Below are 230,686 nucleotides of genomic sequence, written 5' to 3'. Positions count from 1 at the left end.
GGGGGATATCCATACGATACAAAAAATTTCCTCTATTTATGATTTAAATCTGGATATTTTGATCGGTTGGACAAAGAGGGCTGGCAAAGCGGCAGTAAAAACCTAATAACCACTTAGCTAGACAGGTTAATGAGAGTCAAAATATGGGCTTGCAGGATTTAGGTAATATGCGAACTAATAAAATGATAAAGCATTGTCTGCTGGCTGGAGTCGCAGGCCTAGCTTTAATTCCACCCTACATAATTGCGGCAGAGGGAGGCTCTACCGAACCTAAAACAGAAGCCCCATTTCATATAGATCATGAATACACGTTCGGTGAAGTAGTAAAGCAATCGATGTTTGGCGATGTCTATTCTCAACCAGAAAACTGGCAGGAACTATCTATCAGTAATTTTTTTAGTGAGGGCTGGGATAAGCCATGGGTAAGCCCGCCAACGGGAGGCGGTGGTGCTCCGCGCCAAGGCTGGTTAAATGCCTATGAAGGTGTGTTCTACCGATTAAGTCTTGGCGTATTTGGCTGGAAACATCATAGTAATAATACCGATAGTTATAGCGGTAATTTAGTAACTTTCACACCGATAAATTCGCGTTTCGAAGTCAAAACTGAGATTCCAGTATCATCTAATAGCGAAGCAACTAATTTCGGAGATTTCCGTATTCAGGCGCGTTTCCTACTATCGGAATCACGTAATTTCACTCAGACTTTTAATCTTGATTTTCGTACTCCAACCGGGAGCGCCATCAATGGCGATGATGTTGCATCTATCATACCGCAGTACCAGTTCTGGGCGAACTGGTGGAAAGGCTTAGTTGTTCGTGGTGGTACCGGGTTCACCATTCCTTATGCGGGTGAAATAAGTAAGGCAGGCGCACGCTCGACTTTTGATGCCAACTTCTCAGTTGGTTACTATATGACACCTCACGATATGACCCCCTTTGGTGATATGGTCTGGTACTTGGCAACTAATTTGAACCAGGCGATTGATAACCGAGCTGATGGCGGAGATACTGCTGTCACTCTCTCTCCTGGGTTTCGTACACATTTGGGCATGGACTGGTATATGCTAGGCACAGTTGAAGTCCCCGTTACCAATTCTGAATATGATTATCAAGTCTTGTTTTCATTTATGAAGGTTTATTAGCAAACCGGGACATTTAAATCTAATGCTTGATAGTGCAGGTGTCGAGCAGAGAATTATGATAAGACTTATATAAACTTTCCTGATTACGTACAACTCTCAGCCATAGTAGAATAAAGCTTGAAACATCCGTATGTTAAAAACCTCGTCATTCCCGAAGTCCTTTTATCGGGAATCTATGCTTCTCCTGCTAGATTCCCGCTTAAAGCATGCTGGAATGACAACGTATAGCTGAGGGTCATGGGTAATCAGGAAAACTTTTAGTTTATAACGTATAAACCATGGGCTTATAAATACATTATTGCTAATAATTCGAGCTATCCTTTTTACTTCAACTGATGCCATAGTGTTGCATTTATAGCTTTAATCCGCGAGATTCTTTTGGGTGTTCAAAGTAACAAACCGTTCACTTACAAAAATGCTTAACGCTTTTTCCCTTGGATAATGGACTCTGGGTGCATCTCTAAATAATCAGCTAATGAACGTAGAGACTTTGCCGAGCGCCTTAACTCTATTAAGGTACTATTCAAATTACGCTGCAAATTCGCATCTTTGTTGAACACACTAGCAACATCTTTTGCACTGACTTGAAACTGTTGCAGCGTCAAATTAGTGTTTGCTATCGTTTGCTGTATATCCTCTAATAATGGATCAGTTGCGTTATCCAGCTTGCGCATCGCACTACTACTGTGCTGCAGAGTTTTTTCAGCATTCACAGCAATCGCTACAGAATGTTTATTAAAAGTCGTCAAAATTCCCTGTAATTCGGTTAAAGAAACAGATAAAGCATGCATCGTTTGTTTAGTTTCATCAGAGCCGGCAATTCGCTTGATATTTTTTACGGCGCTTAATAATTCCGAAAATAATTCTTTAAAATCAATGCCCTGGAACTCTCTCAGAGCATCAGTAATATTTTTTTGCACTTCCTGAGCACTGGAGGTAATCGCTGGTAACTCTGAGAATTGTTTATTTAAGCCGGTTAACTTAACCGGTGACTCGGGCCTTAGTAAAGATTCTATATATAATTGCCCAGTGACCAAGCTGGTATATTGTAATTGCATCCGCAAACCATCTTTAATCAACTGCGCCATCGCCATTTTTTCACTGGCAGGATCTTTGAATTGCAACAATTGTTTACATTTCTCATGATCGATTTCGATAAAAACCGGCGTTAAAATACGTTTTGTAGCAGGGTCCAGTTCTACTGTAATATCAGTTACTTTACCTATCGGCACACCTTGCATTTTGACCAAAGCACCAACAGATAGGCCGTTCACTGATTCATTGAAATAGATAACATATCTAGATTTTACAGTGAACCATTGCCCACTGGTAAACACCGTAATGCCCAAAATTGCTATTAGCACAGCTCCCAATACAAAAATGCCAATAATGGTAGGGTTCGCTTGTTTACTCATTCATGCCTCTACTTAAAAACTGTTGTACAACGGGATTCGGACATTTATTCAATAAGTCTTTTGGTGGACCTTGCGCTATTTGTGTTTTACTAATCGAATCCAAAAACACACTATCCGTACCAATTGCAAACAAGCTGGGCAAGTCATGAGTAACAACAACAATTGTCGTGCCTAAACTTGCCTGGATACTTAAAATCAGATCATCTAATAATTTAGCACTCAGTGGATCCAGACCTGCAGAAGGTTCATCAAAAAACAGAATATCAGGATCCAGTGCCAAAGCTCGTGCCAGACCCGCTCTTTTTTTCATACCGCCGCTGATTTCGGCTGGATAATATTCTTCAAAGCCTACCAGGCCAACCAATGCCAGTTTAAAATAAGCCAGACCCTGAATTTCATCATAACTTAAATCAGTATATTCCTTTAACGGTAGCGCTATATTTTCTGCCAGCGTCAGAGAGCTCCACAATGCACCGCTTTGATACATAACACCATTAGCACGCATAATTTTCTTACGCTCTGCATCGGAAATTTTCCATAAATCTGCATCCTGATAAAATATACTTCCTGCCGCCGGTGTTTTCAGTCCCAATAGATGCCTGAGTAAAGTACTCTTACCACAACCATTTCCCCCCATGACGATAAAGATGTCACCCTTATAAATGTTGAAATTAAGATCCTGCTGGATAATAAAATCATCATAAGCCATGGTTAAATTTTTAACTTGAATGTGTACTTCTTTCATATTAAAAACCTATAATCTGATAAACAACAGTCAACACAGCATCTGCCACCACAACACTGACTATTCCAGCCACCACCGCTGATGTTGCTGCGTCACCCACCGAAGAAGAACTACGTCCACACTGCATACCACTTAAGCAACCCGATAATGCCACCAGCACGCCAAACACGCTGCTTTTAATTAGCCCGGTTAAAAAATCATTCAGATCAAGCGCGGATTTGGTCTGTATTAGATACTCAACCACTGAAATATCCAGCAAAGACACACTGACTAATAAGCCCCCCAGAATTCCCATTAAATCAGCATACAGACATAATAGCGGTAGCATAACAATCAACGCTAACATGCGTGGTAAGACCAGAAAATCAACCGGCGAAATGCCTAAAGTTTCCAACGCGTCAATTTCTTCATTGACCCGCATAGAACCTAATTGTGATGCAAAGGCGGCTCCCGTTCGACCGGCCATAATAATAGCCGTCATCATCGCGCCCATTTCCCTGGCCATACCCAAGCCAACCAGGTTAGCAACATAAATTTGCGCACCAAATATCTTTAACTGCATGGCTCCTACAAATGCCAGAATTAAGCCGACTAACAGGCTGATTAATGTGACAATCGCTAAAGCACCAGGACCGCATTCCTGCATAATGAGCCATAAGTCTCTTTGCCGAAAACAGGCTTTACCACGTAATAAGCGCAAACTACTTAAACACACTTCCCCCACAAACGTTAACATCACCTGAGTTTGCTTATACAAGCCCAGAGCGTGCTGTCCTACCTGTGTTAAAAGAGATGATGCATAAATGATTTTTTGTCCGCTCTCACGTACCGGAAAAGCAGAGGCCTGATGTAATAAATCTTGAGCCGCAGAGGGCAACTCAGTCATATTCAGAGTTATATTATGTTCATTACAATAGCGTTCTAACTCAAATAAAAACAGCATTAAACGACTGTCCCAGTGGCCTAACTGGTCACTCTTTAAGTCAATTTGCACATAACCGTGTTCTTCTATTTGCGGTTTAACTGACTTGAAGCTGGGTACTGAATTACCCATAGCCCAGTCGCCCTGAATATGTGCTTCACTTTTCTTGCCTTCAGTCGCTGAAAGTTCAAACCCACATTGATTCAATGTAAAACCTTTTTTTAAAGTATATGTTAAGAATAATTAGTTTAAACAGCCAACTAAACATTAATAACACAACGGTACCATAGAATTAAATAATCAGCATAGTGATCAATCAGAATAAGTTTGCGTAGCAAAAATGCATTGCATCGCTAAACTAACGCTAAAATCTAAATTCATTTTAGCAAATTGATTTATTCTACAAATAAACAACCACCGACTGAAAGTCGGGATACCGGGCCAATAACCCATTGGCAGAAATAACATTTGAGATAAATCTGTTCGCTGAATAAAGCGAAGATTTTAACCTTACATAGGAAAATAAATAACCCCAACAACAGTATCTCACTCCTACTGATTGGAATAGACATAAGAAAAACCTAATATAAATATTTTCCACTTCTGATTAATTGAGATTCAAAGCTTTCACAAAAAGCACATTTTACGAAAAACGCCCAGCTGATTCTATTGTATAATCAACCGCAACTTTAACTCGCCACCTCTAAATACGCTTGTATGGACTATTTATTAGCAAACACCCCGTTAGAATCACTAGAAACTGAATGTCTTATCGTTGCTGTTTTTGCAAATCAAAAACTAAGCCCCGCTGCTCAAACTTTGGACTCATTAACCGGAGGGATCATTACAGACATCCTGCAACGAGGTGATATTAAGGGCAAACTAGCAGAGACATTGTTAATCAATTACCTACCGTATGCGGCTTTTAAACGTGCGTTGCTAGTCAGCTTTGGTGATGAAAATGAATTAACCGCTAAGGATTATCGCAAGGCTCTAAACGCAGCTGCCAAAACTTTGAAAACTACTCAGATTAGTAGTGTTGTCTGTTGTTTAGCAGAAGCTAAAGTGAATGGACAATGTGCGACCTGGAATGCACGCCAAATTGTTGAGGCCTTTGATGCGCCTTTCTACCAGTTCAATGATTGTAAAAGTAAACCAGCCGATAAACTCTGCTTAACTTCTGTGAGCCTGCATAGCCTGACAGAGGCAAAGGCTATACAAACGGGTATTAACCAAGGTATCGCGATTGCACAAGGCGTTGCACTGGCAAAGCGTGTCTCTGATTTACCAGGTAATATTTGCACGCCTACTTATTTAGCTGAACAGGCAGTGGATATTGCCGCACAATATCCGAACCTAAGCGCTGAAATTCTGGAAGAAGAGCAGATGCAAAAACTTGGCATGGGCTCTTTTCTATCGGTAAGCCGTGGTAGTCGTCAGCCAGCCAAATTGATTACTCTGGAATATAAAGGCGGCGCAGATGATGCTCAACCTATCGTATTTGTCGGTAAAGGTTTGACCTTTGATGCAGGTGGTATTTCCTTAAAGTCCAGCGCGGGTATGGATGAAATGAAATACGACATGTGTGGTAGTGCCGCCGTTCTCGGTGCTTTACAAGCTGCAGCGCAATTACAACTACCCTTAAATATCGTCGGCATTATTCCTTCATCTGAAAATATGCCTGATGGCGATGCAAACAAACCGGGTGATATCGTCACCAGCATGGCGGGTTTAACCATTGAAATATTGAATACCGATGCCGAAGGCCGGTTAATTCTGTGTGATGCGCTTACTTACGCCAAAAAATTCAACCCTGATGTGGTGATCGATATGGCCACTTTAACAGGCGCATGTCTGGTCGCTTTAGGTCGCGTACCAAGTGGCTTGTTAGGGAATGACGATACGCTGTGCAATGATTTATTTAACGCCAGTGAAACAGCTCTGGATAGTGTTTGGCGCTTGCCTTTATGGGATGAGTATCAGGATCAGTTGAAATCAAATTTTGCCGATATTGCAAATATAGGTGGGCGTGATGCGGGTACGATTACCGCCGCGTGTTTTCTTTCACGTTTTACCAAAGACTATCAGTGGGCACATCTGGATATTGCTGGTACTGCCTGGAAGAGTGGCGACGCTAAAGGGGCAACAGGCCGACCTGTACCCTTGTTAGTACAATATTTATTAAACCGCGCGAATGCTGCTTAAATATACTCGTTCCCACGCATTGCTTGGGAATACATGTACAGACGCTGTTCGTCACGAAGCGCAAACTATGTATGCAACAGCCTAAAGTTAATTTTTATATACTGTCGTCTCAGACCGAAAAGGGACGGCAGTTATTCGCCTGTAAACTCGCAGAAAAAGCTTTTCGCTTAGGTTTTAAAACTTATATATTAACTAGCTCTATGCAACAGGCGCAGCAAATGGATAAGTTGCTCTGGACTTTTCGCGCGAATAGCTTTGTGCCGCATGAAATATTTCAGGATAGCTTACCCAACACCGCCAATAGCGTTATAATTGGTACGCAACAAGCTCCTGCACCCTGGCAACACACATTGATAAATTTATCGACAGGTGGTCCTGAAGATATTTTGCAATCGGAACAAATTTTTGAGTTATTAGATAATGACGAAACACAAAAACAGGCAGGTCGACAGCGCTACCGGAATTATCAGACTCAAGGTATAACACCAAACACACATAATATGTAACTCATTACCTCTGGTTTCCAGGGTCTGTGCGGAAACCCATGTGCGGATGCTCCGCACCCTGTGACGCAGAGCACTACAAAATACATTCCTACGCAGAACGTAGGAACAAGACTATTGACTATTTACCAAACCACATTCATGGAAAAAACATACAACCCCGCCGCTATCGAACAACATTGGTATTCTACCTGGGAAGAAAAAGACTACTTCGCTCCCCACCAGGAAGGTGAATCATTCTGCATTATGATTCCACCACCTAATGTCACCGGTAGTTTGCATATGGGGCATGCTTTCCAGGATACGATTATGGATGCGCTGACCCGCTATCATCGCATGAAAGGCTATAACACTTTATGGCAGCCAGGCACTGACCACGCGGGAATAGCGACACAAATGGTCGTTGAGCGTTTAATCAATCAGGAGGGGAAAACCCGCCATGATTACGGGCGTGAAAAATTTATTGAGCGTATCTGGGACTGGAAAGAAGAATCCGGCGGTACGATTACCCAACAGTTGCGCCGTATGGGTGCGTCACTGGACTGGTCACGCGAACGTTTCACCATGGATGATGGCTTGTCTGAAGCCGTAAAAGAAGTCTTTGTCAGCCTCTATGAAGAAGGTTTAATTTATCGCGGTAAACGTCTGGTTAACTGGGATCCGGTGCTACATACGGCGGTATCGGATTTAGAAGTGTTATCCGAAGAAGAAAACGGCTCCATGTGGCATATGCGCTACCCACTATCCAATGGCACAGGGCATTTAATCGTCGCTACTACACGCCCGGAAACCATGCTCGGCGATGCTGCAGTGGCTATTCACCCAAGTGATGAGCGTTACAAGCATCTATTAGGTGAATTCATTAAGTTACCACTCTCAGGACGCTTAATTCCTATTATTGCCGATGAATATGTCGACCCTGAATTTGGTACCGGTTGCGTTAAGATCACCCCGGCACATGATTTTAATGATTACGAAGTCTGGACACGCCACAAAGAAATCTCCTCGATTCAAGACCAGATTCATGGCGGCTTAATAAATATTTTTACGTTTGATGCGTCTATACGCGCAAATGAAGAAGAGGAACATGACTTAATTCCGGCAGCTTATATAGGCTTAGACCGTGTGGCTGCACGCAAACAGATCGTAAAGGATCTTGACGCATTAGACTTGTTAGAGAAAGTTGAAGATCATAAACTAATGGTACCCCGTGGTGACCGTTCGGGCAGCATTATTGAACCTCTATTAACTGACCAGTGGTATGTCAAAGTTGCGCCATTAGCAGAACCCGCTTTAGAAGCGGTAAAAAGCGGCGAGATCCAATTTGTACCAGATAACTGGAAAAACACCTATTATGACTGGATGAACAATATTCAGGACTGGTGTATATCACGGCAAATTTGGTGGGGACATCGTATTCCTGCCTGGTATGATGAGCTAGGCAATGTTTATGTGGGGCGTACAGAGCAGGACGTTCGCGAAAAGCATAAGCTAGCTGACGACTATGTACTAAGACAAGATGAAGACGTATTAGATACCTGGTTCTCCTCAGCATTATGGCCCTTCTCTACTTTAGGATGGCCAGAAAAAACACCCGAACTGGAACAACATTATCCTGGTAGTGTTTTAGTCACCGGCTTTGATATTATTTTCTTCTGGGTTGCCCGGATGATTATGATGGGTAAAAAATTCATGGGCGATGTACCCTTTAAAAAGGTCTATATTCACGGACTGGTACGCGACGCCGAAGGACAGAAAATGTCTAAATCCAAAGGTAACGTGCTAGACCCGATTGATATAATTGATGGTATTAGCCTTGAAGACCTCGTGAAAAAACGTGTATCAGGCATGATGCAACCGCATCTGGCTGAAAAAATTGAAAAAGCAACGCGCAAAGCCTACCCGGAGGGTATTCCTTCTTATGGAACGGATGCACTACGCTTTACCTTTGCCTCTCTAGCCTCTACGGGCCGTGATATACGTATGGATAGTGGCCGTATCGATGGTTATCGTAATTTCTGTAATAAGTTATGGAATGCTGCCCGTTTTGTGTTGATGAATACCGAGGAGCAGGATTGTGGCCTAAACGGTGGAGAACTGGAATATAGTCAGGCGGATAAATGGATTGTATCGCGCTTAAATCAGGTGACTGCCACTACCAGCGATGCCATAGAAAATTATCGCTTTGACCATGCTGCACAGGAAATCTATGAATTTATCTGGAACGAGTATTGTGACTGGTATTTAGAACTGTCCAAAATATCTCTACAGTCTGATAATAGTGCTCTACAACGTGGCACACGTAAAACATTATTAACGGTGTTAGAAACAGTTTTACGCCTGGCGCACCCGATTATGCCCTTTATCACCGAGGAAATTTGGCAACGTGTAGCACCACTGGCAGGCGTGCAGGCTGAAACCATTATGCTACAGCCCTACCCTGAATCTGACTCAGCCCAGATTGATAATGACGCAATCGCTGCTATTGAATGGACCCAGCAATTTATATTAGGTGTGCGGCGCATCCGTGGAGAAATGAATATTGCTCCGGGCAAGCCCTTACCTGTGTTACTTGAAAATGTAACATCGGCTGACCAACAATATTTGCCTCATGCACAGGTTTATTTACAAAAACTGGGGCGTATTGAATCTATTCACTGTTTGACAGAAGGTGAAACAGCACCTGAATCAGCCATCGCTTTGGTTAATGAATTACGCATTCTGATTCCTATGGCGGGGTTAATCGATAAAGCAGCAGAAATCGCCCGATTGGAAAAAGAAATCGCTAAGTTGGAAAAGGATTTACCGCGCATTGAAGGCAAATTAAATAATCCCAAATTCGTTGATAAAGCACCGGCTGCGGTGATAAACAAGGAAAAAGAGAAGTTAGCTAATATACACAGCTCTTTAGCTAACTTTAATGAACAATTACTTAAAATTCAGGCGCTTTAATTTTATCCAAACGGAAGGCTAAGGACAAAAGAAAGAATCTTTAGCATCGTTCATTTCCCTGTTGACACTTTTATCCACGAAAATTGACAGCATCCTGCATATTCCTTTGAAAACAGCGAAAAGCAGGGTCACCTATTAAAAATATTTTCGTGCTTTTCGTGTCTTTCGTGGACAGTTTTTAAGCTCAGACATCTTGATTCAGACGAAACTAATTTGAGACCATTTCCTAATTTTTTGCGGATGAAGTCAGCTCATAAATTAAGCGCAGATCGGTTCCTGGATAATTGAGTTCCGTTTGATTGAGTTGTTCAAATAACTTTTCTATTGCTTTATTACTTGCAGGTCGGGAAGTACTATGCACACGTATCCGAAGTTGTTTTTTTACTTCATCGGGTAATATATCTGCTTCTGTCACAAACAGCGTTTGTAATAGTTGCCTTGCCATCGGAAAGTCGATTGTCGGTGAGGTTAGCAGAGCGGCCATTGCTGTTTCTGCCCGATAAGCGATCATGTTGACAGTATCTATCAGCCGCTTTTTCCCTGGCAGAAGCTGTTCGAACTTATCTTCGTCTCTCAACTCTTGCCAGGTAATGTGTTTGGGCGTTTGGCTTAGTTTTTCCTTGATGGTTTTTAGTTCATTTTCATAATGCTCTATTTCTTCGAGTAATTCTGCTCGTTTTCTTTCCCATTTCTTGTATTTCACATCTTCCGTTTCATCTTTTTTAATCACCGGATGAAGTTCCATCGCTGCAAATCGAGATAGACGGTAATTGAGTTTGGATTGTATCGAATTCGCTGTCCTTCCTGTTGGCGCCTATCAGGGTTGACCACCTTTTGGGTATCGGATAGTGGCTCTATTCCATACTCCTGTAGAATGTCTATCCCATAGTGGTGCTTCATATATCTAAAAAAGTTCTCTTGGCACCACCGGCTAAACATTCGCCCAGAAACAGCCGTCAATTCTAGTTCATAGGCTGTGGTAATAATACTGGTTTGGTGACCAGAATCAGTCAACTTGCGCACTTCTCTCATCCACATCGCCTGTTTTTTGGTTCCAACCAGACTGCCTCGTTCGGCGAGTTTCATGATGACTTTTTCACCACTCGGTAGGGTGATCTCCTGGCCGGAAAAATTGTCCAGTGGCCAATTTTCGGTGGGAAATTTATGATAGGTCATGCAAGCGACACGATGCTTGTCCCACATCTTTCTAAAGAATGCGGGGCTATAGCCTTCTCTATCAAACACCAGGATAAAACGACAGGCTTGTTTGTTTTGCTGTAATGCTTGTGCACTCGGTTGATTCGGAATGTCTTTGAGTAATCGGGGGACGATATCTTCTTCCAGCGTTTTTAGTAAGCCCGGATCCACCGTTTTTTCAACGACAAAGAAGGGACGCCCCGTACCATCATTAACCCAGTAGTCGGTGATACCCCGTAAGCAGAGTTTTTCGCGTGAAACATGCCGTTTGGGAAGTTTAGTCAAGTGTCCATGATAGACACGGACATGACCATCTATGTAGAGTGTTCCTGCTGCCTCTGGTTCATTTTCCATCCATTGTCGACTGAGGTCGGCCGCCCAGCTTTCAACTGATTCTGGATCAGACAGTCCTTTTACTTTGGTTCTTAAACAGCGCACTTCGGGAACCCGATCCAGGCCAAGTAGTTTGCCGAATTCACCCGGTGCATGCTCGCGAAGTTGTTCGGCATTTTTGATGCGACATAGTCCCATAAAGGCGAGTAGCAATAGGATATGAAAGGTTTGATAATAACCTGTCAGTTTGCCAAGGTGGTGCTCAATGTCATTTAATAAGCCATTGCTAAGTAACGCGGGCAATGCACATAACACACCGCCTTTAGGAACATCTAAACAGGATTCGAATTCGATTGAGGCTCCCTTTTCCTGCTCACCCAAAGCCGCCTGGATTCGCTCTTCTACTCGAGTGCAGGCCGTACCGAGTGACTCGGCTGCACTGGCATCAATAATATCACGGGCTGATTTGGTACTGCCATCATTGGGGTCTATTGATACGGCAGACTTTTTTTTAAACGTCCATCACTGATCGCCTTGCGAAAGGTATCTGCCCGGATGCCTAATTCTTTAGCGGCTTCGTTAGGCGTCATACCTTGATCCAGATATTCCTGAGCTTGCTGCAAAACCTCAAGCGTAAAGAGTGGTCCTCCCTTGCGAGTCGGGCGAGGTTCAAAAAACGAATCAGCCCCTTTTTCTCGTAGTTGCCTTAATGAGCGCATAACACTACTTTTAGAGACACCAAAGGTTGTAATAATATCGATTGAACGACAGGAGCCGGTATTGATGAGTTGAGAGGTGTGAAGTCTAAATAATCTCTTATTGTCAGCCTGGTGAGAATAGATCGGGATACCGCCGAGGAAATAAAACCACTCATCATTTCGGTTATCAACACTGACCTGACCATTTATAATAGTCGTACCCTGAGGAATTATTGGGAGCATGAGTTGCTGCATTAATTGAATACCTCGTATGATATGAGGGCTTAGTTTAACCTAAATGAGTACCGTTTTCATTTCTTTAGCTGAAAATATCAATCATTTGACAATAATTCCCTAACCCTTTAATTATATTGCCTAGTTTAAGTTTTAATGGATTTCTTTCAGGATAGCGAATCAAGATGTCTGATACTGATACACCTCGGCCTCGTGGCCAGCAAAAAGGTAGCAAGGGACACGGGCGCACTCCCCGTCCTGATTTGCCGATTATTGAAGAAGAGCATGACATTGCTGCTGAAAACACGTTGTGCCTAGTTTGTACAAAACCCTACAAGCTTCTGTCACAGACAGAGGATTCAAATATTGTTGAAATAAAGGTTAACAGCTATATTCGTCGTGTCAAACGAAAGATGACTGTTCAGGGCTGTCAATGCGAGGGAGTCACCGGATTGATTACGGCTCCTCCTGCACCACGTCTTATCCCCAAAAGTGGTATTGGCATCTCGGTATGGAGAGAAGTTCTGCTTAACAAGTTTCTGTTCTCACGAGCACTCAATAATTTGTGTACAGATTACACACATCGAGGTCTATGCATTGCCCCTGGCACACTCACGGGTGGATTACAGAAGATAGCTCCGCTATTCGAACCGCTCGTCAATGAACTGGTTAAAAAACAACTCACCGAAGATCTATTCCATAATGATGAAACCGGCTGGAAAGTGTTTGAAATCATAGAGGGCAAAACGGGCTACCGCTGGTGGTTGTGGGTCACTCAGTCCCGTTCGGTAGTCTATTACATACTGGCACCTAGCCGTAGTGGTGATATACCCATCAAGTATTTTTCCGGACTGGATAAACACCTGGAACAGGTCATTGTGGTCTGTGATCGTTATAAAGGTTACATTCGGCTGGCACGGGAAATTCCACAGATCATACTGGCTTTCTGCTGGGCACATGTCCGCCGTGACTTTCTGGATGCCGCCAGAAGCTATCCGAAACTTGAAGCATGGATGCTTGATTGGGTCGAACTCATTGCCGAACTCTATCATCTTAACAAGCAACGCCTGAAAGAGTGGGACGAAACAAAAAGCCTGGAAACCCAGAATCAAGACTTCAAGCAACACCATCAAGCCCTTGCACAGGCAAGCCAAAAGATGAAAGAGCGCTACGCGCATTTACTGGAAGCGGAGAAAGAGAACAAAAACCTAGAGCGCATTCAATGCAAGATCCTAAACAGCCTGAATAACCACTGGAAAGGATTGATGGTATTCGTACTCAATCCCCAGGTACCCATGGACAACAATACTGCTGAGCGGCGTATGCGTAATCCCGGTATGGGGCGTAAAAACTATTATGGTTCAGGGAGTCAATGGAGTGCCAGACTGGCAGCCATGATGTTTTCACTGTTTCAGACAATCCTGTTATGGGGATTGAACCCACATCACTGGCTTCACGACTATCTAGATGCCTGTGCGAATAATGGTGGGCAGCCTCCCTCAGACATCCGCCCGTTTATTCCCTGGATGATGAGCGAGTCGCGCAAACAGCAGTTGAGCAAACCCTTGCCTGAACTGACTGCGACTCCACTCGAGTCAGAACAACCCCAATCACCATGACACGGTATTGTGGACGAAACTTTAGCGAGCAGGAACTGGAACAGATGCGGAAATTGATTGCCGAGGATGCTGGGTGCACGCGTGCCGAACTTTCGCGCCTGACCTGCAGGATGCTTGATTGGTACAAGCCTGATGGGGGGCTCAAGGATATGTCATGCCGTGTTGCCATGCTGCGCATGGCAGAAGATGGACTTATCGCTCTGCCGCCACCACGGCGCAAACCACCCCCGCGACAGAAACTCAACTTTACTGAACAGACGGACCCGCAACCAGCGATCCTCCTGCCTGTTCATGAACTTGCGGCCATCCAGCTTTGTCCAGTCATCACCCGTGATCATTCACGACTATGGAATGAGTACATACATCGCTACCACTACCTGGGGCACAAGCCGCTACCCGGCGCACAGCTTCGCTACTTCGTCATCCTCGACGAGCAAATTATTGCAGCGCTCGGTTTTAGTGCGGCCGCCTGGCAAACGGCACCACGTGATCAGTTTATTGGCTGGAGCCACGAACAGCGGCAAAAAAACCTGCCGTTAGTCGTGAACAATGCCCGTTTTCTGATTATGCCCTGGGTGAAATCCAAAAATCTTGCTTCCACTATTTTATCCATGATAGCTCGTCGCCTTCCTACACAATGGGAAGAGCGTTATGGCATCCGTCCGGTGTTACTGGAAACTTTTGTTGATACCGAGCGATTTGCAGGGACTTGTTACAAAGCCGCCAACTGGATCTACGTAGGTAAAACCAAAGGGCGCGGCAAGTTGGGACCTGCTGGTAAACAAAGCGTACCCATCAAAGACTTATGGCTTTATCCGCTGTGTCGTCAGTTTAGAAGCCACCTAACTCGCTGATTCTAGCCCATGTTCAGTCGTTTTTCGCTCAAAAACCACTAACAGGTCTATTTTAATAGGATAAAAAAATAAAAACCTAATCATTACAAACATTTGCATTTCCAAGCAAAGCGTAGTGCCATAACATAACAAAAATAATTGCATTCACTTGATTTTTATGGAAAAATTCAAGTATGTATATCCGATGCACAACGACCCGAACCAAGGCAACTGGCGAGACCTACAAAACGTTTCGGCTAGTTGAGTCCGAGCGAATTGATGGCAAGGTCAAGCAACGTACCCTGCTTAATCTGGGTCGTTTCTTCGATGTACCCAAGTCCCAGTGGAAGTCATTATCAAGTCGTATTGATCAATTACTGACAGCACAGACTGACTGGCTCACTATTGACCTAGAGGAATCACTCGAAACACGGGCACAATATTACGCCACTCAAATCATCACATCCCGAAGTACAACCCTTGACGATAGCGTTCACTTTGAGACCGTTGATATCGGCAGTTTAGAGCTTGTACGACCGCGCCGTGTGGGAGTCGAGCAAATAGCGTTGCACGCTGTAAGGCAGTTAACCCTGGATGATAAATTGAAATCTCTGGGGTTTAACCAGTACCAGCTTGCCGCCTCCCTCGGTACTATCATTGCTCGCATGGCCTGTCCTGCAAGTGAATTAGCCACACACGGCTGGCTGCAGACAACCAGCGGCCTCGGTGAGTTAATCGACTATGACTTCGAAGACATGGGGCTGGATCGTCTGTATCAGGTATCCGACCAATTATGGAAACACCGGGAAGCCATTGAAACCCATTTATATCAGCAAGAACGGGATCTGTTCAGCTTCAGTGAAACTATCACGCTTTATGATCTGACAAATACCTTCTTTGAAGGCGAAGCCAAAACAAACCCAGCCGCCCAAAGAGGCCGCTCCAAGGAAAAGCGCAGTGGCTTTCCACGTAAAAGCCAGATCTTCCCAGGTAATGCAAGTGAACCACAAACCCTGCAAACCATACTTGAAGGACTGGAAGGGCGAACAGGATCCACTGTGATACTTGATGCAGGCATTGCCAGTGAAGAAAACATCCAGTATCTCATTGAGCATGGCTTTCACTATATTGTTGTCTCACGCAAACGCAAGCGGGATTTCGATGAAGAAAAGGCAACTCTGATCAAAGATATTCCGGGGCAACGCGTAAAAGTTCAAAAAGTGACTGTAGAAGAGACCGGAGAAATTGAACTGTACTGTCACTCGCAACTCAGGGAAAAGAAAGAACAAGCCATGCAGGATAGTTTTTCAGAAAAATATGAAACCGCACTCAACAGCCTGCATGCTGGATTGAGCAAAAAAGGAACCACAAAAAATTATACAAAAGTGTTAGAACGGCTGGGACGCATAAAGGAAAAATACGCGCGTGCAGCACAGCACTATGAAGTAACGGTCGTACCTGATGATGAAGGAGACAAGGCCAACTCAATCAGCTGGAAGCGTGTGGAAAAAGCCAACTCGCAGGCAACCCACCCCGGTGTCTATTGCTTACGCACCAACCTGACCGACTGGAATGAAGAAACGCTCTGGCGCACCTACACCATGCTAACCGATCTAGAAAGTGTTTTTCGCAGTCTGAAAAGTGAACTCGGGCTACGCCCTATCTACCATCGAAAAGAAGAACGGGTTAATGGGCATATCTTTATCACTCTCATTGCCTATCATCTCGTCCAGACGCTTCGTTATCAACTCAAAGCTGAACATATTAATGATAGCTGGCAGACGATTCGGCGGACAATGGAAAACCAGCAACGCATTACCGTTATTTTACGGCGGGAAGATGGAAAAACCATTCATCTAAGGAAAGCGACGAATGCAGAGCCGCGACAATCCGTTATTTATAAAGCACTGGAAATTTCAGCGCAGCCAGGAGGTGTTAAAAAAACATTGATTTAGCTTTAATTCAAAATAAAAAAATCTGTAGTGCCAACACCAAGGCCAGATTGTGCGTATCTAATTGTTTTTAAATGAGTTGTTGTCACTGAAATCGAAAGATGGGCTAAATCAACACCAATTATTGTATTCTTCATATTATGGACTCCATAATTTTTTGTTTGAGAGCAACTACATACTTTACCTATTTGGGTGGGGAGTCCAATTATCTATTGTTACAACACAGAAGACGGATAAAAAGCCAAAGTCACTTGTTCAAGTTATTTCGTGAACGTTCCTTAGCAAGGTAGAATGTAAAAGTATATAGTCCCGCCTTAACCAAGGCTCTAGCAACTGGAGAATGTTATGCATGTTTCATTTGAAGAAGCTCAGATAATTACCGCTGCAGCGATATTAAAAGCCCAAGAAATCGATACACAAATGTGTATTGCTGTATTGGACTCTGGAGCCAGCCTAAAAGCGTTTGTCCGTATGAATAATGCCTGGGTCGGTAGCATAGATATTGCCATCAAAAAGGCAAAAACAGCCTGCTTATTTGCTATGCCTACCGGCCAAATTGGCCAGCTTTCCCAACCCGCTGGCCCTTTATATGGTATCGAGCACTCCAACGAAGGCTTAATTACCTTCCCAGGAGGACTGCCCATAGTCAATAGTGACGGCATTCTTATCGGTGCAATTGGTGTCAGCGGTAGCTCAGTAGAAAATGACCATATTGTCGCTTTGGCTGGTGTTGATAGCGTTGGACTCGCCGATGTTCCTGAGCATCCATGGCGTACATAAGAAAATTAATTCAACAGGAAACAACATGAATTTACTCTATAAAAGCACCCTCGTAAGCAGCCTACTCGTTGCATTTTTGTATACTACAATTTCTTTTGCAGCAGAAAGTACAGCGGACAATACTAGCGCTCAACGCATAGTAGTTGAAAATATAGGTCTTAAAACTCCTGAATCAATTGAATATTATCCTGCTGAGGATATCTATCTAGTTAGCAATCTTAATGGCGACGGACTCACCGCAGATGGGAATGGTTTTATTTCGAAATTAAAACCAGATGGCAGTGTTATAGACCTTAAATGGATTGATGGAACTCAACAAGGTGTACTCTTAAATTCGCCAAAAGGAATAGCGATAAAAGGCAGCAACCTATATGTCGCCGATATAAACCAGGTGCATATCTTTGCACTGCCCAGTGGCAAACAAAAGAAATCAATTAAGATCAAAAATAGCACATTTCTCAATGGCATTACGCCAAGGTCAGGGGATTTTGTTTATGTCACAGACAGTGGTTTAAAAGCTGGGGGGAACGCCTACGCTCCTTCGGGTACTGATGCCATTTATAAAGTCCGGTCTAACGGTAAATACGAACTGATTGCTAAAGATAAAGATATGGGTCACCCCAATGGTATTATTGCAGACGGCAAAAAATTAACCGTGGTTACTTTCGTTTCCGGCGAGTTATTTCAAATTGATGCACAAGGTAAACGACATCAGTTACCCAAACCACCCAAGGGTGACCTGGATGGACTGCTTAAGCTGAATGATGGCAGACTGGTGATGACTAGCTGGAGTGGCTCTGCTCTGTATGTCTTAGGCAAAGATAATAATTATAGCATTTTGGCAGATTCGCTTGATGCTCCTGCAGACCTGGGATTTGATAGCAAACGTCAGCGTATATTGATCCCTTTATTTAAGAAAAATAAACTTGTTTTTCTACCAATTTAAACTCTACATTTCTACTTACTCTTTAATCTAACGAGAAAAACCTTGCCTAAAGTTGCTGTACTTCTAGCTGCCTACAATGGTTCAGCATTTATTAAAACTCAGTTACAGAGCATTTTACGCCAACAGGGGGTAACACTAAGCCTTTACATCAGTGTGGATTTATCGTCTGACGATAGTTATCAACTTTGTTGCACTTTTGCTGAACAACATTCGAAGGTATCAGTTTTAGAATATGGGCAAAAATTTGGTGGCGCTGCAGCCAACTTTTATCGTTTAATTAAAGAAGTTGATTTTTCCACTTTTGATTATATAGCCTTATCCGATCAGGATGATATCTGGCTGGATGATAAGCTGTTATGCGCTTGCACTAAACTGAAACAAGGTAATTTTGCGGCTTATTCAGGCAATGTTTTGGCTTTCTGGCCTGATGGGCGTGAATTATTAATCAATAAAGCCTGGCCACAACGAAAGTTTGACTATTTATTTGAAGCTGCAGGTCCTGGTTGTACCTATGTATTGCGCACTGAGCCAATGCTGTTATTTAAAAGTTTACTGATATCAAATTGGCAACAGGCTCAACAAGTCATTCTACATGACTGGTTTCTCTATGCATTTTTTCGATCCAAAGGCCTTTCCTGGTTTATAGACCCTGAGTACAAATTACTCTATCGCCAGCATTCTGCCAATCAAGTAGGTATACATAAAGGCTGGCAGGCAAGTGTAAAAAGGCTGTCCCTATTATATAACGGCTGGTGTAAACACCAGGTTGTCAACGTTGCAGATTTGATAGCCGAAGAACAACTCAACGTGCATTCACGGTGGGCTATCCTAAGCAACATTAAACATTTAAGGCGGCGTTTACGGGATAGGTGCATACTGTTTTTTATCGCTTTAACCGGATTGTATTAAAGATGAATAAAGTATTAGTGACCGGAGCGACCGGGTTTGTCGGCACAGCCTTGGTAACATCTTTAACACAACACTTTAATGTGGTAGCTGGGGTACGTCACACGGCTGTATCCGCATCTAGCGTGCAACTTGAATTAGGTGATTTAAGTTCTGCAACGCCTCAGCTAGCCACTTTTCAGGGTGTTGATGTCATTATTCATTTAGCTGCACGTGTACATATTATGCATGACACGGCATCTGACCCGCTGTCTGAATTTCGTAAAACAAATACAACTGCCACCCTAAACTTCGCGCGACAAGCGGCAGAAGCGGGTGTAAAAAGGTTTATTTTTATCAGTACGATTAAAGTCAATGGTGAAATGACAGTCAAAGACCTGCCGTTTCAGGTGGAACTCACAGCGCCTCCCTCTGACCCTTATGCATTATCAAAATATGAAGCCGAACAGGGCCTAATGGCGCTGGCACAAACCACGGACATGGAAGTAGTCGTTATTCGCCCACCGCTAGTTTATGGACCCGGTGTCAAAGGTAATTTTGCTACGCTGATAAACTGGTTAAGCAAAGGAATCCCTCTACCTCTTGGGGCTATTCATAATAAACGTTCGCTGGTGGCTTTAGACAATTTACTTAGCTTTATCACGCTTTGCGTGACTCACCCTAAAGCTGCAAATGAGATATTTCTGATTTCAGATGGTGACGATGTTTCAACAACTCAACTATTACAAAAAGTTGCTAGAGCATGGCATAAAAAAGCTCTGTTGTTACCCATCCCGGTAGTCTGGCTGCATTTTTTCGCAGCACTACTTGGCAAAGGGGAAGCTGCAAATCGGCTGTTTACTTCACTGCAAGTAGATAATTCAAAAGCAACCAGGCTATTAGGCTGGCAAGCGGTCACAACTATGGATAAGCAATTAGAAGAAATGGCTAAGTTTTATAAAGCCTGATTGTAACTACTCAGCGTATCTGATAGTTACGAAATTAGATTGTATATTTCCAGCCAGGCACCAAAAAAGCAGGTATTTGATAAAAAACACCCTCAGAGCACCTGACCTCTATTTTTAGATAAATTGCCCTATTTAATAAATAAATATATTTAAAATCAATCAATAACAAACTTTTTGCTCTAAAAGACCAGATAATACTTTTCACATACATGAGATTTTGTAATGATACCCCTTTTACATTATCCTTGGACTACCGCTGTCCACATCTGCCGGGAAAAAACTCATGGTTCAGCGACAACTTCCTATGTTTCCAGAAGGTTCTACAGAAGTAACTCATGATTTGGCCGTTGAAAAGCGAGACGGCCGCGTGACCTATTTCTATGGTACTCTGCCCGTTTTTACTCACGATGCGAATGATGATGCTTCGTTCAAAATGATTACCGCACAATTCTATACCAACGGTTATGTCAAACAAATGGATATCGTTCGTGCTTTTGGTGTAACGCCCATTAGTGTTAAACGTGCCGTTAAGCTCTATCAAGAAAAGGGTGTGCAAGGCTTTTATGCTGAGAAAAAAACACGAGGAGCGGCTGTTTTGACTGATGATGTGTTGCTAAACGCCCAACAATTATTAAACGAAGGACAAGAACCTTGCGATGTGGCCGATCAATTAGGTATTAAGCGGGATACCTTCAATAAATCAATTCGTGCGGGTCGTTTGCACAAAATAAAAAAAAAGAAACATTAAGCACTAAGAGTGAGCGCAGTGGGCAAGATAATGCGGCACCCATGGGGATGGGGGCTCAGAATATCGATGCTCGTCTGGCTGCCAGTATTGGGCAATTAGAGGAACCGGCTGCCCCTGATTTTCAAGCCCTGCAAGATGTTCCCAAAGGCGGTGTTTTGTTTGCACTGCCCGCTTTATTAGTCACTGGGCTATTAAAATACAGTGAAAACTTTTTTAAACTCAGCAAAGGCTATTATGGATTAGACAGTCTGCTAATCATACTGGCCTTTATCGCACTTGTCCGGGTAAAGTCCATTGAGTCCTTGCGCTATAGTGCGCCAGGAGAATGGGGTAAACTGATTGGACTGGACCGTATTCCAGAAGTCCGCACCCTGCGGAGTAAAATCAAACAACTCACACAAGATGAAGGTCCTCTGCAATGGAGTGAAGCACTGTGCAAAGAATGGATGCAGAGTGCTCCTGAACAAGCCAGTATCCTTTATATTGATGGTCATGTCCGGGTTTATAATGGACATCAAACCAAACTTCCACGTCATCACGTAGCCCGACAAAAACTCTGTTTGCGGGCAACCACGGATTACTGGGTTAATGCAATGGATGGTCAACCCTTTATGGTCATTAACAAAGCAGTCGATCCGGGCATGATCAAGGTCATTGAAAATGACATCCTTCCGCAACTCGAAAAAAGGCTTCCCACTTTTGTTAATGCCCAAGAGCTGGAGTCCGATCCGCTATTGCATCGATTTACACTGGTGTGTGACAGAGAGTCTTACAGCCCGCCTTTTTTTAAACGCATGAAAGCACAGCGTGTTGCCTGTTTAACCTATCATAAATACCCGGGAGAAAACTGGCCGGAAGAAGAATTTTTACCCTATCAGGTCACTTTATCTTCTGGAGAGCAAGCACAACTCAAGCTCGCAGAACGAGGCCACTGCTTAAGTAATGGTCTCTGGGTACGGGAAATACGCAAACTCTCTCAAAAGGGACACCAGACCAGCATTATTGGAACCGACTATCGCTCAGAAATGATCCCGCTAGCTGTTGCCATGTTTGCCCGATGGTCTCAGGAGAATTTCTTCAAGTATTGCCGTGAACACTTTGGATTAGATAAGCTTGTTGACTATTGTATTGAACCAGTTTCCGATACCGTCAAGGTGGTTAATCCAGAATATCGTCGACTGGATAGCCAAATAAGATCCAGCCAGGGAAAACTAAATCGTCTGCTTGCCAGGTTTGCGACATTAACGCTGGATACGCCTATTGAGCCAGACAAAGTCGAGCCCTTCTTGCAAAAAAAGACCGCCTGCCAGGAAGACATTGAAGCCTTTCAGGTGAAAATCAAGACACTCAAAGAAAAGCGAAAACAAGCGCCACATTACCTTAAAGTGAAAGATTTACCCGAAGAGGAGCAATTTCAGCAACTCAGCACCAAAAGTAAACATTTCATCGATACCATCAAAATGATTGCTTATCGTGCTGAAACGGCAATGGCCAATTTGTTACGCGAAACGCTCTCACGCCCTGATGAAGTACGCAGTCTGTTACGGGCAATTTATAGTAGCGAGGCAGACCTGATTCCAGATCATGATCAAGGTACATTAACGGTACGACTACACCATTTGGCCAATCGGAGTTATGACGTGGCGATACATAAATTATGTGATGAACTTAATAGCACAGAAACCAGATTTCCGCGAACTAATTTAAGGATGATCTTTAAACTGGGTTCAAAGTAAATTCCCCGAGATCAGGTGCTCTGACCCTGATGGAACAAGCGTTTTGTGGATGGGCACGGATGAAGCCCTTTGCCCATCCTCAGACATCTTGATTCAGACGAAACTAATTTGAGACCATTTCCTAATTTTTTGCGGATGAAGTCAGCTCATAAATTAAGCGCAGATCGGTTCCTGGATAATTGAGTTCCGTTTGATTGAGTTGTTCAAATAACTTTTCTATTGCTTTATTACTTGCAGGTCGGGAAGTACTATGCACACGTATCCGAAGTTGTTTTTTTACTTCATCGGGTAATATATCTGCTTCTGTCACAAACAGCGTTTGTAATAGTTGCCTTGCCATCGGAAAGTCGATTGTCGGTGAGGTTAGCAGAGCGGCCATTGCTGTTTCTGCCCGATAAGCGATCATGTTGACAGTATCTATCAGCCGCTTTTTCCCTGGCAGAAGCTGTTCGAACTTATCTTCGTCTCTCAACTCTTGCCAGGTAATGTGTTTGGGCGTTTGGCTTAGTTTTTCCTTGATGGTTTTTAGTTCATTTTCATAATGCTCTATTTCTTCGAGTAATTCTGCTCGTTTTCTTTCCCATTTCTTGTATTTCACATCTTCCGTTTCATCTTTTTTAATCACCGGATGAAGTTCCATCGCTGCAAATCGAGATAGACGGTAATTGAGTTTGGATTGTATCGAATTACGCTGTCCTTCCTGTTGGCGCCTATCAGGGTTGACCACCTTTTGGGTATCGGATAGTGGCTCTATTCCATACTCCTGTAGCATATCTAGCCCATAGTGGTGCTTCATATATCTAAAAAAGTTCTCTTGGCACCACCGGCTAAACATTCGCCCAGAAACAGCCGTCAACTCTAGTTCATAGGCTGTGGTAATAATACTGGTTTGGTGACCAGAATCAGTCAACTTGCGCACTTCTCTCATCCACATCGCCTGTTTTTTGGTTCCAACCAGACTGCCTCGTTCGGCGAGTTTCATGATGACTTTTTCACCACTCGGTAGTGTGATCTCCTGACTGGAAAAATTGTCCAGTGGCCAATTTTCGGTGGGAAATTTATGATAGGTCATGCAAGCGACACGATGCTTGTCCCACATCTTTCTAAAGAATGCGGGGCTATAGCCTTCTCTATCAAACACCAGGATAAAACGACAGGCTTGTTTGTTTTGCTGTAATGCTTGTGCACTCGGTTGATTCGGAATGTCTTTGAGTAATCGGGGGACGATATCTTCTTCCAGCGTTTTTAGTAAGCCCGGATCCACCGTTTTTTCAACGACAAAGAAGGGACGCCCCGTACCATCATTAACCCAGTAGTCGGTGATACCCCGTAAGCAGAGTTTTTCGCGTGAAACATGCCGTTTGGGAAGTTTAGTCAAGTGTCCATGATAGACACGGACATGACCATCTATGTAGAGTGTTCCTGCTGCCTCTGGTTCATTTTCCATCCATTGTCGACTGAGGTCGGCCGCCCAGCTTTCAACTGATTCTGGATCAGACAGTCCTTTTACTTTGGTTCTTAAACAGCGCACTTCGGGAACCCGATCCAGGCCAAGTAGTTTGCCGAATTCACCCGGTGCATGCTCGCGAAGTTGTTCGGCATTTTTGATGCGACATAGTCCCATAAAGGCGAGTAGCAATAGGATATGAAAGGTTTGATAATAACCTGTCAGTTTGCCAAGGTGGTGCTCAATGTCATTTAATAAGCCATTGCTAAGTAACGCGGGCAATGCACATAACACACCGCCTTTAGGAACATCTAAACAGGATTCGAATTCGATTGAGGCTCCCTTTTCCTGCTCACCCAAAGCCGCCTGGATTCGCTCTTCTACTCGAGTGCAGGCCGTACCGAGTGACTCGGCTGCACTGGCATCAATAATATCACGGGCTGATTTGGTACTGCCATCATTGGGGTCTATTGATACGGCAGACTTTTTTTTAAACGTCCATCACTGATCGCCTTGCGAAAGGTATCTGCCCGGATGCCTAATTCTTTAGCGGCTTCGTTAGGCGTCATACCTTGATCCAGATATTCCTGAGCTTGCTGCAAAACCTCAAGCGTAAAGAGTGGTCCTCCCTTGCGAGTCGGGCGAGGTTCAAAAAACGAATCAGCCCCTTTTTCTCGTAGTTGCCTTAATGAGCGCATAACACTACTTTTAGAGACACCAAAGGTTGTAATAATATCGATTGAACGACAGGAGCCGGTATTGATGAGTTGAGAGGTGTGAAGTCTAAATAATCTCTTATTGTCAGCCTGGTGAGAATAGATCGGGATACCGCCGAGGAAATAAAACCACTCATCATTTCGGTTATCAACACTGACCTGACCATTTATAATAGTCGTACCCTGAGGAATTATTGGGAGCATGAGTTGCTGCATTAATTGAATACCTCGTATGATATGAGGGCTTAGTTTAACCTAAATGAGTACCGTTTTCATTTCTTTAGCTGAAAATATCAATCATTTGACAATAATTCCCTAACCCTTTAATTATATTGCCTAGTTTAAGTTTTAATGGATTTCTTTCAGGATAGCGAATCAAGATGTCTGATCCTTGTGTTTATTTTGCCGTAACTACTCAGATTGCCTGAATAGTTACGCCTGATTTTAATATACTGTAAACACCGCACGGGAATTTAACGACTAAAGTCAGTTGCTCGCTGTTATTACATGGATTCAAGTACTTAAATAACGGCTATTTTATTTAAATCAAAGCCTGCGACTTCCTTATGCCCCGCATAACCCCGAGTGTTAGATAAAACTCGCGTTCCTTCAATGCGATAATCGCCAATACTATGCGTGTGCCCATGAAACCATGCGGAAATATCATAACCATGAAACAGAGCCTTGAGATCATTACAATACGCAAGTTTCTTGATATCATTGGGCGACTCATTCCAGCTCCATTGTGTCGGTGTATGGTGTGTAACCACAATAGTCTTGCCATTAAAAGGCCTCGCCAGGGCTTTTTCCAGCCAAGCCCTTGAGCGTTTATGTAATTCAGTAAATTGCTCGGGGTTAAATTGACCCTCTGCAAAACGAATTCTTTTGAAGTCATTCAAGTTTTTATTCAATGCTGCTGCCGTTTCCTCACCTTCAATAAACAAATCAGTCCATAAAGTGCAGCCCAGAAAGCGCACACCATTATGTTTAAAAGTACTATTTTCCAGGAAATGAATATTAGTATTCGTGCATTTTTCTTTTAACATTCGCAAAGTATCACGATGTTCATGATTATAAAACTCATGATTTCCGGCAACATAAATTACTGGTTTTTTAAGCGCAATCAACCACTCTATCGCTTGGTCATAAACACCTATATCTCCAGCAGCTATAATAATTTCAGCATTATTATCAGCTAAACCCAAAGAACCAAATTCTAGATGTATGTCAGAGAAATAATTTATGTGCATAAAAGAAACCTGCTTAAAGCAGTTATATTACCTAAATCCTGCAAGCCCATATTTTGACTCTCATTAACCTGTCTAGCTAAGTGGTTATTAGGTTTTTACTGCCGCTTTGCCAGCCCTCTTTGTCCAACCGATCAAAATATCCAGATTTAAATCATAAATAGAGGAAATTTTTTGTATCGTATGGATATCCCCCGAGCCCAAGGCAATAAACACCCTGCCAACGTGCCATGACCTTTTAATCAAAGTGACTTAACTTCGGTTAATGTTAAGCGAGTAACCCCACCTTAACCCAATCATCCCATTCCTGTTGATAGAGCGGACCTGCAGGTGTTCTGACTCTCAGCTGATTATTGCCTGTGAGTAATTTTCCAGCCACCCGAATCAGATAAGTACGAAGTGTATCCGGCTCCCATTGGCACAACGTTTTGTTGCCACTCAATTGAGCCATCCAGCGCACGGTATTGTAGGCAAGAACGGCGCAATGAAATAATGCGGCATTAGCCAGAAATTGATTCGTTCTGATTTTACCTAAACCCATTTGTGATTTTGCTTCTTCAATCCATGTTTCGCACGTCGCTCGTTCACCATACTTCTTATGTGTTTGCCAAGGCGATAGAGGTTCAGTTGTTACATAACAAAAATAGTCATATTCTGCCGTATCCCAAAGCTCGGACTGAGGTCCTGTCACTTGTTTAGGTTGCTTTATCCTGACCGCGACAAACTGACGAGAGCGAGACCAGCCACCACAACGATATTGAAACTCGCTCTGCTCCCAACCGGGTCGGCCTTGTATGGCTGTCCAGGCCTGTTTGGCCAGCAATGCGTTCAAATTCTTAAGTTTAACCTTTATTAGATACCCATGCCCTCTGGTATCGAGAAATTCAAGCAAATCACCGACAAAATAACCACTGTCACCGCGAAAAATAATGCGCATCCGATTGGGCAAGTGTGCAAGTAACTGTTTGGTAAATTCTACAACACCATTGCTTGTAAAGGCATTGCCTGTCCGGAACCAGGCTTGTAAAATTTCTTTTGTTTCCGCTAGAAAAGCGAGTTGTGGATGGTATGAACGGGCACCTTTCTTTTTGGGGTTGAAGCCTTTGGCACTTCCTTCTTGTCGACCACAAACGGTGTCCACAGTTGAATCGACATCGACCCACTGGACGGATTGTATGCCAGTTTTCGATTTTCCGGAACGAAGCAATCGCCGCCAGTGTTGACCACGCAAAGTATGCGTGAGCGTTTCAAACTGGCTTATCTGCCTATCACTTACTTCTTTAAAGATCCGTAAAATTGTGGTTTCAACAGGAATCTTTATCCAGCCAGCTACTTTGCGCAGTACGCTATCTGCCCATACGGTCGTCACCTTTGCCATTGATGTTGCTCCCCCCATCATGCCAACCAACGTCAATAGAACCACATCAGATAAGTGATGGTCTGCATTTTCACCCCGCCGATGTGGAACGCTTTGTTTTACGGTTTTTTCAAAACCTATCCTGTCTAAATATTTCACGACGGGAATCAGTCCCGCCTGGCTTGTCAATCCATGTGCTGTAGATGTCATTTTTACCGTTCGGGTACGGTTTCTTACGTGAGATGAGGATTTTGATACTTTAGAGGGCTTCATTAAAACAATGAGATAGTGAAATCAGGAAAATGATATTATATCATTGTTTAATAAGGAGTTTTGTGGATTATTATGTATAATGCTTGCAGGATTTAGGTATTATTATTTTAATAGGATTATGTGACAGCTAACACTGCGGATTCATTATTTGCAAACATAAAATAATCGTGCCTTATGCGGGCAGTTTACAGAAAGATTCGAGTTATTTTATGGCAATTTTCAAGAAAGCCTAAGTGATCCAGACAGCTGTCTGTTTTTTTTAACAGGGTTCATATATACTCTAGTGTAATTGTAATTTAGAAAAAAAACCAGACCATGTCAATTAGCCCCAGAAAAAATACTCATCAAGTTCTAGTCGGAAACGTTAAAGTTGGCGGTGCTGCGCCAATAGTTATTCAATCAATGACCAATACTGATACTGCAAATATCGCAGCAACTGTTAAACAAGTTATGGAACTTGCTAATGCAGGCTCAGAACTGGTACGCATTACTGTAAACAATGAAGAAGCTGCAGCGGCTGTACCCGAAATACGCAGACAACTGGATGCTAATGGCTTTTCTGTTCCTCTGGTAGGTGATTTTCATTTTAACGGGCACAAGTTATTAGATAAATATCCTGAATGTGCAAAAGCTTTAGGTAAATTCAGAATCAACCCCGGAAATGTAGGTAAAGGTGCAAAACGCGACAGCCAATTTCAGCAAATGATCGAATGCGCTGTAAAATATGACAAGCCCGTACGTATTGGTGTAAATGGCGGTAGTCTGGATCAAGCTGTATTAACTCGTCTTCTGGATGAAAATAGGCAAAAAGCCGAACCTGAAGAACTTGCTGCGGTAACCCGAGAGGCTATTATCATTTCCGCACTGGAAAGTGCCGCCGCAGCCGAATCTTACGGCTTATCTAAAAACAAAATCATCCTGTCTTGTAAAATCAGTAACGTTCAAGAGCTTATCAGCATCTATCAGGATATTTCCGGCCGTTGCGAATATGCATTACATCTGGGACTAACCGAAGCTGGTATAGGTTCCAAGGGTATTGTCGCTTCATCAGCGGCATTATCAGTATTAATGCAAAAAGGCATTGGGGATACTATTCGTATTTCTTTAACGCCTGAGCCTGGTGCTGCACGCACCAATGAAGTCATAGTCGGACAGGAAATATTACAAACCATGGGCTTTCGTTCGTTTACCCCAATGGTTATTGCCTGCCCTGGCTGTGGCCGTACAACCAGTGATTATTTCCAGAAACTAGCCATGGATATTCAAGGCTACCTACGCGAGCAAATGCCAACCTGGCGTGATCAATATAAAGGTGTAGAAGAAATGGAAGTTGCAGTTATGGGCTGCGTGGTTAATGGTCCGGGCGAAAGCAAAAATGCCAATATAGGTATCAGCCTTCCCGGTACTGGAGAAAATCCTGTCGCACCTGTGTATGAAGATGGTGAGAAAACAGTGACTCTAAAAGGCGATAGAATTGCCGAAGAATTCCAGGAACTTGTAGAAAAATATATTGAACGCACCTATAGTGCGTAACTCCAAAAGGTATAACAAATCATGCGCTATTTAATAACATTGCTCGGAGTTGGATAATAGCGCAGTCATGAATTTCTTTACTATTTGGGATCTGGGATAAATATCCCGTTACTCCATTAAATATCGACAAACGGTTCTAATCTAATGAGTACAACTGAAAAAACTGTAAGTTCTTCACTCCACCAGCTGGAACAACAACTCGCGGACAAAAATCCAGCATTACTCCAGGCATTCAGGCTATATCATGAACTGGATCAGGTTGCTTATGATCTTGGGCTGATCGGCATGGATGACTCATTAGCAAATAAAACCTCATGGTCGCCTATCATCACAGTTATTGGTGACTCTGGGGCGGGACGCAATGAATTTATCAATCGCTATCTCGATACGGCCATACCTGCTATTGATTCCTTTGCAAATCACGCCCAATTTACCGTACTAATACACCGCTCAGATGAAACACCTATGTCCTTACCAGGCACGGCAGTTGATGGCGACCCACGCTTTCCTTTTTATCATATCAGCGACCGTCTAAATCAAATAGAACAAGACGAAAGTCGTCATATTAATACTTACCTGGAATTAACAACCAATAACAGTAGTAAATTAAAAGACAAAACGATTATCTTTGCTCCGGGGTTTGCTCCGAATATAAAATCTAAAGGCATTACCCTGCTACGTGACCATGCGGTAGAGCTTTCTGACCTGGTGTTTGTTTTTCTTGATGCCAGTAAACCAAATCTTGAAGACTTGCGCTCTACACTTGCGCCTTTTCTGGAAATGACAACCAACAGCCATAATCCTGGAAAATTTATTTATGTCATAAATCAGGCTCAAGATTCTGACAGTCCTGTAGATCTTGCAAGTTGGAAGCAACAATTAAGTAATCTGGGCCTACAGTCAGGTCAATTTTTTGTTTTAAAGCAAAGCACTGAGTCAAATAATCAACTTGCTATAGAACAAAAACTTGCAAATATTGATGTGGAAAGTGCCTATCGGATTTTGAATACACTAGAGCAGCATATTAATGAGTTTGATACCGTGATTATACAAGAGGTCAAAAAAGCGATCGTACTCTGGAAAGACCGTTCCCACTTTACTGTCATAGTAGTGCTTAGTTGTATTGCCATGACCTTAGTCGCAGGTGAAATTCAATTTGGGCTGGTAGCCTTACTTCTGGATCCTTTTGTTGCATCCATCTTTTTATTTTTATTAATTGTTACAATGATTCCCTTACATTTTTATAGCAGTAAAATACATGCTAAATTTATCAGCAAAAAATTAGTTGAACGCCAGGTTGAATTAGGTCTCATTGAAAATCTGGCTGCGTTATTTGAAAAAAGTCTAACATTTTGGCGCATTCTTCTCCCCTATGAACAACCTGTAGGCTGGTCTAAAGATGTTCAGGAAACATTAGACATGATTAAAACGCGCGCGAAAGGTTTGGTACAGTCACTGAATAATACCTTTAATACCAGCATATTTAACAGCAATAAAGAAGATACTTTTTTAAACTTATAATTTTCCCTGATTACCTATGACTCTCAGCCTTTCTCCGTCATTCCTGCTACCATTTTAAAACGGGACAAAGCAATGTAGGCTGGGTTAGCTTATCTAGCGAAGCGCAGATAACGTAACCCAGCATTTTACGTATACGGGGCTTTGCTGGGTTACGTTTTTTTCTTCGTTAAAAAAAATCTAACCCAGCCTACGGTGTCCCGTCTTAAGTGCGTAGCCGTCATTCCTGCATGCTTTTAGCAGGGATCTCATAGGTTAAGCATAGATTCCCGATAAAGCTTGTGCCCACGCTTGACTGGGTAGACTTCGGGAATGGCGAGTTTTTTAACATACTGTTTTTAATGTTTTATTCTCTTATGGCTGAGAGTTGTACGTAATCAGGTAATTTTAACTCCTAGAATTTCAACCCTTAGCTTTTGAGTGACATAAGGAAGCGAAAATAACTATCTAGATATAACGTTAGTGCTTCATTTTTTAGAACATATTTATGAGTTGTGTACAATAAATCTCATACTTACATTTATTTTGGCTAGAGTATTATTCATTTAATATTTTTCAACAGGAGATTATGTTATGGCGACCTTATTACCCCCCCCCTATTACAGCTAGCCAAAAGGCCATTCAATACTTCTTTGCTATATTAAGTATTTTAATCATAGGGAAATTAATTACTATCATTCCAGTCATGGATCGATTGCAACTGGCAGGAACCTACAAAGCTGCACAAATCGTGTGGCTTGGGGCCAAGCTGTCAGCCTTAGTATTATTTTATTATTTTGCACGTGCAACTATTACAGCGATTCCTAATAATGGTAGCTTACTTCCTTTTATTCGCAATATAACAGGACCTCTGACAATTCTAGTCATCGTTATTATTGGTCAGGAACTACTATGGCAATTACTTGAGCCATTTGTACAGACGGCGGGTAAAAAAATTTATTATAGTCTAGCAATTATCGTTATTATTGCCATCAGTATCTGGTTAGTATTTCGAGCTTATCAATCAGCATTATACTTATCTGGTACGGGGCAAAAAATTGTTAAATACATCTCGAAAATTAGATATTCACAATATAAAGCATGCACTGACTGTGGGCATCAAATTAAGAACGATGCTAAATTTTGTAGTCAGTGTGGTTTAAAAATACTTGATCATGTAAATTGCTCAGAGTGTGGACAACTTGTATCAGTCAGTGAAAATTTTTGCCAACATTGCGGAGCCAAGGCAACTCTAACGGGTTCTTAAATAACACATTACATTTTATTATAATATTTCACCCTAAGCGTGGTAATTACCCCGCTAATTAATAAAACAATAAATCTATCAACATGGTTATATTGAATATCTGCCTAAGCCTGTATTCTTTTTTGTAAACCGGCTGCATATTGCTCTAAATCAATCAATAACTGTTTATCTACCTCATCATCATGCTTTAATTGCTTTAGTTTTTCATTATAAGTATTAAAATCAAGAAAATGATGACTATCTTTATCAGTTAGTCGAGCAAAACAAAATTGCTGCCAACGCTTATGCTCTGCATTATTTAATGTATCTGGATAATTCCTGGCTCGATATCTAAACAACATTTCATTTAACCTGGAGTTAGCATCCTTAATAGCAAAACTAGCTAAGTCTTCAGGCTTTGTAGCGCGAATTTGATTCATAATTTGCTTATCCTGCGCAGAAAAAAAACCGCCACTATAGATCATTAAGTCAGGGTCGGCTCCTGCTTCTGAAGAAAATGTGTGCTCACTAAATACTTTATTCAGTGTTGTCTGTATTTCATCCGAGCTTTGAATTAAATCTCTATGCTGCAGGCATTTTTCAATATCAATATCTAGACGCTCCGCATCACTAGCGCGTAACACTTTTGCAGGTGCAATTATCGGGCATTTATTAATATGCACCGTTTTTAATGGAATACGTTCCATTCCTTCCGGTAGTTCAGCTTTAGCAGTAAAAATCCGTTGCTGAATTTCTGTTGCAGATAAGCTTAGCATTACTTCCGGGTTAACTGATAAATCATAGACAATCACGCCATTACTATTTACTGGGTGCTGACAGACAGGTACAACCAGGGATAGATATTGTTTTTGTGCACCATACATCCCCGATACATGCACAACTGGAGTATAGCTACCCAACTGCAATAATTGCTTAAGCTGGTGTTTACCCCGGTTGTGTAAAAAGAAATCATACAATTTAGGTTGCGCCTGCTTAATTAATTTTGCTAGCGCAATGGTAGCATGCACATCAGACAAAGCATCATGTGCAGCGGCATGTTCAATGCCATTTTCTGCCGTTAGTTTTTCCAAACGAAAGCTGATCTTACCTTCTGCATCAACAGGCCAATTAATTCCTTCAGGGCGAAGTGCATGGACAGTGCGGATTAAATCAATTAAATCCCAGCGAGAGTTGCCATTTTGCCATTCCCTGGCATAAGGATCATAAAAATTACGATATAACAAATTGCGTGTAACTTCATCATCAAAGCGCAGGTTGTTATAGCCAAGCGTGCAAGTATTTTCTTGCGCCATTTCACTATGAATCTGTGCTATAAAATCTGCTTCACAAACACCTTTTTCTAGTGCTAATTGCGGGGTAATTCCTGTGACGCAGCATGCCTCAGGTTGAGGTAGAGTATCATCAGTAGGTTGACAATAAATGACTAGAGGGTCACCTATAATATTAAAATCAAAATCAGTTCTAATACCGGCAAATTGTACCGCTCTATCCCTTTGTGGATCTACTCCGAAGGTTTCATAATCATGCCAATAAAAACTATTTTCTATCATAACTGTGTCACACTACCGTAAGAAATTATAAAAAGTATCTACAATCCTAGAAAAATCAGTTGCTCACGTTTTCTAGCACAAGCTCTTGATTCCACCGCACTTCCAAAAAAATGTCCGCTTAACCTATGGGTGAAGCTAAAATTTTTTGAAAACACTGTGAAATCCATATCTTGCACTATAAATTCCCGCTCAACTAATTTTTCTAGGATAATGTAACAGATAGTTGCAGATATTCAGAATAGATTAGCTTGCTGAAGGCGGTACACTCCAGACACGATAATAAGTGATATACACTTCGCGCGGTCATGGATGCGGTTGTATAGTGAGCTGGTTTTTGTCGATAGCAAAGCCTGCCCCGTACTTGATACGGGGACGCTGAAACTGGGGCATAACTGGCTATGTAACGGTTTCAGCAACGTAGCTAAGGAAGGCGCATGGAATAAGTTGAGCATCTGGCGCAGGATTTTTATTCGTATTCAAGACGTAGAAACAGGCACATAGCCAGCTACGTAACAGTTTCTACAACGCAGAAGACGGATAAAAAGACAAGCCAGTTGCTTAAGTTATTTCGTGCGCGTCCCTAAGTAACTACGTAAACACATTGCTGATTACGTACAACTCTCAGCTACAGTAGAATAAACCTAGAAAATCAGCATGTTAAAAACCTCGTCATTCCCGAAGTCTTTTATCGGGAATCTGTACTAAACCCATGAGATTCCTGCTAAAAGCTTGCAGGAATGACGGAGAATGACTGAGAGTCATGGGTAATCAGGAACACATTTAACAGTTCTGTAGATGGGTAGAACGTAGCACCTGCCTTTTTAGGTGCGAAGTGACTCGCAAGAGCGCGTAGCGAAACCCATCAATCCCACGTAAAACGATGGGTTTCTCTCCGAGCTCTTACGAGTCACGAAAAGACGTTCTACCCATCCTACGCAAAACCTTAACACAAAAATGTTAAAATAATTATGCCTCAGTTACTTATCGGCAAAAACTGACCCGCTAGAAATCCGCATTGTGACCGCGCGAAGTATCCCTTACTGCAACGCTGAGACGTAGCAACCAGAGTTCATTTAATATAACTTAAAAAACGACTTAGAGGGAATCAATCCCTTGATTGGCCAATAGATCAGCCTTTTCATTTCCGAAATTACCGGAATGTCCTTTTACCCAAGTCCATTCGATTTCATGTTTTTGCATTACGCTATCTAAACGTCGCCACAAATCTTCATTTTTAACCGGCTTTTTTGCAGCCGTTTTCCAGCCTCTTTTTTTCCAATTATGCATCCATTCAGTGATACCTTGTAATACATATTTAGAATCACTATATAACTTTATTTCACAAGATTGATTTAAAACTTCTAAAGCCTGAATAGCGGCCATTAACTCCATACGATTATTAGTCGTTTCCAGTTCACCGCCATACAACTCCTTTTCGGCTTCACCTCTTTTTAACCATACTCCCCAACCTCCTGGCCCAGGGTTTCCACGGCAAGCGCCATCGGTATATATTTCAACTTTCTGTGTCATATTGTGATCGTATTACTGGAACATCAATTAATTTAGCCATGGCAAATTTTGATTGGTACTCTCGTATGGGTGTCAAAGGGATAAGATGATAAGATCTTTTAATCGCATTAATGCCATAGGCAGCAACTCTCAATTGCTGGCTTCTGCCTTCCGCATGCCCTGCATTTATACGCGCAGCATCAAAATTAAACCCTGCGGCAAACTCTGCTTCAAAATTTAATAAGCGTAACCAATCTTCAATTCGTGTACGACTAACCAAACCAGGAAACCAGGGAGCTTTTTTCGCTTTTCGTCTCATGTATTGCAGGTTTATGTAAATATTCCAGGGATTAAAACTAATTATAGTTAACTTACCCTCTGGTTTTAAAATACGTTCAATTTCACGTAATACCTGATGTTTATTACGGTCAAACTCTAATAAGTGGGGCAAAATCACCATATCAACCGATTCAGATTTAAACGGCAGAGCAACGGTGGCTCCTCTTAGTAATTTGCTTTGATACCACGAGTCCTGTTCGTCATCCATAACATAGAACTGCTCATATAAACTACAATCAATGAACTCATTCTCCCAACCCAAAGCACCAATTTGTACTATAAGCTGTTTACAACTAACAGTAATGGAGCGCTTTAAAAAAGCGGCTTCCTGCTGTTGTAAAACCTGGCCTTTTGAAGTACTAAACCATTCATGTAATACCTTGCGGTGCATTATCTTTACTCATATCAAAAAATATAATTTAAAGATACCAGATTGTTACAGCAAATAAAGCATTATTTTTAGCTATGTCTGCATTAGCTGTTGGTAAGACTTAAAGGCCAATGATTGCGGGCATTTATCTTTTACTATGACTCACATAAAAACAATAACTTAGGTGATCACCAACACTTAATGAGTACATAGCCTTATTTTTTGTTTGTTACCATATCACACCTACTGTAATGATGGACATTACAAAGCTCAAGGTAGCTAAATCTTCGGCTACATGAATTATCCAGTGTTTTTGGTCATTCATGATCATGTCAATTCTATTAGTTATCTGGTCTTGCATATGGACTTTATGTTGCATTTTAGTTCTCCTAATTATTTAGTATAACTCCGCATTTGGCCTACTAAAACACCCTGAATTTCAACTTGATCAGGCCGGTATTTCATAGCTGACAAATTTGAATTTGCTGGAATTAGTAATACTTCATGCGGATATTGTTCTATAAATTTTAAGGTTGCCTCAGCTTTATCAATCAGTGCTACGACAATTTCACCATTACGTGCGCTACTTCTTTGTTCAATAATGACCCAGTCACCATCAAAAATCCCCTCTTCTATCATTGAATCCCCTTTTACCTGGAGGATATAACAGGTGTTATCCGTTTTAATTTGATCTGGAATATTTATGTAACTTTGCTGTTCTATAGCTTCTATCGGCTGCCCTGCTGCAATAAATCCGACAAAGGGTGTTCCTGTCAATTCATTATCTTGCGGGACTTGCAATTTAGCTTTTGCAGTTAATCTTATTCCTTTTTGTTTGCGATCCGGTGCTTCAACCAACCCTGCTTCAATTAAAGCTTTAATATGCTTATGTAATGATCCTCGTGAATTCAGGCCTAGTGCAGCACAGGCTTCATCCAATGTAGGCGGGTACGCAAACTGCTTATCATTACTCAACAAGTATGCAAAAACATCCTGCTGTTTCCTGGTCAATTCATTCACTGGAGTTCTCCATTTGTTTTGTAATAAGCATAGCTGGAGAACAGATAAAGAACAAGTTTATTTGCAATTTTTTTTATCTTCCTCTTATTATCCTTAACGTGCTTAGGAACGTGCACGAAATAAGTTGATCATCTAGCGCAGCCTTTTTATTCGTATTCAAAGCCTGCCCCGTGATTGATACGGGGGCGTAGAAACAGACGCATAGCCCGCTACGAAACTGTTTCTACAACGCTGAAGACGGATAAAAAGACAAGTTAGTTGCTTAAGTTATTTCTTGCACGTTGCTTAGTAAACAACCCAAATATAAATTAGTCATGCTAAAATTATTTTCGCACTTTGGGCTTTCTATTAAGCCTCTTAATCCTGATATATATTTCATTAATGCCGATAGATCTTATTACAGTTGCAATTATATTGTTCTGTGCGCTAATTCTCCTTGCCAGCAATCGTTTTCCACCTGACAGTATTTTATTAGGAGTATTAGGCTTATTACTTATTAGCGGAATATTAACACCAACAGAAGCTTTATCGGGTTTTGCAAGTCCTGGTATGGCTACAATAGCGGTACTTTATGTGACTGTTGCAGGTTTACGCGAAACGGGCTCCATCGCATGGCTAGGCCGCCTGCTATTAGGCAGGCCTGCAAATATGACTCTTGCCCTGATACGTTTATTATTGCCAGCCGCCACTATCAGTATGTTTATCAATAACAGTCCAGTCGTTGCGATGTTTACTAGCGCTGTACAAGACTGGTGTAAGCGTAGCGGTTTTAGTGCCTCAAACTTCTTATTACCTCTTAGCTATGCCTCAATTATGGGCGGTACTTGCTCATTGATAGGCACTAGTACCAATCTTGTCGTTGATGGATTGATGCGTCAATCCGGACACTCCGGTTTTGGCTTATTTGAAATAGCATCTGTTGGTTTACCCATTACCATAGTCGGTTGTGTATATCTCATTATTGTTAGCCCATTACTCATTAAAAACCGGGTAGCTGCTATTGAAAAATTTGGCGATGTACGCGAATACTTAGTTGAAATGTTAGTCAACTCTAACTGTGAACTTTCTGGTCTAACCATACAAGATGCTGGCCTACGACATTTACCTGGACTTTTTTTAATTGAAATTGTTCGCGACGGCGATATCATCCCCGTGGTATCTCCACAAACGGTTATACAATCAGATGATCGTCTGGTATTTGCAGGTGCAGTCGATTCAGTAGTTGAGTTACGCCGGATTCGAGGGCTCGTTGTAGCCTCAGACCAGATATTTAAGCTTGAAGGTCTTGATCACGAACGACGTTTATTTGAAGCGGTTATTTCAGCAGAAAGCCCTGTTGCCGGTTTAAATATACGTGAGGCGCGTTTCAGACACCGATATAATGCGGTAATCCTATCTATTGCCCGCAATGGTTATCGATTAAAAGGTAAAATTGGCGATATTGAACTACAGGCTGGTGATACATTATTACTTGAAGCACAAAAAGGCTTTCTATTTAAATTCCGCAATAGTCGTGATTTTTTGCTGGTGAGCAAACTAGAAAACTCCAGCAATGTACGCCATAATCGAGCTCCCTGGGCAATTAGTATTATGGTATTGATGATTTTACTAATTGTTAGCGGTACGATGAATATCTTGCCGGCTGCTGTCTTGGCTGCTGGTGCTATGTTAGCAAGCGCTTGCTTAAATATGGAAGATGCACGTAATAGTATCGATTATAAAGTTTTACTGGTCATTGCCAGCGCTTATGGTTTGGGTACTGCTGTACTAAAAGTCGGGCTCGCAGATATGATCGCAGGTCAGGCATTATTAGTTGCAAATGGAGACCCTCTTATGCTGTTAGCCTTGATTTATATTTCAACTGCATTATTAACAGAAACGATCACTAATAATGCAGCAGCGATAGTCATGTTTCCTATCGCCATGAGTGGTGCGCAAAGTCTGGATGTTAGTACAGCTCCCTTTGCTATTGCCGTTATGATTGCCGCTTCTGCCAGCTTTATCACCCCGATTGGATATCAGACTAATCTTATGGTATTTGGTCCCGGGGGTTACCGTTTTAGTGATTATGTAAAACTAGGCCTCCCCCTCAGCATACTCGTTGCAGGTATTGCACTATGGATTATTCCTCAAGTATGGGTATTTTAAACAAAACGGCATTACAAATTATCTACACGCTTCTTTAGGTAACGCGCAATAAATAACCCACCCATATTGCGTAGGATTTTTGTTTGTCTTCAAAGCCTGCCCCGTACTTTATACGGGGGCGTAGAAATAGAAGACGGGCAAAAAGACCAGCAAGGTGGGTCAAGCCCCTCTCAAAGGTTGTTGTTTTTAAAAAAAAGTAGGCTATACCATTATCTATATAATGGGTAGGGAGAGTTAACATGGGAGAAATACATTCCTTTTTGACTGACTCAAAACAGCCAAAAGGAGGCATTCAAAAATTGACAGGAGTTAGCGGATTTAATCTCACCACACCTAACTTTTTTCATGCAGTTGATAGACTGAATCTTGTGGGATATTTAAATAATACCTTGACTTTATGGGTTGGGATTTCTATTCTTCATTGCTAGCCCCTCGTAGCTTTCTTTAGATTACACTCAGGTTCTGAAGGTGTTATTGTTATAAAAGCTAAAAATTCGCAATTCGGGATCTGACCTCGTGGTTTCCGTTAGTTGTTAGAGATATCCTGTAACGCGAGAAGAGAGGAATCCATCCACCCTTCTTTCTTTAGAGTAAAAAAACACTAACACTTAAGGTGGGTCTATCCCAACAAAGGCACCAAATACGACATGTGAAAACGTATAACTAATTGAAAAATACAAGTTTATTTTCTGTTTCTTAATTCCCAATATTGGCACCTATTTTGATCTTTAGGTTTGGCGGGAAATAATGTCAAAAAACTTTTTATTATCAATCGATTACTGAAAATACTATGTCGCATTTGATACCTTTGTGGGAATTAACCCATAAACCGCCTGCTAATTTCGCATAATCTGAGAGGTCGTGCTATGTTGCAAGGCTTGAACCCGTCGATGATGAAATTAAACCCCGGCTTAGCCTTTATTTACCAGTGATGGCTCCGGCGATATCAAAGGGCATCCAGATCCTCCACACACATTGCTACTATTTTCTTTATCTTAACCATTAGCAGTGGGTTTCTGGAGATATTTATTAGCGCTTCCCTAGTTATAATTCCCCTAGCTTCAGCAATGTCTTCATTTCTGGGATGCCGTCTCATTGCAAAAACCGCCTCTACATGGGCGGTATATATTGCAATAAGGTTATCGTCGAGTTCAACGTCCGTACTTCTTGTTACGCCTATAATCAAACCCTCGCATGCGTACCCAATGGCTTTAGCGGCATTCTTTTGCTTGGGAGTGCTTTGAGCTGAACTGACCGACATAAAACTGGTTAAAACAATAATCGACAATACTAAAAACAACTTGTTTAATGATTTTGCCATTATAGTCTTCCTATTTTGTTTCTTATGGAATGGAACGGCTTCTGTCGAAACCTCTTTTACTTAGGGAGGTAGAAATAAATAATCGTCCAATTTTTGAAGCTGATAAAAACAGCTTCAATGATATTTTGTCACTTCTCATTTTATCAACTGCGCCCCAAGCCCTAATTAAGTGCTAAAAGTTATTAGCCATGGGTAGTGAGAAGTGAGGATATTGGATGCTTATATTTTTCCTGATCCCTTATTTTAGCTTAGTACAATATTCAGAATTTGTTAGTTCACACAATTACTCAAGAACTGAGGAACGTCAATATAGAAACTTTAATGCACATAAATGACGTTGAAAAAACAAAAGAAAAAAACCAAAAATTTCCCACTATAACCTCAAAAAGCGCGCCAAATCGAGGATGTACCTAGGCTGTCGAAATATAGCATTTAAATTATAAATATCTATAATATTCAATTCCTTGAAAAATAAAATCCGATTAAAAAGCGATATAAAAACCAAAAGGGTCAGACTCGATTGAAAGCAAGTTTTATTACCGTCTGCTTAGTGTCGACTGCTGTCTTTTAATGTAAGTAAAAGTTCAATCTTGATAAATTTTTAAAAAGCCAGATAAATACTTATCTGGCTTTTTGGTTTTTATTAGAACCACAAATTAACAACACGCTTTCATAGGGACTTGAAGGTGGGTGGGTTATTTATTGCGAGTTGCCTTAGCTAATTCCACTTAGATTTTGCTTATCCATCTATTTTAAGTAATCCATAGTACAAATAGTGCCAATTCTCACTTTTCCATAGCCGCCCTAACGCAGCGAAGAATTCCATAATTATAGGCTTCATCAAAAGCTTCATACACTGACTTTAAGACAGTGTTTTGCTCAACTGGTAAATTCAAAATCTCATCTTGAATCGTACTGATCTCCTGTGCGCTTAACTCTACCACATCGGCTAATTCGACAGCGCCCTGTGCTATGCCTTCAGCTAAGTGGCCATAAACTGTGGTGTCTTTTAACTTACGCTGCACAGCTATTTTTTCTACAGAAAAACCGACTTTAAATAATGCCACCGTTTCATCAACTGTTTCAGAGAGTTCAGAATTCTGTTCTTGCGTTTGATGTATATCTCTAATAATACTTAAAAATTCATCCGCATATAATTCCAGTTTTTTCTCCCCTACCCCTGAAATTTTAGCAAACTGCAGATGACTTAAGGGTAAGCTCTCTACCATTTCGGTTAAGCTGGCATCACTAAAGATTATATACGGTGGAACATCTTGCTCATCTGCTAGCTCACGACGCTTGGCACGCAGAGCATCCCATAAAACATTATCTCTATGCCGGGCAAAATCTCCCCGGGTTACTTTGGCTTTTTTGCTCTTCGCCTTGGCTAAGTCTTTACGCAGCCTAATTTGGGTTTCACCACGCAATATGGGCCGGCAACTAGTATTGAGTTTAAGCGCACCATAACCTTCAAAATCTACATCTACCAGACCTTTAACAACTAACTGTCGAAACACCGAACGCCACTGGCTTTCATTCAGTTCTTTGCCGATACCAAAAGTACTTTGTTTATCATGAGCAAAATTCTTGATCCGCTCATTCTCCTTACCTAATAAAACATCTAGCAGATAATTCACGCCAAAACGTTGCTCGGTGCGGTAAATACATGATAAGGCCTGCTGAGCAGCAACCGTTCCATCCCAGGTTTCGACGGGTTCCAGACAGGTATCACAATTACCACAGGGCTGAGTTTCCAGTTCACCAAAATAGTTTAATAGCACCACGCGCCGGCACGAGACCTGTTCACATAAGCCCAGCATAGCATCCAGTTTATGCAACTCAACCCGTTTATGCACTTCATCGGCATCAGAACCCTGCAACATTTGCCTTAGGGTAATAACATCCTGCAAGCCGTAGGTCATCCATGCATTCGCCGGCTCACCATCACGCCCTGCCCGCCCGGTTTCTTGATAATAGCCTTCTATACTTTTAGGTAAATCCAGGTGCGCAACAAAACGTACATTCGGCTTGTCTATGCCCATGCCAAAAGCAACCGTAGCAACAATCACCACGCCTTCGGACATTAAAAATTGATGTTGATGCTTATGACGCAATTCATGCGATAGACCTGCATGATAAGGATAAGCATCAATCCCTTTACTTTGCAACCATGCAGCAGTCGACTCCACTTTCTTACGCGACAGGCAATACACAATCCCGGCATCACCCTTATGCTCAGCATTGATAAAACTTAATAATTGTTGTCGTGCATTGTCTTTTTGTACGATACGGTAACGAATATTAGGACGATCAAAACCACTAATATATAACCCTGCCTGACTCAAACTCAGACGACTGATGATTTCTTCACGGGTACGTTGATCTGCTGTAGCCGTTAAAGCAATACGTGGGATATCTGGAAAGCGCTCTGCCAATAAAGAGAGTTGTAAATAATCACTACGAAAATCATGCCCCCACTGGGATACACAATGCGCTTCATCGATGGCAAATAAAGCAATATTTAAGCGGCTGAATAATTGCAGGGTGCGTTCAGAGGTTAATCTTTCCGGAGCCACGTAAAGCAAATCGAGTTCACCACGTAATAATTGTTGCTCTATCGATTGAACCTGCTCATAGGCCAGGGTGGAATTTAAAAAAGCAGCTTTGACACCTAATAAATGTAAGGCGTTGACCTGATCGGCCATTAAAGCAATCAGGGGTGAAATAACAATGCCGACCCCTTCGCGCACTATCGCAGGAATTTGATAGCATAAAGATTTACCACCCCCGGTTGGCATTAAAACCACAGCACTGTTTCCTGCAATTAATTGCTCAACAATCTCAGCCTGATCGCCACGGAAATCTGGATAACCAAATACCGTCTGTAAAACTTCTCTCGCCTGGTCTATACCTGCAGATTGCGTCACACTTTTTATCCTTTGCCTTGAAACAGTTATATAATGGCTACATTATAAATTAAGCGTTAGCACCTTTATCAAAATTTTTTGCATATAAAGCATGAATAGCACGAATCGTTTACACCTATTAAAACAAAACAATCAGCAGTCGCTACTAAAAAATGGACTGAAAGGCATAGAAAAAGAAAGCCTGCGGCTATCAAAAGAAGGCTTTATTGCACAAACCAGGCACCCCTACCAACTGGGTGCCAGCCTGACACACCCGCATATCACCACTGATTATTCAGAAGCTTTATTAGAATTTATTACGCCCCCTTACGCGGACATAAATGAAACCATTAGCTTTATGCACAATATTCACCAGTTTGTCTACGACAAGCTGGACAATGAATTTTTATTAGCGACTAGTATGCCCTGTGGTATTAATGGCGATGAAAGTATTCCAATCGCTAGATACGGTGATTCCAATATCGGCAAAATGAAATATATTTACCGTAAAGGGCTATGGCACCGTTACGGACGAACCATGCAGGCCATTGCAGGTATTCATTTTAATTATTCTGTACCACAAAACTTATGGCCTGTATTACATAAACTGGAAGGCTCGACCCAGACACTGGAAGCATTTCAATCGTCTGCTTATTTTGATTTAATCAGAAACTTTCAACGCCAGGGCTGGTTGATTCTGTATTTATTCGGTGCCTCGCCCGCTATCTGTAAAAGTTTTTTTAAAAGTCGCCCTGAATTAATGAGTCAGTTTGAAGAATTTGATAATGGCACCCTGTATCACCCTTATGCCACATCACTGCGAATGAGTGATATAGGTTATAAAAGTAATAACCAGGCCAACTTAGATATCGATTACAACTCCTTAGACGGCTATGTAAACAGCTTATCCCATGCCATTGACACTCCTTACCCCGAGTATGCAAACATAGGCATTAAAGTTAATGGCGAGTATCAGCAATTAAATACTAATATCCTGCAAATCGAAAACGAGTATTACAGTACCGTGCGCCCTAAGCAGATCATTAAGCCTTGCGAAAAACCAACCTTAGCGCTTAAGCGAAGGGGTGTGCAGTATGTAGAAATTCGCTCACTGGATCTGGATCTATTTAACCCAATAGGTATCGATGCAAACCGAGGGCGTTTTATCGAAGCCTTGTTGCTAAGCTGTTTAATGCAGGACAGTCCGGAAATTTCCAGCGATGATTTTAGTACCCATAATACTAATCAGCTCAAAGTGGCACATGAAGGACGTAAACCAGACCTTACTCTGATTAAAGATCGGCAATCTATTCGCTTACAAGACTGGGCATATGAAATACTTGATGGTATGCAAGAAATTTGCGATATATTGGATGAAAATGAAGCAGGCAACCTTTATAACCAGGCACTAACAGCCCAACGCGAATTAATCGATAACCCTGAATTAACACCTTCTGCACGAATTTTAGCTCGCTTACGTACAGAACAACTACCTTTTGCCCGTTTTGCAGATCAACTATCACAACAACATGCGCAAAATTTTTACGCTCAGAAGCTTAACGCAACAGATACTTTAAAATTCACCCAACTGGCTACTGACTCACATGCTAAACAGAGAGAAATCGAAGCCAATGACAGCTTAAGCATGGATGACTTTTTAGAGAAATATTTTAATCAAAGCTAAGTTTTACATTACAAAATTGCCCTTATTTAATAAGGGCAAAAAACACTAGATTATGAATAACATAGAATCAATTCAATCCGAATTACAAGGTAAAAATTCACGCAAAGTCCTAAGACACGCGCTGGAAAATTACGACCAAGTCGCTATATCCTTCAGTGGCGCCGAAGATGTCGTACTAATAGACATGGCTTTAAAAATTCGTCAGGATATCCAGGTATTTTCATTAGATACTGGACGGCTACATCCAGAAACATATCAATTTATAGAGCGAGTAAGAAAGCATTACAAAATTGACATAGAGTTACTGGTGCCAGACTATAAAAACCTAGAAGCCTTTGTTAAACAAAAAGGCCTATTTAGTTTTTATGAAGATGGCCATGAGGAATGTTGCGCGTTACGCAAAGTTGCTCCTTTAAATCGCAAACTGGCAACAGTTGACGCGTGGATTACCGGACAACGTAAAGACCAGAGCGTGGATACCCGGCAGGATATTCCCGAAATACAAATCGACCCGGCATTTTCTACAGACAGTCATCCATTGATTAAATTTAATCCTCTGGTCAACCAGAGTTCAGCACAAATATGGGATTATATAGAAGCCTATCAGGTTCCTTTTAATACATTACATAAACAGGGCTATATCAGTATAGGCTGCGAACCATGTACACGTCCTGTGCTACCCAACCAGCATGAACGCGCTGGACGCTGGTGGTGGGAAGATGCAACCAAAAAAGAATGTGGTTTGCATATCGCTAAATAACAGGGTTGATTATCGTAGCCTGTATGAAGCTTGCGGAATACAGGGAAAGTAGCTTATCAAATTCGGTAGTAACTTTTATATACCATTAAGAACATATTGTAATAAAGAAAAGATAAAAAGGTATAAATAAGTATACCTGATTACGTACAACTCTCAGCCATAGTAGAATAAAGCTTGAAACATCAGTATGTTAAAAACCTCGTCATTCCCGAAGTCTGTTATCGGGAATCTATGCTTATCCGACTAGATTCCTGCTTAAGCTTGTGCCCACGCTTGACTGGGTAGCATGCAGGAATGACGAAGTATAGCTGAGGGTTATGGGTAATCAGGTAAGTATATGTGGTGAATTAGTTTAACATTTCTGTAGGATGGGTAGAACGTAGCATCGGTTTTTTAGGTGCGCAGTGACTCGCAAGAGCGCGTAGCGAAACCCATCAATCCCTCATCAACAAGTGACCACAGTTACCTCTTCAAGTCCTTCATGGTAGAAACAAATATGCTTACTTCCTGCTTCTCCGCACTCACTTAACAATATAAATTCCACATGAAAATCCAATGGTTCCCGGGACATATGCACAAGGCAGGCAAAGAAATAAAGGAAAGCCTGCCCGATATAGACTTATTGATCGAAATACTCGACGCTCGTCTACCTTTTAGCAGTGCCAACCCCTTATTGTCTGAACTTCGCGGTGATAAACCTTGTATTAAAATCCTTAACAAAGCCGACTTAGCCGATCCAGTACGAACCCAGCAATGGCAAAACTATCTGGAACAGGAAGACGGCATTAAAACTCTGGCTCTAACTGCCATACAGACAGATAAGGTCGACACAGTTATTGAGCTATGCCGAAAGTTAATCCCGCATAAAGCGACAGGCAGCAAAGTCATACATGTACTGATTATGGGTATACCAAATGTAGGTAAATCTACCCTGATCAATGCACTGGCAGGGCGCACAATTGCCAAAACAGGGAATGAACCTGCAGTGACTAAACGCCAGCAACGTATCGATTTACGCAATGGCATTATCCTCTGCGACACGCCCGGAATGTTATGGCCCAACTTAGAAAATCACAATACCGGTTATCGCCTGGCAACGACAGGTGCTATTAAGGATACCGCTTTAAAACACGATGATGTCGCATCATTTGCCGGCGAATTTTTGCTACACCACTATCCCGAGTCGTTAAAGCAACGCTATCAATTCCAAATACTTCCTGAAACTGACTATGAATTATTACAGCTAATCGGTAAGAAACGCGGATGCTTGCGACCGGGCGGCCATATCGATATGGATAAAGTTGCGAAAATTCTGCTTACTGAAATCCGCGATGGAACCTTAGGCAAAATTACCCTGGAAACACCAGAAATGATGCAAAAGGAATTAGCAGAACTAGCCATAATTCAAACTCAAAAAGCAGCAAAAAAGCAGAAGCGCAAGAAAAACTGGAAGAGTAATAAGTAGTTTAGGAAAAGGTATCCACACACTTAGGAATGCGCACGAAATAACTTAAGCAACTGACTTGTCTTTTTATCCGTTTTCTGCGTTGTAGAAACTGTTACGTAGCTGGCTATGCGCCTGTTTCTACGTCTTGAATACGAATAAAAATCCTGCGCCAGATGCTCAACTTATTCCGTGCGCGTTCCTTAAAGATACCGATTTGATGCTTGAAATATAACTGGATACAAGGATATTGCACCGTTGCACAAAACTGATACGGGAGAATATTTTGACTGACAAAGCGAATTCAGAGGGTAAAATCGTAGCAAAAAAAATGCAGTGCCTTACGAACCTACCCACGCATACAGGACGTGGTTATTATTTTTAATCTATATTGAGCGTTAAGATTAAGGTGCGCTGTTCCAGATCTATATCTGAGCTTGAGCGCAACATATTTATGGATGTAATTAGTGCCTGAACGAAAAGTCAGTTTTTTAAAAAAACATCACACCCAATCTACCATAATATTTTCCGATTTGGCTTAGTTGAGATAACAATCCACCCATTATTACGAATTTGCTCAGCACAATGCTATTGTGCCACTTTTCAGACATAAGTACTTACGCAAAATTAATTTAACGAAAAAAGGTGTCATAATAAACAATTATTTTGCTGACTCTAAATGTTTGTGCTCTATATAAAACACCTACTCCCAGAAGAAATTACTGCTTTAAATGTGATGCATAAAAACCATCCACTTCATTTAAGTAGAAGTCGAGCTCATGCTATTTTATTAAGTTTCAAAGAGCATTCTGTTCCCATGATTTGTTCTATTTATAACGTATGCCGCCAAACTGTTTCCACTTGGTTTTCTAACTGGGAAAAGAATGGAATCGATGGATTGGTTGACTGTCAGGGAAGAGGACGGCGAGGTATTTTAACTGAAAAACAACAAATAAGCTTAGTCCAGAGAGTTGAAAAATCTCCTAGATCATTAAAATCAGTACTAGCAAAATTTGAAGAAGATCTAGGCATTTCAGTTAGCATTGATACTATAAAACGTATTTGTAAACAAGCTGATCTTGTTTGGAAACGAGTTAGAAAATCCTTAAGGATAAAGCGTAATCAAGATAAATTTGATTTGGCAACCGATGAAATAAAAGAATTAATACAACAACATAAAGAGAATGAACTTGATTTGTGCTACTTTGATGAGTCGGGGTTTACACTAGAACCCTGTGTTCCTTATGCTTGGCAACAGTCAGGTGAGACGATTGAAATACCAAGCTCAAACAGCAAGCGTCTTAATGTATTAGGTTTTGTTAACAGAGATTGCAGGTTTGATTCTTTTGTTTTTGAAGGGAGTGTAAACACTTCGGTTGTTGTGGCTTGTATTGATGAATTTGCTAAACAGATTAAAAAACCAACAACTCTTATTATTGATAATGCATCGACTCATACGAGTAATGAATTTAATGAAAACCTTGAAAGGTGGAAAGAAAAAAACCTATCCATTTACCGTATACCGCCATACTCACCCGAGTTAAATATTATCGAGATTATATGGCGTAAAATAAAATACGAATGGCTTCCTTTTTCAGCTTATGAATCCTATGCCTCTCTTCAGGAAGAATTATTTAAGGTGCTGTCTAATATTGGAAAGAATTACAAAGTAGAGTTTGCATAAAAGGTTAAATTAATTTTGCATGGGTACTTAACCCTAGCTGCAGTGATTGATCAATTTCAGTCTGACTTTTTAAGCGAGTATCAATCTCGTTTACGCTCCAATCAGATCAGTGCATTACATGCCATGAAGAGCTGTCGGACACAGCTGAGTCCTGTGATGCAGGTTAACTGTGCAGACTGTGACTATCAAACCTTTGTGCCTCATTCCTGTGGCCAGCGTAACTGCCCGCATTGTCAACATCATGAGAGTCAACAATGGATTGAACGACAGGTACAAAAACAAGTCCCTGCCGATTATTTTATGAATACCTTTACCTTGCCTGCTCAGTTAAGATCGCTGGCAAAGCAGCACCCACGTTTACTTTACAGTATGATGTTTGACTGTGCCTGGGCGACTTTACAGAGTTTTAGTAAAAATGATAAGCAGTTGCAAGGCGATGCCGGGGCTATTGCAGTTTTACACACGCATTCACGCGAATTAAATTATCATCCGCATATTCATGTCATTATGCCTGCGGCAATCGTGGATAAAATCAAGAAGCTCTGGCGCACTAAGGAAGGCAAATACCTGTTTCATCATAAAGCACTAGCAAAAGTATTTCGTGCAAAGATGCTAGCGCGTATGAACGAAGAAAAGTTGCCATTTCCCACAGCTATTCCGGAAAAATGGGTGGTCGATTGTAAGTTTGTCGGTGCAGGCGATAAAGCATTGATATATCTGGGTCGATACCTGTATCGTGGTGTGATTCGTGAACAGGATATCTTATCCTGCCAAAATGGCAAAGTAACCTACCGTTATCAAGACAGCAAAACCAAACGCTATCAAACCAAAACGGTATCGGGGGCTAAATTTCTGTGGCTGGTGCTGCAACATGTTTTGCCTAAAGGCTTTCGTCGTGCGCGCAATTATGGCTTTTTACATCCGAATAGCAAGGGTGTTATTAAGTTGATTCACTCCCTGCTAAAGTTTGACCCGACGAAGATATTGCGTGCACTCAAAGTACGGCCGGCATTCAGTTGCAAATGTTGTGGCGGGGCGATGGTTGTTGAAATACCCAGGGTGGAAATAATGTTTCAGCCTTTGCCAACTTAACAATTGGAATCACTAGCGCTTATGTAAATTTAAACACTTCGACCCAGGCTATCAGCGGATTAAATGCTGAGGGAGTTGCTTGGGCTAAAATCGGAGATTAAGGCAGAATTTTGCTCCGATACTTGGACTTTGAGAGTTGACTGCAATGGACAACGCTCAAAGTTCAGTTAAACAGGTAAAAACAGAGGTTCGATTCATCAGTCGGGCTGATCAACAAAAAGCTATTTTCATAGAGCGCATTAAATGAATTCCTACTATCGTGCCGGGCTTGTCCAACAAACGGTTCAGATTGTGGCTCGCTTCGCGATCACAATCTAACCTTATTCGTTATGTGATTGTTGCATCATCGCCTGAGCTTGCAAGTTCTTTATGTGTTTTTCTCTCTGCTTTTTTTCTTGCTTTGTCTTTTACCATTTGCTCAATAGATCTTACGTTTTCTGGTGCTCTTTTTTTGAAATGCTTGAAATATAATTCTTCGATAAACTCAGGTAGTGGAAGTTTCCATTGTTGTTGTTTTGTGTTGCCAAGGCTACCAAATTTCTTTGGATTTAAACCAAGTTCCCTAGCCATCTGTATTTGGGTATGAGACAAATGATATTTCTTTCTTGCTTCAACCCATGGCTGTAACTTATTTGGAATGAAATCTTTTTTTGCCATTTGTATTGATTCTTTTTATGTTATCTGCATATTATGGATTTTGTGATAATTTATGGTCTTATTACCACAAAATGAAATCCGGTTTCTTTTTGTACCGTAAAATCTTCTTCTTTTAAGTTAAACCCTGTTTTATTAGCAAGTGGATAAAAACGGTTATAAGATTGCTCATCAAACGCATACGGCGCCCCTTTCTTCATTCCTTGAATAATTTCACCGAATCTAGTCTTTTTAATTGTTACTCCCTTTGATGATTCAGTTAAAGCAGACTTTATGTAATTGCGCATTGCTTCTTCTGATCCAGATATTACACATGCGTCGCCATCACAAATAACCCCCATCGGTGAGCTAAATGCGAAGTGACCAATTACTTTGCTATCTATGTCATGAGGCATAATATTTCCTATGTCTTAGCTGTTTGTTTTTTTTCACACCGGATAGGTCAGGGCTTCGCAGCCCTTCCCCTCCTAAGAACCGTACTTGCGAGTTTCCCAGCATACGGCTCAAGCCCTTTAAAAGCCGAGTATATTCGACCCGATCGCTCATTTCTTATTAGTGGTCATATTACCCTCTAATCAAGGTTCTTTCCAGTGTTGTACTGGCTAAAAATAAACGATCATAGTTTCGTGTACGACATTGTTTCTCTGCACGGTCTTTAAAGTATTCCCGATAAGCAGGGTCATAAGGGTTAGCTTCGCCACGAACTTTAACGTGGTAACGGATAGGCACGTCGGCCATCCGAAATAACCCTAACCATTGTCGCTTCCCTTGTTTATTGATCACAAACGTACCGAAATTACTTCGTCCTTCTATGCGAGAACGATAACGGTGTGTTATCCATGCATTGGTTTTACTACGGTGGCAATGTCGCAACCAGCGACGTACACCATAATATATTTCATTATCCAACGTATTGAATAAACGTTTGGCCACGACCTGACGGTTTGAGAAAGCCCAGCCTCGAAGTTTGCTGTTCAATTTTCTAAGCATCGCTTCAAAGGGTAGCTTTTGCGATTCTTTAAAGAAAATTTTCAGCATTTCCCGAAACTGAGTGACTTTCTTTTGAGAAGGGCAGATTATCAATTTATCTTTGAACTTTCTAAGGGTAAACCCTAGAAAATCAACCCCTTCTTCAATCGGGCGTAGATGTGTCTTTTCCTCTGATAATGTCAGCCCTCGGGGCTGAAGAAAGTCTTTTACCGCAGGTAATATTTCGTCGCGTAGAATGCCTTCCGTTGCCCCCGTAATAACAAAATCATCCGCATAGCGGATCACGTTGAGTTTGCGGTGTTTCTTATTGCGTCCTTTTATGACGACAGTTTCCAGCCCATCCAAGGCCATATTGGCTAAGATAGGGGAAATAATACCGCCTTGCGGTGTGCCTTCATGACTATCATAGTACTTTGACTTCTCCATATACCCTGACTTGAGCCATTGTTTCAGTACCTTTTTCGGTAGCAGAATGTGCTCAAGCAGCCAGTCGTGGCTGATACGATCAAAACAGGCTTTAATATCAGCATCTAGTACCCAGGGCGCTGCCCTGCGTGTTGCCAGCGCTATAAAGCATTGCTTGACTGCATCATGTACACTACGTTTTTCCCGAAACCCATAAGAATGCTTGTCACCTAATGTTTCGGCAACAGGTTTTAGGGTCAATGCGTATAATGCTTGCATCGCCCGATCATGCATAATGGGGATGCCGAGAGGACGCAGTTTGCCATTGCTTTTAGGAATCCAGCAACGACGTAAGGGATGGGCTTTATAGCCCCGTATTTTTAGTTGTGACACGGCACACCAATAGTGCTGGTGTGTTTTCCAGATAACACCATCAATTCCTGATGTTCTTTTACCTTTGTTAGAAATGATTCGCTTTACGGCCAGCATTCTGGCATAAAACGAACGACTCAGAAGATATTGCAAAGCTTTCACCTTGTGCCATCGTCCTCGCCGTACGGCCTCTGCGATACGCATTTGCAGCCGATTAACCAAACACTCAACAATGGACCAGTTGACCTGATTCCAGTTCTGTTGATTGGCAGAAGGTGCACCAGCCATACAGGCCGTCATTTGCGTTTCCTTCTCAAAATCGGTTCTCCAAACTCTTTCGCAGAAAAGCACCAAATGGACGTGGGCACACTTTCGTGTCGGACAAATCTTGAATCCGTATCGACTACATTACATAATCGCCTTCGCTTTTTCCATTCTCTCATCGACGTACCGCCTTCGGCATCCCTTGCGGGCAGCTTTCTCCATCGCTGGAGGACGATACGACATTGCCACGTTCCACATAAATATCTTAACGAACGACTTAGGTGCTGCCTGTATCCCAGTAGTGCTTTATCTGCGTGAAACCGACGTTATAACAGTTCCACTGACTACCCACCTGTTGGTTACAGCCTATCAGTGCTTTTTGGCTGCTCTTTTGTTAACGGGACTTCAAGACGACAGTTCACATTACATTCACCCTATCATTCCATCCTAGCTCCCGACCGCCTTAGCACTGGCAGAATACGAGTCCCCTCACGGTTCCTCTTATACGAGTTTCATTGTCCCAGACGCTTCACACCACATCCGTGTCGCATGGCCTGGTAGGATACTGGAGGCAGAACTCCAGGTTGCGCCTCACTTAAAAAAAGTGATTTACAACATATATTTATGCAACTTCGTGTCGCAAATAACGCCCAAATCACTTGACGTAAAAAGGGGCGGAAATTTTGCGATAGCAAAAATTTGTGACGCTTTTTACGGTCAAGTGGATTTGATTGTTGGACGAAGCCGCTATCGCGGAGAAAAACAGCGCATCCCTTAAATTTAAAGTGTAACCTCATTGCCTGTTATATGCATAACAGGTAACTTGTAAGCTCATCCAACTAACAATAATGAGGTTACACTGTTATGACACCATCGATAGAGCTTAAATTCAACCATTATTATATCCAGCACTGTAAGCATTTAAAGCTTAAGGGACTGCAACCCAAAACCATTGACGCTTATTCACGCGCTATTCGCCGTATCGGGGAACACTTTCAGGGGCATCTGGATAACTTAACGCAAGATCAACTGGTGGATTATTTTCATGCTCTTTTAAGCCGCCTTTCCTGGAGTGCCGTGAAACTAGATCTCTATGGTCTCAAGTTTTTCTATACACATGTGCTACAAAAGCCGTGGGTTGATGTGCTAATGATTAAACCACCACGATGTACGCGTATACCCGATATTGTCACTGTGGTTGAAGCACAACAACTGTTTATGTCGACCCGTAATCTAAGCTATCGAGTTTTTTATTTTACGATTTACAGTCTAGGTTTACGTTTGGGCGAGGGCTTAAGCCTGAAAGTAGGTGATATTGATGCGACACGCATGCGGGTACATATTCGCAATGCCAAAGGCAATAAGGATCGGCTTGTGCCTTTGCCTGTGAATACCTTGAAGGTGTTGCGTAAGTTTTGGGCTGTGCATAAAAATCCAGTGCTGGTATTTCCCAACCGTGCCCGGGGTCTAAAAGGTGCACATCTTGCTGAATCCCCCCTTGATCGCGGTGGCATCCAGAAGACAATCCGTCTTGTGACGCAAGAAATGGGACTAAAAAAAAGATTTCCTGCCACTCGCTGCGCCACAGTTACGCCACTCACCTGTTAGAAGCCGGGGTTGATTTAGTTGAGTTGCAGAAGATTCTGGGCCATACCAGTTTAGTAACCACGGCTCGCTATACGCATTTGACCGATATTACCGATGAGAATGCAGAGCTGCACATTAATCAGTTAGTCAATGACTTTTCTATTCACTGGGGGCAGATTTCATGATAACCCTAGCTGCAGTGATTGATCAATTTCAGTCTGACTTTTTAAGCGAGTATCAATCTCGTTTACGCTCCAATCAGATCAGTGCATTACATGCCATGAAGAGCTGTCGGACACAGCTGAGTCCTGTGATGCAGGTTAACTGTGCAGACTGTGACTATCAAACCTTTGTGCCTCATTCCTGTGGCCAGCGTAACTGCCCGCATTGTCAACATCATGAGAGTCAACAATGGATTGAACGACAGGTACAAAAACAAGTCCCTGCTGATTATTTTATGAATACCTTTACCTTACCTGCGCAGTTAAGGTCGTTAGCCAGGCAGCATCCGCGGTTACTTTACAGTATGATGTTTGACTGTGCCTGGGCGACTTTACAGAGTTTTAGTAAAAATGATAAGCAGTTGCAAGGCGATGCCGGGGCGATTGCTGTCTTACATACACACTCACGCGAATTAAATTATCATCCGCATATTCATGTCATTATGCCTGCGGCAATCGTGGATAAAATCAAGAAGCTCTGGCGCACTAAGGAAGGCAAATACCTGTTTCATCATAAAGCACTAGCAAAAGTATTTCGTGCAAAGATGCTAGCGCGTATGAACGAAGAAAAGTTGCCATTTCCCACAGCTATTCCGGAAAAATGGGTGGTCGATTGTAAGTTTGTCGGTGCAGGCGATAAAGCATTGATATATCTGGGTCGATACCTGTATCGTGGTGTGATTCGTGAACAGGATATCTTATCCTGCCAAAATGGCAAAGTAACCTACCGTTATCAAGACAGCAAAACCAAACGCTATCAAACCAAAACGGTATCGGGGGCTAAATTTCTGTGGCTGGTGCTGCAACATGTTTTGCCTAAAGGCTTTCGTCGTGCGCGCAATTATGGCTTTTTACATCCGAATAGCAAGGGTGTTATTAAGTTGATTCACTCCCTGCTAAAGTTTGACCCGACGAAGATATTGCGTGCACTCAAAGTACGGCCGGCATTCAGTTGCAAATGTTGTGGCGGGGCGATGGTTGTTGGGCGTCGGCAAATACCCAGGGTGGAAATAATGTTTCAGCCTTTGCCAACTTAACAATTGGAATCACTAGCGCTTATGTAAATTTAAACACTTCGACCCAGGCTATCAGCGGATTAAATGCTGAGGGAGTTGCTTGGGCTAAAATCGGAGATTAAGGCAGAATTTTGCTCCGATACTTGGACTTTGAGAGTTGACTGCAATGGACAACGCTCAAAGTTCAGTTAAACAGGTAAAAACAGAGGTTCGATTCATCAGTCGGGCTGATCAACAAAAAGCTATTTTCATAGAGCGCATTAAATGAATTCCTACTATCGTGCCGGGCTTGTCCAACAAACGGTTCAGATTGTGGCTCGCTTCGCGATCACAATCTAACCTTATTCGTTGGACGAAGCCGCTATCGCGGAGAAAAACAGCGCATCCCTTAAATTTAAAGTGTAACCTCATTGCCTGTTATATGCATAACAGGTAACTTGTAAGCTCATCCAACTAACAATAATGAGGTTACACTGTTATGACACCATCGATAGAGCTTAAATTCAACCATTATTATATCCAGCACTGTAAGCATTTAAAGCTTAAGGGACTGCAACCCAAAACCATTGACGCTTATTCACGCGCTATTCGCCGTATCGGGGAACACTTTCAGGGGCATCTGGATAACTTAACGCAAGATCAACTGGTGGATTATTTTCATGCTCTTTTAAGCCGCCTTTCCTGGAGTGCCGTGAAACTAGATCTCTATGGTCTCAAGTTTTTCTATACACATGTGCTACAAAAGCCGTGGGTTGATGTGCTAATGATTAAACCACCACGATGTACGCGTATACCCGATATTGTCACTGTGGTTGAAGCACAACAACTGTTTATGTCGACCCGTAATCTAAGCTATCGAGTTTTTTATTTTACGATTTACAGTCTAGGTTTACGTTTGGGCGAGGGCTTAAGCCTGAAAGTAGGTGATATTGATGCGACACGCATGCGGGTACATATTCGCAATGCCAAAGGCAATAAGGATCGGCTTGTGCCTTTGCCTGTGAATACCTTGAAGGTGTTGCGTAAGTTTTGGGCTGTGCATAAAAATCCAGTGCTGGTATTTCCCAACCGTGCCCGGGGTCTAAAAGGTGCACATCTTGCTGAATCCCCCCTTGATCGCGGTGGCATCCAGAAGACAATCCGTCTTGTGACGCAAGAAATGGGACTAAAAAAAAGATTTCCTGCCACTCGCTGCGCCACAGTTACGCCACTCACCTGTTAGAAGCCGGGGTTGATTTAGTTGAGTTGCAGAAGATTCTGGGCCATACCAGTTTAGTAACCACGGCTCGCTATACGCATTTGACCGATATTACCGATGAGAATGCAGAGCTGCACATTAATCAGTTAGTCAATGACTTTTCTATTCACTGGGGGCAGATTTCATGATAACCCTAGCTGCAGTGATTGATCAATTTCAGTCTGACTTTTTAAGCGAGTATCAATCTCGTTTACGCTCCAATCAGATCAGTGCATTACATGCCATGAAGAGCTGTCGGACACAGCTGAGTCCTGTGATGCAGGTTAACTGTGCAGACTGTGACTATCAAACCTTTGTGCCTCATTCCTGTGGCCAGCGTAACTGCCCGCATTGTCAACATCATGAGAGTCAACAATGGATTGAACGACAGGTACAAAAACAAGTCCCTGCTGATTATTTTATGAATACCTTTACCTTACCTGCGCAGTTAAGGTCGTTAGCCAGGCAGCATCCGCGGTTACTTTACAGTATGATGTTTGACTGTGCCTGGGCGACTTTACAGAGTTTTAGTAAAAATGATAAGCAGTTGCAAGGCGATGCCGGGGCGATTGCTGTCTTACATACACACTCACGCGAATTAAATTATCATCCGCATATTCATGTCATTATGCCTGCGGCAATCGTGGATAAAATCAAGAAGCTCTGGCGCACTAAGGAAGGCAAATACCTGTTTCATCATAAAGCACTAGCAAAAGTATTTCGTGCAAAGATGCTAGCGCGTATGAACGAAGAAAAGTTGCCATTTCCCACAGCTATTCCGGAAAAATGGGTGGTCGATTGTAAGTTTGTCGGTGCAGGCGATAAAGCATTGATATATCTGGGTCGATACCTGTATCGTGGTGTGATTCGTGAACAGGATATCTTATCCTGCCAAAATGGCAAAGTAACCTACCGTTATCAAGACAGCAAAACCAAACGCTATCAAACCAAAACGGTATCGGGGGCTAAATTTCTGTGGCTGGTGCTGCAACATGTTTTGCCTAAAGGCTTTCGTCGTGCGCGCAATTATGGCTTTTTACATCCGAATAGCAAGGGTGTTATTAAGTTGATTCACTCCCTGCTAAAGTTTGACCCGACGAAGATATTGCGTGCACTCAAAGTACGGCCGGCATTCAGTTGCAAATGTTGTGGCGGGGCGATGGTTGTTGGGCGTCGGCAAATACCCAGGGTGGAAATAATGTTTCAGCCTTTGCCAACTTAACAATTGGAATCACTAGCGCTTATGTAAATTTAAACACTTCGACCCAGGCTATCAGCGGATTAAATGCTGAGGGAGTTGCTTGGGCTAAAATCGGAGATTAAGGCAGAATTTTGCTCCGATACTTGGACTTTGAGAGTTGACTGCAATGGACAACGCTCAAAGTTCAGTTAAACAGGTAAAAACAGAGGTTCGATTCATCAGTCGGGCTGATCAACAAAAAGCTATTTTCATAGAGCGCATTAAATGAATTCCTACTATCGTGCCGGGCTTGTCCAACAAACGGTTCAGATTGTGGCTCGCTTCGCGATCACAATCTAACCTTATTCGTTAGCTGATTTAACCTTCAACACTAGGCTCTTCTAGTGGTATATTTTTCTTATTACAATATTCTGATATTTCTGACTCACTTTTAAATACTTCATCACAAGAATCTATCAACTCCTTTTCGGTCGTTGCTACATATCTTTCTTGAGCGGTAAGTACCTTTTCCGTAAGTTCAATAAAGCTTTCAAAGCTATTATTAATTTTACATAACTTATCAATTGTTTTGTAATCTAGCTCTTTGTATGATGACTGAAATAATATTTTACTTTCGTATGGGTTAGACTTTAACTCAATAACCCCTATTCCGAATGACTGATTTAAACGACCAATTTCTTCCATCAAACTACTATTTATTTCAAATGCAACTAAATACCCGTAATTTGCCCAACTTGAATTAGATACAGCTTGAAAATAAGATTTTTTCAGTTCATAGTCGGTATTAATTTCTTTTTTTAGTTCGTAGGAAGTGAATTTAAACACATCTTTTTTATTTAATGCCTTCATAAAAGCATTATTAACCTTTGAAGACAGTTTCAAAAAATTTATTCCAACTATATCGTAAATATTCAGACCCCTACCGACAAACTTGACAACTAATTTAAAAAAGGCTTGTAACTTTATGATACCAAGAAGTATTATGTAGGCCATGCAATTAAGTAATCAGGATCTAAGCCAACTTGACGAAGAAGAGCTTCTAAATTTATCAGAAGAAGAGTTACGTCGTCTTTCAATAAGATTGCTTACAGATTTAAAGGAAGCTCGTGAACGGTTAAGCCAGAATTCCCATAATAGTTCTCGGCCTCCAAGCAGTGAAGCACCATGGGAAAGGGACACTCAAAAAGATTCCAGTAATGATTCCGAAGAGGAACAAGAAGCGACTTCAGATAAAAAAGAGTCATCTCCTACTGAAAAGCCCAATAAAACATCCAGACAGTCCCCGAAAAATGAAACAGAAGAACAACGAAAACCAGGGAAGCAACTTGGAGCCAAGGGTTTTGGGCGACAACAAAAAATAGTGATCACAGACTATCAGGAACATTTTCCTGAAATATGTGAATGCTGCCATCAACCATTAAATGACCATTTCAAAAAAGCATACACGGCTTTTGAAACCATTGATATCGTATGGTCTGATGAGAAAAATCCAGGCCTGAGGCTAACGAATACCAAGCATAGCTATTATGAAGTCACCTGTCACTGTGGACATATTACAATAAAAGAACCGCATCGTTCCAATTCCGATGGCACCTTGCAGGATATAAACTGTAGCCAATGGAGATTGGTAGGTCCGGGGCTTGCAGCATTAATTATATGCCTTACTTATCGCATGCGGCTTTCACGAGAACGTGTCCAAGAGTTTTTATGTGATTGGCTAGGGTTACAGATTAGTGTTGGCACGATTAACAATACATTACATGAAAGCGGCGCAGCAGCAATGCCTATAGAAGCTGAATTAGTAAAGGAAGTCGTAGAAAGTAATCTACTTCATGTTGATGAAACTTCCTGGATGGAACTCACCACTTTTTTATGGCTATGGGTTTTTAGTACAGATACCGTCACAGCCTACTGGATTTCAACTCGGTCATCAGAACTGATTGAAAACATCCTGGGTCAAGCATATTGCGGCTGGCTAATGAGTGATGGTTACCAGGTTTATCGAAAATACCTTAATCGAGCTCGTTGCTGGGCTCACCTGATTCGTAAGGCAAAAGGCTTAAAAGAGGGCTTAAATAAAGACTCTCAGCTATTTGGAGAACAAACACTCAAATTAATGAACATGCTTATGACAGCAATTCGTGAAGCACGGCACCACCCTCCAAACTCGCCACTGACGGAAATTTACCAAACGCAATTGATAGCCTATCGGCAACTGTGTGAACAAATGAAAGCATCAACACACACAAAGACCCATGCGCTAGCAACAGAAATGCTCAATGATTGGGAGGCTATCTTTCGGGTACTCGAATTCCCTCATTTACCCTTAACCAATAACGAAGCAGAACGTGCCTTACGGCACTGGGTTATATTAAGGCGAATCAGCTATGGAACACGAACTGAAGAAGGTTCATGTGTGTTTGCTATTTTGATTAGTGTCATCGAAACCTGTAGAAAAAGGCAGCAATCCCCATGGATATATTTAGCGGCCGTTATTCACAATCAGCGGGTAGGTGTTGCGGTTCCTAAGCTACCAATTGTTAAGGGGTCTGAATAATTACACTATATCTGGATGTATCCATTTTTGATGGTTATCGATATTATTTTTTGACTGTTCATGATAAATTGTCTTTGCAAAAATATCTTGGCTATGTAAATAACTACTTAATAATTTATGTAAATCTCTTTCTTGATATGCTTTTATCCCTGAAGATTTCTGCTCTAAATTTACAGGAGTCTTTTTCTCTTCACTGACTATTATATTTTCTAAATTTAACTCATCTTTATATTTAGTTAAATAATAAACATAAGTACCATTTTTCGATTTAATTCTTTTTACCCTAACATCATTCTTTCTAATGAAATCACCAAGCTGAGCTGATATGGTTGCTTTAGGTGTTTTTCCTTGCTCAAATTTATAATAGTTATTCTCAATAATATGATTATAAACTTGCGCATGATTTACTAGTGATTTCAGATCATCTAAGCTTTGCAATATTGCTTCTTTAATTACCATACTATTTTTTATATCTCATTAAGCTAACATTGTTAATACATGGAAAAAATTCCACCTACCGCCTATATACAATGTAAAAAATTCCATGTATCAAAATATTAAACCATTTAAACTGGAATTTTTTACTTGTTTTTTCCACTTTTAAAATATTAGCACCTATTTCATGGAAAGCAAGATAAACCCGATAAAAAAACATGGAAAATATTGCACTTCAATAAGTTATTGGAATTGGCAAAATTTCTAGATTAAAATACGACTAAGTAGTTGTTTATATTTCTTTATTTTACGTATATTATTTTCTTTACTGTTGTAATCATAGATATTATTAATAATAAATTCCAGTTATTACTGATATTTCCCTTATAAAATGGAAAATATATTTTAAATTCTGGAGTCAGCCAACTTATAAAGCTCAGGCAAGCACTCCCGTCAAAACAAACACCCTTCAATATAATCCTCTGCCACACTGCTTTCCCCCACCTCATTATCAAACCAGAACGAAGCAGGATATTCAAATCCTGTATTATGCATATAATTGTACAAGGCCTTTTTTAAGCCCAACCCCAGCATTTCATGATCGGTCTGTACTGAATCTATGTAATTGATATCATTTTCAGCAAATAAAACATTTTCATTTGCGATTAATTCTATGCCATACGCTTCGGGATTAAGCCCAACCGGACTGTGAATGGTCGCCGCAAATCGGTGCCAATAGGCAGACTGAATGCATCCCTGTTGCATTAATTGTCTGACATATTCTAGTGCATCGACTGTTTCTTGTTCGGTCTGGCTGGGGAAGCCGTACATTAAGTAGGCGTGTACCAAAACACCTGCATCGGCAAAGGCTTTGGTGATTCTTGCTACCTGGGCGACGCTAACCCCTTTTTGCATTAAGTCTAACAGTCTATCTGAGGCGACTTCCAGCCCACCGCTGATGGCAATACAGCCTGAGTCTGCCAGTAATTGACATTTTTCTGGTGTAAAAGTTTTTTCAAAGCGGATATTCCCCCACCAGGTAATCACGATATCCTGCTCTATCAATTTTATTGCCAAAGCAAATAAGGCTTTAGGTGGAGCAGCTTCATCGACAAAATGAAAGCCTGTTTGTCCGGTCTGAGCAATCAATGTTTTGATACGCTGGAGGGTAATATCCGCCCCGGCATCATCGTAATGACCGATATAATCCAGGCTGATATCACAAAAGCTGCATTTGGCCCAGTAACAACCATGGGCGATGGTGATTTTATTCCAGCGGCCATCACTCCAGATACGATGCATAGGATTCAGCATTTCACATAAGGACAGGTATTTATCAACTGGCAGGCCTGTATAATCAGGCGTTCCTACCTCTTTTTGTGCGATGTCATGTAGCTCTGTACTGGTCTTAAAGACAACCTGCCCTGCTTCTAGCAGATAGGTTCTATACAACTGATCGCTTTGCCCCTGAATGTTTTCTAACAGGGTTAATAAGGGGCGCTCACCATCGTCCAGGCAAACATAATCTATAAATTCAAAGAGTCGCGGCTCTTTTAAGGCGCGTAACTCGGTATTAACAAAACCGCCGCCCAAGATGATTTTAATGTCCGGGTTATGTTGCTTACAGTATTTTGCGGCTTGTAATGCTCCCAGCATATTACCCGGAAACGGTACGCTAATGGCTAATACCTGTGGGCTTTCTTCGGCTAAATATTGCTGCATAAGTTGCGCAATAATTGTCTCGCTATAATTGGGTTCAGTGGGATGTAGTGCTGTGCATAAATCATCAAAACTGGGGTTTGACGCGGCGAGCCGCTCTGCATAACGTGAGACTTCAAAGTAGGGATCAACGCCTTCTTTAATCACTGCGGCGATATCGTTGATAAATAAAGTGGCTAAATATTTTGCCTTGTCTTGTACACCCAATAGGCCAAAAGCCTGGGCTAATACTTCGCTGTTGATTTCTTCCATTTGCTCTAGCGTTTCAAATTGCGGGCCTTCTGGTAAGAAACGGCGGGAGCTAATGCGTATCGCTAAACTAGGGTCTTTGCCTTGTAAAAAACCAATGACAGCATCGATGCATTGGTAATACTGCGTATAATTTGCCAGAAAATGATAAATACTATCGGGCAGATCTTCATCATCAATCTCGGCATAATTGTCTTCAAGCTGATTAAATAATGCTTCCAGCCCAGATCGTGAAAAGAGTTTAAGTATCAGGTCTATCGCTAAATCACGCTGTACCGCAGCATAACCGTGCAGCTTTAAAAACCCGGTTAAATACGCTGTTGCGGGATACGGCGTATTAAGCTGAGTCATGGGCGGCGTTATTAGTAGTACTTTCATTTAACTAGAAAATCAGTTGGGCGCGGAATTATAGCGCAAGATATTGGGGTCACAGTGCATTCAAAAAATCTTAGATTCACCCTTAGGTTAATCGGGAATTTTTTGGAAGTGCTGTGGAATAAAGAGCTTTTGCTAGAAACCGTGAGCAACTGATTTTTCTAGTTTTAAATAGCATAAACCGTCAAATTCCAGCTATTACCCAAGATCACCACGATCTTTTCTAATTGCACACTATCATCGGCTTCAGCTGAATGCACCAGCGCCATATAGCGCTCAAATGTCACACTGTTCTTACCCTGCCAGCTTTCTAATTTAGCCGTAATGCTATGCTCTTCTTCTGCCAATACGCTTTGCAAGAGTACGCAACTGATCTGATTATATTCATCTATTACTGCTCTCCGGGATAATGCTTCCCAGGTGGTTTCTTTGGGTAAGAGTAATATTTGCTGATATAACCAACCTAAATTTAATGCATCGGCTTGAAAAAAAAGGCCTTTCGTCACTTCGGTTAGTGAGTATTCGCTTTTCTTATGTACCTTGATAGCATTTAAACAAGCAAATAAGGCATCGCTCTGGGCAATTTTTAACGCCAGCGGCGCACTCACATCTGCTTTAATTAATTCATCTACCTGTTGATCCATCATTTTTTGTGCGTCTTCTGGGACTAGCCCTGACAATGCTTCGGTAAGTTCTTCGATGCTTGCAACATAGTGCTCTGCCCCTTCAGCTTGCGGCTCGTTGCGCACAAACCAGTACATTGCACGCTCCACCCATTTCCTGATGCGCAATTTGATGTCTTCTTGCACCTCTGCACTAATAGCGCCATCGAGTTCATTCTGCATTTTCCATATTGCATCTATTTCAAACACTCGGCAAACCAGATTATAGGTATTAACGAGTTCCGCAACGGTACAATTTAACTCTTGCATAAACCGGTGCGGAAAAACAATGCCCAACCTGTTAACCAGGCTATTAATTAACTGGTTGGCAACAATTTGCTTACCCAGTCGATGTTGTTGAATTTGTTCCGCGTATATCGTTTGCAGTTGGGTCGGAAAATAATCTGACAAGATATGTTGATAAAGATTTAGGTTAATACATTTTGACTCGACTAATAAATCTGTTTTTAATAACTGCTTCGTGTACGCCAGTAATACCGATATTTCAGGGCGTGTCATCCCCTTACCAGAAATTTTACGCGTTTGTAAAACTTTTTCATTCGGTAGTTTTTCTAAAACGCAGTCCATATTAGCTCTAGTCTCAAGCGTATTAACCAATTGTTTTAAACCTGGCATCTCAAGCAACGACTCTGACTGAATCATACTTATGGCATGGTTTTGTTGATAGTTATTACTTAATACTAAGTCGGCAACCTGCTCAGTCATACTCTCCAGTAGTTTATCTCGTTGCTTTGCCGTCAAGTCCCCTTGTAAAACCAGGCTATTAAGCAGGATTTTTATATTTACCTCATGATCTGAACAATCAACGCCCGCAGAATTATCGATAGAATCTGTATTGATACTGCCATTATTAAGTGCATATTCAATACGGCCTAGCTGCGTAAAGCCCAGATTACCGCCTTCGCCAACGATTTTACAGCGTAATTGCCCGGCATTAATGCGTAATGCATCATTCGCACGGTCGCCAACATCGCTATTAAGTTCTGCTGCTGCTTTCACATAAGTACCAATACCGCCATTCCAGAGTAAATCTACAGGTGCAGCTAAGACAGTCTTAATCAGTTCATTAGGTGTTAGTTGCGCCTGGGTAATGCCCAGTGCTTCTTTAACCTCATTACTTAAGATCACGATTTTATCCAACCGGGAATAAACGCCACCCCCTTTAGAAATTAAGCTGGGGTCATAATCAGTCCATTTAGGACTATGCATCTCAAATAAACGCTTGCGCTCATTAAAGCTGGCTTCAGTGTTTGGATTGGGATCTAGAAAAATCGAATTATGGTTAAAGGCCGCAATCAATTTGATTTTATCTGACAATAACATGCCGTTTCCAAAAACATCACCGGCCATGCCACCAATACCGATCACGGTAAAGGCATTTTTCTGTATATCTATATCTAGGTTTTCAAAATGATGTTGTACGGATACCCAGGCACCCCGCGCGGTAATACCCATTTGTTTATGGTCATAGCCTACCGACCCACCCGATGCAAAGGCATCTCCTAACCAGTAGTTATAGTCGAGAGAAAGAGCATTGGCATAATCTGAAAAACTTGCCGTGCCTTTATCTGCTGCAACGACTAGATAGGGATCGTCTGCATCATAACAATTAACTTGCTTGGGTTTAATGACATCATTCGCCGCATAATTATCGGTAATATCCAGTAGGCCGCGTATCAATAGCCGATAACAGGCAACCCCTTCCTCTGCTTTGGTTTCTTTAGTACACGCGGTTTTAACGACAAAGCCCCCTTTTGCACCAGTAGGTACGATCACCGAGTTTTTAGTCATCTGCGCCTTCATGAGCCCTAAGACTTCGGTTCTAAAGTCCTCACGTCTGTCAGACCAGCGCAGGCCGCCTCTTGCGACCGGTCCGCCGCGTAAATGTATGCCTTCCATACGCGGAGAATAAACAAATATTTCGTAATAAGGCACGGGCGATGGAATTTCATCTACCCTGGCAGAATTAAATTTAATGGATAAATAGGGAACACCCTGCTCATCGACACTTTGTTTAAAAAAATTAGTACGCTCAGCCGCTAAAATCAAATTCAAATAGCGCCTGAGTATACGGTCTTCATCCAGTGATATGACCTGATCAACCTGCTCCTCTATTGCTGCTACAGTCTGGCTATTGTCCACGGCTAAAGTATTGTCCGTATTAAAGCGCTGATAAAATAGCTCAACCAGCAAGGTAGCAACACTTGCATTGCGTATTAATGTTTCCTGCACATAGCTTTGGCTAAAAGCAATCCCTATTTGGCGCAAGTAAAAATACAACGCCCTTAATATATTGATATCTTGCCATGACAGTCCTGCATTAATCACTAATGCATTAAAGCCATCATTTTCAACTCGTCCCATCCAGCATTGCTCAAAGGCTTCCTGAAACTGAGGCTTAAGTTCTTCAATATTAAGCTGATCAACATGATCATAGGCAAGACCAAAATCATGAATCCAGAAGGGATTTTCCTGACTATGCTTATTAATTTCATAAGGGTGTTCACTACAAACTTTTACCCCCATATTTTCCAGCATAGGCAGGCTACGCGATAGTGAGGCCACTTTGCCGAAGCAGTATAATTTAAAATACAGTTGTTTTTGTCCCGAAGCGGTTAACGGGCTATAGAGAAAGCCTAGGGCAGATAGGTTTTCACCTTCGAGTTGCTCCAGGCGCTTTAAATCCAGTAGTGCTGTACGTGCTGTTACCGCTTCCCTATACGCTGCAGAAAAACCCTGCTCGTAGGCGTGCAAATAGCTATTGGCTTCGGCTTCCCCGTATTGAAAATGCAGTTCAGTCTCTAGCTCATCATGCCAATTAGATAAGGCATTAATAATGCGCTGCTCAATTTCTTTAACCTCAAAATCTATACAACACTTAACTGTACTATGAATAATAAAATGAATTCTTGCCAGAATTGATTCTGAAAGTTTTACGCTAAAATCTAAATCACTGCCCTTAAAAATATCCAGCAGGATTTTCTGAATCTTTATCCTCGACCCTGTGTTGTAGCGCTCTCGCGGGACAAAGACTAAAAGCGACACAAAATGGCTATAGACTTCATGACGCACAAACACTCGTACCCGTTGGCGTTCTTGTAATTGTAAAACCCCAGTCACACAGTCTGATAAATCTTCAAGTTGAGCTTGAAATAATTCATCTCGCGGTAATGAATTAATAACAAACAATAATGCTCTTTCAGTATGACTGCTGTTTACAAACTCGGACTGCTGCAGCAAGGTTTGCATTTTACTACGCACTAGCGGAATAGTATCCAGTTCACAGGTATAGGCAGAGGAAGCATATAAGCCTAAAAATCGAATTTCTCCGCTAACGAGCCCGGCAGCATCATATTGTTTAATTCCGATATAATCCATAAACACAGGTCGATGCACCGTCGCTTTACTGGTCGCTTTGGTAATCAATAGCGGGTTATCATTATTCAACAACTGATAGGCATCATCACTAATCGGCAGAAAATTCGCCTCTGGAATTTGCGCTATATTATCGCGCAGTATGCCCAGGCCCGTTTGCTCAATCACACTAAAGCCATTGGTTTCATCCTGCTGGATAATGCGATACTCTCGATAACCCAGAAACACAAAATGACCATCTTTCAACCATTGTAAAAATTCTATAGGCTCCTGTAATTCGGGCTGGTTTTTCTCAGATAAGGCAGTGATTGCTGATTCCATTTTATCCAGGCTTTTTGCCCAATCATCGGTTACCGCACGCACATCACGTAGAACCTCCTGCAGACTCACTTTAAGTTGTGCAATCAGCTCACTATCACTTTGCCGATTAATCTCTATATGTAAAACACTTTCCTGAGTTGTCTCCTTCATCTCTGTTTTACTAATCTCTAGCAATTTTCCGCTGCTATCCCTGCGTACCCAGTAAACGGGATGAAAAACCAGCTGATTTACCAGACCATAGCGATTAATTTCCATCGTAAGGGATTGCAGGATAAACGCCCGATCGGGGGAAACGACTTCTATAACCGTATGCGAACTTTGCCAGCCATGCTCTTCTACACTGGGGTTATAAATATGAATTTTTTCCTTACCCTTAGGCAAATCCAGAAAAAGATTCCAATGCGATAATACTGCACCATACAAATCTTCTACAGAAGTATTTGCGATTTCCTCAAAGGCGCTGAAACTAAAATAGTGCCGGGCAAACAAGATTAATTGCTCAACACTTGCATCTTTAATTTCATTGCGTATGTATTGCTCTAAAGTTTCCAGCATACTTTCAATATTTTTATATTCCATGTGCCACTCCTGAAATTTATCCGGCTATCGGATAATATGTACTCTATATTAATATGATAGTTCTTAGTGACTAAAAATACTACCTAAATCCTGCAAGCATTATACATAATAATCCACAAAACTCCTTATTAAACAATGATATAATATCATTTTCCTGATTTCACTATCTCATTGTTTTAATGAAGCCCTCTAAAGTATCAAAATCCTCATCTCACGTAAGAAACCGTACCCGAACGGTAAAAATGACATCTACAGCACATGGATTGACAAGCCAGGCGGGACTGATTCCCGTCGTGAAATATTTAGACAGGATAGGTTTTGAAAAAACCGTAAAACAAAGCGTTCCACATCGGCGGGGTGAAAATGCAGACCATCACTTATCTGATGTGGTTCTATTGACGTTGGTTGGCATGATGGGGGGAGCAACATCAATGGCAAAGGTGACGACCGTATGGGCAGATAGCGTACTGCGCAAAGTAGCTGGCTGGATAAAGATTCCTGTTGAAACCACAATTTTACGGATCTTTAAAGAAGTAAGTGATAGGCAGATAAGCCAGTTTGAAACGCTCACGCATACTTTGCGTGGTCAACACTGGCGGCGATTGCTTCGTTCCGGAAAATCGAAAACTGGCATACAATCCGTCCAGTGGGTCGATGTCGATTCAACTGTGGACACCGTTTGTGGTCGACAAGAAGGAAGTGCCAAAGGCTTCAACCCCAAAAAGAAAGGTGCCCGTTCATACCATCCACAACTCGCTTTTCTAGCGGAAACAAAAGAAATTTTACAAGCCTGGTTCCGGACAGGCAATGCCTTTACAAGCAATGGTGTTGTAGAATTTACCAAACAGTTACTTGCACACTTGCCCAATCGGATGCGCATTATTTTTCGCGGTGACAGTGGTTATTTTGTCGGTGATTTGCTTGAATTTCTCGATACCAGAGGGCATGGGTATCTAATAAAGGTTAAACTTAAGAATTTGAACGCATTGCTGGCCAAACAGGCCTGGACAGCCATACAAGGCCGACCCGGTTGGGAGCAGAGCGAGTTTCAATATCGTTGTGGTGGCTGGTCTCGCTCTCGTCAGTTTGTCGCGGTCAGGATAAAGCAACCTAAACAAGTGACAGGACCTCAGTCCGAGCTTTGGGATACGGCAGAATATGACTATTTTTGTTATGTAACAACTGAACCTCTATCGCCTTGGCAAACACATAAGAAGTATGGTGAACGAGCGACGTGCGAAACATGGATTGAAGAAGCAAAATCACAAATGGGTTTAGGTAAAATCAGAACGAATCAATTTCTGGCTAATGCCGCATTATTTCATTGCGCCGTTCTTGCCTACAATACCGTGCGCTGGATGGCTCAATTGAGTGGCAACAAAACGTTGTGCCAATGGGAGCCGGATACACTTCGTACTTATCTGATTCGGGTGGCTGGAAAATTACTCACAGGCAATAATCAGCTGAGAGTCAGAACACCTGCAGGTCCGCTCTATCCACAGGAATGGGATGATTGGGTTAAGGTGGGGTTACTCGCTTAACATTAACCGAAGTTAAGTCACTTTGATTAAAAGGTCATGGCACGTTGGCAGGGTGTTTATTGCCTTGGGCTCGGGGGATATCCATACGATACAAAAAATTTCCTCTATTTATGATTTAAATCTGGATATTTTGATCGGTTGGACAAAGAGGGCTGGCAAAGCGGCAGTAAAAACCTAATAACCACTTAGCTAGACAGGTTAATGAGAGTCAAAATATGGGCTTGCAGGATTTAGGTACTAAGTAATATGTACGAAATATACAACCAACCGCTGAAAGACGGGTAGGTTTGAAGGCAAACGAGGATTTAACTAAATCCGGAAGTGACAGGATGTGCTGAGGAACGAAGCGCATCATTCGCGATAGATGCGCTCCGTTCCTCAGCAGCATCCTACCTATTTTAGTCTCACCTTATTATCTTTAATGAATTGCTATGCTTTTGATTTTATTAGATTGGGGTAAGGTCAGAGCTCCTGATCTCGACATAAAGAAATCAAAAGCTTACCGTTTTCACAAGATAATTAGAGGATACTAAAGTGCAAGGTTGGCGCTGAGTATACGAAGCCCAACATGATATTGCACAGTAATTGTTGGGCTTCGCAAGCTCAGCGCCAACCTACCTATCAAGCATTGGCATCAAGTTATTATCCTAGAGTTCAGGTGGTCTGAAGGTGTTCTCAGGGTGAATAGCCCTGTTATTTAGGCGCACCCTATTCTGTTTTAAAATTATCAGAATGTAGCCTGTATGAAGCTTGCGTAATACAGCAATACCTGAGCACCCACTTTCCCGTATTGCGCATTCTCCATACGGGCTACGTAACGGTTTCAGCAACGTAGCTATCGGCAAAAATAAGCTCACTATATTAGTATTTCCCCCATCCGTGATCGCGCGAAGTATAATAGAGTTCATTATTTTTTATTCGCAGATTTTTCAGGACACTCTATGCCCACCACTCGCCGCGATTTTATTACCCGCATGCTCACGCTGGCCGGTTATACTTTAACATTCGCATTTTCCAAAACAGCTTTGGCAAACTGGATAGCAGAAGATTATCGTCGGCAGACTATTGATAGCTCGCTTAAGCAGCTATTTCCTGAACAGGTATTATTAGCAACGAATAAGATTCATTTAAAATTGCCACGTATCGCTGAAAATGGATCGGTTGTGCCTATTACCATTACCAGCACAATTGAGAATGCCGATACTATTTATATACTTTCGGAAAAAAACCCGGTGCCCTTAGTCGCAAAATTTAGCTTGAACCCTGCGTTAGAAACCTATATAGGTGCACGCTTTAAAATGCAGGAAACCTGTGATGTAATCGTTGTGCTAAGAGCAGATAACCAATATTACCAGGCCCGGCAAAAAGTAAAAGTCACTTTAGGCGGATGTGGAGGTTAATATGTCTACCATAAAAATTCGCTGTAAACGCCTGGCTGACTATACCTTAGTGCGCACCCTGATTGCTCACCCAATGGAAACCGGAAAAAGAAAAGATGAAGAAACCGGAGAACTGGTTCCCGCGCATTTTATTCAAACCTTGAGCTTTACGCATAATGAGCAACTGATGAGTGAATGCCAAATGGGTGTCGGCGTTGCAAAAAACCCCTTCTTTTCATTTCGCATAAAATCCACTCAACCGGGCGATACCATCACTATCAGCTGGATAGATAATCTCGGCTATAGTGACACTGCCGAGCATATTATCCGATGATATTTTTTGCCCAATTAAGGACGACTGTTGTTCTATTTTTATTCATTTCCAGCGCTCCAATCTGGGCGAATCCAACAGAAGACCGACAACAAATTCGTGCCGTCTATCAACAACTCTTTCCGCAACTAAGTCTTGAGGATTATGCCGAGGGCGTTTATGCCATAGACCCTGATGCAAAAGATTCCTGGCTGGCTATTGAGGAATTCCCTCCCTACGAACTGGCTCTGGAACAAGGGGAAACTTTATATAAAGCCCCGTTTGAAAATGGCTCCCGCTATGCAGATTGCTTTGCTAATAAGGGTGTGGCTATTGCGCAAGACTATCCCTATTGGGACGAACAGAAACAGCAAATCACTACGCTGGCCAGTGCAATCAATAATTGCCGGCAACGCAATCAGCTCCCTGCCCTAGCCTATGGTAAAGGTGAGATTAGCTACTTATTAGCATATCTGGCATATACCTCACGTGGGCAACGTATTAACACCCAGATCCCAGATAACTCCCCTGCTGCGCTTAACGCTTACGAGCAAGGCAAAGCCTATTTTTACCAACGCCGGGGGCAGCTTAATTTTTCCTGTGCAAGCTGTCATTTAGATAATGCAGGAAAATTTATCCGCTCGGAAATTCTCAGTCCAGCACTAGGTCACACCACACACTGGCCCGCCTATCGCTTAAATACAGGAGAAATGGGAACTTTACACCGCCGTTTTATGGTATGTAATAAACTTATTCGTGCCGATGTCGATCCGGCTCAAAGCACTGCTTTAAAGCAGTTAGAGTATTTTTTAAGTTTTCTCGATAATGGCTTACCACTTAACGGACCCTCTACACGCAAATGATCAATAGTCCCCCGAATTGCGCAGATATTAATGAACCTGGTTTATTGCATTTAGACCTGGCAAAACAGGCGATACAGGATGCGATGCCTGTTCTACAAGAGAGTCAGCAAATACCGATCGAACAAGCAAAAGGGCGCTGTCTGGCTACAAGCATTATCAGCCCAGTTCAAGTTCCCGGTCATACTAATTCAGCAGTCGATGGTTATGCCCTGCATGGTAGCGATTTACCTACAGAAAATACCACGACCAGCCTAACTATTCAGGCGACCGTACTGGCGGGGGAATTCTATACCGAAACGTGTCAGTCCGGACATTGCATACGTATTATGACCGGCGCAGCAATACCCGCAGATCTGGATACGGTTATTATGCAGGAGCATTGTGAGGTTACGCGAAATGTAATTTCAATAGATGCCCGACATAAAAAGGGACAAAACGTGCGCCAGGCTGGAGAAGATATTCATCTGGATGCCATTGTCTTGCAAGTGGGTAAATTATTATGCCCTGCCGACATTGGTTTACTTGCCTCTTTAGGCATTACCGAGATTAAGGTCAAACGTAAATTACGCATTGCCATTGCTTCAACTGGCAATGAAATTTACAGCATTGCCTCTGCAATTCCAGAAGGTGGATTGTACGATAGTAATCGCTACTGCCTACAAGCTGCCTTAGATCGCCCCGATATAGAAATCATCAATCTGGGCATTATTCAGGATAACGAAAGCGAACTACTAAAGCGCTTTAACGAAGCCGCAGACTACGCAGATATTATTATTTCTACTGGCGGAGTCTCTGTCGGAGAAGCTGATTTTACTAAACAGGTTCTGCAAACCAGTGGTGATATCAATTTCTGGAAAGTAGCGATGAAACCCGGTCGTCCTATTGCCTTCGGAAAAATAAAACACAGTATTTTTTTTGGTTTACCAGGTAACCCCGTTGCAGTTCTCGTAACGCTCTATCAGTTGGTTCTACCTGCACTGGAAAAAATGCTCGGCATCACAGATAAACCTATAGCGCCATTAATTAAAGCACGCAGCCTGGAAGCTATGCGTAAAAAACCAGGGCGCACTGAAATTCAACGCGGCATCGTTAGCCAGACTGAAACAGGAGAACTTCAGGTTAAAACTACTGGTAAACAAGGCTCAGGTATCTTAAGTTCGATCAGTATGGCGAATGCTTTTATTATTCTCACACATGATAGAGACAGGATTGAAAAAGGCGACTGGGTGGATGTGCAGTTGTTTTCAGGCTTGTTTTAGGATCGCTTACATGTCTTAGCTCATACGAAATTAAGAAATATGTAAAAGTAATACGGTCACGAAATACCTAAATGCATAGCAAGCTTAATTACAAATCAAGAAAATGATCTCAGCTATTTTACCCGTAAGCATATAGTGACTGTTGTTGGCTTGATGCCCCATAAACAAAATACCTATAAGTCCCTTGAAAACAAAGGGTGCTTTGATTGCGAATTCCTCAATATTCCTTTATTCTCTCACCTAGTATTTAGATGGATAAAGCCATGAGTAACGACATACTAACCTTGAAAGAAGTAGCTGTATATCTCAAGTTAGCTGAGAAGACTGCTTATCGCTAGGCAGCAGAAGGAAAGCTGCCAGGCTTTAAAGTGCGCGGTAGCTGGCGGTTTAAAGAGCCTGATATTGAAAAGTGGATAGAAGAAAAAACATTCAAAAATGAGGGATAGCAAGTGACGTTTAAATTAACTTTGGCGCGATTAGAAAGCCTATTACTAACCGCTTGTGATGACCTTCGTGGCAGCATGGATGCCAGTGAATACAAAGAATATATATTCGGTATGCTGTTCCTCAAGCGTGCAAGCGATCTGTTTGATCAGCGTCAAGCTGAAATGAAGATAGGTCTTGCAGCCCAAGGCATGTCTTCCGAGGATATTGATGATGCTTTGCATGACCCTGATAACTATTCTGGCAAGTATTTTTTTGTTCCCGAGCGCGCGCGTTGGAATCAAGCTTGGGATGAAGAAGTCACTGAAGGTGGTGAAACAAAAATTGTTCATCATCCAGCACTAAAACATGTAAAGGAAAACGTAGGTACTAATCTGAATAAAGCACTTGAAGCGATAGAAGACGCTAATCTTGATGCATTACAAGATGTTCTGAAAGGCATTAACTTCAACAAAAAGATTGGCCAGCGCACACTAGACGATGACACGCTGGCTGATTTTGTTTTGAACTTTGAAAAAATCCCCCTCAAAGATGAAGACTTTGAATTCCCCGATTTACTGGGTGCCGCCTACGAATGGCTAATAAAATACTTCGCAGATTCTGCCGGTAAAAAAGCCGGTGAGTTTTATACACCGTCTGAGGTTGTTCGTATTTGTGTAGAGATTTGTGATCCGCAAGAAGGTATGAGCGTTTATGATCCGACGGTAGGTTCCGGCGGAATGCTTATTCAAATGCACAATTACCTGAGAGAAAATGGGGGTAGTGCAGATGAAATATCGCTTTTTGGTCAAGAAAAGATCGGTACCACATGGTCAATCTGCAAAATGAATATGTTACTGCATGGTATTTCCCACGCAGATATTCGCCAAGAAGACACAATACGCGATCCACAGCACCTAGATGAAACCAACGAACTTAAACGCTTTAATCGAGTGGTTGCTAATCCGCCTTTTAGTCAAAACTACATAAAGAAAGACCTTAAATTTTCAGGCCGTTTCCCCGTGATGATGCCGGAGAAAGGCAAAAAAGCGGACTTGATGTTCATACAGCATATGCTGGCCGTACTCAAACACGATGGTCGCCTCGCCTCTGTAATGCCACACGGTGTATTGTTCCGTGGTGGTGAAGAAAAAGAAGCGCGCAAGCATTTTATTGAACATGGCTATCTGGAAGCCATTATTGGCTTACCCAGTAATCTGTTTTATGGCACCGGTATTCCGGCCTGTATTTTGGTAATGAATAAACAAGGCGCTGCCGAGCGTGACCATGTGCTATTTATAAATGCTGACCGTGAATATCGTGAAGGCAAAGCACAAAACCATTTGCGCCCTGAAGATATAGATAAAATAATTCATGCCTATCGTTCAGGTGAAGATATTCCAGCTTATGCCCGTAGGGTGCCTAAGGCTGAAATAGCCGCTGAGGAATACAATTGTAATATTCGCCGTTATGTGGATAATGCCCCACCACCAGAGCCGCATGATGTGCGCGCACATTTACACGGCGGCGTACCGATTGTTGAGGTTGATAGCCTTGAACATTTTTGGTCTAACTATCCGCAATTACGTGAAGACTGTTTTGTCGCAAGAGATGAAACCTATCTGGATATTGCGCCCGTTATCAATGAAAAACGAGACATTGCCGATTTTGTTAGCACCCACCAAGGCGTAACCACTCGCCATGCTGAGCTAATGGATCAACTTGAAAGCTGGTGGCAAAAAAATCTGCCCCTTGTTGAAGCCTTAGCGCCCGATCCAGAAAACCAACATGCGCATTCCGGCAATGTTTATCAAATGCGCAGTAGCTTGCTGAACAGTATTGCACAAGAGTTGATTGAGCAGCAGTTACTCACCTCTTCACAGGTGCGAGGTGCGTTTGCCAATTACGTTGATACGCTCAAAGCTGATTTTAAGTCCATTGCAGCCAGTGGCTGGGGTGCCGAATTAATCCCCGATCAAGAGATATTGCAAAGCCAGTTTCCAGAAGTGCTAGCAGAAATGGAACAAGCACAAGCGCGTTTAGCCGAACTGCAAGCCTTGTTTGCCGCTGCCAGTGAAGAAGATTTTGAAGACACAGAAGACAGCGGTGTAATGGCCAGTGAAGAAGTAAAAAGTAAAAAGGATGAACTCAAAACTGCCAATACCGAATGGAAAGCACAGCTTAAAACGCTAAAAGCGCTTGCCGGTAATTTATTCATAGAAATCGACAGTGCAGAGTTATTACCTAAAGGTGAGAAAAAAGGGACTTATTGTACTGAAGGATTCACACAAACAGCCCCAGAATTTGAAAATGGCCAACGTATTATTGCCTTAGCCACGCAGGTCAATCATGAATCCGAATATACAGCTCAAATTGTAGAAGCAATAACGCAAGGACAATTGGCTTTTGAACGAGCACAAACGATTACTAAAAGTTTAGAGCGTCATAAAGTGCTAGAGGATGAAGTGAAAGCACTCAAAGCCACTATTAAAGGCATAGAAGGCAAGCGCAATGAACTGGTCGAAAGTGCGCGAGCCAAAATCAATAACAATGAAGCACGAACCGTGATTATTGAACGCTTACGACAAGTGCTGATGAATACCTACCAAGCTTATTTACGCGCTGATCAACGTGCCTGTGTTAAGGCCATTGAAAATTTATGGAGCAAATACGCAGTAACGGCAAAGACTATTGAAAATGCCCGTGATGAAGCCTCTGTGAAATTACAGGCGTTTATGGTGGAGTTGGGGTATGAGTGAGTGGACTTCAACCTCTCTGGAACAATTAGCGGATATCACGAGCGGAGGGACTCCATCACGGAATGTCGATGAATATTGGAATGGTGGAATTTACTGGGTAACACCAACGGACATTACAGCTTGTAATACTAATTTCCTATTTAGTACAAAAGAAAGTATTACGAAAGCAGGATTAGCATCATCATCTGCAAAGCAGTTAGCAAAAGGCACATTGTTGTTTACATCGAGAGCTACTATTGGTGAAATCAAAATTGCAGCCGCTCCTGTTTCAACTAATCAAGGGTTTAAGAATTTATCACCAAAGCCGAATATAGATGGGATATTCTTGTTTTATCAAATTCAAAGATTAAAGAATCAATTTCTTAAGTATGCTGCAGGGAGTACATTTTTAGAAATTAACCGTAAGGATATAGGTAGAGTCAAAATCCCTCATCCTTCCAAAAATACAATACAAAATAAAATCGGTGAAATCCTACAAAACCTTGATCACACCATCGAAAAAACCGAAGCACTGATTAAAAAATACCAGCAAATCAAAGCAGGTTTAATGCACGACCTGTTTACCCGAGGCATCACCGCCGATGGCAAACTCCGCCCACCCAGAGAACAAGCACCCGAGCTGTATCAAGAAACACCGATTGGCTGGATTCCACGAGACTGGACACCTTCAACACTTCGACCATGTTTAATTGATAATCCAACTAATGGAGTATACAAACCAGCAGAATTAATTGGTGAGGGTGCATTAATGGTGGGTCAAACGGCATTCACGAAAGAGAGATCAGTTGATTTTTCATTATGTAGGAGAGGACAAGTCACTGATGATGAGCTTAGGCAATATGGAATTGCTAAAAATAATATTCTAGTAACCAGGGTTTTTGCAACAGTTGATGGCGTAGGTTTACCAACTCTTGTTCCTGACGTTCCTGAACCATCAGTTTATGAATCAAATATGATGCGCCTACGAGTTGCCCCCGATGTTCTAGTGCCACGTTTATTATTTGAATGGCTTAGGAGTCCTAAAGCAAGGAATTATATTCTTACAAACGCAAACGCATCTAACCAAGTTAGCGTCAATCAAGTTGTACTAAATAAACTTCCAGTCTCATTAATGAATGAAGATGAACAGCGGAAAATTGTAATTGTAATTGAGAAGAATGATAAAAAAATTGCAGATGAGAAAGATAATCTTTCAAAACTAAAACAGATGAAAAGCGGTCTAATGCACGACCTCCTAACTGGTAAAGTCCAGGTCAACGTCGATCAATCCGAGACGATCCATGCCACATAACTACACGAGTCTAAACCCTAAAAAAGCACTGATATGGCGTATTGTTCACCGAGATAATTTGCTATATTCTCGTTCCCACGCTCCCGCGTGGGAATGCATACGGAGCTTAACTAATGGGTAGAAGTCGATACAAAATAACCGATCCTGAACAGCCACACTTTATCACCCTAACGGTATTACATTGGATTCCTGTTTTTACACGCCCTGAAACCGTCAGTATTTTATTGGATGCATTAAAATTCTTATCTAAAGATGGCTTGAAGGTGTATGCCTATGTTGTGTTAGAAAACCATTGCCATTTTGTTGTACAAAGCAAGGCATTGGATCGTGACATTGCCCGCTATAAATCCTATACGGCAAAGCAAATGATTCAATATCTTTCTAAAAACAATGTAAAACAAATTTTAGAGCAGTTGGCTTTTTATAAAAAAGCCCACAAAATTGACCGTGCTTATCAGTTTTGGCAAGAAGGCGTACACCCTGAACTGATTCAAAGCGATGAGATGATGAAACAGAAAATAGATTATATTCATCATAATCCGGTAAAGCGGGGTTATGTGGATAAAGCCGAGCATTGGCGCTATTCCAGTGCCCGTGATTATTCGGGGCAGCAGGGTTTACTGGAGGTTTGTAGGCAATGGTAAGTACGGTATGCATTCCCACGCGGGAGCGTGGGAACGAGATAATAGAGCAGCAAGTGGCCGAGCGCGGGCTTGGGCTTGCTGTTTATACACGTACAGAGTGGTACTTCTGATGATTAAATACACACAAGGTAATTTATTGAATGCTGATACTGAGGCATTAGTGAATACCGTGAATACCGTGGGCGTTATGGGTAAAGGTATTGCGCTGATGTTTAAAGAGCGTTTTGTTAAAAATATGAATGAATACGCCAAGGCCTGCAAAGCCAAACAGGTGCAGACGGGTAAGATGTTCATCACTGAAACTGGCGAGTTGATGGGGCCGAAATGGATCATTAATTTCCCGACTAAACAACATTGGCGTAGCCCTTCTAAATTGGAGTGGATAACGGAAGGCTTGAATGACTTAAAGGCTTTTATTATCAATAATAATGTTAAATCCATTGCTATTCCTCCTCTTGGCGCTGGGAATGGGGGGCTGGATTGGCTTGTTGTCCGGGAGAAAATTGATAAGGCCTTATCGGATTTGAGCGACGTTGAAGTGTTGGTTTATGAGCCGACCCATCAATATCAGAATATTGCTATAAAGAGAGGTGTTGAGCAACTCACTGCATCAAGAGCATTGATTGCCGAGCTTGTACGTCGTTACTGGGTGTTGGGCATGGAGTGCAGTTTATTGGAGATTCAAAAACTGGCTTGGTTCCTAGAGCGGGTCATTGAAAAACAGCCTGTTACCAATCCATTAAAACTGAAATTTCAGTCAAATAACTACGGCCCTTATGCTGACAGATTGAGACATGTATTAGATGCACTGGATGGTAGTTACCTTAAAAGTGATAAGCGAATCGCTGATTCTGATCCACTTGATGTTATTTGGTTTGATGATAACAAACGTGACTGTGCCAATGCTTATTTGCATTCAGAGGCCAAAGATTATCTGCCTGCACTTGAATTAACCTCTCAAATTATTGATGGGTTTGAATCACCTTATGGTCTGGAGTTGTTAGCAACAGTTGATTGGTTGATCGAAAAAGAAAACTGCGAACCAAAGGTTGATGCAATAGAACAAGGTCTGAAAAATTGGCCTGCCGGTGAGCGATGGGGCGCAAGGAAAGCAAAGTTGTTTGATCCCCGTGCGATAAGTATCGCCTTAGATCGTTTACAGAGTGTTCACCTGTAATATGTCTGAATTCCTCGTTCCCACGCTCCCGCGTGGGAATGCATACGGAGCTTAACTAATGGGTAGAAGTCGATACAAAATAACCGATCCTGAACAGCCACACTTTATCACCCTAACGGTATTACATTGGATTCCTGTTTTTACACGCCCTGAAACCGTCAGTATTTTATTGGAAGCATTAAAGTTCTTATCTAAAGATGGCTTGAAGGTGTATGCCTATGTTGTGTTAGAAAACCATTGCCATTTTGTTGTACAAAGCAAGGCATTGGATCATGACATTGCCCGCTATAAATCCTATACGGCAAAGCAAATGATTCAATATCTTTCTAAAAACAATGTCAAACAAATTTTAGAGCAGTTGGCTTTTTATAAAAAAGCCCACAAAATTGACCGTGCTTATCAGTTTTGGCAAGAAGGCGTACATCCTGAACTGATTCAAAGCGATGAGATGATGAGGCAGAAAATAGATTATATTCATCATAATCCAGTAAAGCGGGGTTATGTGGATAAGGCCGAGCATTGGCGTTATTCCAGTGCCCGAGATTATTCGGGGCAGCAGGGTTTACTGGAGGTTTGTAGGCAATGGTAAATACGGTATGCATTCCCACGCGGGAGCGTGGGAACGAGATAAAGCGGGGTTATGTGGATAAAGCCGAGCATTGGCGCTATTCCAGTGCCCGAGATTATTCGGGGAAGCTGGGCTTACTGGAGGTTTGCAGGCAATGGTAAATACGGTATGCATTCCCACGCGGGAGCGTGGGAACGAGATGGCCTCCATAGATAAAGCTGAGGTTGCTCATGTCTGAATACACCGAAGTCGAACAACCCTTTCTACAGCAATTAAAATCGCTGGGTTGGATCAGTGTTGATCAAGGCCAGGACATTCCACAAGACCCAAGCAAAAGCTTACGTAAAAACTTCCGCCAATGGTTGTTGCCGGATGTTTTTGAAAAGGCCATTTCAGCGATTAACACTACCAACACAGGTGAAGAGTGGCTAACCAAAAAACAACTTCATGACTTGTATGATCAAATTTTGCGCCAGCCTAATCGTACTTTATTTGAGGCCAACGAAGCCATTCAAAAGTTGCTGTTTAAATCTCAGGTGGATGTTAATGAAATCACCGGAGAACAAGACCCAATAGTCAAGCTGATTGATTTTGACAGGCCTGAAAAGAATACTTTTCACGTTATCAATCAATTCCGAATTGATACACCTGGCTGTGTAAAGCAATTTATCATTCCTGACATTGTATTGTTTGTGAATGGGTTGCCGTTGATTATAGTGGAGTGCAAAAAAGGTGGCGCAACCTGCGCGAACCCAATGCCAGAAGCGTTTGAACAGCTACAGCGTTATATGAACCAGCGTAAGGCGACAAAACAACAGGGGTTAAAAGAAGGCGAGCCTAAACTGTTTCATACTGCGATGATGCTTATCCGAAGCTGTGGTTTAGAGGCTGACTACGGGACAATTACATCGGGTGTTGAGCATTTTTTTCCATGGAAAACCCAATGGCCAAATGATGATGCGAGTGTAGAAGATCTGAATCAACAGCATCAGCTGATTAGCGGACTGCTGAATAAAACCAACTTGCTTAATATTCTGCGGTCCTCAACCCTATTTATGGATACAGATGGCGGACCACGAATAAAAGTGGTGTGTCGTTATCAGCAATTCCGTGCCGCGAATAAAATTATTGATCGATTACGCAATGGCCAGAATGCGCTAGAGAAAAGCGGAGTGGTTTGGCATACCCAAGGCTCTGGAAAAAGCTTAACTATGGTGTTTGTTGCCCGAATGCTGAGAACGTCTAAAGACTTAAATGACTATAAAATTCTATTAATTAATGATCGTGTGGATTTAGAAGATCAGCTTGCTGAAACGGCCACGCTTATTGGTGGCCGTGTCAATACCATAGAGAGTAACAAAGCCTTGCGTGGAGATTTAGCCACCGACAGTTCAGACATTAATATGGTCATGATGCATAAGTTTCAATTGCATGATGAAAACTTACCGTTAAAGGTGGCAGAAGCGCTGGGTACTTATCAAGCTATGCCAAGCAATAAAACATTTGGTGTGGTTAATGCTTCATCACGCATTATTCTTATGATTGATGAGGCTCACCGTACCCAAGGTTCAGATTTGGGTGATAATATTTTTGAAGCTTTTCCCAACGCAGCGCGTATTGCTTTTACCGGTACACCGTTAATTACTAAGCGCCATGGTGAGAAGAAAACGTATAAGCGTTTTGGTGGATATATTGATACCTATCGCTTGATGGATGCGGTTAATGACGGGGCGACTTTGCAGATTTTATACGAAGGGCGTACAGCAGATTCTGCACTTAATGATAAACATGGTTTTGAAACAGAGTTTGAAAATTTATTTAAAGACCGCAGCGATGAAGAGCTGTTAGCTATTAAAAAGAAATACGGAGCTACTGGCGATATTCTGGAAGCTGAGGAACGAATAAAAGCTATTGCTAAAGATATGGTCAACCATTATATAGAGCAAATCTTACCTAATGGTTTTAAGGCACAGGTAGTCTGTCATTCGAAGCTTGCGGCAGTTCGTTATCAATCAGCAATAGCCGAAGAACTTGAAGCGCGTGTAAAAGCTTTAAAGTTAGAATCTGAACCCAATGAAGAGCTGATTAAAAAGATAGCTTTTCTCAAAGCTGCTGTTGTTGTATCGGGTGACGGCACTAATGAGGCCGCTTATATAACCGAAGCTCGAAAGCAGGCAAAAGCATGGAATGCTGTCGATAATTTTTGTCGGTCTTTTGATATGCAAGACCCAGATAAACCTTATACGGGGATCGCTTTTTTAATTGTCTGCGACATGCTACTTACAGGCTTCGACGCACCGATAGAGCAAGTGATGTATATCGATAAGAAAATTAGAGAACATACCTTGCTGCAAGCCATTGCCCGTACCAACCGAGTAAAGAAAGGTAAAAGCAGAGGTTATATTGTTGACTATATTGGTTTGACAGAAAATCTTACAGATGCTTTGACTTTATATGCTGCCGCTGATGAACAGCAGGAATTGGCACAAGGTTTAAAAAGTATTACCTCAGAAATGCCAGTACTAGAAGAACGCTACCAACGCTTATTGCAGTTGTTTAGTGATAATAAGGTGGTGCAAGTAGAAGACTTTGTGCAAGGGAAGTTGTCCAGTATTGAAGCTGATGCTGACGTTGTGCATGAGGCTGTTAACTTATTGAAAGATGAAAAAATACGTGCTGACTTTGATGTGTATTTGAAGAAGTTTTTAATGAGTATGGATATTGTTTTACCACACCAATCAGCTCAACCTTACCGTATACCCGCAAAGCGTTTTGGCTATATACTAAGCGTTGCAAAAGAACGATACAAAGATTCCAGTCTAAGCTTTGGTGATGCGGGTGAAAAAGTCAAAAGATTAATTAACGAACATTTAATCAGCTTAGGCATCAATCCCAAAGTTGCGCCTGTTGAGCTGTTAGCTGATGATTTTATTGAAAACCTCAATAAACATGCGCAGGGTAATGCGGAATCTAAAGCCAGCGAGATGGAGCATGCCATTCGTAAACATTGCACAGTGCATAATGATGAAGATCCTGCATTTTATAAAAGTTTATCGGAGAAGGTTGAAAACCTAATCGATCAACATCAAGAAGACTGGGTAAAATTAGCTGAAGAATTAGAAAAATTACGCACTGAGGCCATGCAAGGTCGTAAAACAGGTGAACAAGGCATGAGCAAAGAAGCCACAACCTTCTACGAACATATTGCTAATGAAGCGTTTGAAAACGGTGAAGTACCGGCAAATGCTAAAACTAAAATGAAGGGTTTGATGGAAGCTATCGTTGAAACACTGCAAGATAGTATTGGTAGCATCGACTTCTGGAATAATGCTGATAAACAAAAGAAAACCCGCAGTGATATTAAAACAGCTTTGACCTTAACCGGTATTATTGAACTTAAGAAAAATCGTGAACGGGTAGCCATTGAAATTATGAAACTTGCAAAGAACCGCCATGATGAACTTATCAGAAGTGCTTCTGAGGGGGATCAGTTATGAATGCAAGACGAGTAAGGGATATTGACTACCAATTACTGCCGGGGAGTGAGCGGAAAACTACCGATATAATCATTGAGCGCAATGGTTCTATAGTTGTACGCCCACCTAATGACTACAGTCCTGAACAAGTTGATGCTGTCGTTGAAAGTAAGCGACTATGGATTTATAGAAACCTGGCTGAATGGAAAGACTTAAATTCAACAGCCGTTGTTCGTGAATGGGTTAATGGTGAAACCTTTTTATACTTAGGGCGATCTTACCGGTTGTCTTTAGTCAGTGAGCAAGATTGTGATCTAAAATTAAAAGAGGGACGATTTTGTTTACATCGTGGACTTATTGAAAAAGGGGGTTCAACTTCTGCTAAATTAGCTTTTGAACACTATTACACCAATAAAGGAATAGATCGTATTAGGCAAAGAGTAAAATATTTTGCTGCAAAAGTGGGAGTAGTACCTGCGTCAGTTAAAATAAAAGACATGAGCTATCGTTGGGCAAGTTGCAGTAAAACCGATGTGTTGACTTTTCATTGGAAGTGCATGATGGCGCCCCCCAAAATCATCGACTATATCGTTGTGCATGAGCTGTGCCATAGTCATCATCGTAATCATACGGATGCTTTTTGGAATGAGGTGGATAAGGTGATGCCTGACTACTGTGAGCGTAAAAACTGGTTGAAAAATAACGGTGCTAATATGGATCTTTAGTACATGTGATTTTGTTATATATTTTTAAAATATTAACCGTTTCAACTTGATGCGTTGATAGCTGAATAAATACTTACTCGTAGTGTAGATCTTAATAAGAAAGGATTATTAAATGCCCCTTTATCAAATAACAGAGGATGTACTTTCCCCGCTCGTATCTACTAGCTTTCAGAAAGAAAATCTTTGGGAGAAACGTGACCTACAACGTCTACTAAGAGCTAATGTTGAAGTTATTGCTACTGATGCCGAAGAGTTTGGTGAATGGTCTGAAAGTGGTAGACGAATTGATCTTTTAGCAGTTGATAAAGATGCCAATCTTGTTGTTATTGAGCTTAAACGCACTGATGATGGTGGGCATATGGAGTTGCAGGCCATTCGTTATGCCGCAATGGTTGCCAATATGACTTGGGAGCAAGCAAAAACTGCATTTAAGAAATACTTGGATGACAATGCGATAGACTCTGATGCAGAAACTAAGCTATGTGAATTCTTGGGCTGGGATGCCCCAAGGGACGATGACTTTGCCCAAAATGTAAGAATTATCTTAGCATCAGCCAATTTTTCTAAAGAAATTACAACCTCTGTTCTTTGGCTTAATGACCGTGATTTAGATATTAGCTGTGTTCGCCTATCTCTTCATAAAATTGACGATAAGCTGGTTTTAAGTGCGAATCAAATTATTCCCCTCCCAGAGGCTGAAAGTTATCAAATTGAAGTTCGGCAAAAACGAAGAGAAGATCGTATTTCAAGAAATACCAACAAAGATCGCTCATTATTTACCATTTCTTATTTAGATGAAGTTTATGAGAAAGATTTTAAAAAATCAGATATTGATTTTTTCACAGTAGAACTTTTGAATGAGAATAAATTAATTGACAATGATGTATTTAAATTTCTGCGCAATGACAAATCTTGCAGTTTTAAATTATTAAAATTGCGAGAAGAAATGACTGAGACTGAAACGCGTTATTCAAAATACCGATATAACAGAGAGCCTGAGTTAGTCTTTAATAACGATGGGTACTACGTTGCCAGAAACTGGGGTGTTAGCAATACACCTAAATTCATCGAAAAGATGGAAAGTAAATTTCCTGATATTTCTTATTCGTCAGATTCTAATGGTTGATGTTGTTCTGTCAGATTACCATTATTCAAACCTTTAGATTAAATATTACCTAAATCCTGCAAGCCCATATTTTGACTCTCATTAACCTGTCTAGCTAAGTGGTTATTAGGTTTTTACTGCCGCTTTGCCAGCCCTCTTTGTCCAACCGATCAAAATATCCAGATTTAAATCATAAATAGAGGAAATTTTTTGTATCGTATGGATATCCCCCGAGCCCAAGGCAATAAACACCCTGCCAACGTGCCATGACCTTTTAATCAAAGTGACTTAACTTCGGTTAATGTTAAGCGAGTAACCCCACCTTAACCCAATCATCCCATTCCTGTGGATAGAGCGGACCTGCAGGTGTTCTGACTCTCAGCTGATTATTGCCTGTGAGTAATTTTCCAGCCACCCGAATCAGATAAGTACGAAGTGTATCCGGCTCCCATTGGCACAACGTTTTGTTGCCACTCAATTGAGCCATCCAGCGCACGGTATTGTAGGCAAGAACGGCGCAATGAAATAATGCGGCATTAGCCAGAAATTGATTCGTTCTGATTTTACCTAAACCCATTTGTGATTTTGCTTCTTCAATCCATGTTTCGCACGTCGCTCGTTCACCATACTTCTTATGTGTTTGCCAAGGCGATAGAGGTTCAGTTGTTACATAACAAAAATAGTCATATTCTGCCGTATCCCAAAGCTCGGACTGAGGTCCTGTCACTTGTTTAGGTTGCTTTATCCTGACCGCGACAAACTGACGAGAGCGAGACCAGCCACCACAACGATATTGAAACTCGCTCTGCTCCCAACCGGGTCGGCCTTGTATGGCTGTCCAGGCCTGTTTGGCCAGCAATGCGTTCAAATTCTTAAGTTTAACCTTTATTAGATACCCATGCCCTCTGGTATCGAGAAATTCAAGCAAATCACCGACAAAATAACCACTGTCACCGCGAAAAATAATGCGCATCCGATTGGGCAAGTGTGCAAGTAACTGTTTGGTAAATTCTACAACACCATTGCTTGTAAAGGCATTGCCTGTCCGGAACCAGGCTTGTAAAATTTCTTTTGTTTCCGCTAGAAAAGCGAGTTGTGGATGGTATGAACGGGCACCTTTCTTTTTGGGGTTGAAGCCTTTGGCACTTCCTTCTTGTCGACCACAAACGGTGTCCACAGTTGAATCGACATCGACCCACTGGACGGATTGTATGCCAGTTTTCGATTTTCCGGAACGAAGCAATCGCCGCCAGTGTTGACCACGCAAAGTATGCGTGAGCGTTTCAAACTGGCTTATCTGCCTATCACTTACTTCTTTAAAGATCCGTAAAATTGTGGTTTCAACAGGAATCTTTATCCAGCCAGCTACTTTGCGCAGTACGCTATCTGCCCATACGGTCGTCACCTTTGCCATTGATGTTGCTCCCCCCATCATGCCAACCAACGTCAATAGAACCACATCAGATAAGTGATGGTCTGCATTTTCACCCCGCCGATGTGGAACGCTTTGTTTTACGGTTTTTTCAAAACCTATCCTGTCTAAATATTTCACGACGGGAATCAGTCCCGCCTGGCTTGTCAATCCATGTGCTGTAGATGTCATTTTTACCGTTCGGGTACGGTTTCTTACGTGAGATGAGGATTTTGATACTTTAGAGGGCTTCATTAAAACAATGAGATAGTGAAATCAGGAAAATGATATTATATCATTGTTTAATAAGGAGTTTTGTGGATTATTATGTATAATGCTTGCAGGATTTAGGTATTATAAAGTTCTTCCGGCATTCGTATAAACATTGAAGAAAGTGGATGGTTTGAATAAGTCAGCAGTTATTTCTGAATGCGGTTTGTACCGATAATTCTAATAAACTACACTCCACTAGAAATGTTAATAATGCCATAATATCTGCCAGAAAAAACCTTCACGACAAGAGATAAAAATGATTCACAAACACTTTGATTATTACAAGTCTTATATAAAGCAGGATATTGCCGCGGGTTTAGTGGTTTTCCTTGTTGCACTCCCCTTATGCCTTGGGATTGCCCTGGCATCTGGAGCTCCTCTGTTTTCTGGGGTTATTGCAGGGCTCATTGGCGGGCTTCTCGTCTCTTGGCTTAGCGGATCACAACTCAGTGTTTCTGGTCCGGCTGCTGGCTTAACGGTTATTGTATTTTCTGCTATTGAACAACTCGGTAGTTATAACGGCTTTTTGGTCTGTGTCGCCTTAGCCGGGGTTATTCAATTAATCTTTGGCTATCTTCGCGCGGGAGTGATTGGTGCCTTTTTTCCTTCAGCTGTGATTAAAGGGATGTTAGCTGCAATTGGTTTGATTCTGATTATCAAACAATTACCTCATGCTGTTGGTTATGATAAAAATTTCGAAGCTGATGAAGGCTATATGGATGAAACGGCGGCTGAAAGTTTTAATAATGTATTTGATGCCTTCGCATCTATCTCGACCGGTGCATCTGCAATTACCCTGGGGGCATTAATAATCCTGATTCTCTGGGACACCGCTTTTATTAAACGTTTAAGCGTACTTAAACACATACCTGGTCAGTTAGTGACAGTTGCCTGGGGGATCGGTTTTAATGCCGCAGCCTTACAATGGTTCCCAGACTATGCGGTTTCGAGCAAGCATCTGGTTTCTCTGCCTATAACCGATAGCCTACCCGATTTTATTAATTTATTTACCTTTCCTGATTTCAGCTTTCTCGCTCGGCCTGATGTTTATATTATTGCCATGACTCTGGCAATAATCGGAAGTCTGGAAAGCTTATTAAGCCTGGAAGCCGTAGACAAACTGGATCCATTAAGACGTATTGCCCCAACAAACCGAGAGTTAAAAGCACAAGGGGTAGGTAATCTGCTTAGCGGCTTAATTGGAGGTTTACCCCTTACTGCGGTTATTGTGCGCAGTTCAGCTAATATTAATGCCGGGGGTCGTACGCGTATATCCAGTTTTGTTCACGGTATTTTCTTATTGCTTAGTATCCTGTTTATTGCTCAGACCTTAAACTTGATTCCACTTGCGTGTCTGGCCGCTATTTTATTACAAACGGGATATAAATTAGCCAAACCACAGCTATTTTTCTCTATGTATGCGCAAGGCTGGAATCAATTCTTACCTTTTTTATTAACCGTTACAGCCATTTTATTTACTGACTTATTACTGGGTGTAGTTATTGGTATAGGGATTGGTATGATTTTTGTAATGAGGTCAAATTATCACGAATCCATTACTCTAGAGACTGGGGATAAATATGCTACATTGTCACTCAATAAAGACGTATCATTTTTGAATAAGGCATTATTAAGAAAACTGTTAAATAAAGTTCAGCAAAACTCGATACTGGTTATTGATGCTTCTCATGCCAGTTTTATTGATCATGATATTCAGGAAACTCTGGTGGATTTCCTGAAAACGGCTAAGAGTGAGAATATTGAGGTTAAAATGTGTGGGTTTAGTGAAGATCAATTGCCAGACCCTGACAAGGCCGTTATCGGTGCACATTAGAGCCTATAATTAGGCTCCTGGAAACACACATCATCCAACTTTGCTGATCTTTTTGTCCGTCATTAGCACTGTAGCAATCGTTTCGTAGCCAGCTATGCGCCTACTGCTACCGCACTAATGACAAACAAAAATCCTGCCGCTAGAATCCGCTTCCGTGACCGCGCGAAGTATATAAACAAAAATAATAATCAAACAATACTATGCTGACAACTGACGATAATTCTAATAACCATCAAATTCATGGCCTACCGAAAGATGCAGAAAACCCAGGGAAAATTGCCAAAAAATTACTCCAGCAGTATGAAGCTGATGTGGGTGTGTTTTTTACTGAAATAGCACTATTACCATTAGAAACATTGTGCAAAATACTCTTTGAATTACCCAGTCATATCTTTGAAGAAACTTTTTCACGTATACCCCATAAAAAGATGGCAACTGCGCTCTCGCACCTAACCAGTGATGACCTGACCGATTTTTTGCAACGCGTCAGACAGTATGATCAGAATTACGCCAAGAGTACCTATCATTTGCTAGCGCCTGACGAACAAGCGGAGGTTCACCAACTTTCACAATTTCCAGAAGACCAGGCCGGGGCCTATATGCAAATGGAAATGGTCACAGCAGAGTTAAAAGATACCCTGGCAAAAGTGAAGCAAAAAGTCCGCAACTTTAGAATAGAGGAACCGGATAGCCCGATTTTTAAATTATTTGTCGTCGATGCTGACCAACACCTGGTGGCAGTACTGCATTTTACTGATCTATTACTCTTTACTGACCGGGACACCATGCAGGAAATCATTGATCGGGCGGCAGTACACCACCATAAACCGCTGAGCATTCATGACACCACGCCGATAGAAAAAGTTATCCAGTTATTTGAAGAATATGAGCTGAGTGTCATTGCCGTGATCAATCAGGAAGAGCAACTGCAAGGTCGCATAGTGTTCGAAGATATCTACGATTTAATTCGTACCCAGGAACATAGCCAGGCACTGAAAATGGCCGGGGCAGATAAAGATGCTGAAGAGGAGAGCTTAGACTCCGCACGTAAGGCAAGATTACACTGGTTGTTGATTAATCTGGTGGCCTTAACTTGTGCCGCAATGGTAGTGAATGTGTTTGCTGAAACGATTGAGCACATCGTGGCACTCGCCGTCCTTATGCCGATAGTTGCCGCATTAGGTGGCAATGTGGGAAACCAGGCAGTCACGGTAACGGTTAGAAAAATCGCCCTGGGTCAGGTTGACTGGCAAAGCGCTTACCCGGTGGTTCTAAGGGAAATGAAAATGAGTAGTATCAATGGGCTCATTATGGGAGGCGCAGTATCCATCCTGACTTTGATATGGTTTCACCAGCCACTATTAGGTGTCGTGATTGCCATAGCTGTTATCGTCAATTTAGCCATCGCCGGTTTAATCGGCTCACTATACCCTTATTAATTAAAAAATTTGGTGGAGACCCTGCCATTGCATCGCCGTTATTACTAACCACCGCTACCGATGCAATCGGCTTTTTTGTATTTTTAGGTCTGGCTGAAATTATCTTAATTTAGACGACTCTGTTACTGCCCTACAGGAAAATTAAATATCCACGTTCTAAGAACGTGATTTTATTACACTCTAGGGGGCCGTCCGAGAATAGAAGCCGTAGCGAGGGAAAGCTATTTTGACTCAAGTTTTTCGATTATTACAGGAGAATAGCGGGCTCTTTAACGAAAATAATCGGGGGATTTGACCAAAATCATCTTTTCCGCAGTAGGCTTTCTATTCTCAGACAGCCTCCTAATACAGCACCTTGTTGGAAAGAAGGATGTTTTTAGCATCGGTGGTGTTCAAAAATCATGTGGAGTGCAATAGCTTTAACAGTATTTTCAATCATATTATGATAAGGTCTGATTAAACTTGCTTATTTATAGTTACTCTCAGAATGGGGTTAACCATTTATGAGCAAATTCATTAATTTAATTAAGATTGCTCTATGTGAAATAGAGCCAATCGAGGATGCTGAGATGAAAAACATATTATATTTGGCTATTCTGCCATTGTTATTAACCGTAACAACGGCTTATTCTGAAACTTGCCCCTCAATACCGAACTACAATACCGCTACTAAAATTTTAAATCTTCAATGTCTCTCTGTTAATGGTTCTCCCACCCATTTTCGTGTAGATATGCAAGGAACAGAATCAGAAGCAGGGTTGTCGTTTACCCCTACTTTAATTGAACGTAATCCATATCCATATGTTGACATATCAAACCCTGAAAATCCTATGGAATGGGTTGGTAGAGCACATAATGATGGTGTACGCTTTGTTTTGATAGGTCTAGACGGTGTTAGAGAGCCAATAGTTGACAATGGATTGCGTGAAATTGATATTTTGCACAGTAATATACTTGAACTGACCAATGACTACTTCAATGTTGAATTAACAACTACATTGGATGGCATCGAGCTTTCTCCTGAAGAAGCAATAGCAAAACTACACGGTGGCGGGGCTATTACTGATAGAGGTAAGCAAATTTTAACCGAATTCTTCAATATTTTGCCTGACGATGAGATGTCTTTACCTGTATTGATATCCCGGATACGCGATTTTGAGGAATCTATATCAAATAGCTACACCTTTCCTCCAGTAGTATCAGGCCCCACATTTCCTGATCCTACTACACGTATATTGGTAAAGCCTACAGTAGGACAATTAACAACTAACGATTTACGAGTTTTTTATTCAATTGCTTCAATAGCTAGACATAGCGCTAAATTATGGGCGCCAAAAGAGCAAGGTGGTGATGGAACACAGTTGCGGATTAAATGGTGGAAAATATTAATAGCAGATGCTGTTGGTGGAGTTATTGGGGGAGTCCCTGGTGCTGTTGGTGTTTCTACTGCAGTTGCTCTTGGATCAGACTGATTTTCTGTAACTGCTCACTTAGGCGCCTGGAAACAAATAATCGCCCAATATTTGTTTCCAGGCGCCTTACCCCTTCAATTTAAGCCGCTTTATCAATTTTAAACTAATAGCAACGCCAGGGTCAGGCCTAGGCTGTCGAAATATAGCATTTAAATTTTAAATATATATTATTCAATGTCTTGAAAAATGTAATCCGATTAAAAAGACGACATATAGTCCCAATTCAGCTCTCTAATTTCTCCCGCGTATTAAATAATCAATCACTTACAAATATTTAGAAGGGTTAACTTTGCCAGAATAAAATTATAATTTCCTTTATTGTTATCATGTTATGGATTATAGTTAATCTAATTTGAAGTATTTTTTAAGGGGTGAAAACCCCAAAAAATAGAGAATGGGAAGACCCCAATCCATGATTCAACTATCAAAAATATTACACAGCCGTGATAACTGGAAACGCACAACCATCGAATGCCGCTATGAAATTCGGGAATTTAAAAAAACTAAACAGCGTCACCTGAAAAAAATAGCAGAGCTTAAGCAAGAGAATCGTGAGTTAAGACAACAGGCACTTGAGGTAAAAAAAACACGATTTTAATTTCAGACATCTTGATTCGCTATCCTGAAAGAAATCCATTAAAACTTAAACTAGGCAATATAATTAAAGGGTTAGGGAATTATTGTCAAATGATTGATATTTTCAGCTAAAGAAATGAAAACGGTACTCATTTAGGTTAAACTAAGCCCTCATATCATACGAGGTATTCAATTAATGCAGCAACTCATGCTCCCAATAATTCCTCAGGGTACGACTATTATAAATGGTCAGGTCAGTGTTGATAACCGAAATGATGAGTGGTTTTATTTCCTCGGCGGTATCCCGATCTATTCTCACCAGGCTGACAATAAGAGATTATTTAGACTTCACACCTCTCAACTCATCAATACCGGCTCCTGTCGTTCAATCGATATTATTACAACCTTTGGTGTCTCTAAAAGTAGTGTTATGCGCTCATTAAGGCAACTACGAGAAAAAGGGGCTGATTCGTTTTTTGAACCTCGCCCGACTCGCAAGGGAGGACCACTCTTTACGCTTGAGGTTTTGCAGCAAGCTCAGGAATATCTGGATCAAGGTATGACGCCTAACGAAGCCGCTAAAGAATTAGGCATCCGGGCAGATACCTTTCGCAAGGCGATCAGTGATGGACGTTTAAAAAAAAGTCTGCCGTATCAATAGACCCCAATGATGGCAGTACCAAATCAGCCCGTGATATTATTGATGCCAGTGCAGCCGAGTCACTCGGTACGGCCTGCACTCGAGTAGAAGAGCGAATCCAGGCGGCTTTGGGTGAGCAGGAAAAGGGAGCCTCAATCGAATTCGAATCCTGTTTAGATGTTCCTAAAGGCGGTGTGTTATGTGCATTGCCCGCGTTACTTAGCAATGGCTTATTAAATGACATTGAGCACCACCTTGGCAAACTGACAGGTTATTATCAAACCTTTCATATCCTATTGCTACTCGCCTTTATGGGACTATGTCGCATCAAAAATGCCGAACAACTTCGCGAGCATGCACCGGGTGAATTCGGCAAACTACTTGGCCTGGATCGGGTTCCCGAAGTGCGCTGTTTAAGAACCAAAGTAAAAGGACTGTCTGATCCAGAATCAGTTGAAAGCTGGGCGGCCGACCTCAGTCGACAATGGATGGAAAATGAACCAGAGGCAGCAGGAACACTCTACATAGATGGTCATGTCCGTGTCTATCATGGACACTTGACTAAACTTCCCAAACGGCATGTTTCACGCGAAAAACTCTGCTTACGGGGTATCACCGACTACTGGGTTAATGATGGTACGGGGCGTCCCTTCTTTGTCGTTGAAAAAACGGTGGATCCGGGCTTACTAAAAACGCTGGAAGAAGATATCGTCCCCCGATTACTCAAAGACATTCCGAATCAACCGAGTGCACAAGCATTACAGCAAAACAAACAAGCCTGTCGTTTTATCCTGGTGTTTGATAGAGAAGGCTATAGCCCCGCATTCTTTAGAAAGATGTGGGACAAGCATCGTGTCGCTTGCATGACCTATCATAAATTTCCCACCGAAAATTGGCCACTGGACAATTTTTCCAGTCAGGAGATCACCCTACCGAGTGGTGAAAAAGTCATCATGAAACTCGCCGAACGAGGCAGTCTGGTTGGAACCAAAAAACAGGCGATGTGGATGAGAGAAGTGCGCAAGTTGACTGATTCTGGTCACCAAACCAGTATTATTACCACAGCCTATGAACTAGAATTGACGGCTGTTTCTGGGCGAATGTTTAGCCGGTGGTGCCAAGAGAACTTTTTTAGATATATGAAGCACCACTATGGGCTAGATATGCTACAGGAGTATGGAATAGAGCCACTATCCGATACCCAAAAGGTGGTCAACCCTGATAGGCGCCAACAGGAAGGACAGCGTAATTCGATACAATCCAAACTCAATTACCGTCTATCTCGATTTGCAGCGATGGAACTTCATCCGGTGATTAAAAAAGATGAAACGGAAGATGTGAAATACAAGAAATGGGAAAGAAAACGAGCAGAATTACTCGAAGAAATAGAGCATTATGAAAATGAACTAAAAACCATCAAGGAAAAACTAAGCCAAACGCCCAAACACATTACCTGGCAAGAGTTGAGAGACGAAGATAAGTTCGAACAGCTTCTGCCAGGGAAAAAGCGGCTGATAGATACTGTCAACATGATCGCTTATCGGGCAGAAACAGCAATGGCCGCTCTGCTAACCTCACCGACAATCGATTTTCCGATGGCAAGGCAACTATTACAAACGCTGTTTGTGACAGAAGCAGATATATTACCCGATGAAGTAAAAAAACAACTTCGGATACGTGTGCATAGTACTTCCCGACCTGCAAGTAATAAAGCAATAGAAAAGTTATTTGAACAACTCAATCAAACGGAACTCAATTATCCAGGAACCGATCTGCGCTTAATTTATGAGCTGACTTCATCCGCAAAAAATTAGGAAATGGTCTCAAATTAGTTTCGTCTGAATCAAGATGTCTGAATTTAAAGAGAGACGCAAAGAAGGCTAAATCTACCGCTCTTGCCGAGGTAGGAAATAGTTCGCAACTCATTGATATAAAGGATGCAGATCAAACTCGTGTTCTTTGTATTTTACTGACACTGAATGCCGTTGTTTCTTATCGTAGTGTTCCACGTATTCTCGAGTTGTTTAAGTCAAAAACAAACACTGCAGTTGGCTGGATTCCTCATTTCACCTCCGTGATCAACTGGAGTTTGCGCTTAGGATTAGGGATTCTAACTCAAGTACAGACAGTCACTAAGCCCTGGGTTGCCATTATTGACCACTCTATTGATATAGGGACTAAAAAAGCCTTGGTCGTTCTGCGGGTTGAAGTGGATGCCTTATCAAAACGGGGATCTGCCATTCGACTGGAAGACTGTGAGTGCATTGGTCTCACGGTATCCGACAAAGTCACTGGCGACACTATCTGCCCCGAATTCCCCCTATGTCAACATACCTGTCGCCTGTAAAATTTTATTTTAGGAGACAGAAATGGCATTATATAATCAGGAATTCAAAGTACAATCTGTAGAAAAAGCATTATCCAGACGATCTGATCAAACGCTTAACACTATTGCCGATGATTTACGTATTGGTTATTCAACACTTCAAAGATGGATCCACTTAGCCAAGAAGAATAAATTAGAGAAACCCGAAACAAGTATGTCAAAAGAAAAAAGCCCTCAGGATTGGGCTAAAGCACAACGTCTTGAGGCCGTAATGGACTGCCACAGCCTGAACGGCGAGCAGCTTAGCTCATATTGCCGAGAAAATGGAATTTACCCGCATCATGTGAAGGAGTGGAAATCAGATTTTTTATCAGAAAAGCAAGCATCTAATTCTGTTTCCAGGCAAGAACAAAAGAAACTTAAACAAGAAAACAAACGCTTACAGAAAGAGCTCAATCGCAAGGATAGAGCGCTCTCTGAAACAGCCGCCTTACTGGTATTATCAAAAAAGTGCCAAGCGATCTGGGGGGAAAAGGAGGTCGCTTGATCTCCTACCCAGATCGCAAGCAATACTGTGCATTCATTGACGAGGCGGTACAAAATGGCGCAAGACAGCATCTGGCTTGTGAGCTTGTTGGCATTGCATCTCGTACTTATCAACGGTGGAACCAGGGGAAGAAATTATCAGAAGACCAAAGAATTTACAATGATTCTCCTGCGCACAACAAGTTATCAGATGTTATTAGGCAAGACATACTAAGGGTTATTAATTTGCCTGAATATAGCACATTAACCCCTTACCAAATAGTGCCTACTTTATTAGACATCGGTGAATATATTGCATCAGAATCAACATTTTACCGAGTAATGAAAGAGTATAATCAACTTAAACACAGAGATAAAGGGACAGCAGCTCAGCGTAAGAAACCCCGGTCACTAAAAGCGACTGCAGCCAATGAAATCTATTCCTGGGATATTACCTATTTATTAAGCCCGGTAAAGGGGCAATACTACTATTTGTATATGGTGATGGATATTTACAGCCGGAAAACAGTCGGCTGGCAGGTTCATGATTGTGAATCAAGTGCTCATGCCGCTGATTTGATAGAAGATATTGCCTGCCGAGAAAAAATAGATAAAAACCAGTTGGTGATTCATTCTGACAATGGAAGCCCGATGAAAGGTGCAACATTGAGAGCAAAAATGATTGATTTAGACATCAGTCCTTCGTATAGCCGGCCGCGCGTTAGCAACGACAACCCTTATTCGGAGTCCTTATTTAAAACCGTCAAATATCATTATACCTTCCCAGAAGATCCGTTTACATGTTTAAAAGAAGCAAGAGATTGGGTGGAAGGATTTGTGGATTGGTATAACGATGAACACCAACACAGCGCGATTAAATTTGTAACACCTAATCAACGTCATAATGGCTTAGATAGGGCAATACTGGAGAACAGAAAGAAAGTTATTGAACAAGCGAAGGTGCGTCATCCTGAGCGCTGGAATGGGCGTAATACAAGGAATTTAAGTCCCATAAAGACTGTTTTTCTGAACCCTGACAAGGATGATATTAACTCGGAAGAAAACGAATTAAAGTTGAAAAATGTAGCTTAAGCGAACAATAAAGCAAAAGGCGACATGGGCCGCCTATTACCGTTGACGGTCATCGGCTCCTCAGCCTGTACCGTAATGGAATTATATCATTACCGTTGTAAAAATACCTTGGGGGTTTGGGGGCAAAGCCCCCATGTACTTGCACAGCAAGTTTTATATCACAATAATGCGACAGGTTGGTTGACATTTAGCGGAATAGAGATTAACGAACTCTGAATGCTGGTGAGTTTCACCGATAATTGTAATGGAATGGGCTTTATAGAATCGAGAATGGGAGTGATACTCCCTGCTACAGAGAGAACAGGGAACAATAATAAAATAAAAACCAAAGGAAAGGGTCATAGGATTCCATTGATTTTATATGCTATAGTATTAAAAGGTACTACCTAGTAATAATAAGGGTTTTTATATGGCTACATCCGTTAAACTTGATGATGATTTAAAACATCGTATTCAGCACCTTGCCGATTTGCGTCACCGTTCAGCACATTGGATTATGAAGGAAGCCATCCGGGATTACGTTATTCGTGAAGAGTCGCGAGAAAGCTTTAAACAAGACGCGCTGGCTTCATGGAAGGTTTATCAGGAAACAGGAGAACACCTGACTGGTGAAGAAGTACGAGGCTGGTTAAAGGACTGGGGGACAGAAAACAACAAAGAAATACCTCCATGCCACGAGTAATTATAACCAAAGGTGCAGCACTGGGATTAGAGAATTGTAGACAGTTTTTAACTGAGAAAAATCATCAGACAATGAAAAGAGCTGCACTTGCAATTGAACAACAATTCTTACTTTTGGAATCAGAACCTGAAATAGGCAGGCCCTTTGATGAACTTCCAGAACTTCGCGAATTAATCATACCTTTCGGTGACTCTGGCTACGTGGCACTTTATCGTTACGAGATACCATCTGATATCGTTTATATACTTGCCTTCCGCCATCAGAAAGAAGCAGGTTATCAATAGCCATATTCCCCCTCATTCCTGCCTTCTTCCTCGTGTGAAAACTTTGCAGTGCAATGTCGAGACGCTTATTATTTTTTAGGTAATCTTTTATTAATTCCTGGAATAGATCAATAGATTCAGAACGCCGATGAGTTTCACCGATAAAGTTCAAGGGGTCGGAGTTACCCCTTGAGACCTACAGGAGAACCATGAATTAACCAGCCTGCTTCACATCCAAAGCTTGGCAAGCAACTGGCTTATTTTCTCCGCCACAAACTACGCAGAAGCAGAACTTGGCTGGTTGAATGCCAAGTTATAAAAATCTTGATATACTTCGCGCGGTCACGGATGCGGTTGTATAGTGAGCTGATTTTTGTCGATAGCAAGGCGCTGAAACTGGCGGTCGGGGTAGAAATGTGGCGCGCACACAAGCTTAGGCTAATAGTTTATCCATGGTATCCTCTGTTTCCGGATTAGTAGCAAATAGCTATTAGCCATACATCACGTTTCCACAAGCCCCCCCCTACGATCCCGGACGGTCGGTTTTCCCGAGTCCGAGTCCGAGTCCGATTCTGACCTTGATTATACCTTCGGTCGCCTTTCTAAAGAACATGAAACTTAAGTGTTGACCCACATACGCCCCTCTATTTCTTAGTTTGCTTCCAAGGTTACCTCTACTATGTTCCTCGGCCTTACATTGTCCGAGTACTCAAAAGGCTATCAAGTGCCCAGAGCCCCTTTGCATGCTCAAGGTGTTACCTTTCACATCAAGGCATCAAGTACCTCGTCGACAGGAGTTACCCTACCTTCATCGCTCATACGAACTCATGCGACAATCCTAAATCCTCCTTATGCCTACGGAATTATCCTTGAACATAAGGTCTTTGCAGGTTGCTGTCAAACCCTGCTGGAACTAGGACCTTCCCGACGTTATCTCTACAAATCTTTCTCTGCGTGCAAGGACCCCTACCCCGACTGCTCTTATGGTGCATTTACCCGTTTCTTCCCATAAGACAACGGCCTTCCCGGTGCTATGAGCCGGTCGGCGCTTGGCAAAACCCACACTGCAACTTCTGTGTGGCGTAGTTTTCGAGGCTGCAGTCATTCTCTAATGTTCCAGCCCGTAGATTTGCTCGCCCCCCAAATTGCTCCTACCGCAGAATGCTTTAACTCCAGGCAGTCAGGGCTTTTACTTCCCCGCATATTTCAGTCTGTTACCTCGCTGAACAGGGGATATACTAACCGTCCGTTATCGGGCAACTGACGGTGAAGGGACTTTCACCCTTCAAGATTTGCAGCCTTGTCGGCCGCTCCCATAGCTGGCTACGTAACGGTTTCAGCAACGTAGTTATCGGCAAAACTCAGCCGTTAGAAATCTGCAGTCGTGACCGCGCGAAGTATAATTGTCTCATTTTACTTTCTTTCTGCTATTTCAAGTTGGCCAACCCCATGATTTACTCATAGAAGTTCACCTCAGCAAGAAAAACTGTTCTACTAAGAGTGTCAGGGGTAGTCTCACCCTGATAAAAATCCATTCGAATAGCGGTAGCATTCTTTATATTTACTGAAATAAAAGCAGTATACGTACCTACGTTGGGGTCTTGGCTGTCACGCTCAAAGTCGGTATACACTGCGACAGGATCAGTTGGGTAGGTAACCCCTCCATCGTTACTAACGAAAATTTCGACCCGATCAGGTCCTAAATTACCGCCCTTATCATTACCGCTCTTATCATAGTAAGTGACACTGATGAGGCCGATATCAGTCTCACTACCAAAATCGAACGCTACGCTCGTCTGGGGGATTCCCGTAACCGAAAATTTAAAAGCAACCCATTCATCACTCTCACGATCTCCATCAATAGCGGGTATCACGCCGTCTGTAAGTTGCTCTCCTGTTAGATCTGCCCAACCTGGAACAAAAGTGCTCCAAGGTTGCTCCCCAATATAATGGTACGTTGGCTGCCGGCCATTATTCACAGTAGGTCCTGGCACATGTTGCGTTAGCCAGATATCGAGATCATCCGCGCAGCGTGTGTAGGCGCCAGCAACATTGGTTGCAGATCGCCCCTTGGTACACGAGATCCTATCCGCGGCAATGACTGGCCAACGAAACTGTTGCGCGTTTGGGCTTTGGTACATTAGTGGCGACCAGCCAGGGTATGAAACGAAGTGCCAAGCATTTCTATTGATATTCGTCGTGAAGTCATAGAATCCATTGCGTGTTCCCAACGTCGGGATATTAGGGTTCTGTTCAAACCAAGATTCTACTCCTTGGCGCTTCAAATCCCAGTAATTTCTGAAGCTCGTTGGCTCGCAAACGGGCTGTATTGAAAGTGGGGTCTGGGGTATATCGAGATCAGCAAAGCAGGTTACGTCTTGATTAAATGTTTTAAAATCAGGAGCTGCCATCTTATTCGCGAAGAAGTCGTGATGAAATATGAGCTTGTCTTGCGGATTCTTTAAACCAACAACTTCGAGAAAGGTTGCGGGTGTCTGGCCGATCGAGAACCTTAGGATATCCGCGAACTCCACTGAGGATACGGGACGCCACTCATCCTGATATTCGTAGGTGACATCAAAGAAAAACTCTCCCCCGGGAGACGGATTACCAACAGTAATGCCACAGGGAGCATTAGAGCTAAGGGGGCTCGAACAGGACTCACCCGTACCCTGCTGATACGCCTCAGCAGTGAAGTCTTCGAGGGAGCGCACGAAAATAAGTGGGATAGGCGAATCATGTCGATAGTGGATATAAACATCCTCGTCTGAGTATCCTACCCCTCCCATGGTAAATTGCCGCACGAGATTCTGGTGCACCGTCGCCACACTAGATACCGTCTTTTGGCAAGCAAGCGCCACCATCGAATTCGGAGGTGTCAAGCAGAGATCATCGGCGATAAAGGGGTCTGTCACCGGGTCGCCACCCTGTTCACCCGTAGCCTTCCAGGCATTGAATTGGTAGGCCTCGACGAGTAGAATCAACCCACGAGCCTGATAATTATAGAATGCATTCATGAGCGATGAAACACTGGCATAGTAGTTCTGGTCGTCTTCGCCCCCTACCGGCAAGGGCAGAACATTTGGGTCGAGACAAGTCGCAATCACCCCGTCGATGGAGGAAAGCGAAGTCATTGAATTATTGATCTTAAATAACGCATTCATGATCCCGGTCGTCGTGGACGAGTTGTCGAGAACAGCGTTTGCCCAGTCTTCAACACAGAACGCGGAACCCGGGATGAGACAGTTTGTCAGCGGTGGAATCACTTTTGCCTCACTCGCCGTCGTTAGGAAGTCTTGGTAATCATCCGCCAGTCCATCGATCAAACTGCGAGCATTATTAGAAGCGTCAATAGAATCATTACAAGTCTGGGCACGGGTCGCTGCGGTGAAATTCGCAATTTGTTGGTTCATTTCTACCAGCGTTTGGTTAATCCCTTGCAGCTCGCCAGATATCTGGCCAAGTACTTGGTTGGTATTACCCACACCTGTGGTGAAGCCAAGCGCACTGAGAGCCCAACCCGCAGTTAAGCCGCCAGCCTTGGCACCTGCCATTTTCGCCGCTGTCAGCATCAGCTGGGTTGCAAGGTCACCCGCGGGCCCCACTGCTGCACCGACAGCCGATGGCAAGGTCGGCCGGTAGGCCCACCCAAGCTGCTGCACCAGCCGATTTGCCACTCTTGTATTGACGCAGCGGCTTTTTGTCTCCCTCTCCCCTAGAAGCGTTTCCATATCGATAAGCACATTGGGCAACGGGCAGACATGTCGGATGTCGTCGTCAGCCTTTGCTGTAGGGATCTTGTGATATTCTTTTATCACAAAAGAAAAATCACCTATATTTTTAAGCACTACATCAAACATCTCTCCATTGTATTCAACATCAATAAAAAGCTCCCCAGTATCGATTATGTAGACACCAGTTCCACGCTCTTTTGCTAAATCAACACTAAGTATAGAAAAATTAAAACCTCCATTATCCAGGAGAACAACTTGATAAGATTGACCTTGATATTCAAGGCTATTTATTGATAATTTTTTTTCATGAATATCGTAAAAACCATTAGCTGCAAATGCAACATTTACACTACTTGCAGCAATTACAATAGTTAATAATGCTGTTGCTATGATATTTTTCATTTACATATCCTCTATATTTGAAATGGTGTAACAGTAGATAAGACTATAGCGGTATCAAAAGTATAGTTTCTTTACAGTAAGATACCTACACTTGCCATTTACTAGTACTACTTATCCCTATACTCACTATATGCCCAAAACTTGCCCTAACCTTACTTTATAAAGGTAATCGTGTCAAGATCAAGCGCAATAATGTCCTGATCATCCATGCTGCCGTCGGAAAAAGCGCCAGCCCAGGTGATGGCTGAGAATATCTGGTGATTCCCAATGGGTTCGGTGCCAATAAAGGTATAAGCTAGTAAATTTATCAAATATACTTTTACCCCCAATGGAATCACGTCTGTCGATAATTTTAGAGGGTGGAAAGTTGCAGGATCATCCAGAAAACCTTCGGCCAGCGTCAGCGGATTCAAGGCTGTTACAAAGAACATGGTATTACCATCTGGCAGAATCCCGCCCAAATAAAAATCGTATAGCGGAACGTTATTCTTTATAGAAACGTTCACGGATAAAGTATCACTGCTTTGAAAATCGGCTGCATTCAAAGTTTGAGAAATTGTGGCAGTTGGAGCAATCGGCACCTGAACATTGAACCAAGCGTCAAAATCACTGCCGCATAGCGTGAAAGCTCCGCCAGGGTTCTTTGGGGAACGACTGCTAGTACATTTCAAATTCTCAACGGCGATGACCGGCCACCGATACTGCTCTCCATTAGCAGGGGGCCACCAGCCAGGAGCCAGTTCAAATTCATTACGACAAGGGTCACCCGAAAAGGGAACAACCCTTAGATCATAGAATTGGTTTCGGTTTTCCGGCAGCGATGGGTGAGTTCCTAAAATGTCAAATGTGAAAGGGGTTGATCCGCATTCCGCTACCATCGTTCCGGTTTTTGTGACCAATCGATTCACGGCAGCATCATTGCTGCAAAACGGCTGGGATGAAAAGCTCTTTAATATTCCCGTATCCATGAAACAAAACATTACATTGGGATTGACGGGTTCAAGTATTGAGCCGACTTGACCAATGTTAGCTTCGGCCGTGCTTGGGGTTAAGACGATTTTATCCGCCATGTTCTGAAAGCCAATGGAATTGAGATAATCTGCTGGCGTCTGCGAAGAATTCTGAGCATCGAGGGCTGTTGCAAGTTGCGCAGCGTTTGCTGGGGTCCATTCAGTATAACCCGAGAACATTACCTGTTTGCTGAAGCCCAAATCGGCTATACCTGCAGTTACTCCACAAGGATCCGCCGAGGTCAAAGGGGATGAGCAATCGTTCCCGGCCACCTCAGTAAATGCCTCAAGAGAGCGTACGAACAATGTTGCAGAAGCATTAGACACACCGACATCGGCGTCGTATTGGAGCAGGGTGTTGGTGTTGGTATAGGGCGCGCCACCCAGCTCGAACTGTTCCTGCAGATTACTGTAGACCGAATTGGTGTCGACAATCGCATTGTTGCAGTTGGTAATTACAGAACCTTTTGTTGCTAAAGTACAAATGTCCGTCGTAGCATCAGGGACGCTACCCGGTTGTCCGGCTGGTTGGCCGGCATTTAGCCAGGCTTTAAAATGATAGGCTTCGACTAGCAGAAGCAGTCCCCGAGTCTGGTAACTGTAATAAAAATTGATCAGGTTGGCGACCTGATCGTAATACTTTGTGTCGTCGAATTCACCGGCAGTCGGTGGTGGAAGTACGCTGGAATCAAGACAGGCAGCGATGACGCCTTGAGCGGAACCTACGGTAATTAACGCCTGATTGATCTGGTTGACTGCATTCAGTATCCCACTGGTTTCGGTGGCGTCATCTAATACCGCGTTTGCCCAATTTTCCAGGCAATCGCTAGGGTCCTTTTGTTCGGTGGTACATGCTGTAGGTGGCAGTGCAGGTGGATTGCCATCCGGTCCATTGCCCGACGAGGTTTCCACGAAACTCATATAATCACTGGCAAGGGAGTCAATCAAGGCACGGGCATCGTTCGTATTACTGCTGACCGCATCGCAGTTTAGCTGATCGATGGCATCTTGAATATTGACGAGTTCCGCATCGATATCTTTTAATGTATTTTCGATCTCAACGAGATCACTGTTAACTTCGCTTAGTTGCTTCACAATTTCGCTGCTATCATTCCCACTGGTTAAACCCAAAGCACCTAAAACCCAACCAGCAGCAGCACCACCAACCTCATTTGCCGCACTTTTCCCCACCGCCTCAAATAAGGTGGATGTAGTTGAGCTGTGTACGACTGGTGAAAAAAGCAAGGATAAAAGGATAAAAGCGAATAGGCTGCGATGTAACCATCGATAGCAATTAATATCCTCAGTCTGCGAATCACCGCTGACTAATATTGGAGAACAAGCAGATGATGCCTCTAAGATACTGAATTTCATGACGGACTCCACAATATATACTTACTGATTCATTTCAATAATACAAAAGTCAATAAAAACCACGCGATTAACTCAGTATCAATTGCAAAGGGGGTGCAGAATTTTGAGGGCACCTATGTCCGATGCCAACGTTGTATAGTTATTTGACGGAACTTTTTATATAAGTATACCTTAAACTTGATATAGTAGTTTGACCCTACGTCCCAACTTTATGAATTTAGTATATACTGCTCTAAACTATCATTTAGCTTCATTAATTAAAGGTGGTATCAATGCCAATTAAATCAGCTCACCTTGTTCCAGTAGCACTATTTGACTACCAATTATTTGAACCTGCAGATAGGCTTCCCGCTTTCCGTGATTTGACTTCAGACATGTATGATATTGACGCGATAGGCAATAGAGATGAGTTTAAAGTTAGAGCTGACGGATATAGGGTTGATAACTTAATTTTTAATACCGTCAGTTTTTCACCTTCAACATTTCATCGCAATACCTCACATTTACAAGGTGATAAACAAAATTTTTTAGTATTAGAATTCATGCTCGAAGGACGACAATTAGTCACGATGAATAGTGGTCAAATTCATATGACTAAAGGTACTATTTATCTGAGAGATTGGGAGCAAGAATTTAAATCGGATACTGATTATATGCGGTTACACTCTGTCATTATTCCTCGTGATCGACTCAAAGTTAGCCAGTATTTGAATGAACAACATCCCATTTTATCTTTGTCTACTAATGAAGCCTCAGGTGAATTGATTTCAAAAATTTGGTTGCACTTATTGTCGCAATTTTCTTCAACATCCGTTTCTGATGCTAAAATACTTACTAGTGATTTTCTTAGCATGTTAGATGATTTACTTGGGTATAACTCTACCAATAAGCCAAACACATCATTTGATTCTATGTGCCACTATATTCTGTCTAGATTACACAATGAGATCTCGGCGTCTGAAATATGTAATCACTTTCATATTTCTCGTAGCTCTGTTTATAGGGCGTTTGAATCAGAGGGCGGTATAAAGCGATACATAACAAAGGAGCGGTTAAGGAACTGCTATTTAGAATTACGCATTGCTGATCCTTCACGAACAAAAGTCAGTGATATATTTCAAAGTTGGGGGTTTTATGAGGCTAGTACTTTTACCCGAGCTTTCAAGCGAATATATAAAACGACACCGTCTGCAATATTACAAACTCAGGGTAACTATGATAATGCATCAAAATCAAAAAGTGAAATAGCAAACAAAAAGTTATACAGTAAATATCACAATTGGTTTAAAGAAATAACTGGAAATAACGCTAGCTAATTTAGTCCCTTGAGTAAAAATCATGGGGTCAGCTAGCAATACCGCTACCAGTGGCACATTAAGTGTTTGAATTATATGAATTAAGGTTAAATAACTATCGCTTTCTTAAAGCATGGTCACTTTAAAAAACAATGATTTGAGTAGCCTTATATTAATTTAATACAGCTATTTTTAATAATGGATTGGGGTAAGCTATTGTTTATTACGTTGTTATCATTTTCAATATCAACCGGAAAATTCATAACCAATTGATTTTGCATCAGTTAAAATGACTGGTAGCGACATTAGGGTCAGCCAGCTTGATCTGGAATCATGGGATCAGCAATTCAATCATTAGGGAATCATGGGGGCGAATTGATCTACTCAATCATTAGCAGATTAGCTACTACAGCCATTTAAATTAGGAGAATTATCATTGATACTTCTGTTGTTCTTATTCACGGCACCAACGCAGGACCTTGGACCATGTCGAAATTTTCCAGGTATTTTGAACAAAGGGGATTTCGTTGCTATAGTCCGGCTTACCGCCATCACGACAAACAGCCTTCGGAGCAAACTTCGGCGCTACTTGCTGAAACGAGTATTGCAGATTATGTCGATGACATTGTAGAATTCGTAGAAACTTTAGACACAGCGCCGATCCTGGTCGGGCATTCCCTGGGGGGCGTAATCGCACAAAAGGTGGCTACCATGGGACTTGCCCGCGCAATAGTGCTGCTGAATAGCAGTGTTAATTGGGGTATTCTTCCGACCACCGACCAGGAACGCGCTCTTGGCAAGATGTTTATGAGGGCTGGCTCATTTTGGCAAGGCACTTTGCTGCCCGATTTTGATACCATGGCTAAATTTGGCCTTAATAAACTGGATGCAAACGAGCAGCGCCGGGTCTTCGATCGTTTGCTACCGGAATCAGGACGAGTCATGTTTGAACTATTCTTCTGGATTTTCGATGAGAACCAGACCACAAAGATTGATTACGACAGTGTTACTTGCCCTGTTTTAATGGTATCTGGCGCTGACGACTTGGCCATCCCTCCCTCTACTGCTCGCCTGATTGCCGATCAATATGGTGCGCGGGCAACCTTCCATGAAGCCGAAGGTTTCGGTCATTATCTGACGCTAGAGCCGGAATGGAAGAAGATCGCGGAACTCTGCTCAAACTGGATGAATGAGCAGAAGACTACGGTTTGAACATATAGAAAAAGCTTATGAAAAACTCTTTTTGATAACTTCACACTTAAACTGAATGGCAGCTTTGGGTCGCTATGTATAGCTTTACATAGCCAATCCTATGTATAGTTCATAACTATGTATAGTGAGCAGGTGGACGCTGTCTGAGAAGCACATTTTTATTGGGTTTCAAGCAAATTGGACTTTCATAAGCTTGACATAGTTTTACCTGTGATTAGAAGTGGTAGTCCATCCATTTCAGGAAATTATCACGAATCACGACTACTACAAGCTAAGGAAATTAGCAAGGAAACTAAGCAAGGAAATTAGGTAAGCGCTCAATAGTCAGCGTACTTCACGGCAACTCAGATTAATGCCAAACTATCCCCATTGTTAAATACCACGGGGAATTTTAAATGGCAGCGTTAGAAAAAATACAGGAAAAGACTTTCTGGCCTATTCACATAGAGCACTGGCAGGCATCAGGCCAATCACAGGCAGCTTATTGTCGGCAACATGATTTATGCCCGCAAAAGTTCGGCTACTGGAAACGTAAATCGACTGTAAAGCCTACTACTTCCCCTACAGGATTTACGCGCATTCGGGTTGACGAGGGTATCTCACCGGATCTAGCTATTGGATTATCCTTACGATTTAATGATGGCACACGTCTGGAAGGTATTACGCAGGATACTATGCCGTGTATTCAACCACTGCTTGAGCTGTTGCGATGACGGTTGTTATGCGTCCCTCTCTGTCTTTGACAGAAGTGTATCTGTATCGGCAGCCCATTGATTTTCGTAAGTCACATCGGGGCTTATCGGCGATTGTTGAATGTGAGTTAGGGCATAATCCTTTTGAGGGGGCTCTCTATGCCTTTACGAATAAACAGCGGAATAAGATTAAATGTCTGTTCTGGGAAGATAATGGTTTTGTCCTTTATTACAAGTCATTGGTAGAAGACAAATTTAAGTGGCCTAAAGGTGATGAAGAGACATTAACCTTAACAGGACAGCCGTTAAACTGGTTGCTGGATGGCTTTGATATTAGCGCGATGAAGGGTCATAAAAAACTTCAATATGAGTCTGTTTTTTAGCTGTTTTTGTGTTCATTATTGCCACTATAAAGGCTATAATAAAGCCATGATTTTAGCCGATATTTCAAATATAAAACAACAAGATAAAGCCGGTTCTTTGCTGTCGGAGAGTGTTGCTTTGTTGCTTGGAAAAGAAGAGGCTATTGATGAACTGACGCGTGTGATTGAAGTTAAGTCTGGGGTGATTTCCGAACAGAAAAAACGCATCCTTATTCTGGAAGAGGTACTACGCTTATCTAAAATAAAACGCTTTGGGTCATCGAGTGAACAATCTCATCAATCCTCTTTGTTTGATGAAGCAGAGAATGAAGCAGATAGCAGCGAGGAATTAGACCAGGAAGCTGATGAAGCACCTGAGGGCGATAAGCAGACAAGTTCTACTGGCACGTAAGCGCTCAATAGTCAGCGTACTTCACGGCAACTCAGATTAATGCCAAACTATCCCCATTGTTAAATACCACGGGGAATTTTAAATGGCAGCGTTAGAAAAAATACAGGCAAAGACTTTCTGGCCTATTCACATAGAGCACTGGCAGGCATCAGGCCAATCACAGGTAGCTTATTGTCGACAGCATGATTTATGTCCGCAAAAGTTAGGCTACTGGAAACGTAAATCGACTGTAAAGCCGACTACTTCCCCTACAGGGTTTACACGTATTCGGGTTGACGGGGATCGTTCATCTGCGCCAGTCCCAGGATTATCTTTGCAATTTAATGATGGTATTCGGTTGGAAGGTATTACGCAGGATACTATGCCGTGTATTCAACCACTGCTTGAGCTGTTGCGATGACGGTTGTTATGCGTCCCTCTCTGTCTTTGACAGAAGTGTATCTGTATCGGCAGCCCATTGATTTTCGTAAGTCACATCGGGGCTTATCGGCGATTGTTGAATGTGAGTTAGGGCATAATCCTTTTGAGGGGGCTCTCTATGCCTTTACGAATAAACGGCGGAATAAGATTAAATGCCTGTTTTGGGAAGATAATGGTTTTGTCCTTTATTACAAGTCATTGGTAGAAGAAACATTTAAGTGGCCTAAGGGTGAGGAAGAGACATTAACCTTAACAGGCCAGCCGTTAAACTGGCTGCTGGATGGCTTTGATATTAGCGCGATGAAAGGTCATAAAAAACTTCAATATGAGTCTGTTTTTTAGCTGTTTTTGTGTTCATTATTGCCACTATAAAGGCTATAATAAAGCCATGATTTTAGCCGATATTTCAAATATAAAACAACAAGATAAAGCCGGTTCTTTGCTGTCGGAGAGTGTTGCTTTGTTGCTTGAAAAAAAACAGGCTATTGATGAACTGACGCGTGTGATTGAAGTTAAGTCTGGGGTGATTTCCGAACAGAAAAAACGCATCCTTATTCTGGAAGAGGTACTACGCTTATCTAAAATAAAACGCTTTGGATCATCCAGTGAACAATCTCATCAATCCTCTTTGTTTGATGAAGCAGAGAATGAAGCGGATAGCGATGAGGAGCTAGACCTGGAGGCTGATGAAGCACCTGAGGACGAAAAACAAACAAGTTCTACTGGCACCAAGAAAAAGCCGGGACGCAAACCCTTCTCAGATAAGTTACCTCGCGAGCAAATTTTTATTTATTTAACCGATGAAGAAAAAGAAGGTGCTATTGATACTTTCTTTACTAAAGTGAAAGAAGAGCTGGATATTATTCCTGCTAAAGTACGTGTTCTTGAATACATGCAGGAAAAAGCGGTCTTTATCAAACAGATTGAAGGCGAAAAACAACGCCAGGTTAAAGCCGCACAAATGCCCAGACACCCTATTGCCAGAGCAATGGGAAGCATCAGTTTAATGTGCTTTGTTATTATCGCCAAGTATGCTGACGGCTTACCTTTATATCGGCAAGAAGGCATCTTGTCTCGTTATGGGGGTGACATCTCCAGAGCGACATTAGCAAACTGGATGATCGCACTGGCTAAACAACTTCAGCCCCTGATTAACCTGATGCGAGAGCATCAACACACAGGGGCAGTCATACTCGCTGATGAAACGCGGGTTCAGGTATTACCTAAATCCTGCAAGCCCATATTTTGACTCTCATTAACCTGTCTAGCTAAGTGGTTATTAGGTTTTTACTGCCGCTTTGCCAGCCCTCTTTGTCCAACCGATCAAAATATCCAGATTTAAATCATAAATAGAGGAAATTTTTTGTATCGTATGGATATCCCCCGAGCCCAAGGCAATAAACACCCTGCCAACGTGCCATGACCTTTTAATCAAAGTGACTTAACTTCGGTTAATGTTAAGCGAGTAACCCCACCTTAACCCAATCATCCCATTCCTGTGGATAGAGCGGATCTGCAGGTGTTCTGACTCTCAGCTGATTATTGCCTGTGAGTAATTTTCCAGCCACCCGAATCAGATAAGTACGAAGTGTATCCGGCTCCCATTGGCACAACGTTTTGTTGCCACTCAATTGAGCCATCCAGCGCACGGTATTGTAGGCAAGAACGGCGCAATGAAATAATGCGGCATTAGCCAGAAATTGATTCGTTCTGATTTTACCTAAACCCATTTGTGATTTTGCTTCTTCAATCCATGTTTCGCACGTCGCTCGTTCACCATACTTCTTATGTGTTTGCCAAGGCGATAGAGGTTCAGTTGTTACATAACAAAAATAGTCATATTCTGCCGTATCCCAAAGCTCGGACTGAGGTCCTGTCACTTGTTTAGGTTGCTTTATCCTGACCGCGACAAACTGACGAGAGCGAGACCAGCCACCACAACGATATTGAAACTCGCTCTGCTCCCAACCGGGTCGGCCTTGTATGGCTGTCCAGGCCTGTTTGGCCAGCAATGCGTTCAAATTCTTAAGTTTAACCTTTATTAGATACCCATGCCCTCTGGTATCGAGAAATTCAAGCAAATCACCGACAAAATAACCACTGTCACCGCGAAAAATAATGCGCATCCGATTGGGCAAGTGTGCAAGTAACTGTTTGGTAAATTCTACAACACCATTGCTTGTAAAGGCATTGCCTGTCCGGAACCAGGCTTGTAAAATTTCTTTTGTTTCCGCTAGAAAAGCGAGTTGTGGATGGTATGAACGGGCACCTTTCTTTTTGGGGTTGAAGCCTTTGGCACTTCCTTCTTGTCGACCACAAACGGTGTCCACAGTTGAATCGACATCGACCCACTGGACGGATTGTATGCCAGTTTTCGATTTTCCGGAACGAAGCAATCGCCGCCAGTGTTGACCACGCAAAGTATGCGTGAGCGTTTCAAACTGGCTTATCTGCCTATCACTTACTTCTTTAAAGATCCGTAAAATTGTGGTTTCAACAGGAATCTTTATCCAGCCAGCTACTTTGCGCAGTACGCTATCTGCCCATACGGTCGTCACCTTTGCCATTGATGTTGCTCCCCCCATCATGCCAACCAACGTCAATAGAACCACATCAGATAAGTGATGGTCTGCATTTTCACCCCGCCGATGTGGAACGCTTTGTTTTACGGTTTTTTCAAAACCTATCCTGTCTAAATATTTCACGACGGGAATCAGTCCCGCCTGGCTTGTCAATCCATGTGCTGTAGATGTCATTTTTACCGTTCGGGTACGGTTTCTTACGTGAGATGAGGATTTTGATACTTTAGAGGGCTTCATTAAAACAATGAGATAGTGAAATCAGGAAAATGATATTATATCATTGTTTAATAAGGAGTTTTGTGGATTATTATGTATAATGCTTGCAGGATTTAGGTATTAAAAGAACCGGGGCGGCCAGCGACCTCAGATAAATATATGTGGGTGACGCTTGGCGGGCCACCGGGTGAAAAAAGCATCCTGTTTGAATACGATCCCTCTCGTAGTGGAGACGTCCCCATGCGCCTGCTTGACGGCTTTAGTGGCTATCTGCAAACCGATGGCTATGCGGGGTACAATGCCGTGTGCCAAAAAAACAGCATCACCCAGCTGGGGTGCTGGGATCATGCGCGTCGTTATTTTAAAGATGCCCAGAATGCACAGCCTAAACGCAAAAAGGGACAAAATAACAAACCCTCAAAAGCAGGTAAAGCGCTGAGCCTGATCAATAAACTGTATGTCATTGAGCGAGAAATTAAAGACCTGTCAGTGGATGAAAAATATCAGCAGCGCCAGGAGAAGAGCATTCCTGTATTGAACCAGCTCAAAGCCTATCTGGAAGAAAACCAGCATAAAGTACCTAAAGATAGCCTGACAGGAAAGGCAATGACTTACCTGAGTAACCAGTGGGAAAAACTCAATGTGTATTGCACCCATGGTGAACTCAATATTAGCAACATCCTGGCAGAAAATGCGATTCGCCCGTTTGTGATAGGGCGCAAAGCCTGGTTATTTTCTGATACCCCTGCGGGTGCTCGTGCCAGTGCAATACATTACAGCCTGATAGAAACAGCTAAAGCAAATGGGCTGGAGCCTTATGCATATCTTAAGCAGGTTCTCACTGCTTTACCTTATGCTGATACGGTTGATAAAGTGGAGGCTTTGTTGCCCTGGAATATTAAAAAATCAGATACGCCTGAATAGGGCAAGTACGTGCTTCGTTGAGCGCTTACACTGGCACGAAGAAAAAGCCGGGACGCAAACCCTTTTCGGATAAGTTACCCCGCGAGCAAATTTTTATTCATTTAACGGATGAAGAAAAAGAAGGCGCTATTGATACTTTCTTCACGAAAGTGAAAGAAGAGCTGGATATTATTCCTGCTAAAGTACGTGTTCTTGAATACATGCAGGAAAAAGCGGTCTTTGTCGAACAGATTGAAGGCGAAAAGCAACGCCAGGTTAAAGCCGCACAAATGCCCAGACACCCTATTGCCAGAGCAATGGGAAGCATCAGTTTAATGTGCTTTGTTATTATCGCCAAGTATGCTGACGGCTTACCTTTATATCGGCAAGAAGGCATCTTGTCTCGTTATGGGGGTGACATCTCCAGAGCGACATTAGCAAACTGGATGATCGCACTGGCTAAACAACTTCAGCCCCTGATTAACCTGATGCGAGAGCATCAACACACAGGGGCAGTCATACTCGCTGATGAAACGCGGGTTCAGGTATTAAAAGAACCGGGGCGGCCAGCGACCTCAGATAAATATATGTGGGTGACGCTTGGCGGGCCACCGGGTGAAAAAAGCATCCTGTTTGAATACGATCCCTCTCGTAGTGGAGACGTCCCCATGCGCCTGCTTGACGGCTTTAGTGGCTATCTGCAAACCGATGGCTATGCGGGGTACAATGCCGTGTGCCAAAAAAACAGCATCACCCAGCTGGGGTGCTGGGATCATGCGCGTCGTTATTTTAAAGATGCCCAGAATGCACAGCCTAAACGCAAAAAGGGACAAAATAACAAACCCTCAAAAGCAGGTAAAGCGCTGAGCCTGATCAATAAACTGTATGTCATTGAGCGAGAAATTAAAGACCTGTCAGTGGATGAAAAATATCAGCAGCGCCAGGAGAAGAGCATTCCTGTATTGAACCAGCTCAAAGCCTATCTGGAAGAAAACCAGCATAAAGTACCTAAAGATAGCCTGACAGGAAAGGCAATGACTTACCTGAGTAACCAGTGGGAAAAACTCAATGTGTATTGCACCCATGGTGAACTCAATATTAGCAACATCCTGGCAGAAAATGCGATTCGCCCGTTTGTGATAGGGCGCAAAGCCTGGTTATTTTCTGATACCCCTGCGGGTGCTCGTGCCAGTGCAATACATTACAGCCTGATAGAAACAGCTAAAGCAAATGGGCTGGAGCCTTATGCATATCTTAAGCAGGTTCTCACTGCTTTACCTTATGCTGATACGGTTGATAAAGTGGAGGCTTTGTTGCCCTGGAATATTAAAAAATCAGATACGCCTGAATAGGGCAAGTACGTGCTTCGTTGAGCGCTTACGAAATTAGGGTCTTTGGTTTATGACTACGCCTCAGTCAGTGATATTGTTAAGAATCATAAATCAAGGCTCTGTCACCGTTAAGTGTGGAAAAATACAATCCAATTTCTTAATGCCCAAAACACAAGGCTTGAAGCAGAATTCTACTGCCTATATAAGTCATTAAAATAATAGCGGTTTTCTAAATTCCACACTTAACGGTGACAGAGCCTAAATCAAAGACCGTGACCCCCGAGGTTTGCTTTGTTCTTTTTGATTCACACGTTGGACAAGGGAAAGCATCTGGTTTGCTTTCCACGTGAACAGCTATTTTTCTTTAGATAAACTAAACACTAAGAATCAAAACGCATAGCCTATTCAATTCATCACATCTTTGTCTTGCCAAAGAGAGGTTTTTGACTAATTGTTGAGCGTACGAATTATATTTTCTTGCAGGTTTTTTATTTAACTTTCTTTTATCACCAACTTTCTTTCGGCTGGGATAGCCAATATCAATTAACCTTTGCTCTGTATCAATGATTAATTCATAGTCTTTAATTTCACCCAAACTATTATCTAAAGCAGTAAAGTGGTCATGACTTGCTAGTAACCAAGTCTCAGTGTTTTCAGTTGGTAATATGTAATAACAGTGTTCAGGCTCATTTTCTAAGGAAAACCTATTATTTAAGGCTTCTTCACAGCATTGTCTTTGCATTCTACCTGCGTCAATACAAACTTTATTTAATTGGCCTGCTATATCTGTATCCATTTGTACAAATAAAGCAGAGGCTCCATTAAAATCAATTAGCATCTGAATTTTATTTTTATTAGCTTGGCACCAATTTGTAACCTCACCGAAACCATGCTGTTTATAAGTGCCACTAGTTGAATCTTTTTGAGGTGCAATCACTATAAAAGTAATTTCATTATTACTAAGGTGTTTAGCTATGGCTTGAAAAATAATAACATCTGTTTCTCCTTCAGCAACTAGAAGTATATTTTTTGTCACTTAAAACCCTTCTGGCAAGCCACCAATCAACCCTGATAACCAAATTTCAGATAGCTTCATTCCTCCATGTTCTTTTACCCAATCATCGCGAGTAAATCCTTCTGGAGGAGGAATGCGATTAACTTCAGTGTGCCCCTTGTCATTACGACTTACAACAAATAAACGATGGAGAGGATTAAATAAATCAATCGCATCCAAGGTTGTGGGGTTGTGAGTAGTCATTAAAATTTGTTTTTCTGGGTGTTCTTCTAACATAGTTGAAATATTACCCATTAACTCTCTGACTAGACCTGGGTTTAAAGCATTATCAACATTATCTAATGCAAATATATCTGGCGATTTTTGATGAAGTAATAGCACCAAAATAAATAAAATATACAAGGCTCCCTCGCTAACATCATAAGCATAAAGATTGTTAAATTTTGTACCCATATACTTATCTGTATATCTTACAACTCGTTTCCCTGTATGCAAGTGATTGGATTGTAATTCGGGAGAAATTTCCTCGGTGGTAGCAATTTTTTCAAACCAATCTAATAATTCGAAAAATCGACGCAAATCATGCTTTACAGATTTATGGGCATCTTGAATAACTTCATTTAATGCAACAGCTAAGCCACCTCCATATAACCCTAGAGGTTCTTTACGACTTTCATCAGGTGAAACTCCTCGTAGAATTGGAGTCGATAGAGAGTAAATGGCATATTTCTTAATTGTATTTAATTGCTTTAACTCTTCTTCAGTAAAGCTACCCAATGCTTCTAGTGTTGACATAACACTTTGAAGTTTTGGTAACTTTTCAAATGGCATATTATCCAAAGAACTAATGGAAACACCACGGTTACTACGTCCACCTAGCTTATGATTACCTTTACTTATTTTTTCAGCAGAGAAAATAAATTCTGTTTCGTCATTAGGGCTAATATTTGCGTGATAATTAAAGTCATCAAACTCAGCATCTAAGGAAAAGGTGTTTTTGCGAGATAAGTTACGAAAAGAGGATTTAAAAACTTCTGGAGCAGACAGCCTGATCCCCCTATCTGCTAATTTGTTATAACTTACTTGTCCATCTAGAGCGCAAGACAATACACCGATAGCTTCTAAAAAGTTGCTTTTACCTGCTCCATTAGTACCAATAAACACATTTAGCTGACTAAGCTCAACTGTTTGATATACAATAGATTTAAATGATTTAATAGTAACTTGTTTAATGGGCATGGTATCGAATAGGCAATTTCAGATGAATCCTTTATCTTTAATATGGCGTGTATTATACGTAATATAGTAGATCTATTCGTATTAATGTAAAGTCCTAATATTTTTTTCGCTTTTTCAATCGCGTGGTAGTCGTCCGCATTTCCTTTTCAGCTCTCAGTTTGGTAAACATCAGAGTTTCGTTTTTGTTCTTTTCAAAGCCCTTGGCAGTCTGTCGAGCTTATTTTCTTGGTACCCAGCTTGGCAAACAACAACGCCAGGGTCAGGTCTTTGGGTCAGGTCTTTGGTTTATGACTACGCCTCAGACAGTGATATTGTTAAGAATCATAAATCGAAGACCCTATCGTTTTATACTATCATTTTCCTCCTCAAATGGCTTGACACCGTGTCGAGAAATCGTTTATTTTGCCTCTACCGAAACTCGTGTTTCGACTCCAATAAAATAACCGGTTCTACAGCGATCGCGGACTAGCTGTCCTCTCATCCGCTCTCCGTGGCTGGTGCGAATGTAATTGTTTTTACATAATATCTACTAATTTTAAGTAAATTTACACTATAATACTTATTTATAAACATTTTTTTATGTTTGTAGGTGTTTTTAAACAGTCGGTATTTATATGAATCAAAACAAAATAGGTCTTGCATGGATTAAAGAGCAATTTATTCTTGACGATATTAAAATTGATACCGAATGTTTTGCCGCAAAAATTTCCTCAATCAACAAAGAAGATATGCAATGCCATCTCTATCCAGAATCTTACCGCCCTAAGGACACGGTTGTTGAGCAATTAAAATTTGCACTAAAATATGAGTCATTGAATCTTCGATGCTTATCAGCTTTATTCAAGAAACCTGATATTGATAAAGAGATTGAGAAAGCTTTAGTTTCAAGTCCAGGTAGCAAATACAATAGACTGATTGGCTTTTATTATGAGTTTTTGACAAACAAATCACTTCAGACACAAAAATTGCTGACAGGTAATTATATCGATGCGGTTAATAAAGACAGTTATTATGTTGCACCCAGTATAAAAGAACAAAAATTTCGTGTTAATAACAACTTAACGGGAAATGGCATGCTAACCATGCTAATTCATAGAAATGAAAAGCTATTAAAGGATGATGAACTTAAGCTTTTACTGATTGAATCAGTTTCAGGATATCCTGTTGAGTTCCTTGATAGAGCCACTCGCTACTTAATTTCCAAAGAAACAAAGTCTTCTAATGAAATTGAAGCAGAAAGCATTAGTCCAAACAAACTGATTAAGTTCATCTTTGCACTGGAAACAATCAATAATGAAGAGCTAACAAAAGAAAAGCTGATTGATACCCTGAATATTATCAAAGAAAAGCACTATCATGAATTCGATTACAGAGTTGAACAAAATTATCTAGGCGATTCTGGGTTTAATTATATTGGCTCTATTGATTATGTCCCCCCTAAGCCATTTGATGCACATGAATTAATGGACGAATGGTTTTTGGTTAGGAATAAAGTCTTACAATCAGATATGCCGTCCATAGTTAAAGCAGCTGCTTTATCCTCAAGCTTTGTTTTTATTCATCCTTTCATGGATGGAAATGGTCGCATTAGCCGATATATTATGCAAGATACCTTATATAGAATGGGCGTTATTGATAAACAATGCTCTCTTCCCTTATCAAGCGGACTATTGTTAGAATTAAAAAAGTATTATGATGTATTAAATGAAAAATCTCAGAAAATAATGGAATATGTTGATTTTCATCTTGATGACAATGGAGGATTAACGGTAAACGGCGACACCGCAGATTTATACAGGCACTTAAGCTTTGATTCAGACGCGCTTTTTTTATCGAACATTGCTAAAAAGGTCACTCAAGAGTTAGTCCCTAAAGAAATGGAAAAGCTTAAATTATTTGATAGTATTTTTCAAAATTTAAAAGAAAATATTGACCTTCCTAATAAAGATATTAGTTTAATAACAACACTTTTAATGAATAACAAGGGAAAGATTAGCATAAAAAAAAGAAAAGGTGTATTAGGTCATATTCATGCTGTAAGTCTTAATTATGCTGAGCAGGTTTATGAAGAGACTTTTTACAGCTTAATTTAAAAAACCGTCCTGATTACCCATAAACTCCCAGCTATATTCGTCATTCCCAGAACATTGGGGTCTTTGATTTATGATTTTTAACAAGAATGTCATACCTTGAAATTCAAGAATATTCACTTTTAAGCCCTATTATCATAAATCAAAGACCTTTGTTTCGCTGTGTAAGTGAGTGAAGTTGAATGTCATCACTAAAATAGTGTAGTGCGGGTTTCACGCAGTCATTAATTTCTTTTTCGGTCATTGTTGTTTCTATCACGATTCGACTTTTATTGCCCTTAATGCGTGAATCCTCAGATAAGCTAGTTTCAATGGTGCCAATGAAATCAGCAATAAGATTATCTAAATCTTCACTAGAAATTTTCGAAGCGGATGCTTTTTTTACTTTTAATTCGTACATGTATTGTGTCCTTTATATTACTGACCTTAGCGCCAAATCTAAACGGTTTAATGTGTAGTATAAATGGCTTGAGTTCATTGCAGGTAGCTTATTTAAGTAATGCTTCAAATGCATCAGTCTGATGCTGAGTTTACTGTACAGTAGAGAGACGCAGAATTTGAAATATCAACCAAAAGGGTCAGTATCTAATGCTGCTTACTTAAGCCTTTATTAATTCAATATCAATGAGTTGAGAAGGTTGGGTTAGATTTTTTTTACGAAGAAAAAAACGTAACCCAACAATACACTGATTTACATGAAAATGCTGGGTTACGTCATCTGCGCTTCGCTTGATAAGCTAACCCAGCCTACAATCATAAGGTTTGCTGATTACGTACAACTCTCAGCTACAGTAGAATAAACCTAGAAAATCAGCATGTTAAAAACCTCGTCATTCCCGAAGTCTTTTATCGGGAATCTGTACTAAACCCATGAGATTCCTGCTAAAAGCTTGCAGGAATGACGGAGAATAGCTGAGAGTCATGGGTAATCAGGTAAGGTTTTGTTTACAAAAGCAGTATTAGAGCAGTATCGATTGAAATTTAAAATAACTCAATGCCTGCTATGGGGCGATTGCTGTCTTTTAATGTAAGTAAAGTTCAATCTTGATAAATTTTTAAAAAACTAGATAAATACCTATCTGGCTTTTTTTGGTTTTTATTATAACCCCAAAATTAACAACACGCTTTCAGAGGGGCTTGCCTTAATTCATACCCTTTTTCTTAATACTCTATAAATTATCAGGCAGTGCCTACGAACCTACCTACCTACCTACCTACCTACCTACCTACCTACCTACCTACCTACCTACCTACCTACCTACCGCCCACACGCAACAACTTAATTAGGTTCAGGCATTACCCAAAGACAGGCTCATCGAGTCTTCACTCAATATTAACAGCCCATCACATATCCGATAAATAAATCCCACCCTTTAAATTGGTTGTAAGGTTACTGAAAGCTTGTGTCCCTATAATAAAACTGAGTACAAAATACATGACTACATTTTATTCAGACATTTGACCCTGAATAACTCATTTAACGATTAACATGAGTAGGTAATGATGAAACTACAAATCGATACTTCTAATATACGCGGGGATGTTTTCGGTGGCTTAACTGCCGGTGCCTTATCCTTGCCATTAGCGCTGGCTTTCGGAGTGCAATCCGGGATAGGAGCGTTAGCAGGATTATATGCTGCAATAGCAGTAGGTATGGCGGCGGCCTGGTTTGGTGGAACGCCGGTCATGATCAGTGGACCTACCGCTCCGATGACGATTGTGGCTGCTGCAATTATTGCGCTCTCAATTCAAACGAATGGTAGCCTAAGTGCCGCAATGGGAACCATTATTGCCATCTTTGTGTTGGCAGGCATCATTCAGATTGGCTTGGGGCTATTTAAAGTGGGAGCATACTTTCGCTACATTCCTTACCCAGTCGTTACTGGCTTTATGAGCGGTATTGGTCTACTGCTAATCATCTTGCAAATTTTTCCCATTTTGGGTTACCCATCACCGAAAAATGTTCTGGATATTTTTATTGAAGCTCCAGGCATGCTGAATCAGATTAATTACACAGCAATGGGGCTTGCTATAGCCACTATTGCAATCATCTATTTATTGCCCAAAACCTCCCACAGCATACCCGGATCATTTGTGGCACTTATAATATTAACTCCTGTAGCGACAATACTGGGGCTGGATGTAAGCGTTATAGGTAATATTCCAGGTGGTTTTTCTGAACCACAAATGGGCAATATGACTTTAAACAAGTCGCTAGATCTATCGACCATCGTTTTATCGGCTTTAACCTTAGCTATTGTCGGTGCAATTGAATCCTTATTAACCTCTGCTGTTGCCGATAACAAAACAAAAAACAGGCACGATAGTAACGATGAACTGATAGGACAAGGCATAGGAAACATGCTTTCTGCACTTATTGGCGGTATTCCAGGAGCTGGCGCAAACATGCGAACTATCACCAATATTAAAGCCGGCGAACGTAGCTAACGGCAAAAAATCAGCCGTTAGAAATCCGCAGTCGTGACCGCGCGAAGTATATTTCATTCACTTAAAATAAATCTATATACAAGGGGTGGTAAAGAAATACAATATCTCAATCTATAATCCTAGAAAAATCAGTTGCTCACGTTTTCTAGCACAAGCTCTTGATTCCACAACACTTCCAAAAAATGCCCTATTAACCTACGGGTGAATCTAAGGTTTTTTGAAAGCACTGTGAAAACAATATCTTGCACTATAAATTCGCGCTCAACTGATTTCTCTAGGATAATGAACCTTTGTATTCGAAGTACGAATATGCAAACAAAAAAACCAGATATTAAAGAAAAAGTGCAAAATGTTTATAACCAAGCTCACTACACTATTGTTTTTTTTCCCGGTATCGGTAAGGAGTGCCGAAATGAGTTCTGAACCACTGAATCTGACCACACATTTATCCGGATATCTCGTTTTATTTGTGTTTTTGTTTGCTTATACTCTGGTAATATTTGAAGAAAAACTGCACTTACAAAAATCTAAGCCGGTTTTAGTAGCCGCCGGGATTATCTGGGCTATTATAGCCTGGGTCTACAAAACACATGGCCTTAGTGAAATGGCTAGTCAGGCACTGGAACACAATTTTCTTGAATACACTGAGCTATTCTTTTTCCTATTAGTCGCGATGACCTATATCAGTGCAATGATAGAGCGCGGGGTGTTTAATGCGCTGCATTATAAACTGGTCTCGAAGCATTTTAGTTACCGCCAGATTTTCTGGATTACAGGTGCACTTGCGTTTTTCATTTCGCCAGTGGCTGATAATCTGACAACTGCCTTGATTATGTGTACCGTAATTTTGACAATAGGTGCAAACAAACCAGAATTTATCACTATTGCCTGTGTCAATATTGTGGTTGCCGCAAATGCTGGGGGTGCATTCAGTCCCTTTGGTGATATCACTACCTTAATGGTCTGGCAAAAAGATATTTTAGATTTCGGAACTTTTTTTAAACTGTTTATTCCATCTGTTGTTAACTTTGTGGTGCCAGCCACTATCATGTATTATTACGTGCCTGTCGGGCAACCAACATTACCAAATGAAGTAAATGCAGAGATCAAGCCTGGCGGGTTAATGATTGTTCTATTATTTTTAGCGACCATTGTCACTTCCATACTATTTCATCAAGTTCTACACCTACCGCCAGCTATTGGTATGTTAATGGGACTAGGCTATCTAAAAATGCTGGGGCATTATCTGCGCACTAAGTTTAGACAAGAAAAACTTTCATTTGATGTCGTTCCAGGATCTGAAGGATCAGGCAGTGCGTTCGATGTATTCAGTCACATTGCTAAATCCGAGTGGGATACACTATTTTTCTTTTATGGTATTATTATGTCAGTGGGTGGGCTAGGCTTTATGGGCTATTTATCGCTGGCTTCTGACTTCATGTATGGCGAGATGAGCATGACGACTGCTAATATATTAGTCGGCATCATATCCGCTGTCATTGACAATATTCCGGTGATGTTCGCGGTGCTATCGATGAACCCTGAGATGTCAGACACACAATGGCTTTTAGTGACTCTGACTGCTGGAACAGGCGGCAGTTTATTATCGATAGTCAGCTGCAGGCGTGGCATTGATGGGGCAGGCAAAAGGTTTTTATACGTTTTCCAGCCATTTAAAATGGATGCCTGCTATAGCATTAGGCTATGCTGCCGGCATTTATACCCACCTACTTATTAATTGATATTTAAAAAAAAGGATTCCTTTGAATAACAATATACTGTTACGCCGATTGCAGGGCTTTATGGAAAAAACTCTGTTTGCTAAGCGCTATGACAAAAATAATGAATCAGACAAGCAAATGCTACAAAGAGTAGGTAAAAGGTTTGCTGTTTTATTTTTTGTTATATTGATGTTTGACACATTAGTGGACTGGTTTCTGGGACTTATAGATTTTGTTATTCATCTGTTACATTTATTTATCCAGGCAATTGAATATTCACTATTAATTTCTCTGGAGCACTGGTTTCACTTTGATCAACAACAAAGCGAAACGATCGTAGTCAATGCCGCAATTATTATCGCTCTGTACCTGGTTTATCGGTTAATTCTTGCTACCCCTGACTTGACTATTCGTTTTAAACAATATCTTCGGTCCGTCTGGTTAAGGCATGTAAAGCGAGAAAAATCCTGTTGGCAAGCGATGTCATTAAGCCACAAAATAAAATGGCTTAGTGCTTATAGCTTTGGCACGAGCTGCCTGATGCTTTTAATTTAAAGCCTCTAGAATATCAGGCTAATCACAGTACCCTGCCCCTCTAAACGGTTACTGATTTGAATGCTTGCCTGGTGCAATTCCACTATTTCTTTAACAATAGCCAAACCCAGACCACATCCATCGCCGGGGCTACCCTGCATACGATAAAAACGCTCAAAAACTCGACCCTGCTCCTCTAGGGGAATACCATAACCATCATCTTCAACACTTAAACAAAGCGGTTTATCAGTGCTCAAGCTGACAACAACATTGCCACCTATACGCCCATAGGAAATAGCGTTGTCGATTAAATTAGCCAATAACTCTCGCAGTAACACCGCATCTCCCTTGACCCATACCGGTTGATTCGAACCTTCAAAACTTAGATCAATTTGTTTTAACAATGACCGCGGCACCCACTCCATACAAACATCACGTACTAAACTGCCAAAATCAATCTGCTTCATCTTTTCGCGCCCTTCAATCGGCTCGGAACGTGCCAAGGCAAGTAACTGGGTAATCATATGCGCAACCCGGTCCGTACTATTTTGTATTTGTTGCAGAGATGCTTGCATAGCTTCGAGATTATTTTCACGCTGTGCTACTTCCGCCTGCAATTTCAAGCCCGCTAAAGGTGTGCGTAATTGATGTGCTGCATTGGCAATAAATCGTTGCTGTGATGCTATCGCCGTTGCCAGACGTGAAAATAGTTGGTTAATGGTATGCGTTAAAATTCTTACCTCACTAAAAGCATAGGTATCGGCCATTGGACTTAAATCAAGCGGTGAGCGGTAAGCAATTTGTTTAGCTAGCTTATGAAACGGGGACACGATTAATTTAATGTTTTTAAGTAAATACAGAGAAATAAATATGGTAAAGAGTAACTGCGGGATCAAGTCGGCCAGTAAAATATCAAGCATCATATCGTGGCGTTTATTCAGGGTTTCTGCAACATAAATAGTCACTTTTTCGGGCATAGCTTGATTTTTTACGCGTACCGCTACCACTCGAATCGGCTCATCATCAATCAGCGCATTAAAAAACACGGGCACTAGCCCATCAATGTTTTCTAACTCTAGCCCAGGTAGTGCATGATCACCCGCTAATTCACCCTGCTTTTCAGCGACAATTTTAAAATAGGTTTTATCCAGGTCATCCCAGCTAAAAACCTCAAGTGCATTGGCCGATAAATCAACAGAAATTCGCTGATCCCTGATTTTTATTTCCTGCTCCAGAGAGTGGGCTGAATTCAGTAACCAGCGGTCATAGGTTTTATCGACATAATGTAAGGTGACCCAATAGGACAAAGCTGTTTCAATCAGCAAAAAGCAAAACACCGGCACCAGCAAGCGGATAATAATAGTATTTTTTAGGCTTTTACTGACCATCTGAACTTACCTCCAGTAAATAGCCCGAACCACGTATGGTACGGATAACAGATTGATAGGGTTCCAGGCTTTTACTCACCATCTGAACTTACCTCCAGTAAATAACCCAAACCACGTATAGTACGGATAACGGATTGATAGGGTTCCAGGCTTTTGCGCAAACGATGGATATAGACTTCAATCGCATTATCCGCCAGTGCTTCATGGGTCGATGCCAGGCGTTGAGCAATCCGGTCTTTGCTCACCACTTTACCCGCTTGCAGGATTAGAATTTCAAGTAAGGTTGCCTCACGTGTCGATAAGGTAAATAGTCGTCCATCGGCCAGGATCTGATGGGTCTGCGTGTCTAATATAAGTCGTCCGACCTCAATACGATGAGTGAAGCCACCATAACAACGGCGTATCAGCGCATGAATCCTTGCTTCCAGCTCACCCAGATCAAAGGGTTTAGTTAAATAATCATCCGCTCCTAAGCTGATTCCTTCAATCCGGTCAGTAACCCCATCACGTGCTGTTAGTATGAGAATGGGTAATGCTATTTTCTGCTTACGAATACTGCGCAGTACGTCGAGTCCATCCATATCCGGCAAACCTAAATCCAGCACGATCAGGTCAAATCCTTGTGCATGTATTAATTGCAGAGCATAGCTCCCCGACGCAGTTGCACTAACGGTATAACCACTCTGTTGCAAAATATGCATTAAGCCATCACTGAGTACTGCATCATCTTCTATTAATAAAATTTTCATTCTATACAGGGTTGAAAGGTTATTGAAAGGTTATTGAAAGGTTGCCTACCTATAATTACATTGAAACCGGAATGCTACTTCCTCTTTAAACTACCAGATAAACATTATGCAATCATTTGAAAAATTATTAGAGCAAAATAAACAATGGTCTACTCACAAAAAAGTTCAAGATCCGCAGTTTTTTGAAAATTTATCAAAAGAACAAAAACCCGAATTTTTATGGATCGGCTGTTCGGACAGTCGCGTTCCTGGTGAAATTATTGTTAATGCAGAACCCGGTGAAATTTTTATTCATCGAAATATTGCCAATCAGGTTATCCCTACTGACTTTAACTGTCTCAGCGTCCTGCAGTATGCGGTCAACGTGTTGCAAGTGAAACATATTATTGTTTGCGGTCATTATAACTGTGGAGGCATTATTGCTGCTTTAAATAAGCAGCGCTCGGATCTGGTGATTACCAATAAATGGCTAATGCATATTAAAAATACTTACCGTCTACATCAAGATGAGATAGACTCTTTAAGCGACGAAAAGCAGCGGGTTAATAAGCTGGTCGAATTAAACATTATCGAACAAGTGAATGCTTTATCGCATACCTCTATTATTCAAGAGTCCTGGGCTGAATATAAATTACCTACTATACATGGTTGGGTATATGGCCTGGAAGATGGCCTGATTAATCCTTTGATCAAACTAACTTCAGCGCATAAGATTAACCCTATTTTTCGATACGAAAAGATAAATGATTTATGATACTAATAGCAGTAGTGAAAGGTATTTTTTGTCGATCACTTTCCAGGCAACAAGAATTAAGAATTAAATAATGAAAACAACTAAGCCATACAATACAAATTTCGGTGTTTTGTCGAATCTTAAACATGATATTCCTGCAGGGATAGCAGTATTTCTTGTTGCCGTACCGCTATGCCTAGGAATAGCTCTGGCTTCAGGAGCGCCACTGTTTTCGGGCTTAATAGCCGGTATTATAGGCGGCCTTATGGTTCCCTTAATTAGCCATTCTGCTCTAGGGGTCAGCGGCCCTGCCGCTGGTCTAGCAGTCATCGTACTGACTGCTATACAAGAATTAGGCTTCGAGACGTTTCTATTAGCCCTTGTGGTTGCAGGTATCTTTCAGACGGCCCTGGGAGTTGCCAAGGCAGGCATTATCGGCTATTTTTTTCCATCCTCAGTGATTAGCGGCATGTTAGCAGGCATCGGCATTATCATCTTTATCAAGCAAATCCCGCATGCCCTGGGTTATGACCGAGACTACGAGGGAGACCTGTCTTTTTTTCAGGTCGATGGCTACAATACATTCACCGAGTTGGCACATATACTAAATTTTATTACGCCTGGCTCGGTAATTATTGCGCTAGTATCACTGCTGATTCTGATTTTGTGGGATTTACCGGTGATGCATAAACACCGGATTTTCAAGGTGTTACCCGGATCATTAATTGCAGTACTTTCTGGCATACTGATCAGTCAGTTGCTGCGCATATATTATCCCGAGATGACGCTGGCAACACAACACTTTGTGAGCATCCCCGTTGCTCAAAACAGTGCTGATCTATTGAATCAATTTACCTTTCCCGATTTTTCCCAGCTTAACAATCCACAGGTTTATTTGACCGCGTTAACCCTGGCAATTGTTGCCAGCCTGGAAACCTTACTCTGCGTCGAAGCTGCCGATAAACTAGACGTCAACAAAAGAGTGACACCAAACAAACGCGAACTCATTGCTCAGGGATTGGCTAATAGCGCATCAGGGCTTATTGGTGGCCTACCTATCACCCAAGTGATTGTGCGCAGTTCTGCTAATATTCAGGCCGGTGCCAAAACAAAAGCTGCTGCATTTGTTCACGGCCTATTGCTACTTATCACAGTTATACTGATCCCTGCATTACTCAACCTGATTCCACTGGCCTGCCTGGCAGCCATTCTGTTTGTGGTCGGTTACAAGTTAGCGAAGCCGGCACTATTTATTAAAATGTATAAGACAGGCATGTACCATTTTATTCCTTTTGTTGCGACCATTCTTGGCCTGGTGCTCACTAACTTATTGCTCGGCATTGGTATTGGACTGGTCATAGCGCTACTGTGTGTACTGCTGGAAAATTATAAGGTCTCGGGGTATTATCATGAGGAACATGAAGATAAAACTATTATCATCCGACTTTCGGAACAAGTTTCTTTTTTGAACAAAGCGAATATTTTACGAACTCTGGATAATATACCTGGCCACTCCAAAGTCATTATTGATGCCACAAATTCAAGATATATAGATTACGATGTTTACGAGATCATCACCAATTTTAAAGCGGAAGCTAAAAGCAAGGATATTCAGTTACAGGTTATTAATCTCAATGGTTATGGGAGTCTAGAACCCGCAACAAAAATGTCAGGCAAAGCTAAATAACGCTCAAAATAGTAAAGTTAAAACAGTAATTTTAATACAACCTATCGGCACACATGCCGGTCATACAGGAAAAACATGAATACAGAAAACGCGACTTTGCCATCTAAGAATAATCAATCTTATACTGAGGCTGACACTGTCATAAGCGCTATTCAAAACAGCATCGCTGCTGATACCGAAATTCGAGATAAGCAACTCAGAGCACGCATTAAATTACTCGGCAATATTCTTGGTAAAGTGATTAAATCACAAGTTGGCAAGCCCGCTTATGATGCTGTTGAAAAGCTGCGTACGGGTTACTTGCAACTGCAGCAAGAAGAAAACCCAGCATTACATGCTGAACTAAGCGAGTTTATCGAATCTCAGTCGGCACAAGAACTTGCACCCATTATTCGCGCGTTCAACTTATATTTTAGTCTAGTCAATCTGGCAGAAGAAGAGCATCAGTATCACGAAAGACAAAGCCAGCTTAAGTCAGAAGGGCCATTCTGGACAGGTTCTGTGCTCAACACCCTGGGTGAATTCAAGGCACAAGGCCTGGATGCTGAACAGGTGCAGACGCTATTAAATAAATTGCACTATATTCCTGTCTTCACGGCCCACCCAACGGAATCAAAACGACGTGCAGTGATGGATAATTTAAGAAGAATTTTCCTCAATATCGGTGCCCTGAATGAAGCAGACACTTATGATAATCAATATGTAAAAGATTCAATTTATCAAAAACTAGAGCTGCAAATTCAAGTACTTTGGCAGACCGATGAAGTGCGTCGTCACAAGCCAACGGTGGAAGATGAAATTCGTAACGGCATTTACTACTTTCGTCAGTCGTTATTTGATGCTGTCCCGGAGGTTTATCGGTACATGGAACGTGCCATTGCTAAACACTATCCTGACGATGATATTACAACACCCAACTTCCTGACCTTTGGTTCATGGATAGGTGGAGATAGAGACGGCAATCCCTTTGTAACGCATAACACCACAGTTCAAGCCCTATTATTGCAGTCTCGCGCAGTTCTCTATGAATATCAGCAACGGGTTCTTGACTTGGGCTCCAAACTCACGCACTCGCGCTTTATCAGTCCTGTTTCACAAGCCGTCATTGAACGCTCTGCGAGTGCAGACGATGATTTAATTGCCGCTGTTTTCAAACTACGCCCCGAGCGATACCAAGATGAGCCATACCGCCGCCTGTTAGCTCTGATGCACGGTAAACTACAAAAAAATATCGAATATCTTGAAACACGAATCAATGACGAGCCTATAGATAAAAGCCCCCTTGCCTACCTCGGTGAGTCTGACTTCCTAGCCGACCTTGAATTAATCCATAAGTCCTTATGCAGTCATGGCGATGAAAAAGTAGCCAATGCAGGTTTACAAGATTTGATTCGCCTCGTTAAGACCTTTGGCTTCTATTTGATGCGTTTAGATATTCGTCAAGAATCGACAGTACACACCGAAGCAGTCGCTGACTTATTTTCGCATCTAGGTGTAGATTACAAAAGCCTGAGCGAAACAGAAAAACTGAAGATTCTTGCCCAGCATGTTGCCTCTGCAACCATTATCGATATTCAACACCTCGCTCTTGATGATATGACCAAAGAAGTTTTGGCCGTGTTTAATGTGTTTCGTGAAATGCGTAAAGAGATCAGTGAAAAAGCCTTTAATAACTACGTTATTTCAATGACCCATGAAGCTAGCCACATTATGGAAGTGCTTTTTTTAGCGCATCAGGTAGGCTTGGCTGGATATAACGCGGGAAAACCCTATTGCGATATTCAAATTGCACCACTCTTTGAAACCATCGTCGATTTAGAACACATTGTGCCGGTCACCCAGGCTTTGTTTGAAAACGACACCTACAAAGCGATGCTTGAAGCATCGGGCAACCAGCAAGAAATCATGCTCGGCTATTCTGATTCAGCTAAAGATGGCGGTAATCTATCTTCTGCATGGGGGCTCTACCAGGCACAGCAGAGAATCATGGCGCTAGCCGATGAGCATCATATCGATTGCCGTCTATTTCACGGGCGTGGTGGAACCGTAGGCCGTGGTGGCGGACCTACTCACTTTGCCATCCTGTCACAACCTACAGGGACTGTGCGTGGTTCTATTAAATTCACTGAACAGGGTGAAGTACTGTCTTACAAGTATAGTAATGCTGAAACGGCAATGTATGAACTTTCACTGGGAGTAACGGGCCTAATGAAAGCCAGTACCGGGATTGTGCGAAGTCAAACGAAGGATAATCCAGAGCACCTTGAGGTCATGCAAAAACTGGCGCAAGATGGCGAAGCCTGTTTTAGAAAACTGACCGATGATACCGACGGATTCTTTAACTTCTTTTACGAAGCAACACCGGTGACTGAGATTGGATTATTAAACATCGGCTCTCGCCCGTCACACCGTAAAAAGGGAAATTTATCAAAATCATCCATCCGCGCCATTCCATGGGTTTTTGGCTGGGCTCAGGCGCGGCTAACCTTCCCTGCCTGGCAAGGAACGGGGTATGCTTTAGATAACTGGACTCAACAACACGGTGATGCACAACTCAAAGAAATGTATCAGAACTGGCCCTTCTTTAGAGCATTGGTCAGCAATATCCAGATGGCGCTATTCAAAACTGATCTCGATATCGGTGCGCAGTACAGCCTACTTGGACAGAACCAGGACGTTGCACAAACGGTTTATACCCTGATTGCTGACGAATACCAACGTTCTGAACAGCGCATTCTTGAAATTAGTGGTAACCCAACCTTGATGGCAGACACACCCAGTATTGCACTGTCACTAAGCCGCCGAAATCCCTATCTAGTGCCATTGAATAATATACAAATTGCTCTCTTAAGGCGCTACAAGTCAGAGCAGATCTCCGAAGAGGAAAAAACGCTCTGGTTACCTGAACTTCTAAACAGTATCAATGCCATTGCGGCTGGTTTGCGTAACACGGGATAAGTTTATTTATAGTCATTGCCATTCCTTCGAGACTGGCCCTATATTTTTACCTGATTACGTATGACTCTCAGCCATAGTAAAATAAAACATGAATAATCAGCATGTTAACAAACTCGTCATTCCCGAAGTTTTTTATCGGGAATCTATGCTTAACCCACTAGATTCCTGCTAGAAGCATGCAGGAATGACGAAGTATAGTTGAGACCTATGGGTAATCAGGTACTTTTAAGTATAAATTGAGTAACTACTCAGCGTATTTATTTAGTGGGCCGCAGGCTTTAGCCTGCATAGATAACGAGAAAAATGAAGGCTAAAGCCTGCGCTCCAAATGTGATGAATAGATATTTTATTTGTCTATTTATACAGGCTGAGTAGTTACTAAAATGATTGCTTTTACATGTTTCTTTTATTAAGAGGGCGTTTGTGATGATACGTTTTTATTCGATATTGAGTAAGGTAAGTTTCGTTCTTGTATGCCTTATAAGTTTAAGTTCGCCGGTAATCCTGGCAGAGCAAATGTTAACGGCATCGGAGAGGGAAGAGGCGCAAAGTTTAGGGCTGGAGATCTGGAATGGTCGCCCCACAGTGTTCAAAATCTGCCCTGATTCTACATCTAACCAACTTCAGGCATACGCGCTTTGCGCATCAGCACAGTGCTTTACCATCGATAATGTAGCTTATTGCAAGTGTGTTCAGAAGGGTGGAAAAAGCATTTCTTTGCCTTTTTTCTACACCAACAACAAGCCCCCAGATCCTGGGCCAATTGCTGGAGATGTCTGTGCTCTGATGGAAGTATCTGACGCAGGGGATTTCCTGGTGAGCACCTTCTCTGCACCACCACAGTTGCAGCAGGCATATAATGGATCTGACGCTTTAGCGATCTATACTTGTCCAGGCTCAGGTAATTTGTCGGCACAGTGTAATGGCGGTCTTTGTTCCAAAAGCTCGGCAGGTACAAATTGGCCCTTTCTGGGCTCAATAGATGAAGATGAGGTCGTCTGCTCCTGTCCCATCGCTGCTTCGCCCCAAATTGGTTTTCAATTTATTGGTCCGGCTGAATGTGATCGTGACTTTTTCGAGCAGTATTGCGGAGTTCAAGGGAGTGGTACCGGCGGGGCTAATGTCTCTACGGGTACACGGTTAGCTGTTGGTGCGGTTACTGGAAGCGGAACGATACTGACAAAGATATTAGACGGCCAGGTTCCGCCTACAAGGCGTTGTTTTTTTCCCGTTGATCCTTCTAAATAAGTGAAAAAGAATGTAATTTACACCCAACCCTAAAACAAACCTGAAAACAACGGTACATCAACCCAGTCGCCTTTTTATTTTCATGTTCGATAATAATAAAATCATTCGCCTTACGATATACAACAATAACAGTTAAATGAATTTTTTGATAAAATACCCCTTCCTTATTTTTTTCAAGAAGGGCTGATAGCCTGAGTGGTAGGAGTATAAGTATGCGTTTATTCTGGTTGGCCTTTTGTATCGGGTTGTTTATATACTATTTCGCGGATCACGCGGTTAAATTAGACTCTTTTACCGTAGAAGCAATAATGAATAATTTTTATCATTTTTTTTCAGCGCTTGTATCTCTGGTTGGGTTATTTTATTTTAAGACAGAATCTAAATTTCGATGGTTTGCTGGTCTTTTTATTGGCGTACTCCTTTGGGATGAAATTTATGACCTGTTAAGAGGAGTAACAGACACAACTCTCTTGAGCATATTTTTTAATTCTTATTTATTTATTTGGGGTGGGCTCTGTGGATTAGCCTTGTCTAAAAAATATTTTTCAGCAGGTGACTAGACAGCTCGCTACGATCTAGCTAAACAAAGGGCATACAGCAATGAGCTCTATATGAGATCACCTAAACAAGCTTTGAATAGAGATTAAATTGTTAACGGTTAACACTGAAATAACAGAGGGTTATTCAAGTCTTTATGTGACGCATTAAAATATATCCTGTAGCGACAGACGAAGTGAAATGACTTTTACTGAAATTTCAAAAATGAGTGTGCTTGGGCACCGTCAAACAAGCGAGCCCTTTTCGGATTCACTCAATCGCGAACCTACAGGAAGAATTCCAATCAAAGCATGAATAATGAATATCAAAACTATTCTATTCAGATCTTATCAGAGACTGAAGCTGGCCTTGAAAGAGTTAGCTTTTTACTGAAGTATTCACATATACTTACACTAAATGAATTTATGTATGAATAATCACCTTGTCAAACTAATAACCCCGTTAGTCTGGGCATTAGGGAGATGGAAAGAAATAATCATCCAAACGAAGTAAGCTTGTGTCTCAATAATTTATAATAATGAATTCTGAATTTATTCTCACACTAGGCAGATAAGCTTGTTGATATTAACAGATAGCATTATAGGTTGGATTATAAATACAGCCCATCGTTTAAAAGGCTCGGTACGTCGTATATTCATGGCTGAAACGGTGGAGCTACTAGGCTCAGGTGGTGCAAGTATTGCTGAAGAAAAACTAGGATGGAATAGAGGCACTATCCGAAAAGGACAATATGAACTTGAAACTCAGCCCATAGAAGATAATTTTTCAGCGAGAGGGCGTAATAAAAGTGAAGAGCATTTTCCTCATCTACTTGATGACATAAAAAAAATTGCTGAACCGGAGTGTCAAACGGATCCCTCTTTTAATTCCTGTCGATTATATACCCGGCTAACGGCTAAAGAAGTTAGAAAACGTTTACTGGAGATTGATTATTACGATGAAAAAACATTACCTTGCTCAAAAACTATCAATACAAAATTAAATGACCTGAGTTACCATCCAAAAAAGGTACAAAAAACAAAGCCTCATAAGAAAATCAAGGAAACGGATGCAATTTTTGAACAAGTTCATTCAGTCAATGGAATGGCAGATATCAACCCAAAAGAGATTCGTATATCAATTGATGCCAAAGCAAGAATGAATATAGGAAATTTTTCACGGGGAGGACGAAATCGGGTTTTAACAAAAGCAGAGGATCATGATTTAGATGTTAAGGAAAAGTTAACTCCTTTTGGTTTTTATCTGCCTGAACATGATGATTTTTTCCTTTTCTTTACAGCAGGCTATGCCAGCAGTGATTTCATCGTTGACCGATTGGAAGAAATTTGGCCAGAAATTCAAGAAAAATATGGAGTAGATATTCTGACAATTAACGCTGACAATGGTATGGAGAACAGTAGCTCCAGAACTCAGTTTATAAAAAGGCTTGTGGAGTTTGCTGAAAAAAGCAACATAAAGATAAAACTGGCCTACTACCCTCCTTATCATAGTAAATATAACCCAATTGAACGAGTATGGGGAGCCTATGAAAATCATATTAGTGGCGACATAATGGATACAGTTGAAACAACTTTAAAATTTGCCAAAAGTATGACCTACAATGGCAAAGCACCTATTGTTAAATTAACAGAAAAAATATATGAAACAGGAGTAAAGGTAGGTAAAAAAGCAATGAAGACGTATTATCAGTTTGTTGACCGAATGCCATCGTTGGAGAAATGGTTTTTGACCATTTCTCCTGGTTGTTCTGGATGATTATTTCTTTCCATCTCCCTTAGCAATGCAGCCTTTTTCAAATATCATGGCTGAGACTGTGGATAACTTTGGCGTTTGGGGAGCAATTCAAGGCCAGGGTAGTTTTACACATGCGGATGCGGAATCGAGCAAATGGCAATGGTGGATGGAAGGCCAGGCGCGCTGGTTTGATAATACCAATAACCTTGGGCAGAGCATTATTCGCCCCGGTGTGGGTTACAAGTTATCTGATCAAGTCAGCGTTTGGCTAGGATATGCCTGGGTAAGAACTCAACCGGAAGACAAAGACCACACAGATGAACATCGGATTTGGCAACAATTAAGCTGGAATAAGCCATACTCTTGGGGGAATATTGCGACACGCACTCGTTTGGAACAACGTTTTCTGAATACCGGCGATGATACTGGCTGGCGATTTAGGCAATTTTTAAAATATACCCATCCCTTATTCACTGAACGCGTTTATCTTTCATTATGGGACGAAGTCTTCGTTAATTTTAATGACACCGACTGGGGAGCTAACAGTGGCTTCGGGCAAAATAGAGTATTTGCAGGCTTCGGAGTGTTCATTGATTCAAAAAAACACTATCGTTTTGAACTCGGCTACCTCAATCAGTTCGTCTCTCTCCAAAGCCAGGATGATCTCATGAATCACTTGATTTCTGGAAGCTTATTTATCCGTTATTAAAATAAAGTTTGAAAAGAGCTTAGAGCAGATTAAAAGATAATTAGTATTGTGGTAGAGAGACCTGGCCCCGAAGGTTTGTCAGTTTATCATTCAGGTATACAATCAACAATACTGCAAACCTCTATTGATTGGATACCTCAGGTTATCTAAATAATGATACCCAGTCACTTTACTCCATAAAAGTAACCTGGCCAGTATTCATATCATACATACCGCCCACAATTTTAATCTCTTTATTGTCTTCCATAGCCTTTAGAATCGGGCTATATTTGCGGATATTATCCATAGTTCCCCAGACATTTTGTTCTGCAACCTCATGCACATACGCTTCATTCTCGCTGGTTTTATTACCTGCAAAACCAGTGCCATCAACTTGCTTTATAGCTGGCTGGATATTCTTAAGCATGGCGGTAATATTACCTAATTCGACATTATCTATCGCGCCTTGAATTGCACCACAATATTCATGGCCTAAAACCAGGATGAGTTTTGCTCCAGAAACCTTGCAAGCGAACTCCATGCTGCCGAGAATATCTGTATTTTCAAAATTTCCTGCCACACGCGCTACAAATAAATCGCCAATCCCACGGTCGAACACATCTTCAACTGGCAGTCTTGAATCAATGCAGGACAGTACTATAGCTTTAGGATATTGGCCCGTTGCTCCATCTCGTACCTGCTTGGAATGATCTCTGATAGTCAGGGTTCCATCCATGAAACGCTGATTTCCTTGCTTTAAGGAGTTGAGGATATCATCCGGAGTTAGGCTATCACGCTGTTCTTGTGTTAGCACAGCCTCCACAAGAGGAGTGGAACCATTGCTAGAAGCGGTTGCTTGAAAATGCGCACAACCAGAAAAAGTTAAAAGCAATATGCAGGTAGTTAAAATCTTGATAAAGTTTTCTTTGATCATCTATATTGTTTCCTATTGTTATTATTAGTAAGAAAATCATACGCCAGTATACTAGTGTCCAGTTAAAAAACTTTGCCCTAAATTTGTTTCGTAACCATTGATTTGTTAATTTATAGAATTCATTTATTTAAATTTGAAAACTAGGCTTCAGCGACAATTCATAACTTATGGAAAAATAGGATTCCTCCATGAAACATTAAAATTTAATCAGATAATCAACACTGTGGCATAGAAAGACGCCCCCAGGTTTAGTTCTGATTTGTTAACCTATTGTAAAAAAACATAACTATTGTACAATTGTCAGTTATGAACCTTGTAACAGATACAAATCTATTTTTAGCAGTGGCTCTTAATCAACCAGAGAAAACAAGAATTATTCAGCATACCTCGAATAAGAACGCAGTAGCTCCAGAAATATTACCCTATGAAATTGGTAATGCACTTTCTGCAATGATTAAACGAAAACAACTCACTCATGGTGAAGCATTTTCTACATTTCAAGTAGCAAGTAAAATTCCTGTGCGATTAGTTTCAATCGATATTGTTAAAGCACTAGAGCTAGCACTAGAATTCAATATCTATGCATATGATGCTTACTTTTTGCAGTGCGCAAAATCACTATCATATCCATTATTCACGTTAGATAAACGAATGAAACAAGTTGCCATTAATCTTAGTATTGAAGTTTTGGAGTAATTGAAATGCAAGTATTTACCTATTCTGAGGCACGTCAAAACCTTTCTAAATTATTAGTTCTTGCCCAAACTGAAAAGGTCGAAATTCGTAGGAAAGATGGTTCTATATTTTCTCTTGTAGCAAAGAAAGAACCGTCAAAGTCACCTTTTGATGTGCCAGGGATAAACACAAAAGCAACTACGCAAAATATTTTAAGCACTATTGAACAATCAAGAAAAGGCTAATCGGGAAAGGGAGCTACTCACGTCAATCCCTCGCACAATATCGCATATACGAGTCTGTATTCAGCACCTAGCCAGTTATACTTCGTCATTCCTGCATGCTTTAAGCAGGAATCTAGTCGGATAAGCATAGATTCCCGATAAACCTAAAAACCGCAGTTGAACGCTAAAAAACACTCTAAGCATTTGAATGTAAATTATAATGACCGTAACAACTTATCACCTGCCGGGTGAACAGACTCCGCTTCACGGTTTTGTGAATAAATCTGAGCGCGAAATACTGCGTATCGGGTCAGAGGAGGCCGCAGCCTCCGTCTGCCCACAGCACCGTGCGTACGGGTCCGTACACGGCTCCTCACGCAAGACTTATCCATTGAGAAACCTCAAACCAATGCTTCACCCTTCGGTCAGATCGTATTTCCTGCCCTTTCTCTTTTATAAACCAACTATTCGGATAGGCTTTCGTCACTGCTCGCGCATTTGATAACACCCACCGTTTGTTGTTTGAGAATACGGCATTCCCTGCTTGTTTTCGCGGTACTCCTCGTTTGATCAGTTTTCGATACAGGTGCTTTTTCCTCTTTTGTTGATCCACTATCCTTGATCGTAATCGTCGCCTTATATGCGCTTCAATTTTCTTTAGTTGCGCGGGGTAATAGGTCAAACTGTAGTAGTTTGACCAACCCACGTACCATTGATTGATCTCGTCTAGTGTTGTTTCCAGAGTCTGATGAGTGCCTCTTGGGGTCAGTTCTTTGACTTTATCCATGGCGGATTGCAGGGCTTTATGCGCAATCGCAATCGTCCCGTCTACCACGGTAAATCCCAAAAACTTGACCTTCTCGGATTTGGCCACTTGGCTTTTATCCCGATTCACTTTCAGTTTTAGCTTCTTTTCGATAAATTGGCTGACTTTTTCCATGACTCTATCTGCCGCTTTTTGCGATTTGACAAAGATGTTACAGTCGTCTGCGAATCGACAAAACTCAAGTCCGCGTTTTTCCAATTCCTGATCCAGTTCATCCAGAACTATGTTGCTCAGTAAAGGGCTTAGTGGACTTCCTTGTACCGCCCCTTCTTCGCTTGAGGTAACGACACCCTTTATCATGACACCGCTTCGCAACATGATCCCTACGAGACGAAGTATCCGTTTATCCGATACTTTCTCTCCCATTCGGGCTATTAACCGGTCGTGGTGGATTCGATCGAAAAACTTCGATAAATCAATATCTACCACATAGGGCTTACCACTTTTTATTATATGTTGAGCCATTTGCACGGCTTGGTGCTGACTTCGTCCTGAGATAAAGCCGTAACTATGCTGTGAAAAATTCCGCTCAAAAATAGGGTCTAGTAGTATTTTCATGGTTGCTTGTACCACTCGATCTCGTACCGTCGGTATGCCAAGTAGTCGTACTCCCTGGCCTTGCGGCTTAGGTATTTCTACTCGACGTACGGGCGAGGGTTTGTAAGTCCAGTCTGTCAGTTCCTGTTGCAGCTGGCTTAGCTCTTCGTCTAAACTGGCTTCAAAGTCCACTATGCTTATCCCGTCTATTCCAGGCTTGCCTTTGTTCTTCTTTACCTGTTCAAATCCTATAGTCAAGTACAATGTTGAGCATAGGTTTTCGAAAAGTCTTGGTTCCTCTTCAAATAGGTCTCTTTGGTTCATTTTACTCTTTCGTTTGCAGTGGTCTTTCATGCATCTCGCACAATCCATTCGTTCACAGTATACGTTGTGAATAGTGAGTTGCTCCTTTCAGGCAGATGTCATACCACCAGTCTATAATCAACGGCCGTGACCGCTTACGTGTTCCGCCCTTCACCTCTAACACCCTGTTGCTGATTCGATGTTTTGCCCTCATCCATGTCACCATGAATTCATCGGCACCGAACTTTACGATTACTATGGCTTCATCTGAAAACCCTCGGTCCATAACGACTACATTGCTGCAGCGCTTAGGGCTTAAAGAGTCGCAGTTACTCCGACCCAAATCCGACGGCTCCTCACTGGGTAAGATAGTCACCCGTTTCTCAATCTACCTACCTTCAATACGACAACCCGTTACGGTGAGAATGTCGGGCTTTGGTGGTTGCAGACACCTTACCCCCTGATTGCCGCCTTACAAAGGTTCACTTTCGCTTAGGTGATTGATTTGGCTAGAGCTTCCTTCAGATTCCGCATTGGCTCTCTATAACCGTGGTTCCCTGTTGGGTAGCTATGGAGAGTTTCTTTGGACACCCTTGCTTTCGCCTACTTCTTCCCTTCTCACAGGGCAAAGGCTGGACTTTCACCAACTAGCTGACTATCATGCCAGTCACACTACAGCTATTGCCAAGGGCTACGGCCATTGCCTGCTAGCTGTGCCTTGTCTTTCGCACTCAGATTTTCCACAAAATCCCTGCTCAACTGAGGTTTCTAGGATAAAAGGACTTCGGGAATGACGAAGTTTTTAACATACTGATGTTTCAAATTTTATTCTGCTGCCGCTGATAGCTGTACGTAATCAGGTAACTTTTTACACTCCTTAATACCCCATGTAATGACAGCCTCAACTCAAAAGACAGACCGTCAATTCAACCACTTTAGCTCTACCAAATATATTATTGGCAGCCTGGTTTTAGGTATATTATTTGGTTTATTGATTGGTGAACCGGCTGGAAAGTTGCAACTTCTAGGTACTATATATATCGGGCTGCTACAAATGACAGTACTGCCTTATATTATGTTCGCCCTGATTGCTAATATAGGTCGGCTCAACTACTTTGAAGCAAAACTACTGACGCGTCAGGGTTTTTTAGTCCTATTAAGCTTATGGCTAATCGGTATATTTAGTGTCTGGGCAATGGGAATGGCCCTACCTAGAACCGATAATGGTGCTTTTTTCAGCTCGCTTTTAATCGACAGCCCTGCAAAAATTAATTTTCTCCAACTATTTATCCCCGCTAATATTTTCCAGTCCCTGACTGATAATGCGGTGCCTGCCGTTGTGTTATTCAGCATGATGTTTGGCACGGCCTGCATAGGCTACAAAGAACAAAAACCCTTGCTGGAATATTGCGATCATGTGACTAAAATTTTGCTGCGCGTAAACAGTTTTGTAGTGATGCTAACTCCGATCGGTATTTTTGGCATCGCAGCAAGCTCAGCCGGGACATTAACCTTAGATCAATTTGGCCGGGTTCAGGCCTATGTGTTGATGTTAATCGCCAGCGTATTACTAGTAACAGTGGCTGTTATGCCCTTATTCATTAGTAGTTGCACTCCTTTTAGTTATCGACAAATTTTTCGTGAATCAAGAAATGCATTAATCACTGTGTTTGTCGTGGGCAGTGTTTTTGTCGTTATTCCTTTATTGATTACCGGAGTGAATCGCCTGTTTCACCAGCATGTCACCACAAAATCTCAACATGCACGCATCCCTGATCTAGTACTACCCCTGGCCTATCCATTTCCTGATATGGGTAAACTGCTCAGCCTTGTTTTTGTTGCTTTTGCCGCCTGGTTTTATGACAAACCTCTGGAATTCCTTGACTACCCAGAGATGCTGCTCGTCGGTTTATTTTTAAATTTCGGCAAACTGATTACCAGCATTCCTTTTTTACTAGATCTGTACCATATTCCCGACGATATATTTAATCTGTTTATCACCGTCGGCGTTATCTGTGGGCGTGCCGCCGATGTTGCAGGGGCAATGCATCTTATGACTTTCACCATATTAACCACTGCGTTAATGACCGGCTCATTTAAAATAAAATGGCCTACATTAATACGCAACGGACTCATCAGTTTCTTGTTGTACCTTTGTGTCGGATTGGCTATCCGCACTTTTCTGCATCAGCAACATAGCGCAGTACCCGCCCAACCGCAGATATTACAAATGCAGTTGTTAAATCAACGCATACCTCATACTGTTTCCAGCCTTTCCTTTTCCAACGCCTATACTCTCAAGCCTGGTCAACACATAATAAATAGAATCAGGCAGAATAAGGTTATCAGAATTGGCATCCACGAAGAAAATTTACCCTTTTCTTTTTACAATACCTCAGGGCAATTAGTTGGTTTTGACATAGATCTAATGATGTCTCTTGCAGAAGATTTACAGGTAGCCATTGAGTTTATACCTTATGAAAGTGGATATCTGCTACAACAACTAGAAGAAGATCATTTTGATATCGCTGTTTCGGGTATTACTCCGAATCCAGGATTGCTCGCTTCGACCCGAATTTTGTACAGCACCAGCTACCTGGATACGCACCTGGCTTTAGTTGTTCCCGATTATAAGCAAAAACAATTCAGCGATTTTCAGCAGATTAACCAGTTAAAAAACGTACGGGCTGCGGTGCGCAAAGATAGTAATTTTGCAGATCGAATTAACAGTTTGTTACCTGGTGTTAAGGTAACAGAAATGGATTCTGTCGCTGATTTTTTCAATAATCCAGAGTTCCATGATGAAATTTTATTTACCACCGCGGAAGGTGGATCTGCCTGGACCTTAATAAACCCTGAATACGATGTAGTCACACCTTTTTCAGAGCATCAAGGTGCTCCTCTGGTCATTGCCATTGGCGGAGAGGATTTAATGCTGGAACATTTCATTAGCACCTGGATTAAATTAAAACAATCAGATGGCACCATTGATACACTATTCAAGTATTGGATTCAGGGTAAAATCCCTACCCATAAAGAACCGCGCTGGAGCATTCTAAATTATCTGTCCGCACAAGATAATTAGGTTGTATTTAGGAATCAACAATAATTATACCCGAAACTCTGTCTAGCCCGTATTGAGCATGCAGAATACGGGAAAGTGGCTGCACTGCTATTCCTGTATTACGCATGCTTCATACAGACTACATTCTGATAATTTTAAAACTATTCAGTCTCTGATGGCGCTTCATTGGTCACACCATGCGGAACATGTGCGGTGGATATATGTTGGGCTGCATCTTCACAATGGCCTTTTTGATCATCGAAAAATATATCGGCACCAAAGGCTTTTAGAAATTCTTGTTTAGGCATCCCTCCGAGAAACAATGCCTCATCAATGCGTATTCCCCACTTACGTAGAGTACGCACGACTCTTTCATGCGCGGGTGCTGAGCGTGCGGTCACCAATGCCGTGCGGATGGGTGAATCATTTTCTCCAAATTGCGACTGAATACTCTGCAAGGCCTCCAGAAAACCTTTGAATGGCCCACCAGATAAGGGGATTTTTGCTGCATTTTTTTCATTCTCGGTAAAAGCAGCTAAGCCATGTTGTTGATAGATACGCTCTGATTGATCAGAAAACAATACCGCATCTCCATCAAATGCAATGCGTAATTGCTCGCTGGCAGATTTACGCTGTGCTCCGGATAATATCGTTGCAGCTGCATACCCTGCTTCTAGTGCATTGGCAACATCTTTGGCATTAGCGGATAAAAATAAATGCGCACCAAATGCTGGAATATAACCATAGGGTGTCATGCCACTGGTAAAAGCAGCGCGGGTAATATTCAGCTTGTAATGATCAATAGAATTAAAAATTCGCAACCCGGTATCTGCGCTATTTTGTGAAAGCAATATCACTTCTACTAGTGCTTTACTACTCGCTACCAGGGTATTAATTGCCAGTAATTTTCTGACTAATTCATATCCAAACCCCGGTTCTAAACTATCTTCCTCATGCTCTATCTGATAAGCGCAATAAGCTTCTTTACCCTCTGTTTCAAAGATGTGGTGCGACTCGTCCAGATTAAACAACGCTCTAGATGAAACTGCTATCACTAATTTTCCTTTATATTCCATTACACTCCTCCCGGCTGTATACCTACAATATCTATATTTGATGAATGCACATGTATATCGCGCTGTGGAAATGGAATCTCTATTCCGTGCTTGCGTAGTGCCTCAAGTAAGCGCATATGAATATCATGAGTTACTATCATTCGATGCGCTAATTCATTCACATAAACTCTAATTGAAAAATCCAGCGAACTATCGCCAAAACCAAGAAAGTAAACACAGGGTTTAGGGTCTTTAAGCACTAAAGGTGTTGCACACACTGTTTCTGTGATCACCTTATGTGCCAAGGCAATATCTGCTGCATAAGAAATTCCGAGGGGAATGACTATGCGCGTTAACGGATCAGTTAATGTCCAGTTCACTAATTGATTAGTAATAAAAGATTTATTCGGAACTATCAACTCCTTTTGATCCCAGTCCATAATTGTCGTGGCGCGCATTTGTATGCGCGTTACTCGCCCGGTAATATTGTCCACGGTGACGGTATCTCCCACCCGAATCGGACGTTCAAATAACAGAATAATACCCGAAACCATGTTCGCAAATATTTCCTGCAAGCCAAACCCCAGTCCTACGGTTAAAGCAGCGACCAGCCATTGAACTTTCCCCCAGCTGCCACCTAATTCATTCGCGACTAAAATAAAGCCCAAGGTAATCAATGCATATTTTGCTAACTGGTTAAATGCATAGCGGCTACCCGATTCTATATCCAATTTCCTGAAAACAAACATTTCCATCACTCCAGGAAAGTTTATTACGGCAATGACAATCAAAAAGATATATAGGCTGGCAATAAATAAGTTAGTTAAGGTCACGGCCTGTAGTACTTCCTGGCTATTGACTACGACCATATGCTGCCATAGAACAATATTATCGATAAATGCAAAAGCAGGCAGCATGTTTTTCCAGATTAACCAAAGGCCCACTAATAGCAAAGTACTGATCAGTACATTGACCATTTTTTCGGTTTGCTCATTAATTTTTGGAATATCGAGTAACTCTTCGTCAACGACATCTATTGTTCCAATGTTTTCTGAATCTGGTGCTTGAACATGCAGCTCTTCTGATTTACTCAAGGTGCGTGCATTTTTTAAGGCTAACTCCCGCTTTGTTAGACCTAGCCAGCGGATAATGATGCTGTACAAAATAATAATTCCAAATATCACTCGCAGGGAAATAATCGCTTTCTGCTGTATTTCCAGTGCGCTGATATAGTAGCCCGTGACCGCAAAACCAAAGATGATCAAGGGAATACTAATGAAACCGATTAACCAGAAATAGCGTATATTCGCCCACCATAAATTATTAATTTTAGTAAAATAATCGTTTAATATTCCTGTTCCGGGCCTTAATAAACGCAGTGCAATAATAAAGAACACCATAGTAAAGACTATTAATCCTAAGCGCCCGAGGCTATCACTATGCTCAGCTGCATTAGTAGCTGAAGTCATATAAATTATAAAGATGCAGGGAATTAAGACATATTGTATCCATAACAGCTGTTGCCTTACCTGACATACCGTCTTTTTTTGCCACCTGAAATGTAGTTCTGCAATCCCTTGATCTTCAAGAAAGCGGTTAAAGAAGCGTAAAATTATCAGGGCTATCGCCGCATGATGCAGGCCTACGCCTATTGCGCGACTGAAATCCTCATGAAAAGGCAGCAAACTTAATAGCCAACTTAAATAAAATAAAATTAATGGCACCGGTAATACTGACAATAAATTAAATACTATTGTTTGAAATGTGTATGAAATTTTATCTGTATAAGGCTTACCTATATTCTCTCTGATATTACAAACGACTTTGTTTAGGTGAAAGCTTAAATATAATAATAAGCACCAGGAAATAACGGCCATAGCGGTGATCCATAAATGACTCTGAATAGTTTTTAATAACTGCTGCGAAAATTGTGCCCAGCGAGTTGGAGAGCTGAACCAGCGCAAAGAGAGATAAATCTCTTTTGGGAAATTAAAGTTAATAGGTAGCGAGCTGGGTACCCACAATAAACGTTCATCCAGATATTCTGCATATTGTTCAATCAGAGTAAGCAATTGTTCATTAGCAAATTTATAATCGCCTAGCACCCGCAAATCCTTTAGGTAGGTATTACTTAGTTCGCTTAATACATCTTTCTGGTTATTAAGTAATTCTTGTAACTCCTGACGAATTGTAATTATTCAGACCCCTTAACAATTGGTAGCTTAGGAACCGCAACACCTACCCGCTGATTGTGAATAACGGCCGCTAAATATATCCATGGGGATTGCTGCCTTTTTCTACAGGTTTCGATGACACTAATCAAAATAGCAAACACACATGAACCTTCTTCAGTTCGTGTTCCATAGCTGATTCGCCTTAATATAACCCAGTGCCGTAAGGCACGTTCTGCTTCGTTATTGGTTAAGGGTAAATGAGGGAATTCGAGTACCCGAAAGATAGCCTCCCAATCATTGAGCATTTCTGTTGCTAGCGCATGGGTCTTTGTGTGTGTTGATGCTTTCATTTGTTCACACAGTTGCCGATAGGCTATCAATTGCGTTTGGTAAATTTCCGTCAGTGGCGAGTTTGGAGGGTGGTGCCGTGCTTCACGAATTGCTGTCATAAGCATGTTCATTAATTTGAGTGTTTGTTCTCCAAATAGCTGAGAGTCTTTATTTAAGCCCTCTTTTAAGCCTTTTGCCTTACGAATCAGGTGAGCCCAGCAACGAGCTCGATTAAGGTATTTTCGATAAACCTGGTAACCATCACTCATTAGCCAGCCGCAATATGCTTGACCCAGGATGTTTTCAATCAGTTCTGATGACCGAGTTGAAATCCAGTAGGCTGTGACGGTATCTGTACTAAAAACCCATAGCCATAAAAAAGTGGTGAGTTCCATCCAGGAAGTTTCATCAACATGAAGTAGATTACTTTCTACGACTTCCTTTACTAATTCAGCTTCTATAGGCATTGCTGCTGCGCCGCTTTCATGTAATGTATTGTTAATCGTGCCAACACTAATCTGTAACCCTAGCCAATCACATAAAAACTCTTGGACACGTTCTCGTGAAAGCCGCATGCGATAAGTAAGGCATATAATTAATGCTGCAAGCCCCGGACCTACCAATCTCCATTGGCTACAGTTTATATCCTGCAAGGTGCCATCGGAATTGGAACGATGCGGTTCTTTTATTGTAATATGTCCACAGTGACAGGTGACTTCATAATAGCTATGCTTGGTATTCGTTAGCCTCAGGCCTGGATTTTTCTCATCAGACCATACGATATCAATGGTTTCAAAAGCCGTGTATGCTTTTTTGAAATGGTCATTTAATGGTTGATGGCAGCATTCACATATTTCAGGAAAATGTTCCTGATAGTCTGTGATCACTATTTTTTGTTGTCGCCCAAAACCCTTGGCTCCAAGTTGCTTCCCTGGTTTTCGTTGTTCTTCTGTTTCATTTTTCGGGGACTGTCTGGATGTTTTATTGGGCTTTTCAGTAGGAGATGACTCTTTTTTATCTGAAGTCGCTTCTTGTTCCTCTTCGGAATCATTACTGGAATCTTTTTGAGTGTCCCTTTCCCATGGTGCTTCACTGCTTGGAGGCCGAGAACTATTATGGGAATTCTGGCTTAACCGTTCACGAGCTTCCTTTAAATCTGTAAGCAATCTTATTGAAAGACGACGTAACTCTTCTTCTGATAAATTTAGAAGCTCTTCTTCGTCAAGTTGGCTTAGATCCTGATTACTTAATTGCATGGCCTACATAATACTTCTTGGTATCATAAAGTTACAAGCCTTTTTTAAATTAGTTGTCAAGTTTGTCGGTAGGGGTCTGAATATTTACGACGAATTTGCTGGATGTCCTCAGCTGACAGCTGTGTTTCTTCAGCACTCATTTGCACTTGTTCTACTTGTCTGCCTAACTCATCCTGAATATTATTCAGTTGCTTTTGGCGCAGTTCAATCTTGTACAGTGCCAGACTGATTAAGCCGGTTTCATCTGCAATGTCGACTTGTCTCTGATACTGTTGTTTATTAGTTTCAAGATTATTTCTTTGCTCTCGTAATACCCGCCCTAAAAGAGGATTTAAACCTGCGAGTTGTATTTTTTTATCAGCATTTTTAAAATCTTCTTCTACTGCTTTCTTATAAGCCTCTATTTTATCGGTTGCATGATCGTACTGATTAATAGCTCGAACAATAGATTGTAAGTCACGGCTCCATTGAATATTATCCTGAATAATATTTTGGATAGTGGCATGCTTTTTAACACTTTCTCTTTCAGCTTTTAATAACTCATCTTCCAGACTTTGAGCTTTTTCTAACTGTAATTTCTCAAATAAAGCTTCTTGCTGCTCAAGAATGCTCTGCATATATTTTTTTTGCCCCCCTATTTCTTCGAGGCTACGCTTGTTTAACTGAACTTTTAAGGGGTTACTCGCAGATTCTAATTCCAGTTTTTTAAACTCTGCAGTAAGCGCATTAATTAAGGTATGTAAATAAATTTGCTGAGCCTGATATTCATACTTATTTTCTGTCGGCAGGCGCGCAATATTACTATCTGATTTAGCCTGTTTTAAACGCTGTTTTGCGGCGAGCGTTTCTTCACGCATCTGCTGAGGGCGAAGAGTCAATTTATTAAGCTCAGATTCCAGTTTGCTAATCTTATTGTTCAGCGCTCTTAACTCTCCTTTGGTATTTAGGATTAATATGTTTAATTCTTCTATTGAATAATCTTGCTGCGGATTAAATAAAGCTTTATTTTCCTTATTTATTATATTTTGAATTTCAGTTTTTAATTTATCGGGTGCGGTTTCTAAAAACCCCTGATAAGAACTAGAAAGATAGCTAAACCATTGTTGGTCAGCGATATTTTCATCCGCTAATTGATACCAGTTCATTTCTCTTGCCTTGCTATCAAGGTCTACACCTGGTTTAGTTGCAAGCTGTTCCATTTTACTTTGCAATCCATCGCGCGAAATTTCAAAAGATACGGCTTCTCCTGCAATAATTTCAGCACTAACATTGATACTATGGCTAAACAAACTGACTGCTAATGCAATGGCGATTATAAAATGTTGGATATACAAGGTAATCCTCCTGTTAGTGTTGCACCAGTATAAAAAATTCCCGATCTGCTAAAACACACGTCTGAATAAGACACTACGCAAGTGTTACCACCTGAAGTATAATAATCCTAGAAACCGCAGTTGAGCAGGGATTTTGTGGGAAATCTGAGTGCGAAAGACAAGGCACCGCTAGCAAGCAATGGCCGTAGCCCTTGGCAATAGCTGTAACGCAGTATTTCGCGCTCAGATTTATTCACAAAACCGTGGAGCGGAGTCTGTTCACCCTGCAGGTGATAAGTTATTACGGTCATTATGTTTTACATTCAAATGCTTAGAGTGTTTTTTAGCGTTCAACTGCGGTTTTTAGGATAATAGGTCAATAAATGAATAATATACCTTAATGATAGCCCATAATAGTTGTAATTCTCAGTATCGAGTTTTAAACCATGTCTAAGCAGCAAAACTACGATGTGCTTATTATTGGTAGTGGCGGCGCAGGCTTGAGTCTGGCACTTAAACTAGCCGATCACTATCAGATCGCCGTTTTATCAAAATTTGCCATGACCGAGGGGAGTACATTCTATGCCCAAGGCGGTATCTCTGCTGTGCTGGACTCCCAGGAAACATCAATAGAATCACATATTCAAGATACTATCCTATCGGGCGCAGGCTTATGCGATCCCGAAATAGTCAGAATGACGGTTGAATACGGGAAAAAAAGTATCGATTTTCTGCATCAACAAGGTATGGAATTTACCGAACGGCAGAATAAAAAGGGTGAAGCTGAATTACACCTTAATCAGGAAGGAGGACACTCTGAACGCCGCATCGTACATCATGCTGATGCAACCGGAAAAGCCTTATCACTTTCCCTGATAGAAAAAGCCCAACAACATCCTAATATCACCTTATTAGAGCACCACAATGCAATTGACTTAATTACTGCGAACAAACTTGGCATTAAACAACAACGGGTATTAGGTGCCTATGTTTTAGACACTCAAACTAAACAGATTAAAACCATTACTGCGAACATCGTTGCTATAGCAACCGGTGGTGCGAATAAAGTTTATCTATACACTACCAACCCGCAAATATCCACCGGCGATGGTATTGCCCTGGCCTGGCGCGCTGGCTGCCGCATTGCCAATATGGAATTTATGCAGTTCCACCCCACTTGCTTATATCATCCAGACGGACATTCATTTTTAATCAGCGAAGCAGTACGTGGTGAAGGCGGCAAACTGATACTGCCTGATGGCTATGCCTTTATGCATCGCTATGACCCGCGTGCCGAATTAGCGCCCCGCGATGTCGTAGCACGGGCCATTGATCATGAAATTAAAAAACGTGGTATAGATTGTGTGTATCTGGATATTAGCCATAAACCAGCTGACTTTATTAAGCAGCATTTCCCCTCAATTTATCGTCAATGTCTAGAGTTGAATATAGACATCACTAAAGTGCCTATTCCCGTGGTTCCAGCCGCTCATTACACTTGCGGGGGCGTAATGACTGATGAATTTGCACGCACGGATATTCCCGGACTCTATGCTCTAGGAGAAGTAGCGCACACTGGTTTGCATGGCGCCAACCGTATGGCAAGCAACTCTTTGCTGGAATGTCTTGTGTTTGCCGAGCGCGCTAAAGAAGATATACTCCAGCAAGACCTTGCTCAAACACTGCCTGAGGTCCCTGAGTGGGATGAATCCAAAGTGATTGAATCAGAAGAAGATGTAATGATTGCTCAAAACTGGGATGAGCTACGCCGGTTTATGTGGAATTATGTGGGCATAGTCCGCACGACACAGCGTTTGGAAAGGGCTGCACGTCGTCTGGAAATTTTAAAAACTGAAATAGCCGAGTACTATCATCACTATCGTATTAATAGCGACTTACTGGAATTACGTAACCTGGTAATCGTGGCTGACTTGATTATCCAGAGTGCTTTAACACGTAAGGAAAGTCGTGGTTTACACTACACTCTTGATTATCCGGAACTGGACAAATCACAAGATGCAAAAAATACTATTCTTATCCGCAAAAAAAAGCCTAAGTAACATAGCAAGCCCCTTTGAACCAAGAAAAATCAGTTGCTCACGTTTTCTAGCACAAGCTCTTGATTCCACCACACTTCCAAAAAATGTCCGCTTAACCTTTCGGTGAAGCGGACATTTTTGAAAGTATTATATTAATTCAATATCTTGCACTATAAATTTGCGCTCAACTGATTTTTCTAGGTTGAAAGTGTGTTGATATCTGAAGTAATTGTTCAGATTTAATATGATACCTAAATCCTGCAAGCCCATATTTTGACTCTCATTAACCTGTCTAGCTAAGTGGTTATTAGGTTTTTACTGCCGCTTTGCCAGCCCTCTTTGTCCAACCGATCAAAATATCCAGATTTAAATCATAAATAGAGGAAATTTTTTGTATCGTATGGATATCCCCCGAGCCCAAGGCAATAAACACCCTGCCAACGTGCCATGACCTTTTAATCAAAGTGACTTAACTTCGGTTAATGTTAAGCGAGTAACCCCACCTTAACCCAATCATCCCATTCCTGTGGATAGAGCGGATCTGCAGGTGTTCTGACTCTCAGCTGATTATTGCCTGTGAGTAATTTTCCAGCCACCCGAATCAGATAAGTACGAAGTGTATCCGGCTCCCATTGGCACAACGTTTTGTTGCCACTCAATTGAGCCATCCAGCGCACGGTATTGTAGGCAAGAACGGCGCAATGAAATAATGCGGCATTAGCCAGAAATTGATTCGTTCTGATTTTACCTAAACCCATTTGTGATTTTGCTTCTTCAATCCATGTTTCGCACGTCGCTCGTTCACCATACTTCTTATGTGTTTGCCAAGGCGATAGAGGTTCAGTTGTTACATAACAAAAATAGTCATATTCTGCCGTATCCCAAAGCTCGGACTGAGGTCCTGTCACTTGTTTAGGTTGCTTTATCCTGACCGCGACAAACTGACGAGAGCGAGACCAGCCACCACAACGATATTGAAACTCGCTCTGCTCCCAACCGGGTCGGCCTTGTATGGCTGTCCAGGCCTGTTTGGCCAGCAATGCGTTCAAATTCTTAAGTTTAACCTTTATTAGATACCCATGCCCTCTGGTATCGAGAAATTCAAGCAAATCACCGACAAAATAACCACTGTCACCGCGAAAAATAATGCGCATCCGATTGGGCAAGTGTGCAAGTAACTGTTTGGTAAATTCTACAACACCATTGCTTGTAAAGGCATTGCCTGTCCGGAACCAGGCTTGTAAAATTTCTTTTGTTTCCGCTAGAAAAGCGAGTTGTGGATGGTATGAACGGGCACCTTTCTTTTTGGGGTTGAAGCCTTTGGCACTTCCTTCTTGTCGACCACAAACGGTGTCCACAGTTGAATCGACATCGACCCACTGGACGGATTGTATGCCAGTTTTCGATTTTCCGGAACGAAGCAATCGCCGCCAGTGTTGACCACGCAAAGTATGCGTGAGCGTTTCAAACTGGCTTATCTGCCTATCACTTACTTCTTTAAAGATCCGTAAAATTGTGGTTTCAACAGGAATCTTTATCCAGCCAGCTACTTTGCGCAGTACGCTATCTGCCCATACGGTCGTCACCTTTGCCATTGATGTTGCTCCCCCCATCATGCCAACCAACGTCAATAGAACCACATCAGATAAGTGATGGTCTGCATTTTCACCCCGCCGATGTGGAACGCTTTGTTTTACGGTTTTTTCAAAACCTATCCTGTCTAAATATTTCACGACGGGAATCAGTCCCGCCTGGCTTGTCAATCCATGTGCTGTAGATGTCATTTTTACCGTTCGGGTACGGTTTCTTACGTGAGATGAGGATTTTGATACTTTAGAGGGCTTCATTAAAACAATGAGATAGTGAAATCAGGAAAATGATATTATATCATTGTTTAATAAGGAGTTTTGTGGGTTATTATGTATAATGCTTGCAGGATTTAGGTGATACCTAAATCCTGCAAGCCCATATTTTGACTCTCATTAACCTGTCTAGCTAAGTGGTTATTAGGTTTTTACTGCCGCTTTGCCAGCCCTCTTTGTCCAACCGATCAAAATATCCAGATTTAAATCATAAATAGAGGAAATTTTTTGTATCGTATGGATATCCCCCGAGCCCAAGGCAATAAACACCCTGCCAACGTGCCATGACCTTTTAATCAAAGTGACTTAACTTCGGTTAATGTTAAGCGAGTAACCCCACCTTAACCCAATCATCCCATTCCTGTGGATAGAGCGGATCTGCAGGTGTTCTGACTCTCAGCTGATTATTGCCTGTGAGTAATTTTCCAGCCACCCGAATCAGATAAGTACGAAGTGTATCCGGCTCCCATTGGCACAACGTTTTGTTGCCACTCAATTGAGCCATCCAGCGCACGGTATTGTAGGCAAGAACGGCGCAATGAAATAATGCGGCATTAGCCAGAAATTGATTCGTTCTGATTTTACCTAAACCCATTTGTGATTTTGCTTCTTCAATCCATGTTTCGCACGTCGCTCGTTCACCATACTTCTTATGTGTTTGCCAAGGCGATAGAGGTTCAGTTGTTACATAACAAAAATAGTCATATTCTGCCGTATCCCAAAGCTCGGACTGAGGTCCTGTCACTTGTTTAGGTTGCTTTATCCTGACCGCGACAAACTGACGAGAGCGAGACCAGCCACCACAACGATATTGAAACTCGCTCTGCTCCCAACCGGGTCGGCCTTGTATGGCTGTCCAGGCCTGTTTGGCCAGCAATGCGTTCAAATTCTTAAGTTTAACCTTTATTAGATACCCATGCCCTCTGGTATCGAGAAATTCAAGCAAATCACCGACAAAATAACCACTGTCACCGCGAAAAATAATGCGCATCCGATTGGGCAAGTGTGCAAGTAACTGTTTGGTAAATTCTACAACACCATTGCTTGTAAAGGCATTGCCTGTCCGGAACCAGGCTTGTAAAATTTCTTTTGTTTCCGCTAGAAAAGCGAGTTGTGGATGGTATGAACGGGCACCTTTCTTTTTGGGGTTGAAGCCTTTGGCACTTCCTTCTTGTCGACCACAAACGGTGTCCACAGTTGAATCGACATCGACCCACTGGACGGATTGTATGCCAGTTTTCGATTTTCCGGAACGAAGCAATCGCCGCCAGTGTTGACCACGCAAAGTATGCGTGAGCGTTTCAAACTGGCTTATCTGCCTATCACTTACTTCTTTAAAGATCCGTAAAATTGTGGTTTCAACAGGAATCTTTATCCAGCCAGCTACTTTGCGCAGTACGCTATCTGCCCATACGGTCGTCACCTTTGCCATTGATGTTGCTCCCCCCATCATGCCAACCAACGTCAATAGAACCACATCAGATAAGTGATGGTCTGCATTTTCACCCCGCCGATGTGGAACGCTTTGTTTTACGGTTTTTTCAAAACCTATCCTGTCTAAATATTTCACGACGGGAATCAGTCCCGCCTGGCTTGTCAATCCATGTGCTGTAGATGTCATTTTTACCGTTCGGGTACGGTTTCTTACGTGAGATGAGGATTTTGATACTTTAGAGGGCTTCATTAAAACAATGAGATAGTGAAATCAGGAAAATGATATTATATCATTGTTTAATAAGGAGTTTTGTGGATTATTATGTATAATGCTTGCAGGATTTAGGTGATACATTTTGTTGTTATGCATCATTAAATCCTTTCTTTGTACAAGCACTGCAATTAGACCCTTTTACCCTGGAGCAAGAGGATTTAAATCATGCTGAGCCATGAAATATCATCCTATTTAAAACTCCGAAACTTAAGTTGTAATCTTTGATCCTTTGCTTTTTTTGTGCCTTTTGGAAGGTTATTCAAGTAAAACGTTAGTTTTTTGACCCATTTGGGTCATGTAATTAATTTACTACTAGAGTAACCTAATATTGGGAGGCTACCTTTAGTTTATATTCTTTTCTGATTACCCATAACCCTCAGCTATACTTCGTCATTCCTGCATGCTTTAAGCAGGAATCTAGTCGGATAAGCATAGATTCCCGATAAAAGACTTCGGGAATGACGAAGCTTTTAACATGCTGATGTTTCATGCTTTATTCTACTATGGCTGAAAGTTGTACGTAATCAGGTATTCTTTTGTTCTGAAAGTAAGAATCAAAACAATTCAATAAAATTTTTTAGCTTGTGCCATCACTTATTCTATCGAGTAATATTAAATAGAGACAAAAAAACCAACATTTACGCCGTTCGTAATTAGCAATGCGAGATAACCTGAAATAATAGATATCTAGGTATTATGATGACTGAAAATAGCACTTCGGAACCTAAACAAAATACTGTTTTGAAATCCTGGGGATTGGTAATAGTAGTATTAACGCTCGTTCCTCTGGCTTATGGTTTTTTCTATTTTCAGGATCGATCCTCCTACTTGACAAATCATTACTTTCGTTCGCTGAGTGGTATTGAAAAGCAAATAAATCAAGGGCTGAAAGGCATGGATTTTCTTCTGGATTTTGCTGTAGTGGAAGATAACTTAAATCTAGATCAGGCATTTAAAGACGAGTTTTGCGGAGAAGATAAAGATAAACCTAATTACTGTCAGGAATATAAAACATACCTTAAAAAATATTCTTCTTCATTTCATAATATAAAATTTGACCAGAAAAATAAGTCCTGTATCGCTTCTTCAGCCAAGGATACTGAAAGAGTAAAAAATAAGGAAAAAGATATCACATGTTTTTCAATCACGGGTAGTTTTGATAACAAAAAAATTACCGTTTTTGATGAGAAAATAATTCTAGAAAAGGAAATCGAGAAAAGACTAACTTCAAAGAAGAGGAAAAAAGAAACAGATGCTACTTTTATAGAATATGGGGAGGAAAAAAAGAAAAAGGAAATAAAAACAAATATAAAAACAGATACAGATAAAAAGAAAACGGAAACAACTCAAGAATTGGAAAATTTCATAGATGAGCATGATTTGTTGTCTTCAGCGAAAACAGCCTATACGTCAGAACAAGAAAAATCCGCCCAAATACTAAAAGATAGCTTTTCAATTAAGCAAAGAAAAATATTACAAGACAAGGTAACAAAAAAGTTAGTCAATCAGGAAATACAAGACCTAATTTCAAAAAAAGCAGAGGATTTGAAACCCCCTGTAAGGCTTCAAAGAAAAAACGAGACACAACCAGCGCAGCCGATCACCGCGCCTAGCAGACAATTTAGTACAAAAGAAATAAAGCAGTTGGTGGACGATGAAAGAAAGGTGCTAACTGTTACGGTTCCCATTAAGGACCTAATTGACCCACTGCCTGCTTTACAGTATTTCAACAGAATATTACTGCTTAATCGGGCGGGAAATATAGTTTACCGGTCAGGTTCAGATGATTTATCAAGAACAGCTAATATTTCGGCTTTTGATGATTTTATTCGCTTTGAAAACCTGAGTGAGTACCTGAGTAGCGGTCTCGAAAAGAAACTAGAAATGCAAGGTAAAGAGATTAGTTTTAAAGAAGTGGCGCAAATTACATCGCATTCCAGGGTCAGAAAGGCTACCATTGCAGGCATCTCATACTCGTTATATATCCAACCTTTTCATGCGGTACGCAAACAGAATTTTGACCAGCCTGACACCAATAATAATGCCTCAGAAAAGACTTCCGCCCAAAAATTAAACCCTGATCAATTAGCCTTTATTGTAGGCATTATTCCCACCGAGAAGAATAATAAAGCAATCATGTCTTTACCTCTGGGACGCATCAATATTCTTTTTTTTGCGATACTTTTCATATTATTATTAACTCCTCACTTAAAACTATTTTTTAGTGGACCTCGGTTTATGCCTAACCGTGCTTTTGTGGTCTGGCTGGCAGTTTCGTTTCCTTTAATGACTATGGTGCTAATACTCGGTGCTTTATCTGCCTACGATTACTTTCAATTGAAACAAAGCCTGGATAACACAGCAAAACAAATAGGCAGCAAAATATCGGCTAATTTTAAACAGGAATTCGGACAATTAAATAAAGTATTACGTCCAGAATTTTTCCTACAGCATGGGATTGAGCATGACTTAAAAGCGGATCAGTCGAGCTCAGATAATCTGAATATGCTACCAAAAAATCCGAATCTTCCGATGTATAAATTTAAACAATTGACAGACTTATCGGAAGTCATGTTGGCACAGCCTGCTCTAGAATTTCCTAAAAAGTACCCTATATTTGAATCCGCTTTCTATTTAAATTCGGAAGGCGAACTTACTGGCAAACAACTTTCTTATCGTTCATTTCCAACGATAAGTATAAAGGTTAATCGACGGAAATATTTCAAGCAATCATATTACCACCCAGAAAGACTTTCTATATGGCCGCCAGATAATTTAGAATATTTTAGCGAACGGATTGAAACCTATGATCACGGGATCAAGTTAACAGCTCTGTCCTTTCCGGTATCCACTAAATTTAATGCCTGTGATGATGGATGTGAAGAATCAAAAAACAAGCCACCCAAAGTATTAGCTATCATTAAATTAATGCATAGTTTCTTCCAACCCGTCATGCCAGCAGGTTTTGGCTTTGCTGTTATTAAAGATTCAAGTGGTGAAGTACTCTATCATTCCAACGATCAGCGTAGTCTGTTAGAAAATTTTTATATAGAAACAGATGAAAATCGACGGATTATTGCGGCAGCACAAATGCGCCATGAGCATTTAATCAATGGTAACTATAATGGCCGTACCCATAATTTCTGGATTACACCTCTAGAGAACACCCCTTGGTCTTTAGTGGTCTTTTACGATACCGAATTGATGGAATTAGCAAATATCAAGACCAGCATTTTTTCCGTGGGCTTTTCTTTTATGATGATCATTTGTCTCTTGCTATTGGTAGGTTTTTGCTACTGCACAAAAAAAACTATACTGCTGAAACTAGTAGTCAATCTCCCCAACAGAATAAGCTGGAGAAGTATCAAGAAAAAATATCGTTTATCGTTCAGTAAATTTAGTAAGCTTTACACCTTAATCAATTCATATTGGTTGATATTGATCTTTGGCTTGATAGCTACTATCTGGTTTAGTCATTTCCATGATATGCAGGTTAAAAAAATTGCCAAATATAACCTATTCCATATAGGGTCAAGCCTGCTGGAAAGGCAGGTGGCATTAACAACTGAAATAAACCGGGTGACAAAATTAAACAATAATATACTTGAGAAAACTCGCTACCTAAATATGAATTTATTTCATTTTTCCCATTATACGCAGGCTATTCAAGATGATGGTGCTGGCGCTACTCGCAGCCCTTGGTTTGCTTATTACAGTAAACAACCTAATATTGATTGTAATTACTCTGAAAATGAAGCAATAGAGAGCTTTGAATTTTTAGATGAGGATATGCCCATTATAAGCCGCATGGATAATCGGCATCAATTGCTATCACATAGCAAAGCATCAGATTATAGTTGGTGCTTTGATGAAGCTTCTAACTTAAGTCTTACTGCTGTTTTCAATGACTACACGAATTCTGAATTCCAACTGACCAGCACGGGTGATTATACAAAAATTCAGAATGTAAAAACTCCTCTTTGGTGGAAATTATTTCTACTGATTATTCCCATACTTCTATATAGCCTTGTTAAACTAACCTCTATCCGCTTGCTAGGTCTGAATTATCTTGAGCATGAAGATTTACATAATTTTATTTCAATGTATGCTCCAGGACATGCTGTTCTGAAAGCAAATAAAACTAAAACTTGGGATACAGCTAAGATAAATTTCTTGACGATTGCCCGTGAGGATTCAGAGCATTTTATGGAATTAAGATCGATTTTATTTTATCTGAGTCATAATCATATGATTAATTACACAAATACTATCCCCGTTATGCAACTTCTTGAAAGCGGTATTTTAGAACAGAAACAAGGCATGATTTTCTACCGATACCAAGAACTAAAAAAATGGGCCAGACACCAGCCTTGGGATAAAACCGCTAAGGACTATCAAGTTAAGGACAGCTCAAATCTTTGGTCCATGCTGGCTATGCCATTTTATAGCATCATTATTTTGGCTTTTATATTTCTGGTTATATCGGGTGGGCAGGTTGGAGAACTTATGCTTGCGTTGATTCCTATTATCCTAACCGGAGGAATCCCTTTTATCAGTAGTTTTATAGGAAAAAGGTTTGGTTTAGATTAAAGAAAAATTATATAGCTACAATTTATAGCGTACTAAATAAGTTATTCTTGGAATCATGACTAAGGTACTTGCTATTAATAGTTCATATCGGGATGAAGGATTCACAGATCAAACTGTCGATGCCTTAACGCGAGTTTTAGAATCACGAGGCGCAGAGGTTGAAACTATTCTGCTGCGTGAATACCCTATAGAGTTCTGCCTGAATTGCCGCGAATGTACGCAACAAGCAAGTGAGTTACCAGGAACCTACGCACAGCATGACGGTATGCAAGCCTTGATTGACAAAATTGAGAACAAGCCGATGCTTATATTCTCGCCTCGCCCACCAATTTTGGATCCGTAACAGCTATTTTCAAACACTTTATGGAACGTTTGATTGTTTATGCGTATTGGCCGTGGGTCAACAAATACTCCCTGTTTAGAAAAGCAAACGAGCAAAAGAAAAAAGCTGTGCAGATTTCATCATGCGCAGCTCCAGGTTTTATTGGCCGCTTATTGTATGGAACCCATAAGCAATTAAAAATGACTGCGGATATAATAGGTGCAGTTTCTATAGGAAACTTATTTTCAGGTTCTATTTCCGGAGAAATTCAAACCGATCTTGTAGAAAACATGCAAAATAAAATCAACAACCTAGCTACAAAACTGTTATCTAGTACCTAATAAAGTCAGAATACGAAAATATTTCTCATGATCCTAGAAAAATCAGTTGAGCGCGAATTTATAGTTCAAGATATTGAATTCATATAACGTAAGCGCTCAACGAAGCACGTACTTGCCCTATTCAGGCGTATCTGATTTTTTAATATTCCAGGGCAACAAAGCCTCCACTTTATCAACCGTATCAGCATAAGGTAAAGCAGTGAGAACCTGCTTAAGATATGCATAAGGCTCCAGCCCATTTGCTTTAGCTGTTTCTATCAGGCTGTAATGTATTGCACTGGCACGAGCACCCGCAGGGGTATCAGAAAATAACCAGGCTTTGCGCCCTATCACAAACGGGCGAATCGCATTTTCTGCCAGGATGTTGCTAATATTGAGTTCACCATGGGTGCAATACACATTGAGTTTTTCCCACTGGTTACTCAGGTAAGTCATTGCCTTTCCTGTCAGGCTATCTTTAGGTACTTTATGCTGGTTTTCTTCCAGATAGGCTTTGAGCTGGTTCAATACAGGAATGCTCTTCTCCTGGCGCTGCTGATATTTTTCATCCACTGACAGGTCTTTAATTTCTCGCTCAATGACATACAGTTTATTGATCAGGCTCAGCGCTTTACCTGCTTTTGAGGGTTTGTTATTTTGTCCCTTTTTGCGTTTAGGCTGTGCATTCTGGGCATCTTTAAAATAACGACGCGCATGATCCCAGCACCCCAGCTGGGTGATGCTGTTTTTTTGGCACACGGCATTGTACCCCGCATAGCCATCGGTTTGCAGATAGCCACTAAAGCCGTCAAGCAGGCGCATGGGGACGTCTCCACTACGAGAGGGATCGTATTCAAACAGGATGCTTTTTTCACCCGGTGGCCCGCCAAGCGTCACCCACATATATTTATCTGAGGTCGCTGGCCGCCCCGGTTCTTTTAATACCTGAACCCGCGTTTCATCAGCGAGTATGACTGCCCCTGTGTGTTGATGCTCTCGCATCAGATTAATCAGGGGCTGAAGTTGTTTAGCCAGTGCGATCATCCAGTTTGCTAATGTCGCTCTGGAGATGTCACCCCCATAACGAGACAAGATGCCTTCTTGCCGATATAAAGGTAAGCCGTCAGCATACTTGGCGATAATAACAAAGCACATTAAACTGATGCTTCCCATTGCTCTGGCAATAGGGTGTCTGGGCATTTGTGCGGCTTTAACCTGGCGTTGCTTTTCGCCTTCAATCTGTTCGACAAAGACCGCTTTTTCCTGCATGTATTCAAGAACACGTACTTTAGCAGGAATAATATCCAGCTCTTCTTTCACTTTCGTGAAGAAAGTATCAATAGCGCCTTCTTTTTCTTCATCCGTTAAATGAATAAAAATTTGCTCGCGGGGTAACTTATCCGAAAAGGGTTTGCGTCCCGGCTTTTTCTTCGTGCCAGTAGAACTTGTCTGCTTATCGCCCTCAGGTGCTTCATCAGCTTCCTGGTCTAATTCCTCGCTGCTATCTGCTTCATTCTCTGCTTCATCAAACAAAGAGGATTGATGAGATTGTTCACTCGATGACCCAAAGCGTTTTATTTTAGATAAGCGTAGTACCTCTTCCAGAATAAGGATGCGTTTTTTCTGTTCGGAAATCACCCCAGACTTAACTTCAATCACACGCGTCAGTTCATCAATAGCCTCTTCTTTTTCAAGCAACAAAGCAACACTCTCCGACAGCAAATAACCGGCTTTATCTTGTTGTTTTATATTTGAAATATCGGCTAAAATCATGGCTTTATTATAGCATTTATAGTGGCAATAATGAACACAAAAACAGCTAAAAAACAGACTCATATTGAAGTTTTTTATGACCCTTCATCGCGCTAATATCAAAGCCATCCAGCAACCAGTTTAACGGCTGTCCTGTTAAGGTTAATGTCTCTTCATCACCTTTAGGCCACTTAAATTTGTCTTCTACCAATGACTTGTAATAAAGGACAAAACCATTATCTTCCCAGAACAGACATTTAATCTTATTCCGCTGTTTATTCGTAAAGGCATAGAGAGCCCCCTCAAAAGGATTATGCCCTAACTCACATTCAACAATCGCCGATAGCCCTCGGTGTGACTTACGAAAATCAATGGGACGCCGATACAGATACACCTCCGTTAAAGACAGGGATGGACGCATAACAACCGTCACCGCAACAGCTCAAGCAGTGGTTGAATACACGACATAGTGTCCTGCGTAATACCTTCCAGACGTGTGCCATCATTAAATCGTAAGGATAATCCAATAGCTAGATCCGGTGAGATACCCTCGTCAACCCGAATGCGCGTAAATCCTGTAGGGGAAGTAGTAGGCTTTACAGTCGATTTACGTTTCCAGTAGCCGAACTTTTGCGGGCATAAATCATGTTGCCGACAATAAGCTGCCTGTGATTGGCCTGATGCCTGCCAGTGCTCTATGTGAATAGGCCAGAAAGTCTTTTCCTGTATTTTTTCTAACGCTGCCATTTAAAATTCCCCGTGGTATTTAACAATGGGGATAGTTTGGCATTAATCTGAGTTGCCGTGAAGTACGCTGACTATTGAGCGCTTACCATATAACACTTTTAAAAAATTTTAGCTTCACCCATAGGTTAAATGGACATTTTTTGGAAGTGCCGTGGAATCAATAGCTTGTGCTAGAAACCGTGAGCAACTGATTTTTGTAGGATGATAATCGCAGGCAATAATAAGATAGAGTCATAATGCTCAGCACTCGATTTACCAAACATTCTTTAGTTACTGAAGTACATAAAACCATTCTCCCGTTTCTATCTGATCAAAGCATCAGTATCGACGCAACGATGGGCAATGGTCATGACACCTTATTTTTGGCTCAACATAGTCATAAAGTTTATGCTTTCGATATCCAGGAAAATGCGCTGCAAGCAACACGTAAACGCCTGGAAAATAATCACTGCTTAGATAAGGTCAATTTAATACATGCTGGCCATGAAACGTTGCTTGAACATATACCTGCTACCCTAAAAGCAGATGCTATTGTATTTAACCTGGGATACCTGCCGCATGCTGACACAGCAATTATCACCTTGAAAAAAACCACTATCACCGCACTAAATGCGGCAATTAGCCTGTTGAGTGACAAGGGTATAATCAGCATTATCACCTACCCTGGCCACCCCGGTGGGCAGCAGGAGTTACAGGCTATTATTGAATGGTATCAAGGTTTGCATTACCACGGCTATGCCATTAGCATTATTCACAGCATGCATGAAAAACTCGGCTCACCTATCGTGTTTACACTTCAAAACCTGTCAAATTACCCAAGCATATGAACCGATTACTTAAATTGTCATTTTCTACACAAGTCTTGCTGGCCTTATGTCTAGGTATACTGTTAGGGTTGTTTTTTGGTGAAAAAATAGCCTGGATTAATACCATAGGTATCGCTTTTATTAAGCTCTTACAAGTATCTATTATTCCCTATATTGTTTTATCTCTGGTGACCGGCCTGGGTTCACTTAGCTATAAGCAGTCACGAGAAATTGCGCGGAAATTTGGGCTGATGCTTATTATTTTTTGGGGGTTATGTTTAGTGACTATATTCGCCATGTCATTTGCTTTTCCGGTCTGGCAAAGCAGTGATTTTTTTAGTACTAACCAGATTGCCACGTTACCCGAAGTTAATTATTACGAATTATATATCCCATCCAATCCCTTTAAATCATTAGCCAATAACACCATTCCAGCGATTGTTGTCTTTAGCCTATTACTCGGAATTGCTTTGGTTAATATAAAGGATAAACAACAATTTCTTCAACCTGCCATCATATTACTCGAAGCCTTTAGCAAGATTACCAAGACTATAGTTAAATTTTTACCTATTGGTATTTTCGCTATTGCAGCTGCCTCAGCGGGCACTCTACAAGCAGATGACTTTGAAAAACTAGAAATATATTTTGTTGTTTATATCTCCACCGCTTTAATCTTATCATTCTGGGTAATCCCCTTTTTTATCAGCGTAATAACACCGTTTAAGTATTCAGATATCGTACAAGGTTGCCGTAGTATTTTAGTGACTGCCTTTGCTTCTGGTAACCTGTTTATTCTTATCCCGGTGATGAGCGAAGCCTGTAATCAAATTTTTGCAAAATATAATATCAATACAGAAGAAAGTGACAAGTACAATGAAATTATTATTCCCATTGCTTATAACTTTCCGGCAATGGGTAAATTATTAGCGCTCAGCTTTATTTTGTTTTCTGCCTGGTTTAGTAATACCGAGTTATCCTTTCTACAACAAGGCATGCTCGCTTTTAATGGTTTGTTTAGTCTGTTTGCCAATGTGCATATCAGTATCCCCTTTTTACTCAATCAATTACATCTCTCCAGCGATCTATACCAACTCTATCTATCCGGTGATGTTTTGACCAAACGATTTTCTACACTGGGTTCTGCCATCTTTCTACTAGCTTTTACTTTATCGTCTACCGCTTATTTAGTGGGACTAGTTCAGTTTAAAATTAAAAAAATTGCGTTATTTTTAGGCAGCTGTGTTCTGGTTATTGCACTAGCAGTTCTGGGCGTTCAGAGCTTTTTTAATGCATTTCTGGTCAGCGAGAAAGACCTCAGCGAAAAACTTAAAAAAATGCAGGTCGACTGGCAAGTTCCACAAAATATTTCCTATACTTTGCCAAGTACTGCTCAAATTAATGAAAACTCCTCGACACCTCAAGCCATAGTTAAGCGTGGTACTTTGCGTATAGGTTATAATCCTGCAAAAGTGCCCTTTTCATTTTATAATTATGCTCACGAATTAGTCGGCTTTGATGTAGAAATGATGAATCATCTATCCACTTCACTCGGTGTAAAATTAGAATTTATCCCATTTTCTAAAAATAAAAACCTATATCAATCTCTCAAATACTGTCAAATTGATATCGTTATCTCAGGTGTACAAATTAGCGATGAGTACCTGAGCGAAGTTCTCTATACCCAACCTACAATGAACTTGACTACAGCATTGATTGTTAAGGATTTTAGAAAAAAAGAATTTTCAGACTACTCTAAAATAGATCCTTCTACCCACTTAAAAGTTGCAACTATGGATTTATATCCTCGGTTAAGACATATTCAACATAATTTCCCTAATATTGAAATCACCAAAATCAGTAATCCAGGTATATTTTTTAACGCCAAAGATGGGCAAAGCTTTGATGGCTATATCAGTAGTATAGAAGAAGGCATGACACTGGTTATGTTGCACCCAGAATACGCCGTGACTTATGACCCATTAAGACTACACCGTTTTCCTATCGGCTATGCAGTGAATAATGGTAATCTGAAATTACAGGCAATGCTAAATAGCTGGATAGATATTCAAAAATCAACAGGCCGTATTGCACAACTATACGACTACTGGATTCAGGGAGGCGGTGCGGAAACTAAGGAACCGCGCTGGTCTATCCTGGAAAATGTGATCAAAAATTCTCAATAATTAACCCTATGGCCCTACTACTTTTTTCTTTACGACATGTTCCTGATGATGAAGCGGATGATATTCGTGATTTATTAGCTGAAAACACTATCGACTTTTATGAAACTAATGCCGGTAACTGGGGAATTTCCATGCCCGCTATCTGGTTGCGTGATGCACAACAACATGAGCAGGCACGTCTATTGATTGATGACTATCAGGAACAACGACGTATTTTTATGCAGACTGAATATGATAGGCTTAAACAGAGTGGTGAAGCCCCTACCTTCTTTAAGAACTTGTGGCATTATCCTGCGCAAACCATTCTGTTTATTGCAGCAATAGTTCTGGTGTTATATCTATCACCTAAATCCTGCAAGCATTATACATAATAACCCACAAAACTCCTTATTAAACAATGATATAATATCATTTTCCTGATTTCACTATCTCATTGTTTTAATGAAGCCCTCTAAAGTATCAAAATCCTCATCTCACGTAAGAAACCGTACCCGAACGGTAAAAATGACATCTACAGCACATGGATTGACAAGCCAGGCGGGACTGATTCCCGTCGTGAAATATTTAGACAGGATAGGTTTTGAAAAAACCGTAAAACAAAGCGTTCCACATCGGCGGGGTGAAAATGCAGACCATCACTTATCTGATGTGGTTCTATTGACGTTGGTTGGCATGATGGGGGGAGCAACATCAATGGCAAAGGTGACGACCGTATGGGCAGATAGCGTACTGCGCAAAGTAGCTGGCTGGATAAAGATTCCTGTTGAAACCACAATTTTACGGATCTTTAAAGAAGTAAGTGATAGGCAGATAAGCCAGTTTGAAACGCTCACGCATACTTTGCGTGGTCAACACTGGCGGCGATTGCTTCGTTCCGGAAAATCGAAAACTGGCATACAATCCGTCCAGTGGGTCGATGTCGATTCAACTGTGGACACCGTTTGTGGTCGACAAGAAGGAAGTGCCAAAGGCTTCAACCCCAAAAAGAAAGGTGCCCGTTCATACCATCCACAACGAATAAGGTTAGATTGTGATCGCGAAGCGAGCCACAATCTGAACCGTTTGTTGGACAAGCCCGGCACGATAGTAGGAATTCATTTAATGCGCTCTATGAAAATAGCTTTTTGTTGATCAGCCCGACTGATGAATCGAACCTCTGTTTTTACCTGTTTAACTGAACTTTGAGCGTTGTCCATTGCAGTCAACTCTCAAAGTCCAAGTATCGGAGCAAAATTCTGCCTTAATCTCCGATTTTAGCCCAAGCAACTCCCTCAGCATTTAATCCGCTGATAGCCTGGGTCGAAGTGTTTAAATTTACATAAGCGCTAGTGATTCCAATTGTTAAGTTGGCAAAGGCTGAAACATTATTTCCACCCTGGGTATTTGCCGACGCCCAACAACCATCGCCCCGCCACAACATTTGCAACTGAATGCCGGCCGTACTTTGAGTGCACGCAATATCTTCGTCGGGTCAAACTTTAGCAGGGAGTGAATCAACTTAATAACACCCTTGCTATTCGGATGTAAAAAGCCATAATTGCGCGCACGACGAAAGCCTTTAGGCAAAACATGTTGCAGCACCAGCCACAGAAATTTAGCCCCCGATACCGTTTTGGTTTGATAGCGTTTGGTTTTGCTGTCTTGATAACGGTAGGTTCAGAGCACCTGATCTCGGGGAATTTACTTTGAACCCAGTTTAAAGATCATCCTTAAATTAGTTCGCGGAAATCTGGTTTCTGTGCTATTAAGTTCATCACATAATTTATGTATCGCCACGTCATAACTCCGATTGGCCAAATGGTGTAGTCGTACCGTTAATGTACCTTGATCATGATCTGGAATCAGGTCTGCCTCGCTACTATAAATTGCCCGTAACAGACTGCGTACTTCATCAGGGCGTGAGAGCGTTTCGCGTAACAAATTGGCCATTGCCGTTTCAGCACGATAAGCAATCATTTTGATGGTATCGATGAAATGTTTACTTTTGGTGCTGAGTTGCTGAAATTGCTCCTCTTCGGGTAAATCTTTCACTTTAAGGTAATGTGGCGCTTGTTTTCGCTTTTCTTTGAGTGTCTTGATTTTCACCTGAAAGGCTTCAATGTCTTCCTGGCAGGCGGTCTTTTTTTGCAAGAAGGGCTCGACTTTGTCTGGCTCAATAGGCGTATCCAGCGTTAATGTCGCAAACCTGGCAAGCAGACGATTTAGTTTTCCCTGGCTGGATCTTATTTGGCTATCCAGTCGACGATATTCTGGATTAACCACCTTGACGGTATCGGAAACTGGTTCAATACAATAGTCAACAAGCTTATCTAATCCAAAGTGTTCACGGCAATACTTGAAGAAATTCTCCTGAGACCATCGGGCAAACATGGCAACAGCTAGCGGGATCATTTCTGAGCGATAGTCGGTTCCAATAATGCTGGTCTGGTGTCCCTTTTGAGAGAGTTTGCGTATTTCCCGTACCCAGAGACCATTACTTAAGCAGTGGCCTCGTTCTGCGAGCTTGAGTTGTGCTTGCTCTCCAGAAGATAAAGTGACCTGATAGGGTAAAAATTCTTCTTCCGGCCAGTTTTCTCCCGGGTATTTATGATAGGTTAAACAGGCAACACGCTGTGCTTTCATGCGTTTAAAAAAAGGCGGGCTGTAAGACTCTCTGTCACACACCAGTGTAAATCGATGCAATAGCGGATCGGACTCCAGCTCTTGGGCATTAACAAAAGTGGGAAGCCTTTTTTCGAGTTGCGGAAGGATGTCATTTTCAATGACCTTGATCATGCCCGGATCGACTGCTTTGTTAATGACCATAAAGGGTTGACCATCCATTGCATTAACCCAGTAATCCGTGGTTGCCCGCAAACAGAGTTTTTGTCGGGCTACGTGATGACGTGGAAGTTTGGTTTGATGTCCATTATAAACCCGGACATGACCATCAATATAAAGGATACTGGCTTGTTCAGGAGCACTCTGCATCCATTCTTTGCACAGTGCTTCACTCCATTGCAGAGGACCTTCATCTTGTGTGAGTTGTTTGATTTTACTCCGCAGGGTGCGGACTTCTGGAATACGGTCCAGTCCAATCAGTTTACCCCATTCTCCTGGCGCACTATAGCGCAAGGACTCAATGGACTTTACCCGGACAAGTGCGATAAAGGCCAGTATGATTAGCAGACTGTCTAATCCATAATAGCCTTTGCTGAGTTTAAAAAAGTTTTCACTGTATTTTAATAGCCCAGTGACTAATAAAGCGGGCAGTGCAAACAAAACACCGCCTTTGGGAACATCTTGCAGGGCTTGAAAATCAGGGGCAGCCGGTTCCTCTAATTGCCCAATACTGGCAGCCAGACGAGCATCGATATTCTGAGCCCCCATCCCCATGGGTGCCGCATTATCTTGCCCACTGCGCTCACTCTTAGTGCTTAATGTTTCTTTTTTTTTATTTTGTGCAAACGACCCGCACGAATTGATTTATTGAAGGTATCCCGCTTAATACCTAATTGATCGGCCACATCGCAAGGTTCTTGTCCTTCGTTTAATAATTGTTGGGCGTTTAGCAACACATCATCAGTCAAAACAGCCGCTCCTCGTGTTTTTTTCTCAGCATAAAAGCCTTGCACACCCTTTTCTTGATAGAGCTTAACGGCACGTTTAACACTAATGGGCGTTACACCAAAAGCACGAACGATATCCATTTGTTTGACATAACCGTTGGTATAGAATTGTGCGGTAATCATTTTGAACGAAGCATCATCATTCGCATCGTGAGTAAAAACGGGCAGAGTACCATAGAAATAGGTCACGCGGCCGTCTCGCTTTTCAACGGCCAAATCATGAGTTACTTCTGTAGAACCTTCTGGAAACATAGGAAGTTGTCGCTGAACCATGAGTTTTTTCCCGGCAGATGTGGACAGCGGTAGTCCAAGGATAATGTAAAAGGGGTATCATTACAAAATCTCATGTATGTGAAAAGTATTATCTGGTCTTTTAGAGCAAAAAGTTTGTTATTGATTGATTTTAAATATATTTATTTATTAAATAGGGCAATTTATCTAAAAATAGAGGTCAGGTGCTCTGAGGTTACTTTGCCATTTTGGCAGGATAAGATATCCTGTTCACGAATCACACCACGATACAGGTATCGACCCAGATATATCAATGCTTTATCGCCTGCACCGACAAACTTACAATCGACCACCCATTTTTCCGGAATAGCTGTGGGAAATGGCAACTTTTCTTCGTTCATACGCGCTAGCATCTTTGCACGAAATACTTTTGCTAGTGCTTTATGATGAAACAGGTATTTGCCTTCCTTAGTGCGCCAGAGCTTCTTGATTTTATCCACGATTGCCGCAGGCATAATGACATGAATATGCGGATGATAATTTAATTCGCGTGAGTGTGTATGTAAGACAGCAATCGCCCCGGCATCGCCTTGCAACTGCTTATCATTTTTACTAAAACTCTGTAAAGTCGCCCAGGCACAGTCAAACATCATACTGTAAAGTAACCGCGGATGCTGCCTGGCTAACGACCTTAACTGCGCAGGTAAGGTAAAGGTATTCATAAAATAATCAGCAGGGACTTGTTTTTGTACCTGTCGTTCAATCCATTGTTGACTCTCATGATGTTGACAATGCGGGCAGTTACGCTGGCCACAGGAATGAGGCACAAAGGTTTGATAGTCACAGTCTGCACAGTTAACCTGCATCACAGGACTCAGCTGTGTCCGACAGCTCTTCATGGCATGTAATGCACTGATCTGATTGGAGCGTAAACGAGATTGATACTCGCTTAAAAAGTCAGACTGAAATTGATCAATCACTGCAGCTAGGGTTATCATGAAATCTGCCCCCAGTGAATAGAAAAGTCATTGACTAACTGATTAATGTGCAGCTCTGCATTCTCATCGGTAATATCGGTCAAATGCGTATAGCGAGCCGTGGTTACTAAACTGGTATGGCCCAGAATCTTCTGCAACTCAACTAAATCAACCCCGGCTTCTAACAGGTGAGTGGCGTAACTGTGGCGCAGCGAGTGGCAGGAAATCTTTTTTTTAGTCCCATTTCTTGCGTCACAAGACGGATTGTCTTCTGGATGCCACCGCGATCAAGGGGGGATTCAGCAAGATGTGCACCTTTTAGACCCCGGGCACGGTTGGGAAATACCAGCACTGGATTTTTATGCACAGCCCAAAACTTACGCAACACCTTCAAGGTATTCACAGGCAAAGGCACAAGCCGATCCTTATTGCCTTTGGCATTGCGAATATGTACCCGCATGCGTGTCGCATCAATATCACCTACTTTCAGGCTTAAGCCCTCGCCCAAACGTAAACCTAGACTGTAAATCGTAAAATAAAAAACTCGATAGCTTAGATTACGGGTCGACATAAACAGTTGTTGTGCTTCAACCACAGTGACAATATCGGGTATACGCGTACATCGTGGTGGTTTAATCATTAGCACATCAACCCACGGCTTTTGTAGCACATGTGTATAGAAAAACTTGAGACCATAGAGATCTAGTTTCACGGCACTCCAGGAAAGGCGGCTTAAAAGAGCATGAAAATAATCCACCAGTTGATCTTGCGTTAAGTTATCCAGATGCCCCTGAAAGTGTTCCCCGATACGGCGAATAGCGCGTGAATAAGCGTCAATGGTTTTGGGTTGCAGTCCCTTAAGCTTTAAATGCTTACAGTGCTGGATATAATAATGGTTGAATTTAAGCTCTATCGATGGTGTCATAACAGTGTAACCTCATTATTGTTAGTTGGATGAGCTTACAAGTTACCTGTTATGCATATAACAGGCAATGAGGTTACACTTTAAATTTAAGGGATGCGCTGTTTTTCTCCGCGATAGCGGCTTCGTCCAACTCGCTTTTCTAGCGGAAACAAAAGAAATTTTACAAGCCTGGTTCCGGACAGGCAATGCCTTTACAAGCAATGGTGTTGTAGAATTTACCAAACAGTTACTTGCACACTTGCCCAATCGGATGCGCATTATTTTTCGCGGTGACAGTGGTTATTTTGTCGGTGATTTGCTTGAATTTCTCGATACCAGAGGGCATGGGTATCTAATAAAGGTTAAACTTAAGAATTTGAACGCATTGCTGGCCAAACAGGCCTGGACAGCCATACAAGGCCGACCCGGTTGGGAGCAGAGCGAGTTTCAATATCGTTGTGGTGGCTGGTCTCGCTCTCGTCAGTTTGTCGCGGTCAGGATAAAGCAACCTAAACAAGTGACAGGACCTCAGTCCGAGCTTTGGGATACGGCAGAATATGACTATTTTTGTTATGTAACAACTGAACCTCTATCGCCTTGGCAAACACATAAGAAGTATGGTGAACGAGCGACGTGCGAAACATGGATTGAAGAAGCAAAATCACAAATGGGTTTAGGTAAAATCAGAACGAATCAATTTCTGGCTAATGCCGCATTATTTCATTGCGCCGTTCTTGCCTACAATACCGTGCGCTGGATGGCTCAATTGAGTGGCAACAAAACGTTGTGCCAATGGGAGCCGGATACACTTCGTACTTATCTGATTCGGGTGGCTGGAAAATTACTCACAGGCAATAATCAGCTGAGAGTCAGAACACCTGCAGGTCCGCTCTATCCACAGGAATGGGATGATTGGGTTAAGGTGGGGTTACTCGCTTAACATTAACCGAAGTTAAGTCACTTTGATTAAAAGGTCATGGCACGTTGGCAGGGTGTTTATTGCCTTGGGCTCGGGGGATATCCATACGATACAAAAAATTTCCTCTATTTATGATTTAAATCTGGATATTTTGATCGGTTGGACAAAGAGGGCTGGCAAAGCGGCAGTAAAAACCTAATAACCACTTAGCTAGACAGGTTAATGAGAGTCAAAATATGGGCTTGCAGGATTTAGGTATCAATTAAACTGGTGTTTGAGTTTGGCTTGTAGCTTAGAATCCAGTGATACACCCTTCATGCAAAAATATGTAGAGTGGGCAGTTTTTTGCCCACCATCAAGGGGACCAAGCACCACAGTGGGCAGAAAAGATTGCCCACCCTACTCACCATAATCCATATCTTCGTCTTGAATTAAATTGTAGCCACCCCAATTAGCCGGATATTTGCCCTGTTTGACATAGCGATGAAATGTCGAATATGGCCATTCGCGCACTGCTTTTACCAGACCGTGTTTAACCGGATTGTAATGAATATAATTCACATGTTGCTGGTAATCATTATCATCACGAATTTGATGCTCCCAAAAGCGCCTTTGCCAAAGGGTTCCTTCCCGATGTTTTTGTTTCGAGGCATTAACCCATTCCGGTTTATGTAAGCTATCCTTTGCAGACTTTGTAAAGCGTCTTTTGATACCATTCCAGCGTACCGAAAAATCGTAATCATTTTCCGGCAACGTCCAGATACAATGAAGATGATCAGGCAACAATACCCAGGCATTAATTGTAAATGGATAGCGTTTTCGTGTATTGTTTAGCGCATTGCGTAACCAGACGCGAGCATCATCATCGATTAAAATATTCCGTTGTCGAAATGTCACCACAGTGAAGAAATAACAAGCCCCCGGTGTATCCGCACGGCGATAATTCGACATATCAATACCCTCCCATATTCAACGTAGGGTGTGCAAACAGCTTTACCGTTTGCCCACCATTTGCCGATAAAAAAAGGTGGGCAAAAAAACCTGCCCACCCTACCTGGTTACAATCGATTCTCTTTTTCTTTGTGATGCCATAGTCGCAAGATAGTAATTTCTTTTAAGCGTATTAAGTAGCGTGCTGTATAACTGCCTATAATTAAATCTCGGACCAAATCAGGTTTTGGTGCCTTTTCAACTTTAACACCCATATAGGGAAAAGACTTTAATTCATTAATGCCTTTCCTTAATGATTTAGCAATACGCTTTGCTGCCTGAGGGTTCTTCATTTCAATGAATTCTCTCAAGCGAATTAAGTCATTGATTGATTCTGGAGAATATGAAAGCTTCATGTTTTAGGGGGATCAAGCTCATTTTTAGTACCCCAACTATCTAGCCAGTTATTAACAGATTGTTCGTCGACAGATTTACCAGATTTTACAGAATCAATAGCTTCAATAGTTTCCGCCCATCTCTGCTCATCAATTGCACTACGTTCTAGAAACTCTTTGATTGCTTGATTAATAAGATAGTTCTTACTCCTATCTAGCTTCTTAGACAGGTTTTCGAGGGGGTTTTCAATTTCAGTTTGTAGCCTTACACTTGTTACAGCCATTACAATACCTTATTTTAAATACTATGTATTACATTGTAGGCCGATGATACTATTTTTTCAATATGGATGGAGTTAATTGAATTTATAATGTTCAACTCACTCGCTGCGTTACTTTTGAAATACAACAAAAATCGAATCTCCTGAAAATACGCTATAACGCGTAGGGTGGGCAGGCTAGAAGTCTGGGCACCAGAAAATTGGCTTAAACACTAAACAAACGTCTAAAATTTTCATTCGATTGTTGAGTAATGACATCTAGGCTGGTTTCACGTAAATCCGCAATATATTGCGCAACATGTTGTACATAGATGGGATAATTGGACTTCCCCCGAAAAGGAACAGGTGCAAGGTACGGCGAATCGGTTTCAATCAAATACCGATCGGCAGGTACTTTTTTCGCTACTTCCTGAATGGCTTTGGCATTTTTAAAAGTGACAATTCCGGAAAATGAAATATAAAAATTCAAATCCATTGCTTGCAGCGCAAATTCCCAATCTTCGGTAAAGCAATGAATCACCCCACCCACTTCATCCGCGCCCTGCTCTTTTAAGATGCGTAAAGTATCTGCCGCTGCTTCACGGGTATGGATAATCAATGGCTTTTTAGTCGCTTTAGACGCGGCTATATGGTTTATAAAGCGCTCATGCTGCCAGCTTAAATCGCCTTCACTACGAAAATAATCCAGCCCCGTTTCACCAATTGCAACGACACGCTGATTGTCTGCCAGTGCAATTAACTCTTCTGTCGTGGGGTCTTGACCTACGTCGACATTGGGATGTACACCTACTGATAAAGAAATATTCTGATAAGGTTCAACCAGTTCACACATGGCTGGATAAGCTTCCAGATCGATGCTAATACATAGCATATGTTCTATGTTATTTTTTTCGGCATCTTGCATAAAGCCAGAAAAGTCACCCTGGTAGGGTGTTAAGTCGATTTTGTCGAGATGGCAGTGAGAGTCTATTAGCATGCTTTTTAAGTCATAAAATGTTTAATTAATACACTTAATTATACTTCACTCAGTGTCGCCAGCACCAAGTATAATAACGCTATGTTTATATAAATTTTGTTATCATGAAAAATGCACTCATCCCGATATTAGGCTTTGCTGCGCCCAGTGGCACGGGAAAAACAACGCTATTAACTCAACTGATTCCCCAGTTAAAAAAACAAGGGATACGTGTTGGTTTGGTCAAACATAGCCACCACAATTTTCAAATTGATAAACCCGGTAAAGATAGTTTTCGCCTACGTGAAGCCGGTGCCACTCCTGTGATGCTGGTTTCTAGCCATAGACGTGCCATTATTACCGAGTTCGACACGCCAGAAGAACCCAGTTTAGATGAACAGCTTAAATATTTTGATCAATCCAGTCTGGATTTGATCCTGGTTGAGGGTTTTAAAAAAGAACACTTTCCTAAGATTGAATTACATCGTCCTAGTCTTGAATACCCTCTATTCTATCCAAATGACAGCTCTATTATCGCCATTGCTTCTGATCAAACAATAAAACCGGAAAGAGAGATATCCTCTCTGGACTTAAATAATATTACGCAAATAGCTGAATTCATTTTACATACTTTGTTAAAAACATCATGAAGGATTTATGTCATTCCGATGCCTTAATTAGCCTTGACCAGGCTTTAGCAAACATATCCAGTGCAATATCACCTCTAAGGGGTGATGAAATGACAAAACTGCCCATAGCGCTGGGGCGTGTCTTGAGTACCCGCTGTATAGCGCCTGTTGACCTGCCTGCTTTTCCAAATTCGTCTATGGATGGCTATGCCTTTAATAGTGCCGATATTCAGCAAGCTGGTTTTTCCTTAACACTGGCTGGTATTTCCTGGGCAGGCCGCCCTTATGAGGCTAAACTAGAACGCGGACAATGTGTACGCATTTTTACCGGCGCGGTTGTGCCTAGCGGTGCTGATAGTGTGATGATGCAGGAGTTAGTTGAAGCGCATGACTCAACTATACATTTCCCTGCTGATACTAAGGGTCTGCAAAATGTTCGCGCTATCGCTGAAGATGTTAAGCAGGGTGAGTGCTTATTAAGCGCACCCAAACAGTTAACGGCGATTGATTTAGGCTTACTCGCTGCAGCGGGAATTTACGAAGTTCAAGTAAAACGCAAAATACGCATTGCATTTTTTTCCACAGGTGATGAATTACGCCCTGTAGGAAGTAAATTATCAGCAGGTCAGATTTATGACAGTAACCGCTATTCCTTAGCGGCTTTACTCAATAACCCCTGTCATGAAGTCAATGACCTAGGTGTGATTGCAGATGATAAAACGGCGATACGCCAGAGCTTATTACAGGCCTCGCAGAGCCATGATGTGATTATCACTAGCGGTGGTGCATCTGTGGGAGATGCCGATTATATTAAAGAAATTTTAGATGAAATCGGTCAGGTAGATTTCTGGAAACTAGCCATTAAACCCGGAAAGCCACTCGCTTTTGGACGTATTCAAGATTGCTATTTCTTTGGCCTGCCTGGTAACCCTATCTCTGTCATCGCCACCTACCAACAGATCGTTACCCCGGCGTTGCGCCATTTAACCGCTTTATCGAGTCAGGCTATTCGCTTTAAGGCTGTTTGTAAAAGCGCCTTATATAAAACACCGGGAAGGCAGGAGTTCCAGCGCGGAATTTTACACCAGACTGACTCTGGAGAATACCAAGTCATCTCTGCTGGAAAACAAGGTTCTAATATATTAAGTGCCAGTAGTCGCGCGAATTGTTATATTATCCTGGCACGCGAACAGGCGAATGTAGACTCTGGTGAACAAGTATTGGTAGAGCCCTTCAATTTATTTTTATAAACAATGAGTACCTAATCATGTTAGAAATCCAGCAATCAGCACCCAACTTTGTACTTTATGATGCGCAGGAAAACCTTCATCAATTATCGGACTATCGGGATCAATGGCTGGTTATTTATTTTTACCCAAAAGACAATACCCCTGGCTGTACTAAAGAAGCCTGTGCATTGCGTGATGATAGTGCAGCATTTGCTGACATAAAGACTAAAGTTGTCGGTATCAGTACCGATAACAGCAAAAGTCATCTTAATTTCAGTCAAAAGCAGTCCATACCTTTTACCCTGCTTGCTGACCCTGAAGGCAAGATCAGTGCTGCCTATGGCGCTTTATTTAAACTAGGACCGATTAAATTCTGTAAACGACATAGCTTTATTATTGATCCAGCAGGAAAAATTGCAAAAATTTATCGCACCGTTTCACCCGGTTTACATAGTCAGGAGTTGTTAAGAGATTTACAGGTTTTGCAAAAGATTGACTAGGGTAGTTTCAAACTGCTATACAGTTGACTACGTAACTTTTTCTACAGTGCTAATGATGGACAAAAAGACCAGTAAAGTTGGCTGATGTGTGTTTCCAGATGCCTTAGTATGACACTACAAAATATTCGAGAAAAAAAGCCGATATAATCAAATTAAGTCAGTATTACGATGCCGAAAATATCCGTGTATTTGGTTCATGTGCTCTCGGAAAAGATACCGATAACAGTGATGTCGACTTTCTTGTTTCATTCTTACCTAATGCCAGCCTGTTCGATCAAGTAGGACTTTGAATAATTAAGTCTATTATTACAACCTAAGGTTGATACAAAGAAAGTCTAATTTGAATTTGCACTTGCACTTGCACTTGCACTTGCACTTGCACTTGCACTATAGTTTATTGTCAAGTTACGCAATTAAAGTGAATGTATCTGCACGAAATGGCTTGGACCAGGAAGCGAGGTCTTTAGCCTCGCGGGATTCCGGCGAGGCTAAAGACCTCGCTTCCGTGTTAGTACTGTAACAATAAACCTTTCTTGATCTATAGTCTATTTTTTAACAATGGTTCCCCACGCGGATAACCACGCATCACCTTCATAATAATCGGCTTTCTTTTTTAAGTTACCGGTTAACACCTGTTTTAAGGTGTTTTCAATAATTCCAAAAAAATGACAATAAGCGCGTTGACCATCGATCGCTTTAATCTCACCCTCTTTGATACCATTTTGTAAGACTTTAACGATTTTTACAAAAGGGGGAGTTGCCATAATGGGTTTTTCATCGGGCAAAAACTCACTGACATTTAGCACTAATAGGAATTGCATGACTTCAGGCGCTTCATCAGTTAAACGAAACCATAAATCTACGATTTCTCGAAGCTGCTCTGATGACTTGCGGTTGCGACGGCGTATATCATCAATCGACACACTTAAGCGATCGATAATCCAGTGGTGCAAATCCTGGGCAATCTCCTGTTTATTTTTGAAATGCTTATAAATTCCAGCGCTTGTTTTAACTCCGGAAAGTTCAGCAATATCGGTTAATGATGTATTAAAATAACCTTTTTCTGCAAATAATTTTAAAGCTGCAGTTAAAATATCATTACGCAGTTGTTCTTTATCTTTTTGTATTTCCTGATCCATGTTGTTTTTTTAGATGTCTTCCAGTCTATTATTGATCAATCTGTCATGGAGCTATACGCGACTTTTAAATAACTCATCATTGACCACAGAGTTAAAATTGCCGCAATATACAACATGCCCAAACCGAATAATTGCATCGATACGCCCACAAAATCCTCACTGTACAATAAGCAGCCTATGGCTATCATTTGTGCTGTAGTTTTCCATTTTCCTATTTGTGAAACTTTGACGGTCGCGTGCTGGCCAATTTGTGCCATCCACTCGCGTAATGATGAAATTGTAATTTCCCTACCAATAATAATCGCTGCAGGTATGGTCACCCAGATGTTGGACTCTACCTGCACTAATAAAACTAAAACAAAAGCAACCATAATCTTGTCTGCGACAGGATCTAAAAAAGCACCAAACTGGGTTTCTATCTGCAGCTTTCTTGCTAAATAACCATCTAACCAATCTGTAATACCTGCAATTATAAAAATGGCGGTTGTGGCAATATTTGAATATTCCCAGGGGATATAGAAAAAAACAGCCAATATGGGAATTAACGCAATACGTGATAGCGTTAATAAAGTCGGTATATTTAAATTAATCATCTTGATGATGGAATGTATCGTATATTCGTTGTGCTAATTGTCGGCTAATTCCATTTATACCACTAAGAGCATCAACTCCCGCACGGGAAATGCCCTGCATACCGCCAAACTGCTTTAATAAAACTTGTCTTCTTTTCGGGCCTAACCCTGCTATGGTTTCCAGAGTTGATTGCTTTTTTGCTTTACCTCTACGCGCTCTATGCCCAGTAATTGCAAATCTGTGCGCTTCATCTCTGATATGCTGGATTAACAACAAACCGCTAGCGCCAGGCGTCACATCAATCGGCTGTTGCTGGCCGGGTAAAATCATTTTTTCCATACCCGCTTTTCGATCAGGACCCTTTGAAACACCGACTATCATAACACTATTTACCTGTAATTCCGCTAATGCCTTTTCAGCTTCATTGACCTGACCTTTACCACCATCAATAAATAATATATCGGGTGCTTCATGTTCACCCTTAACCAGGCGTTTAAAGCGTCTAGATACCGCTTGATAAATAGCAGCATAATCATCACCCGGGGTAATTCCTTCGATATTAAAACGCCGATAAGCCGATTTAACCGGACCTTCACGATCAAATACGACACAGGATGCAACGGTAAAGTCCCCCTGAGTATGACTGATATCAAAACATTCCAGACGTTTCGGCACTTCCTGACAACCGAGTTCTTCTTGTAAACTTAAAAACCGGGCATAAACACCCTGTTTATCGGATAACTTGGTCTGTAATGCATTTTCAGCATTAGCACTGGCCATCTGCAGCCACTTGGAGCGATCACTGCGTACATTTGGCGAGATGATGACGCTATGCCCGGCATGATCACTCAATACTTCGACTAATAAGCTCACTTCTTCGGGTTTATGACTGACAATCAGTTCATAGGGAACATTTTTATCCAGGTAATATTGTGCAATAAATGCTTGTAAGATATTTTCCGGGGTGTAGTCATCGCTGATTTTAGGGAAAAATGTTTTGTTGCCCAGGTTTTGTCCATTGCGAATAAAGAAGATTTGCACGCAGGCTATACCTGCCCGAGTGGCACAGGCGACTATGTCGACATCTCCACGTTCGCCATGCACATAGTTCTTTTCTAAAATGGTACGTAATTGACTGATCCTATCCCTGACCTGTGCGGCTTGTTCAAACTCTAGATCAATCGCCAGCTTATCCATATTATGCACCAGCTTATCAATCAATAGACTTCCCTTGCCGGTTAAGAATAGTTGGGTATTGTTAACATCTTGCGCATATTCTTCCTGGCTAATTAAGCCTACACACGGAGCAGTGCAGCGCTCAATCTGATGTTGCAAACAGGGTCTGGAACGGTTTTTATAGTAGGAATCATCACATTGACGAATAGGGAATATTTTTTGTAATTGTTTTAGGGTTTCCCTGACGGCACCCGCACTAGGATAAGGGCCGTAATATTGGCCTTTTTTCTTTTTGGCTCCGCGGTGTAAACTAATTTGTGGGAACTGTTGTTCTGTAGAGAGATAAATAAAGGGGTAGGATTTATCGTCGCGTAAACAGATATTAAAGCGCGGCTTGTGCCGCTTAATCAGCTGGCTTTCAAGTAATAAGGCTTCGCCTTCTGTATGCGTTACAGTAACCTCTATACGTTTTATTTTGGCAACCATCACCTGTTGCTTTGGTGAGGCAGCGCCTTTTCTAAAATAGCTGGAAACTCTGTTTTTTAAATTTTTTGCTTTGCCTATATAAACAATGGTGTCTTTATCATTGAGCATTTTATAAATGCCAGGCAAACGGGTTAGGTTTTTTAGGAAGTCATCTATATCAAATGTCTGTTGATCAGTTTCAGATTTTTCAACTATTGCCATTAATATAACTCATTAATAATGCCATATTTTACCATGAAGAGCATGAAGGACTTGAAGGGTCACGCAGTCTATACTTCATTATCTTCATGCCCTTCATGGTAGAAAAAACCATATATACTTGATATTAACTAGTGAGCAGTCTTAGTAAAGATCTTCCACCAGCGGTAAACGTGTTATTAAATCATCCCATTCGATAACCACATCTTCCAGCACAGTAATAGCTGTCTGCCCGGTTAGTTCAACTATTTCAGGTTTAGCAAATTGCTTCCCTTGCAATAAGTAAATGGTTAGTACGCGATCGGTAGGGTGAACCAGCCAATATTCACGTACACCATGGCGCTCATAAAGATCGCGTTTCTTTATTTGATCATGACTGGCTGTTGCCGGGGATAATACTTCTAAAATCCAGTCTGGCGCACCTCGTACGCCTCGGCGATCTAATTTATTAGCATCGCAAACCACTAAAACATCGGGTTGTACAACTGTGTTTATTTGTTCATCTGCTTCATTTTTAGTGGGTAAACGTACATCGAGCGGAGCCATAAAAGCTCTGCACTTTTTCCCTACTAATGTATTCGCTATTTGCCTATATATCTCACCCGCAACTTCCTGGTGCTCTATATTTGGCGCTGGCGCCATAAAATAAGCGTCACCTTCAATTAGCTCATAATTATTATCTGTCCATTGTAAATAATCCGCATAGTTATGATACGCAGTGTCTTTAAGTGCTAATCCCATGAGCTTTCCTTTACATTATCCTAGAAAAATCAGTTGCTCACGATTTCTAAGATTATTGATATAAGAACAAATTGTAATCGCTTATAAAATAAACAGCCATAAAAAAAGGGTCTTGCGACCCTTTTTTAGCATAGATAAACAAAAAAGTGCTTAGCTTTCTTCTTTCTCTACTTCTTTCATGCTGAGTCTTACACGGCCTTGACGGTCAATTTCTAATACTTTGACTTTAACGATATCACCTTCAGACAGTTTGTCGCTGACTTTATCTACATGCTCATTAGTGATTTGAGAAATATGTACCAGCCCATCTTTACCCGGAAGAATCGTTACAAATGCACCGAAATCCATTAAGCGAGCAACTTTCCCTTCGTAAATTTTACCTACTTCAACTTCTGCAGTAATTTCTTCAATGATTTTCTTGGCTGCTTCACCTGCCGCTTTATCGACTGAAGATACGTTAATGGTACCATCATCGGTTAAATCAATATTCGCGCCAGTTTGCTCAGTAATACCACGAATAGTAGCACCACCTTTACCAATTACTTCGCGAATTTTGCTAGGATCAATTTTAAAGGTAATAATTCTTGGTGCATAATCAGACATCTCTTCACGAGTGGTTGACAATACCTTATTCATTTCACCTAATATATGCAAACGCCCGACTTTTGCCTGAGCCAAAGCTGCGCTCATGATTTCAGCAGTGATACCATCAATTTTGATATCCATTTGTAAAGCAGTAATTCCTTGCTCAGAACCCGCTACTTTGAAATCCATATCACCTAAGTGATCTTCATCGCCAACAATATCAGACAGAACAGCAAAAGCGTCGCCTTCTTTAATCAAGCCCATCGCAATACCTGCAACGGGTGCTTTAAGAGGCACTCCAGCATCCATTAGCGCTAAGCTGGTTCCACACACAGAAGCCATAGAACTTGAACCGTTTGATTCGGTAATTTCAGAAACCACACGAATGGTATACGGAAATTCAGTCATATCTGGCATAACGGCAAGAACACCACGTTTTGCCAAGCGGCCATGACCAATCTCACGACGTTTAGGCGAGCCAACAAAACCGGTTTCACCCACACTGTACGGAGGAAAATTATAATGCAGCATAAAGGGTTCTTTATATTCCCCAGCGAGTGCATCAATAATCTGTGCATCACGTTCAGTTCCTAGTGTAGCAGCTACGAGTGCTTGTGTTTCTCCACGTGTAAATAGCGCAGAACCGTGAGCACGCGGCAATACACCTGTGCGTACTGCAATGGGTCTAACAACATCTAGCTCACGACCATCAATACGTTTTTTATCTCTTAAAATAGCCGTACGAACGACTCTTTTTTCGATTTCTTCAATAATGTCACGAATGGCCGCTTCTTGGTATTGCTCGTCTGCCGTTAATTGATCCACAACTGCCGCTCTGATATCACTTAAGGTATCCTGACGAACAAGTTTTTCAGCAATTTGATAAGCCGCTGCAATTGAAGCCTCTACTTGTGTAGTAACAAGTGCTTCTAATTCAGTATCGGCAACAGGAGCAACCCATTCATAAGGCGCAGCATCGACTTCAGCAGCAAATTCATTAATTGCACTAATCGCAACTTGCATTTGCTCATGGCCGAACAACACAGAACCTAGCATCACTTCTTCAGATAAATTATCTGCTTCAGACTCCACCATTAATACCGCGTGTTCAGTTCCAGCGACAACTAAATCAAGTAATGAATCAACTAAAGATTCTTTACTTGGGTTTAAGACGTATTCGCCATCTATATAGCCCACACGAGCAGCACCAATAGGACCATTAAAAGGTAATCCTGATACAGCTAAGGCTGCTGATGCTCCTAATAATGCAGGAATTTCAGGATCCACATCAGGGTTTAAAGAAACAACAGTGATAATAATCTGGACTTCGTTGGTATAGCCATTCGGAAATAAAGGACGAATGGGTCTATCAATAAGACGACAGGTTAACGTTTCCGTTTCAGAAGGACGCCCCTCACGCTTAAAAAATCCACCGGGAATTTTTCCAGCTGCATAAGCTTTCTCTTGATAATTCACGGTTAGCGGGAAAAAATCGCCACCATTCGCTTCTTTTTTACCAACTACTGAAACGAGTAATGATGTACCTTCGACATCAATCATAACTGCGCCGCTAGTCTGGCGTGCAATTTCACCTGTTTCAATACTGACAAGTTGTTCGCCGAATTGAAATTCTTTTCTGATAGGATTCAGATTCACTATTGTTATTCCTTGGTAATATAAATTTGGATTTGTAGCGCGTAACCCAGGCTCCAGGCAATAAAAAAGCGGTACAGTGTACCGCTTCTCTTATTCTGGCTTTACTTACGTAAGCCTAGTCGTGCAATTAATGACTTATAACGCTCGCCATCTTTTCTTTTCAGATAATCCAACAACTTACGGCGTTGGTTGACCATTCTTAGTAGTCCGCGACGCGAGTGGTTATCTTTTTTATGTTCCGCAAAATGAGGCGATAAATGATTAATATGAGCGGTTAATAAAGCAACTTGTACTTCAGATGAACCGGTATCAGTATCAGTTAAGCGATATTCTTCAACAACTGCTTTTTTTTGTTCTGCTGTAAATGGCATTTTAATCCCTATGATTATAGTGTAATTCGAGCTATTGCTCGGGTTATATGTTTCCACGATAGGGTGTAGAAACACGAAAAAAATTAATTTAAATTGAATAATTTTCTAGGCTGTATTTTAGCATTCATTAACATTTCTCCCAAGCCTAAAAATCGTTGTTCATGATATAAGCGTCGCAGTCCTTCTGCAGAGTTGTCATTAGGCACTGATATTTGCTGGCCTTGCAACACCAGATTAGCATCCGCTTGCGTTATATTAATCGCCGGAATCGCCTGCAAGGGCTGATCAACCGAGATCAACAATGCTTGCAGATCAGCATCTGACTGGATTTCTTGTAGCTGTTCAATAGTCAATGCATTGTCTAGTTTGAACATTCCGGCCGCAGTACGACGTAATTCTTTAACGGTCCCACCACAGCCCAGAGCATGACCGATATCTTCAGCCAGGGTTCTAATATAGGTGCCTTTTGAACACTGCACATCCAGTGTTAACAAGCCATCCGCATAACTAAGACATTGAATCGCATAAATACTAATGGCTCTTGGCTTGCGTTCTACCGTAATACCCTCACGTGCTAATTCGTAGAGCTTTTTGCCATTCAACTTCAATGCAGAATACATCGGTGGAATCTGTTCGATTTCTCCGACAAACGAGGCCAGACAAGAGGCAAGTTGCTGCTCGGTTATTTCTGGAACCTGCTTTACTTCCAATACCGTACCATCGACATCACCCGTATCGGTCATCACGCCTAACTGAATAACCGTTTGATAGCGCTTATCATCGGCCAGCATAAAGGCGGATACTTTGGTTGCTTCACCCAGACAAATGGGCAGTAAACCTGTTGCCAACGGATCTAGGCTACCGGTATGCCCTGCCTTATTGGCATTATAAAGGCGCTTCACTTCTTGCAGCGCCTTATTCGAACTAATGCCCTGACGTTTGTCTAGCAAGACAATACCATGAATATCAAGGCCTTTTTTACGTCTTGGCATAGCTTAATCATCATCCTCAGCAATATCGGTTGAAGACTTGGGTTCAACTAATAATTCTGAGACGCGCATGCCTTTTTCAAATGAGTCATCATAATAAAATTTTATATAAGGCACACTTCTAAGACGCATACGTTTACCCATTTCTGAACGTATATGAGGTGCAGCTTCATTAAGCCATTTAATATTATCTTTTTGGCCCTGTTGATCCGCACCCAACGCAGTGATATATATTTTTGCAGCAGTCAGATCTTTACTCAATTCTACTTCATTGACCGTAATAAAACCGATGCGCGGATCTTTAATACCCTGCTGCAAAATGACCGCTAATTCTTTTTGCATTTGTGAGGCGACTCGCGCACTACGCTTAAACTCTCTGGCCATTATAATTCACGCTGTACTTCAAAGCGCTCAAATACTTCTATCTGATCACCGACTTTAACATCGTTGTAATTTTTCACCCCGATACCACATTCCATGCCCATTTTAACTTCGTTGGCATCCTCTTTAAAACGACGCAATGATTCTAATTGACCTTCGTAAATCACCACGTTCTCACGTAATACACGAATCGGTAAATTACGTTTAACAAAGCCATCAATAACCATACAACCAGCAATCGAACCAAATTTGGGTGAGCGAAAGACATCGCGTACTTCTGCCAAACCCACGATTTTCTCTCTGATTTCCGGCGACAACATACCACTCAGAGATTTCTTCACTTCATCAATAGCATCATAAATAACACTGTAATAATGCAAATCAATTCCTTTTTCCAGAATCAGCTTTCTCGCAGTCGCATCGGCACGCACGTTAAAACCCATTAATACCGCACCGGAAGCTAATGCGAGGTTAGCATCCCCTTCATTGATACCACCCACTCCGCCATACACGACCTTAACTGAGACTTCATCAGTTGAAAGTTTATTCAGTGACTCACGTAATGCTTCCAGACTACCCTGAACATCCGTCTTAATAATGATGTTTAAGTTAGACGTTTCACCAGCCGCCATTTTAGAAAAAACTTCTTCCAGTTTTGATGCCTGCTGAGCAGCATTATGTCTTAATTTGCTTTTGTCTTCTCTATGCTCAGCCAAATCTCTTGCGGCGCGTTCATTGGTTACAACAACAAAATCATCACCCGCATTTGGCGTACCAGATAGTCCAAGTATTTCTACCGGAGTAGAAGGCCCTGCAACCTTAACAACCCCCCCACCTTCATCGAACATGGCTCGAACACGTCCATATTCATGTCCACATAAAACGACCTGGCCTTGCTCCAACGTCCCTTTCTGAACCATAACGGTTGCTACAGCACCGCGCCCCTTATCAAGTCTTGACTCAATCACCAGACCAGATGCCGTACCAACATTAGGCGATTTTAATTCAAGAATTTCAGATTGCAGTATAAGCGATTCAATTAATTCATTAACCCCTTCTCCGGTTTTAGCAGATACTTTAATAAATTGTACATCGCCGCCCCATTCTTCCGGCACAACCTCAATCGCAGAAAGTTCCTGCATGACTTTATCAGGGTTGGCTTCAGGCTTATCCATTTTGTTCATTGCAACAATCATCGGCACACCCGCTGCACGTGCATGTTCCACAGCTTCCTTGGTTTGCGGCATCACGCCATCATCAGCAGCAACAACCACAATAACGACATCAGTAACATCGGCACCACGTGCACGCATGGCAGTAAAGGCAGCATGTCCTGGTGTATCAAGGAAAGTAACTGAGCCATGGTCTGTTTTTACCTGATAAGCACCAATATGTTGGGTAATTCCACCCGCCTCACCTGAAGCAACGCGAGTTTTACGGATATAATCTAATAATGAAGTTTTACCGTGATCAACATGCCCCATAATCGTGACAATTGGCGCTCTTGCAAATTCTTCACGATCATCAGCCTCAGTATGTTCCGCGAGCATATCTGTTTCATGATCTTCTTCACTAACCATGACCGGGTTATGGCCCATTTCTTCGACTAAAATAACCGCTGTTTCCTGATCGATACTTTGATTAATTGTTGACATAATGCCAAGTTTCATCAAGTGCTTAATCACCTCAGCCGCTTTAATACTCATTTTCAGCGCTAATTCAGAAACTATAATATTTTCCGGAATACTAATATCTTTCGCTGCAATTTCAGTAGGCATTTCGAAAGTATGTTTGGCATTAGGATCAACAACAAACTGTTTTTCATTTTTGTTACGCCCACCTTTTTTACGCCCTTTTTTGCCATAAGATGGTTTAGCACCACCGGCTGGCTTGTCAGCGCGTCTATGTACTGTTGCTCCTTTGCCAGCTGGTTTAGCCCCACCTGCAGGTTTTTTCGCCACTGGTTTTCTCGCAGCCCCACCTGCCGTTTTCTTTTCAGCCGCCATTTTTTTAGCGGCCGCCTGCTTCCTTACTTTTTCAGCATTACGCTCAACTGAAGCTTCCAGACGTTGTGCTTTTTCTTTCTGCTGACGCTCGGCCTCAGTTTCTTTTTCTTTCTTTGCCCGCTCGGCTCGCGCATCTTCTTCAAGCTTCCTAACAGCAGCTTGCTTCGCTTCTAATTCAGCTTTTTCTCTCGCGGCTTTATCTCTATGTAACTGTTCTTCAACTTCCTGTTTTTGAGCACGCTCTTCTAGATCTTTTCTAACGCGCTCTAATTCTTCACGCTCTGCATCTGACATAGCATCTTCACGTTTAACATAGGTCTTTTGCTTATTCACCTGAATATTAATCGTTTTAGTATCTTTTCCAGAAACTGTTCCTTGTTTCAGTGAGGTTATGGTGCGGCGTTTCAAGGTGACTTTCTTCGCAGAACTAACTTCCGTTTGTTCATCTTTGCCATGACGCTTACGTAAATGCCCTAATAGGGCCATTTTTTCATCTTCGCTAATCCTGTCTTCAGCAGTATGCGCAGAAATGCCCGCCTCCTTCATTTGCTCTAATAAGCGCTCTAGCGGTATACCAACTATTCCAGCTAACTCTTGTACTGTTTTATCACTCATCTTTAACCCTCGCTGTTTTCGTTAGCAAACCAAGGTTCGCGCGCTTTCATAATTAATTTACCTGCGGTTGCTTCGTCCACATCTGCAAATTCAAGCAAATCATCTACCGCTTGTTCAGCTAAATCATCCATCGTAATAATGCCTTTGCTTGCTAATTCGGCTGCCAACTCATCTGACATGCCTTCCATAGCCAATAAATCGGCTGCGGGTTCTGCTGTTTCAATTTTTTCTTCAGAAGCAATCGCATTAATAAGCAGAAAATCTTTCGCACGTGACCTTAGCGTTTCCACTAACTCCGCATCAAAGCCATCAATTTCCAGCATTTCGCTACTCGGCACATAAGCAATTTCTTCAACTGAGTTAAAGCCAACCTCAACCAGTACTGTTGCTATATCTTTATCGACATTCAACTGCTCGGTAAATTCATCAACTAACTTATGTAGCACTTCTTCAGAATCTTTGTTAACTTCTTCGGCATCGCGAACATTCAGTTCCCAGCCGGTTAACTCGGTTGCCAGGCGCACATTTTGTCCGCCACGCCCTATTGCCTGCGATAAGCTGTCCGATGAGACCGCTACATCCATAGTATGTTTATCTTCATCAACGACGATAGACTCAATCTCAGCAGGAGACATGGCATTAATAACAAACTGTGCATCATTTTCATTCCATAAAATGACATCAATACGCTCTCCATTTAATTCATTGGATATCGTTTGAACTCTTGAGCCGCGCATACCCACACATGCGCCAACTGGATCAATACGAGGATCATTACTGCGCACTGCAACTTTTGCTCTGGAGCCCGGGTCGCGTGCCGCACCTAATACATTGATAAGTTCTTCACCTACTTCAGGCACTTCCAGACGAAATAAAGCGAGTAATAATTCCGGAGCAGTACGACTGACAAATAACTGCGGGCCACGAACTTCAGTACGCACCTCTTTCAAATAGCCGCGTATCCGGTCACCCACTCTAACAGACTCTCTAGGAATCATATGTTCACGTGGAATATACGCATCGGCATTACCGCCCAGATCCATATACACACTGCCCTTTTCAATACGCTTGATTACGCCAGTAACCAATTCTCCAACCTTGTCTATATAGGCATCAGCGACTTTTTTACGCTCCGCTTCACGCACTTTATGAATGATTACTTGCTTGGCTGTCTGCGCAGAAATACGTCCAAATTCGGCTGGCTCGATTTCATCTTCGACGAAATCACCTACTTCTATTTCAGGCTCATCAATTTGCGCTACTTGCAATGCAATTTGTGTCGTCGGGAACTCTATACCCCCGGGAAATTCTTCACTTTCCTCAATCACTTCCCAACGCCGGTAAGTCGTATTTGTACCGGTAATACGATCTATAGAAACACGTGCTTTAATAGGAAATTCAAAACGCGATATGGTTGCACTTTCCAGTGCGGACTCGATTGCCTGAAAAATAATTTCTTTTTCTATATCTTTTTCGTTAGAAAAAACATCTACAACCAATAAAACATCTTTATCTGCCATCTAGACCTCCTTATATTGAATAGTCTGGCTCAAGCCGTGCTTTTGACATCGCTTGAAATGGAACTTTATAAACCTGACCATCCTGCTGCAAATAAACATCATTATCTACAACCTTTTCGATCAACCCTGTTATTTTTCGTCTACCGCCGACAGGCTTAAATAAATTCACCTCGGCCGTGTGACCTATAAATTGTTCAAACTGCTTTAACTTAAATAGTGGCCTCTCCATGCCAGGCGATGAAACTTCTAAATTATACTCCCCAGCTATAGGGTCTTCTACATCCAGAACGCCGCTCACTTGATGGCTGACTCTAGTGCAGTCCTCCATGCCAACTCCTTGCTCGGCATCAATAAAAATACGCAAAAACCCATGTTTAGGATGAGAGTTATATTCAACCCCCACGCATTCATAACCCAGCCCTTCGACCACGGGTTCAATTAATTCAAGTAAATGTTCAGGAGCCTGTTTCATTACGTCTCACTTTCTTGCACACATAAAAAAAGAGGCTAAAGCCCCTTCCACACAATCTTAATCACTGCTTTCTACCGCCTAGAAACAGAAAAACCCCAATAATGGGGCTTGTACACCAAGGAAAGTACTCTAAAATACAATCCTGAAGTTATTGGTATTTGCCAAATAACTTAAAACACACATCGAACTACTAAGACTGAGTATTATATATTTGAATCTAAATTATTGCAATACTTAGTTTGTGCTCGATCAGGAAATATAGTCGACTTTTACTCACATCTTTTATTGTCTATCATCCTTGCACATTGCAAGAAAAGAGGCTTCCAATCTTCTTTAATAAAATTGCACCCAATATAAAGCCAATTACACTTCAACGACACATATTTACTATACTTCGTACGGATGCGGAGAATATAGTGAGCTTATTTTTGTCAATAGCAAAGCCTGCCCCGTACTTGATGCGGGGACGCTGAAACAGGCGCATAGCTGGCTACATAACGATTTCAGCAACGTAGCTATCGGCAAAAACTCAGCCGCCAGAAATCCGCACCCGTAACCACGCGAAGTATATTATAAAAAAACAACAAAACCGATCAACCCGGTAAAATACTCTTATGAGTATGAATAGACATTAAAATACCAAACCCAGCAAACAAGGTCACCATGGATGTGCCCCCATAACTTATCAAAGGCAAAGGAATTCCAACGACTGGTAAAATGCCGATAACCATACCAATATTGACAAAGGCATAGACAAAAAAAGTACATACCAAGCTACCCGCAAGTAATCTGCCATAAGTGTCTTGGGCCTGCACCGCAATATAAAAGCCCCGTGCAATAATAAAGATATAGACTGCCAGCAAGCCAAGGCAACCTAACAGACCAAATTCTTCGGCAAAGACAGCAAAAATAAAATCGGTCGAGCTTTCGGGTAAAAAGTCTAATTGCGACTGAGTATTTCCCTGCCAGCCTTTGCCATACACGCCGCCCGAGCCAATCGCTATCTTCGACTGGATAATATGGTAGCCCTTGCCCATAGGGTCCATTTCAGGATCCAGGAAGGTAAGCACCCGATCCTTTTGATATCCGCGCATAAAAAACTGCCAATATACCGGAGCAAGTGCCGCCAGGCTAAAAGCACTGACTAATAAAAAACGCCAGGACAGACCGGCAAAATAAAGCACTGAAACGCCTGAACTTGCCACTAACAAAGAAGTGCCTAAATCAGGCTGGCGTATAATTAATACCGTAGGGATTAAAATAAAAACAGTGGCTATAAAAATATGCCGCCATTTGGGGGGGATTTCATGCCCCGATAGATACCAGGCAATCATCATGGGTGTCGTTATTTTAATCATTTCTGAAGGCTGGAAGCGAAATACACCCAAGTCTAACCAACGCTGCGCACCTTTCCCAACATCGCCAAACAGCAAAACAGCGACTAACAATATTACGCCAAGACTGTAAAGCAAAATGGAAAAACGCTGGAACTGGCGCGGATCTACATGCGCTAAAACAATCATTAACACACCCGCAATCCCCATCCGCGCCGACTGACGAATAAGTAGCGCCAACTCCTTATTGCCCGCGCTATACAGCATCATAAAGCTTAATATGAGTAGTAGCAGCAATCCGATAAGTAGCGGTATATCAATATGTAACTTGCGTAACAAACGACCAATTAAAGAATGCTCCTTAAATTGCTCTGCTCTATGTTCTACCTTCATTAGTCATTTTCTCGATTGATTCGCCAAATACACATCATCCTAGAAACCGTAGTTGAACACGGATTTTGTGGACAATCTGAGTGCGAGAGACAAGATACCGCTCGCAGGCAATGGCGGTAGCCCCTGGACTGATCTGTAACACAGCATTTCATGCTCAGATTTATTCACAAAATCCGTGTTCAACTGCGGTTTTCAGGATCATTGTAGGGCGATGCTTTAGCGCGCTGATATTGCACGATTTTCTGGACTAGAACTTATTTTCTAATCTTATTCAACAGGCTCACTTTTATTTGCCAGATATTGCTTAATCACAGCGGCAGCAATCGGTGCTGCGACCGAACTTCCATGACTACCGTGCTCGGCTATCACTGCAACTGCAATTTTAGGATTATTGGCAGGGGCAAAAGCAATAAACAAAGCATGATCACGCATATTAAAGGCAATTTCATCTTCATTATATTCCTCGTCTTGCTTCACGGTATACACTTGCGCTGTACCGGTTTTACCTGCTATCTGGTAGTCTATGCCTTTTGCTATTCGCTTCGCTGTTCCTCGTGGAGAATGAACAACATGAACCATAGCAGCGATGATGTTCTGTACATTAGATGGCTTAAGTTCGATACTCTTTTGCGCAGAACGCTTGACGGTCACTTCCCTGTCTCCATCAATAATACGTTCGGCTAAATAAGGCGTCACAATCTGCCCTTGACTAGCCAGAGTCGCCGTTGCCCTTGCTAATTGCATAGGCGTAACCTGAGTAAACCCCTGCCCGATCCCGGTAATCAAAGTTTCCCCTGGAAACCAGGCCTGCTGTCGGTTAATACGCTTCCACTCTCTTGATGGCAATAAGCCGGCCTTCTCGCCTTTTAAATCGATCTCTGTTTTCTGACCAAAACCAAATTTATGTAAAAAACTGGATAACTTGTCGATCCCTAAAGCCAGTGACATATCATAAAAATACACATCACATGACTGCGTAATAGCAATATCCAAATTAACTTTACCGTGCCCCCACTTCTTCCAGTCCCTATATTTATGAGATTTATTGGGTAATTGATAATAACCGGGGCAAAATAAAGTCTGATGCATATGCGTCACTTTATGCTCCAGACCCGCCAATCCGATAAAAGGCTTTAAGGTTGAACCAGGGGGGTATTGACCACGTAAAACACGGTCAAACAAAGGTTTGTTGTTAGATGAATTGAGTGCTTTATAATCAGCGTAGCTAATGCCTGAAACGAATAAATTTGGATCAAAACTGGCTTTACTCACTTGCACTAAAACACCGCCCGTTTCAACATCTATCGCAACAACAGCACCATTATATTCAGCCAAAGCATCGTAAGCGACTTTTTGCAAATCAACATCTAATGTCAGATAGACATCAGCCCCGGGAATGGGTTTTATTTTACCCAGTTCATTAATGGGCTTGCCCTGAGCATTGGTTTCAATTTCAGAATAACCTGCATGTCCGCGCAAAACATCTTCATAGGCACGTTCCACACCAACCTTACCAATAGTATGTATAGAGCGATATTCTGCTTCGGGCAATATCTTTAGTTCTTGCTCATTAATCCGCCCGACGTAGCCGACCACGTGCGCGGTTAAATCAGCATAAGGATAATGGCGGTTCAAACGAGCATGTATATCAACACCTGGAAAGGTATGTCTTAACACTGCAAATTTGGCAACATCAGTATTACTCAATTGCATCAACAAGGGAATGCTATCGAAGCGCTTATAGCGCTTCCTGTGTTTTTTAAAGGCCGCTATTTTCTCCTCAGAAATAGCCAGCGCTACTTGTAGTCGGTGCAGTGTATCGTCTACATCAGCGACTTGTTCAGGAATAATCTCCAGGCTATAAGAAGGCAGATTTTCAGCAAGAATCCGCCCCTGCTTATCATAAATAATTCCACGCGTAGGGGGCACAGAAGTGACTTTTATCCGGTTATTAGTCGCCATCCCGTGATACCGACTATGCCCTGCCACTTGCAAGTAAATCAACCGAGAAATCAATCCTGCTATTAAAAATAGCATCACTATAAATAGAATAACCGTTCTACTCAGAAAAATTCGGTTCTCTAAAAAACTATCTTTAATTGCCTGGTGTCGACGCATTAGTAAGAATAAAAGCGTAGGTTACGCATCAGCATGATAATAAGCGGCCAGATTAATCCACCTGTTAGAACTGGCAACCAGAATTGCGGCGGCATGGCCAGACCATTTATGCGCTCCAGCCAAAAAATAATAATCTGGGCAACTAATAAAATCAGACAAACAAATAAGCTTTGTTGAATGATAGGATTATGCCTGATGCGTTTATGTTGCTTAATACTCAGGTAAATACTTGCAGCATAAGCAAGCGCGTATTGCCCAAGTAATTGCCCGGTCAGCACATCAACCAGTAAACCAACAAACCAGGCTTTGCCGACACCTGCCGCTTCAGGAGTGGCCAGAGACCAGTATATCAATACCAGCAAGACCCAGTCCGGCATTAGGTTTAGCGTGGGCGTAGCCCAGGGAATAATAGTTAAAGCCATGGCAACAATGATAGTCAACCAATAACCCAATAATGTCGCGTGCCTACTCTGTACCATTTTCTTCAACAACCATTTGCTTGCTTAGAGGAATCACTTGATCATTACTCCACACGATTAGCAACTCTCTGCTAGTATTTAAAGCCGCACTCGGCTCCGCTTGAATAATAGCAAAGGGTTTGTCTGGCTGTTCAACGAAAGAACTCACTACTGCCACCGGGTAACCTTGCGGAAACACCCCGCCCAACCCTGAAGTAATTAATAAATCTCCAGGCACAATATCCGCATTATTAGGCAGAAAAGGTAAGTTCAATTGATTTAACTGGCCACTACCAATGGCAATAGTATGTAAACCGTTGCGATTTACCTGAACCGGGATCGCATGGTTCGGATCGGTGATTAAAATAATTTCTGAACTCAAAGGCAGGGCTTTAGCAACCTGACCAACAATACCATTTTCATCTAAAACCGCCTGCCCCTTAGAGATTCCAAAGCGATTGCCTTTATTAACCACCACGACATGTTCGTATGGTGCAAGGTTAACGGATATTAACTCTGCCACCAGCACTTGCTCACCCAGTTTAAATGAACTATCCAACAGTGATCGCAAACGTATATTTTCTCTTTCTAAGTCAGCAAACTTTAATAATTTTGCATTATTAATAAGATGCTGCCTTTTTAGGTCTTTATTCTCACTGAACAACTCTTTATAGCCTTTTAATGAACCGATGGTGTCAACAAAAAGGCTATTAGGCAGGCCAACGACATATTGAATCGGATACAAAAACACCGAGAAAAAATCACGCAAAGGCTTTAAAGTATCACTTTTGTGATCCACAGTAAGCAGGGCAATAGACAATAGAACCACGATAAGTAAACGCGTATTAATCGACGGGCCAGTAGCAAATAAAAGTTTTATAGTCGTTTATCCTGTTTATATAGTAAGAGCAATCTCATTTTAGCATCAAATCTTTAGCTGATGACCCATTGCTCTCCTTTTACAGGAATCTCGGGGTTAAGGAACGAGAAATCAATAATACCCGAAACTAGACCTATGAATTTTGGATTTCATAAAATCCTCACTCCTAAGGCAACTCGCAATAAATAACCCATCCACCTTGCTGGTCTTTTTGTCCGTCTTCTGCGTTGTAGAAATAGTTACGTAGCTAGCTATGCGCCTATTTCTACGCCTTGAAGACAAACAAAAATCCTACGCAATATGGGTGGGTTATTTATTGCGCGTTACCTAAGCAATGAACTCATCAAACATTGCGCAAATGTAAGGTGCGTTCTAAGCACAACCAGCGAATAGTGCGTGGAACACACCCTACAAAAAGCTATTCTAAAGAAAATGCAGACAGGCCCTTTTCATCCAGTATTTCCAGAACCATACCACCACCTCTTGCAACACAGGTCAAAGGATCATCTGCGATATAAACTGGCAAACCCGTTTCTTCTGATATCAAACGATCAATATCTTTTAACAACGCTCCCCCGCCTGTTAATACGATACCGCGCGTAGCAACATCAGCACCTAATTCAGGGGGAGTTTGTTCTAGCGCAACCTTAACCGCACCGACGATACCTGACAAAGGTTCTTGCAAGGCTTCTAAAATTTCGTTGCTATTAAGCGTAAAACCACGCGGCACACCCTCAGCAAGGTTGCGCCCTTTTACCTCAATTTCCATAATTTCACTACCCGGATAAGCAGTTCCAATTTCATGCTTGATTCTTTCCGCAGTCGCTTCACCAATTAAAGTACCGTAATTTCTGCGTACATAATTGATAATAGCTTCATCAAAACGGTCTCCGCCTATTCTTACCGAAGCAGAATACACAATACCATTTAGCGATATAATTGCCACTTCCGAGGTACCACCGCCTATATCCAGCACCATCGAGCCATGTGCTTCATCCACCGGTAATCCCGCACCAATCGCTGCTGACATCGGCTCTTCTATTAAATAAACCTCACGTGCACCCACCATTGCAGCAGACTCTCTAATCGCACGTCGCTCCACTTGAGTTGAGCCACAAGGCACACAAATCAGAATACGTGGACTAGGACGAAAAAACTTGTTCTCATGCACTTTTTTGATAAACTCGCGCAACATACGCTCGGTTACCGCAAAATCGGCAATCACACCATCCTTTAAAGGACGAATAGCAGTAATGTTACCCGGCGTACGACCTATCATTAATTTTGCATCAGCGCCGACTGCTGCAATCATTTTGGAACCGCGAACCCGATCTTCTTTAATGGCAACGACAGAGGGCTCATTTAGGACAATACCTTGTCCTGGTATATAAATAAGTGTATTAGCAGTGCCTAAATCAATCGATAGGTCATTAGAAAACATGCCACGTATTTTATTAAACATTAATTCCTGTTCCTGAACACATAGAAAATCTTGTTACTTTAACAATCAATGAGGTATTTGGGCAAGATATAAAGTATCATATTGCGTTATTCGCTAGTATTCAGTCCACATTACGGGCTAGTCACCAGGCGAGAAAACGAGTTGAGAACCTATAGTTTAGTGGAGTAAAAATGTCGTTAACAGCTGATGATGTTAATAAAATCGCCTATTTAGCACGCCTGGGAATTGATACCCAGGACACCGAGTCCTATGCCAGCGATTTATCGGGTATATTAGATTTAGTTGCCCAGATGAGTACTATCGATACCGATAACGTTGCACCTATGGCACACCCTCTTGATCAGGCACAACGCTTGCGCACAGATCAAGTTACTGAAAGCAATCATCGCGATACCTTTCAGAATATTGCCCCGCAAGTTGAAGCGGGTCTGTATCTGGTGCCTAAAGTCATCGAATAAGGAAATTACATGCACACTAAAACCATTGTACAGCTCGCTAAAGGGCTACAGACCGGTGACTATTCCAGCGTAGAATTGACCCAGTCTTTTCTTGATCGCATCAAGCAACACCAGAACCTTAATAGCTTTATTAGTATTACAGAAACAGAGGCACTAGCTGCTGCAAAGCTGGCAGACTCAGCTCTCGCCAAAGGGGATGCGCCCTTGCTAACAGGCATCCCTATTGCCCATAAAGATATTTTTTGTACTCAAGGCATTAAAACCAGTTGTGGTTCTAAAATGCTGGATAATTTTATTGCACCGTATAACGCAACGGTCGTGGATAAACTCAATGCCGCTGGCACAGTATCACTGGGTAAATTAAATATGGACGAATTCGCCATGGGCTCGTCTAATGAAACCAGTTTTTACGGTAGCGTACACAATCCCTGGGCAGAAAATACCGTACCTGGAGGTTCATCGGGCGGCTCTGCTGCTGCAGTTGCTGCACGTTTAATCCCTGGAGCAACAGGAACCGACACCGGTGGCTCTATACGTCAGCCGGCGGCTCTGTGTGGTATCACCGGTTTAAAGCCCACTTATGGCCGCGTATCCCGTTACGGCATGGTTGCCTACGCATCCAGCCTGGACCAGGGCGGCCCTATGACGCAGACAGCAGAGGATGCAGCACTTATGCTACAAGCTATGGCCGGATTTGATCCTAAGGACTCAACTAGCTTAGATCGCGAAGTGCCTAATTATAGTGCTGGGTTAAACAGTAGCCTAGCAGGCTTAAAAATTGGATTGCCCAAAGAATTTTTTGATGCTGCACTCAACAGCGAAATGGCATCAGCCATAGAAGCTGCAATTAATGAATATAAAAAACTGGGCGCGGAAGTTGTCGACGTTTCCATGCCTAATTTAAAATTAGCAATCCCGGCATATTACGTTATTGCCCCAGCTGAATGCTCAGCCAACCTGTCCCGTATGGATGGAGTGCGCTTTGGCCATCGCTGTGCTAATCCAGCTGATTTGAACGATTTATATATTCGCTCCAGAGGCGAAGGCTTTGGTACAGAAGTTAAACGCCGAATCTTGATGGGCACCTATGCATTATCCGAAGGCTACTATGATGCCTATTATATTAAGGCGCAGAAAATTCGCCGCCTAATCAGCGATGATTTTAATAAAGCGCTGGAACACGTTGACGTCATTATGGGACCAGTCACCCCTACCCCGGCATTTGGTATTGGTGAAAAAACCAGTGACCCTATCGAAATGTATTTAGCGGATATCTATACCATCGCTATTAACCTGGCTGGATTGCCTGCGATGTCTATCCCAGCAGGTTTTATCAATAATAAACCCGTCGGACTGCAGATCATTGGCAATTACTTTGCCGAAGCAAAGCTGCTTAATGTGGCACACCAATATCAGCAAGTCACCGACTGGCACCAACAAACTCCAAAAGGCTTTGAGTAAGGAATCACATATGCAATGGGAAACCGTTATCGGGCTGGAAATTCACGCCCAACTGGCAACAAAAACAAAAATATTTTCAGGTGCATCTACCGCGTATGGCGCTGAACCCAATACGCAAGCCTGCGCTGTAGACATAGGCCTACCGGGCGTATTACCTGTGTTAAATCAGGAAGTGGTACGTATGGCCGTTAAATTTGGCCTGGCAATCGAAGCCGAAATCGCTAATTATTCTGTCTTCGCCAGAAAAAATTACTTCTACCCCGATCTACCCAAAGGCTATCAAATCAGCCAGATGGATGACCCGATCGTAGGTATCGGTCATATGAATATAGAAGTGGATGGTCACACTAAACGCGTGGGTGTTACTCGCGCGCATTTAGAAGAAGATGCAGGAAAATCATTACACGAGAATTTTCAAGGCCTAACAGGCATCGACCTAAACCGTGCCGGTACACCTTTACTAGAAATCGTGTCAGAACCGGATATGCGCTCTGCCAAAGAAGCCGTCGCTTATATGCGTAAAGTTCACCAACTGGTGCAATACCTAGATATTTGTGATGGCAATATGCAGGAAGGTTCATTTCGTTGTGATGCCAATGTTTCAGTGCGCCCCATAGGCCAGGAAGAATATGGCACACGTACTGAATTAAAAAATATCAATTCATTCAAATTTGTAGAAAAAGCGATCAACATCGAAGTCGAACGACAGATCGACATTATTGAAGCGGGTGGCAGAATTACACAGGAAACACGGTTGTATGATGCAGATAAAAATGAAACCCGTTCCATGCGTAGCAAGGAAGAAGCCAATGACTATCGCTACTTCCCAGACCCTGACTTACTGCCCGTGTTTATCAGCGAAGCACTGCTTGCTGAGGTAAAAGCCGAGCTACCCGAATTACCGGAACTTAAAAGAGCACGCTTTATAGCGGACTATCAATTGGACCTTGAGACGGCTGGCATATTATCCAGTTCAAAAGAACTGGCAAATTATTTTGAATCCTTAGTTAAAGAATCAGGCTGTGATGCAAAAATTTGTAGCAACTGGGTAACCGGAGACTTAATAGCGGCGCTTAATAAACAATGCCTGAATATCAATCAGTCCCCCGTAAGCTATCAGCGCCTGGCAGGCTTATTAAAACGCATTGCAGACAATACAATCTCAGGCAAAATCGCCAAACAGGTATTTGAAGCCATGTTGAGCAGTGAAGACAGTGCCGATAATATTATTGAAGCACAGGGGTTAAAACAAATTACTGACAGCGGAGCCATTGAAGCGATTATCGATAAAATCATCGCCGACAATCCTGCTCAGGTTGAGCAATACCTTAGCGGAAAGGATAAAGTGTTCGGTTTCTTTGTTGGACAAACCATGAAAGCTTCGCAAGGCAAAGCAAACCCAGGCGAGGTTAACAAAATTCTTAAAGACAAACTAAAGCGTTAATCAATAACAGTTTTTTCTATCTCAACAATAGGTTATCAAAATGAGTTTTAAAACAAGTTTAGCAAAAGTAGCAATAAAACTAACCCCGAATAGATTAATTATGTGGGTCGCCAATATAATTCTTAAAGACATTGCAGCATTAACTGCTTTTAGCTTTGACATTGATACACGCAAATCTTATGTACAAATACAATTAGTTGGCGAATCAGAAACGATTGATGTCTGGTTAGAAGATTTTGCTATCACTAAGGACAATGGCAATTACCATATGCTTATTCAACACGCTAAATCAAATCGGGTATGGCTGGATAACCTACTGTCTCGCGTAGCAAACAAAGCATGGAGGATCCCAGCCCCACCACAACTAGCAAACCATATTGATTTTCTCGCAGAGCTTTTTAAACCCGAAAGTCAACAACTGGATCATAGCTAAGGAACGCGCACGGAATAAGTTGAGCATCTGGCGCAGGATTTTTATTCGTATTCAAAGCCTGCCCCGTGCTTGATACGGGGACGTAAAAACAGGCGCACAGCCAGCTACGCAACAGTTTCTACAACGCATAAGACAGATAAAAAGATCAACCAGTTGCTTAAGTTATTTCGTGCACATTCCTTAAGGATCACCCACGAAATAAATTCTAAAACAAGTAATGGAATCGGGATCTTTAATCATGCGGTTTCCATGCGGGACTAAAGATCCCAATTCCAGGTAGACTAATTTTTTCCGTGCATATTCCTGCGAGCTAACTCCCTGCAAAAGCCTCAGAGAATATTTCTCGCAATCTCAAACAGGCTTATCTTAATGATAACCCTCTACTAAATAACCGACAACTTGCAAAAACCAGCCTCAAGCTACCCCATACTTTATTCCTTTCGTCGCTGTCCCTATGCAATGCGTGTGCGAATGGCTCTGAAATATAGTGGCATCAGTGTCTATTTGCGCGAGGTCGAATTAAAAAACAAACCCCGGGAATTATTCCAATGCTCGTCTAAAGGAACCGTGCCTGTACTGACGCTTACAGATGGAACGATCATAGATGAAAGTCGAGATATTATGTTATGGGCAATTAACCTAAACGACCCAGATCACTGGTGCACAAAAAGTGGATCGACTGAAATAAATTACTTGTTGAATGAAAATGACTACAGCTTTAAGAACTGGCTAGACAAATATAAATATGCAGATCGCTATCCCGAACAAACTGCTGAATATTATCGCAGTCAAGGGGAACAGTTTTTAGGATTACTAGAAAAAAAGTTAAGCGAGCACCTTTTTTTAATGGGAGACAACATTACTCTGGCAGATATAGGCATTTTCCCCTTTATCCGTCAATTTGCCTTTGTCGATAGGAGCTGGTTTTCCCAGTCACCCTACCCTAAACTACAAATCTGGTTAGAATATTTCCTGCAATCTGAGTTATTTACCAGTGTTATGGAAAAATATCCGCCCTGGACTGAGTCTACAAAATCAATAATACTTGGTAATAATTGCTCTACTAAACTGATCAAAACCACCCGACCAGCTCAGTAACTATCAACCATATATAGCGTCAATCATGGTTAATAACGACATCTATAAATTTATCAAAACATTTGTTGATTACACACCAGCAGTCACTCTAATAATATTTACATATCATTGATGCGCAGCCTGCACATTGTTACGGAATGCGGGAAATAGGTGCCACGAATATCCATATTACGCAAGCGCCTTAATCCTAGAAAAATCAGTTGCTCACGGTTTCTAGCACTGCCTATTACCCATAAATTACAGCTGGACAATCAAGAATAATTATTGCATGCTATAAGGCATGAATAAACAAAACCAAATCAAACGAACACTCTCCTTATCAAGCAATATAGAATACATCAAACAATTACTGGAAGGCAAGGGAGTTGCACATAGAAGCGATTTAGCCAAACAAGTCTGTACACACTTTGAATTTCACGATGCACGCGGGAAAATGCAAACCAGTGGCTGCCTGAAAGCACTCCGTGCTCTAGAATCATCGGGGCATTTTGAGCTACCCAGGGTGCAACACAAAACGGGCACAAAATCACCCCGCCGTTTAACGGACTCCGTACCACATCCTGTTGATGTACCCGATGAAGTCAGGCACATTGCAGCGCTTGAATTGGTACTAGTACAAGAGGCAGATCAGATGCGAACCTGGAATGAACTGATGCTTACAGAACACTACCTGAAAGCAGCAATATTGGTGGGCAGGCAAATGCGCTACCTGATTCGTTCCGAGCATGGCTGGTTAGGAGGGATTGGGTATGCCGCGCCGGCTTTGCAATTATCCGCCCGCGATCAATGGATAGGCTGGAATCAAGAAGAGCATCAAGCACAGCTCCATATGATCGTCGGGATGAGTCGTTTTTTGATCCGTCCCAGTGTCAACTGCAAAAACCTGGCATCGAAAGTACTAGGCATGAGCATGGCAACGATAGCAAAAGATTTTAACCGGCAGTATGGATACTCACCCTTGCTCATTGAAAGCTTTGTTGATACCGAGCACTATTCGGGCACCTGCTATAAGGCTTCAAACTGGTTGGCCATCGGAAAAACCAAAGGGCGGGGACGCCAGGACCGGCATAATGACTCGACATTAAGTCAAAAAACGATTTATATGTACCCACTCGATACCTCTTTCAGGAAACAGCTGGGATTATCAGCCAATGCAGGTCTGGGCGCACTGACTATCAGTGAAGGACTGGATGCTGAGCAATGGGCCGAACATGAATTTGGCGGTGCGCCACTGGGCGATAAACGATTAAGTAAAAGGCTCGTCAACGTCGCTGATGCTAAAGCCCAGAATCCTGGCAGTGCCTTCTCAGGGACAGTTGAAGGTGACTGGCCCGCCACCAAGGCCTACTATCGCATGATTGACCAGCCAGAAGGCTCAGCCGTTAATCTGGAAAATATCTTGCAACCTCACCGCGAACGGACAGCGCGACGGATGATGGGGCAAAAAACGGTGCTATGCCTGCAAGATGGCAGTGAACTCAACTACACAAACCTGGATAAATGCAGTGGCTTAGGAGAGTTGAAAGCCAACCAGACCGGTGCAAAAACCAAAGGACTGACTTTACACTCAAGCTTCGCCATTGCGCCCAATGGCTTGCCATTGGGCGTCCTAAAAGCACAGTGTATTGCTCCGCACCCCCGATTGCCCGATGACAAACGTAAACCATCAAAAATACCGATTGAAGAAAAAAGACCTTTGTCTGGATAGAGCACCACCGTGACCTGGTTGAATTAGCGGCAACCATGCCGCAAACACAACTGATTAATGTCTGTGACCGGGAAGCTGATTTTTTTGAATTGTTTGATGAACAAAGAAAAAATCCCTGTGTTGAACTGCTTATTCGTGCTCAGCACGACCGTAATATTAATGAATCCCCCTTCAAGCTGTTCGCAGCCATTCGTGAAACCAGAGTACAAAGTCGAGTTAGCGTCAATGTTCCCCAGCAAAGTGCCCGGCCTAAAAAAAGCAAGCAAAAAGCCAAAGCAGCAAGACCAGGAAGGCGGGCAGAACTGGCATTGCGTCACTTAGCCATACAACTCCCTGCTCCCAGCTATTATCATGACAAAGAGCCGGTTGAAATACAGCTTATCCATGCGCTAGAAGAAAACCCGCCTCAAGGCACAAAGGCCGTCGAGTGGTTTTTACTGACAACGATTAAAATTGAATCCGCAAAGGACATTGAAAAGTGTTTGCGTTGGTATACGTTGCGCTGGCGAATTGAAGACTGGCATCGTGTGCTAAAATCAGGCTGTAAAATTGACGATCTTGCTCATGAAACGGCTGAGCGGTTGCGTCGGGCGATTGGTATCAATCTGGTTATCGCCTGGCGGATCATGCTCATGACGCTTCTGGGTAGAGAAACGCCTGAGCTTCCTGCTGAAATATTATTTTCTGATGTTGACTTGCGTACCCTGCACGCCTACGCAAAAAAAAAGATTAAACCCCCCTTTGTTACTAGGTGAAGCTGTACAATTGGTAGCAAGAATTGGAGGACATCTGGGGCGGAAAAAAGATCCCCCGCCCGGTCATCAAATCATGTGGCGAGGGTACGCAGCTTTGCAGCTTTTGTGTGCCGGGTTCTTGCTACTGGAAGGCGGGTGATATTGTGTGTCATGATTTATGGGTAATAGGCAGTTCTAGCACACGCTCTTGATTCCACAGCACTTCCAAAAAATGCCCGATTAACCTACGGGTTAATCTAAGGTTTTTTGAAAGTATGATATTAATTCAATATCTTGCACTATAATTCCGCGCCCAACTGTTTTTTCTAGGACAATAAGCTACAAAGAAATTTAATATTTGTTATACGCAATCAGAAACATCTTAGTTTTAGCTGATTACGTACAACTCTCAGCTACAGTAGAATAAACCTAGAAAATCAGCATGTTAAAAACCTCGTCATTCCCGAAGTTTTTTATCGGGAATCTGTACTAAACCCATGAGATTCCTGCTAAAGCTTGTGCCCACGCTTGACTGGGTAGCTTGCAGGAATGACGGAGAATGGCTGAGAGTCATGGGTATTCAGGTAGTTTTATGTATACATTAGGCATGCCATAGGGCGAGTTGCAAGTCTAAATGATCTTGGTGTAAATATTCTAGGTATCTGTGTCGCGGCAGGGCTAATTAAATTATTTAGCCATAACTGGAAGCACGAACCTATCGCTTAACATTTTAACTAGGTTTAGTTTTCAGGAATATTGCCCCCTTTTTTAGTTTTCTATTTTCTCTTGGCTTCAAATCCAATTAACCATAGAATAATAGAATTATTCGTATCAAAAACCTGACAATATCATTCTGCGCAAAAATCATGTAACAAAGAAATGGATTTTCCGAAGTAATGTTTGCTGACTTTGCGCAAATGGATAACAATTTTAACAAACAGGCTCACAGATACTAATCCAAATACATACGCAGCGTACTGCAGCTAACAAAAATCTAATACGCTAAAATAACAACTTTACCCTACTATTAAATAATGAAAGGAATAATACTCGCAGGCGGCTCAGGCACACGTCTTTACCCTATTACCAAAGGAATATCAAAACAGGCCCTTCCCGTTTATGATAAGCCCATGATTTACTATCCATTATCTGTATTGATGATGGCTGGGATAACAGAAATACTTGTGATTACTACTCCTGATGATCAGGCAAGTTTTAAACGCTTACTCGAAGATGGCTCTGATATAGGTTTGCAGGTTGAATACATAGTACAACCCTCCCCTGATGGATTAGCTCAGGCCTTTATTCTAGGGAAAAAATTTATCGGTGATGACGATGTATGCCTGGTACTAGGTGACAATATCTTTTATGGGCACGATCTTAAAAGAACTTTAGAAGCCGGCGTAATCACAGCTAAACAAGATAACAAAGCCACTGTATTTGGTTATCGTGTTGCCGATCCTGAACGCTATGGTGTCGCTGAATTTGACCAGCAAGGCAATGCCATCAGCCTGGAAGAAAAACCCACACACCCAAAAAGCAATTACGCAGTAACAGGCATGTATTTTTACCCAAATGATGTGGTAAAAAAAGCAGCGACAATAACACCCTCTGCACGAGGTGAATTAGAAATCACTACGGTTAATCAACTCTACCTGGATGAACATCGATTAAAAGTACAATTACTGGGTAGAGGCTATGCCTGGTTAGATACCGGAACACATGAAAGCCTGCTAGAAGCCTCACAATTTATAGAAACTATCGAAAAAAGGCAAGGCTTAAAAGTTGCCTGTATAGAAGAAATTGCCTTCGAGCAGGGCTATATCAGCAAAGAACAATTAATTGAACTCGCTAAACCACTAGCAAAAAACCAATACGGTCAATATCTGCTGCAAAGAGCGGAAGAAGGTAAAACCAAATGAAATTTATCCCACAAACAATACCCGGACTTATCCTGATTGAACCAAAAATTCATGGTGATGAGCGAGGCTATTTTATAGAGACATTTCGCCAGGATTTATTTGAGCAATCCATCGGGTATAAAGTCAACTTTGTTCAAGATAATGAATCCAGGTCTTCTAAAGGGGTACTCAGAGGCCTGCATTTTCAATTACCTCCCCATGCACAAAGCAAGCTAGTTAGAGTCATAGAGGGTTCTGTACTTGATGTTGCCGTGGATATACGCGAAAACAGCCCGACTTTCGGACAGCACGTAGCCGTCGAATTAACGGGAGAAAACAATCACCAGTTTTTTGTCCCCAGAGGCTTTGCCCATGGATTTGTGGTACTCAGCGAGCATGCGACTTTTGCTTATAAAGTAGATAATTACTACTCGCCCGAGTGTGACCGTGGATTAGCATTTGATGATGAGCATCTAGGCATAGACTGGCAAATACCAAGGGATCAACTACAACTTTCCAGTAAAGACACAAAACAACCCAAGTTATCTGCATTAGAAACCAGTTTTGATTATCACACCAACTATTATGCCTGATCATAGATTCAGTGGGTTGATGTCACTAGGCCTATAGAGTAGATAAACTTAGGGAGATGGAAAGAAATAATCATCCAAACGAAGTAAGCTTGTGTCTCAATAATTTATAATAATGAATTCTGAATTTATTCTCACACTAGGCAGATAAGCTTGTTGATATTAACAGATAGCATTATAGGTTGGATTATAAATACAGCCCATCGTTTAAAAGGCTCGGTACGTCGTATATTCATGGCTGAAACGGTGGAGCTACTAGGCTCAGGTGGTGCAAGTATTGCTGAAGAAAAACTAGGATGGAATAGAGGCACTATCCGAAAAGGACAATATGAACTTGAAACTCAGCCCATAGAAGATAATTTTTCAGCGAGAGGGCGTAATAAAAGTGAAGAGCATTTTCCTCATCTACTTGATGACATAAAAAAAATTGCTGAACCGGAGTGTCAAACGGATCCCTCTTTTAATTCCTGTCGATTATATACCCGGCTAACGGCTAAAGAAGTTAGAAAACGTTTACTGGAGATTGATTATTACGATGAAAAAACATTACCTTGCTCAAAAACTATCAATACAAAATTAAATGACCTGAGTTACCATCCAAAAAAGGTACAAAAAACAAAGCCTCATAAGAAAATCAAGGAAACGGATGCAATTTTTGAACAAGTTCATTCAGTCAATGGAATGGCAGATATCAACCCAAAAGAGATTCGTATATCAATTGATGCCAAAGCAAGAATGAATATAGGAAATTTTTCACGGGGAGGACGAAATCGGGTTTTAACAAAAGCAGAGGATCATGATTTAGATGTTAAGGAAAAGTTAACTCCTTTTGGTTTTTATCTGCCTGAACATGATGATTTTTTCCTTTTCTTTACAGCAGGCTATGCCAGCAGTGATTTCATCGTTGACCGATTGGAAGAAATTTGGCCAGAAATTCAAGAAAAATATGGAGTAGATATTCTGACACACACGCTGACAATGGTATGGAGAACAGTAGCTCCAGAACTCAGTTTATAAAAAGGCTTGTGGAGTTTGCTGAAAAAAGCAACATAAAGATAAAACTGGCCTACTACCCTCCTTATCATAGTAAATATAACCCAATTGAACGAGTATGGGGAGCCTATGAAAATCATATTAGTGGCGACATAATGGATACAGTTGAAACAACTTTAAAATTTGCCAAAAGTATGACCTACAATGGCAAAGCACCTATTGTTAAATTAACAGAAAAAATATATGAAACAGGAGTAAAGGTAGGTAAAAAAGCAATGAAGACGTATTATCAGTTTGTTGACCGAATGCCATCGTTGGAGAAATGGTTTTTGACCATTTCTCCTGGTTGTTCTGGATGATTATTTCTTTCCATCTCCCTTACTGATTACGTAAATCTCAGCTATTGACATATAAAGCCAAAAATATCAGAAAGTAACAAAACTCATCATTCCCGAAGTTTGTTATCGGGAATCTGTGCTTAATCAGCAAGGTTCCAGCTAAAACACGCAGGAATTTTGCTAGTGCAACTCAGGCCGTAGGGATATGGAAAAAAATAATCATCCAGAATAAATAGAAAAAACATTGTCCCTGCTTCTCATGTTCTATGACTCATTTAAAGTGAAAGGCATAGGATATTGAGGTACGAAGCGCACCTTTCGGTGATTGATGCGCTTCCTATCGTCAGCACATCCTGTTAATCCTCTTATAGAGGGAACCTATGAGTTAACACATTGGATAATTAATTATTTCCATTTCCCTTATCTATTTGTGATTAACCGGCCTGCTTAATTGCCCACGCCACATCTGCTGCTTGCCTGTTTTCTTTAACATCATGTACACGGAACATTTGCACGCCTTGCTGCACGCCCAGGGCCGTGGTTGCCGCTGTTGCACAAACTAGCTCTGCGGGTTCGGTCACTGCACACAGGCTGCCCATAAAGCGTTTACGGCTGGTGCCTAATAATACCGGATAACCTGTGGCGACAAATCGATCTAGGTTAGCTAATAAATCCAGGTTATCTTGTCTACGTTTACCAAAACCTATACCTGGATCGATTGCAATCTGCTGCTTTGCTACTCCTGCAGCGAGTGCTGCATCGATACGCTCTTGTAATGCAATTAATACTTCATTCACCACATCTTTATAAAAAGGTGCATCCTGCATATTCTCGGGCTGGCCTTTTATATGCATAAGAATAATCGGTACTTTACGATCTGCCGCCAAAGTGAGAATGGCAGAATCCTGTACGCCTGCTGAAATATCATTGATTATCGTCGCGCCGGCATCCAGCGCAGCTCTGGCTACAGCACTTAAAGTTGTATCTATACTAATAGGCAATGTAGCAGAAAGCTGTTTGCGTATTGCTAGAATTACTGGAACCACCCGTGCTATTTGTTCTTCAACTGAGACTGACTCTGCACCGGGTCGAGTTGACTCCCCGCCGATATCAATAATATCCACACCTTCGCTATTCATTCGCTCTGCCTGCGCCAATGCACTGTCTATTTCACTAAATTTTCCACCATCTGAGAAACTATCGGGGGTGACATTTAAAATTCCCATAATTAATGGGTGCGTTAACAGATCAAACATAAAGGGGGGTGCTCCTAACTAGCCTTTTTACCAAGAAATCCGCCAAGAAAATATGCCAACGTATATAATATGACGGATTAATTATTCTTCTACCTTGCCTAATAAACATAATACATTATATGACTTCACCCCGTATTGCTTGGGCTGTTACCGGCTCTGGACATTATATTGAAGAATGCATAGACTATATGCTCACTTTAGACAATGTTGATTTATATCTGAGCCAGGCGGGTGAAGAAGTATTAAAAATGTACGGGATTCATATTAATGATCTACGTGACAGAGTGCGTATCTATCGTGATAAAGCAGCGTCTGCCCCGCCGGTAGGTTTATTTTATAAAGGCTATTATCATACACTGATTGTGGCGCCAACAACTTCGAATACTGTTGCAAAATGCGTACTGGGCATTGCCGATACGCTAGTGACTAATTTATATTCCCAGGCTGGTAAATGCCGTGTGCCTAATATAGTTTACCCTTGCGATATCGCCCCCGAAATGAAAACCACAGCCCCGGGTGGAGAAGTGATGGTTTATCCACGCAAAATAGATCTGGATGCCACCGAAGCTTTACGCAGCTTTGAATATACCACCGTAGTAGAAAGTGTTGATGAACTCAGGTTAGCTATGCAACACCGCCTTGCCTCTTTATCATGAGTGAACATATCCTGTTTTTAACAGGCAAGCTGGCGGAAAAACAATTGCAGCAGATTCTACAAAAGATGCAACCTGAATTTACCTATACGGTGCATCAGATTGGCGTTAAAGTGGCAGCATTGATGACCGCAGATATGATAGCGCGCCGTTTAAAAGATACGTTTAATGCTGACCGAATTATTCTGCCAGGCCGTTGTCGTGGTGATATACAGGCACTGAGTAAAACCCTCGCGGTCCCCGTTGAGCGTGGCCCAGATGAATTAAAGGATTTACCGTTGTATTTTGGTAAACAGGCATTACATATAGATTTAAGTCATTATGATGTGAAGATTTTTGCTGAAATTGTTGATGCTCCTAATCTACCTGTCGAAGCAGTCGTACAACGCGCTTATTATTATCAGGACAATGGCGCTAATATTATTGATATAGGCTGTTTGCCGGAGACTCCTTTTGCGCATATGGAAGATATTATCCAGGCATTAAAACAGGAGGGCTTTAAGGTCAGTATCGACTCTCTGGAAACGGATGATCTTTTACGTGGAGCTAAAGCCGGTGCGGACTATATGCTCAGCCTGCATGAAAGCACCTTATGGGTAGCTGATGAAGTGGATGCCATTCCTATTATTATCCCGGAAAAGCATGCTGACATCAGTTGTCTCGATAATGTCATAGATCAGTTACAGGCGAAAAATAAACCCTTTATCGTAGATCCTATTCTTGACCCGATCCATTTTGGTTTTACTGAATCGGTGGTGCGCTATCATACCGTTCGGCAAAAATACCCCGATATCGAAATGATGCTTGGGGTGGGCAATATCACCGAACTCACGCATGCGGATACAGCTGGGATGAATGCGCTCTTACTAGGTATGTGTTCAGAGCTGAATATCAACCATATACTCGCTACTGAAGTCAGCCAACATGCACATCGCGCCATTAAAGAGGCCGATATGGCTCGGCGTATTATGTATGCAGCCAAAGAAAACAATACTTTGCCCAAGCATATAAATGCCGATTTGATGGCCTTACATGAAACGTCACCTTTTCCCTATCAGCTTGAAGAAATCAAAGAGTTTGCTATACAGGTAAAAGACCCGAGTTTTCGTATTCAAATAAGTACCGAAGGCGTGCACATTTATAATCGCGATGGCTTGCATAGTGCTATCGACCCCTTTGATTTATACCCTAAATTACAAGTCGAAGATGATGCAGGGCACGCATTTTATCTGGGCGTCGAGCTAGCCCGCGCGGAAACCGCATGGCAGTTAGGTAAACGTTTTAATCAGGACCAGGCTTTAGACTGGGGTTGCGCTGCAAAAATCAGCGAACAAACTGTCGATTTACATACTTTTAAGCCACAAGGAACAACATTTAAAAAGCAATGATTCAAGAAACCATCGTTACAACGCAAAATAATGAAGGAAAAACGCATATTGCCCCTATGGGGATTCATGTTGCGGGGGATGAGTTTATTATTTTGCCCTTTCGCCCATCAGTCACATTAGATAATATTCTGGCAACTAAAACTGCGGTGATTAATTACACAGATGACGTCAGAATTTTTGCAGGCTGTGTTACAGGGCGGAATGACTGGCCATTACTAAAAACAAAAAAAATCGATGGTCATTTCCTACAAGGAAGCTTAGCGCATTGTGCAGTTAAATTAACTCATGTGGACGATGACCCAGTACGCCCCAAACTATTCTGTCAGGCGCTACACCGTGTTAATCACGCTCCTTTTAAAGGGTTTAACCGTGCGCAATTTTCAGTACTGGAAGCCGCAATTTTACTAAGCCGTGTTAACCACTTGCTGGCAACTAAAATTCATACCGAGCTGGAATATTTGCATATCGGCTTTAATAAAACAGCGGGGCCTAAAGAAAGAGAAGCCTGGGACTGGGTTACAAAAGCTATCGAACAAAAACTAAGAGAGTTATGAGCCTATGAGTCGTATGCTGGCAAGCGTCAATAGCCTGGAAGAAGCCCTGATTGCGCGACAACTGGATGTCGATATTATTGACCTCAAACAACCTGCTTTAGGTGCTCTCGGTGCATTACAGACTAAACAGGTTAAAACTATTGTCACCCAGCTTCGCTGCTCTAAACCCGTTAGCGCAACGGTGGGTGATTTACCGATGCAGGCGGATATTATTTTTAATGCCGTTAAAGCAATGGCAGATACCGGTGTAGACTATATAAAAATTGGCTTTTTCCCCGATCCGGACTGGGATACAGTGATTCAAAAACTGGCAACGCTATCTTCAGGCTCTTTAAAACTGATTGCCGTATTATTTGCTGATCAACAACCCGATTTAAAGACTGTAAAACTTTTTTCCAAGGCCGGGTTTGCAGGCATCATGCTGGATACTATGGATAAAAGTAATGGCTCACTCACTCAAGTCATGCCGTTGGAAACTCTGCAGCATTTTGTACAAACGGCCAAGGACAATCATTTACTCTGTGGCCTGGCAGGATCTTTACGTGTGACGGATATTCCCGCATTACTCCCCTTACAAGCTGATTACTTAGGCTTTAGAGGAGCGTTGTGCAAACAATATCAGCGTACAGCGGAGCTAGATCCTATCGCGTTCAAAAAAGTGAAGACTAGTCTGGAACACTGTCACAATTAACATATTTGAAAGAATCGTCATCTTAAACTTCTAATTAAGGTATACATAGGATTCTGGGTGATTTATTAAAGTAGAGAATAATATGACAAAAAAAATATCACTGACCAATAAAATACTGATTGCTATGGTTCTAGGACTTATCCTTGGCAGCTTAATTAATATTTTTGCTCTGCACCAGGAGATTATCCAGACTTACTTTGTCCATGGTTTATTCCACGTCATCGGTTCGGCATTTATCAATGCTCTAAAAATGCTGGTAGTCCCCCTGGTTACCTTTTCACTGATATGTGGGGTTTGTGGAATTGGCGATATCAACGCACTAGGACGCATCGGTTTAAAATCCTTTCTGCTCTATATACTAACCACTGGCATAGCCATTACCTTAGCTTTAACAATAGCCATTACACTATCGCCAGGAAAAGATTTTACACCGCCAACTGCGAATTCTGAGTTTGTCGCCAAAGTTTCCCCACCGATTACTCAGGTATTGATTAATATTATTCCCGGTAATCCAGTTGCAGCGTTTGCACAAGGCAATATGTTGCAAATTATCTTTTTCGTCATTTTATTTGCCATCGCCATGTTAATGACAGGTGAAATAGGTAAACAGCTTGCTAGCAGCGCCGAGAAGTTAAACGAAGTGATGATGCAAGTTGTCACTCTAGTAATGGACTTTGCACCGATAGGTGTTTTTTGCCTGATGGCAAAAACCTTTTCCGAACAAGGCTTTGCCCTTATTGTACCCATGATAGGTTATTTTTCAGTGGTCGTATTATGCTTGTTACTGCATGCGCTAGGCACCTTTTCATTGTTACTTACTTTTTTTGCCAAACTCAATCCACTGATATTCTTTAAAAAAATGCGTCCTGCGCATATATTCGCCTTTAGCACCGCAAGTTCTAATGCCACTATCCCAGTTACTCTGCAAGCATTGGAAAAACGTATCGGTGTTAACAATACCACGGCAGCTTTCACTGTGCCGCTAGGAGCAACGATAAATATGGATGGCACAGCAATCATGCAAGGCGTGGCTACTGTATTTATAGCTAATGTTTATCAGATAGATTTGGGCCTAAGCCAATATATTACCATTATAGGTATGTCGATTCTCGCTTCTATAGGTACAGCAGGAGTCCCTGGAGTCGGGCTTATTATGCTTGCCATGGTCTTTAATCAAGTAGGACTACCCGTTGAAGGGATAGGCTTAATACTGGGCGTAGATCGTCTATTAGATATGATAAGGACCGTGGTTAATATTACCGGGGATGCAACGGTCACCTGTATCGTAGCCAGAGGTGAAAATACTATCGACGATGCTATTTTTAATGACCCGGATGCTGGCACTATCACCGAGCTACATTTACCCCATAAAACTGCATAATAACGGCTAGTAAGGACAAGCCTGATAGCTTTCGATTTTTTGTGATAGAATTCACAAAAATAAATCAGCTTGAGCAATATTAGCAAGCTCTAAATCAAAGCGGATTTTTATCCAAATTCAAACTAAAATGCTATAATATCTGCCATTCATTGAAGCCGGGACAGTAAAAATATTTTCTGCCTATAGAAAACTATAGCCCTTAAGTATCAATAAGATATATTTTATCCCCCGACTTATAAATTCCTTATTAAATAATTGTTTTGACACGACACAATTAATCGTGATAAAAATACACCGTCGATTTCGAGTAAATGCTCTCGACATACGCAAGGCAAATAATAATATTGATCTGCCTTACCTGTGCTAAGCGCAGTTTTTTTATAAAAATAACAACAGAGGAAATTCAAATGGCTGAACCAAAAGATAGATCAACGCTATACATCGGTGGAATCATTGCAATCGCTGTCATAGGTGTTTTAATCCTGAAAAAAGATGAAACTAAGCATTTAAACATGAACACTCCTTCAACTGAATCTACTCAAGCAGCTTTTGAAGATGCAAATGCAAAAAGATTAAGAACTCAAAATATCTTTGTTGAATAGGATTTTTTGAAACTAGTTTGAAAATGGAATATTCACATATTCCATATCAATGATGGTGACTACCTTAACTTCAACGTTAAGGTAGTTAACTTGCTCCTCGATATAACAGCTTGCACTTCCAGCCCCATCAGATATTTTCCTGATACCCCACTTCTTTAATCTCTTTGCTTAATTTCTGAGGCATACATAACAGCGTATAAAGCTGTTGTAAATTTAGCTGACTCATCTTTTGTTCAGTTCCGTAACGCAATACAAACAACTTGTTTTGCATACCCGGGGAATAAGACGATTTAATTTTCAACATGCGTTGCGCAATCAACTCCCTCGCCTCCTGTATCTCAAAGTCTCTTTTATTTACAACAGATTTTTGTCGCGTTGAACTGAGCGAATTTTCTGGGCGTTGTTGGGATTGACGCATAGCCGCTAAGCGCTTACTTCGCCCTAGGTTTATAAGCGTTGTTGAATTTTGTGCAACAGCCCCTGGTTTATCTTGCATATTACTCACCCTTTAAAATCATTTTCCTGCCATTTTTTCAAGGCATTGATATATAGCTCTGCTTCTATCGCCCGCACTCTTGCTCCTAGAGTGGCAACAGTATCATCTGCCAAAACCGGCACTTGCCCTTGCAATAAAACCGGGCCCGCATCATAAACTGCATTAATCACCTGTACTGATGCTCCACTCTGCTTCTCTTTTGCAGTTAAGACTGCCGCATGCACAAAATCTCCATACATCTTATGCCCTCCATGCTTAGGTAATAATGAAGGATGTATATTAAGAATTTTATCTTTAAATACTGTCAAGGTTGCAGCACCAATTTTCTTCATATAACCGGACAACACGACGATATCTGTACCCGCAGCTAGCAGAGCTTGTTTTATCGCAGCATCTTCGTTATCCGGGTGCGTTTCACCACTAATATGCATGACTTCAATTGCATTTTCCAGACACCAGGGATAAATTGTAGTCGTCTTGTTATTAGTGATCAATATACCAATTTCAAAGCCTGTTAATTTGTGTGTTTGAATGGCAGCGATAATTTCGCGGGCAGAACTGCCACCATGTGAAGCTAAAAAGCTTATTTTCATCAGAGAACCATCAGTCTTTATTAAATTTTACGGGCATTATGAACGGATTTAAGACCGCTCATAACTTTTTCAGCACAGACCATGCCGCTAATTTTTCTTCATAACGCATAGCTGCATAGGCAGGGCTGGTGGAGGGCAATCTGGTATAATTCAGCGATTTAAATTCTATTGCCAGAGCCTGATAAACATGTTTTTTATACAAGGACTCAGCCATGCCACCATTAAAAAACACCGTTTGAACCTGGACAAAGGTTTTAAATAAACAACCAAAGTCGTTTATTTGCACTGAATGTTTATCGATCGACGCATCCAGACTGCCTTGCCTGGTACAGGATTTTAACACATCCCAGACTGCAATTCCCTGAGCCTCTAAAAGCTGTTCTGCGAGCTGATAAGCTATCGGCTTACCCTGATTGAACAAAGTCGCCATAATGCGCCAGAATGCATTGCGTGGGTTCCCATAATACTGTTGTTTATCTAATGAAACCACACTCGGCATACTCCCCAGAATTAAAATCCGCGCCTTATCATTTCCTAATAGATTAAAACCTGTCTGTTGCGTCATCTCTAAAGCTAGCCGAACAAATAAAGAATGGCACGATAGCACAATAGAGATCGATATATTGAGTGATTTTTGCGATAATGCTCCGCCTGCTCTAAAGTCATAGCAATAAGCAATTATCTTGAAAATTTATAATGCCCGACATAAATTTAGCGCAACACACTCGAATCTAATTCTTAAATTTATCTAAAAATAATCTGTATTATGTGGTTTAAAAATCTTGCTATTTACCGTTTAACCGAAACTTTTACATTAACGCCCTCAGAACTTGAAGAAAAACTACAAAGTTTCCGTTTTAAGCCCTGCTCACCCACTGAAGTATTCAGTTATGGCTGGACTTCACCACTAGGTCGCGGCTCTGAGCAACTTATCCATCAGAGTAATGGCTATATCATGTTATGCGCCACAAAAGAGGAAAAGGTACTGCCTACCAGCGTTATTAATGAAATGACGGCAGAAAAAATCACTGAGAAAGAAGAACAGGAAGCACGTAAACTATCCAAGAAAGAACGTTCAGAACTAAAAGATCAGATCATTTTTGAACTCTTGCCCCGTGCTTTCTCTTTCTCCAAAAAAACCTTTGCCTATATAGACCCTAAAGGTGGCTGGCTTATCGTTGATGCAGCCTCGGCAAAAAAAGCCGAAGAGTTAATCAGTTTTTTACGCAAAAATCTGGGCTCTCTACCTCTAGTCCCTGTGAGCAGCAAAGAAAAACCTGTTAGCACCATGACGCAGTGGTTATTGCAAAATGCGAGTCCTGCCGATGTCTTAATTGAAGATGAATGTGAACTACGTGCGCCAGAGGAATCAGGTGGCATTATTCGCTGCAAACATCAGGACCTTGCTGCTCCAGAAATTAAAAATCATTTAGATACTGGAAAACAAGTCATTAAATTGGCTGTAACCTGGGCTGACCGCCTGTCATTTATAGTGGATGAAAACCTATCTATTAAACGCCTCAAGTTCCTGGATCTTATTCAAGACCAAGTAGCCGAGACCGAAACAGATTCAGCTGAAGCACAATTTGATGTAGACTTTACCATTATGTCGCAGGAATTGAGTTCCTTCCTGCCGCGTTTGTTAGAGATTTTTGGTGGCGAAAATATTAGCTCTTAATTTCATTGCGCTATATTATCAATACTTAGGAACGCGCACGAAATAACTTAAGCAACTGGCTTGTCTTTTTATCCGTCTTCTGCGTTGTAGAAACTGTTACGTAGCTGGCTATGCGCCTGTTTCTACGTCTTGAATACGAATAAAAATCCTGCGCTAGATGCTCAACTTATTCCGTGCGCGTTCCTTAGCTATTCCACAATACTGAATAGATGCACAAATAAATACATTTTTAATGTTAATTAAGAAACGTAAAAAATTCTCTAGCCCACAAAGGGCAATAGCTATCGCACTAGCCAGCACCGTTATACTGGCTAGTGGCAATGCACAGGCCATCGCCTTTCTATTACCCGAAAACCCCCACGATAGCCTAATTCGAGAATTCTCCGAGGGTGCAAACAAACAGACTATCGCAAGCAAGGATGAGGATTTACTCGATATTGCACGTCGCTTTGACCTGGGGCAGAATGAAATTATTCGCTTAAACCCTGATGTTGACCGCTGGCTACCCAAAGTAGGCACCCAGGTTCAATTACAAAGTGAACGCCTATTACCCAATGCACCCCGTTCGGGACTAATATTGAATTTGCCTGAATTCAGGCTGTATTACTTTCCAAAATCAACAGGAACAGGACCCGCTTCTGTTATCACACACCCCATCAGCATAGGCCGACAAGATTGGGATACCCCCTTGGGCCAGACTAAAATCGTCGAAAAAAAAGAAAACCCCACCTGGACCCCGCCTGAATCTATTAAAAAAGAACATGCGGCAAAAGGCGATCCATTACCCAACGTCGTTCCCGCCGGCCCTAACAACCCTCTGGGCTTATTTGCCATGCGGCTGGGTATCCCTGGTTACCTTATCCACAGTACTAACAAGCACTATGGAGTAGGTTTACGCGTTAGCCATGGTTGTATTCGTATGTACCCTGAAGATATTAGTACATTATTCCCTGTCATTAAGGTTGGGGAACCTGTCACTATTGTTAACCAGGCGGTTAAAGTGGGCTGGTCAGGAAATAGCTTATATATAGAGGTTCACCCTCCTCTGGAAAATCATCAAGCTGATGATTTACTGGATATTGCTCTGGATTTAATAGAGTACGCCAATGATGGCGTCTTGCCTGTACTGGATGGTGCTGCCTTAAGAACAGCTCTGACAGAGCGCCAGGGCCTACCCATCAAAATATTTGAACAAGATATTCCAGCAACTGTAGCAGACAGCGAATAAATAGTTAGCAATATTGTAGGCATAAAAAAAGCCCGTAAACAAAAAAGTTAACGGGCTTTTTTATAAGCTTATATTATACTTCGCATGGACACGGTTGCGGTTTTCTAGCGACCGATTTTTATCGATAGCTGCATTACTGAAACAATTGCGTAGCTTGCTATGCGTCTGTTTCAGCGCCCCGTATCAAGTACAGAGCAGGCTTTGTTCTCGACCAAAATAAACTCGTTATAAAATCCGCAATCGTCACCGCGCGAAGTATTGCTTATAAATACATAAATTATTTCATCATTGCTTTATTTAGCATGCGATCTAATTTATGGTTTGTTTCAGCTGCAGAATCTGCTGCACGATTAGCCGCTGCAGTTGCTGCTGCTGCATTTGTTGCTGCTGCACTTGCATCACTTGCTGCACTATCCGCTTTAGCAGAAATTGCTGCAGTCTGCGCCTTAAGACTCGCCACATCTGCGGTTAATTTTTCAAGATCGCCAGTACTTGCACAACCGATAGCCAAACTAGTACCTAAAACGACAGCAGAAACTTTTAATAATTTAATCATTTGCATTATTCCTTAATAAGAGAAACCAAAACCTAACTGTTACTGTACATATACTTCGCGCGCTCACGACTGCGAATTCCTAGCGACTGAATTTTTGACTATAGCTACGTTGCTGAAACCGTTACGTAGCCAGCTATGTGCCAGTTTCAACGTCCCCGCATCAAGTACGGAGCAAGCTTTGCTTTCGACAAAAATCAGCTCACTATACAACCGCATCCATGACCGCGCGAAGTATAACTAAAAAATACGATTAAAGCTAAGGCCAAAAAAAATACCATACTTTAATATGTATTAACGGATTTTATCGCGTTTTAAAAAGATTACCAAATTATTTAATTTGCACCCGCATCCCCTTATAAACCCATTTTGACAGCTTATCTATTTGTTGGTTCGATAATGCAACACAGCCCTGAGTCCAGTCAAAAACACCATGAATTTTTTTATTACCCTGGCCTATACCATGAATACCAAGGTACCCACCTAAGGCTGTATCTTGTGGGGGCATAATATTATTTTTGTGTGCCTGCTTAATTTGTGCAAATTCAACAGCTGATATACGTTTATCCAAAATCGCTATTTCAGCATCATACACGGAAGGGTAATCCAGCCCCAAAAACACTCTAAATTGACTCTTATCATTAATATAAGCAATTTTATAATTGCCTAAAGGCGTAATATTATCTCCCGATTTTTGCTTATACTGGGCTCCATTGCGGCCGATAGAGATTCCCTCAAAACGATCCAGAACACGCTCACCCCACCTTACTTGGATTACTTTTTTCTGAGTATCGACCAACAACCAGAAAGCTTCATCTGCCCTACTTAAACTAGCAAAAAAAAGCAGGAATACTAAAATGATATATCTCATAAATAACTATAATGTTAAAATCTCAGGCTAAATCCATCGTACAGGTTTATTAATTATGCAAATAGAAACCGTTAAAACCCAAGCTTATTCTGATCAAAAACCAGGCACTTCAGGTTTAAGAAAAAAGGTTAAAGTATTCCAGCAAAAACATTATCTGGCAAACTTTGTTCAAGCTATTTTTGCTTCCCTGGAAGAAAGTAATAATAAAACACTGGTTATCGGTGGCGATGGACGATATTTTAATCGCGAAGCGACGCAAATTATCATTAAAATTGCAGCAGCGAACGGCTTTACAGATTTCATCATAGGACAAGGCGGACTCTTATCTACACCTGCCGCTTCGCATCTGATCAGAAAATACCACGCACTAGGTGGTTTAATTCTTTCTGCCAGCCATAATCCAGGCGGGCCTGAAGAAGACTTTGGTATCAAATACAATATCAGTAGTGGCGGACCAGCCCCCGAAAACTATACAGAAGCATTCTTTGAATATAGTAAAACGATTACTGAATATAAAATTGCTGATATTCCTGATGTAAACCTTGATACCGTTGGCGAACAAACAATAGAGCAGCTCAAAATCCGCATTTTTGATCCTGTCGATGACTATGCCGAGCTTATGGCTTCCTTGTTTGATTTTGATTTACTTAAGCAAGTCATCAGCTCTGGCAAATTAACGCTACGCTTTGATGCCATGCATGCCATCACTGGCCCCTATGCCACACGTATATTAGAAGGCACACTGGGCGCACCAGCCGGGTCGGTTATCAATGCTACGCCTTTAGAAGATTTTGGCGGACATCACCCTGATCCCAACCTAGCGCACGCCAAAGAACTGGCTGAACTGATGTTTAGCCCTAATGCTCCAGACTTTGCTGCAGCTTCAGATGGTGACGGCGATAGAAATATGATTTTAGGTAACAATATTTTTGTTACGCCTAGCGACAGCTTAGCCATCATAGCTGCCAATGTCCAGCTTGCCCCAGGTTATGCGGCTGGAATTAGCGGTGTTGCTCGCTCCATGCCGACAAGTCAGGCTGTAGACCGGGTTGCCAAAGCCATGAACCTACCCTGCTTTGAAACTCCTACGGGCTGGAAATTTTTCGGTAATTTATTAGATGCCGATAAAATCACGCTTTGTGGCGAGGAGAGCTTCGGCACAGGCTCCAATCATGTACGTGAAAAAGATGGTTTATGGGCGGTGTTATTCTGGCTGAATATTCTTGCTAAAAAAGCGCAACCGGTAAGCCAGATAGTCAGCGAACACTGGAAAAAGTTTGGCCGAGATATCTACTGCCGTCATGATTATGAAGCAGTAGAAACTGAAATCGCCAACGGAATTATGGATCATTTGCGCGAACAAATAAAATCACTGACCGGGCAAACATTTGGCTCTTATACAGTGCAATACGCTGATGAATTCAGCTATACAGATCCCGTTGATAATAGCATTAGTAAACAGCAGGGAATACGAATAGGCTTTGAGGACGGATCGCGAGTTATTTTCCGCCTATCAGGGACGGGTACCGTTGGTGCAACACTGCGTATTTATCTTGAAAAATACGAAGCTGATGCTAGCAAACACGACCAGGACCCGCAAGATGCATTGGCTGAATTAATCTTACTGGCTGAGCAGTTTAGTGAAGTTAAAAAACGCACTGGGCGGATCGAGCCAACGGTTATTACTTAACCTTAAGTGAAGAGCGCCTTTAGCCCCGACAATCAATCTTTAATCGCAGCTAAAGGCCAGTTTTCCAGTTGAAAAACACTCCTATACAAGCTGGCTAGATAGTTTGATTGCTGCTGCAAAGTCCTTTGCCCCACTTTTTGACGTTAAGACTGAAGTCTTATGGGGAGACACGCTGCAACCTGGGATTGGTTTTATGATGGGTAAATTTGGTTAAAGGTTCGGTTAGAGTTCGCAATTGTTGAATTGCCCCAGTTTGGGGCTTTTTTATGTTTTGTGGAAAGTCAGCGTAGAGGATCAGTTTGAGTTCGTTATTAGATGTGATTGAAATGATTTCAGCCAGGAGCAGGCATTGAAACAAGTAATTTCAATCGAGGCTGAACCTTTTGGTTCTTTTGGTTATTTAAGCTTTATAGGAGCGCCTGTATACAAATTAACGACTACGCATATTACAAAGTGTCATCGCACTGATTTTCTACAGTAATTTCCAGCCATAGATAGCAGTCATCCCAAGCGTATAACCAGCAAGAATGTAAACATTTCGAGGGTTTCCCGATAATTTAGGCGTTTTAATTTGAGAAACATTTAAAAATGTTAGTGTTAGGCAACTTGCATAAAGAATGAAAGAAAAAGTCTCTTCATTAAAAAACACTGAAAATAGAACAATAAAAACAAGAATGATACTGTTATTATCAAGTGCAAGACCTGTATAGTGTTTTCCACCGGCAAGACCAAAGGTACTAAAATAACTTAAACGTATGGCCGCACCCGCTATCATTAAAAAAGCACCCACTAAAAAAAGAGGCTCAAATTTTCCGTAGCTCAATAATAGAATAGCAGGGGTTACTCCATAGCTTACAATATCAATTAATACATCAAGTTGACCACCAAAAACGCCTTGCTGTTTAGTCCTGCCTTCCATACTTCGTGCAATAATCCCATCGGCCCAATCAAATGCAACAGCCCAAATCATACCAATCATAGTAATTGCATAAACACCTAAAATACTATAGTAAATTGCTAGTAGGGTACAAGCCAAACCAGCCAGTGAACAGAGGTTAGGAACATCATTGACATAAGAAAGTATTGTGCCTGGTTGCTCTTTATTAGGTAACGATTGTTCTGTTGTCATGATGCTTCCTTTAATTGCTCAATCTATTATCCTAGAAAAATCAGTTGCTCACGGTTTATAGCACAAGCTCTTGATTCCACTGCACTTCCAAAAAATTCCCGCTTAACCTATGGGTGAAGCTAAGATTTTTTGAAAGCACTGTGAAACCAATATCTTGCACTATAAATTCGCGCTCAACTGATTTCTCTAGGATTATGGAGTAAATCATTCTGTATGTTTAATATGCTATGATAGCAAGACATTTAAAGGGATTAAAGGGTTTAATTAATCATGGTTGTTTATACTGTTGGTACATTTGATTTATTGCATGTAGGTCATCTAGCTTTATTAGAATACTGCGCTACTTTGGGGGATACTGTTGCTGTTGGTGTTGCTTCTGATGAAGTCGTGAAATTATATAAGCCTAATATCCCAGTCATTCCACTTGAGCAACGTATAGAAATGCTACAAGCACTACGCTGTGTAGACATTGTATTGCCGTATCACGAGTTGGATTATATTACGGTTTGTAAGGAAGTTAAGGCTGATATTTTTGTAATTGGCGAGGACTGGGGAAGAAAGCCTCATAATCAAGATGTCGAGGACTTTCTAAAATCCCAAGGTAAAGAGGTTGTTCAAGTTCAATATAACCCAAGAAACTCATCGACTAAAATTAAAAAAGATGTTTTGTCTTTGCACCAAACAGGTAAAAGAGTTTAAGGCAGAATAATTTTCTTTAACCAAAAGGGTCAGACTCCAATGCTGCTTGCTTAAGGGATAATTCCTTAGTAAACAATACCTTATAACCATAGGTTGGGTTAGGTTATCAAGCGAAGCGCAGATAACGTAACCCAACATTTCCATGTAAACCAGCGTGTTGTTGGGTTACGTTTTTTTACTTCGTAAAAAAATCTAACCCGACCTACGTCTTAACTTATGGCTCTGTCACCGTTAAGTGTGGAATTTTAAAAAAACTTAGTTTTTCAACACCTTAATCTCGCGATGAAATACAGCTCAAAGTTAGCCAAGTCAAGCTCTCAAAAGTTATGATTTAGAACCAAAAGGGGAACCAAAAGGGTCAGACTCGATTGAAAGTTGAGATAACTCAATGCCTGCATGACCGGATCTGGGCGAGTACACTCAAACATTCCTTAGCCTGACTACCCAGGGAAACATTGATAAGGTTTCCTTGTCTTAATAATCCCGAAATTTACCAGGTAATCAAGGTTAGTACCTGATAAAAACTCGCCCTATAATGTCAGCCCAGGCAATAAATCTCGCTTGATATCATCTATACTTTCCAATCCAACAGATACTCGCACTAAACTTTCTTTTATCCCCGCCTGTAATCGTACTTCTGAAGCCAGGCGCCCATGCGTAGTACTAGCTGGATGAGTAATAGTGGATTTCACATCGCCTAAGTTTGCAGTAATTGATAGCATTTGCGTCGCATTAATCAATTTCCATGCTTGCTCTTTGCCACCTTTTAACTCAAAACTAACCACCGCTCCAAAATGATCTTGTTGCTGTTTAGCTAATTCATGCTGTGCATGTGACTCTAAGCCTGGATAATGTACTTTTTCCACAGCCGGCTGCCCTTCTAGCCATTTCGCCAATTCAAATGCACTATCACAGTGTGCTTTCATTCTGACGGCTAAGGTTTCAAGCCCCGATAGAAATACCCAGGCGTTGAAAGCGCTCATAGTCGCACCACCCGTACGTAAATAAGGATAAATCGATTGTTCGATAATCTCCTCATTAGCAATCACTGCGCCACCTACACACCGCCCCTGCCCGTCTAAATATTTAGTCGCTGAATGCACTACAATATCAGCCCCAAGCGTTAAAGGCTTTTGCATAATTGGTGTGCAAAAAACATTATCGACGACTAGCAAACAATCTTGTTGATGAGCAATATCTGCCAAAGCACGAATATCGACTAACTCCATTAACGGATTAGACGGCGTTTCGACAAATATAAACTGTGTATTAGGCTGTATAGCAGTTGCCCATGCGTCTAGATTAGAGAGTTCGACAAAAGTAGTTGTCACACCAAATTTGGCAAAATAATTCTCAAAAGTAAGCACCGTATTACCGAACACACTACGTGAACATACCACATGATCGCCTGCTTTTAGCAAACTCATACCTATTGCCATAATGGCAGCCATGCCTGAAGCAAAGGCGAGACATCGATCACCCTGTTCCATTAATGCCAGGCGTTTTTGGAAGGTATCGACCGTAGGGTTGGTAAAACGTGAGTAAATATTGCCTGGTTGCTTGCCGGTAAAGCGCAAAGCGGCTTCTTCCGCACTGTCAAATACATAGCTTGAAGTCATATAGATAGGCATACTATGCTCACCTTCGTGAGTGCGCTGGTGCCCTGCTCTAATCGCCTGTGTTTCTATTGAATAGTCGTTCCAATCTATATCTGTCATTTGTTTGTTCTTTAAATCCGTGAATGCTGTGCAATTTATAAATCATTATCCAGCCTTTTCCATAAGCTGAAATAAACCTCTGCTGTAGGGCGTGGCTTTAGCCCGCAAATATCTGAAGCTTTGATACAAGCGGGCTAAAGCCACGTCCTACAGGTATATCTAGAGATAGCTTAAAAAAATACTACCTAAATCCTGCAAGCATTATACATAATAATCCACAAAACTCCTTATTAAACAATGATATAATATCATTTTCCTGATTTCACTATCTCATTGTTTTAATGAAGCCCTCTAAAGTATCAAAATCCTCATCTCACGTAAGAAACCGTACCCGAACGGTAAAAATGACATCTACAGCACATGGATTGACAAGCCAGGCGGGACTGATTCCCGTCGTGAAATATTTAGACAGGATAGGTTTTGAAAAAACCGTAAAACAAAGCGTTCCACATCGGCGGGGTGAAAATGCAGACCATCACTTATCTGATGTGGTTCTATTGACGTTGGTTGGCATGATGGGGGGAGCAACATCAATGGCAAAGGTGACGACCGTATGGGCAGATAGCGTACTGCGCAAAGTAGCTGGCTGGATAAAGATTCCTGTTGAAACCACAATTTTACGGATCTTTAAAGAAGTAAGTGATAGGCAGATAAGCCAGTTTGAAACGCTCACGCATACTTTGCGTGGTCAACACTGGCGGCGATTGCTTCGTTCCGGAAAATCGAAAACTGGCATACAATCCGTCCAGTGGGTCGATGTCGATTCAACTGTGGACACCGTTTGTGGTCGACAAGAAGGAAGTGCCAAAGGCTTCAACCCCAAAAAGAAAGGTGCCCGTTCATACCATCCACAACTCGCTTTTCTAGCGGAAACAAAAGAAATTTTACAAGCCTGGTTCCGGACAGGCAATGCCTTTACAAGCAATGGTGTTGTAGAATTTACCAAACAGTTACTTGCACACTTGCCCAATCGGATGCGCATTATTTTTCGCGGTGACAGTGGTTATTTTGTCGGTGATTTGCTTGAATTTCTCGATACCAGAGGGCATGGGTATCTAATAAAGGTTAAACTTAAGAATTTGAACGCATTGCTGGCCAAACAGGCCTGGACAGCCATACAAGGCCGACCCGGTTGGGAGCAGAGCGAGTTTCAATATCGTTGTGGTGGCTGGTCTCGCTCTCGTCAGTTTGTCGCGGTCAGGATAAAGCAACCTAAACAAGTGACAGGACCTCAGTCCGAGCTTTGGGATACGGCAGAATATGACTATTTTTGTTATGTAACAACTGAACCTCTATCGCCTTGGCAAACACATAAGAAGTATGGTGAACGAGCGACGTGCGAAACATGGATTGAAGAAGCAAAATCACAAATGGGTTTAGGTAAAATCAGAACGAATCAATTTCTGGCTAATGCCGCATTATTTCATTGCGCCGTTCTTGCCTACAATACCGTGCGCTGGATGGCTCAATTGAGTGGCAACAAAACGTTGTGCCAATGGGAGCCGGATACACTTCGTACTTATCTGATTCGGGTGGCTGGAAAATTACTCACAGGCAATAATCAGCTGAGAGTCAGAACACCTGCAGATCCGCTCTATCCACAGGAATGGGATGATTGGGTTAAGGTGGGGTTACTCGCTTAACATTAACCGAAGTTAAGTCACTTTGATTAAAAGGTCATGGCACGTTGGCAGGGTGTTTATTGCCTTGGGCTCGGGGGATATCCATACGATACAAAAAATTTCCTCTATTTATGATTTAAATCTGGATATTTTGATCGGTTGGACAAAGAGGGCTGGCAAAGCGGCAGTAAAAACCTAATAACCACTTAGCTAGACAGGTTAATGAGAGTCAAAATATGGGCTTGCAGGATTTAGGTAATACCTGAACCCGCGTTTCATCAGCGAGTATGACTGCCCCTGTGTGTTGATGCTCTCGCATCAGGTTAATCAGGGGCTGAAGTTGTTTAGCCAGTGCGATCATCCAGTTTGCTAATGTCGCTCTGGAGATGTCACCCCCATAACGAGACAAGATGCCTTCTTGCCGATATAAAGGTAAGCCGTCAGCATACTTGGCGATAATAACAAAGCACATTAAACTGATGCTTCCCATTGCTCTGGCAATAGGGTGTCTGGGCATTTGTGCGGCTTTAACCTGGCGTTGTTTTTCGCCTTCAATCTGTTTGATAAAGACCGCTTTTTCCTGCATGTATTCAAGAACACGTACTTTAGCAGGAATAATATCCAGCTCTTCTTTCACTTTAGTAAAGAAAGTATCAATAGCACCTTCTTTTTCTTCATCGGTTAAATAAATAAAAATTTGCTCGCGAGGTAACTTATCTGAGAAGGGTTTGCGTCCCGGCTTTTTCTTGGTGCCAGTAGAACTTGTTTGTTTTTCGTCCTCAGGTGCTTCATCAGCCTCCAGGTCTAGCTCCTCATCGCTATCCGCTTCATTCTCTGCTTCATCAAACAAAGAGGATTGATGAGATTGTTCACTGGATGATCCAAAGCGTTTTATTTTAGATAAGCGTAGTACCTCTTCCAGAATAAGGATGCGTTTTTTCTGTTCGGAAATCACCCCAGACTTAACTTCAATCACACGCGTCAGTTCATCAATAGCCTGTTTTTTTTCAAGCAACAAAGCAACACTCTCCGACAGCAAAGAACCGGCTTTATCTTGTTGTTTTATATTTGAAATATCGGCTAAAATCATGGCTTTATTATAGCCTTTATAGTGGCAATAATGAACACAAAAACAGCTAAAAAACAGACTCATATTGAAGTTTTTTATGACCTTTCATCGCGCTAATATCAAAGCCATCCAGCAGCCAGTTTAACGGCTGGCCTGTTAAGGTTAATGTCTCTTCCTCACCCTTAGGCCACTTAAATGTTTCTTCTACCAATGACTTGTAATAAAGGACAAAACCATTATCTTCCCAAAACAGGCATTTAATCTTATTCCGCCGTTTATTCGTAAAGGCATAGAGAGCCCCCTCAAAAGGATTATGCCCTAACTCACATTCAACAATCGCCGATAAGCCCCGATGTGACTTACGAAAATCAATGGGCTGCCGATACAGATACACTTCTGTCAAAGACAGAGAGGGACGCATAACAACCGTCATCGCAACAGCTCAAGCAGTGGTTGAATACACGGCATAGTATCCTGCGTAATACCTTCCAACCGAATACCATCATTAAATTGCAAAGATAATCCTGGGACTGGCGCAGATGAACGATCCCCGTCAACCCGAATACGTGTAAACCCTGTAGGGGAAGTAGTCGGCTTTACAGTCGATTTACGTTTCCAGTAGCCTAACTTTTGCGGACATAAATCATGCTGTCGACAATAAGCTACCTGTGATTGGCCTGATGCCTGCCAGTGCTCTATGTGAATAGGCCAGAAAGTCTTTGCCTGTATTTTTTCTAACGCTGCCATTTAAAATTCCCCGTGGTATTTAACAATGGGGATAGTTTGGCATTAATCTGAGTTGCCGTGAAGTACGCTGACTATTGAGCGCTTACGTGCCAGTAGAACTTGTCTGCTTATCGCCCTCAGGTGCTTCATCAGCTTCCTGGTCTAATTCCTCGCTGCTATCTGCTTCATTCTCTGCTTCATCAAACAAAGAGGATTGATGAGATTGTTCACTCGATGACCCAAAGCGTTTTATTTTAGATAAGCGTAGTACCTCTTCCAGAATAAGGATGCGTTTTTTCTGTTCGGAAATCACCCCAGACTTAACTTCAATCACACGCGTCAGTTCATCAATAGCCTCTTCTTTTCCAAGCAACAAAGCAACACTCTCCGACAGCAAAGAACCGGCTTTATCTTGTTGTTTTATATTTGAAATATCGGCTAAAATCATGGCTTTATTATAGCCTTTATAGTGGCAATAATGAACACAAAAACAGCTAAAAAACAGACTCATATTGAAGTTTTTTATGACCCTTCATCGCGCTAATATCAAAGCCATCCAGCAACCAGTTTAACGGCTGTCCTGTTAAGGTTAATGTCTCTTCATCACCTTTAGGCCACTTAAATTTGTCTTCTACCAATGACTTGTAATAAAGGACAAAACCATTATCTTCCCAGAACAGACATTTAATCTTATTCCGCTGTTTATTCGTAAAGGCATAGAGAGCCCCCTCAAAAGGATTATGCCCTAACTCACATTCAACAATCGCCGATAAGCCCCGATGTGACTTACGAAAATCAATGGGCTGCCGATACAGATACACTTCTGTCAAAGACAGAGAGGGACGCATAACAACCGTCATCGCAACAGCTCAAGCAGTGGTTGAATACACGGCATAGTATCCTGCGTAATACCTTCCAGACGTGTGCCATCATTAAATCGTAAGGATAATCCAATAGCTAGATCCGGTGAGATACCCTCGTCAACCCGAATGCGCGTAAATCCTGTAGGGGAAGTAGTAGGCTTTACAGTCGATTTACGTTTCCAGTAGCCGAACTTTTGCGGGCATAAATCATGTTGCCGACAATAAGCTGCCTGTGATTGGCCTGATGCCTGCCAGTGCTCTATGTGAATAGGCCAGAAAGTCTTTTCCTGTATTTTTTCTAACGCTGCCATTTAAAATTCCCCGTGGTATTTAACAATGGGGATAGTTTGGCATTAATCTGAGTTGCCGTGAAGTACGCTGACTATTGAGCGCTTACCTAATTTCCTTGCTTAGTTTCCTTGCTAATTTCCTTAGCTTGTAGTAGTCGTGATTCGTGATAATTTCCTGAAATGGATGGACTACCACTTCTAATCACAGGTAAAACTATGTCAAGCTTATGAAAGTCCAATTTGCTTGAAACCCAATAAAAATGTGCTTCTCAGACAGCGTCCACCTGCTCACTATACATAGTTATGAACTATACATAGGATTGGCTATGTAAAGCTATACATAGCGACCCAAAGCTGCCATTCAGTTTAAGTGTGAAGTTATCAAAAAGAGTTTTTCATAAGCTTTTTCTATATGTTCAAACCGTAGTCTTCTGCTCATTCATCCAGTTTGAGCAGAGTTCCGCGATCTTCTTCCATTCCGGCTCTAGCGTCAGATAATGACCGAAACCTTCGGCTTCATGGAAGGTTGCCCGCGCACCATATTGATCGGCAATCAGGCGAGCAGTAGAGGGAGGGATGGCCAAGTCGTCAGCGCCAGATACCATTAAAACAGGGCAAGTAACACTGTCGTAATCAATCTTTGTGGTCTGGTTCTCATCGAAAATCCAGAAGAATAGTTCAAACATGACTCGTCCTGATTCCGGTAGCAAACGATCGAAGACCCGGCGCTGCTCGTTTGCATCCAGTTTATTAAGGCCAAATTTAGCCATGGTATCAAAATCGGGCAGCAAAGTGCCTTGCCAAAATGAGCCAGCCCTCATAAACATCTTGCCAAGAGCGCGTTCCTGGTCGGTGGTCGGAAGAATACCCCAATTAACACTGCTATTCAGCAGCACTATTGCGCGGGCAAGTCCCATGGTAGCCACCTTTTGTGCGATTACGCCCCCCAGGGAATGCCCGACCAGGATCGGCGCTGTGTCTAAAGTTTCTACGAATTCTACAATGTCATCGACATAATCTGCAATACTCGTTTCAGCAAGTAGCGCCGAAGTTTGCTCCGAAGGCTGTTTGTCGTGATGGCGGTAAGCCGGACTATAGCAACGAAATCCCCTTTGTTCAAAATACCTGGAAAATTTCGACATGGTCCAAGGTCCTGCGTTGGTGCCGTGAATAAGAACAACAGAAGTATCAATGATAATTCTCCTAATTTAAATGGCTGTAGTAGCTAATCTGCTAATGATTGAGTAGATCAATTCGCCCCCATGATTCCCTAATGATTGAATTGCTGATCCCATGATTCCAGATCAAGCTGGCTGACCCTAATGTCGCTACCAGTCATTTTAACTGATGCAAAATCAATTGGTTATGAATTTTCCGGTTGATATTGAAAATGATAACAACGTAATAAACAATAGCTTACCCCAATCCATTATTAAAAATAGCTGTATTAAATTAATATAAGGCTACTCAAATCATTGTTTTTTAAAGTGACCATGCTTTAAGAAAGCGATAGTTATTTAACCTTAATTCATATAATTCAAACACTTAATGTGCCACTGGTAGCGGTATTGCTAGCTGACCCCATGATTTTTACTCAAGGGACTAAATTAGCTAGCGTTATTTCCAGTTATTTCTTTAAACCAATTGTGATATTTACTGTATAACTTTTTGTTTGCTATTTCACTTTTTGATTTTGATGCATTATCATAGTTACCCTGAGTTTGTAATATTGCAGACGGTGTCGTTTTATATATTCGCTTGAAAGCTCGGGTAAAAGTACTAGCCTCATAAAACCCCCAACTTTGAAATATATCACTGACTTTTGTTCGTGAAGGATCAGCAATGCGTAATTCTAAATAGCAGTTCCTTAACCGCTCCTTTGTTATGTATCGCTTTATACCGCCCTCTGATTCAAACGCCCTATAAACAGAGCTACGAGAAATATGAAAGTGATTACATATTTCAGACGCCGAGATCTCATTGTGTAATCTAGACAGAATATAGTGGCACATAGAATCAAATGATGTGTTTGGCTTATTGGTAGAGTTATACCCAAGTAAATCATCTAACATGCTAAGAAAATCACTAGTAAGTATTTTAGCATCAGAAACGGATGTTGAAGAAAATTGCGACAATAAGTGCAACCAAATTTTTGAAATCAATTCACCTGAGGCTTCATTAGTAGACAAAGATAAAATGGGATGTTGTTCATTCAAATACTGGCTAACTTTGAGTCGATCACGAGGAATAATGACAGAGTGTAACCGCATATAATCAGTATCCGATTTAAATTCTTGCTCCCAATCTCTCAGATAAATAGTACCTTTAGTCATATGAATTTGACCACTATTCATCGTGACTAATTGTCGTCCTTCGAGCATGAATTCTAATACTAAAAAATTTTGTTTATCACCTTGTAAATGTGAGGTATTGCGATGAAATGTTGAAGGTGAAAAACTGACGGTATTAAAAATTAAGTTATCAACCCTATATCCGTCAGCTCTAACTTTAAACTCATCTCTATTGCCTATCGCGTCAATATCATACATGTCTGAAGTCAAATCACGGAAAGCGGGAAGCCTATCTGCAGGTTCAAATAATTGGTAGTCAAATAGTGCTACTGGAACAAGGTGAGCTGATTT

187 protein-coding genes and 10 pseudogenes (1 of these 197 running past the window's edge) are annotated in these 230,686 nt (G+C 41.7%); 112 read left to right on the top strand and 85 right to left on the bottom strand.

Features of this window, described 5'->3' with window-relative positions; translation table 11 throughout:
• Positions 1 to 143: 143 nt before the first annotated feature.
• Positions 144 to 1,142, top strand: a complete 999-nt coding sequence (locus tag ACQY3F_RS05085; protein ID WP_428353859.1) for a hypothetical protein — start codon at positions 144 to 146, stop codon at positions 1,140 to 1,142.
• 419 nt (positions 1,143 to 1,561) lie between these two features.
• Here the strand turns inward: ACQY3F_RS05085 and ACQY3F_RS05080 are convergent, their stop codons facing one another.
• The 3 genes from ACQY3F_RS05080 to ACQY3F_RS05070 are packed head-to-tail and all read right to left on the bottom strand — an operon-like array spanning position 1,562 to position 4,431.
• A complete protein-coding gene (locus tag ACQY3F_RS05080; protein ID WP_428353858.1) occupies positions 1,562 to 2,557 on the bottom strand; it encodes an MlaD family protein in 996 nt (331 codons plus the stop codon).
• Positions 2,550 to 3,302: an ABC transporter ATP-binding protein gene (locus tag ACQY3F_RS05075; RefSeq protein ID WP_428353857.1), complete on the bottom strand. Its 753-nt coding sequence runs from the start codon at positions 3,300 to 3,302 to the stop codon at positions 2,550 to 2,552. Before ACQY3F_RS05075 ends, ACQY3F_RS05080 begins: the two co-directional genes overlap by 8 nt.
• Before the next feature lies 1 nt (position 3,303).
• On the bottom strand, positions 3,304 to 4,431 hold the full coding sequence (locus tag ACQY3F_RS05070) for an MlaE family ABC transporter permease (protein ID WP_428353856.1): 1,128 nt from the start codon (positions 4,429 to 4,431) through the stop codon (positions 3,304 to 3,306).
• Positions 4,432 to 4,941: 510 nt separating this feature from the next.
• On the opposite strand from ACQY3F_RS05070, the gene ACQY3F_RS05065 reads away from it, so the two are divergent.
• The 3 genes from ACQY3F_RS05065 to ACQY3F_RS05055 all read left to right on the top strand — a co-directional run bounded on the left by ACQY3F_RS05065 (position 4,942) and on the right by ACQY3F_RS05055 (position 9,884).
• Positions 4,942 to 6,429, top strand: coding sequence for a leucyl aminopeptidase (locus ACQY3F_RS05065; RefSeq protein WP_428353855.1), 1,488 nt, complete (start codon positions 4,942 to 4,944; stop codon positions 6,427 to 6,429).
• A gap of 71 nt (positions 6,430 to 6,500) precedes the next feature.
• Positions 6,501 to 6,935, top strand: a complete 435-nt coding sequence (locus ACQY3F_RS05060; protein WP_428353854.1) for a DNA polymerase III subunit chi — start codon at positions 6,501 to 6,503, stop codon at positions 6,933 to 6,935.
• Between the two features lie 138 nt (positions 6,936 to 7,073).
• Complete coding sequence (locus ACQY3F_RS05055) at positions 7,074 to 9,884, top strand: valine--tRNA ligase (protein ID WP_428353853.1); 2,811 nt, start codon at positions 7,074 to 7,076, stop codon at positions 9,882 to 9,884.
• A 226-nt stretch (positions 9,885 to 10,110) separates the two neighbouring features.
• On the opposite strand, the gene ACQY3F_RS05050 is transcribed toward ACQY3F_RS05055, so the two are convergent.
• Genes ACQY3F_RS05050 through ACQY3F_RS05040 form a run of 3 tightly spaced genes read right to left on the bottom strand, consistent with a single transcriptional unit; the run spans position 10,111 to position 12,367 of the window.
• A complete protein-coding gene (locus ACQY3F_RS05050; protein ID WP_428353852.1) occupies positions 10,111 to 10,614 on the bottom strand; it encodes a putative transposase in 504 nt (167 codons plus the stop codon).
• Positions 10,611 to 11,864, bottom strand: coding sequence for a putative transposase (locus ACQY3F_RS05045; RefSeq protein ID WP_428357617.1), 1,254 nt, complete (start codon positions 11,862 to 11,864; stop codon positions 10,611 to 10,613). The genes ACQY3F_RS05050 and ACQY3F_RS05045 overlap by 4 nt, the downstream gene beginning before the upstream one ends.
• A gap of 38 nt (positions 11,865 to 11,902) precedes the next feature.
• Positions 11,903 to 12,367 carry a hypothetical protein gene (locus ACQY3F_RS05040; RefSeq protein ID WP_428353676.1) on the bottom strand — a complete coding sequence of 155 codons (465 nt, stop codon included), beginning with the start codon at positions 12,365 to 12,367 and terminating at the stop codon, positions 11,903 to 11,905.
• 164 nt (positions 12,368 to 12,531) lie between these two features.
• Between ACQY3F_RS05040 and tnpC (ACQY3F_RS05035) the strand changes: the two genes are divergently transcribed.
• The 3 genes from tnpC (ACQY3F_RS05035) (at position 12,532) to ACQY3F_RS05025 (ending at position 16,753) form a co-directional block, all read left to right on the top strand.
• Positions 12,532 to 13,965, top strand: a complete 1,434-nt coding sequence (gene tnpC / locus ACQY3F_RS05035; protein ID WP_428353851.1) for an IS66 family transposase — start codon at positions 12,532 to 12,534, stop codon at positions 13,963 to 13,965.
• Positions 13,962 to 14,819, top strand: a complete 858-nt coding sequence (locus ACQY3F_RS05030) for a Druantia anti-phage system protein DruA (RefSeq protein ID WP_428353850.1) — start codon at positions 13,962 to 13,964, stop codon at positions 14,817 to 14,819. The genes tnpC (ACQY3F_RS05035) and ACQY3F_RS05030 overlap by 4 nt, the downstream gene beginning before the upstream one ends.
• A gap of 173 nt (positions 14,820 to 14,992) precedes the next feature.
• Positions 14,993 to 16,753: an IS1634 family transposase gene (locus ACQY3F_RS05025; RefSeq protein ID WP_428353849.1), complete on the top strand. Its 1,761-nt coding sequence runs from the start codon at positions 14,993 to 14,995 to the stop codon at positions 16,751 to 16,753.
• Positions 16,754 to 16,755: 2 nt separating this feature from the next.
• Here the strand turns inward: ACQY3F_RS05025 and ACQY3F_RS05020 are convergent, their stop codons facing one another.
• Complete coding sequence (locus tag ACQY3F_RS05020; protein ID WP_428353848.1) at positions 16,756 to 16,887, bottom strand: hypothetical protein; 132 nt, start codon at positions 16,885 to 16,887, stop codon at positions 16,756 to 16,758.
• A 208-nt stretch (positions 16,888 to 17,095) separates the two neighbouring features.
• Between ACQY3F_RS05020 and ACQY3F_RS05015 the strand changes: the two genes are divergently transcribed.
• From ACQY3F_RS05015 to ACQY3F_RS04990, 6 genes are all read left to right on the top strand, one after another.
• Complete coding sequence (locus ACQY3F_RS05015; RefSeq protein ID WP_428353847.1) at positions 17,096 to 17,530, top strand: GlcG/HbpS family heme-binding protein; 435 nt, start codon at positions 17,096 to 17,098, stop codon at positions 17,528 to 17,530.
• Between the two features lie 25 nt (positions 17,531 to 17,555).
• Positions 17,556 to 18,476 carry a hypothetical protein gene (locus ACQY3F_RS05010; RefSeq protein WP_428353846.1) on the top strand — a complete coding sequence of 307 codons (921 nt, stop codon included), beginning with the start codon at positions 17,556 to 17,558 and terminating at the stop codon, positions 18,474 to 18,476.
• Between the two features lie 42 nt (positions 18,477 to 18,518).
• On the top strand, positions 18,519 to 19,385 hold the full coding sequence (locus ACQY3F_RS05005; protein ID WP_428353845.1) for a glycosyltransferase: 867 nt from the start codon (positions 18,519 to 18,521) through the stop codon (positions 19,383 to 19,385).
• 2 nt (positions 19,386 to 19,387) lie between these two features.
• Positions 19,388 to 20,329 carry a UDP-glucose 4-epimerase family protein gene (locus ACQY3F_RS05000; protein ID WP_428353844.1) on the top strand — a complete coding sequence of 314 codons (942 nt, stop codon included), beginning with the start codon at positions 19,388 to 19,390 and terminating at the stop codon, positions 20,327 to 20,329.
• Positions 20,330 to 20,612: 283 nt separating this feature from the next.
• Entirely contained in the window at positions 20,613 to 21,077 is a 465-nt protein-coding gene (locus tag ACQY3F_RS04995) for a hypothetical protein (protein ID WP_428353305.1), read from the top strand.
• 41 nt (positions 21,078 to 21,118) lie between these two features.
• Complete coding sequence (locus ACQY3F_RS04990; protein ID WP_428353306.1) at positions 21,119 to 22,813, top strand: putative transposase; 1,695 nt, start codon at positions 21,119 to 21,121, stop codon at positions 22,811 to 22,813.
• 121 nt (positions 22,814 to 22,934) lie between these two features.
• Here ACQY3F_RS04990 and ACQY3F_RS04985 read toward each other — a convergent pair whose 3' ends face one another.
• The 4 genes from ACQY3F_RS04985 to ACQY3F_RS04970 all read right to left on the bottom strand — a co-directional run bounded on the left by ACQY3F_RS04985 (position 22,935) and on the right by ACQY3F_RS04970 (position 27,853).
• Positions 22,935 to 24,689: a putative transposase gene (locus tag ACQY3F_RS04985; RefSeq protein WP_428357615.1), complete on the bottom strand. Its 1,755-nt coding sequence runs from the start codon at positions 24,687 to 24,689 to the stop codon at positions 22,935 to 22,937.
• Between the two features lie 38 nt (positions 24,690 to 24,727).
• A complete protein-coding gene (locus ACQY3F_RS04980; protein ID WP_428353676.1) occupies positions 24,728 to 25,192 on the bottom strand; it encodes a hypothetical protein in 465 nt (154 codons plus the stop codon).
• 305 nt (positions 25,193 to 25,497) lie between these two features.
• Positions 25,498 to 26,226: a metallophosphoesterase gene (locus ACQY3F_RS04975; RefSeq protein ID WP_428353843.1), complete on the bottom strand. Its 729-nt coding sequence runs from the start codon at positions 26,224 to 26,226 to the stop codon at positions 25,498 to 25,500.
• Between the two features lie 265 nt (positions 26,227 to 26,491).
• Positions 26,492 to 27,853 (bottom strand): IS1380 family transposase, encoded by a 1,362-nt coding sequence (locus ACQY3F_RS04970; protein ID WP_428353842.1) that lies wholly within the window; start codon positions 27,851 to 27,853, stop codon positions 26,492 to 26,494.
• Positions 27,854 to 28,168: 315 nt separating this feature from the next.
• Here ACQY3F_RS04970 and ispG point away from each other — a divergent pair, with 315 nt between their 5' ends.
• From ispG to ACQY3F_RS04955, 3 genes are all read left to right on the top strand, one after another.
• Positions 28,169 to 29,386: a flavodoxin-dependent (E)-4-hydroxy-3-methylbut-2-enyl-diphosphate synthase gene (ispG, locus tag ACQY3F_RS04965; RefSeq protein ID WP_428353841.1), complete on the top strand. Its 1,218-nt coding sequence runs from the start codon at positions 28,169 to 28,171 to the stop codon at positions 29,384 to 29,386.
• Positions 29,387 to 29,530: 144 nt separating this feature from the next.
• The gene (locus ACQY3F_RS04960; protein WP_428353840.1) at positions 29,531 to 30,907 is read left to right on the top strand and encodes a hypothetical protein; all 1,377 of its coding nucleotides are present in this window, start codon (positions 29,531 to 29,533) and stop codon (positions 30,905 to 30,907) included.
• A gap of 565 nt (positions 30,908 to 31,472) precedes the next feature.
• A complete protein-coding gene (locus tag ACQY3F_RS04955; protein WP_428353839.1) occupies positions 31,473 to 32,150 on the top strand; it encodes a zinc ribbon domain-containing protein in 678 nt (225 codons plus the stop codon).
• A gap of 104 nt (positions 32,151 to 32,254) precedes the next feature.
• On the opposite strand, the gene sbcB is transcribed toward ACQY3F_RS04955, so the two are convergent.
• Positions 32,255 to 33,700, bottom strand: coding sequence for an exodeoxyribonuclease I (sbcB, locus tag ACQY3F_RS04950; protein ID WP_428353838.1), 1,446 nt, complete (start codon positions 33,698 to 33,700; stop codon positions 32,255 to 32,257).
• Between the two features lie 309 nt (positions 33,701 to 34,009).
• Between sbcB and ACQY3F_RS04945 the strand changes: the two genes are divergently transcribed.
• A complete protein-coding gene (locus tag ACQY3F_RS04945; RefSeq protein WP_428353837.1) occupies positions 34,010 to 34,201 on the top strand; it encodes a hypothetical protein in 192 nt (63 codons plus the stop codon).
• Positions 34,202 to 34,795: 594 nt separating this feature from the next.
• Here the strand turns inward: ACQY3F_RS04945 and rnhA are convergent.
• From rnhA to lexA, 3 genes are all read right to left on the bottom strand, one after another.
• A complete protein-coding gene (gene rnhA / locus ACQY3F_RS04940; RefSeq protein WP_428353836.1) occupies positions 34,796 to 35,230 on the bottom strand; it encodes a ribonuclease HI in 435 nt (144 codons plus the stop codon).
• The gene (locus tag ACQY3F_RS04935; protein WP_428353835.1) at positions 35,214 to 35,939 is read right to left on the bottom strand and encodes a class I SAM-dependent methyltransferase; all 726 of its coding nucleotides are present in this window, start codon (positions 35,937 to 35,939) and stop codon (positions 35,214 to 35,216) included. The genes rnhA and ACQY3F_RS04935 overlap by 17 nt, the downstream gene beginning before the upstream one ends.
• Positions 35,940 to 36,311: 372 nt before the next feature.
• Positions 36,312 to 36,938 (bottom strand): transcriptional repressor LexA, encoded by a 627-nt coding sequence (gene lexA / locus ACQY3F_RS04930; protein ID WP_428353834.1) that lies wholly within the window; start codon positions 36,936 to 36,938, stop codon positions 36,312 to 36,314.
• A 381-nt stretch (positions 36,939 to 37,319) separates the two neighbouring features.
• On the opposite strand from lexA, the gene ACQY3F_RS04925 reads away from it, so the two are divergent.
• Positions 37,320 to 39,086, top strand: coding sequence for an SLC13 family permease (locus ACQY3F_RS04925; protein WP_428353833.1), 1,767 nt, complete (start codon positions 37,320 to 37,322; stop codon positions 39,084 to 39,086).
• A 946-nt stretch (positions 39,087 to 40,032) separates the two neighbouring features.
• Here ACQY3F_RS04925 and ACQY3F_RS04920 read toward each other — a convergent pair.
• Together ACQY3F_RS04920 and recQ are read right to left on the bottom strand one after the other, a co-directional pair.
• Positions 40,033 to 40,407, bottom strand: a complete 375-nt coding sequence (locus ACQY3F_RS04920) for a hypothetical protein (protein ID WP_428353832.1) — start codon at positions 40,405 to 40,407, stop codon at positions 40,033 to 40,035.
• Between the two features lie 785 nt (positions 40,408 to 41,192).
• A complete protein-coding gene (gene recQ / locus ACQY3F_RS04915; RefSeq protein WP_428353831.1) occupies positions 41,193 to 43,334 on the bottom strand; it encodes a DNA helicase RecQ in 2,142 nt (713 codons plus the stop codon).
• A 91-nt stretch (positions 43,335 to 43,425) separates the two neighbouring features.
• On the opposite strand from recQ, the gene gshA reads away from it, so the two are divergent.
• From gshA to ACQY3F_RS04890, 5 genes are all read left to right on the top strand, one after another.
• Positions 43,426 to 44,997, top strand: a complete 1,572-nt coding sequence (gene gshA / locus ACQY3F_RS04910; protein WP_428353830.1) for a glutamate--cysteine ligase — start codon at positions 43,426 to 43,428, stop codon at positions 44,995 to 44,997.
• A 52-nt stretch (positions 44,998 to 45,049) separates the two neighbouring features.
• Positions 45,050 to 45,757 (top strand): phosphoadenylyl-sulfate reductase, encoded by a 708-nt coding sequence (locus ACQY3F_RS04905; protein WP_428353829.1) that lies wholly within the window; start codon positions 45,050 to 45,052, stop codon positions 45,755 to 45,757.
• Between the two features lie 544 nt (positions 45,758 to 46,301).
• Positions 46,302 to 47,222 (top strand): ribosome biogenesis GTPase YlqF, encoded by a 921-nt coding sequence (gene ylqF / locus ACQY3F_RS04900; RefSeq protein WP_428353828.1) that lies wholly within the window; start codon positions 46,302 to 46,304, stop codon positions 47,220 to 47,222.
• 658 nt (positions 47,223 to 47,880) lie between these two features.
• A complete protein-coding gene (locus tag ACQY3F_RS04895; protein ID WP_428353111.1) occupies positions 47,881 to 48,885 on the top strand; it encodes an IS630 family transposase in 1,005 nt (334 codons plus the stop codon).
• A 15-nt stretch (positions 48,886 to 48,900) separates the two neighbouring features.
• A complete protein-coding gene (locus ACQY3F_RS04890; protein WP_428353827.1) occupies positions 48,901 to 49,977 on the top strand; it encodes an IS91 family transposase in 1,077 nt (358 codons plus the stop codon).
• Positions 49,978 to 50,304: 327 nt separating this feature from the next.
• On the opposite strand, the gene ACQY3F_RS04885 is transcribed toward ACQY3F_RS04890, so the two are convergent.
• The 3 genes from ACQY3F_RS04885 to ltrA (ACQY3F_RS04875) form a co-directional block, all read right to left on the bottom strand.
• Positions 50,305 to 50,634 carry a hypothetical protein gene (locus ACQY3F_RS04885; RefSeq protein ID WP_428353826.1) on the bottom strand — a complete coding sequence of 110 codons (330 nt, stop codon included), beginning with the start codon at positions 50,632 to 50,634 and terminating at the stop codon, positions 50,305 to 50,307.
• Between the two features lie 50 nt (positions 50,635 to 50,684).
• Positions 50,685 to 51,026, bottom strand: coding sequence for a hypothetical protein (locus ACQY3F_RS04880; protein WP_428353825.1), 342 nt, complete (start codon positions 51,024 to 51,026; stop codon positions 50,685 to 50,687).
• A 169-nt stretch (positions 51,027 to 51,195) separates the two neighbouring features.
• A complete protein-coding gene (gene ltrA, locus ACQY3F_RS04875) occupies positions 51,196 to 52,698 on the bottom strand; it encodes a group II intron reverse transcriptase/maturase (protein WP_428353824.1) in 1,503 nt (500 codons plus the stop codon).
• Positions 52,699 to 53,526: 828 nt separating this feature from the next.
• On the opposite strand from ltrA (ACQY3F_RS04875), the pseudogene ACQY3F_RS04870 reads away from it, so the two are divergent.
• The 4 genes and pseudogenes from ACQY3F_RS04870 to ACQY3F_RS04855 all read left to right on the top strand — a co-directional run bounded on the left by ACQY3F_RS04870 (position 53,527) and on the right by ACQY3F_RS04855 (position 57,945).
• Positions 53,527 to 54,434: pseudogene (locus ACQY3F_RS04870) on the top strand (tyrosine-type recombinase/integrase).
• Positions 54,431 to 55,507 (top strand): IS91 family transposase, encoded by a 1,077-nt coding sequence (locus ACQY3F_RS04865; protein ID WP_428352924.1) that lies wholly within the window; start codon positions 54,431 to 54,433, stop codon positions 55,505 to 55,507. Before ACQY3F_RS04870 ends, ACQY3F_RS04865 begins: the two are co-directional and overlap by 4 nt.
• Positions 55,508 to 55,964: 457 nt before the next feature.
• Positions 55,965 to 56,872, top strand: a pseudogene (locus ACQY3F_RS04860) (tyrosine-type recombinase/integrase).
• Entirely contained in the window at positions 56,869 to 57,945 is a 1,077-nt protein-coding gene (locus ACQY3F_RS04855) for an IS91 family transposase (RefSeq protein WP_428352924.1), read from the top strand. Before ACQY3F_RS04860 ends, ACQY3F_RS04855 begins: the two are co-directional and overlap by 4 nt.
• A gap of 336 nt (positions 57,946 to 58,281) precedes the next feature.
• Here the strand turns inward: ACQY3F_RS04855 and ACQY3F_RS04850 are convergent, their stop codons facing one another.
• A complete protein-coding gene (locus ACQY3F_RS04850) occupies positions 58,282 to 58,917 on the bottom strand; it encodes a hypothetical protein (RefSeq protein WP_428353823.1) in 636 nt (211 codons plus the stop codon).
• Between ACQY3F_RS04850 and tnpC (ACQY3F_RS04845) the strand changes: the two genes are divergently transcribed.
• Positions 58,916 to 60,481: an IS66 family transposase gene (tnpC, locus tag ACQY3F_RS04845; RefSeq protein ID WP_428353782.1), complete on the top strand. Its 1,566-nt coding sequence runs from the start codon at positions 58,916 to 58,918 to the stop codon at positions 60,479 to 60,481. The genes ACQY3F_RS04850 and tnpC (ACQY3F_RS04845) overlap by 2 nt on opposite strands.
• Here tnpC (ACQY3F_RS04845) and ACQY3F_RS04840 read toward each other — a convergent pair whose 3' ends face one another.
• The 3 genes from ACQY3F_RS04840 to ACQY3F_RS04830 form a co-directional block, all read right to left on the bottom strand.
• Positions 60,482 to 60,940 carry a hypothetical protein gene (locus ACQY3F_RS04840; RefSeq protein WP_428353822.1) on the bottom strand — a complete coding sequence of 153 codons (459 nt, stop codon included), beginning with the start codon at positions 60,938 to 60,940 and terminating at the stop codon, positions 60,482 to 60,484.
• A 429-nt stretch (positions 60,941 to 61,369) separates the two neighbouring features.
• Positions 61,370 to 63,262, bottom strand: a complete 1,893-nt coding sequence (locus ACQY3F_RS04835) for a B12-binding domain-containing radical SAM protein (protein WP_428353821.1) — start codon at positions 63,260 to 63,262, stop codon at positions 61,370 to 61,372.
• A gap of 164 nt (positions 63,263 to 63,426) precedes the next feature.
• Complete coding sequence (locus ACQY3F_RS04830) at positions 63,427 to 68,217, bottom strand: NAD-glutamate dehydrogenase (protein ID WP_428353820.1); 4,791 nt, start codon at positions 68,215 to 68,217, stop codon at positions 63,427 to 63,429.
• 179 nt (positions 68,218 to 68,396) lie between these two features.
• On the opposite strand from ACQY3F_RS04830, the gene ACQY3F_RS04825 reads away from it, so the two are divergent.
• The 15 genes from ACQY3F_RS04825 to ACQY3F_RS04755 all read left to right on the top strand — a co-directional run bounded on the left by ACQY3F_RS04825 (position 68,397) and on the right by ACQY3F_RS04755 (position 85,758).
• A complete protein-coding gene (locus ACQY3F_RS04825) occupies positions 68,397 to 69,758 on the top strand; it encodes an IS1380 family transposase (RefSeq protein WP_428352976.1) in 1,362 nt (453 codons plus the stop codon).
• Between the two features lie 941 nt (positions 69,759 to 70,699).
• Positions 70,700 to 71,158, top strand: coding sequence for a thiosulfate oxidation carrier protein SoxY (soxY, locus tag ACQY3F_RS04820; protein ID WP_428353819.1), 459 nt, complete (start codon positions 70,700 to 70,702; stop codon positions 71,156 to 71,158).
• A gap of 1 nt (position 71,159) precedes the next feature.
• A complete protein-coding gene (gene soxZ / locus ACQY3F_RS04815) occupies positions 71,160 to 71,471 on the top strand; it encodes a thiosulfate oxidation carrier complex protein SoxZ (protein WP_428353818.1) in 312 nt (103 codons plus the stop codon).
• On the top strand, positions 71,468 to 72,310 hold the full coding sequence (gene soxA, locus ACQY3F_RS04810; RefSeq protein WP_428353817.1) for a sulfur oxidation c-type cytochrome SoxA: 843 nt from the start codon (positions 71,468 to 71,470) through the stop codon (positions 72,308 to 72,310). Before soxZ ends, soxA begins: the two co-directional genes overlap by 4 nt.
• Entirely contained in the window at positions 72,307 to 73,569 is a 1,263-nt protein-coding gene (moeA, locus tag ACQY3F_RS04805; RefSeq protein ID WP_428353816.1) for a molybdopterin molybdotransferase MoeA, read from the top strand. Before soxA ends, moeA (ACQY3F_RS04805) begins: the two co-directional genes overlap by 4 nt.
• Before the next feature lie 353 nt (positions 73,570 to 73,922).
• Positions 73,923 to 74,015 carry a hypothetical protein gene (locus ACQY3F_RS04800; RefSeq protein WP_428357613.1) on the top strand — a complete coding sequence of 31 codons (93 nt, stop codon included), beginning with the start codon at positions 73,923 to 73,925 and terminating at the stop codon, positions 74,013 to 74,015.
• A gap of 3 nt (positions 74,016 to 74,018) precedes the next feature.
• Positions 74,019 to 76,751: an N-6 DNA methylase gene (locus ACQY3F_RS04795; protein ID WP_428353815.1), complete on the top strand. Its 2,733-nt coding sequence runs from the start codon at positions 74,019 to 74,021 to the stop codon at positions 76,749 to 76,751.
• Positions 76,744 to 78,042 carry a restriction endonuclease subunit S gene (locus ACQY3F_RS04790; RefSeq protein WP_428353814.1) on the top strand — a complete coding sequence of 433 codons (1,299 nt, stop codon included), beginning with the start codon at positions 76,744 to 76,746 and terminating at the stop codon, positions 78,040 to 78,042. The genes ACQY3F_RS04795 and ACQY3F_RS04790 overlap by 8 nt, the downstream gene beginning before the upstream one ends.
• A 113-nt stretch (positions 78,043 to 78,155) precedes the next feature.
• Entirely contained in the window at positions 78,156 to 78,686 is a 531-nt protein-coding gene (locus ACQY3F_RS04785; protein WP_428353813.1) for an REP-associated tyrosine transposase, read from the top strand.
• A gap of 109 nt (positions 78,687 to 78,795) precedes the next feature.
• Positions 78,796 to 79,863 (top strand): type II toxin-antitoxin system antitoxin DNA ADP-ribosyl glycohydrolase DarG, encoded by a 1,068-nt coding sequence (gene darG / locus ACQY3F_RS04780; RefSeq protein ID WP_428353812.1) that lies wholly within the window; start codon positions 78,796 to 78,798, stop codon positions 79,861 to 79,863.
• Between the two features lie 58 nt (positions 79,864 to 79,921).
• Entirely contained in the window at positions 79,922 to 80,452 is a 531-nt protein-coding gene (locus ACQY3F_RS04775) for an REP-associated tyrosine transposase (RefSeq protein ID WP_428353811.1), read from the top strand.
• A complete protein-coding gene (locus tag ACQY3F_RS04770; RefSeq protein ID WP_428353810.1) occupies positions 80,446 to 80,592 on the top strand; it encodes a hypothetical protein in 147 nt (48 codons plus the stop codon). Before ACQY3F_RS04775 ends, ACQY3F_RS04770 begins: the two co-directional genes overlap by 7 nt.
• A 69-nt stretch (positions 80,593 to 80,661) precedes the next feature.
• Positions 80,662 to 83,928 carry a type I restriction endonuclease subunit R gene (locus ACQY3F_RS04765; protein WP_428353809.1) on the top strand — a complete coding sequence of 1,089 codons (3,267 nt, stop codon included), beginning with the start codon at positions 80,662 to 80,664 and terminating at the stop codon, positions 83,926 to 83,928.
• Positions 83,925 to 84,632: a M48 family metallopeptidase gene (locus ACQY3F_RS04760; protein WP_428353808.1), complete on the top strand. Its 708-nt coding sequence runs from the start codon at positions 83,925 to 83,927 to the stop codon at positions 84,630 to 84,632. Before ACQY3F_RS04765 ends, ACQY3F_RS04760 begins: the two co-directional genes overlap by 4 nt.
• Before the next feature lie 112 nt (positions 84,633 to 84,744).
• Positions 84,745 to 85,758 (top strand): hypothetical protein, encoded by a 1,014-nt coding sequence (locus ACQY3F_RS04755; RefSeq protein WP_428353807.1) that lies wholly within the window; start codon positions 84,745 to 84,747, stop codon positions 85,756 to 85,758.
• A gap of 283 nt (positions 85,759 to 86,041) precedes the next feature.
• Here ACQY3F_RS04755 and ACQY3F_RS04750 read toward each other — a convergent pair whose 3' ends face one another.
• The gene (locus tag ACQY3F_RS04750; protein ID WP_428352976.1) at positions 86,042 to 87,403 is read right to left on the bottom strand and encodes an IS1380 family transposase; all 1,362 of its coding nucleotides are present in this window, start codon (positions 87,401 to 87,403) and stop codon (positions 86,042 to 86,044) included.
• A gap of 274 nt (positions 87,404 to 87,677) precedes the next feature.
• Here ACQY3F_RS04750 and ACQY3F_RS04745 point away from each other — a divergent pair, with 274 nt between their 5' ends.
• From ACQY3F_RS04745 to ACQY3F_RS04700, 10 genes and pseudogenes are all read left to right on the top strand, one after another.
• Positions 87,678 to 89,255: a SulP family inorganic anion transporter gene (locus ACQY3F_RS04745; protein WP_428353670.1), complete on the top strand. Its 1,578-nt coding sequence runs from the start codon at positions 87,678 to 87,680 to the stop codon at positions 89,253 to 89,255.
• 200 nt (positions 89,256 to 89,455) lie between these two features.
• Positions 89,456 to 90,807 (top strand): annotated as a pseudogene (locus ACQY3F_RS04740) (magnesium transporter).
• 390 nt (positions 90,808 to 91,197) lie between these two features.
• On the top strand, positions 91,198 to 92,166 hold the full coding sequence (locus ACQY3F_RS04735) for a hypothetical protein (protein WP_428353672.1): 969 nt from the start codon (positions 91,198 to 91,200) through the stop codon (positions 92,164 to 92,166).
• Between the two features lie 412 nt (positions 92,167 to 92,578).
• Positions 92,579 to 92,764 carry a hypothetical protein gene (locus tag ACQY3F_RS04730; RefSeq protein WP_428353674.1) on the top strand — a complete coding sequence of 62 codons (186 nt, stop codon included), beginning with the start codon at positions 92,579 to 92,581 and terminating at the stop codon, positions 92,762 to 92,764.
• A 174-nt stretch (positions 92,765 to 92,938) separates the two neighbouring features.
• The gene (locus ACQY3F_RS04725) at positions 92,939 to 93,403 is read left to right on the top strand and encodes a hypothetical protein (protein ID WP_428353676.1); all 465 of its coding nucleotides are present in this window, start codon (positions 92,939 to 92,941) and stop codon (positions 93,401 to 93,403) included.
• The gene (locus ACQY3F_RS04720) at positions 93,400 to 95,196 is read left to right on the top strand and encodes a putative transposase (protein WP_428357611.1); all 1,797 of its coding nucleotides are present in this window, start codon (positions 93,400 to 93,402) and stop codon (positions 95,194 to 95,196) included. Before ACQY3F_RS04725 ends, ACQY3F_RS04720 begins: the two co-directional genes overlap by 4 nt.
• Positions 95,197 to 95,471: 275 nt before the next feature.
• Positions 95,472 to 95,729 (top strand): hypothetical protein, encoded by a 258-nt coding sequence (locus ACQY3F_RS04715; protein ID WP_428353678.1) that lies wholly within the window; start codon positions 95,472 to 95,474, stop codon positions 95,727 to 95,729.
• Positions 95,730 to 95,751: 22 nt separating this feature from the next.
• A protein-coding gene (locus tag ACQY3F_RS04710; RefSeq protein WP_428353806.1) for an IS3 family transposase occupies positions 95,752 to 97,325 on the top strand; the annotation gives its coding sequence in 2 pieces (ribosomal slippage) (positions 95,752 to 96,226 and positions 96,226 to 97,325; 1,575 coding nt in all).
• 409 nt (positions 97,326 to 97,734) lie between these two features.
• Positions 97,735 to 98,007, top strand: a complete 273-nt coding sequence (locus ACQY3F_RS04705; RefSeq protein WP_428353691.1) for a CopG family ribbon-helix-helix protein — start codon at positions 97,735 to 97,737, stop codon at positions 98,005 to 98,007.
• Positions 97,995 to 98,291 carry a type II toxin-antitoxin system RelE/ParE family toxin gene (locus ACQY3F_RS04700; RefSeq protein WP_428353693.1) on the top strand — a complete coding sequence of 99 codons (297 nt, stop codon included), beginning with the start codon at positions 97,995 to 97,997 and terminating at the stop codon, positions 98,289 to 98,291. The genes ACQY3F_RS04705 and ACQY3F_RS04700 overlap by 13 nt, the downstream gene beginning before the upstream one ends.
• Before the next feature lie 1,433 nt (positions 98,292 to 99,724).
• Here the strand turns inward: ACQY3F_RS04700 and ACQY3F_RS04695 are convergent.
• Both ACQY3F_RS04695 and ACQY3F_RS04690 read right to left on the bottom strand, forming a co-directional pair.
• Positions 99,725 to 102,406, bottom strand: coding sequence for a hypothetical protein (locus tag ACQY3F_RS04695; protein ID WP_428353695.1), 2,682 nt, complete (start codon positions 102,404 to 102,406; stop codon positions 99,725 to 99,727).
• Positions 102,407 to 102,558: 152 nt separating this feature from the next.
• On the bottom strand, positions 102,559 to 104,790 hold the full coding sequence (locus ACQY3F_RS04690) for a hypothetical protein (protein WP_428353697.1): 2,232 nt from the start codon (positions 104,788 to 104,790) through the stop codon (positions 102,559 to 102,561).
• Between the two features lie 272 nt (positions 104,791 to 105,062).
• Here ACQY3F_RS04690 and ACQY3F_RS04685 point away from each other — a divergent pair, with 272 nt between their 5' ends.
• The 9 genes and pseudogenes from ACQY3F_RS04685 to ACQY3F_RS04645 form a co-directional block, all read left to right on the top strand.
• Complete coding sequence (locus tag ACQY3F_RS04685; RefSeq protein WP_428353699.1) at positions 105,063 to 106,106, top strand: helix-turn-helix transcriptional regulator; 1,044 nt, start codon at positions 105,063 to 105,065, stop codon at positions 106,104 to 106,106.
• 399 nt (positions 106,107 to 106,505) lie between these two features.
• Positions 106,506 to 107,297: an alpha/beta hydrolase gene (locus tag ACQY3F_RS04680; RefSeq protein ID WP_428357610.1), complete on the top strand. Its 792-nt coding sequence runs from the start codon at positions 106,506 to 106,508 to the stop codon at positions 107,295 to 107,297.
• Positions 107,298 to 107,692: 395 nt separating this feature from the next.
• Positions 107,693 to 108,010: an IS66 family insertion sequence element accessory protein TnpA gene (tnpA, locus tag ACQY3F_RS04675; RefSeq protein WP_428353701.1), complete on the top strand. Its 318-nt coding sequence runs from the start codon at positions 107,693 to 107,695 to the stop codon at positions 108,008 to 108,010.
• Positions 108,007 to 108,372, top strand: coding sequence for an IS66 family insertion sequence element accessory protein TnpB (tnpB, locus tag ACQY3F_RS04670; protein WP_428353703.1), 366 nt, complete (start codon positions 108,007 to 108,009; stop codon positions 108,370 to 108,372). Before tnpA (ACQY3F_RS04675) ends, tnpB (ACQY3F_RS04670) begins: the two co-directional genes overlap by 4 nt.
• Before the next feature lie 46 nt (positions 108,373 to 108,418).
• Positions 108,419 to 108,763 carry a hypothetical protein gene (locus ACQY3F_RS04665; protein ID WP_428353705.1) on the top strand — a complete coding sequence of 115 codons (345 nt, stop codon included), beginning with the start codon at positions 108,419 to 108,421 and terminating at the stop codon, positions 108,761 to 108,763.
• An 82-nt stretch (positions 108,764 to 108,845) separates the two neighbouring features.
• Complete coding sequence (gene tnpA / locus ACQY3F_RS04660; protein ID WP_428352923.1) at positions 108,846 to 109,163, top strand: IS66 family insertion sequence element accessory protein TnpA; 318 nt, start codon at positions 108,846 to 108,848, stop codon at positions 109,161 to 109,163.
• Positions 109,160 to 109,525, top strand: a complete 366-nt coding sequence (tnpB, locus tag ACQY3F_RS04655) for an IS66 family insertion sequence element accessory protein TnpB (protein WP_428353150.1) — start codon at positions 109,160 to 109,162, stop codon at positions 109,523 to 109,525. The genes tnpA (ACQY3F_RS04660) and tnpB (ACQY3F_RS04655) overlap by 4 nt, the downstream gene beginning before the upstream one ends.
• Positions 109,509 to 109,955: pseudogene (locus ACQY3F_RS04650) on the top strand (hypothetical protein); the annotation flags it as partial. The gene tnpB (ACQY3F_RS04655) and the pseudogene ACQY3F_RS04650, both read left to right, overlap by 17 nt.
• 243 nt (positions 109,956 to 110,198) lie before the next feature.
• Positions 110,199 to 110,432 (top strand): annotated as a pseudogene (locus ACQY3F_RS04645) (IS66 family transposase); the annotation flags it as partial.
• Positions 110,433 to 110,640: 208 nt separating this feature from the next.
• Here the strand turns inward: ACQY3F_RS04645 and ACQY3F_RS04640 are convergent.
• The gene (locus ACQY3F_RS04640) at positions 110,641 to 112,002 is read right to left on the bottom strand and encodes an IS1380 family transposase (RefSeq protein ID WP_428352972.1); all 1,362 of its coding nucleotides are present in this window, start codon (positions 112,000 to 112,002) and stop codon (positions 110,641 to 110,643) included.
• 108 nt (positions 112,003 to 112,110) lie between these two features.
• On the opposite strand from ACQY3F_RS04640, the pseudogene tnpC (ACQY3F_RS04635) reads away from it, so the two are divergent.
• Positions 112,111 to 112,905 (top strand): annotated as a pseudogene (gene tnpC / locus ACQY3F_RS04635) (IS66 family transposase); the annotation flags it as partial.
• Between the two features lie 17 nt (positions 112,906 to 112,922).
• Entirely contained in the window at positions 112,923 to 114,236 is a 1,314-nt protein-coding gene (tnpC, locus tag ACQY3F_RS04630; protein WP_428353805.1) for an IS66 family transposase, read from the top strand.
• Positions 114,237 to 114,588: 352 nt separating this feature from the next.
• Here tnpC (ACQY3F_RS04630) and ACQY3F_RS04625 read toward each other — a convergent pair whose 3' ends face one another.
• Both ACQY3F_RS04625 and ACQY3F_RS04620 read right to left on the bottom strand, forming a co-directional pair.
• Entirely contained in the window at positions 114,589 to 115,251 is a 663-nt protein-coding gene (locus ACQY3F_RS04625; RefSeq protein WP_428353804.1) for a hypothetical protein, read from the bottom strand.
• The gene (locus tag ACQY3F_RS04620) at positions 115,252 to 116,469 is read right to left on the bottom strand and encodes an AAA family ATPase (RefSeq protein ID WP_428353803.1); all 1,218 of its coding nucleotides are present in this window, start codon (positions 116,467 to 116,469) and stop codon (positions 115,252 to 115,254) included.
• Between the two features lie 614 nt (positions 116,470 to 117,083).
• Between ACQY3F_RS04620 and ACQY3F_RS04615 the strand changes: the two genes are divergently transcribed.
• Positions 117,084 to 118,562, top strand: a complete 1,479-nt coding sequence (locus tag ACQY3F_RS04615; protein WP_428353802.1) for a Fic family protein — start codon at positions 117,084 to 117,086, stop codon at positions 118,560 to 118,562.
• A 139-nt stretch (positions 118,563 to 118,701) separates the two neighbouring features.
• Here ACQY3F_RS04615 and ACQY3F_RS04610 read toward each other — a convergent pair whose 3' ends face one another.
• Positions 118,702 to 118,959 carry a hypothetical protein gene (locus ACQY3F_RS04610; RefSeq protein ID WP_428353801.1) on the bottom strand — a complete coding sequence of 86 codons (258 nt, stop codon included), beginning with the start codon at positions 118,957 to 118,959 and terminating at the stop codon, positions 118,702 to 118,704.
• Positions 118,960 to 120,059: 1,100 nt separating this feature from the next.
• On the opposite strand from ACQY3F_RS04610, the gene ACQY3F_RS04605 reads away from it, so the two are divergent.
• From ACQY3F_RS04605 to ACQY3F_RS04595, 3 genes are all read left to right on the top strand, one after another.
• Positions 120,060 to 121,007 (top strand): SulP family inorganic anion transporter, encoded by a 948-nt coding sequence (locus tag ACQY3F_RS04605; protein ID WP_428353800.1) that lies wholly within the window; start codon positions 120,060 to 120,062, stop codon positions 121,005 to 121,007.
• Positions 121,008 to 121,419: 412 nt separating this feature from the next.
• Positions 121,420 to 122,745 carry a sodium:proton antiporter NhaD gene (nhaD, locus tag ACQY3F_RS04600; RefSeq protein WP_428353799.1) on the top strand — a complete coding sequence of 442 codons (1,326 nt, stop codon included), beginning with the start codon at positions 121,420 to 121,422 and terminating at the stop codon, positions 122,743 to 122,745.
• Positions 122,746 to 122,770: 25 nt separating this feature from the next.
• Positions 122,771 to 123,283, top strand: coding sequence for a hypothetical protein (locus ACQY3F_RS04595; RefSeq protein ID WP_428353798.1), 513 nt, complete (start codon positions 122,771 to 122,773; stop codon positions 123,281 to 123,283).
• Positions 123,284 to 123,288: 5 nt separating this feature from the next.
• Here the strand turns inward: ACQY3F_RS04595 and ACQY3F_RS04590 are convergent, their stop codons facing one another.
• Positions 123,289 to 124,650, bottom strand: a complete 1,362-nt coding sequence (locus tag ACQY3F_RS04590; RefSeq protein ID WP_428353797.1) for a sensor histidine kinase — start codon at positions 124,648 to 124,650, stop codon at positions 123,289 to 123,291.
• 71 nt (positions 124,651 to 124,721) lie between these two features.
• On the bottom strand, positions 124,722 to 125,399 hold the full coding sequence (locus tag ACQY3F_RS04585; RefSeq protein ID WP_428353796.1) for a response regulator: 678 nt from the start codon (positions 125,397 to 125,399) through the stop codon (positions 124,722 to 124,724).
• Between the two features lie 106 nt (positions 125,400 to 125,505).
• Between ACQY3F_RS04585 and ACQY3F_RS04580 the strand changes: the two genes are divergently transcribed.
• The 7 genes from ACQY3F_RS04580 (at position 125,506) to ACQY3F_RS04550 (ending at position 135,026) form a co-directional block, all read left to right on the top strand.
• Entirely contained in the window at positions 125,506 to 126,153 is a 648-nt protein-coding gene (locus ACQY3F_RS04580; protein WP_428353795.1) for a carbonic anhydrase, read from the top strand.
• A gap of 70 nt (positions 126,154 to 126,223) precedes the next feature.
• On the top strand, positions 126,224 to 127,819 hold the full coding sequence (locus ACQY3F_RS04575) for a SulP family inorganic anion transporter (RefSeq protein WP_428353794.1): 1,596 nt from the start codon (positions 126,224 to 126,226) through the stop codon (positions 127,817 to 127,819).
• A gap of 75 nt (positions 127,820 to 127,894) precedes the next feature.
• Positions 127,895 to 130,777, top strand: coding sequence for a phosphoenolpyruvate carboxylase (ppc, locus tag ACQY3F_RS04570; protein WP_428353793.1), 2,883 nt, complete (start codon positions 127,895 to 127,897; stop codon positions 130,775 to 130,777).
• 387 nt (positions 130,778 to 131,164) lie between these two features.
• Positions 131,165 to 132,025 carry a hypothetical protein gene (locus ACQY3F_RS04565; RefSeq protein ID WP_428353792.1) on the top strand — a complete coding sequence of 287 codons (861 nt, stop codon included), beginning with the start codon at positions 131,165 to 131,167 and terminating at the stop codon, positions 132,023 to 132,025.
• 308 nt (positions 132,026 to 132,333) lie between these two features.
• Positions 132,334 to 132,585, top strand: a complete 252-nt coding sequence (locus ACQY3F_RS04560; RefSeq protein ID WP_428353791.1) for a hypothetical protein — start codon at positions 132,334 to 132,336, stop codon at positions 132,583 to 132,585.
• Positions 132,586 to 133,141: 556 nt separating this feature from the next.
• Positions 133,142 to 134,338 carry an ISAzo13 family transposase gene (locus ACQY3F_RS04555; protein WP_428352931.1) on the top strand — a complete coding sequence of 399 codons (1,197 nt, stop codon included), beginning with the start codon at positions 133,142 to 133,144 and terminating at the stop codon, positions 134,336 to 134,338.
• 46 nt (positions 134,339 to 134,384) lie between these two features.
• Positions 134,385 to 135,026 carry a DUF2490 domain-containing protein gene (locus ACQY3F_RS04550; protein WP_428353790.1) on the top strand — a complete coding sequence of 214 codons (642 nt, stop codon included), beginning with the start codon at positions 134,385 to 134,387 and terminating at the stop codon, positions 135,024 to 135,026.
• A 169-nt stretch (positions 135,027 to 135,195) separates the two neighbouring features.
• On the opposite strand, the gene ACQY3F_RS04545 is transcribed toward ACQY3F_RS04550, so the two are convergent.
• Positions 135,196 to 135,939, bottom strand: a complete 744-nt coding sequence (locus ACQY3F_RS04545) for a carbonic anhydrase family protein (RefSeq protein ID WP_428353789.1) — start codon at positions 135,937 to 135,939, stop codon at positions 135,196 to 135,198.
• Between the two features lie 306 nt (positions 135,940 to 136,245).
• Between ACQY3F_RS04545 and ACQY3F_RS04540 the strand changes: the two genes are divergently transcribed.
• A complete protein-coding gene (locus tag ACQY3F_RS04540; protein ID WP_428353788.1) occupies positions 136,246 to 136,635 on the top strand; it encodes a type II toxin-antitoxin system VapC family toxin in 390 nt (129 codons plus the stop codon).
• A gap of 5 nt (positions 136,636 to 136,640) precedes the next feature.
• A complete protein-coding gene (locus tag ACQY3F_RS04535; protein WP_428353787.1) occupies positions 136,641 to 136,859 on the top strand; it encodes a prevent-host-death protein in 219 nt (72 codons plus the stop codon).
• A gap of 352 nt (positions 136,860 to 137,211) precedes the next feature.
• On the opposite strand, the gene ltrA (ACQY3F_RS04530) is transcribed toward ACQY3F_RS04535, so the two are convergent.
• Positions 137,212 to 138,525, bottom strand: coding sequence for a group II intron reverse transcriptase/maturase (ltrA, locus tag ACQY3F_RS04530; RefSeq protein ID WP_428353786.1), 1,314 nt, complete (start codon positions 138,523 to 138,525; stop codon positions 137,212 to 137,214).
• An 871-nt stretch (positions 138,526 to 139,396) separates the two neighbouring features.
• On the opposite strand from ltrA (ACQY3F_RS04530), the gene ACQY3F_RS04525 reads away from it, so the two are divergent.
• Positions 139,397 to 141,589, top strand: coding sequence for a cation:dicarboxylate symporter family transporter (locus ACQY3F_RS04525; protein ID WP_428353785.1), 2,193 nt, complete (start codon positions 139,397 to 139,399; stop codon positions 141,587 to 141,589).
• Between the two features lie 140 nt (positions 141,590 to 141,729).
• Here ACQY3F_RS04525 and ACQY3F_RS04520 read toward each other — a convergent pair whose 3' ends face one another.
• From ACQY3F_RS04520 to ACQY3F_RS04505, 4 genes are all read right to left on the bottom strand, one after another.
• Positions 141,730 to 142,644: a 5'-nucleotidase gene (locus ACQY3F_RS04520; protein ID WP_428353784.1), complete on the bottom strand. Its 915-nt coding sequence runs from the start codon at positions 142,642 to 142,644 to the stop codon at positions 141,730 to 141,732.
• Positions 142,644 to 144,728 (bottom strand): mechanosensitive ion channel domain-containing protein, encoded by a 2,085-nt coding sequence (locus ACQY3F_RS04515; protein WP_428353783.1) that lies wholly within the window; start codon positions 144,726 to 144,728, stop codon positions 142,644 to 142,646. Before ACQY3F_RS04515 ends, ACQY3F_RS04520 begins: the two co-directional genes overlap by 1 nt.
• An 89-nt stretch (positions 144,729 to 144,817) precedes the next feature.
• Positions 144,818 to 146,383 carry an IS66 family transposase gene (gene tnpC / locus ACQY3F_RS04510; protein ID WP_428353782.1) on the bottom strand — a complete coding sequence of 522 codons (1,566 nt, stop codon included), beginning with the start codon at positions 146,381 to 146,383 and terminating at the stop codon, positions 144,818 to 144,820.
• Positions 146,384 to 146,439: 56 nt separating this feature from the next.
• Complete coding sequence (locus tag ACQY3F_RS04505; protein ID WP_428353781.1) at positions 146,440 to 147,717, bottom strand: hypothetical protein; 1,278 nt, start codon at positions 147,715 to 147,717, stop codon at positions 146,440 to 146,442.
• 425 nt (positions 147,718 to 148,142) lie between these two features.
• On the opposite strand from ACQY3F_RS04505, the gene nadB reads away from it, so the two are divergent.
• Complete coding sequence (nadB, locus tag ACQY3F_RS04500; protein ID WP_428353780.1) at positions 148,143 to 149,756, top strand: L-aspartate oxidase; 1,614 nt, start codon at positions 148,143 to 148,145, stop codon at positions 149,754 to 149,756.
• A 464-nt stretch (positions 149,757 to 150,220) separates the two neighbouring features.
• Here nadB and ACQY3F_RS04495 read toward each other — a convergent pair whose 3' ends face one another.
• On the bottom strand, positions 150,221 to 151,582 hold the full coding sequence (locus tag ACQY3F_RS04495; RefSeq protein WP_428352972.1) for an IS1380 family transposase: 1,362 nt from the start codon (positions 151,580 to 151,582) through the stop codon (positions 150,221 to 150,223).
• 337 nt (positions 151,583 to 151,919) lie between these two features.
• On the bottom strand, positions 151,920 to 153,281 hold the full coding sequence (locus tag ACQY3F_RS04490; RefSeq protein ID WP_428352972.1) for an IS1380 family transposase: 1,362 nt from the start codon (positions 153,279 to 153,281) through the stop codon (positions 151,920 to 151,922).
• Between the two features lie 723 nt (positions 153,282 to 154,004).
• Here ACQY3F_RS04490 and ACQY3F_RS04485 point away from each other — a divergent pair.
• From ACQY3F_RS04485 to ACQY3F_RS04475, 3 genes are read left to right on the top strand one after another with little or no spacing between them, the layout of a single operon-like run.
• The gene (locus ACQY3F_RS04485; protein WP_428353779.1) at positions 154,005 to 157,895 is read left to right on the top strand and encodes a hypothetical protein; all 3,891 of its coding nucleotides are present in this window, start codon (positions 154,005 to 154,007) and stop codon (positions 157,893 to 157,895) included.
• 55 nt (positions 157,896 to 157,950) lie between these two features.
• Positions 157,951 to 158,238: a flavodoxin family protein gene (locus ACQY3F_RS04480; protein ID WP_428353778.1), complete on the top strand. Its 288-nt coding sequence runs from the start codon at positions 157,951 to 157,953 to the stop codon at positions 158,236 to 158,238.
• Between the two features lie 20 nt (positions 158,239 to 158,258).
• Positions 158,259 to 158,558, top strand: coding sequence for a hypothetical protein (locus ACQY3F_RS04475; RefSeq protein ID WP_428353777.1), 300 nt, complete (start codon positions 158,259 to 158,261; stop codon positions 158,556 to 158,558).
• A gap of 117 nt (positions 158,559 to 158,675) precedes the next feature.
• Here the strand turns inward: ACQY3F_RS04475 and tnpC (ACQY3F_RS04470) are convergent, their stop codons facing one another.
• The 3 genes from tnpC (ACQY3F_RS04470) to tnpA (ACQY3F_RS04460) are packed head-to-tail and all read right to left on the bottom strand — an operon-like array spanning position 158,676 to position 161,036.
• On the bottom strand, positions 158,676 to 160,310 hold the full coding sequence (gene tnpC, locus ACQY3F_RS04470; RefSeq protein ID WP_428353776.1) for an IS66 family transposase: 1,635 nt from the start codon (positions 160,308 to 160,310) through the stop codon (positions 158,676 to 158,678).
• 46 nt (positions 160,311 to 160,356) lie between these two features.
• Complete coding sequence (gene tnpB / locus ACQY3F_RS04465; protein WP_428353775.1) at positions 160,357 to 160,710, bottom strand: IS66 family insertion sequence element accessory protein TnpB; 354 nt, start codon at positions 160,708 to 160,710, stop codon at positions 160,357 to 160,359.
• A gap of 8 nt (positions 160,711 to 160,718) precedes the next feature.
• Positions 160,719 to 161,036, bottom strand: coding sequence for an IS66 family insertion sequence element accessory protein TnpA (tnpA, locus tag ACQY3F_RS04460; RefSeq protein ID WP_428353774.1), 318 nt, complete (start codon positions 161,034 to 161,036; stop codon positions 160,719 to 160,721).
• Between the two features lie 236 nt (positions 161,037 to 161,272).
• Between tnpA (ACQY3F_RS04460) and ACQY3F_RS04455 the strand changes: the two genes are divergently transcribed.
• The 4 genes from ACQY3F_RS04455 (at position 161,273) to ACQY3F_RS04440 (ending at position 165,156) form a co-directional block, all read left to right on the top strand.
• Positions 161,273 to 161,863, top strand: a complete 591-nt coding sequence (locus tag ACQY3F_RS04455) for a tRNA (mnm(5)s(2)U34)-methyltransferase (RefSeq protein ID WP_428353773.1) — start codon at positions 161,273 to 161,275, stop codon at positions 161,861 to 161,863.
• Between the two features lie 14 nt (positions 161,864 to 161,877).
• Entirely contained in the window at positions 161,878 to 164,025 is a 2,148-nt protein-coding gene (locus ACQY3F_RS04450; RefSeq protein ID WP_428353772.1) for a cation:dicarboxylate symporter family transporter, read from the top strand.
• Between the two features lie 8 nt (positions 164,026 to 164,033).
• Positions 164,034 to 164,396 (top strand): DUF6164 family protein, encoded by a 363-nt coding sequence (locus ACQY3F_RS04445; protein ID WP_428353771.1) that lies wholly within the window; start codon positions 164,034 to 164,036, stop codon positions 164,394 to 164,396.
• 70 nt (positions 164,397 to 164,466) lie between these two features.
• Positions 164,467 to 165,156, top strand: a complete 690-nt coding sequence (locus tag ACQY3F_RS04440) for a transposase (RefSeq protein WP_428353770.1) — start codon at positions 164,467 to 164,469, stop codon at positions 165,154 to 165,156.
• Between the two features lie 210 nt (positions 165,157 to 165,366).
• Here ACQY3F_RS04440 and ACQY3F_RS04435 read toward each other — a convergent pair.
• The 5 genes and pseudogenes from ACQY3F_RS04435 to ACQY3F_RS04415 all read right to left on the bottom strand — a co-directional run.
• A pseudogene (locus ACQY3F_RS04435) lies at positions 165,367 to 165,681 on the bottom strand (transposase); the annotation flags it as partial.
• Between the two features lie 24 nt (positions 165,682 to 165,705).
• A complete protein-coding gene (locus tag ACQY3F_RS04430; RefSeq protein ID WP_428353306.1) occupies positions 165,706 to 167,400 on the bottom strand; it encodes a putative transposase in 1,695 nt (564 codons plus the stop codon).
• Positions 167,401 to 167,441: 41 nt separating this feature from the next.
• Entirely contained in the window at positions 167,442 to 167,906 is a 465-nt protein-coding gene (locus tag ACQY3F_RS04425; RefSeq protein ID WP_428353305.1) for a hypothetical protein, read from the bottom strand.
• Positions 167,907 to 168,079: 173 nt separating this feature from the next.
• Positions 168,080 to 168,862 (bottom strand): annotated as a pseudogene (locus ACQY3F_RS04420) (IS91 family transposase); the annotation flags it as partial.
• A pseudogene (locus ACQY3F_RS04415) lies at positions 168,859 to 169,766 on the bottom strand (tyrosine-type recombinase/integrase). The pseudogenes ACQY3F_RS04415 and ACQY3F_RS04420, both read right to left, overlap by 4 nt.
• Before the next feature lie 127 nt (positions 169,767 to 169,893).
• Here ACQY3F_RS04415 and ACQY3F_RS04410 point away from each other — a divergent pair.
• A pseudogene (locus ACQY3F_RS04410) lies at positions 169,894 to 170,685 on the top strand (IS1380 family transposase); the annotation flags it as partial.
• Positions 170,686 to 171,063: 378 nt separating this feature from the next.
• On the opposite strand, the gene ACQY3F_RS04405 reads toward ACQY3F_RS04410, so the two are convergent.
• The 4 genes from ACQY3F_RS04405 to ACQY3F_RS04390 all read right to left on the bottom strand — a co-directional run bounded on the left by ACQY3F_RS04405 (position 171,064) and on the right by ACQY3F_RS04390 (position 173,246).
• Positions 171,064 to 171,615 (bottom strand): REP-associated tyrosine transposase, encoded by a 552-nt coding sequence (locus ACQY3F_RS04405; protein ID WP_428353769.1) that lies wholly within the window; start codon positions 171,613 to 171,615, stop codon positions 171,064 to 171,066.
• Positions 171,616 to 171,722: 107 nt separating this feature from the next.
• Positions 171,723 to 172,010: a type II toxin-antitoxin system RelE/ParE family toxin gene (locus ACQY3F_RS04400; protein WP_428353768.1), complete on the bottom strand. Its 288-nt coding sequence runs from the start codon at positions 172,008 to 172,010 to the stop codon at positions 171,723 to 171,725.
• The gene (locus tag ACQY3F_RS04395; RefSeq protein ID WP_428353767.1) at positions 172,007 to 172,273 is read right to left on the bottom strand and encodes a CopG family ribbon-helix-helix protein; all 267 of its coding nucleotides are present in this window, start codon (positions 172,271 to 172,273) and stop codon (positions 172,007 to 172,009) included. Before ACQY3F_RS04395 ends, ACQY3F_RS04400 begins: the two co-directional genes overlap by 4 nt.
• A 202-nt stretch (positions 172,274 to 172,475) precedes the next feature.
• Positions 172,476 to 173,246, bottom strand: coding sequence for a TatD family hydrolase (locus ACQY3F_RS04390; protein ID WP_428353766.1), 771 nt, complete (start codon positions 173,244 to 173,246; stop codon positions 172,476 to 172,478).
• 104 nt (positions 173,247 to 173,350) lie between these two features.
• Here ACQY3F_RS04390 and mobB point away from each other — a divergent pair, with 104 nt between their 5' ends.
• From mobB to ACQY3F_RS04370, 4 genes are all read left to right on the top strand, one after another.
• Entirely contained in the window at positions 173,351 to 173,875 is a 525-nt protein-coding gene (gene mobB / locus ACQY3F_RS04385) for a molybdopterin-guanine dinucleotide biosynthesis protein B (protein WP_428353765.1), read from the top strand.
• Positions 173,872 to 175,104: a molybdopterin molybdotransferase MoeA gene (gene moeA / locus ACQY3F_RS04380; RefSeq protein ID WP_428353764.1), complete on the top strand. Its 1,233-nt coding sequence runs from the start codon at positions 173,872 to 173,874 to the stop codon at positions 175,102 to 175,104. Before mobB ends, moeA (ACQY3F_RS04380) begins: the two co-directional genes overlap by 4 nt.
• A gap of 17 nt (positions 175,105 to 175,121) precedes the next feature.
• Positions 175,122 to 175,583 (top strand): peroxiredoxin, encoded by a 462-nt coding sequence (locus ACQY3F_RS04375; protein ID WP_428353763.1) that lies wholly within the window; start codon positions 175,122 to 175,124, stop codon positions 175,581 to 175,583.
• Positions 175,584 to 175,726: 143 nt separating this feature from the next.
• Complete coding sequence (locus ACQY3F_RS04370; RefSeq protein ID WP_428357608.1) at positions 175,727 to 175,873, top strand: nucleotidyltransferase family protein; 147 nt, start codon at positions 175,727 to 175,729, stop codon at positions 175,871 to 175,873.
• A gap of 255 nt (positions 175,874 to 176,128) precedes the next feature.
• Here ACQY3F_RS04370 and ACQY3F_RS04365 read toward each other — a convergent pair whose 3' ends face one another.
• The 16 genes from ACQY3F_RS04365 to ACQY3F_RS04290 form a co-directional block, all read right to left on the bottom strand.
• Complete coding sequence (locus tag ACQY3F_RS04365; RefSeq protein WP_428353762.1) at positions 176,129 to 176,722, bottom strand: TetR/AcrR family transcriptional regulator; 594 nt, start codon at positions 176,720 to 176,722, stop codon at positions 176,129 to 176,131.
• 35 nt (positions 176,723 to 176,757) lie between these two features.
• The gene (pgsA, locus tag ACQY3F_RS04360) at positions 176,758 to 177,315 is read right to left on the bottom strand and encodes a CDP-diacylglycerol--glycerol-3-phosphate 3-phosphatidyltransferase (protein ID WP_428353761.1); all 558 of its coding nucleotides are present in this window, start codon (positions 177,313 to 177,315) and stop codon (positions 176,758 to 176,760) included.
• Positions 177,308 to 179,158: an excinuclease ABC subunit UvrC gene (uvrC, locus tag ACQY3F_RS04355; protein ID WP_428353760.1), complete on the bottom strand. Its 1,851-nt coding sequence runs from the start codon at positions 179,156 to 179,158 to the stop codon at positions 177,308 to 177,310. Before uvrC ends, pgsA begins: the two co-directional genes overlap by 8 nt.
• A 141-nt stretch (positions 179,159 to 179,299) precedes the next feature.
• Entirely contained in the window at positions 179,300 to 179,896 is a 597-nt protein-coding gene (locus tag ACQY3F_RS04350) for a Uma2 family endonuclease (protein WP_428353759.1), read from the bottom strand.
• A gap of 150 nt (positions 179,897 to 180,046) precedes the next feature.
• Positions 180,047 to 182,131, bottom strand: a complete 2,085-nt coding sequence (gene pnp / locus ACQY3F_RS04345; RefSeq protein ID WP_428357607.1) for a polyribonucleotide nucleotidyltransferase — start codon at positions 182,129 to 182,131, stop codon at positions 180,047 to 180,049.
• Between the two features lie 107 nt (positions 182,132 to 182,238).
• Complete coding sequence (gene rpsO, locus ACQY3F_RS04340; RefSeq protein WP_428353758.1) at positions 182,239 to 182,508, bottom strand: 30S ribosomal protein S15; 270 nt, start codon at positions 182,506 to 182,508, stop codon at positions 182,239 to 182,241.
• A gap of 83 nt (positions 182,509 to 182,591) precedes the next feature.
• Positions 182,592 to 183,500, bottom strand: a complete 909-nt coding sequence (gene truB, locus ACQY3F_RS04335; RefSeq protein WP_428353757.1) for a tRNA pseudouridine(55) synthase TruB — start codon at positions 183,498 to 183,500, stop codon at positions 182,592 to 182,594.
• Between the two features lie 3 nt (positions 183,501 to 183,503).
• Entirely contained in the window at positions 183,504 to 183,881 is a 378-nt protein-coding gene (gene rbfA / locus ACQY3F_RS04330; protein ID WP_428353756.1) for a 30S ribosome-binding factor RbfA, read from the bottom strand.
• Complete coding sequence (infB, locus tag ACQY3F_RS04325) at positions 183,881 to 186,499, bottom strand: translation initiation factor IF-2 (RefSeq protein ID WP_428353755.1); 2,619 nt, start codon at positions 186,497 to 186,499, stop codon at positions 183,881 to 183,883. Before infB ends, rbfA begins: the two co-directional genes overlap by 1 nt.
• 2 nt (positions 186,500 to 186,501) lie before the next feature.
• Positions 186,502 to 188,019: a transcription termination factor NusA gene (nusA, locus tag ACQY3F_RS04320; RefSeq protein ID WP_428353754.1), complete on the bottom strand. Its 1,518-nt coding sequence runs from the start codon at positions 188,017 to 188,019 to the stop codon at positions 186,502 to 186,504.
• Between the two features lie 10 nt (positions 188,020 to 188,029).
• On the bottom strand, positions 188,030 to 188,491 hold the full coding sequence (gene rimP, locus ACQY3F_RS04315) for a ribosome maturation factor RimP (RefSeq protein ID WP_428353753.1): 462 nt from the start codon (positions 188,489 to 188,491) through the stop codon (positions 188,030 to 188,032).
• 593 nt (positions 188,492 to 189,084) lie between these two features.
• Positions 189,085 to 190,218 (bottom strand): rod shape-determining protein RodA, encoded by a 1,134-nt coding sequence (rodA, locus tag ACQY3F_RS04310; protein WP_428353752.1) that lies wholly within the window; start codon positions 190,216 to 190,218, stop codon positions 189,085 to 189,087.
• Positions 190,219 to 190,485: 267 nt separating this feature from the next.
• Positions 190,486 to 192,336 carry a penicillin-binding protein 2 gene (mrdA, locus tag ACQY3F_RS04305; protein ID WP_428353751.1) on the bottom strand — a complete coding sequence of 617 codons (1,851 nt, stop codon included), beginning with the start codon at positions 192,334 to 192,336 and terminating at the stop codon, positions 190,486 to 190,488.
• A complete protein-coding gene (gene mreD, locus ACQY3F_RS04300; protein ID WP_428353750.1) occupies positions 192,336 to 192,776 on the bottom strand; it encodes a rod shape-determining protein MreD in 441 nt (146 codons plus the stop codon). The genes mrdA and mreD overlap by 1 nt, the downstream gene beginning before the upstream one ends.
• Positions 192,777 to 192,801: 25 nt before the next feature.
• Positions 192,802 to 193,674, bottom strand: coding sequence for a rod shape-determining protein MreC (gene mreC / locus ACQY3F_RS04295; protein WP_428357606.1), 873 nt, complete (start codon positions 193,672 to 193,674; stop codon positions 192,802 to 192,804).
• Positions 193,675 to 194,092: 418 nt separating this feature from the next.
• Positions 194,093 to 195,136 (bottom strand): rod shape-determining protein, encoded by a 1,044-nt coding sequence (locus ACQY3F_RS04290; RefSeq protein WP_428353749.1) that lies wholly within the window; start codon positions 195,134 to 195,136, stop codon positions 194,093 to 194,095.
• Between the two features lie 170 nt (positions 195,137 to 195,306).
• Here ACQY3F_RS04290 and gatC point away from each other — a divergent pair, with 170 nt between their 5' ends.
• The 10 genes from gatC to ACQY3F_RS04240 all read left to right on the top strand — a co-directional run bounded on the left by gatC (position 195,307) and on the right by ACQY3F_RS04240 (position 206,315).
• Positions 195,307 to 195,594, top strand: a complete 288-nt coding sequence (gene gatC / locus ACQY3F_RS04285; protein ID WP_428353748.1) for an Asp-tRNA(Asn)/Glu-tRNA(Gln) amidotransferase subunit GatC — start codon at positions 195,307 to 195,309, stop codon at positions 195,592 to 195,594.
• Between the two features lie 9 nt (positions 195,595 to 195,603).
• Positions 195,604 to 197,055 (top strand): Asp-tRNA(Asn)/Glu-tRNA(Gln) amidotransferase subunit GatA, encoded by a 1,452-nt coding sequence (gatA, locus tag ACQY3F_RS04280; protein ID WP_428353747.1) that lies wholly within the window; start codon positions 195,604 to 195,606, stop codon positions 197,053 to 197,055.
• 10 nt (positions 197,056 to 197,065) lie between these two features.
• The gene (gene gatB / locus ACQY3F_RS04275) at positions 197,066 to 198,499 is read left to right on the top strand and encodes an Asp-tRNA(Asn)/Glu-tRNA(Gln) amidotransferase subunit GatB (RefSeq protein ID WP_428357605.1); all 1,434 of its coding nucleotides are present in this window, start codon (positions 197,066 to 197,068) and stop codon (positions 198,497 to 198,499) included.
• Positions 198,500 to 198,539: 40 nt separating this feature from the next.
• Positions 198,540 to 198,932, top strand: coding sequence for a hypothetical protein (locus ACQY3F_RS04270; protein ID WP_428353746.1), 393 nt, complete (start codon positions 198,540 to 198,542; stop codon positions 198,930 to 198,932).
• A 399-nt stretch (positions 198,933 to 199,331) separates the two neighbouring features.
• On the top strand, positions 199,332 to 200,030 hold the full coding sequence (locus ACQY3F_RS04265) for a glutathione S-transferase (protein ID WP_428353745.1): 699 nt from the start codon (positions 199,332 to 199,334) through the stop codon (positions 200,028 to 200,030).
• A gap of 280 nt (positions 200,031 to 200,310) precedes the next feature.
• Positions 200,311 to 201,738: an IS4/Tn5 family transposase DNA-binding protein gene (locus ACQY3F_RS04260; protein WP_428353744.1), complete on the top strand. Its 1,428-nt coding sequence runs from the start codon at positions 200,311 to 200,313 to the stop codon at positions 201,736 to 201,738.
• Positions 201,739 to 201,773: 35 nt separating this feature from the next.
• Positions 201,774 to 202,493, top strand: a complete 720-nt coding sequence (locus tag ACQY3F_RS04255) for an IS4 family transposase (protein WP_428353743.1) — start codon at positions 201,774 to 201,776, stop codon at positions 202,491 to 202,493.
• Positions 202,494 to 203,506: 1,013 nt separating this feature from the next.
• Positions 203,507 to 204,394, top strand: a complete 888-nt coding sequence (gene rfbA, locus ACQY3F_RS04250) for a glucose-1-phosphate thymidylyltransferase RfbA (RefSeq protein WP_428353742.1) — start codon at positions 203,507 to 203,509, stop codon at positions 204,392 to 204,394.
• Positions 204,391 to 204,966, top strand: coding sequence for a dTDP-4-dehydrorhamnose 3,5-epimerase (gene rfbC, locus ACQY3F_RS04245; protein WP_428353741.1), 576 nt, complete (start codon positions 204,391 to 204,393; stop codon positions 204,964 to 204,966). The genes rfbA and rfbC overlap by 4 nt, the downstream gene beginning before the upstream one ends.
• Before the next feature lie 153 nt (positions 204,967 to 205,119).
• Positions 205,120 to 206,315 (top strand): ISAzo13 family transposase gene (locus ACQY3F_RS04240; protein WP_428352995.1). Its coding sequence is split into 2 segments (ribosomal slippage): positions 205,120 to 205,927 and positions 205,927 to 206,315, totalling 1,197 coding nucleotides; the frame shifts between segments, so codons are not numbered across the junction.
• A 413-nt stretch (positions 206,316 to 206,728) separates the two neighbouring features.
• Here ACQY3F_RS04240 and folP read toward each other — a convergent pair.
• Entirely contained in the window at positions 206,729 to 207,550 is an 822-nt protein-coding gene (gene folP, locus ACQY3F_RS04235; protein ID WP_428353740.1) for a dihydropteroate synthase, read from the bottom strand.
• Between the two features lie 119 nt (positions 207,551 to 207,669).
• On the opposite strand from folP, the gene ACQY3F_RS04230 reads away from it, so the two are divergent.
• The 6 genes from ACQY3F_RS04230 to ACQY3F_RS04205 all read left to right on the top strand — a co-directional run bounded on the left by ACQY3F_RS04230 (position 207,670) and on the right by ACQY3F_RS04205 (position 212,819).
• Complete coding sequence (locus ACQY3F_RS04230) at positions 207,670 to 208,206, top strand: flavoprotein (RefSeq protein WP_428353739.1); 537 nt, start codon at positions 207,670 to 207,672, stop codon at positions 208,204 to 208,206.
• Complete coding sequence (locus ACQY3F_RS04225) at positions 208,203 to 209,591, top strand: DUF6513 domain-containing protein (RefSeq protein ID WP_428353738.1); 1,389 nt, start codon at positions 208,203 to 208,205, stop codon at positions 209,589 to 209,591. Before ACQY3F_RS04230 ends, ACQY3F_RS04225 begins: the two co-directional genes overlap by 4 nt.
• Complete coding sequence (locus tag ACQY3F_RS04220; RefSeq protein ID WP_428353737.1) at positions 209,588 to 210,145, top strand: DUF447 domain-containing protein; 558 nt, start codon at positions 209,588 to 209,590, stop codon at positions 210,143 to 210,145. The genes ACQY3F_RS04225 and ACQY3F_RS04220 overlap by 4 nt, the downstream gene beginning before the upstream one ends.
• 4 nt (positions 210,146 to 210,149) lie before the next feature.
• The gene (locus ACQY3F_RS04215) at positions 210,150 to 210,836 is read left to right on the top strand and encodes a (5-formylfuran-3-yl)methyl phosphate synthase (RefSeq protein WP_428353735.1); all 687 of its coding nucleotides are present in this window, start codon (positions 210,150 to 210,152) and stop codon (positions 210,834 to 210,836) included.
• Between the two features lie 82 nt (positions 210,837 to 210,918).
• On the top strand, positions 210,919 to 212,217 hold the full coding sequence (locus ACQY3F_RS04210) for a dicarboxylate/amino acid:cation symporter (RefSeq protein ID WP_428353733.1): 1,299 nt from the start codon (positions 210,919 to 210,921) through the stop codon (positions 212,215 to 212,217).
• A gap of 407 nt (positions 212,218 to 212,624) precedes the next feature.
• Positions 212,625 to 212,819 carry a hypothetical protein gene (locus tag ACQY3F_RS04205; protein WP_428353731.1) on the top strand — a complete coding sequence of 65 codons (195 nt, stop codon included), beginning with the start codon at positions 212,625 to 212,627 and terminating at the stop codon, positions 212,817 to 212,819.
• 127 nt (positions 212,820 to 212,946) lie between these two features.
• Here ACQY3F_RS04205 and ACQY3F_RS04200 read toward each other — a convergent pair whose 3' ends face one another.
• The 3 genes from ACQY3F_RS04200 to ACQY3F_RS04190 are packed head-to-tail and all read right to left on the bottom strand — an operon-like array spanning position 212,947 to position 214,473.
• Entirely contained in the window at positions 212,947 to 213,315 is a 369-nt protein-coding gene (locus ACQY3F_RS04200; RefSeq protein WP_428353729.1) for a hypothetical protein, read from the bottom strand.
• Between the two features lie 5 nt (positions 213,316 to 213,320).
• Positions 213,321 to 213,908, bottom strand: coding sequence for a formyltransferase family protein (locus tag ACQY3F_RS04195; RefSeq protein WP_428353727.1), 588 nt, complete (start codon positions 213,906 to 213,908; stop codon positions 213,321 to 213,323).
• Between the two features lie 58 nt (positions 213,909 to 213,966).
• A complete protein-coding gene (locus tag ACQY3F_RS04190; protein WP_428353725.1) occupies positions 213,967 to 214,473 on the bottom strand; it encodes a DNA-deoxyinosine glycosylase in 507 nt (168 codons plus the stop codon).
• Positions 214,474 to 214,674: 201 nt separating this feature from the next.
• Here ACQY3F_RS04190 and rdgC point away from each other — a divergent pair, with 201 nt between their 5' ends.
• Together rdgC and ACQY3F_RS04180 are read left to right on the top strand one after the other, a co-directional pair.
• Positions 214,675 to 215,586: a recombination-associated protein RdgC gene (gene rdgC / locus ACQY3F_RS04185; RefSeq protein WP_428353723.1), complete on the top strand. Its 912-nt coding sequence runs from the start codon at positions 214,675 to 214,677 to the stop codon at positions 215,584 to 215,586.
• A 232-nt stretch (positions 215,587 to 215,818) separates the two neighbouring features.
• Positions 215,819 to 216,814 (top strand): L,D-transpeptidase family protein, encoded by a 996-nt coding sequence (locus ACQY3F_RS04180; protein WP_428353721.1) that lies wholly within the window; start codon positions 215,819 to 215,821, stop codon positions 216,812 to 216,814.
• 277 nt (positions 216,815 to 217,091) lie between these two features.
• On the opposite strand, the gene ACQY3F_RS04175 is transcribed toward ACQY3F_RS04180, so the two are convergent.
• Positions 217,092 to 217,370 (bottom strand): Lpp/OprI family alanine-zipper lipoprotein, encoded by a 279-nt coding sequence (locus tag ACQY3F_RS04175; protein WP_428353719.1) that lies wholly within the window; start codon positions 217,368 to 217,370, stop codon positions 217,092 to 217,094.
• 328 nt (positions 217,371 to 217,698) lie between these two features.
• On the bottom strand, positions 217,699 to 218,238 hold the full coding sequence (locus tag ACQY3F_RS04170; protein WP_428353717.1) for a L,D-transpeptidase family protein: 540 nt from the start codon (positions 218,236 to 218,238) through the stop codon (positions 217,699 to 217,701).
• Positions 218,239 to 218,293: 55 nt separating this feature from the next.
• Here ACQY3F_RS04170 and ACQY3F_RS04165 point away from each other — a divergent pair, with 55 nt between their 5' ends.
• On the top strand, positions 218,294 to 219,928 hold the full coding sequence (locus ACQY3F_RS04165; RefSeq protein ID WP_428353715.1) for an alpha-D-glucose phosphate-specific phosphoglucomutase: 1,635 nt from the start codon (positions 218,294 to 218,296) through the stop codon (positions 219,926 to 219,928).
• 472 nt (positions 219,929 to 220,400) lie between these two features.
• Here the strand turns inward: ACQY3F_RS04165 and ACQY3F_RS04160 are convergent, their stop codons facing one another.
• Positions 220,401 to 221,057, bottom strand: coding sequence for a CDP-alcohol phosphatidyltransferase family protein (locus ACQY3F_RS04160; RefSeq protein ID WP_428353713.1), 657 nt, complete (start codon positions 221,055 to 221,057; stop codon positions 220,401 to 220,403).
• Between the two features lie 270 nt (positions 221,058 to 221,327).
• On the opposite strand from ACQY3F_RS04160, the gene ACQY3F_RS04155 reads away from it, so the two are divergent.
• Positions 221,328 to 221,756 (top strand): adenylyltransferase/cytidyltransferase family protein, encoded by a 429-nt coding sequence (locus ACQY3F_RS04155; protein ID WP_428353711.1) that lies wholly within the window; start codon positions 221,328 to 221,330, stop codon positions 221,754 to 221,756.
• Positions 221,757 to 222,286: 530 nt separating this feature from the next.
• Here the strand turns inward: ACQY3F_RS04155 and ACQY3F_RS04150 are convergent.
• Positions 222,287 to 223,474, bottom strand: a complete 1,188-nt coding sequence (locus ACQY3F_RS04150) for an O-succinylhomoserine sulfhydrylase (protein ID WP_428353709.1) — start codon at positions 223,472 to 223,474, stop codon at positions 222,287 to 222,289.
• 281 nt (positions 223,475 to 223,755) lie between these two features.
• Between ACQY3F_RS04150 and ACQY3F_RS04145 the strand changes: the two genes are divergently transcribed.
• Positions 223,756 to 225,117, top strand: a complete 1,362-nt coding sequence (locus ACQY3F_RS04145; RefSeq protein ID WP_428352972.1) for an IS1380 family transposase — start codon at positions 223,756 to 223,758, stop codon at positions 225,115 to 225,117.
• A 208-nt stretch (positions 225,118 to 225,325) separates the two neighbouring features.
• Here the strand turns inward: ACQY3F_RS04145 and ACQY3F_RS04140 are convergent, their stop codons facing one another.
• The 8 genes from ACQY3F_RS04140 to ACQY3F_RS04105 form a co-directional block, all read right to left on the bottom strand.
• The gene (locus ACQY3F_RS04140) at positions 225,326 to 226,186 is read right to left on the bottom strand and encodes a transposase (protein WP_428353707.1); all 861 of its coding nucleotides are present in this window, start codon (positions 226,184 to 226,186) and stop codon (positions 225,326 to 225,328) included.
• Positions 226,187 to 226,232: 46 nt separating this feature from the next.
• Positions 226,233 to 226,598 carry an IS66 family insertion sequence element accessory protein TnpB gene (gene tnpB / locus ACQY3F_RS04135; RefSeq protein WP_428353150.1) on the bottom strand — a complete coding sequence of 122 codons (366 nt, stop codon included), beginning with the start codon at positions 226,596 to 226,598 and terminating at the stop codon, positions 226,233 to 226,235.
• The gene (gene tnpA / locus ACQY3F_RS04130; protein ID WP_428352923.1) at positions 226,595 to 226,912 is read right to left on the bottom strand and encodes an IS66 family insertion sequence element accessory protein TnpA; all 318 of its coding nucleotides are present in this window, start codon (positions 226,910 to 226,912) and stop codon (positions 226,595 to 226,597) included. The genes tnpB (ACQY3F_RS04135) and tnpA (ACQY3F_RS04130) overlap by 4 nt, the downstream gene beginning before the upstream one ends.
• A gap of 82 nt (positions 226,913 to 226,994) precedes the next feature.
• Positions 226,995 to 227,339, bottom strand: a complete 345-nt coding sequence (locus ACQY3F_RS04125; protein WP_428353705.1) for a hypothetical protein — start codon at positions 227,337 to 227,339, stop codon at positions 226,995 to 226,997.
• A gap of 46 nt (positions 227,340 to 227,385) precedes the next feature.
• The gene (gene tnpB / locus ACQY3F_RS04120; protein ID WP_428353703.1) at positions 227,386 to 227,751 is read right to left on the bottom strand and encodes an IS66 family insertion sequence element accessory protein TnpB; all 366 of its coding nucleotides are present in this window, start codon (positions 227,749 to 227,751) and stop codon (positions 227,386 to 227,388) included.
• Complete coding sequence (tnpA, locus tag ACQY3F_RS04115) at positions 227,748 to 228,065, bottom strand: IS66 family insertion sequence element accessory protein TnpA (protein WP_428353701.1); 318 nt, start codon at positions 228,063 to 228,065, stop codon at positions 227,748 to 227,750. Before tnpA (ACQY3F_RS04115) ends, tnpB (ACQY3F_RS04120) begins: the two co-directional genes overlap by 4 nt.
• 395 nt (positions 228,066 to 228,460) lie before the next feature.
• Entirely contained in the window at positions 228,461 to 229,237 is a 777-nt protein-coding gene (locus tag ACQY3F_RS04110) for an alpha/beta hydrolase (RefSeq protein WP_428357603.1), read from the bottom strand.
• 414 nt (positions 229,238 to 229,651) lie between these two features.
• On the bottom strand, positions 229,652 to 230,686 hold the 3' portion of the coding sequence (locus ACQY3F_RS04105; RefSeq protein WP_428353699.1) for a helix-turn-helix transcriptional regulator. 9 nt of this gene lie beyond the right edge of the window; only the last 1,035 of its 1,044 coding nucleotides appear in the window; the start codon falls outside the window, past its right edge; it ends in the stop codon at positions 229,652 to 229,654.

The organism is Methyloprofundus sp. (assembly GCF_965251085.1).
Lineage (GTDB): Bacteria > Pseudomonadota > Gammaproteobacteria > Methylococcales > Methylomonadaceae > Methyloprofundus.
Note: the sequence above shows the minus strand (reverse complement) of the source record. Positions and strands in the feature narration are given on the sequence as shown.

Bases quoted from the DNA above. Each gene is read 5' to 3' on its own strand.
- ACQY3F_RS05085 (WP_428353859.1), top strand. From the start codon at position 144: ATGGGCTTGCAGGATTTAGGTAATATGCGAACTAATAAAATGATAAAG.
- ACQY3F_RS05080 (WP_428353858.1), bottom strand. From the start codon at position 2,557: ATGAGTAAACAAGCGAACCCTACCATTATTGGCATTTTTGTATTGGGA.
- ACQY3F_RS05075 (WP_428353857.1), bottom strand. From the start codon at position 3,302: ATGAAAGAAGTACACATTCAAGTTAAAAATTTAACCATGGCTTATGAT.
- ACQY3F_RS05065 (WP_428353855.1), top strand. From the start codon at position 4,942: ATGGACTATTTATTAGCAAACACCCCGTTAGAATCACTAGAAACTGAA.
- ACQY3F_RS05060 (WP_428353854.1), top strand. From the start codon at position 6,501: ATGCAACAGCCTAAAGTTAATTTTTATATACTGTCGTCTCAGACCGAA.
- ACQY3F_RS05055 (WP_428353853.1), top strand. From the start codon at position 7,074: ATGGAAAAAACATACAACCCCGCCGCTATCGAACAACATTGGTATTCT.
- ACQY3F_RS05040 (WP_428353676.1), bottom strand. From the start codon at position 12,367: ATGCAGCAACTCATGCTCCCAATAATTCCTCAGGGTACGACTATTATA.
- tnpC (WP_428353851.1), top strand. From the start codon at position 12,532: ATGTCTGATACTGATACACCTCGGCCTCGTGGCCAGCAAAAAGGTAGC.
- ACQY3F_RS05030 (WP_428353850.1), top strand. From the start codon at position 13,962: ATGACACGGTATTGTGGACGAAACTTTAGCGAGCAGGAACTGGAACAG.
- ACQY3F_RS05025 (WP_428353849.1), top strand. From the start codon at position 14,993: ATGTATATCCGATGCACAACGACCCGAACCAAGGCAACTGGCGAGACC.
- ACQY3F_RS05020 (WP_428353848.1), bottom strand. From the start codon at position 16,887: ATGAAGAATACAATAATTGGTGTTGATTTAGCCCATCTTTCGATTTCA.
- ACQY3F_RS05015 (WP_428353847.1), top strand. From the start codon at position 17,096: ATGCATGTTTCATTTGAAGAAGCTCAGATAATTACCGCTGCAGCGATA.
- ACQY3F_RS05010 (WP_428353846.1), top strand. From the start codon at position 17,556: ATGAATTTACTCTATAAAAGCACCCTCGTAAGCAGCCTACTCGTTGCA.
- ACQY3F_RS05000 (WP_428353844.1), top strand. From the start codon at position 19,388: ATGAATAAAGTATTAGTGACCGGAGCGACCGGGTTTGTCGGCACAGCC.
- ACQY3F_RS04995 (WP_428353305.1), top strand. From the start codon at position 20,613: ATGGTTCAGCGACAACTTCCTATGTTTCCAGAAGGTTCTACAGAAGTA.
- ACQY3F_RS04990 (WP_428353306.1), top strand. From the start codon at position 21,119: ATGGGGATGGGGGCTCAGAATATCGATGCTCGTCTGGCTGCCAGTATT.
- ACQY3F_RS04980 (WP_428353676.1), bottom strand. From the start codon at position 25,192: ATGCAGCAACTCATGCTCCCAATAATTCCTCAGGGTACGACTATTATA.
- ACQY3F_RS04975 (WP_428353843.1), bottom strand. From the start codon at position 26,226: ATGCACATAAATTATTTCTCTGACATACATCTAGAATTTGGTTCTTTG.
- ACQY3F_RS04970 (WP_428353842.1), bottom strand. From the start codon at position 27,853: ATGAAGCCCTCTAAAGTATCAAAATCCTCATCTCACGTAAGAAACCGT.
- ispG (WP_428353841.1), top strand. From the start codon at position 28,169: ATGTCAATTAGCCCCAGAAAAAATACTCATCAAGTTCTAGTCGGAAAC.
- ACQY3F_RS04960 (WP_428353840.1), top strand. From the start codon at position 29,531: ATGAGTACAACTGAAAAAACTGTAAGTTCTTCACTCCACCAGCTGGAA.
- ACQY3F_RS04955 (WP_428353839.1), top strand. From the start codon at position 31,473: ATGTTATGGCGACCTTATTACCCCCCCCCTATTACAGCTAGCCAAAAG.
- sbcB (WP_428353838.1), bottom strand. From the start codon at position 33,700: ATGATAGAAAATAGTTTTTATTGGCATGATTATGAAACCTTCGGAGTA.
- ACQY3F_RS04945 (WP_428353837.1), top strand. From the start codon at position 34,010: ATGCGGTTGTATAGTGAGCTGGTTTTTGTCGATAGCAAAGCCTGCCCC.
- rnhA (WP_428353836.1), bottom strand. From the start codon at position 35,230: ATGACACAGAAAGTTGAAATATATACCGATGGCGCTTGCCGTGGAAAC.
- ACQY3F_RS04935 (WP_428353835.1), bottom strand. From the start codon at position 35,939: ATGCACCGCAAGGTATTACATGAATGGTTTAGTACTTCAAAAGGCCAG.
- ACQY3F_RS04925 (WP_428353833.1), top strand. From the start codon at position 37,320: ATGCCGATAGATCTTATTACAGTTGCAATTATATTGTTCTGTGCGCTA.
- ACQY3F_RS04920 (WP_428353832.1), bottom strand. From the start codon at position 40,407: ATGGCAAAATCATTAAACAAGTTGTTTTTAGTATTGTCGATTATTGTT.
- gshA (WP_428353830.1), top strand. From the start codon at position 43,426: ATGAATAGCACGAATCGTTTACACCTATTAAAACAAAACAATCAGCAG.
- ACQY3F_RS04905 (WP_428353829.1), top strand. From the start codon at position 45,050: ATGAATAACATAGAATCAATTCAATCCGAATTACAAGGTAAAAATTCA.
- ylqF (WP_428353828.1), top strand. From the start codon at position 46,302: ATGAAAATCCAATGGTTCCCGGGACATATGCACAAGGCAGGCAAAGAA.
- ACQY3F_RS04895 (WP_428353111.1), top strand. From the start codon at position 47,881: ATGTTTGTGCTCTATATAAAACACCTACTCCCAGAAGAAATTACTGCT.
- ACQY3F_RS04885 (WP_428353826.1), bottom strand. From the start codon at position 50,634: ATGGCAAAAAAAGATTTCATTCCAAATAAGTTACAGCCATGGGTTGAA.
- ACQY3F_RS04880 (WP_428353825.1), bottom strand. From the start codon at position 51,026: ATGCCTCATGACATAGATAGCAAAGTAATTGGTCACTTCGCATTTAGC.
- ltrA (WP_428353824.1), bottom strand. From the start codon at position 52,698: ATGACGGCCTGTATGGCTGGTGCACCTTCTGCCAATCAACAGAACTGG.
- ACQY3F_RS04865 (WP_428352924.1), top strand. From the start codon at position 54,431: ATGATAACCCTAGCTGCAGTGATTGATCAATTTCAGTCTGACTTTTTA.
- ACQY3F_RS04855 (WP_428352924.1), top strand. From the start codon at position 56,869: ATGATAACCCTAGCTGCAGTGATTGATCAATTTCAGTCTGACTTTTTA.
- tnpC (WP_428353782.1), top strand. From the start codon at position 58,916: ATGCAATTAAGTAATCAGGATCTAAGCCAACTTGACGAAGAAGAGCTT.
- ACQY3F_RS04850 (WP_428353823.1), bottom strand. From the start codon at position 58,917: ATGGCCTACATAATACTTCTTGGTATCATAAAGTTACAAGCCTTTTTT.
- ACQY3F_RS04840 (WP_428353822.1), bottom strand. From the start codon at position 60,940: ATGGTAATTAAAGAAGCAATATTGCAAAGCTTAGATGATCTGAAATCA.
- ACQY3F_RS04835 (WP_428353821.1), bottom strand. From the start codon at position 63,262: ATGAAAGTACTACTAATAACGCCGCCCATGACTCAGCTTAATACGCCG.
- ACQY3F_RS04830 (WP_428353820.1), bottom strand. From the start codon at position 68,217: ATGGAATATAAAAATATTGAAAGTATGCTGGAAACTTTAGAGCAATAC.
- ACQY3F_RS04825 (WP_428352976.1), top strand. From the start codon at position 68,397: ATGAAGCCCTCTAAAGTATCAAAATCCTCATCTCACGTAAGAAACCGT.
- soxY (WP_428353819.1), top strand. From the start codon at position 70,700: ATGCCCACCACTCGCCGCGATTTTATTACCCGCATGCTCACGCTGGCC.
- soxZ (WP_428353818.1), top strand. From the start codon at position 71,160: ATGTCTACCATAAAAATTCGCTGTAAACGCCTGGCTGACTATACCTTA.
- soxA (WP_428353817.1), top strand. From the start codon at position 71,468: ATGATATTTTTTGCCCAATTAAGGACGACTGTTGTTCTATTTTTATTC.
- moeA (WP_428353816.1), top strand. From the start codon at position 72,307: ATGATCAATAGTCCCCCGAATTGCGCAGATATTAATGAACCTGGTTTA.
- ACQY3F_RS04790 (WP_428353814.1), top strand. From the start codon at position 76,744: ATGAGTGAGTGGACTTCAACCTCTCTGGAACAATTAGCGGATATCACG.
- ACQY3F_RS04785 (WP_428353813.1), top strand. From the start codon at position 78,156: ATGGGTAGAAGTCGATACAAAATAACCGATCCTGAACAGCCACACTTT.
- darG (WP_428353812.1), top strand. From the start codon at position 78,796: ATGATTAAATACACACAAGGTAATTTATTGAATGCTGATACTGAGGCA.
- ACQY3F_RS04775 (WP_428353811.1), top strand. From the start codon at position 79,922: ATGGGTAGAAGTCGATACAAAATAACCGATCCTGAACAGCCACACTTT.
- ACQY3F_RS04770 (WP_428353810.1), top strand. From the start codon at position 80,446: ATGGTAAATACGGTATGCATTCCCACGCGGGAGCGTGGGAACGAGATA.
- ACQY3F_RS04765 (WP_428353809.1), top strand. From the start codon at position 80,662: ATGTCTGAATACACCGAAGTCGAACAACCCTTTCTACAGCAATTAAAA.
- ACQY3F_RS04760 (WP_428353808.1), top strand. From the start codon at position 83,925: ATGAATGCAAGACGAGTAAGGGATATTGACTACCAATTACTGCCGGGG.
- ACQY3F_RS04755 (WP_428353807.1), top strand. From the start codon at position 84,745: ATGCCCCTTTATCAAATAACAGAGGATGTACTTTCCCCGCTCGTATCT.
- ACQY3F_RS04750 (WP_428352976.1), bottom strand. From the start codon at position 87,403: ATGAAGCCCTCTAAAGTATCAAAATCCTCATCTCACGTAAGAAACCGT.
- ACQY3F_RS04745 (WP_428353670.1), top strand. From the start codon at position 87,678: ATGATTCACAAACACTTTGATTATTACAAGTCTTATATAAAGCAGGAT.
- ACQY3F_RS04735 (WP_428353672.1), top strand. From the start codon at position 91,198: ATGAGCAAATTCATTAATTTAATTAAGATTGCTCTATGTGAAATAGAG.
- ACQY3F_RS04730 (WP_428353674.1), top strand. From the start codon at position 92,579: ATGATTCAACTATCAAAAATATTACACAGCCGTGATAACTGGAAACGC.
- ACQY3F_RS04725 (WP_428353676.1), top strand. From the start codon at position 92,939: ATGCAGCAACTCATGCTCCCAATAATTCCTCAGGGTACGACTATTATA.
- ACQY3F_RS04705 (WP_428353691.1), top strand. From the start codon at position 97,735: ATGGCTACATCCGTTAAACTTGATGATGATTTAAAACATCGTATTCAG.
- ACQY3F_RS04700 (WP_428353693.1), top strand. From the start codon at position 97,995: ATGCCACGAGTAATTATAACCAAAGGTGCAGCACTGGGATTAGAGAAT.
- ACQY3F_RS04695 (WP_428353695.1), bottom strand. From the start codon at position 102,406: ATGAAAAATATCATAGCAACAGCATTATTAACTATTGTAATTGCTGCA.
- ACQY3F_RS04690 (WP_428353697.1), bottom strand. From the start codon at position 104,790: ATGAAATTCAGTATCTTAGAGGCATCATCTGCTTGTTCTCCAATATTA.
- ACQY3F_RS04685 (WP_428353699.1), top strand. From the start codon at position 105,063: ATGCCAATTAAATCAGCTCACCTTGTTCCAGTAGCACTATTTGACTAC.
- tnpA (WP_428353701.1), top strand. From the start codon at position 107,693: ATGGCAGCGTTAGAAAAAATACAGGAAAAGACTTTCTGGCCTATTCAC.
- tnpB (WP_428353703.1), top strand. From the start codon at position 108,007: ATGACGGTTGTTATGCGTCCCTCTCTGTCTTTGACAGAAGTGTATCTG.
- ACQY3F_RS04665 (WP_428353705.1), top strand. From the start codon at position 108,419: ATGATTTTAGCCGATATTTCAAATATAAAACAACAAGATAAAGCCGGT.
- tnpA (WP_428352923.1), top strand. From the start codon at position 108,846: ATGGCAGCGTTAGAAAAAATACAGGCAAAGACTTTCTGGCCTATTCAC.
- tnpB (WP_428353150.1), top strand. From the start codon at position 109,160: ATGACGGTTGTTATGCGTCCCTCTCTGTCTTTGACAGAAGTGTATCTG.
- ACQY3F_RS04640 (WP_428352972.1), bottom strand. From the start codon at position 112,002: ATGAAGCCCTCTAAAGTATCAAAATCCTCATCTCACGTAAGAAACCGT.
- ACQY3F_RS04620 (WP_428353803.1), bottom strand. From the start codon at position 116,469: ATGCCCATTAAACAAGTTACTATTAAATCATTTAAATCTATTGTATAT.
- ACQY3F_RS04615 (WP_428353802.1), top strand. From the start codon at position 117,084: ATGAATCAAAACAAAATAGGTCTTGCATGGATTAAAGAGCAATTTATT.
- ACQY3F_RS04610 (WP_428353801.1), bottom strand. From the start codon at position 118,959: ATGTACGAATTAAAAGTAAAAAAAGCATCCGCTTCGAAAATTTCTAGT.
- ACQY3F_RS04605 (WP_428353800.1), top strand. From the start codon at position 120,060: ATGATGAAACTACAAATCGATACTTCTAATATACGCGGGGATGTTTTC.
- nhaD (WP_428353799.1), top strand. From the start codon at position 121,420: ATGAGTTCTGAACCACTGAATCTGACCACACATTTATCCGGATATCTC.
- ACQY3F_RS04590 (WP_428353797.1), bottom strand. From the start codon at position 124,650: ATGGTCAGTAAAAGCCTAAAAAATACTATTATTATCCGCTTGCTGGTG.
- ACQY3F_RS04585 (WP_428353796.1), bottom strand. From the start codon at position 125,399: ATGAAAATTTTATTAATAGAAGATGATGCAGTACTCAGTGATGGCTTA.
- ACQY3F_RS04580 (WP_428353795.1), top strand. From the start codon at position 125,506: ATGCAATCATTTGAAAAATTATTAGAGCAAAATAAACAATGGTCTACT.
- ACQY3F_RS04575 (WP_428353794.1), top strand. From the start codon at position 126,224: ATGAAAACAACTAAGCCATACAATACAAATTTCGGTGTTTTGTCGAAT.
- ppc (WP_428353793.1), top strand. From the start codon at position 127,895: ATGAATACAGAAAACGCGACTTTGCCATCTAAGAATAATCAATCTTAT.
- ACQY3F_RS04560 (WP_428353791.1), top strand. From the start codon at position 132,334: ATGAATAATTTTTATCATTTTTTTTCAGCGCTTGTATCTCTGGTTGGG.
- ACQY3F_RS04550 (WP_428353790.1), top strand. From the start codon at position 134,385: ATGGCTGAGACTGTGGATAACTTTGGCGTTTGGGGAGCAATTCAAGGC.
- ACQY3F_RS04545 (WP_428353789.1), bottom strand. From the start codon at position 135,939: ATGATCAAAGAAAACTTTATCAAGATTTTAACTACCTGCATATTGCTT.
- ACQY3F_RS04540 (WP_428353788.1), top strand. From the start codon at position 136,246: ATGAACCTTGTAACAGATACAAATCTATTTTTAGCAGTGGCTCTTAAT.
- ACQY3F_RS04535 (WP_428353787.1), top strand. From the start codon at position 136,641: ATGCAAGTATTTACCTATTCTGAGGCACGTCAAAACCTTTCTAAATTA.
- ltrA (WP_428353786.1), bottom strand. From the start codon at position 138,525: ATGAACCAAAGAGACCTATTTGAAGAGGAACCAAGACTTTTCGAAAAC.
- ACQY3F_RS04525 (WP_428353785.1), top strand. From the start codon at position 139,397: ATGACAGCCTCAACTCAAAAGACAGACCGTCAATTCAACCACTTTAGC.
- ACQY3F_RS04520 (WP_428353784.1), bottom strand. From the start codon at position 142,644: ATGGAATATAAAGGAAAATTAGTGATAGCAGTTTCATCTAGAGCGTTG.
- tnpC (WP_428353782.1), bottom strand. From the start codon at position 146,383: ATGCAATTAAGTAATCAGGATCTAAGCCAACTTGACGAAGAAGAGCTT.
- nadB (WP_428353780.1), top strand. From the start codon at position 148,143: ATGTCTAAGCAGCAAAACTACGATGTGCTTATTATTGGTAGTGGCGGC.
- ACQY3F_RS04495 (WP_428352972.1), bottom strand. From the start codon at position 151,582: ATGAAGCCCTCTAAAGTATCAAAATCCTCATCTCACGTAAGAAACCGT.
- ACQY3F_RS04490 (WP_428352972.1), bottom strand. From the start codon at position 153,281: ATGAAGCCCTCTAAAGTATCAAAATCCTCATCTCACGTAAGAAACCGT.
- ACQY3F_RS04485 (WP_428353779.1), top strand. From the start codon at position 154,005: ATGACTGAAAATAGCACTTCGGAACCTAAACAAAATACTGTTTTGAAA.
- ACQY3F_RS04480 (WP_428353778.1), top strand. From the start codon at position 157,951: ATGACTAAGGTACTTGCTATTAATAGTTCATATCGGGATGAAGGATTC.
- ACQY3F_RS04475 (WP_428353777.1), top strand. From the start codon at position 158,259: ATGGAACGTTTGATTGTTTATGCGTATTGGCCGTGGGTCAACAAATAC.
- tnpC (WP_428353776.1), bottom strand. From the start codon at position 160,310: ATGATTTTAGCCGATATTTCAAATATAAAACAACAAGATAAAGCCGGT.
- tnpB (WP_428353775.1), bottom strand. From the start codon at position 160,710: ATGCGTCCATCCCTGTCTTTAACGGAGGTGTATCTGTATCGGCGTCCC.
- tnpA (WP_428353774.1), bottom strand. From the start codon at position 161,036: ATGGCAGCGTTAGAAAAAATACAGGAAAAGACTTTCTGGCCTATTCAC.
- ACQY3F_RS04455 (WP_428353773.1), top strand. From the start codon at position 161,273: ATGCTCAGCACTCGATTTACCAAACATTCTTTAGTTACTGAAGTACAT.
- ACQY3F_RS04445 (WP_428353771.1), top strand. From the start codon at position 164,034: ATGGCCCTACTACTTTTTTCTTTACGACATGTTCCTGATGATGAAGCG.
- ACQY3F_RS04440 (WP_428353770.1), top strand. From the start codon at position 164,467: ATGAAGCCCTCTAAAGTATCAAAATCCTCATCTCACGTAAGAAACCGT.
- ACQY3F_RS04430 (WP_428353306.1), bottom strand. From the start codon at position 167,400: ATGGGGATGGGGGCTCAGAATATCGATGCTCGTCTGGCTGCCAGTATT.
- ACQY3F_RS04425 (WP_428353305.1), bottom strand. From the start codon at position 167,906: ATGGTTCAGCGACAACTTCCTATGTTTCCAGAAGGTTCTACAGAAGTA.
- ACQY3F_RS04405 (WP_428353769.1), bottom strand. From the start codon at position 171,615: ATGTCGAATTATCGCCGTGCGGATACACCGGGGGCTTGTTATTTCTTC.
- ACQY3F_RS04400 (WP_428353768.1), bottom strand. From the start codon at position 172,010: ATGAAGCTTTCATATTCTCCAGAATCAATCAATGACTTAATTCGCTTG.
- ACQY3F_RS04395 (WP_428353767.1), bottom strand. From the start codon at position 172,273: ATGGCTGTAACAAGTGTAAGGCTACAAACTGAAATTGAAAACCCCCTC.
- ACQY3F_RS04390 (WP_428353766.1), bottom strand. From the start codon at position 173,246: ATGCTAATAGACTCTCACTGCCATCTCGACAAAATCGACTTAACACCC.
- mobB (WP_428353765.1), top strand. From the start codon at position 173,351: ATGAAAAATGCACTCATCCCGATATTAGGCTTTGCTGCGCCCAGTGGC.
- moeA (WP_428353764.1), top strand. From the start codon at position 173,872: ATGAAGGATTTATGTCATTCCGATGCCTTAATTAGCCTTGACCAGGCT.
- ACQY3F_RS04375 (WP_428353763.1), top strand. From the start codon at position 175,122: ATGTTAGAAATCCAGCAATCAGCACCCAACTTTGTACTTTATGATGCG.
- ACQY3F_RS04365 (WP_428353762.1), bottom strand. From the start codon at position 176,722: ATGGATCAGGAAATACAAAAAGATAAAGAACAACTGCGTAATGATATT.
- pgsA (WP_428353761.1), bottom strand. From the start codon at position 177,315: ATGATTAATTTAAATATACCGACTTTATTAACGCTATCACGTATTGCG.
- uvrC (WP_428353760.1), bottom strand. From the start codon at position 179,158: ATGGCAATAGTTGAAAAATCTGAAACTGATCAACAGACATTTGATATA.
- ACQY3F_RS04350 (WP_428353759.1), bottom strand. From the start codon at position 179,896: ATGGGATTAGCACTTAAAGACACTGCGTATCATAACTATGCGGATTAT.
- rpsO (WP_428353758.1), bottom strand. From the start codon at position 182,508: ATGCCATTTACAGCAGAACAAAAAAAAGCAGTTGTTGAAGAATATCGC.
- truB (WP_428353757.1), bottom strand. From the start codon at position 183,500: ATGCCAAGACGTAAAAAAGGCCTTGATATTCATGGTATTGTCTTGCTA.
- rbfA (WP_428353756.1), bottom strand. From the start codon at position 183,881: ATGGCCAGAGAGTTTAAGCGTAGTGCGCGAGTCGCCTCACAAATGCAA.
- infB (WP_428353755.1), bottom strand. From the start codon at position 186,499: ATGAGTGATAAAACAGTACAAGAGTTAGCTGGAATAGTTGGTATACCG.
- nusA (WP_428353754.1), bottom strand. From the start codon at position 188,019: ATGGCAGATAAAGATGTTTTATTGGTTGTAGATGTTTTTTCTAACGAA.
- rimP (WP_428353753.1), bottom strand. From the start codon at position 188,491: ATGAAACAGGCTCCTGAACATTTACTTGAATTAATTGAACCCGTGGTC.
- rodA (WP_428353752.1), bottom strand. From the start codon at position 190,218: ATGAAGGTAGAACATAGAGCAGAGCAATTTAAGGAGCATTCTTTAATT.
- mrdA (WP_428353751.1), bottom strand. From the start codon at position 192,336: ATGCGTCGACACCAGGCAATTAAAGATAGTTTTTTAGAGAACCGAATT.
- ACQY3F_RS04290 (WP_428353749.1), bottom strand. From the start codon at position 195,136: ATGTTTAATAAAATACGTGGCATGTTTTCTAATGACCTATCGATTGAT.
- gatC (WP_428353748.1), top strand. From the start codon at position 195,307: ATGTCGTTAACAGCTGATGATGTTAATAAAATCGCCTATTTAGCACGC.
- gatA (WP_428353747.1), top strand. From the start codon at position 195,604: ATGCACACTAAAACCATTGTACAGCTCGCTAAAGGGCTACAGACCGGT.
- gatB (WP_428357605.1), top strand. From the start codon at position 197,066: ATGCAATGGGAAACCGTTATCGGGCTGGAAATTCACGCCCAACTGGCA.
- ACQY3F_RS04270 (WP_428353746.1), top strand. From the start codon at position 198,540: ATGAGTTTTAAAACAAGTTTAGCAAAAGTAGCAATAAAACTAACCCCG.
- ACQY3F_RS04260 (WP_428353744.1), top strand. From the start codon at position 200,311: ATGAATAAACAAAACCAAATCAAACGAACACTCTCCTTATCAAGCAAT.
- ACQY3F_RS04255 (WP_428353743.1), top strand. From the start codon at position 201,774: ATGCCGCAAACACAACTGATTAATGTCTGTGACCGGGAAGCTGATTTT.
- rfbA (WP_428353742.1), top strand. From the start codon at position 203,507: ATGAAAGGAATAATACTCGCAGGCGGCTCAGGCACACGTCTTTACCCT.
- rfbC (WP_428353741.1), top strand. From the start codon at position 204,391: ATGAAATTTATCCCACAAACAATACCCGGACTTATCCTGATTGAACCA.
- folP (WP_428353740.1), bottom strand. From the start codon at position 207,550: ATGTTTGATCTGTTAACGCACCCATTAATTATGGGAATTTTAAATGTC.
- ACQY3F_RS04230 (WP_428353739.1), top strand. From the start codon at position 207,670: ATGACTTCACCCCGTATTGCTTGGGCTGTTACCGGCTCTGGACATTAT.
- ACQY3F_RS04225 (WP_428353738.1), top strand. From the start codon at position 208,203: ATGAGTGAACATATCCTGTTTTTAACAGGCAAGCTGGCGGAAAAACAA.
- ACQY3F_RS04220 (WP_428353737.1), top strand. From the start codon at position 209,588: ATGATTCAAGAAACCATCGTTACAACGCAAAATAATGAAGGAAAAACG.
- ACQY3F_RS04215 (WP_428353735.1), top strand. From the start codon at position 210,150: ATGAGTCGTATGCTGGCAAGCGTCAATAGCCTGGAAGAAGCCCTGATT.
- ACQY3F_RS04210 (WP_428353733.1), top strand. From the start codon at position 210,919: ATGACAAAAAAAATATCACTGACCAATAAAATACTGATTGCTATGGTT.
- ACQY3F_RS04205 (WP_428353731.1), top strand. From the start codon at position 212,625: ATGGCTGAACCAAAAGATAGATCAACGCTATACATCGGTGGAATCATT.
- ACQY3F_RS04200 (WP_428353729.1), bottom strand. From the start codon at position 213,315: ATGCAAGATAAACCAGGGGCTGTTGCACAAAATTCAACAACGCTTATA.
- ACQY3F_RS04195 (WP_428353727.1), bottom strand. From the start codon at position 213,908: ATGAAAATAAGCTTTTTAGCTTCACATGGTGGCAGTTCTGCCCGCGAA.
- ACQY3F_RS04190 (WP_428353725.1), bottom strand. From the start codon at position 214,473: ATGACGCAACAGACAGGTTTTAATCTATTAGGAAATGATAAGGCGCGG.
- rdgC (WP_428353723.1), top strand. From the start codon at position 214,675: ATGTGGTTTAAAAATCTTGCTATTTACCGTTTAACCGAAACTTTTACA.
- ACQY3F_RS04180 (WP_428353721.1), top strand. From the start codon at position 215,819: ATGTTAATTAAGAAACGTAAAAAATTCTCTAGCCCACAAAGGGCAATA.
- ACQY3F_RS04175 (WP_428353719.1), bottom strand. From the start codon at position 217,370: ATGATTAAATTATTAAAAGTTTCTGCTGTCGTTTTAGGTACTAGTTTG.
- ACQY3F_RS04170 (WP_428353717.1), bottom strand. From the start codon at position 218,238: ATGAGATATATCATTTTAGTATTCCTGCTTTTTTTTGCTAGTTTAAGT.
- ACQY3F_RS04165 (WP_428353715.1), top strand. From the start codon at position 218,294: ATGCAAATAGAAACCGTTAAAACCCAAGCTTATTCTGATCAAAAACCA.
- ACQY3F_RS04160 (WP_428353713.1), bottom strand. From the start codon at position 221,057: ATGACAACAGAACAATCGTTACCTAATAAAGAGCAACCAGGCACAATA.
- ACQY3F_RS04155 (WP_428353711.1), top strand. From the start codon at position 221,328: ATGGTTGTTTATACTGTTGGTACATTTGATTTATTGCATGTAGGTCAT.
- ACQY3F_RS04150 (WP_428353709.1), bottom strand. From the start codon at position 223,474: ATGACAGATATAGATTGGAACGACTATTCAATAGAAACACAGGCGATT.
- ACQY3F_RS04145 (WP_428352972.1), top strand. From the start codon at position 223,756: ATGAAGCCCTCTAAAGTATCAAAATCCTCATCTCACGTAAGAAACCGT.
- ACQY3F_RS04140 (WP_428353707.1), bottom strand. From the start codon at position 226,186: ATGATTTTAGCCGATATTTCAAATATAAAACAACAAGATAAAGCCGGT.
- tnpB (WP_428353150.1), bottom strand. From the start codon at position 226,598: ATGACGGTTGTTATGCGTCCCTCTCTGTCTTTGACAGAAGTGTATCTG.
- tnpA (WP_428352923.1), bottom strand. From the start codon at position 226,912: ATGGCAGCGTTAGAAAAAATACAGGCAAAGACTTTCTGGCCTATTCAC.
- ACQY3F_RS04125 (WP_428353705.1), bottom strand. From the start codon at position 227,339: ATGATTTTAGCCGATATTTCAAATATAAAACAACAAGATAAAGCCGGT.
- tnpB (WP_428353703.1), bottom strand. From the start codon at position 227,751: ATGACGGTTGTTATGCGTCCCTCTCTGTCTTTGACAGAAGTGTATCTG.
- tnpA (WP_428353701.1), bottom strand. From the start codon at position 228,065: ATGGCAGCGTTAGAAAAAATACAGGAAAAGACTTTCTGGCCTATTCAC.